This window comes from Escherichia sp. WS3227_2, assembly GCF_046486495.1.
GTDB classification, from domain to species: Bacteria; Pseudomonadota; Gammaproteobacteria; order Enterobacterales; family Enterobacteriaceae; genus Escherichia; species Escherichia coli.
The window spans coordinates 1-189,434 of sequence record NZ_JBJQLG010000011.1; the positions used below are offsets into that span (position 1 = coordinate 1).

Below are 189,434 nucleotides of genomic sequence, written 5' to 3' on the forward strand. Positions count from 1 at the left end.
AATCAAAAAAGAATAAAACTCAGTCTTGGGGGACTCAGTCCGGTAGAATACCGGACTGAGCATCAAAAAGCCGGTTAACTGAAACTGTCCAGGTTTTGGGGTTCAGTTCATGCCGCGTCTTATCAGGCCTACATTAACCGTTAGTTAATTTTTCAAACTCTTCACACCCGGTATCAAACCCTTCCATACAGCTCAGGTTCAACCAGTGCAGCGCCTTTTGTTTGTTCTTCTCGATAAAACCTTCTTCACCGTTTAAGAACATCATTCCCGCCCAGTACTCGGAATAACCGGTTCGTGAAATCGCAGAGCTGCGTTTGAAATACCAGGTTGCCTTGTCATCGTCGGCCTTAATGCCCACGCCGTTGGCGTAAATCAAACCAAGCAGCATTTGGGCATCGACGGCAGAGTCGTTCTCCAGATCTTCCGAAGCGTTTTCTAACAGCGAAATCGCCTTTGGATAATCCGGTTTACCCGCTTGCGTATTTACCAGAATATGCGCCAGCGTTACTTCACCTTCTTTACTGCCCGCTTGCGCTGCTTTCTCTGCAAGAACTTTTGCTTGTGGATAGTCCAGACTGACCGGATTGGTGATTTTAATCTGCGCCAACAGCGCGCAGGCATCAGCATCACCGCTGTCGGCGGCTTTCTGTGCCCAATATTCGGCTTTGCTCAAATCGCCGGAGCTAAACCAGCTGTCGGCAAGAAAATATTGTGCGCGTCGGTCCCCGGCTTCTGCTGCCTTTAAATACTGGCTGCCAGGCTCGGAGTCGTTCGCGTGGGCAAAGAATGTCAAAAACAACATCAATGCGATAATTTTTTTCATTTTGATAATACGATTGGGTAGGGAGTAACCAGTATAAAGAGTTCGAATGGATAAAAAAACAGCCTCCGGAAGGAGGCTGTAGAAAGGACTGTATTACGCCAGTGCCGCTTCGCGCAGGCGAGTTTTCAACTTGTTGTACTCGTCAATCACGTACTGCTCGGCGGCGCGCTGATCGGCGATCGGCTCGACGCGCACGGCGCAGTATTTGTATTCCGGCGTTTTCGTAATCGGGCTTAAGTTTTCGGTAACCAGCTCGTTACAGGCACCAATCCACCACTGGTAGGTCATGTAAATCGCCCCTTTGTTCGGACGATCGCTGACCTGCGCACGGGTGATAATTTTGCCTTTACGCGAGTGCACCCAAACCAATGCCTCATCTTCAATACCCAGACGTTTGGCGTCTTCGGTATTGATTTGTGCGTAGCCAGGTTCATCAGCCAGCGCCGCCAGTGCCGCACAGTTACCGGTCATCGAACGGCAAGAGTAGTGACCAACTTCACGCACCGTTGACAGTACCATCGGGTACTCGTCGGTGAGTTTGTCGATTGGCGCTACCCAGTCGCAGGTGAAGAACTGCGCCAGACCGTTCGGGGTATCAAACTTCTCTTTAAACAGATAAGAAGTCCCCTGATCGGCATCTGAAGTATCGCGGCAAGGCCACTGAATGAAGCCCAGTTCGCCCATTTTCTCGTAAGTCGCACCGTAGAAATCCGGGCACAGATGACGCAACTCATCCCAGATCTCCTGGGTGTTGTTGTAGTGCATCGGATAACCCATACGAGTGGCGATTTCACTGATAATCTGCCAGTCCGTTTTCAGATCCCACTTCGGTTCAACCGCTTTGAAGAAACGCTGGAAGCCACGGTCAGCCGCAGTAAACACGCCTTCATGCTCGCCCCACGACGTTGACGGTAAAATAACATCCGCCGCCGACGCGGTTTTGGTCATAAAGATGTCCTGAACGATAACCAGTTCCAGATCTTCAAAGGCTTTACGTACTGCCGACAGCTCCGCGTCAGTTTGCAGCGGATCTTCGCCCATAATGTACGCGGCACGCACTTCACCATGCGCTGCGCGGTGCGGCAGCTCGCTGATGCGATAACCGGTATGAGCAGGCAGGCTTTCCACGCCCCAGGCTTTGGCGAATTTCTCGCGGTTAGCCGGATCTTTCACGTACTGGTATCCCGGATACGTATCCGGCAGCGCGCCCATATCGCAGGCACCCTGTACGTTGTTCTGACCACGAACCGGGTTAACACCCGCATGTGGCTTACCGAGGTTACCGGTCAGCATCGCGAGGCTGGTCAGAGAACGCACGGTTTCCACGCCCTGGTAGAACTGGGTTACACCCATGCCCCACAGGATGGCGGCGCTTTTCGCCTGGGCATACATCCGTGCCGCCTGACGAATCTCATTGGCGCTGACGCCGGTGATATCTTCAACCGACTCCGGCGTGTAGCCTTCAACGATTTTACGATACTCTTCAAAGCCTTCTGTACGGGAAGCGACGAATGCTTTGTCGTACAGATTTTCTTCAATAATGACATGGCCCATCGCATTCAACAGCGCGATGTTCGAGCCGTTTTTCAGTGCAATGTGCATGTCCGCAATGCGCGCGGTTTCAATTTTGCGCGGATCGCAGACGATAATTTTCGCCCCGTTACGTTTAGCGTTAATTACGTGATTCGCCACGATTGGGTGGGAATCCGCCGGGTTGTACCCGAAAACGAACACTAAATCGGTATTATCAATTTCGTTAATAGCATTGCTCATTGCGCCATTACCGACCGATTGGTGCAGACCTGCAACCGATGGGCCGTGTCAGACACGAGCGCAGCAGTCAACGTTATTGGTACCAATAACGGCGCGCGCAAATTTTTGCATTACATAGTTGGTTTCGTTACCCGTACCACGCGAGGAGCCGGTCGTCTGGATGGCATCCGGACCGTACTTCTCTTTGATGGCGCTCAGGCGCTCGGCAACGTAATTCAGTGCCTCATCCCAGGAAACAGGTTCGAGTTTGCCGCCACGCTGGCGACGGATCATGGGGGTTTTCAGGCGCGGGGTCAGGATCTGGGTATCGTTAATGAAATCCCAGCCATAATAACCCTTCAGACACAGGGTACCCTGGTTGGTTTTCCCCTGCGCTGCCTCCGCCCGGACGATTTTGCCGTTATCGACGACCAGGTTGATTTTGCAACCTGATGCGCAATAGGGGCAAACCGTGACGACTTTTTTCATCGGTCTCGCTCCAGTTAATCAAATCACGCATACGCGCTCTCGACTACAGTATGCATCTTTTATGCCACATTTTATTTGGGGTCATTCCCTGATATTACGGGCACTATTTATTCAAAACTCTGACGAAAAACAGGCTGTCGTCAGTTTTGACGTGACGAAACGAAATACCGCGTGACAGCCATCACGCGGCAGACATTTTATTTTTTCTCGACGACGGGACTTGCCTGATACCCGCCGCCCAGCGATTTCATCAACTGAATGCTTTGGATCACCCGGCGGCTGTCCAGCATCAGTAATGACATCTCCTCGGCAAGCACTGGTAACCGGGCTTCGGTGGCCTGTAAGCGGCTGGTTAAGCCGCGTTGATAGGCGGCCTCGGCAGCGCGCTGGGTGAAGCGCGTTGCTTCCACGCGTTCAGCCTGCATCTCTCGCTCGTCGTTGAGCGTTTGCAGACGCGTGCCGTTGACGGCAACGTCGCGCACCGCATTCAGCACTGACTGGTTGTAACGTTCAATCATCATGTTGCTGGCGGCGCGAGTGCCTTCGAGATTGGCATTCAACCGTCCACCGTCAAACAGCGGCAATTTCAGACCTGGGATAAAGTTGAACTGGCGACTGGTTTTTTTGAATAAGGTATCCAGGTGGATAGAATCCAGGCCGAAAAACGCTTTGATATCAAAGCTCGGATAGAACAGCGCCCGCGCGGAATCCACCTGATCTAATGACGCCTGAACATACCAGCGCATGGCTTGCAGATCCGGGCGTCTGGCGAGCAACTCATAAGAGAGTGTCGCCGGAATGCCGGTCTGGACTTGCGGTAATGCCACCGGTTTGATCTCCGGCATATCGCTGGCTCCCGCGCCAATCAATGCACGCAGAGATTCTCGCGTTTCGGTGATTTGCCCTTTAACGGCAGCAATTTGTTTATCGACCGCCAGAATCTGTGCCCGCGCGCCGTGGAAAGGCACTTGCGCTTCCAGACCGTGCGCCACTTTACTCTGGTGCGCTTTCACCGCGTAATCAATCACATCGCGTGTTTGTTCTAACAGATCGAGCATCTGATAGCTGGCCTGCATACTGTAATAAAGCTGCGCTACGCCCGTGGTCAGCGATAGCTCTACTGCTGCGGTTTCTGCCAGCGCGGCATTATGCGCGCCAATGGCGGCGGCAACCGCTGAGCGATGCACACCCCACAAATCAAGATCCAGTCCGGCAAACAAACCGACTGTGGCTTCCGTATAGTACGGCCCGTCCATACCCAGTGCTGGCGCATCCATCGCATAAGGGCTTAAAAAGCCGTTCGCCGAGACACGTTGTCGGTTGAGCATCCCTAACGCGGCCACCTGCAACTGTGAACCGGCATCTAACAAATCGGCCTGCGACTGCGCTTTTTCTTCCCGCAGTTTCGCTTCGGCGAGGGTGTGTGAACCACTTAGCGTCCGTTGGATCAGCGCATCCAGCTGCGGGTCATTGAGTTGTTTCCACCACTGCGCCTGCGGCCAGCCGGAGCTGGCAAGATGAATATCATCGGCCAGTTTGATTTGTTCCGGTTTGAGCTGTTGATGAGGTGCAGAATCCTTACGTACCAGGGCACAGCCGGAAATCAGCGTCGTGCTGCCGAGAATGCTGCACAACAGCAGACGTGAAAGTTGACGATTGATCATTGCGTGGCTCCTTGTACCTGTTCCTTGGCGGGCGTTAATGCCGGGGCTGTCCAGTCTGGCAAGCGGGCGAAAAGCTGGCAGACGTGTTGTTCCTGTTTTAATAAGGTGGGCAGGATGGCCTGCGAGGCGGGTGTCTCTTCAAGCGTTATTTGAGGAGAACGGCTGAGTGCGGTTGCCAGACCGGCAGCGTATTTCTCCAGTGCGTCGGCAAACTGACCTGCTCTGTCCGGCTGTAGTGCGTTATCCAGCGCCTGCGCCGAGTTCCAGGTTGCATCCCAGTCGTGAAGAATATCGCGGCCCTGACGAATAACCGTTTGCGAACGTTCAATCAGTAAAGCGCGTTCTTCGCTGTCCAGTTGACGCTCCAGCGCCACGCGTTGGCACATCTCTTCACAGGCATTAAACGCCGCATGCAGACCTATACGAATTTGCAGATAAGTGCGCAGAGCCGTGACTTCCTGCTGACGTGGGATCCGCATTACTTTACTCAACATACCCAGCGCGCCAGCCAGTTTTTGCGGCAGTGTGCGCGCTTCACTTTCAGGCCAGACAAAGGTGTAAATCACCGCGGACACCACGGTACCAATGATGATACCCAGGGCGCGATCGCGAATTTCCACCAGGTCGTACACCGGGCCAAAAACGTTTTCGAGCGTGGCGAGCGCGAAGGTGACCACCATCTGTGTGCCGATATAAGAAGAGCGTTCAGAGCTGGTGGCAATCCATGCGCCCAACAGAAAAATCGGTGCCAGCACAAATAGCAATTCGACAATATTGTCCAGCCAGGGCATGACCAGTAACGTGAATAACAGCGCCAGAATTGCACCGCAGAAGGCACCGCCAAAACGCAGCGCCATTTTCTGATACGACGAACCAACATTCGGGTTAGCGACGATCACGCAGGTCAGCATACAGGTGTGAATGCCTTCCCAGTCCACGCCGCTGTAGAAGGTGTAACAGATCAAACAGGCGAGCAGCGTTTTTACCGCGTAGCGCATATAGTCTGGATTGGTAAAAGCGTCGGCGACCATTGATGGCGGTTTGGTGGCGGGCGTTGGCAGCGTATTCGGGTCCATCTGACCCAGTTGCAACAATGTCTGGCAGATATTCTCCAGGTTACATTCCCGTGCCGCCATCGCTTCACTTTCAGTGATCCGCCAGTCGCTTTGCCAGCACTGACCTTCGGCAATGGCATGCTGCAGTTTGTTGATTTCTGAGGCTAATTTTTGCCGAAATTCAATAATTGCCTGAGAATCAGCAAAAGAGGTGGGATCGTAGCGATTCAGCGTCGAGTAAATGTAGGTTACCGTTGCCACGCAGCTTTGCCACCATGCGCTCTGAGTTCGCCAGTTGGCATCGTCCGCGAGGCAAAAGACATTGAGTTTTTGCAGCGCCAGCGCCTCTCTTTCAATCCGCTTTTCGGGTAGCGGTGTGAGGCTGTCCGTCAGGTGGCTAATGGCATCATCAAGCCGATCATTAAGCGCCTGATGCATCTGCGTGATAGCGCGGCTGGGAAACCACAGCACGCCGATTAACGTCATCAATAACGTCGGGTAGAGGCCGACAACGATACACCACAGGGTTAAGCGCACGACCACTTCCGGATAGTCGAGCATGGCGGGGAAGGTTTGCCCGTAAATAGCGACAATGGCGACGGCGAAAAAGACCAGCCCCAACCGATGGGTGCGCATCAAAAACATACAGCCCATCAGGATCGGTCCGGCAATGATCAATCGGATCAACGGTTCGCCATATGACCATTTGTAGATCAAAAACAGGCTGGCGATCTCCAGCATCGTGGCGACCACAAACAAGATCGCGACAAATTTGGTGTAAAACGCGTTCGACTGAATACCGTAAAACAGCACTGCCAGTGATAACGCCACAAAAGGGATCTCAAAAGTCATCGAGATCAGAATCACCAGCAGGCAGCCTACCCAGAGTTGCATAGTCTGCGGCACGCGGCCTGGTCGCCGCTCGCTTAACTCTTCATGAAAGAACGCCAGCAGCCTGACCACCGGTAATGGCAGGGAGTTGAGCGCGCTCATTATTGCGGCTCAAGATTAGCGACTGCCGAAGCGCCGATGCGGAACATTTCCGGGTCAGGTTTTTCAACCATGATTTTGACCGGAAAACGCTGGGCAACGCGGACCCAGTTAATAGAACGAGACACTTTCGGCAGGCCGCCCAGCACCAGGCCGCCGTCATCCGGTAGCACGCCGTAGCCAATCGAATCCACTTTACCCTCGAAGGTTTTGCCGCTGTCGCTCATCAGGCGAATCGTTGCGGGTGTACCTGAGCGAATATTTTTCAGATCGGTTTCGCGGAAGTTGGCGATCACGTACCAGTGACGAGTGTCGATTAGGGTAAAAATAGGGCGCATGGCAGAAGCAAATTGCCCGACGGAGGTTTTGAGGGAAATGACCCGGCCATCAAACGGCGCGCGAACGGTCGCCATTTCCAGATGCAGTTTGGTCAGGGCAATATCCGCTTCGACCGCCGCACGTTGGGCGACCAGCGCATCGACGCCGCTGACGGCACTGGCGGCTGACTGCGCCTGCAACAATACGGCATTAAGATCGGCTTCTGCGGCGCGCTGCGCAGTTCTTGCACGGTCAACGTCTTCCGCTGAGACAAAACCTTCTTTCAGTAATGGCTCGGTGCGGCGTAATGTATCTGTGGCCTGTTTCGCGGCGGCACGGGCTTTTTCTACCGTGGCATTAACCGAGTCGGCACCAAACTGTTGCGCGTCAACGCTACGTTGGGTGAGCATAATTTGCTTATCCAGCGCCGCGAGGGAGGCTTCGGCTTTCGCCAGATTGGCTTCGTATGGGCGTGGGTCGATGCGGAATAGCAAATCACCCTGTTTCACCGCCTGGTTGTCGGTGACCGCCAGTTCTACAATGCGACCGCTGACTTCCGGCACCACATCAATGGTATCTGCTGACGCGTAGGCGTCATTAGTTGATGGCGCACTGTCTACGCGCCAGATAACGAAAACAAGGGCAACCAGCGCCAACGCAACCACTAACAGAGCAGGGAATTTACTGCGAGGAGCTTTTTTCGGCGTACTTTCCATGAGCGCGTCTCAAATAGATTAGAAAAATGCCAGCCAGAGCAGCATGGCGTAGAGAGCAAAAAGGGCGGTATAAATAATTCCGACAAATGCCAGATTGATATTTGCCCGCTGAATAATTCGCCTCGTGATGAGCGTCAAAATAAGGCTGGCAATGGCGCAGAAAAACCAGCTGGGATAATAAGCGCCGATCACCGGGATTGCCGGAGATAATGAGCATCCCGAAACCATGAAGACGGGAATTATCCAGGCTGTTTTTTTGAGTTGCATCGCCATGCGAGAGAGAACTGTTGGCATATTAAATACATCCTGTCTGCTGCGAACAATATCTGTAGTGAATATCAATATCCATTGAAGGCGTCAGTATGGCTATTTTCTCGATGAATAAAAATAGCTTTATTCAGCCACCGCATTCATAACTTATATATTTTATGTATTAATTTGCTGTATATATTTTTTAAATAAATGCTTTTGGGGGCTTAAGGGCCCCCAAAAGTGAGTGGCATTAATTTGGGGTTACGATATTCACCCACAAATCGAAATTATCCAGACAGGCAATAATTTCTTCCAGTTTCGCGCCATTGCCAATAATTTTGGCTTTCTTCGCTTTTACCAGATCCGCCATTTTGGCTTGTCCGGTCAGCACGGCGTGAAGATCTTCACGGCTGATGTAGAAAGAGGCGTTGGCTTCAGGTTGCAGCGTTTTACGGTAGTTAAGCACGCTATCGTTCAGCGTCAGGTTGAGGTTATCGCCGTTGCTCATATTGAAGTTCAGGCTGATATTTTTACCCGCGGCTTTCGCACTATCGAGGCGAACGGACATAAAGTCGAACAGCATTTCGACCGACATTCCGCGAATGGTGTCCGGGGAACCGGTGGTGCCGTGGCTGAATTTATGCACCCCTTCGCGCAGCTCTTTCGCGCCGGTCAGGTAGAAACCGCGCCAGGTGGCGGACTCGGCCTGATAGCCCAGCTGTTCAAAGTTATTCGCTTGCAGATTCTTCGCGACCTGGTCACCAGGGTTGGCGGCAATCACCTGTTTCAGCAGTTCTGCCGACCAGCGATAATCACCTTGCTTGTTCGCTTCTTTCGCCAGGTTGATGACGCGGGCAGAACCGCCCAGAGCTTGCACGTAACGTTTACCCATCTCCACCTGACCATATGGATGCAGGTTAGCCGGGTTACCGTCGTAATAGCCAAGATAGAAGTTATACACCGCGCGGGCGTTGTGGCTGACAGAACCGTAATAGCCGCGGCTGGCCCAGTTATTGGCAAGCGCAGGCGGCAGCTTAATCATGTCGCCGATTTCATTCATGGTGTAGCCCTGGTTCGCCAGGTGCAGGGTCTGGTCGTGAATGTACTTGATAGTATCGCGATATTTACCAATATAATCATTGATATGCTTATTGCCCCAGACCGGCCAGGTGTGCGGCATAAACAGTACTTCCGCGTCGTTACCCCACATATCCAGCGTTTCGTTCAGGTACTCGGTCCACTTGCTGGTATCGCGGGTTTTCGCGCCGCGCAGAGTGTAGAAGTTGTGCAGGGTATGCGTGGCGTTCTCGGCGGTACACAGGGCTTTCAGGGCCGGAATATAGAAGTGCATTTCGGCTGGCGCTTCGCTACCCGGAGTCATCAGGAAGTCAAACTCCAGGCCGTCGATAATCATCTTCTCGCCAGTTCTGACGATAGTTTTAGTCGGTGCAATAATGCTCGGGTCGCCGGTTGCCAGCGTCACGCCCAGGCCGTTGCCCACGTTGCCTTGCGCGTTGTGCGGCAGTAACAGACCGTAAGAGTAGAGCGCACGGCGGCTCATGATGTTACCCGCCAGCACGTTTTCGCTGATGGCTTCGTCCATAAAGCCTGCCGGAGCGATCACCTGCACTTTGCCGGATTTAACATCCGCTTCAGAGATAATGCCTTTCACACCGCCATAATGGTCGGCGTGGCTGTGGGTGTAAATCACAGCAACAATCGGTTTTTGCGGACGATGCTGGAAGTAAAGATCAAGTGCGGCTTTTGCGGCAGGCGGCGTCACCAGCGGGTCGATAACAATAATGCCTTTCTCGCCCTCAACGAACGTAATGTTAGAGATATCCTGGCCGCGCACCTGATACATTTTATCGGTGACTTTGAACAGGCCAGAAATACCGTTGATTTGCGACTGACGCCACAGGCTGGGGTTTACGGTTTCCGGCGCAGCGGCATTAATATCAAATTTGTAATCGTCTGCGCGGTAGTAAACTTTGCCGTTAGCATCACGCAGAATACCTTCATCCAGCAGCGGAGCGATAAATCCACGCTGGGCATCGTCAAAATCTTGACGATCGCTAAAAGGTAATGATTTGGCGTAATTCTGATTAATCTGTTGGGTATATTGAGTGGCGGCTTTCGCTTCATCTGTTGCGTAAGCGGTATTTACCATCATGCCGCTGGCGGCAGTTAACGCAATAACAATCCTGCTCAAACGGAATAACCGAGAGTTATTCATATAAATCTCCATTTATCATTTATGTCGTAAATATGTAATCCATGCAAAATACGTCATTTAAAGCTGGCGTTATCATAATTGGGAAATTGCGACTTTAATAAGTAGAAGTGTGAGCTGAACGCGCCACTTTATTAGGCATTTGTGCTGAAGAGGGAAAAGTACGCGAATTTATTATCTCTGTAAATAATATGAGGTGTTTTATATATTTATTATATATATTGTACTTCGGCAAATACTGAGCACAATTAATCAATGCAACCGGTGTTTTTTATTAAAAAACGTACCGGAGCAATGGGCGGTCATGTCGCTGGCACCGCAGGATTCTGCGTTGCTGTGCCAGCCTTTTATTCATGGTCAATGAGTGAGGGGATTGATAAAGAAACCAGGTCGTCAGAGCGTACTGATTATCCGCATTACGCCAGTGAAGTTGCACTGGCTTTTGGTTCACGAGTGGTTGGCCTCGAACTGGCAAAAATGATTGTGGATGCGTGGCTGGGCGCGCAGTACGAAGGCGGTCGTCATCAACAACGCGTGGAGGCGATTACGGCAATAGAGCAGCGGAGAAATTGAGATTCATCCACTACTTGCATGGATGAGTAATGACTAATGTGGATAGAGTTTCTTTTTGAGGTTGGCTAATGAAACGCTTTCCGCTATTTCTTTTATTCACCCTGCTCACGCTGTCCACCGTTCCGGCCCAGGCCGATATTATCGACGACACCATTGGCAATATTCAGCAGGCGATTAACGACGCTTATAACCCTGACCGTGGGCGAGACTATGAAGATTCGCGCGACGACGGCTGGCAGCGTGAAGTGAACGACGATCGGCGCAGACAATATGACGATCGCCGCCGCCAGTTTGAAGATCGCCGCAGGCAGCTGGACGATCGCCAGCGCCAGCTGGATCAGGAGCGTCGGCAGCTAGAAGATGAAGAGCGGAGAATGGAAGATGAGTATGGGCGTTGATGTTGGGTATGGAGCAGGCATCGCCCCTCACCCCGGCCCTCTCCCCAATGGGGCGAGGGAGAAAACCAGCGCAATATTCAATATCGAGCACAATCGGTCCCCTCGCCCCTCTGGGGAGAGGGTTAGGGTGAGGGGGCCAGCGCGCACATTCCCTCCCATCACGCCACCCCAATCTCCATCCCATCAAAACCCGCCTCAAACCCCGACGGCAGTACGTTCTCCATCAGCCACGCATCAAACTGGTGGCTGATATGTGTCAGAATCACGCGCGGCGAACAGATAACCTCATTTAGCGCCAGCACGGTGTTTAAATCACAGTGATTACGCGGTGCATCCTCGCGCGGTGGGTGGCTGCAATCAATCACCATTACCTGTGGCTGATTATTGCGTAAAAATTTCAGCGTTTTTTCCGGCAGGCCTGCGGTGTCAGACAGCCACGCCACCCGGCTATGTGCCGTTTCCAGTAGATAGCCGAAAGTGAGTTTCGAATGGTTGAGCGGCAGCGGCGTGACCTGTAATCCCTGCAAATCAAACATCACAAATGGCTCCACCGTGTGGCTGAAATCAAGCAGGCCCGGATGTTTAAACAGATCGTCGCAGCCCTGTTCATCCGGCGGGCCGTAGACCGGGATCGAATCGCCCACGCCCCAGCGCAGCGGAAACAGCCCCTGCACGTGATCCATATGGTAGTGCGTCAGCAAAAACTGCTGGAACGATCCGGGCGACCAGCGATCGGCGAGATCGTGCAGCCCGGCGTCGATCAGGGTGATCGCGTCGTTAAACTTCACGACGCCGCTGCATGGCTGGCGGCGATACTGCGGTGAGCGCCGCGCTCTGGCGCAGGCCGCGCACTCACAGCCCCATGCGGGAACGCCCTGTGCGCCGCCAGTGCCAGTAAGTGTGAGGGTCAGGCTCATGTTACAGCGCCTTGGTGAAGCGGAAATGGCTCTGCTCGTAGCCTTCGCGCAGATAGAAACGGTGCGCGTCGTGGCGCTTGACGTTGGTGGAAAGCTCAGTCATTTCTGCCCCGGCCTGGCGGGCTTCTTCTTCTGCCCATGCCAGTAATTTACTGCCGATGTTCAGACCGCGCGCCTGCGGCATCACCACCAGTTCCTGAATTTCGCCGATCCAGTTGACATGATGCAGATGAAACTGCAAATGCAGGCCGATCATGCCGACAACTTCGCCATCCAGCAGCGCCAAATGGTAGCGCATGTTCGGGTCGCGCAGATTGGCGTTAAACCCCACGCGAAACGCATGGTGGTCAAACTCCGCCTGTTTTAGCTCACAAATCAGCGCGTAAACTGCGTCGGTGTCGTACTGCGTAGCCGGGCGAAGCTCACAAGCAGGCATGGTTTTTCTCCTTCTGATGAATCAGCGTCAGCAGCGTGTCGACCGACTGGCGCAGGCTGCCGTCATTATTGAGCGTAAGACAATCCTGAGGAGTATAGCGGGCAGCGCGTGCTAGTCGGGCGTTAATTTCACTGGCATTTTCACGACCACGGTTTTCCAGGCGCTGGCGCAGGATCTCTGGCGAAACCTGTAAACAAACGGGCAGCAGCGCCGATTGATAGCGCGCCCGCGCCTGCGGCAGATGGGCGCGTGAGCCGTTGACCACCACGTCAAATCCAGCGTGCAGCCAGAGGTCAATCTCGACGCCGATGCCATAATACAGGCCGTTGGCGTGCCAGCTTAAGGCCAGCAGATTTTGCCCCGCGCGGGTAAAAAACTCCTGCTCGCTCAGGGCGATATGATTTTCGCTTCCGGCGCTGGCATCGCGCGTGATGTAGCGATGCGCCACCAGTAACTGAGTTTGTTCCCGCTGGCGGAGTTCCGTCAACAGACTGTCTTTTCCGGAGCCAGAGGCCCCCATTAACCAAATCAGTTTTCCCGTCATCAGAACACCCTTTTACCCTGACGCCAGACGTGGTCGATATGAATGTGGTTGCCCTTGCGATGCGCCAGCACCAGGTCGGCGCGTTTGCCCTCGCCAATCACCCCGCGATCCTGAAGATTAAGCGCCTGCGCCGGATTTTTAGTCACCAGCTTCACCGCCTGCGGCAGCGTAAAGCGGTTGCTCTCGTCATCGGCGACGCGAAATGCCGCATCGAGCAGGCTGGCGGGGTAGTAGTCGGAAGAGAGGATATCCAGCAGGCCAAGCTGCGCCAGTTCACTGGCCGCCACGTTGCCGGAGTGCGAACCGCCGCGCACGATATTCGGCGCGCCCATCAGCACGTTCATGCCATGCTTGCGCGAGGCTTCTGCCGCTTCGAACGTGGTGGGAAATTCGGCGATCACGCTACCAAGCTGGTGGGATTCGGCAACGTGGGCGTGCGTGGCGTCATCGTGGCTGGCGAGCGCAATGTGTCGCGCGCGGCACATTGCGGCGATGGTTTCGCGATTTGGCTGCGACCAGCGTGCGGCGAGCGCCAATTGCTCTTCTTCGTACTGCTGCATCTGCGCATCGGTGAGGGAATATTTGCCCTGATAATATTCGCGATACTTCTCGCGATTGGCGAACTGGCGCTGGCCTGGCGAGTGGTCCATCAGCGATACCAGCGTCACCGGTTCGCGCTGCACCAGTTTTTCAAACAGCGGCAACGTGGTGTGGTGCGGCAGTTCGCAGCGCAGGTGCAGGCGGTGCTCGGCGCGGTTGACGCCGCGTTTCTGCGTCTCTTCGATGGCGTTGATCATCTTCTCCAGATTCTCCAGCCGATCGCCGCCGTCGCGCACATCACCAATCGCCACGGCGTCCAGTACGGTGGTGATGCCGCTTGCCACCATCAGCGCGTCGTGGCTGCTCATCGCCGAATGGGCGGGCCAGTCGACTTTCGGGCGCGGGGTGAAGAATTTATCGAGGTTGTCGGTATGCAGCTCAATCAGGCCGGGTAGTAGCCAGCCACCTTCGCCGTCCATCGCTTCTGGCTGGCGGCTCTGGCTTTCGGCAAAGGCGCGAATTTCGCCATCCTGTACTTCCAGTGAACCGTGCACCACTTCATTTTCCAGCACCAGTTTGACGTTATTGATAATCATGAAGAGACTCCCATTGGGTGCAGGCGGTCGGCGACGTCATTGCGTACGGCTTCGTCATGGAAGATACCGACGATGGCCGCGCCGCGGGCTTTGGCTTCGCGGATCAGTTCCACTACGGCAGCGCTGTTTTTAGCGTCCAGCGAGGCGGTGGGTTCATCCAGCAGCAGAATCGGATAGTCGACGATAAAACCGCGCGCGATGTTGACGCGCTGCTGTTCGCCGCCGGAGAAGGTCGATGGTGCCAGGTGCCACAGGCGTTCCGGCACGTTCAGGCGCGTCAGTAATCGGGCGGCTTTAGCGGCGCAGGCTTCACGCGGTACGCCGATATCGAGCAGCGGCTGCATCACCACTTCCAGCGCCGAAATACGCGGGATGACGCGCAGAAACTGGCTCACCCAGCCGACGGTGGTTTTGCGGATTTCCACCACTTTGCGCGCTGGCGCGGTGACCAGGTCTACCCATTCGTCGCCGTGTTTAATCTGGATTTGCCCTTCGTCGGGCAGATAGTTGGCGTACAGCGAGCGCAGCAAGGTTGATTTGCCGCTGCCGGAATGGCCGTGGAGCACCACGCATTCGCCCGCGTTGACGGTGAGCGAGGCACGTTGTAAGACGGGCAGGCGCACGCCGTTTTGCTGGTGCAGGATGAAGGTTTTACTGACGTTTTGTACGTTAATCATTTTTCGCCTCGTGGTTCGGGTGTCGGATGCGTCTTATCCGACCTACGGGGAGCGCATTTGTAGGCCAGATAAGGCGTTTACGCCGCATCCGGCACCGGCTCAATTCTGCAAAACCGATGACACCAGCAACTGGGTGTACGGGTGGTGCGGGTCGTCGAGCACGCGGTCGGTTAACCCACTCTCCACCACTTGCCCCTGTTTCATCACCAGCAAACGGTCCGCCAGCAGGCGGGCGACGCCCAGATCGTGGGTGACAATCACCACCGCCAGATTCAGCTCCACCACCAGACCGCGCAGCAGATCGAGCAGGCGCGCCTGTACCGATACATCCAGCCCGCCGGTCGGTTCATCCATAAACACCAGCTTCGGATGCGTCACCAGGTTGCGGGCAATCTGCAAACGTTGCTGCATACCGCCGGAAAAGGTGGTCGGCAGGTCGTCGATCCGGTTGGCGGGAATCTCCACCTCTTCCAGCCACTTCTGCGCGGTGGCGCGGATGTCGCCGTAATGACGCGCCCCGGTCGCCATCAGCCGCTCGCCGATATTGCCGCCTGCCGACACCTGGCGGCGCAGGCCGTCGAGCGGATGCTGATGTACCACGCCCCATTCGGTGCGCAGTAAACGGCGGCGGTCGGCTTCGCTCATGCCATAGAGGGAGCGGTTTTCATAGCGAATCTCCCCCTGCTGCGGCGTCAGGCGCGCGGAGATTGATTTCAGCAGCGTGGTCTTCCCGGAGCCGGACTCCCCGACAATGCCCAGCACTTCCCCCGGCCATAAATCAAAAGAGACATCGCTAAAGCCTTTGCCCGGCGCGTAAAGGTGGGTCAGGTTATTGACCGAAAGTAACGGTTGATTCATTGGCTTTTCGCCTCGCTCTGTTGGCGGCAATAATCGGTATCGGAGCAGACAAACATGCGGTTTCCGGCGTCATCCAGTACCACTTCGTCGAGATAGCTGTGGGTCGATCCGCAGATGGCGCACGGCTCATCCCACTGTTGAACGGTGAACGGGTGATCGTCGAAATCGAGGCTTTCCACGCGGGTAAACGGCGGCACCGCATAGATGCGCTTCTCGCGTCCTGCGCCGAACAGCTGCAGGGCGGGCATCATGTCCATTTTTGGGTTATCGAATTTCGGGATCGGCGACGGGTCCATCACGTAGCGCCCGTTCACCTTCACCGGATAGGCATAGGTGGTGGCGATATGACCGAAGCGGGCGATATCTTCATACAGCTTCACCTGCATCACGCCGTACTCCTCCAGCGCGTGCATAGTGCGGGTTTCCGTTTCGCGCGGCTCGATAAAGCGCAGCGGTTCCGGGATTGGCACCTGGAAGATAATGATCTGATCTTCGGTCAGCGGCGTTTCGGGGATGCGGTGACGCGTCTGGATAAGCGTCGCATCGTCCGTACGTTCAGTGGTGTTTACCCCGGTCACGCGCTTAAAGAAGTTACGGATCGACACCGCGTTGGTGGTGTCGTCCGCGCCCTGGTCAATCACCTTCAGCACATCGCTTTCGCCAATCACGCTGGCGGTAAGCTGTATGCCGCCGGTTCCCCAGCCGTAGGGCATCGGCATCTCGCGCCCGCCAAACGGCACCTGATAACCGGGGATCGCCACCGCTTTTAAGATGGCGCGGCGGATCATGCGTTTGGTCTGCTCGTCGAGGTAGGCAAAGTTGTAGCCGCTCAGATTAGCCATGGTTCTGCTCCTGTTGCAGACGTTTGAGTAGCTCCAGTTCGGCCTGGAAATCGACGTAGTGCGGGAGTTTAAGGTGCGAGACAAAGCCTGCGGCTTCGACGTTGTCGGCATGCGCCAGCACGAACTCTTCATCCTGTGCCGGGCCTGTCGCGTGCTCGCCGTACTCCGGAGCCTGCAACGCACGGTCAACCAGCGCCATTGCCATCGCTTTGCGCTCGCTCATGCCGAACACCAGTCCGTAGCCGCGCGTGAAGTGCGGCGGCTCATCCGGCGGGTCGATAAAACCGTTGACCATTTCACATTCGGTCATCAGCAGTTCGCCGACGTTCACCGCAAATCCCAGCTCTTCCGGCACAATAGACACGTCGATATAGCCACTGCGGATCTCGCCCGCGAACGGGTGATTGCGCCCGTAACCACGCTGGGTGGAGTAGGCCAGCGCCAGCAAATAGCCTTCGTCGCCGCGCATTAATTGTTGCAGGCGGGAGGAGCGTGAGCAGGGGTAAACCGGCGGCGTGCGGGTGATGTCGTCCGGCTGTGCGCCGCTATCTTCTTCAAACTTCGCCAGCCCCTGACGCGCCAGCAGGCTGAAAACGTGCGGCGACGGCTGTTGTTCGCTGTCGGCTGTGGTCAGCGTCGGCGCTTCGCCGTTTGCCAGCAGGGTGAAATCGAGCAGGCGATGGGTGTAGTCGTAGGTTGGGCCAAGCAGCTGGCCGCCGGGAATATCTTTATAAACCGCTGAAATACGCCGTTCGAGACGCATCCCGGTGGTGTCGAGCGGCTCGCTTACCGCCAGCTTCGCCAGCGTGGTGCGGTAGGCGCGTAGCAGGAAAATCGCTTCGACGTTATCGCCGCTGGCCTGTTTCAGCGCCAGCGCCGCCAGTTCGCGGTCGGCAATGCCGCCTTCGGTCATCACGCGATCCACCGCAAGGTTAAGCTGCTGTTCAATCTGGGCGACGCTCAGTTCAGGCAAATCGGTATTGCCCCGGCGTCGGCTCTCTTGCAGGGCGTGGGCGGCGTCGATCGCCTTCTCGCCCCCTTTCACGGCAACGTACATCAGCACACCTCCACATGAGTGGTTCGCGGGATAGCCAGCAACCGCTCGCCGCAGGTCAGGATCAGGTCGATGCCGAGCGGGAACGGGTGCGGGCGCTCGGTGAGTTCGTGCAGAATGCACTCCGGCAGCTGCGGAGCGATCATTCGTTCTTCGGCAATACCCGCGCCAGTAAGGCGCAGCATGCGCCCGCCGCTCAGGCTGACGACCTGTAAAATCAGCGTCGCGCCCGCTTCCGGCGCAACAGCGGTGCCGCTGGAAAGAGCGTTGAGCTGTTCGCTGGAAATCGCCTCATCCGTTACCGCGAAGGTCGCCAGTTCCGGCTGGCTGACCAGCGGCGCGTTGGTATGAAAACGCAGGCTCTGGCTGACGATATCGTTACTTAATGGCGCAGAAAGCCACACCGGCGTGTCGTTATCGGCCAGCGTCAGCAGCACGCTGGTGGTGGCGATATTCAGCGGCTGCCAGCCGCGCTTGAGCTGATGCAGGGCGACAATCACGCCCGGCTCGCTCATGGCCTTTAACAGGCGACGAAAACTGTGCTGGGCATCCTGCACGGGAAGCATAAAAGCGGTTTCCAGGGTCATGCGTTATCTCCGCGAACCATCGTAAAGAAGTCGACCCGGCTGGCGTTTACTTCGGCCTGGCGTGCGGCAATGCGTGCCATACGGTCAGCGTTCAGCGGGGCAATAAGAGTTTCTGATAAGTTTTGAAAATGGCGGGTTTGCTGCATCAGCGCGTCGATCAGCGCGCAGCGTTCGGCGTGCTGTTTGTCGCGCCCCAGCACCCAGCTGTAGCCGAGCGTGCCGTCAGTCAGGCGTACGGCGGCGCGGGTGAGCGTGGCGTCGCCAGCAAAAAAGCGTTCGCCGGTGCCACCCATCCGCGCCTGAATCTGCACCAGGCCGGTTTCAGCGGCGCGGATTACTTCATAGTCGGCAGTGATGTTCAGCGCCTTCAGGCGGGCTGCCAGTTCAGCCGGTTGGCTGTGTGCCAGTACGGACATCCAGTGCTGGCGGGTCGCGGTATCTGCGTGCATTCAGTGCTCCATAGTGAATTCAATCATGTCGGCGCGCGTCAGGCTGACGGAGTACTCCGCCGGGCTGCTTTCACCGTCACGGTGGTTAAGGGTGCGCACGCACAGCAGCGGCGACATATTCGGGATTTCAAGACGCTGGCACTCTTTGGCCTGGGCGCGGCGGGCGCTGATCCGCGTCTGGCTGCGGCGCAGCGCAATCCCCGTTTGCTCGCGCAGAAAATCGTGCAGCGAGCCGCTGTCGAAGCGTTGCAGCGTCGGCCAGAGGGTGAGGTCCGCAAAGTAGTGGTCGATTAAACAGAGCGCGACGCCGTTGACCCGGCGCAGGGTGCGCAGGTGGATAACGTTCTCGCCCTCGGTTATCCCCAGCGCGTCAGCGACGTGACCGGAGGCCGGGCGCAGCACAGACAGCAGTTTTTCGCTGGTGGGATGGCTGCCCTGATCCAGCAGGTTCTGGCTAAAACGCGCCTGAGCGTTGAGCGGGTAATCGAACGGGCGCATCAGCACCAGCACGCCGACGCCCTGACGGCGCTGTACCCAGCCTTTTTCCACCAGTTGGTCGATGGCGCGGCGCAGGGTGTGGCGGTTCACCTCAAAGCGCGCCGCCAGTTGCTGCTCGGCGGGAAGATAGTCGCCGCAGCGGTAGTGTTGACGAAGCTCCTGCTCAAGTTTTGCGGCTATCTCCTGATAGCGTGTTGGGTAGCTGGTCGGATGTGTAGACAAGTGCATAGATATCAATGCCTCGCTTATCAGATAAAGTGCTTACGCAACCGTTGAGAGAGGAAATCCAGCAGGCTGACCGTGACGATAATCAGCACCATCAGGGCGCAGGTTTGCTGGAACTGGAAACCGCGAATCGCTTCCCACAGGGTGACGCCGATCCCGCCAGCGCCGACCATGCCAACAACGGTGGCCGAACGGACGTTGGATTCGAAGCGATAGAGGGAGTAGGAGATCAGCAGCGGCATCACCTGCGGCAGCACGCCGTAGAGGATCTCTTCGAGCTTGTTGGCACCGGTGGCGCGAATACCTTCCACCGGGCCGGGTTCAATTGCTTCTACCGCTTCGGAAAGCAGTTTGGAGAGCACGCCGGTGGTGTGGATAAACAGCGCCAGTACGCCAGCGAACGGACCGAGACCGACGGCGACCACGAACAGCATGGCGAAGACCATCTCGTTAATGGCGCGGCAGGCGTCCATCAGGCGGCGTACAGGTTGGTAGACCCACCACGGTACCAGGTTTTCAGCACTCATCAGGCCGAAGGGGATGGAGAGAACCACCGCCAGCGCGGTGCCCCAGACGGCGATTTGCAGCGTGACGGCCATTTCGGTGAGGTAATCCTGCCACTGGCTGAAATCGGGCGGGAAGAAGTCGGCGGCGAACGTCGCCATGTTGCCGCCGTCTTTAATCAGCGTGAGCGGGGCCATTTCCGCGCCCTGCCACGAGACGACCAGCACGGCGATAACAACGGCCCAGCTCAGAAGCGAGAACCAGCTGCGCTTGGGTGGGGCGATGGTGATGGTTTGCATATATTGCTCCGTTTAATGTTTTCTCCCTCTCCCTGTGGGAGAGGGGACCGATCGAGCACATTACTGCACCGCTTTACTCACCGAACTCATCGCGCTTAACGCGTTGTTCAGGCGGTCCAGGTCATCCAGTTGCGCCTGAATGGCGCTAGTTTTTGCCAGCTTGTCCTGCTCATTCAGCCCTTTATTGCCTTTCACGCCCTGCATCTCTTTAAACAGCGCGAGCTGGCGAATCGGCACCAGTTGCAGGTCGCTGGAGGCGCGGAACGGGGCCCAGCCCAGGCGTTCCAGCACCGCTTTCTCTTCCGGCGTTTTGCCGTAATTCATAAAGAAGTCGTAGATCTTGTCTTTGGTGGTTTCGGAAAGATTCTTGCGCCAGACGATCGGATCGCCTGGGATCAGCGGCGACTTCCAGATCACCTTCAGTTCTTTGAGCTTCTCTGGCGCGGAGGTTTTCAGCTTGTCGAGGTTTTCGGTGTTGTTGGTCGCCACATCCACCTGCTTGTTGGCGACGGCCAGCGCGTTGGTTTCATGCCCGGCGTTGACGGTGCGCTTGAAGTCGCTGGCGGAGATATTGTTTTTGGCGAAGACGTAGTAGCCGGGGACGAGGAAGCCAGAGGTAGAGTTAGGATCGCCATTGCCGAAGGTGAGATCTTTACGCTTCGCCAGCAGATCGTTCAGGTTGTTGATCGGACTGTCTTTGTTGACGATCAACACGCTCCAGTAACCCGGCGATCCATCTGCTGCGACCGTCTGGGCGAAGACCTGACCGTTGGCGCGATCCACCGCTTCCATCGCCGACAGATTGCCGTACCAGGCGATATCCACTTTATTGAAGCGCATCCCCTGGATAATGCCCGCGTAGTCCGGGGCAAAGAAGGCGTTGACCTTTACGCCCAGCTTCTTCTCCATATCCTGTAAGAACGGCGTCCATTGCGGTTTCAGGTTTTGCTGTGATTCCGTTGAAATAATGCCGAAATTCAGCGCCTTTTCCTGCTCTTCGGCGTGCGCCGGGCTTAACAGGGTGCTGAGGCTGAACATGCTGGTGAAGGCCAGCGAGGCAATTATCTTAGCGTTCATTCGTTTTCCTCAATGATGGGGATGTCAGGCAGCTTTCGCGTTCTCTTCGACGCGGTTGATGCTGCGATAGAGATGATCAAAGCGTTCGTTATCAAACTGTTGGCTGCTGCCGTCGTAGAAGACGTGCCCCTGGCGCAGGGCGACGATGCGTTCGCAGTAGCGCAGGGCGTAATCCACCTGATGCAGCGTGACGACCACGGTAATGCTGTCGTTCTGGTTGATGTCGCGCAGGGTGTCCATCACGATGCGCGCTGATTCCGGGTCCAGCGAGGCGATGGGTTCATCGGCCAGAATCACCTTCGCCTGCTGCATCAGCGCGCGGGCAATCGCCACACGCTGCTGTTGCCCGCCGGAGAGGGTGGAAACGCGCTGATGGGCAAAATGCACCATGCCAACGCGGGTCAGCGCCTGTAACGCGCGCTGTTTCTGCTCGCGGGTGAAGTAGCTAAAACAGGTGCGCCAGAATGGCGTGCTGCCGAGCGCGCCAATCAGCACGTTCTCCAGTACGCTCAGGCGATTCACCAGGTTGAATTGTTGGAAGATGTAGCCGGTGTTGGCGCGGCTTTTGCGGATATCGCGGGCCAGGCGGCCTTCGCGCTGGACTGTGCGGCCCAGCAGCTCGATATGGCTACCGGCAGATTTATCGCCGGTAATCAAACCGCTTAAGTGACGTAAAAGGGTGGATTTGCCGGAACCCGACGGCCCAAGCAGAGCCACCATTTCACCGTGATGAATGTTCAGATCAACCGCGTGCAGCGCCTGATGCTGATTGAAGGTTTTGGCGAGCTTCTCGACACGGATAATCGTTTGCATGATGCAGCCTCCCTAAAAAAGTGGCTCCATCGTGGCGGATTATTGTGACGATTTTGTTAACTAAAAGTGACTAACGGATGAAGAGTTAACGAGATTTCGATGACAGTGCGGGAGGGCGGCCCTCCCGGCGGGTTAGTGCGTTGGTTGTTGTTTGACGACATTAATCATCCACGGTACGCCAAATTTATCGGTGACTTTGCCAAAGCCATGCGCCCAGAAAGTTTCCTGCCAGGCCATTTCGATTTTTCCGTTAGCTGCAAGGTTATCAAACCAGCGTTTTCCTTCTTCGACCTGTTGCGAATCGAGCACCAGCGTAAAGCCGGAGTAGCTGGCTTTTCCTGACGGTATAGCATCGCTCATCATGATATCGCTTCCGGCAATGCGCACATTGGCGTGGGCGATGGCGGTATCGGGAAATTGCATTCCGGAAGGGCAGTTCTCGGCGCTGTCCTGCGCTGATTTTGGCATTTCGCCGAAGCTGATTTTATAGAGCAGTTCAGCGCCCAACGTACGTTGATAATAAGCAATTGCGTCGGCACAGTTACCGGCAAAAGAGAGGTAGGGACTTAACGGCATGATGGTGACCTCAGTTAAGAGAAGCCAGTTAAGTGTAGTTCGAAATTTATACAGATGAGAGGGAAGCCTGATAAGACGCGGTCAGCGTCGCATCAGGCTGTCGGCATCGTTGCCGGATGCGGCGCGAGCGCCTTATCCGGCTTACCGATCACAATACAATCAGTTCTTTTTCACAAACTCAGATTTCAGTTTCATCGGACCAAAACCGTCGATTTTGCAATCGATGTTATGGTCGCCTTCAACCAGGCGGATGTTTTTCACTTTGGTGCCAATTTTCAGCATCGAAGAGCTACCTTTCACTTTCAGATCTTTAATGATGGTAACGCTGTCGCCGTCAGCCAGCAGATTGCCGTTAGCATCTTTAACGATCAGCTCGTCGCTTTCCTGTGCAGGTTCTGCGTCGTTCCATTCGTAGGCACATTCCGGGCAGATGTACATGCCGTTATCTTCGTAGGTGTATTCGGAGTTGCATTTTGGGCAGTGTGGTAATGACATGTGGATTTCCTCAAAAGTCAGCAGGGCAAAAGCGCCAAAAAACGGCAGATTGCCGAAAAAGGCCGCAATTATACACAAAATCCCTGAGTTTGTCGGGGGTACTGCTGATTTTAGACGACGATCGTTTTCATTTGAAAGTAAACGCAAAAAGAAAATAATCTTTTTGCCTCCATTTATTATTTAAGATAAGGTTAATGCTCTACTTGTTCTTTTTTTAATTCAAATGATATTTTTATCTTTCTGACGTTTTAAACGTATCGGAAGACGTTATTTATTCTAATAAAAAATAATACTCTAAATATAAAATTATTTCTTGCAGTAATTATAAAAGCCGAAAACAGAACTCAAAAACAATCTGGCTAAATAAAAGTAATAAAATTTGCTTTAAGGAAGAATTTTCTATGTACACACAGACCCTGTATGAGTTAAGTCAGGAGGCTGAACGCCTGTTACAGCTTTCTCGCCAACAGTTGCAGTTACTGGAAAAAATGCCTCTCTCTGTCCCCGGAGACGATGCGCCACAACTGGCTTTACCCTGGAGTCAGCCTAATATCGCCGAACGTCACGCGATGCTGAATAATGAGTTGCGTAAAATTTCCCGACTGGAAATGGTGCTGGCGATTGTCGGTACCATGAAAGCAGGGAAATCAACTACCATTAATGCCATTGTTGGTACGGAGGTTTTGCCTAATCGTAATCGCCCAATGACTGCGCTGCCGACGCTTATTCGCCATACGCCCGGGCAAAAGGAACCGGTACTGCATTTTTCACATGTCGCGCCAATCGATTGTTTAATTCAAAAATTACAACAGCGCCTGTGTGATTGCGATATTAAGCATCTGACCGATGTGCTGGAAATAGATAAAGATATGCGTGCGCTTATGCAGCGGATCGAAAATGGCGTCGCTTTCGAAAAATATTATCTGGGTGCCCAGCCTATTTTTCATTGTCTGAAAAGTTTGAATGATTTGGTGCGACTGGCGAAGGCGCTGGACGTCGATTTTCCTTTTTCTGCTTACGCCGCCATTGAGTATATTCCCGTGATTGAAGTGGAGTTTGTCCATCTGGCGGGGCTGGAGAGTTATCCCGGTCAGTTGACGTTACTGGATACCCCTGGGCCAAATGAAGCCGGGCAACCGCATCTGCAAAAAATGCTTAACCAGCAGCTGGCACGCGCCTCGGCGGTACTGGCGGTGCTGGATTATACGCAACTGAAATCGATCTCCGATGAAGAGGTCCGTGAGGCGATTTTGGCGGTGGGGCAATCGGTGCCGCTGTATGTGCTGGTCAATAAGTTCGATCAACAGGATCGTAACAGTGACGACGCCGACCAGGTGCGGGCACTGATTTCCGGGACGCTGATGAAAGGCTGTATTACGCCACAGCAGATATTTCCGGTGTCGTCGATGTGGGGCTACCTGGCGAATCGGGCGCGCCATGAGTTAGCCAACAACGGTAAGTTACCACCGCCAGAGCAACAACGCTGGGTGGAAGATTTTGCCCATGCCGCGCTCGGCAGGCGCTGGCGTCATGCCGATCTGGCGGACCTCGAACATATTCGTCATGCTGCCGATCAGTTGTGGGAAGATTCGCTGTTCGCCCAGCCAATTCAGGCGTTGCTTCATGCCGCTTACGCTAACGCCTCGTTGTATGCTCTGCGATCTGCCGCGCATAAACTGTTGAATTACGCGCAGCAGGCGCGGGAATACCTGGATTTTCGTGCGCACGGGTTAAACGTCGCTTGTGAACAATTGCGGCAAAATATCCATCAGGTCGAAGAAAGTTTGCAGCTATTGCAACTCAATCAGGCGCAGGTGAGCGGCGAGATTAAACATGAAATCGAGCTGGCCCTGACCTCCGCCAACCACTTTCTGCGTCAACAGCAAGATGCGCTGAATGCGCAGTTAGCCGCCTGGTTTCAGGATGATTCGGAGCCGTTAAGCGAGATTCGTACCCGCTGTGAGACACTGTTACAGACGGCGCAGAACACCATCAGTCGCGACTTTACGCTGCGTTTTGCCGAGCTGGAATCCACTCTTTGCCGGGTGTTAACCGATGTTATTCGCCCCATTGAGCAACAAATCAAAATGGAATTGAGCGAGTCAGGGTTTCGTCCTGGGTTTCATTTTCCTGTTTTTCACGGCGCAGTTCCCCACTTCAACACTCGCCAGCTGTTCAGTGAAGTCATTTCGCGCCAGGAAGCAACGGACGAGCAGAGCACGCGTTTAGGCGTTGTGCGTGAGACTTTTTCGCGCTGGTTGAATCAGCCCGACTGGGGACGGGGAAATGAGAAATCCCCGACAGAGACGGTTGATTACAGTGTGTTGCAACGAGCATTAAGCGCAGAAGTCGATCTTTATTGCCAACAAATGGCTAAAGTTCTGGCAGAGCAGGTCGATGAATCTGTTACGGCAGGCATGAATACTTTTTTCGCTGAGTTCGCTTCATGTTTGACGGAATTACAGACGCGTTTACGCGAAAGCCTGGCTCTGCGTCAACAAAATGAATCGGTGGTCAGGCTGATGCAGCAGCAATTGCAGCAGGCTGTGATGACTCACAGCTGGATTTACACCGACGCTCAGCTGTTACGCGATGATATTCAAACACTTTTCACGGCAGAACGATATTGACCAAGACGTTACTGGACGGCCCCGGTCGCGTGCTGGAGTCGGTTCATCCGCGCTTTTTAGTGGATCTGGCGCAGGGCGATGATGCCCGCCATCCACAAGCCCATCAGCAGCAGTTTCGTGAACGACTGATGCAGGAACTTCTTGCGCGTGTGCAGCTTCAGGCATGGACGAACGGCGGGATGTTAAATGCGCCGCTTAGCCTGCGTCTGACATTGGTGGAAAAACTGGCTTCGATGCTGGATCCCGGTCATCTGGCGCTGACGCAGATCGCGCAACATCTGGCGCTGCTGCAAAAAATGGATCACCGCCAGCACTCTGCTTTCCCGGAGCTCCCCCAGCAAATTGCCGCCTTGTATGAGTGGTTTTCAGCCCGTTGTCGCTGGAAGGAAAAGGCGTTAACGCAACGAGGCCTACTGGTGCAGGCGGGTGAACAGAGCGAGCAAATTTTTACCCGCTGGCGTGCTGGGGCGTATAACGCCTGGTCGTTGCCTGGGCGCTGTTTTATCGTTCTGGAGGAGTTGCGCTGGGGGGCATTTGGCGATGCCTGCCGTCTGGGAAGCCCGCAAGCGGTGGCGTTGTTGCTGGGTGATTTGCGCGTGAAAGCGACACAACATCTGGCAGAGAGTATCAATGCGGCCCCGACCACGCGTCACTATTACCATCAGTGGTTTGCCTCTTCGACCGTTCCGACGGGCGGGGATCATGCTGATTTTTTAAGTTGGCTGGGAAAGTGGACCACGGCAGATAAACAACCCGTTTGCTGGTCAGTGACCCAACGCTGGCAAACTGTCGCGCTGGGGATGCCACGACTCTGTTCAGCGCAGCGTCTGGCGGGGGCAATGGTCGAGGAAATCTTCTCTGTAAATTTGGTGTAAATAATCAGTTACATCAATGAGTCCTAAACGAAATCCATGTGTGAAGTTGATCACAAATTTAAACGCTGGTAGGGTAAAAAGGTCATTAACTGCCCAATTCAGGCGTCAACTGGTTTGATTGTACATTCCTTAACCGGAGGGTGTAAGCAAACCCGCTACGCTTGTTACAGAGATTGCATCCTGCAATTCCCGCTCCCCTTTTGCGGCCGTCGCGCTGATTTTTCTGGCGTTTGCGGAAATGGGCCAACTCTGCGAGGAAAGCTATGCTGAAAAGGAAAAAAGTAAAACCGATTACCCTTCGTGATGTCACCATTATTGATGACGGTAAACTGCGTAAAGCCATTACCGCAGCATCACTGGGTAATGCAATGGAATGGTTCGATTTTGGTGTTTATGGTTTTGTTGCTTACGCATTAGGTAAAGTTTTTTTCCCGGGGGCTGACCCCAGCGTGCAGATGGTTGCTGCACTTGCCACTTTCTCCGTTCCCTTTCTGATTCGACCGCTTGGCGGACTCTTCTTTGGTATGTTGGGCGATAAATATGGTCGCCAGAAGATCCTCGCTATCACTATTGTGATTATGTCGATCAGTACGTTCTGTATTGGCTTAATACCGTCCTACGACACGATTGGTATTTGGGCACCGATTCTGCTGTTGATCTGTAAGATGGCACAAGGTTTCTCGGTTGGTGGTGAATATACCGGGGCGTCGATATTTGTTGCGGAATACTCCCCTGACCGTAAACGTGGCTTTATGGGCAGCTGGCTGGACTTCGGTTCTATTGCCGGGTTTGTGCTGGGTGCGGGCGTGGTGGTGTTAATTTCGACCATTGTCGGCGAAGCGAACTTCCTCGACTGGGGCTGGCGTATTCCGTTCTTTATTGCTCTGCCGTTAGGGATTATCGGGCTTTACCTGCGCCATGCGCTGGAAGAGACCCCGGCGTTCCAGCAGCATGTTGATAAACTGGAACAGGGCGACCGTGAAGGTTTGCAGGATGGCCCGAAAGTCTCGTTTAAAGAGATTGCCACTAAATACTGGCGCAGCCTGTTGACATGTATTGGTCTGGTAATTGCCACCAACGTGACTTACTACATGTTGCTGACCTATATGCCGAGTTATTTGTCGCATAACCTGCATTACTCCGAAGACCACGGGGTGCTGATTATTATCGCCATTATGATCGGTATGCTGTTTGTCCAGCCGGTGATGGGCTTGCTGAGTGACCGTTTTGGCCGTCGTCCGTTTGTGCTACTTGGTAGTGTTGCACTGTTTGTGTTGGCAATCCCGGCGTTTATTCTGATTAACAGTAACGTCATCGGCCTGATTTTTGCCGGGTTACTGATGCTGGCGGTGATCCTTAACTGCTTTACGGGCGTTATGGCTTCTACCTTGCCAGCGATGTTCCCGACGCATATCCGTTACAGCGCGCTGGCGGCGGCATTTAATATTTCGGTGCTGGTTGCCGGTCTGACGCCAACGCTGGCGGCCTGGCTGGTCGAAAGCTCGCAGAATCTGATGATGCCAGCCTATTACCTGATGGTAGTGGCGGTGGTTGGTTTAATCACCGGCGTAACCATGAAAGAGACGGCAAATCGTCCGTTGAAAGGTGCGACACCGGCGGCGTCAGATATACAGGAAGCGAAGGAAATTCTCGTCGAGCATTACGATAATATCGAGCAGAAAATCGATGATATTGACCACGAGATTGCCGATTTGCAGGCGAAACGTACTCGCCTGGTGCAGCAACATCCGCGAATTGATGAATAAGCTGAAACGGATGGCCTGATGTGACGCTGTCTTATCAGGCCAATTGAAGTCTTAAGGTTCACTTAATCTCTGACGCGCATACTCTCCTCCAGGTTAACGGAGGAGAGTGCAATGAAAAACCGTGTTTATGAAAGTTTAACTACCGTGTTCAGCGTGCTGGTGGTCAGCAGCTTTCTTTATATCTGGTTTGCCACGTACTGATCTTTCTTCAGCCGTACCCAGGCCCGCGTGCCGGAAGTCTCTTGCCGGTTTTGCAGGAAAAACTGCCCGTGATGCAACTGTGTAATGCGGCTGACAATACTTAACCCCAGACCAATCCCGCCATAACGGCTGTCCATACGTACAAACGCTTTACTCAACTCCCCGCATTTACTCTCATCAATACCCGGTCCTTCATCTTCAACGGCCATGACCGCTCCGCCATCTTCTTGCAGCTTAATCATAATGTTGCTGCCTTGCGGGCTGTAACGATGGGCGTTTTCTACCAGGTTTCGCAATAACATCCGCAGCAGGGTTGCATCACCCTGAACGGTGATGTCGGCGGCGCTCTCTGGCAATAGCAGGGTTTGCTGGCGCTGGTCGAGCATGGTACTGAGTTCGTCATACGAGGGGAGAATGACATCTTCCAGCAGTTTTACATGTTGATAATTACCGGAAGAAAATGACTGTCCGGCACGCGCCAGTTGCAGCAGCTGGGAGACGCTCTCCATCATCTGATCAAGTCGTGCCACTAACGGTGCTACATCAATGTGATGCGTTTTCGCCAGCAGTTCCAGATGCAAACGCACCCCCGCCAGTGGCGTTCGCAGTTCGTGCGCGACGTCAGCGGTAAACAACCTTTCGTTATCCAGCGTGCTGGTCAGGCGACTGACCAGATCGTTTAACGCCGAAACCACCGCTTCGATTTCGAGGGTGGCACTGTGAATGGCAATAGGCGTTAAATTGTCGGCGGTGCGCGCTTCCAGCTCTTTTTGCAGCTCCGCCAGCGGGCGGGTGATGCGGCGTACCGCCTGATAGCAGATAAATAGCGTCAGGCTGACCATAAAGACGCCGGGGACAATCAGGCTGGCGACCGCCTCGCGGATCTCACGCATGATGTGGCGATCGTTGTTGCGATTGTCGCGTAGCGCCTGCTCAAACAGCTGAATCTGCTCGGTACTTTCATGCCATAGCCAGAAGACGCTGATCAGCTCAAACACCAACAAAATGGCCCCAATGGTCAATATCAGCCGTTGGCGCAGCGATATTGGTCGGCGCAGAAAACGCATCAAATTCAATTAGTTTTCCTCATTTGCGACCAGCATATAGCCAAAGCCGCGCACGGTGCGGATACGGGCTTTGCCCACTTTGTCGCGCAGATTGTGGATATGCACTTCCAGGGTGTTGGTCGAGGGTTCATTGTCCCAGTTATAGATGTCGTTGTAGAGAATTTCCCGATGCACCGGGCTGCCTGCTTTAAGCATCAGGCGCGACAGCAGAGCATATTCTTTGGGCGTCAGAATCAGTTCTTCTCCGCTCATCCATACCTGGCGGCGACCCATATTCAGCGTCAGATTGCCAACAATCAGCTCACTTTCGCCCTGATTATTATGGCGTCGTAGCAGGGCGCGGATACGGGCGTGTAACTCTTCCAGCGCAAAAGGCTTCACCAGATAGTCATCGGCACCGACATCCAGCCCGGCGATTTTGTCGGTCAGCGTATCGCGAGCGGTGAGGATCAGTACCGGCAGGGTGTATTTTTTCTGCCGGATACGGGCGAGAAAATGCAGTCCATCTTCGTCGGGTAACCCTAAATCCAGTACCACCAAGCTGTAATGACCGGCCTCAAGGCTTTGTTCCGCCATCCGCGCGGTTGTCACGCCATCGCACGCGTAGCCTTCGGTTTGCGCCGCCAGAATCAATCCCTGCAATAACAGCGTATCGTCTTCAACAATCAGAATTTTCATTCACTCACTCTCCTGCAAGTTTGCAGAATATCATCCGCAGCCTGGTAATACTTCGTCTCAACGCCAGTTAATCCCAATAGCGTGGAGAATAAATTATCTTGTGAATAGTGTTGCGTTTGCGCCTGTTTTTGCAGGCAGTTCTGGTCAACCTGATACCGTTTTTGATAATCCTCCGACAGCCACAGCAGCATTGGTACCTGTTTTTGGCTATCCGGGGCGATGGCATAAGGCAGACCGTGCAGATAGATGCCATTTTCACCTAACGACTCACCGTGGTCAGAAAGATAAACCAGGCTGGTGGTGAATTTATCCTGATGTTCTTTCAGCAGATTAATCGCTTTATCAACAATATAGTCGACGTAAACCAGCGTGTTGTCGTAAGTGTTCACCAGTTGCTCTTTGGTACAGGTCTGGATCTCGTTAGTGTCGCAGGTTGGGGTAAATTTCCTGAACTGCGGCGGATAGCGGTTGTAATAGGTCGGACCGTGGCTGCCGATGGTGTGTAAGACAATCACGCCATCACCCTGCAGGTTATTGATGTACTCTTCCAGCCCGTGGAACAGCACTTCGTCATAGCATTCGCCGTTGATGCACTGACCAGGCAGATTCAGCGCGGTGACGTTCTGGTGAGGCACGCGGTCGCAGGCACCTTTACAGCCGCCATCGTTGTCATTCCACAGCACGTTGATGCCCGCTCGCTGAATGATATCCAGCACGCCTTCCTGGTGCTGTGCCAGCTCTTCTTTGTAGTGCTCACGCGGCATATCCGAGAACATGCACGGTACTGAAACTGCCGTTGCCGTGCCGCAAGATGCGGTATTAGGAAAATAGACCACGTTATCTTTTGCCAACCGCGGGTTAGTTTCACGCGGGTAGCCGTTGAGGGAGAAGTTCTCCGCCCGCGAGGTTTCGCCGACAATCAGGATGGTCAAATTTTTACGTGTCTCGTTCTGCATTAATGGGTTGCGGTGCGCGTCTTCTCCAATTCGCACCAGCGGCAGATTTGCCAGTCGCTGATGGGAGTACCATGACCAGCTGGCAACAATGCTATTAGAGGGGCTTAAGGACTTCACCAGCTCTTTGTTGTTGCGGAACAATGAGGCGTAGTCTTTATAAAACAGTGCGGCGACCAGCAAAATCAGCAGTACAGACACCAGAATATTGGCTCCACGGAAAAGAACACTGCGCAGGCGCGAGGTGGCTGGTTTGATTTTAATCCAGCAGGCAATCAGCGCAGCAAGCACGCCGCTGAATCCCAGCGTTAATAACATTTGCGGCGTCATCAACGCATAACTTTCTGCCGGAGTGGTATCAATAATATTGGCAATCATCGAGCGGTCGATGACGATGCCGTAAGTCATTATGAAATATTGTGCAGCCGCGCCGACCAGAATAAACAGGCAGGCCAGCGGTCGATTAAGCCATAAGAAAGAGCTTAGTGTCAGGACAATATTAATCACGCTGAAGGCGACGACTGGCATCGACAAGAAAACCAGTACGTTATGCAGCGAGTCCAGCGGCAGCGCCTGCAACACCTGTTTAAAAAAGGCAATATTCAGGCAGATAGAGATATAAAAAGCGGCCAACAATAGCCAGGCGAGTAAATTCAAAGAGGGTCTTTTTAGTAGGCGCTTCAACATCACGGTGTTTCCATCGAACAAAGTGCGCATATGCTCGCAAAGCAAAATTAAGCCAACCTTAAGTTCTTAAGGTTGGCTTTTATGTTTGCTGGATTAAGGGGAATTAATCTTTGCTTATTGGTGCATCTAAGGGATACGGGTTTTTATGCAGCCGGTTGTAATTCAGCGCATACATGGCGGTGATGACCATCAGGGTGACAAATGACCACATAACCTCTTTCGCCCCGGACCCCACCACGGCCCAGATGCAGTAGAGGAAGGCAATGGTAGTAACTGCCAGATATGCCGGGCGTGCTTTACCAAAGTGACCGTGGCCGAGCAGCAGTAACGCCGCACAGGTGTAAAGATATGGCACCAGTGTAAAGATGACCGACACGGAAGAAACCAGACCGAACTCTTTGGTCGCGTTTGGCGAAATGCTACTGAGCTGGAAGATGGTCATCAAAATACCGACGATAATCAGCCCTGCCACTGGCGTACCCGCTTTATTTACACGGGCAAAAATCGGTGGGAACAGTCCGTCATCGGCAGCGGCTTTCGCCGTTTGACCCGCCAGCAACGTCCAGCCGCCCAGTGAACCTAAGCAACCCGCAGCTGCGCAGAAGGAAACAATGGCCCCGGCGGTGTCACCCAACGCCATCCGTGCGGCATCACCGAATGGCGAGGCAGAAACGCGCAGTGCGGCATTAGGGATCATCCCCATAATCGCGGTGGTGGAGAGTACATAGCAAACGGCGGCAATCAATACCCCACCAATGGTGGCGATAGGGACGTTGCGTTTCGGGTTTTTCACCACACCTGCGGCAACGGAGGCACTTTCCACACCGATGAACGACCACAGCGTAACGTTAAGGGTACTTTGAATCGCGCCGAAGGTGCCCAGGCCGCTGACGTTCCATGCCGCCATATAGGTTTCACCACGGAACCAGAACCAGCCAAATACGGCAATCCCGACGATGGGGATCAGCGCCAGCACGGTGGCAACGGCCTGCACACGGGTGATCATTTTCGGACCGACAATATTCAGCAGGACGAAGATCCACAGCACCACGACGCAGGTGATGGTTAATACCAGTGGATCTTTCAGAATCGGGAAGAAGTAACTTAAATATCCTACGCCAATGACCACCATGGCGATATTGCCGATCCAGCAGGCCAGCCAGTAGAGGACGTTGGTTTGATAACCGAGAAACGGGCCAAAGCAACGGCGGGCGTAAGCGTAAGAACCACCAGGACTTGGGTCGAGGAACGACATTTTGGCGTATACCATCGAGAGCCCCAGCGCACCGATAATCGTCACCAACCATCCATAAATGGCAATCCCGCCAGTGGAGGCCAGGTTTGCAGGTAACAGAAAAACACCTGACCCCATAATATTCCCCGACACCATCAGGGTGACGGGGATTAAGCCCACTTTGTGAGCATCAGCATCCGAAGACATAATTAAACTCCTGCGAAGGCGAGCTTCGTGACAATAAATTACGTCATATCATACGCCTGCATTCGATAGTTGAATTATTATCGACCGGGTTATCGCTGATGCCGTTATTAATATAGCTCTTCGTTAAGGTTAAAAATCAGGCGACAGTGCGTTCTCTGTGCTGACTAACATAATGCAGCGGCGTCATACCGTAGAAGTCTTTAAAGACAGAAATAAAGTACGACGTACTGTTGTAGCCGCAGGACTGTGAAACCTGAGAGATATTTTTACCGTCCATCATTAATTCATTTACGGCATAACGCATGCGGCAGGTGGTGATTATTTGGCTATAACTGGTGTTTTCGCTTTTCAGCTTTTTCTTTAACAGACTCGGGCTAAGACATAAACAACTGGCTACCATACTAAGATTCCAGTCTTTGTGGATATCGCTTTCAATAATTTGATAAACGCTGTCACTTACACAATTACGTAACATATACATCATTAATGAAAGGAATTTTTTACTGTCGAGAAAACGGGATAGCACAGTGAATAATAATGCGCGTGTTCGTTCCTTTTCTGACTCAGTTTCAGCGGGCATCATGCTATGTTGCGCGGCAACGCGAAAGACGTCTGGCGTCAGGCATGGCAGTGTGAGGATGGGCGTAGCGCTACGTTGCCATACTGGTATTTGCGAGAGATCTTTATTCAGAAACCGGAGGTAATCTTTGATGATGTCGTGACTAATATGAGCAACCAAAGTGTTGTTAAGAGAGGAGACGTCGATAATATTATTTTCACAATTTAATAACGCCATATGGTTAGCTTTAAGGCTAATAGGTTCTTTCCCATTCACCCTTATCCAGACATCTTTTTCAGTCAATAAAACAATACAAGGTTGGTCGCTGCAAATCCTCATACATGTACTCCTGAGTGCGAATAAAAGACCAGTTCTCGCTAAAGCAAAGCGATACCGGGAAATGGTTATATAATTGTATGATGAATATAAACATGCATAAAAATAACGAGTTTTACTAATATTACAAATTTTTATAGTAATTTCTCATGTACATATTTTTTTACAGGGTAAATAACAGGCAAAAAAAAGCGCGGGGTGGGGCCGCGCAAAAAGTATGACATTTTTGTTTGCAGCAATTTTTATGAAAACGTTGCCATACTCAAAAGTCCTAAGGCCAGGCGGCGTAATGTTATTTAAACAATTACGCCTTCATCGGAATAGTGGTTACGCTTTCACACACATAACGTGGTAAATACCGTCAATAATTTCAGTCCCTTCAGTTTCGTGTTCAAATCCAGGGAAATGATGGTCCCAGGATTGCAGCGAGCGTAAATAACTTACTTGCGGACTGTTTTTATCGCCGAAGTTTTCACCAGACAGCAGCATCGGGATTCCTGGCGGATACGGGATAACTGAGTTTGCCGCGATGCGTCCTGGCAGGTTTTCAATGGATACCAGTTCGACATTGTTGTCGACAATCGCGTTGTACGCTTCACGCGGGGTGATTTCCGCCACCGGCAGGCCGGAATAGGCTTCGTTCAACCGTGCGCCAGGGTTGTTTTCTTTCAGCCAGGCAAACATGGTGTCACCCAGATCGTGAATCCCCATGTTCGCGTAAGTGTCAGGATATTGTTCAACAAGTTCCGGCATCACCTGCGCCAGCGGTGTGTTGGCGTCATAGTGGCGTTTGAAGGAGCAAAGGGTGTTAACCAGAGTCCCCCATTTCCCACGGGTTACGCCCATAGAGAACAGGAACATAATTTGGAAGTCAGTGGTGCGGGTAGGCACAATGCCGTGGCGACCAAGCCAGGCAGTGACCAGCGCCGCCGGAACACCGGTTTCTTCCAGTTCACCATCTTCACCCATTCCCGGAGCAAGGATGCTGACTTTAATCGGGTCGAGCATACTCCAGTTATCCGGAATATCTTTGAAGCCGTGCCAGCTTTCGCCAGGATGCATGACCCAGCAGTCCTGAACGGTGGTCAGCAGTTTGGTTGGTGCGTCAGCAAAGTCATAGGTTTTGCCGGTTTGTGGGTCGGTGACGACTTCTTTGTTCCACGGTTTGAAGAACCAGCTACCGTCAGCGGTGAACTCTTTATACAGCCGCGCCATCGCCTGACGGAAATCAACCGCTTCGTCGATCACTTCCTGGGTCAGTGACAGGCCGCTGTTGCCGTCCATCATCGACACCGCCACGTCGTTGGATGCGCAGATGGCATACAGCGGGGAGGTGGTGGCATGCATCATGTAGGCCTGGTTGAAGCGGGAGAAGTTAATCGCCCCACGACCTTCACGTACATGAATATAAGAGGCCTGTGACAGTGCATTCAGCAGTTTGTGGGTGGAGTGGGTGGCGAAAACGGTAGGACCGTTGTGATCGCCAGGTTCGCCGCGCATGGCATAGTGATCGGCATAGATCGGGTTGAAACGTGCATAGCCGTACCAGGCTTCGTCAAAGTGCAGACGATCGGAGGTTTTTTCCAGCAGATCCTGCGCTTCTTTAGCGTTATAACACACGCCGTCATAGGTGCAGTTGGTCACCACGCAGTAAGACGGTTTTTGCCCGGCTTTGTCTTTAGTCAGCGGGCTTTCACTGATTTTCTTCTGCAAGGTTTCAGGTTGCATTTCCTGCGGATAGATTGGCCCGATAATGCCGTAGCGGTTGCGGCTTGGCACCATGTAGACCGGTTTCGCGCCTGTCAGCATCAAGCCTTGTTCGATGGATTTATGGCAGTTACGGTCAACGACCACGACATCGTTATCGGTCATGCAAGCCTGCATGATGGTGCGGTTAGAGCCGGAAGTACCGACGACTACCGACCAGGAGCGATCGGCACCAAATACGCGTGCAGCATATTTTTCGCTTTCGCCAAATGCGCCAGTATGGTCAAGCAAAGAACCGAGGGAAGTGCGTTCGATGCCCATGTCGGTGCGGAACAGATTTTCACCATAGTAGTCATGGTAGAAACGTCCGGCGGGTGTTTTGGTAAAACCAACGCCGCCCTGGTGGCCTGGCGCTGCCCAGGAATATTCATGGATGTCGCTATATTTCATCAGCGCGCTGAACAGTGGCGGCAACAGTTGCTGGCGGTAGCGGGTCATCGCGGCAACGGCGCGTCCGGCGATAAAGTCGGCGGTATCTTCCAGAATCCAGGCGAATTCATCGACAAGCTCCAGCAGATCCCGGTCCATTGCGGCGAGGGCTTTTTCCCGATCGCCCAACAGGAAGACCGGCACGTTTTGTTGGCGCTCATGAAGCTTACCGATCAATTGTCTGACGTTTTGATGTTCGTCCGGATGTTCCATTTGATAGCTGAACATCAGGCAGTCAATGGCTTCGTTTGAAGAGAGAATGGCAAAACCATCATCAAAGGAGGTGGATTTAATCACGGTAACATTTTGCTGGCTTAAAGCATCTGCCAGACGCTCAACGGCGTTACCGACCCAGGTGTCTTGATGGAGAAACTCGCTTTCAACAATTAATACTTTCATCATTGCTTACCCGGTTATGAAGGAATCTTCGTTGCGGGCAAGTATCTTCCGGCCTTTTCGGGCTGTAAAGCGCGTGAAAAACAAACATTTTTGAAATATTTGTTTTTATAAACAATATGTTATGTGATTATTTTAAATTATTTTCACTGCTTATTATCGACGGCTAAACTATTTTTTTGGCTGATACTGATATCGTCTTTAGCCGGGAAACGTCTGGCGGCGCTGTTGGCTAAGTTTGCGGTATTGTTGCGGCGACATGCCGACATATTTGCCGAACGTGCTGTAAAAACGACTACTTGAACGAAAGCCTGCCGTCAGGGCAATATCGAGAATACTTTTATCGGTATCGCTCAGTAACGCGCGAACGTGGTTGATGCGCATCGCGGTAATGTACTGTTTCATCGTCAATTGCATGACCCGCTGGAATATCCCCATTGCATAGTTGGCGTTAAGTCTGACGTGCTCAGCCACATCGTTGATGGTCAGCGCCTGATCATAGTTTTCGGCAATAAAGCCCAGCATCTGGCTGACATAAAATTGCGCATGGCGCGAGACGCTGTTTTTGTGTGTGCGCGAGGTTTTATTGACCAGAATCGGTTCCCAGCCAGAGAGGCTAAATCGCTTGAGCATCAGGCCAATTTCATCAATGGCGAGCTGGCGAATTTGCTCGTTCGGACTGTTCAATTCCTGCTGCCAGCGGCGCACTTCAAACGGGCTAAGTTGCTGTGTCGCCAGTGATTTGATCACCATACCGTGAGTGACGTGGTTAATCAGGTCTTTATCCAGCGGCCAGGAGAGAAACAGATGCATCGGCAGATTAAAAATCGCCATGCTCTGACAGGTTCCGGTATCTGTTAGTTGGTGCGGTGTACAGGCCCAGAACAGCGTGATATGTCCCTGATTGATACTCACTTTTTCATTGTTGATCAGGTATTCCACATCGCCATCGAAAGGCACATTCACTTCGACCTGACCATGCCAGTGGCTGGTGGGCATGATATGCGGTGTGCGAAACTCAATCTCCATCCGCTGGTATTCCGAATACAGCGACAGTGGGCTGCGGGTCTGTTTTTCGTCGCTGCTGCACATAAACGTATCTGTATTCATGGATGGCTCTCTTTCCTGGAATATCAGAATTATGGCAGGAGTGAGGGAGGATGACTGCGAGTGGGAGCACGGTTTTCACCCTCTTCCCACAGCGGCGAGGGGAGCGTCCGAGCATCATGAGGCCGAAAACTCTGCTTTTCAGGTAATTTATTCCCATAAACTCAGATTTACTGCTGCTTCACGCAGGATCTGAGTTTATGGGAATGCTCAACCTGGAAGCCGGAGGTTTTCTGCAGATTCGCCTGCCATGATGAAGTTATTCAAGCAAGCCAGGAGATCTGCATGATGTCTGCACCCAAAATTACATTTATCGGCGCTGGTTCGACGATTTTCGTTAAAAATATTCTTGGTGATGTGTTCCATCGCGAGGCGCTGAAAACGGCGCATATTGCCCTGATGGACATTGATCCCACTCGCCTGGAAGAGTCGCATATTGTGGTGCGCAAGCTGATGGATTCAGCAGGGGCCAGCGGCAAAATCACCTGCCACACCCAACAGAAAGAAGCCTTACAGGATGCCGATTTTGTCGTGGTGGCATTTCAGATTGGCGGTTATGAACCTTGCACGGTGACTGATTTCGAGGTCTGTAAGCGCCACGGTCTGGAACAAACCATTGCCGATACGCTGGGGCCGGGCGGTATTATGCGCGCGCTACGTACCATTCCGCACCTGTGGCAAATTTGCGAGGACATGACGGAAGTCTGCCCCGATGCCACTATGCTCAACTACGTTAACCCAATGGCGATGAATACCTGGGCGATGTATGCCCGCTATCCGCATATCAAACAGGTCGGGCTGTGCCATTCGGTGCAGGGAACGGCGGAAGAGCTGGCGCGTGACCTCAATATCGACCCGGCTACGTTGCGTTACCGTTGCGCAGGTATCAACCATATGGCGTTTTACCTGGAGCTGGAGCGCAAAATCGCCGACGGCAGTTACGTGAATCTCTACCCGGAACTGCTGGCGGCTTATGACGCAGGGCAGGCACCGAAGCCGAATATTCACGGCAATACTCGCTGCCAGAATATTGTGCGCTACGAAATGTTCAAAAAGCTGGGCTACTTCGTCACAGAATCGTCAGAACATTTTGCTGAGTACACACCGTGGTTTATTAAGCCAGGTCGTGAGGATTTGATTGAGCGTTATAAAGTACCGCTGGATGAGTACCCGAAACGCTGCGTCGAGCAGCTGGCGAACTGGCATAAAGAGCTGGAGGAGTATAAGAACGCCTCCCGGATTGATATTAAACCGTCACGGGAATATGCCAGCACAATCATGAACGCTATCTGGACTGGCGAGCCGAGTGTGATTTACGGCAACGTCCGTAACGATGGATTGATTGATAACCTGCCACAAGGATGTTGTGTGGAAGTGGCCTGTCTGGTTGATGCTAATGGCATTCAGCCGACCAAAGTCGGTACGCTACCTTCGCATCTGGCCGCTCTGATGCAAACCAACATCAACGTACAGACGCTGCTGACTGAAGCCATTCTTACGGAAAATCGCGACCGTGTTTACCACGCCGCGATGATGGACCCGCATACTGCCGCCGTGCTGGGCATTGACGAAATATATGCTCTTGTTGACGACCTGATTGCCGCCCACGGCGACTGGCTACCAGGCTGGTTGCACCGTTAAAACGCGACTAAACGCTACTGCGCCGGGGGATTTATTCCGGCGCACACCTCTGACGATACCAATAACAGAAGGCGGGCGTTGGTAACAGCGACCCGATACCCTATGAGCATTTCAATGACTACAAAACTCAGTTATGGATTTGGAGCGTTCGGGAAGGATTTTGCGATCGGCATTGTGTATATGTACCTCATGTATTACTACACCGATGTCGTCGGGCTGTCTGTGGGTTTGGTCGGTACTTTGTTTCTGGTGGCGAGGATCTGGGATGCTATTAACGATCCGATTATGGGATGGATTGTAAATGCTACGCGATCGCGATGGGGTAAGTTCAAACCCTGGATCCTGATCGGTACGTTGGCAAACTCTGTAATCTTATTTCTCCTCTTTAGTGCGCATCTGTTTGAAGGTACTACTCAGATTGTCTTTGTTTGCGTGACCTACATCCTCTGGGGCATGACTTACACCATTATGGATATTCCCTTCTGGTCGCTGGTTCCAACCATAACGCTCGATAAACGTGAGCGCGAACAACTGGTTCCTTATCCGCGTTTTTTTGCCAGTCTGGCGGGCTTTGTTACGGCAGGTGTGACGCTACCATTTGTTAATTATGTCGGCGGTGGCGATCGGGGATTTGGCTTTCAGATGTTCACTCTGGTACTGATCGCCTTTTTTATTGTTTCAACCATCATCACTCTGCGCAATGTGCATGAAGTCTTTTCGTCAGACAATCAACCGTCTGCTGAAGGAAGCCATCTGACACTTGAAGCCATCGTTGCGCTTATTTATAAAAACGATCAGCTTTCATGCCTCTTGGGTATGGCTCTTGCTTATAATGTAGCCAGCAATATTATTACCGGCTTTGCTATCTATTATTTCTCATATGTTATCGGTGATGCGGATTTGTTCCCCTATTATCTGTCGTATGCGGGAGCTGCTAATCTGGTGACGTTAGTATTCTTCCCACGCTTAGTTAAATCATTATCCCGACGCATTTTATGGGCCGGAGCATCTATTCTTCCGGTGTTAAGCTGTGGTGTTCTCCTGTTAATGGCATTAATGAGCTATCACAACGTCGTCCTCATTGTGATTGCGGGTATCTTGCTGAATGTGGGAACGGCGCTTTTCTGGGTATTACAGGTCATCATGGTGGCAGATACCGTTGATTACGGTGAATATAAACTGCACGTACGCTGTGAAAGCATCGCTTACTCCGTGCAGACTATGGTGGTGAAGGGCGGTTCAGCCTTTGCGGCTTTTTTCATTGCGGTTGTGTTAGGGATGATTGGCTATGTACCGAATGTTGAACAGTCTACGCAAGCCCTATTAGGTATGCAGTTTATTATGATTGCTCTACCGACTCTGTTTTTCATGGTAACGCTGATTCTCTACTTCCGTTTCTATCGCCTCAATGGTGACACGCTGCGCAGGATCCAGATCCATCTGCTGGATAAATATCGCAAAGTACCGCCCGAGCCTGTTCATGCTGATATTCCGGTCGGTGCAGTGAGTGATGTGAAAGCCTGACGTGGACAATAGCTAACGAAAATGGCCTGATGCGATATGTTTATCAGGCCACGTCTTAATGTAATGCTTTGGATTTGCAAATTTTGTAGACCGGATAAGGAATTCACGCCGCATCCGGCATCAACAAAGCGCACGTTGTTATCCGGTTATCAAGCCAAAGCGCCGTAGCTGGCGGCAATGAAAGCGAGCGAGGAATATCACCGTCGTTAATGCGCCAAGCAGCGCGCAGAACATATCGGATTGCGTGTCCCACTGGTCGCCCTGGGTGCCGAGAAAATCATCCGCTCCCTGGCCCATTGCCAGCGCCGCCCACCACTCGATTAATTCATACATCGCGCTTATCGCCAGCGCCACGCAGCAGACCAGAAACGCCACCATTTTACGTCCGCGAACGTACATCCCGCGCACAAGGATCTCTCGTGCCACCAGTGCAGGCACCAGCCCCTGGAAAAAATGCCCCAGCTTGTCATACGGATTACGGCTCAACCCCAGCCATTCCTGCACCTCAAAACCAACGGGGACTTTCGCGTAGGTGTATTGCCCGCCGACCATCAGGATGATGGCGTGAAAGAAAATGAGCGTATAGAGCAGCGGCGTTAACGGATAACGTTTAGCGGTGGCAAGCAGTAGCGGCACGACAATAATCACCGGTGTCACTTCCATCAGCCAGGTGAGTTTGTCATGGGCCGAAATGCCGGTATAAATCAGGATTAATGTTAGCGCCAGTGCGCCGGTGTTAAGAATTAACGGCTTGAGTGTGCGGGTCATGGTGAGTTCGCAAGTCAGGGAAAATACTGACTATTCACCAGCAAGCGTGAAATTACAATCGCAAAAGAGGTGGCCCAGGGGGATCACCTGGCAGCATGCTGCCAGGCGCTGGGCCGAAGAGGTTACTTAGTGCAGTTCGCGCACTGTTTGTTGACGATTTGCTGGAAGAAGTCGTTGCCTTTGTCATCGACCAGGATAAACGCCGGGAAATCTTCTACTTCGATTTTCCAGATAGCTTCCATACCCAGCTCCGGATAAGCGACGCATTCCAGATGCTTGATGCTCTGCTGCGCCAGTACCGCCGCCGGACCGCCGATACTACCGAGGTAGAAGCCGCCGTGTTTATGACACGCGTCGGTAACCTGCTGACTGCGGTTACCTTTCGCCAGCATGATCATGCTGCCGCCGTGGGATTGCAGCAGATCCACGTAGGAGTCCATACGACCTGCGGTGGTTGGGCCAAGTGAACCTGATGGATAACCGGCAGGCGTTTTCGCCGGACCCGCGTAGTAGATCGGGTGATCTTTGATGTACTGCGGCAGTTCTTTACCGGCGTCAATCAGCTCTTTCAGCTTGGCGTGTGCAATATCTCGACCCACAATAATGGTGCCGGTGAGCGACAAACGAGTGGAAACCGGATATTGCGAAAGCTGGGCGAGGATCTCTTTCATCGGGCGGTTAAGGTCGACCTTCACCGCTTCGCCTTCACCGGCCTGACGCAGTTCTTGTGGAATGTACTGTCCTGGATTGTGTTCCAGTTTTTCGATCCAGATACCTTCGCGGTTGATTTTCGCTTTAATGTTACGGTCAGCGGAGCAGGAGACGCCCATGCCTACCGGGCAGGATGCGCCGTGACGTGGCAGACGGATAACGCGAATGTCGTGTGCGAAGTATTTACCGCCAAACTGCGCGCCAAGACCGAGTTTCTGGGCCTCTTCCAGCAGTTCCTGTTCCAGCTGGACATCGCGGAACGCCTGACCATGTTCATTCCCTTCCGTCGGCAGTTCATCATAATAGTGAGCGCTTGCTAACTTGACGGTTTTCAGGTTGGTTTCCGCAGACGTACCGCCAATCACAAACGCGATATGGTACGGCGGGCAGGCTGCCGTACCGAGGGTACGCATTTTCTCAACGAGGAAGTTTTTCAGTTTGCCGGGAGTCAGCAGGGCTTTGGTTTCCTGGTAGAGATACGTTTTGTTGGCAGAGCCGCCGCCTTTCGCAACGCAAAGGAATTTGTACTCATCGCCATCTACCGCGTACAGGTCGATTTGCGCAGGCAGGTTAGTGCCGGTGTTGACCTCTTTGTACATGTCCAGCGCCGCATTCTGTGAATAGCGCAGGTTATCTTCGATATAGGTGTTATAGACGCCTTTTGACAGCGCTTCTTCATCACCGCCGCCGGTCCACACGCGCTGGCCTTTTTTACCGACGATGATCGCGGTGCCGGTATCCTGGCAGGTCGGCAGCACGCCTTTGGCGGCGATTTCGGAGTTTCTTAAGAATTGCAGCGCCACGTACTTGTCGTTTTCGCTGGCTTCTGGATCGTGAAGAATAGCCGCAACCTGTTTCTGGTGTGCCGGGCGGAGCATGAAAGAAGCGTCGTGAAAGGCTTGCTGCGCCAGCAGGGTCAGGGCTTCTGGTTCCACTTTCAGGATGGTTTCACCGTCGAAGTCGGCAACGCTAACGTAATCGGAAGTGAGTAGATAGTATTCGGTATTGTCTTTCCCCATCGGGAAAGGTGCCTGGTAGATAAAGGGTTTGTTTGACATAGCTTCCAGCCTGTAACTCTGTATTTGTTATTCGAAAATGGCGTGCCGCGTAGTCACGGGCGGCACGCAAAGTGCATTTATAAGAACCCGTACATCGCGGCGAAGATCCAGCCGAAGACGCACGATACGCTCACTCCAATCAACCCCGGCAGAATAAAGCTGTGGTTGATGACGAAGCGACCGATGTGGGTGGTGCCGGAACGGTCAAACTGAATCGCTGCCAGATCGCTCGGATAAGTCGGCAGGATGTAATAACCGTAGCAAGCCGGTGCTGAAGCCACGATGTATGCCGGATCAACGCCGATCGCCAGCGCGACCGGAACAATCGCCGCCAGCGCCGCAGCCTGAGAGTTTACAAACTTGGAAACCAGCAGCAGAACAATGGCATAGGCCCACGGATACTCTTTCACCATTTCACCCAGTACGCCCTGAATTTCAGACATATGCGCACCGAACATGGTTTCTGCCATCCATGCGATACCGTACACCGCCACGATGGCGATCATACCGGAACGGAAGACTTCGTTTTTTGAGATAGACGCGGGATTGGTTTTGGTCAGGATAATAATCAGCGCCCCGGTCAGCAGCATAAACATCTGAATAACCAGTACCATCGACAGCGGTTTGCCACCGAAGGATGGACGCAGGTCCGAATCAGCACCAAGAAGGGCGACTACAGCGATTGCCCCGAGGAAGATCCACATTGCCAGCCAGTTGCTTTTCGGCAGTTTTTTATCCAGCAGCGTCGCGGTATCACCGTAAACATACTCACGGTTTTCCGGTACGGAGATGAATTTCTGGAACTCTTCGTCTTTATCCAGATCTTTACCGCGGAACCAGCTGAAGATACCGATCGCCAGGATACCGATTAACGTCGATGGAATGGTGATTGCCAGCAGGTCGAGGAACTCAAGATGGCGACCATCAAAGGTGACATTACCCAGCATCGCAACCAGAGATACGACCGCAACCGACACCGGACTGGCGATAATCCCCATCTGTGCACCGATAGAACTTGCCGCCATTGGACGTTCCGGACGGATGTTGTTCTTAATAGCAACGTCGTAGATGATCGGCAGAATGGTGTAAACCACATGACCCGTACCGCAAAGAATGGTCAGCGTACAGGTCACAAACGGCGCGACAATTGAGACATATTTCGGGTTACGGCGCAGCAGCTTCTCGGCAATTTGCAGCATGACATCAAGACCGCCCGAAGCTTGCAAGGTCGCCGATGCCGCCACCACCGCAATGATAACCAGCATGACATCAACCGGTGGTTTACCTGGCTGAAGGTGGAAGACGAAGACCAGAATGACCAGACCGATACCGCCTAATAAACCCAGCGCGATACCACCCTTTCTGGCACCATAAAACAGACATATCAGTATTATGATAAGTTGGATAGTAAATAACATGTGTGAACCCTCGCGATAATCCTATTTAAATTTTTGCTGAATAGATCACAGTCACGTTCTGTTTTGTATGAACTGTTTTCAGAGCCTGACTAAATATCCGTTTGGTCGTTACCGGCTTGAGCAAATACCTCACAGTGAATATTGGCTGATTAAAGCAGCGGCAAATTTATGCACTGTGATAAGCGGCTTTTTCAGAGAGAAAAACTCTCTGTCGATGGGTTTATAGTTTGTACTGCGCAGATGTTAATGTTTTGTTTGCTTCTATCTTATTGATATTTATTGGTCTATTTTTTGTTCTCAGGGCAGATGTCATTAGGTTTATAGATTAATCTGATCTACCCATTTGTGGGTAAAAATACACATAATGCGGGTGACATAATAGTTAATTAACTTTTGTTAGCGTTTTGAAATTAAAAACACCGTTCATCTGAAGAGATATTAATTTTTAACGATGATGGAGGGATAATTATATTTGATCTGGCACAAGTTTTACTGATGAACAATGTAACTTGTGCCAGGAATATTTTGCATTACAGTAATAATTATTACTTACAGATAACCAGCGATCCGTTATTGGCAATATTGTTTCAGCAGTGAGTAGTGTTCTGCCTGAATACGGTAACGGTAAACCGGACGCCCCGTAACGCCATAATGGATACTGGTGAACAAGATGTGGCAGTTGACCAGCCAGATGAGGTATTTACGGCAGGAAACACGCGAGATGTTAACCTCGTTGGCCAGCTCGTCGGTTGAAAACTCATAGTCCTGATGCGCGTCAATCCACTGGCACAGCGTGCGTAACGTCTGCGGCGTTAAGCCTTTTGGCAAGCGACGAGGATCCTGTTCGTTGGAGCTGCTGCCGTGGATTAGCTGATCAAGCTCGGCCTGGTCATAATACTGATGTTTTTCCAGCGCCATTTTCTTTTGCCGCCAGCCGGTGAGCGCCTCTTCAAAGCGGGAAGCCTGGAAGGGTTTGATCAGGTAATCCACGACACCGTAATGCAGCGAATCTTTAATGGTTGCCGCATCGGCTGCGGAGGAGATGACAATCACATCACTTTTGCAACGTGCGTTATGCAGGACAGGCAGTAAATCGAGCCCGTTCTCTTTTTGCATATAGATATCGAGCAATATCAGGTCGATAGGCGTATCGCTATTGAAGATAATCTCTTTGGCTTTCTCCAGCGTCGAGGCTGTTCCACAGCATTGAAAGCCTGGGATTTGTGCTACGTATCGGCGATTCAGCTCCGCGACCATTGCGTCGTCATCGATAATTAATACATTGATCATCTGTTCGACCTCTCCCCGTCCCAGGGTATCTGGACAAAAAATTGTGTGAAAATCCCGGGTTCCGATTCCACGGCGATGCTGCCGCCGAGATTTTCTACCTGTTGTTTGACAAGTGCTAAACCGACGCCTCGCTCGCTTCCTTTTGTCGAGACACCTTTGTCAAAAATGTGATCGATTTTGTCGGGTGCGATCCCCGGTCCATCATCGTTAACTTCACAGTGCAGCCAGCCGTGACGGTAGTGCAATGTTACGCTAATTTCGCCTCCGGGTTCCGGCCCTAATGCTTCCAACGCGTTTTCTATCAGATTTCCCAATGTGGTAATCAGCGTCGCGACCTGGTCCTCACTGCCGCTGTCTGGCAGTTGGCTTTCACTGTTTAAAATCAGCGTATGGCCTAAATCGGTCGCGCGGTTAATCTTGCTGATTAAAAAACCAGCGATAACCGGAGATTTGATCTTACCCAGCAGAGAGCCAATCTCTTCCTGATAGTTATTGGCTGTTTTGAGAATGTAATCTTCCAACTGCTTATAACTCTTCAGATGCAATAATCCGAGAATCACGTGCAATTTATTCATAAATTCGTGGGATCGTTCACGAAGTGCGTCAGCATAGTTGACCAGACCGTCGAGTCGCTGCATCAGTTTACGTACTTCAGTTTTGTCTCTGAAGGTTGAAATGGCACCGATGATAACGCCATTACTGCGCACCGGAACGGTGTTGATCAGTAATAGCCGGTCTTTAATCGTAATCTCTTCGTCGCGGCGCGGGGTACCGTCGCGTAACACTTCCGAGACATCTACCACCTGTGACCACGCGTGGCTTAGCGTCGACAGTTTCTCATCGTCCTGCGACTTACGGTAATTCAGCAATTCTTGTGCGGCATCGTTGATCAGCGTGACTTCGCCGCGATCGTCCACGGCAACGACGCCTTCTTTGATAGACTGCAACATGGCCTGGCGCTGCTCAAACAGCGTGGAGATTTCGTAGGGTTCCAGGCCAAAAAGAATTTTTTTCAGTACTTTAACCAGAATGCAGGTGCCAATCAGTCCGACCAGCATGCCAAATAATACCGACCAGATAATGCTCCAGCGACTGTCATTGATCTGTTGGGTCACGCGACTTAACTCAAGGCCGATCGCCACCACGCCAATTTGTTTATGATTTTCATCGTAGATGGGGGTAAATACGCGTAAAGCCTGCGCCAGAAAACCACGATTGATAGCGACATTTTCTTCGCCATTCAGCGCTTTAAGGATGTCATCGCCTTTAAATGGCTGACCAATACGCTGGGCTTCAGGATGCGAATAGCGAAGACTTTGCATATCGGTAACGACAATAAATAGCAGATCGTTGCGTTTGCGCACAGCTTCCGCGATGGCCTGGATGCCGCTCTCCTGCGGTTTTTTCTGCAAGCCCTGACGGATTTCCGGCGAGTCGGCGAGGGTACGCGCCACCGCCAGTGCCTTGTTGGCTAGCCCGTCTCGCGTCATATCACTGATTTGCGAGAAGTAAATCAGATGCACCACCAATAGCACCGAGAACAGTACCGCGCTGACCATTAAGATCACTGTGGTACTCAATTTCATCGGACGTTTGCGTAACATGCGGTAGGGCAATGAATGTCTCATCAGCTTCCTTGTGTGACAAATTTCTTAAGCATTATCTCTGATGAGGCGGGTAATTCAAAGGGAGTAAGAATGATTGGCTATATAGGGGAAGAGATTCTGGCAACGGAAACTGCCAGTGCTGTATGAAGATTCCGGGGCTATGCTTATAGCGATAATCATACTGATGAGAGAGGAAAGGTCATGGATCGGGCGCTACTGGACGGGGGTTATCGCTGTTATACCGGCGAAAAGATCGATGTCTATTTCAACACTGCGATATGTCAGCATTCTGGCAATTGCGTACGTGGCAACGGCAAGTTATTTAATCTCAAACGAAAGCCGTGGATCATGCCGGATGAAGTCGACGTTGCCACTGTGGTTAAAGTGATTGATACGTGCCCGAGCGGCGCGCTGAAATACCGTCATAAATAAGCGAGGGTAAAATGGAAATACGCGAAGGCCACAATAAATTTTACATTAATGACGAACAGGGCAAGCAAATCGCTGAAATTGTCTTTGTGCCGACCGGAGAGAATTTAGCGATTATCGAACATACCGATGTCGATGAAAGCCTGAAAGGGCAGGGGATTGGTAAACAGCTGGTTGCGAAAGTCGTGGAAAAAATGCGTCGGGAAAAACGAAAAATTATCCCACTATGCCCATTTGCGAAACACGAATTTGATAAAACGCGGGAGTATGATGATATTCGCAGTTGAAAAGAAGATTTGTATCTGTCGTAAGCAATACAAATCTGTAACGATGTTGTTAATATGTAGTATGAAAATAACCCCGCACATGCGGGGTTATTAATCTAAGAACTACAGACTATTGGCACTGTAAAGTTAATTCATTGAATTTTGCTGTTTTATTTTGCAATTTGTAATTTACTTTACACTTTTGAGAAGGCTCCTCCCCCCATTGTACGATAAGTGTATCCTCTTCAGGTAACCCTGACATATACACCTGTCCTTGATCAGCAACAATACTACTGTTAATGCTGTTTTCAGAATCTAATGTCACCACACTACCAAATGGTACGGGCTCACCATTCTTCTGTATCAAGGTAATGATTGCCTTATTACCGACATTGACTTTAAACGGGGCGGAAACTAAAGCTCCTCGAGCAGGGATTACAGTAACATCTGTATTTAGCAGCTCGACATTATCCTTCACACTATTTACATCAAGCGAAATTTGATTTCGGTTATAGGGATTTAAATATGGGACAACGGCATATCCACGCGAGTCCGTATAAATACCTGAACCGTTCAATACTCTTACGCTGGCGGCATCACGAGCCTGAACCAGAGCACTGGCACTGTCCAGGCTTAATGGCTGGGATAAGGTTAATCCATGTGGATGCAACGTAACACCACCGCTAATTCCGTATGTCCATTGGCGGGACTCTTTTTGCCAGGCATAACCGCCGTTCATTTGTGCATAAGGTCCACGATAGTTAAGGTTAATGTTACCTGACTCTCCTCTGTTTTGATTCTGCCAGCCTTGCGCCACGGCATAGTTAAACTCACCATCCTGTGAGGAGCCGTTTAATCCAACCTGCTGTTGCACCTGACCATTATTCGTAATGGTATTCGTGGTTAAGAACAGGTTATTTCCATTCAGCAATGAGTTGAGCGGTACAGACACAGATAAAAACAGCGATTTATCAGCCTCGTGGTAATACGGGCTTTTATTATACCCGAGCGATAGCATTGCCGAGATATAGCGGAATGGCAGCGAGTAACTCGCAGATAAGTTATATCCATCAGCGGTATCCCAGTACTGATCTTTACTTGCTGAGAGGTAGAGTTGTCCCCAATCCTGAAGATCTTGACTTATCGTTGTTGATATACGCGAACGTTGATGATAACTGTTTATATTTTTCTCATCAACGAATCCACTCTGAATTTGTTGTAACTCATCAAAATCGTAGTAACCGCGTGTGGCATAACGATAGCCGGTAATATTCAATGTCGTATTCGTCTCACCAAAACCACGCGAATACATAAAACGGTAAGACTGTCCTTGCTGTTTTCCGAAAGACTTATAATTCTGCGAAAATTGTGAGCGAGCATGAGTGACATCCAGGGAGAACGCTCCAAAAAAATCTGAGTATTTACCCAGGCCAAGCAGAACTGCTGCATAGTTGTCTGCTTTGATACCACCACCATAAAATGTATATTCATCAGGTAATCCGATTGCTGCTGAAGATTGAACAAATTGAGGCTCAGACACACTATTATTCAAAGTAGAACTTGAGCGATATTTCCCAAATGCCAGGTTATAGCGTAAGCGCCCCTGACGTTGCAGAATCGGTAAAACGGCCGTCGCCTGAGTAAAATGGCGAATAGTACCATCTGCCTCACGGATTTCCACCTCCAGGTCACCGGTGAATATTTGGTTAAAATCACGTAATTCAAACGGTCCAGGAGGGACGTTCTTTTGATAAATGACAACACCGTTTTGCTTGACGGATACCTGTGCTTGAGAATAAGCAATGCCACGGACAACAGGGCTATATTGGCTGAGTTCTGGGGCAATCATGCCATCATCAGATGAAAACTGTGCTCCTTCAAAAGGAAAACTGTCAAATATCGCACCATCCGTTGAGGTTTGCCCTACAGTAAATTGCCCTCCCTGCAGGAAAGAATAATCATGCTGTAGATAAACACTAACGGGTTGCCAGTGGCTCTCTTTATTATATGAGTTTGTTGACCAGTTACCGTTATGGCGAAGGCGCCATCCACCAAGGTTCAGAGAACTGTCCAGAGATAAAAACTGACTACGGCTACCGTAGCCATTATTATTTTGCTTAATTCCGTTAAATAGATAGTTAACCATTAGCGCTGGCACACCTTCATCCCAGAGATGGGGCGGAGTACTTAACCAATCCTGAGGTTTGAGGTAGCTTTGTGGTATATTCAATATTAGCTTTTGGTTGTTCGTGTCAAAATTTTCGGAGGCCCCCTCAATAAGCTGAAGAATATTTTGTTGGGTTGTAGTATTATTTGATGTGGAGAGCTTACCGGTATCAACGCCCCAGCGATCCAGCTGTTGAGGTGTCAGTCTGGCGTTCAGCTTATTGTCCTGCGCGAAAAAATCTATCTTAATCTGACGGTCAACTAATTCCCCATTCATAACTACATCAACATTATATTCCCCTGGAGCTGCACCGCTTGCGCTTGCAAAATAATTGAGATCGATATTTTTGGCATTATCACCATCAGATAATTGCAAAAAATCGGGGTTAAATGAGAACCTATGACTATTGTCAGGTGAGGGAGATACGGCAGCGCAACTGAATACCGGACATATGATGGTGATCCTTAACAATAATAAGGATTTTTCTAATGAACCTTTCAAACTGTCCCCCGATAAAGATGACTAAATGAATATTAAAGCTTAATGTTTTGAGTCGGAGTTTTCCCGCCATAATCATTGATCGTAGAATAGCTAATTGTTTTAGCGTTTTTTTCCGGAATGATTAATGTTGAAAATGGCGAAACCATAAAATCCTTGATAGATGTAATACTTTTTTCATTAATTTTCACATCATTCATGGTAATGTAATATGGTGTTGGGTTTTTAACATGAACTTGATTTTCTGATTTCGAAAATATCAAAGCTTTATAAGCATCATCGACTTTCTTAGGTACATTCAAATTATGTGGTCGATAGATAAGTTTAATACGATTGTTTATTGCAAACTGTAATCCCGAATCTCTTTTTTCTTGTGTGTCATTATTATAATTAGAGGGTATAGCTAAAACATTAATTCTAAATACAGACTCTCTATCTTCTGGTAGATGAACATTAATTTTATTTATGCGTAATTGAAAACTTTCTGTTGGGTCAATTCGATATAAAGGAGGTGTGATTATAAAGTTTTTAACTTTTTCGTCATTATTATAAGCTGAAACCCATGATCTTAAAAGCCATGTTTTTTCTTCAGAATTATTATTTATTTTCAAGGATGCGTTAGCTTCTTTTGAATCAAAGACTACGCGAGTTGCCGCCAGATTTATCCCATTTGATTGGCTAAATGAAAAGTTTGAAAATAATAATGAAATTAAAATTATTAGTTTTTTGTACTTCATAGTAGTCTCTCCAACGGCATGGCTATAAGTATAGCCATGCCGAATGTTATTTATGCATAAGTAGCAGTAAACACGTAGTTAACGTTATAAGTGCCATAACTAATAGCATTAGCATTAGTTCCAACCTTATAAGTACTTACGGTTACAGGAATAGAATAGCTCTCATTGTTCACAGCAATATTTTGAAAATTTGTATCATCTTTATTTACTTTTATATATCTTTCAGCCCCATCTTTTGCTAAGCCAACTACTAAACCATATTGTCCTTGCTCGCTGCCATTTACAACTGGGAATGTAATATAGCCATTGCCACTTACTGTGTTTGCAGTGGTTACTTTAATAGTAACGGACTGATCATTACATCCTGAAAAGGTAATATTTCCTGCATTTTGAGAACCAATAACGCTGTTCTGAGCTTTCGCTGAAAAATCTGCTTTTGAAAAAGTAGGCAGTGTGACAGAGGTTGGGAAAGATACAGTACATGCTGATTCAGCAGTTGCGCCGGTGACAGCTAAAGTACCGGTGCCAATTTGAGTACCTGGTGCAGGTGTCGCTGCAATAGCGGAAACAGAACCAGTCGCTATTAATGAAATGGCGATAGCTAATAAGCTTTTTTTCATTATCATTACCTCAATTTAAAATCAGATAAGAAATTTACAGATGAATGAATTATAAATAGCAAACAGCAAATTTATTCCTCATTTTGCATAAGGCACATAGGAGAAACACTTATGTTTGCTATAGACGCAGTTTAATTGATTTTTTGTTTTGAGCAATACTGGTCTAATTGAGTTGAATTTTAACTAACTTTTCTTGCGGCACCTAAAATAAAAAGAAAAGGTAAAAAAATGATTGTCAAAGTGTTTTCTTTAATAATTATTTTTTATTTGTCGCGTTTTGTTAGTGATAATGCTATCGATTTTTTATGTTTAATTATCACCTTACATTCATTGCCTGTCTTTTTAAAGTACAATTCTCTGCTAAGAATACGATGTTTTAAATTTATGGTAATATAAGATATAAAAATAACTCAGGTATAGCGAATGCAAATTAATTTGGTTAAATATTTTGTTTTAATCTGTTTCCGTGAGTCTGAAAATGAATAAGGTTTACTCATTAAAGAAAAATACTAAGGAACAAGTTGTTGCCGTAGCTGAGATCTTTAGTAGATCTAAGAAGGGATGTGAGGGGAAAGTAATACCTTGTATTTCTAACAATATCGTATGGTTAATAGGAACTATAGTTTCATTTCCAATATACGCCTCCGTTGTTGGGACCTCACTTCCCTACCAAACGTATCGTGATTTCGCAGAAAATAAAGGGGTTTTCCAGGCTGGCGCAGAAAATGTTCCTCTATACGATAAAAATGGCAATCCCGTCACGACGCTGAATAAAGCACCCATGATTGACTTCAGCTCTAATGACTCGACTGGGGTTGCAACATTGGTTTCGCCACAATATGTCGTCAGCGTTAAGCACAATGGTGGTTATCAATATGTGAAATTTGGCTATGCAGATGATTCCTCCTATGCCCTTGTTGACAGAAATAACCACTGGAGAGATTTCCACACTCCCCGTCTCAACAAAATTGTCACCGAGGTTACACCGCTGGATATAACCAATGCGGGTACAGCTAAGGGAACCTATCAAAATGCTGACCGTTTCCCTGTGTTCTATCGAGTAGGTACGGGAACTCAATATGTAAAAGATACTAACGGAAAAATTACCTATTTAATGGGGGCCTACTCGTATAAAACAGGTGGAATAGTAAATACGCCGGCTATATCTGACTGGAGTTTTGTCACGAATACCACTAACACTCCACTCTCAACCTACGGTACTCCCGGTGACAGCGGCTCTCCTCTTTTTGCCTGGGATGCAGACCAAAATAAATGGGTTTTGTTAGCAGTTCTCAATTCATATGCAGGAGTCAATGGCAATACTAACTGGTACACAATAATTCCTGCCGGTGATGTAAAAAATACGATGAAACAAGATGCCGATGCACCGGTAAATACAAAACAAGGTGAAGGGGATATTCATTGGTCATATGACGAAAAAACGGGGCTTGGTTCATTAACCCAGGGAAGCACATCATGGGCAATGCATGGTAATTTGGGAGCAACATGGCCTGCTTCGCTTAATAGTGGTAAAGATCTAACTTTTCAGGGCGGCGGTACTGTAGTGTTAGAAAATACCGTTAATCAGGGGGCTGGCACACTTACTTTTAATGATGATTATATTGTCAAGCCCGTTGATACTCAGACATGGAAAGGCGGCGGAATTATTGTTAATGGTGAGCATCTTGTCGACTGGCAGATTAATGGGGTTACTGGTGATAGTTTGCATAAACTGGGTACGGGCACGTTAAAAATTAACGGTACCGGTGTAAACCCAGGAAGCTTAAGTGTGGGAGACGGAACCGTTATATTGGCACAGCGTGCTGATGATAACGGACTGAGCCAGGCGTTCAGTTCTGTCAGTATTGTAAGTGGGCGTCCTACTCTGGTGCTAAACGACGACAAACAAATTAATCCGGATAATATCAAATGGGGCTATCATGGCGGCAAGCTCGACATTAATGGAAACAGTTTGACTTTTCATAAACTTAACGGGGCTGATGATGGAGCTATACTGACTAACAGTGGCTCCATGGCTAATGTTAATCTGGATTTCAACAGCCCAGATACAACAGCCACGATTGCTAATATTTGGCACGGTCATTTCACCGGTAATCTAAATATCAATAATGAGGTTACAGCAGGAACACAGAATGATTTCGTTATTGATGGTGGAGTGAATACTCAGGGGAGTATAACCCAGCAAAATGGTCGGCTATTTATGCAAGGACATCCGGTTGTTCACGCCGTCAGCAGCCAGGACGTAGCAAATAAGTTAAAGGCGCTGGGTGACAATTCAGTACTGACCCAGCCAGTGTCATTTACTCAGAACGATTGGGAAAATCGACAGTTCAGTATGGCGGAGCTTAACTTACAAAATGCTGAATTTAACCTTGCGAGAAACGCCAGCCTTAATACCAGAATTAATGCAGATCATTCTACCGTGACATTAGGTAGTGAGGATCTTTACATTGATCTCAATGACGGGAATGGCGTGGCAACCAAACCAACATTAGGTAAGTCTAAGGCAACCGCTGAAGATGATCAGAGTCGTTTCAATGGACATGTACAGTTGAAACAAGGATCGACACTAACTATTAATGAACATTTTGTCGGTGGTATTGATAGTACAGATAGTGCGACGACGATAACCTCTACAGATACCACACTTAATCAGCTCAGCCGTTTCACCCAATCTTCTTTGTCATTAGGTGAAGGGGCAAAATTGACCGCTACAGCCGGATTACTTTCTGACGGGACGGTAAGCAGTAATGCCGGGGCGAGCCTTTCCTTGCTATCAGACCAGCCTGGAACGATGTATTCCGCCCAAAGCTGGGAGCTTAGCGGGCAAGACATGAGCTTAAATGTTGGCGCGGGTGGGATCATCACTGGAGATATCAATGCCAATGATGCGGCCAGCATTATCTTTGGCACGACTGATATTAACCAATCCACAAATTACTATGGAAATATCAACGCGCCGTTGGCAAGTGTAACAATGAAGGACACTGCCTGGCAGGCAAACAAGCAGTCGGTGGTTAAGTCGCTCACTTTGAATGGTTCAACACTGAGCTTTAATCGTTTCGGGCAGGGGGGGCTGACGTCAGATACGCTGGAGGCCACTAACAGCTCATTCATTATCAATGCCGATGGTAAAGCAGCAGATACAGTGACGGTAAATCAGGCATTGACAGGGGGGAATAACACACTGGTTGTTATTCCTACGACAAATTCAGTAAAACAGGGCGGTGACCCTGTGTCATTGATTACTGCCCCGAAAAATACACAAAGCAATATATTTACACTTAACCCGGTTTCAATAAATGCAGGGTTCCATAGTTTCACACCGCAACTTGATGTGTTGGAGACCGACGTTAATAAGCAATGGCGTCTGGAGGGATTTTACATACAGCCTGATAAAGCCGCTTTGCGGACAGGCAAGAGTTTTATGGATCTCGGTTATAAAAACTTTATTACAGAAATTAATAATCTGAATGATCGTATGGGGGACTTACGCCATACCCATGGTGAAACTGGGGCATGGGCTAGACTTAACAGTGGTTCGGGCTCAGCTACTGATGGATTTACCGGAAGTTATACGCACTTGCAAATTGGGGCAGACAGGAAACATATAATTGAAGGCGGAGAGTTATTTACTGGAGTAACGGCGACATTTACAAGCAGTAATAACCGGGGAACTGGTTGGTCAGGAAGAACCAAATCAACGGGTATTGGTGTGTACGCTTCAGCTATGTTTGACTCTGGACTCTATGTAGATACTATCGGGAAATATGTGCGTCATGACAATCATTACTCATCAAGTGCGTTAGGAATGCCAGAACAAGATTATGGCTCGCACTCCTGGTATTTGGGCGCTGAGGCCGGTTGGCGTTTTTCCTTACCTGACGAAACATATATACAGCCGCAAACAGAGTTGATCTACGGTACTGTATCTGAGAATCAGTTTGCCTGGCAATTCAATGGGGGGGAGATCTATATGCAACGTAAGCAGATGCAACCATTGATTGGTCGCACAGGAATTGAATTTGGCAAAACATTCCGCGGCAAAGACTGGGAAATGACAGCACTGACTGGGATTAATTATCAGTACGATTTATTTAAGCCTACTGTGACAGCGTTCAAGGATCTGGCAGGTGATACATATATTAATAATGGTAAAGATAGCAGAGTGGTATTCAATGTCGGGGTAAATACTAAAATTAAAGAAAACACTAGGATAAGTCTGAATGTGGAGCGTTCTGAGTTCGGTTCATACAATATTGATAAGTTAATAAATGCTAATATTCGTTATACATTCTGAGCAGGAGAGTAGATAAAAAAGAAAACCTGGACATATTGTTCAGGTTTTCTTATTGATTTATTGTTATAGCTAGTCAAATATGCTTATCTATTGGATATTCTGGAGTGTAAAATTTTATCTTATGCTGCTATTTTTTAGAGTGGCTTTATTCTTTACTTTAGCTTATAGTTGGATTCAGTTCAGGTTTCTAATATTTTATATGTGCTATGACCGTTGCTCTAATAATGGTTACAAAAGATTTTTATTTAAAAAATGGTCTCTTATATTTTTCAAGTCAGGATGAAGAGTATAAATGTTTTGAGTTCAGTGGTCGTGCCTCTGTATATGAGGCCGTTCAGCAATATAATCATGTTTATATAATTTGCGATAATAGTAATTATTTTTTATACAGTCTTCTTTTTTCAGGGGGACCTGTTAAATGCATATGTGCTGATAATATAACTATCCACTATGGGAATCGGTTATCAATTGATTATACGCATCCACCAGAACAAATTCTTCGAACTCTTAATAATACTGAACGAGAGATTCTTTACCTCTATTTCATTAAGCGGAGAAAAATAAAAGAAATTTCAAAGATTACATGTTTAAGTGTAAGTAAGATTTATTATAGAATAAGAATGATAAAAATTAAATTTGGTGCTGAAACGACACGGAAGCTTCCAATTCTTTTTAGATGTTATCTATAACATCAACTGATTTTATTTTCATTTTTTTCATGACGTAACTATTATCAGAGTCAATTAATTTTATCATCATAGTGACTAACTATTTATAGTCTATGAAATTAGTTGATATGTCGATGCGAAACTTTTTACCGGGAAGTATTCATCTTTGCGTTATTTCCGAGTTTACAGAGTGGATATCCCATGAAACTATATTGTTACAAAGCATGGGGGTGACTGTATGAATAGTCAAAATGCTTTAAGTAATATGAGGCTTGCTGTTAGAGGAGAGATATCCTGTCACTCTACATTGGTTCTTAAAAAGATTAGATTCTACAATTGTGCTATTATTTATCTTCGCAATGCCCAACTACTGGTTAAAACAATAGATGGGGGGGTTATTAATATTCCTCCTGAATCAATATGTTATATTGAAAAAAATACAGTCATTGATGTTACACTTAACGTGTTAGGTAAAGGCATGCCTTATGATATTTTCCACATAGACAACAATATATTAAGCTGTATCTGCAAAGTCATGGAACCATTGTTACTGAATCCACATAAAGTTGGTTCTATGCGAAGTAGAATTTTTAATTGCACGGCGGATAAGACAGATACAGAAATATTTAAAATAATAACAGAGGCGAATGTCCCACATCATAGACTAATTTATAATATTACTTATTTGTTATCTAAAGTTGATGATATTGAATCTTTGGTTTGCTCATTATCTGTTTCAACAGACTCTACTTTCACAGAAAAATTAAAGTCAATAATAGAATCTGATCTGTCAAAATCATGGCGATTAGTTGATCTGGCAAATGTTTTACATATGTCTGAAGTCTCAATTCGGAAAAAACTTGAAAAAGAAAATAATAATTTTAATAATTTGATTCTGGATATTAGAATGCAACATGCAGCAAGATTGATAACGACGACTGAAAAACATATTAATAGTATATCTGATGAGGTTGGATATGTTAGCACATCATATTTTATCCGTAACTTTAAAAGTTATTTTGGTATAACGCCAAAACAGTTTTCATTGAAAGTGAAAAGGAAATCATAATATATATTACATATATAATATAGGCAGAAGCAGTTCTTACTGATTTTTAATCGTTTTCCGGTGAGGTGAATATGATATGCATTTTTAATAGGACTCGTCCAGGACGAGTTCCTTTTCTATATATTCAGAATAATGTTATTTTTTAACCAAAAATGATGCTGTTGCGCAGGGAATAGCCAGGAGATATTCCATAGTCCTGAACGTTCATTCCCCAGAACGAGAAGTTGAACATGCCTCCATAGCGAATAGTGTTCCGGACTCGAATCGTTGAACGATATCCTGCAATTTGGAGCATGAGGTGTTTCTATCCTATGCAACAGAATCATCATTAATCCAGATGTAGGCCTGAAAAACAGGCTTGGCAAAGTCGATACCAATAACCCTGATCGTGTTCATGTGATGTTACTCTCGGATTAATGCAGTCAGTAAAAGTATGGCACTGACTGCATTAAGAAGGGACGTCCATCATATCCCGACGCAAACGCTCCCACCGACATCGCCATTGAGTACTGCACCGTATCGGTGAACTTGTAACTATTTCGTATAATCATTCTATACACATTTATTGGCTTGATGAGTCAAATACTTCTTCATTTCGGAGAGAAGTGTGTCAGGTGATACGTTAACTCGCCATTATCTACATATTTAGAGAATTACTCAAATAATAACGAATTATTTACCCATGTGCTCAATTAATCTTCGAATATAAAAACATCTACATGTTAAAAGCATTATTGTTTTCCAAAAAAATAAAAGAATACGATACAATAATGTTAACGCGCGGAATAAATGAAGAATTCCGCCGTACAATGATATAAAATATAAAACAATAAATGCAAAAACACTTAAACGACATATGATTTTGTTTATCTATTGATTTTATTTTTGTAGCTTTATCCTTCATTATGCAATGTGGGTATGGAGTCATTATTATATTCCAAATACTCTTGGACGGCGCAATGCAATTTAATTATTGCAATGTAAATATGCTTATTACACTACTATGAAATCTGTATTGTAAATGTATTTTTTACAGGCGCGGGCTTAATTTTATTTTTCAACTGCAATTAATAAAGGAAACTGGAAGTTTATTTGTTAATAAAGACATAGTTCTATTGGTTTGTATTATGTTATAAACGTTATGGAGTCTTACCCGTGAACAGAATATATTCACTTAAGTATTGTCACCTTACTCAAGGGCTTATAGCTGTATCAGAATTAGCATCTCGAGTATCCTCTAAAACCGGTCGAAAACTTCTCGCTACATTTATAGTTTCCGCCTTGTCTTATGGTGCTGCTGAACATGCCTATGCAGCGCAGATGGATACCCGAAATTTCTGGATCCGTGATTATCTTGATTTGGCACAGAATAAAGGTGTATTTCAGCCTGGAGCATACGGGGTAAAAACGCCATTAAAAAATGGTGGTGAATTTAGTTTTCCTGAAGTAACGATCCCTGATTTTTCTCCAGTATCCGCTAAAGGTGCAACAACTGCTATTGGTGATGCCTACAGTGTTACCGCAAGCCATAATGGCACTATTCACCATGCCGTTAAAACTCAGACATGGGGACAGTCAGACTATCATTATGTTGATCGGGTGACCAAAGGTGACTTTGCGGTCCAGCGTCTGGATAAGTTTGTTGTTGAAACAGCTGGTGCAACAGAGCATGCTGATTTCAACTTATCAGCAGCAGAAGCACTAGAGCGTTATGGTATTGATTTCAATGGAAAGAAACAGATCATCGGTTTTCGGGTTGGAGCCGGAGCAACCGGTGTTACATCTTATGGGGTGGGACAGGCATACAATCCATTATTACGTAGTGCCTCCATGTTTCAGTTAAACTGGAACAATATGTTAGCCACGAATAATACAGGCGGATTTTATAATGAAGTGACAGGAGGAGACAGCGGTTCCGGATTTTATCTTTATGACAATCAGAGAAAAAAATGGGTCATTCTTGGAACAACATATGGTAAAGCATTCTCCAGTAAGGATACCTGGGCCTTTTTTGCTCGATATGATCAGAACACTGTCGACACCCTGAAAAATACTTTTACTCAGGAAGTGAATCTCAATGGTGAGAAAATGACAGTTAATAATAAAAATATTACTGTTAACGGTAATACAACCGCTATTGAACTGACCAAGAATAATAAAAATAAAGATTTAAAATTTCATGGTGGCGGGAACATTGAACTCACCGATAACCTGAATTCAGGATCTGGAGGATTGATTTTTGATGAGGGACAATATTATTCAATCACCGGGAAAGATAAAACATATAAAGGTGCGGGTATTGATATCGGAAAAGATACGGTTGTCGACTGGTCGGTAAAAGGGGAGGCAAACGATAACCTGCACAAAACAGGACCCGGTACACTGAACGTTAATGTGGCCCAGGGGAATAAACTGAAAATGGGTGACGGTACTGTTGTTCTTAATGCAGCAAAGGCCTTTAATGCTATCTATGTTGCCAGTGGTCGCGGAACGGTCAAACTAGGGCAGGCCGATGCGCTGGATAAAAATAGTGATTACAGAGGTATTTATTTTACCAGTCGTGGGGGGACTCTGGATTTAAACGGGTTCAGCCAGTCGTTTAAGAAGATTGCGGCAACTGATGTTGGTACCATTATCACCAATACTTCTGATAAAACAGCGACCCTTTCTCTACAAAACCTCTCCCGTTATGTCTATCACGGCAATATCACGGGAAATACGAATATCGAACACTCTGGGACACAGAAAAGTGCTGACAGTAGCCTGATTATTGATGGAAACATTGATACGCACAATGATATCTCCATACAGAATTCCCAGCTTCGGTTACAGGGTCATGCCACAACACATGCAATATTCCGCGAGGGGCCTCGGCACTGCTATGTCCCCGGAGTTCTTTGTGACAAAGATTATGTTGCTGATTTTGCCAAACTGGAAAGTGAGGCAAATAAGAAAAATAACAGTGCCTATAAAACAAATAACCAGGTGGCTTCTTTTGATCAACCTGACTGGGAAACCCGGCATTTCCGATTTAAGACTCTGAATCTGGAAAACTCAGAATTCACAACTGCACGTAACTCAGTTGCTGAGGGTGATATTGTCGCATCGAATTCAACGCTGAAACTGGGGGGCGACGTTCCGGTGTTCATTGATATGTATGATGGCATCAATATCACCGGTAATGGTTTTGGCTTCCGCCAGGACGTTCGTGAAGGACGCTCAGCAGATGATGGCAGTAGCAGCTATACGGGCAAAATTACACTGCAAAAAGGCTCCACGCTGGACATCAACAACCGGTTCATTGGCGGTATTGAAGCCCATGACAGTAAGGTAAACGTCACCTCACCGGATGCCCTGCTGCAGAACAGTGGTGTTTTCGTGAATTCCACCCTTTCTGTCCGTGACGGCGGTCATCTGACGGCACAAAAAGGGCTCTACAGTGACGGCCGGGTTCAGATTGGAAAGAACGGTACGCTTTCCCTGAGCGGCACGCCGGAAAATGGCGCTGATAAAACCTGGATGCCCGTACTGACATATATGACAGAAGGCTATGATTTAACCGGTGATAACGCCATGCTGAACATCAGCCAGCAGGCGCATGTTTCCGGGGATGTTCATGCAACCAGTTCATCCAGCATTCGTATTGGCTCCGAAAACCCTGGCTCAGTTTCCTCTTCTGTCTCCCCTGTTCTGGCTGCCGGGTTGTTCAGCGGATATAACGCGGCGTACTACGGTGCCATCACCGGCGGTAAGGGGAACGTCAGTATGAATAATGGCCTGTGGCAGCTGACCGGAGATTCCGACATCAACAGTCTGACGACCCGTAACAGCCGGGTACAGTCTGAAGAAAACGGAGCCTTCCGTACCCTGACGGTTAAGACACTTGATGCCTCGGGCAGTGATTTTGTCCTGCGCACTGACCTGAAGGGCGCTGATAAAATCAGTATTACGGAGAAAGCCAGCGGTTCAGACAACACCCTGAATGTCAGCTTTATGAAGAACCCGTCTCCGGGACAGTCCCTGAATATTCCATTGGTCAGTGCACCGGCCGGAACATCAGGGGATATCTTTAAGGCGGGCACCCGGGTGACAGGCTTCAGTCGTGTGACGCCGACGCTGCGTGTTGACACCACTGGCGGCAGTACGAAGTGGATTCTGGATGGTTTCAGGACGGAAGGCGATAAAGCGGCTGCAGCGAAGGCGAACAGTTTCATGAATGCCGGCTACAAAAACTTTATGACGGAAGTTAACAACCTGAACAAACGTATGGGTGAGCTGCGTGACACGAACGGTGATGCCGGTGCCTGGGCCCGTATCATGAACGGTGCCGGTTCAGCCGATGGCGGATACAGTGATAACTACACCCACGTTCAGGTCGGTTTTGACAAAAAACATGCGCTGGACGGTGTTGACCTGTTCACCGGTGTCACGATGACCTATACCGACAGCAGTGCAGACAGTGATGCGTTCAGCGGGAAGACAAAATCCGTGGGGGGAGGTCTGTATGCTTCAGCACTGTTTAACTCCGGTGCCTATATCGATTTGATTGGTAAATATATTCACCATGACAATGACTACACAGGCAACTTTGCCGGTCTGGGTACGAAGCACTACGGAACCCACTCCTGGTATGCTGGAGCGGAAACGGGTTACCGTTATCACCTGACGGAAGACACATTTATTGAGCCTCAGGCCGAACTGGTTTACGGCGCAGTGTCCGGGAAAACATTCAACTGGAAAGACGGTGAGATGGATCTAAGTATGAAGAACAAGGATTTCAGCCCGTTGATTGGCAGAACAGGGATTGAGCTGGGCAAAACCTTCAGGGGTAAGGACTGGAGTGTGACAGCCCGTGCCGGAACCAGCTGGCAGTTTGACCTGCTGAATAATGGCGAGACAGTTCTTCGTGATGCATCCGGAGAGAAACGGATCAAAGGGGAGAAAGACAGCAGGATGTTGTTCAATGTTGGCATGAACGCACAGATAAAGGACAACATGCGCTTTGGTCTGGAGTTTGAGAAATCCGCCTTTGGTAAATACAACGTGGATAACGCAATAAACGCGAATTTCCGGTATATGTTCTGACAAGGAGAGGCCCCTGAAGAGGGGCCTGTGTGATGTTACTCCCGGGTTAATGCAGCTAGTAAAGGTATGGCTCTGACTACCCTGGAAAGTTGTGCCCATCGCATCACTACAAATTCTGGCAATAGTGTACGTGGTAACGGCAAGTTATTTAACCTCAAACGTACGTGCCCGAGCGGCGCGCTGAAATACCGTCATAAATAAGCGAGGGTAAAATGGAAATACGCGAAGGCCACAATAAATTTTACATTAATGACGAACAGGGCAAGCAAATCGCTGAAATTGTCTTTGTGCCGACCGGAGAGAATTTAGCGATTATCGAACATACCGATGTCGATGAAAGCCTGAAAGGGCAAGGGATCGGTAAACAGCTGGTTGCGAAAGTCGTGGAAAAAATGCGTCGGGAAAAACGAAAAATTATCCCACTATGCCCATTTGCGAAACACGAATTTGATAAAACACGGGAGTATGATGATATTCGCAGTTGATGGGAGAGTACAGAGTCACGATATTTTTCATGCTCTCCGCGGTGTGATGCAGGAGAGTATCTGAAGGGTAGGGGGATGCACAAAGAATGGGCAGAGAGCGCGTTTTTTTGTCCCAAATCATCCCCTTTACTGAGCAAAAAAAAAAGAATATCTCCTATATGAGAATCATCGATCGGGGTTAATAAGTTTTGCGTCCCCAGAGCGTTTAAAATTGATAGGAGTCATATTATGGAAGGTAAAAACAAGTTCAATACTTATGTTGTTTCTTTTGATTATCCATCATCTTATTCCTCAGTGTTCTTAAGGTTAAGATCATTGATGCATGATATGAATTTCTCCTCTATCGTGGCTGATGAATATGGGATACCACGACAATTGAATGAAAATTCCTTCGCAATAACGACATCATTAGCCGCAAGTGAAATCGAAGATTTAATCAGGCTTAAATGCTTAGACTTACCGGATATTGACTTTGACCTCAACATTATGACCGTTGATGACTATTTCCGTCAGTTTTACAAGTAGCCAGGAAGGATAAGAAGAACATAAAAAATGGCACTATTCTCTAAAATATTAATTTTTTATGTGATTGGTGTGAACATATCCTTTGTCATTATCTGGTTTATCTCACATGAGAAAACACATATTCGTTTACTTAGTGCATTCCTGGTAGGAATAACCTGGCCAATGAGTTTACCAGTGGCATTACTTTTTTCTCTCTTTTAGGAGCTGTAGTTGAGTGGACCCGCTGGTTATCGTGAAACGAAGCGTCTCTCCTCAAAACTGGATTTGCGGAACGATGAACGAAGCAGTCGCCTGACTGCTCCGTTCATTAAAGTGAAAATTATTTCTGTGGGCGCATCGCCGGGAAGAGAATAACGTCGCGAATAGTATGGCTGTTAGTAAACAGCATAATCATTCGGTCGATACCAATACCCAGACCAGCGGTTGGCGGCAGACCATATTCCAGCGCAGTCACGTAATCTTCGTCATAGAACATGGCTTCGTCGTCACCTGCAGCTTTAGCGTTAACCTGTTCCTGGAAACGTTCAGCCTGATCTTCTGCGTCGTTTAATTCGCTAAAACCATTACCGATTTCACGACCACCGATGAAGAATTCAAAACGGTCGGTGATTTCCGGGTTAACATCATTACGGCGCGCCAGCGGGGACACTTCTGCCGGATATTCCGTAATAAAGGTTGGCTGAATCAGATGTGCTTCTGCCACTTCATCAAAGATCTCCGTCACAATACGTCCCAGCCCCCAGCTTTTCTCTACCGTAATTCCGATAGATTCAGCTAATGCTTTAGCGGCATCAAAATTATCCAGGTCGGCCATATCGGTTTCTGGACGATATTTTTTGATTGCTTCGCGCATGGTGAGTTTTTCAAACGGTTTGCCGAAATCAAACACATGCTCGCCATAAGTGACTTTAGTGGTACCCAGAACTTCTTGTGCCAGGGTGCGGAACAGGGACTCCGTCAGTTCAATCAAATCGTGGTAATCCGCATACGCCATGTAGAGTTCCATCATTGTGAACTCAGGATTATGGCGAACAGAAATACCTTCATTACGGAAGTTACGGTTGATTTCGAATACCCGTTCAAAACCGCCTACAACCAGACGTTTCAGATACAGCTCCGGCGCGATACGCAGATACATATCTAAATCCAGAGCGTTATGATGGGTAATAAACGGGCGAGCAGATGCCCCACCTGGAATTACCTGCATCATCGGGGTTTCTACTTCCATAAAGCCGCGCGCGACCATGAACTGACGGATAGCGGCCAGAATTTTTGAACGGACAACAAACGTTTGACGGGATTTATCGTTAGCGATGAGGTCCAGATAACGTTGACGATAACGGACTTCCTGATCCTGCAGACCATGGAATTTATCTGGTAAAGGACGTAGTGCTTTAGTCAGCAGGCGCAGCTCAGTACAGTGAATGGAAAGCTCACCGGTTTGCGTCTTAAACAGCGTACCGCGGGCACCGATAATGTCACCCAGATCCCATTTTTTAAACTGATCGTTATAAACAGCTTCTGGCAGGCTATCTCTTGCAACGTACAGTTGAATACGGCCACCGACATCCTGCAACGTTACAAAGGAGGCTTTCCCCATGATACGACGGGTCATCATTCGGCCAGCAACCGAGACTTCAATGTTTAAGGATTCCAGTTCCTGGTTATCCTTCGCATCAAACTCTTCGTGCAACTGGTCAGAGGTATGGTCGCGGCGAAAATCATTAGGAAACGCCACACCTTGCTGACGCAGTGCCGCCAGTTTTTCGCGGCGATTTCTCAGTTCATCGTTAAAATCAATAGCCTCATTGGCTCCCCGTGTTTCTCGTTCAGACATTTTGGTTCCTCTAAATCCAGCTTTCAATTTAGCGTAGATAAAGAGACAGATCGGTACACTGTATTATCTGCCTCGACTATTAATAACTCAGTTTATCTTATCGAAACTAACGCTTACCTCAAGTTGATATCACTAATAAATAACCATCAAAATGGTTTAAATGACTTATTAATCTCGATTTACTAGTGTGATAAACTGAAAGTTAATTTATTCATAACTAATTGTTTTTGCGACAGTTAATCGTTGCTCTCCTGTATCATATTCGTCGGCGTGCTAAACAGAAAACGGGCAGCAAAGGCCAATACGACGATGATCGCGACACAAGCCAACGTCCACTCTCCCATCTGAGAAAAGAATCGCTGGTAAGCGGCAATTGCCATACCGCTAATTTGCGACTCTGTCGTCTGCTGTGCCACGACGCCTGCCAGCCAGTTGGCGACTGCGCCTGTTGCCAGCATATAAATACCGGTTAATACGCCAGACATTTTCAGACGCGTGATTTGCGCAATCGCCACCGGGTCAATAAAGAGTTCGGCAAAGCCCATTAGCGCCAGCCCGGATATCATCACGCCCATTGACGCTTGACCGTCAGCCGCTGCATGTCGGGCATCAAATGCCAGCAACATAAAGCCACAAGCCATCAGCAATAAGCCAAAGGCAAACTTCAGCCAGACGCGCAATGTCGAGTTGCCGTGGCTTTCTGGCGACGCCAGCCAGGCCAGAACAACCCCAGCGAGCATCACCGCAATGGCATTCACCGACTGGAATAGTGCTGTAGGTACTTCAATATTGAATGCCTGACGATTCACAAAGCGATCGATAAACAGGCTGATGGTACTGCCGCCCTGTTGTGCCAGTACCCAGAACAACGTCCCGACAAACATCAACAATACAATTTGCCAAAGAGCACGGCGGTGTTCGGGGAATTTGATCATCATGCGGGCAATGATTTGTGCGGCAATGAGGCAAACGATCGCCAGCAAATATCCCGACCAGTCGTTCTCCAGCAGCAGAGTAAAAAATACTGGGGCTAAACAGAGCATCACCACTAACCAGCTCCATACTGGTAAGGCAAATTTGACGCTAGTGAGCGCTTTCTTATCCATACTACGCGTGGACTGGAAATGACGATGACCGCTTAAGAAAATCAACAAACCGATAAACATGCCGCCACCCGCAAGGGCAAAGCCAACATGCCATCCATACCACTGAGCAGCCAGGCCGCAGGCGATGGGGGCTGCGATAGAACCGATATTGCCCGCAGCATACAGCAGCGAAAAACCGCCATCACGTCGATGATCGTTCTCGTCGTAGAGCTCGCCAAGCAAACAGCTGATGTTTGATTTGAATAAACCGTAGCCACAAATAATGATTGCCAGCGCCAGATACAGGCTAAAAGTTGAATTTGTATCAATGCCCAGCACCACATGGCCAAGGGTCATTAACAGCGCGCCGGCAATCACTGCAGTGCGGTTGCCGAGCAGGCGGTCGGCAAGCCAGCCGCCGAGAATAGGGGTAACGTAAACCAGAGATGCATATGCGCTGAACAGGCTGATGGCATGGTTATCATCAAAACCAAGCTGATGGGTGAGATAGAGAATGAGTAAGGCACGCATGCCGTAAAAACTGAAGTACTCCCAGATTTGGATCGCCACGATATAGTATATCGCGCGCGGCTGTGAGGGTGTTTTCATGTGTTCTCCTTATGAGCAAAAAAGGGAAGTGGCAAGCCACTTCCCTTGTACGAGCTAATTATTTTTTGCTTTCTTCTTTCAATACCTTAACGGTATAGCGGCCATCAGCCTGACGGTATGCACCGTGAATATCGGTTTCAAAGCCCGGATAGTGAGCGCCGATTTCACACAGCATCTGCAGGAACTCCAGAACCGGACGGCTTTCTTCGGTGATCATTTCACCCGGCATTACCAGAGGAACTCCTGGCGGATACGGAAGGATCATATTGGCGTTAATACGACCTACCATTTCGTCGAGGTAAACTTCTTCGGTCATACCGTGCAGCTCTTTCTGGAACGCAGCATACGGAGTCATTACCATGGTCGGCAGAACTTCAAATGCGCGATACATCAGATCCGGCAGATTGTGGTGAACAATCAGTTTGTGGATATTCTGAGCCAGTTCCTGAATACGCATGTTTTCATAGAATTCAGGATCTTCACGATACAGAGACGGCAGCATGTTTTTCACACGCAGGTTCAGATCGAACGCACGTTTGAAGTCTGTCAGAGCACGCAGCAGGCTCAGTGCTTTGGTCTTATCGATACCGATGCTGAACAGGAACAGCAGGTTATACGGACCGGTTTTCTCAACAACGATGCCATGTTCGTCGAGGTATTTCGCCACGATGCTGGCCGGAATACCAAAGTCGCTCATGGTGCCGTCTTTTTCCATCCCCGGAGTCAGCAGGGTGACTTTGATCGGGTCAAGATACATGTGCTCGTTATCGATGTTTTTGAAGCCGTGCCAGGTGCTGTCAGAACGCAGCGGCCAGCATTCAGTCGTATCGATATGATCCGGCTGCCATACATCAAAGAACCAGCCATCAGATTCCGTTCTCAGACGTTTGATCTCTTTACGGAATTTGATCGCACGTTCAATGGAACCGTTGATCAGACGCTTACCTGCATTGCCTTTCATCATCGCCGCAGCGGTTTCAGTGGACGCCACGATACCGTAGTGCGGAGAAGTGGTGGTGTGCATCATGTAGGCTTCGTTAAAGGTTTCTTCGTTTACGTCACCTTTAACGTGGATCATGGAAGCCTGAGAGAACGCCGCCAGCAGTTTGTGAGTAGACTGGGTTTCGTAAATCACTTTCCCTTCTACACGGCCACCGCTCATACCGCATTTACCTTCGTAAATCGGTGAGAAGTTGGTGTAAGGCACCCACGCGGAGTCAAAGTGGATGGATTTCACATCCAGTGTTTTCTTGATGAAGTCGGTGTTGTACAGCAGACCATCATAGGTAGAGTTGGTAATTACGGCATGTACCGGCCAGGTCGCGTTTGGTGTTTCTTTCACGCGCTTAGCAATGGTAGCGTGCTGGAATTCACTCTGTGGGATACCACCAAGAATACCGTAAGCGTTACGGGTCGGGCGGAAATAGATTGGCGTAACATCGCTCATCATCATCAGGTGGGTCAGCGATTTGTGGCAGTTACGGTCAATCAGAATGGTGCTGCCTGCCGGAGCAGAGTACATACCAACAATTTTGTTCGCAGTGGAAGTACCGTTGGTCACCATGTAGCTGCGGTCTGCGTTAAAGACGCGAGCGATATACTGTTCTGCTTCTTTGTGTGGACCACTGTGATCCAGCAGAGAACCCAGTTCAGATACTGAAATGGAAATATCAGATTTCATGGTGTTCGGACCAAAGAAATCATAGAACAGGCTACCTACCGGGCTTTTCTGGAATGCAGTACCGCCCATGTGACCAGGAGTACAGAAAGTATATTTACCTTCACGAACATATTTAAACAGTGCTTTGGTCAGCGGAGGCAGAATAGTGTTGATATATTCGTCAGTGGTCTGCTTGATCTTGTTAGCAATATCTTCAGCAGCACCCAGCGCATATTCAAAGAAGCTAATCTGTAAACGCAGGTCATTCAGGCTTACATCGAGAGTGGAATACGTATTAGCGAACGCGTACAACGGCAGGTTCTCGTTCATTTTGCTAATTTCTTCGCACAGCTCGAGATTATATTTATCCCAGTCAAAAATAACGCCGCACAGACGCGCATTGTTTTCGATCAGTTTTAATAAGTCGTCACGGTCGTTCGGGTAAACAATCTGGAAGTTCAGACGTTCAAGCGCGCGATGAAGTTCACGGATGGGTTCTTCTTTAAAATAAACCCCCATGTGATTCAATATTGCAATAACGTTCATAGTCATATCTCCAGGTAAAAAAGGCCCCTCCCAACACATGGGACAAAATGAAAGGAGGAGCCTCGGAAAATACTTTTAATTAATGTGCGTTAGACGCTGTGTGGTTATCCATTGAGTGGCTCTGGCGCTCGTGCATTTTGCGAGCGTAGAACATCAGGATAATCAGGCTGACGATGAAGGTACCTGCCAGCTCGAAGGAGCTTGCGCCCATCAGCGCGATGAAGCAGAACACGCAACCCAGTACAGAGCAGATCAGGCTGACAAAGTTGCGGATGTTAACGCCTTCAAAACGAATCAGGTCAACGCAAGAGTAGAAGTACGGCAGCATAGTCAGCAGTACTGCGATACCGGTCAGTTCACCGAACAGGTCAGATGCTTTACCACCGGCAGAGTTCATCAGAGTGATGAGGATCATCAGGGCAGTCATTTTCACTGCAGCCAGCAGCAGACCTTTTTTTGGAATACCGTTGCTGTCGACTTCACCATAAACTTTCGGGAAGTTACCGTCGTTAGCGGCACGTACACCTGCCTGGCCTACCAACATCATCCAGGAGCCCAGAGAAGTCAGGCACGCAAAGGCGGTGAATGCAGAAACCAGCGGCGCAGCCCAGTTACCGAGGATAGTTGAAGCACTGATTGCAAACGGAGCACCGGAAGCCGCCATTACAGAAGACGGATACATACCGGAAAGCACCTGAGTCGCAGCGATATAAACAATACCTGCTAAACCAGTACCCAGCATGGTTGCCAGCGGAACGGTACGTTTCGGGTTTTTAACCATACCAGTACTTACAGCTGCGGATTCAACACCCACGAAGGCCCACAGGCAGAGCAGAATACTTTTAATGATCGCATGACCATCAGTGGTATCCGCAGTATTCCAGTTAGCTGCATAAGTTGCCGCATCAAACCAATGCCAGCCAACAATAGCAGTCATCACCACAGGAATAAGAACCAGCACCAGACCAATAGTGGTTAAACGGCTTACCCAGGTACCGCCGAGCATATTTACAAAGGTAAATACCCAGACGATAGCAATACAGGCGATACCCGCCGGAACAGGATCATTTAATACTGGGAAGAAGGTGGAAAGATAAGATACAGCGGTAATACCAATCGCCAGGTTACCAATCCAGTTAGCATGGTAATAAAGAACACCTGTCTGAAAACCAAATGCAGGAGAAATTTCTCCGGCATAAGCAATTGGGCCACCTTGTTGCGGGTTTTTTGTTGCCAGTCGGGCATATACATACGCCAGCGACATTGCACCAATAATAGAGATAATCCAACCCCAGATAGCAATACCACCGATACTTGCTAGGTTCGCAGGTAATAATGCAATACCGCTCCCCATCATATTACCGGCAACAACACCGGTACAGGCAAATAGCCCGATCTTCTTGGCAGAACTCATGCTCTTCTCCTAATTTCATTTTTGAATTTGGAGTCCGGGTCATGATGTATAACTATTTCCTGACCAGACCAAACTGGCGCTAAGAATACTCACGAAAAAAGGATTAATCCTAAAGATTAGGTGAAATAACACAAAAGTTTCTGTAAGTGAGAACTTGAGGTTTTTTATTAACACATCAGGATCGCAAGTTGATATCATGAAAAGATAAACATTCAATGTTTACAATGGATTGCGGGACATTTTCTGGTTAAATTTATGTAATAAAAATTATGCGGCAAATAAATTGCCGCAACATATTATACCAACAGGAACATACAAAAACTCAACAACAAATATTGCCGAGCATAAATCAACCCGGGAGTTACTTATTCTGAAGCGAGAAATTTGTCGAGATAAGGTACAACATAAGGAACAGAAGTCTGGAATATACCATTTTCAATCCAGTAAAGGGTGTTTGCCCCTGGGCGTAAATTAAAGGCGGTGAGATATGCATCAGCTGCTTCCCGGTTCATCCCCTTCATTTCATAAACCTTGCCAAGCAACACATAATTTAGCCAGGACATTTCAAGATCAATGCCAGTATTTATCGCCTGGTAAGACTCATCTGTTTTACCTTTTACCAGAGCACTGACCGCTTTTATTTGATATATAATGGACAGGTTATTCAATTCCGGCAGTGTAACAATGTTATCTATTTCTGTATTCAGTGCTGCTAATTGTTTTTCATCTAAAGGATGTTGAGAATGGCGCACGATATCAACTAATGCTTTTTCTGCTCTCGCGTAGGTAAATTCTGGGGATGATTGAACAATCTCACCTAATAATTCACTGGCACGGTTCAATGATTTATCATCGCCATGCAGTAAATAATCATGTGCCTGATAAAAATTAGTTAATAACGCACCACGATGAGGCAAAATTTGCTGGAGCATCTCCTGCATTCGTTGTGGCCACGGTTGGTTTAACGCTTTTGATAAACTCTCCAGTAAATCATTTTGAATCGCCAGCTGATTACCGTTAGTGATGACATAACGTTTATCCAGCATGGTTGAACCATCTGCATTGTCTACCAATTTTACCGACATAAAGCATTGTTGAGCACGGTATTGGCGCTGATTAACAAACGCAATAGATAATGTTTTACCGGAACTGCTCGGTTCATCAATGTTGTAGTTGATTTTGTCATGCACCATAAAGGTGGAGAAGGTGTTAAGTGATGTCGCCACCAAATCACCCACGCCTATCGCGTAAGAGAGCTGATACGGGGAACTCCAGCTGTTACAACTTTTATTTACCATATTAATGTCAATATCGCGTGGATTGAGCAAAATACGCGATTTGCTCATAGGAAGACGTGTATCAAGACTTGAAAACGCTACCAGTGCTACACAGATACCTAACGACAACAGGAAAAAAAACCATACCCAAAAGGTAGTGAATCGTTTGCTTTTAACAGGGGATTGTTCAGGTGGTGTTGCGGTGTTTTGAATGTTAAGACTGTGGGAGGGAGAAGCTGTGTCAGGAACCGCCTCTGGTATAGGGGGAGGCGAAGATAGCATTATTTCCTCTCCCTCTTCTTCGCTGTACCAGATAACCGGCACCATTAATTTATAGCCGCGCTTTGGTACAGTAGCGATATAGACAGGACTATCTTCATCATTATCTTTTAATGACTTACGTAGTTCTGAGATACTCTGCGTCACAACGTGATTGGTGACAATACTTCTCTTCCAGACATTATCGATAAGTTCATCCCTGCTAAGTACTTCGCCACTGTGTTGAGCAAAGAAAACCAGAAGATCGATTAATCTCGGCTCAAGGGTAAGTTGACGCCCATTGCGGCTAATTTGGTTTATGGACGGAGTAACAAGCCATTCGCCAACGCGAACTACAGGTTGTTGCATAATAGAAACTCATTCGAAAAGGGAATGATGCAATGATAATTGCCACAACCTATTTTTACCATCTATAGATGGGTTTATTTACATATTATTGGTGAATGCAAGACGTTATTTTTACCAGCCATAAACTTCTTGATCACATAGTATTACGAAAGGATTTTACTGAGAACCAGAAGTAATATTCCTTACCATCAAAATTCATCATCTTTGCCAAAGAAAAATGTTCAGAAAATAATCCATGGAAAATTGCCCGGAGCGCTTACTATTTTAATGGATTGTTAGTCTTTGCATGAGCAAGCGGACTGATACATTTCTCTTTGTTCTCATTCAGAAAATCTTATCAGTCGGCGTTCTGCCCGATGTTGTGCTTTATGGATGCGTTACGCTCCTGATGACGTCATTTGACGTTCAACAGCATCACGGGGCCGCACGACATTTCACGTCAGTCAGTGCTATAGCTCAGGAACACATTTCCCCGAATTGGGATATGCCCGCAAATTGCTGGTGATGTGGGGAGAATCTGGTTGAGTTCGGTAGAAATGATTTTTAGGCAGAACGCTTAAATTGTGGCGTCCTGAAACGAAAAACGGACCTCCGTGGAGGTCCGTTTATATGAATTTGGTGCCCGGACTCGGAATCGAACCAAGGACACGGGGATTTTCAATCCCCTGCTCTACCGACTGAGCTATCCGGGCAACGGGGCGCATTAAACCGTAATCTGCACATCTCGTCAACCTAATTTCAGTAAAAGCGATTCAACTGCTTAATATTGCGGCAAATCGCTTCTTTTCTGTGTTTCTGTCAGGTCAAAGCACCACCCTGGCGGCAGCGGGCGAAGCGCAGGATATCTTCCGCCAGCCGATGTGCGGTGTCGACATCCGCCTGGCTGCGATTCACCAGCATTCGGCTTAAACAGCCTTCCAGCACCAGTTCCATCTGCTTTGCTACCATCGCCGGATCGTCAACTTCCAGTGTGGTTAACAGTTCGTGGGTGAAATCGTAGGCCGCGCTTTTTTGCTGATCGGCCAGTTGATGAATAGGGTGGCCAGGATCGGGATAAAACGTACAGGCAGCGATAAATAGACAGCCCGGATAGCGGTTGTTTTTAACGCACTCCGATAACGCCTGATAACGTGCCAGCAACTTTTGTTCGGCGGTTTGCGTTTCGTCCAGCATCAGCTGACGACGCCAGACATCTATCTGTTGGCTAAGATAACGCAGCGCATCGTAGAGGATTGCCTCTTTGTCTGGCCAGAAGCGGCGTAGCTCGTCCAGTGGATAATCCACACGTTCAGCAACCATCTCCAGCGTGGTGTTGGCAATCCCTTGTAATTCTAATAATTTCAGGGCTTCTCCCAGTACATCTTCACGTTGCACGCTATTTTCCTCCGTCTTTCCCACTGCAAGTGTCGTTCACGGTTGGCGATCGCGCAAATGTGCGCTGAAGGTTTCAGCATCCATAAAGCCCGTGACGCGTGCTTGTGGATGCTCTTGGCCTTGTCCGTCAAAAAAGAGAATTGTCGGTAGGCCAAGGACATTAAGATGCTTTAACAGCGCCACATCTTGGGCGTCGTTGGCAGTGACGTTAGCCTGAAGTAAGACCGTGTCTGCTAACGCTTTTTGCACCTGCGGGTCGCTGAAGGTGTATTTCTCAAACTCTTTACAGGCGACGCACCAGTCGGCATAGAGATCTAACATCACTGGTTTGCCTTTGGCTTCAACGAGCGCCTGATTTAACTCATCTACCGTTTTGATTTGTGTAAAGTTGAGATGCGTCTGAGTTTGCGCGGTATGCGTCGCACCAAATGCCCAATCCTGAAGTGGGCGCACGCTAACCAATGCCGCTGCCAGCAGGATTATTTGCACCACGCGCATCCAGCCGCGTTTGGCCTGTAGGCTGGTGATAAAGGCCCAGCCAAAGAATGCGACACCAAGCGCCGACCACAAGCGTAATCCCCATATATCACCAATCACTCGCTCCAGCAGGAAGACCGGCAGTGCGAGGATCACAAAACCAAACGCGGTTTTGACTTGTTCCATCCACGGGCCGCTTTTCGGCAGCAGGCGGTTACCAAAGACGGTTATTAGCATCAGCGGCAGGCCCATGCCCAACGCATAGAGATAAAGCGTGCCGCCGCCCAGCCACATGTTCCCGCTTTGGGCGATATACAGCAGAATCGCGCTAAGCGGTGCGGTGGTGCATGGTGAACAGATCAGTCCGGCAATCGCCCCCATAACAAACACACCGCCAGGTGAGCCGCCCTGTTGGCGATTGCTCATCAGCGTGAGACGTGTTTGCAGCGAAGAGGGGAGTTGCAGAGTAAACAAGCCAAACATTGACATCGCCAGCAAGGTAAAGACGATAGCGAGGCCAATGAGCACGTATGGGTGCTGTAGCGCCGCCTGGAACTGTAACCCTGCGGCGGCAACCACCAGACCCAGTGCCGTGTAAGTCAGCGCCATCCCCTGCACATAAATAAAGGTCAGCAACAATGCTCTGGCAGTGGAGAGCCGCTGTTTACCGCCCAGCACGATACCAGAAATCAGTGGGTACATTGGCAGCACGCATGGCGTAAAGGCGATACCAATACCGATCAACAACGCCCAGAGCGCGGAAAAGGGCAATTGCGCGGTGGGCTGCTCTTGCTGCGGAACAGACACAGGCTGTGACGCTGCGTTGTTGGCGACCACTTCGCTTAACGGAACGGTTTTGGTTTCTGGCGGATAACAGAAACCGGCATCAGCACAGCCCTGGTAGGTGATAGTTAACGTCGCTCCCGCACTCGCCTGGTTGATGGTGACGGGAAGCGTCAGCCGATCGCGGTAAATCTCGCTTTTGCCGTAAAACTCATCTTCATGCCAGACGCCTTGCGGCAGCTGTACGTCGGCAATTTTCGCGTGTTCCGGCGTAATGCGGATCTGTTTACGGTAGAGGTAGTAACCGTCTTTGATCTGCCAGGTCAGATTAAGGTCATGTTGGTTTTGCTGAAAATCAAAAGCAAAGGCTTGATCTGCGGGGACAAATTGTGAACGTCCCGGCGCGTCGAATAATCCGGCAAAAACGGAAGTGCTGCAAAGTAGCAGGATCAGCGTAAAGATGCGTTGAGCCATGAGAGGTAATCTGTGTCTCCGTGTGTAACAGGTAAAACCAGAAGTTCCGGGGTTTGATATGGATGATGAGACTTCAGGCATTCCAGCAGTGCCTGCTGGTGAGATACGGTAGTTTTTAAAATCATCTGCACTTCGTATTCTTGCTCCAGCTTACCTTCCCAGTAATAGAGAGAGGTAGCGCCGGGGATCAAGGTCGCGCAGGCCGCCAGTTTTTCCGCCAGCACTTTGGCGGCTAAATCCTGGGCTGTCGCTTCATCCGGTGCCGTACATAGCACCACGACAGACGCGGTATTCGAACTTTTTTCATCAAGCATAAACACCTCGCAAGAACAGATGGAACCGCAAGAGAGAGGTCACTATACAACGGACGGGGGAAGGATGTTAGTCGGCGGGAAAGAAAGCGGGGCCTGAAGCCCCGCGATTGGTCATTACAGCATGAAGCTACCCAGCACGAAGCCGAAGCAAACGGCCAGGGCAACACCCAGAGTACCCGGGATGAAGAACGGATGGTTGAAGACGAATTTACCGATACGGGTAGTACCCGTGTCATCCATCTGTACCGCAGCAACCAGCGTCGGGTAGGTCGGCAGAATGAACAGACCAGACACCGCAGCGAAAGAAGCAACAGCGGTCAGAGGAGAAACGTTCAGTGCCAGAGCCATCGGCATCAGTGCTTTTGCGGTTGCAGCCTGAGAGTACAGCAGAGCAGAAGCAAAGAAGAAGATGACGGCCAGCAGCCACGGATGACCCTGAATCACTTCACCAGCGGTATCTTTGATCCAGTCGATGTTGTTGGAAACGAAAGTATCGCCCAGCCACGCAACACCCAGGATACAAATACAGGCGCTCATACCTGCTTTGAAGGTGCTGGAGTTGAGGATGTTGTCGGTATCGACTTTACAGATAACGGTGGTCAGAGTTGCAACGCTGAGCATGATGATCAGGATTGCGTTGGTGGTGTTCATCAGCGGTTTTTCAACCAGACCCATGCTTGGGCTGTTGATGATTGCATAGATAACCACGCCAACTACGCCCAGCAGGAATAGCCAGACGGACGTTTTTGCACCGGATTTGATTTCAATCTGCTTTTCACCGCGCAGTTCAACCAGGCCTTCTTCCAGACGCTTGCGATAAATCGGATCGTCAGAGAGTTTGGAGTTGAACAGCATAGTGACCAGGAAGGACATCACCAGAACCGCCAGCAGGGTGGACGGGATGACCACGGAGAGCAGATGGAGGTAGCTGATGCCATGACCTTCCATTACGGAAGACATGTAAACCACTGCTGCTGAGATTGGCGATGCGGTGATCGCAATCTGCGCGGATACCACTGCAGTAGACAGCGGACGGCAAGGTTTAACGCCTTGTTCCTTCGCAACTTCAGCGATAACTGGCAGTGTCGCCAGAGAGATGTTGCCAGTACCAGCAAAGATTGTCAGGAAATAGGTCACGATCGGCGCGAGGATCGTGATGTATTTCGGGTTACGGCGCAGCAGCTTTTCTGTCTGATGAACCAGATAGTCCAGACCGCCAGCAACCTGCATGGCAGAAATAGCGGCGATAACCGCCATGATAATGGAAATGACATCGAACGGGATGTTACCGGGTTTAACGCCAATAGCGGCAAGAACCAGCACCCCCAATCCGCCTGCAAAACCAATACCTATTCCCCCCAATCTGGCGCCCAAGAAGATCGCCAGCAAAACTATGATGAGTTCTACAACTAGCATATTAGCCTTCCTTGTTTTTTAACAAGTTGATATTAGATTGTTATTTTTAAGTTACTGCTCACAAGAAAAAAGGCACGTCATCTGACGTGCCTTCTCTATTTGTACTACCCTGTACGATTACTGTTCGCTTTCATCAGTATAGCGTTTTGCTTTGTAAGCCGGGTGCATCAGATTCTGTACGGAGAAAATATCGTCAAGTTCCGCTTCAGTCAACAGACCGCGTTCCAGAACGACTTCACGTACACTCTTACCGGTTTCGGCACAGATTTTACCCACGATGTCACCGTTGTGGTGACCGATGAACGGGTTCAGGTAAGTAACGATACCGATAGAGTTGTAAACGTAACCTTCGCACACTTCTTTGTTAGCAGTGATGCCGTTAATGCATTTTTCCAGCAGGTTGTAGCAAGCGTTGGTCAGAATGTGAACGGATTCGAACATAGCCTGGCCAATGACCGGCTCCATAACGTTCAACTGCAGCTGACCTGCTTCTGCTGCCATGGTAACAGTGGTGTCGTTACCGATGACTTTGAAGCATACCTGGTTAACCACTTCCGGAACAACCGGGTTTACTTTAGCTGGCATGATGGAAGAGCCCGCCTGCAGTTCCGGCAGGTTGATCTCGTTCAGGCCGGCACGTGGGCCAGAAGAGAGCAAGCGCAGGTCGTTACAGATTTTGGACATCTTCACAGCCAGGCGTTTCAGCGCGCCGTGAACCATAACATAAGCGCCGCAGTCAGAGGTCGCTTCGATCAGGTCTTCAGCCGGTACGCATGGGAAGCCAGTGACTTCAGCCAGTTTTTTCACTGCCAGCGGAGAGTACTCTTTCGGCGTGTTCAGACCAGTACCGATTGCTGTTGCGCCAAGGTTAACTTCCAGCAGCAGCTCAGCGGTACGTTGGATATTTTTCACTTCTTCTTTCAGCAGGATGCTGAAAGCGCGGAATTCCTGACCGAGGGTCATCGGTACTGCGTCCTGCAGCTGGGTACGACCCATTTTCAGGATGTCCTGGAATTCGACAGCTTTACGTTCAAAGCCTTCACGCAGTTGGTTAATCGCATCTACCAGCTTAATCAGGGAAGAGTAAACTGCGATACGGAAACCGGTCGGGTAGGCGTCGTTAGTGGACTGACATTTGTTAACATGGTCGTTCGGGTTCAGGTACTGATATTCACCTTTCTGGTGACCCATCAGTTCCAGACCGATATTGGCCAGCACTTCGTTGGTGTTCATGTTTACGGAAGTACCTGCGCCGCCCTGGTAGACGTCTACCGGGAACTGATCCATGCATTTTCCGTTGTTCAGGACTTCATCACATGCGGCAATGATGGCATTCGCTACACTTTTAGGAATGGTTTGCAGCTCTTTGTTTGCCATAGCTGCGGCTTTTTTAACCATTACCATACCGCGAACAAATTCAGGAATATCACTGATTTTGTTGTTGCTGATATAGAAGTTTTCAATCGCTCTCAGAGTGTGAACACCATAGTAGGCATCAGCTGGAACTTCCCTGGTACCCAACAGATCTTCTTCGATACGAATGTTGTTTGACATGTGAACCTTCTTTTTCAAGCTGCCAATGATTTGCTTTAAACACACAGAATATATGTGGTTTCGAATGTTTTTCGACCGACGATTATCCCCTGCATCGACCGAATACCCGAGATCATATGCTGCTTGAGGATTTCTACCGTAATCTGGATCACTTTAAGTGTCGGTTTTTACCCCTTAATTATTAATTTGTGAAATAGATCACCGCTTTGGGATTACTACCAAAAATAGTTGCGCAAACATCTTGAAATTTTGCTAATGACCACAATATAAGCTGAACGCGATTCGCAACCCATTCAGGTAGCCGGGGTTAACCGGCTGCTATTACAGGAGAAACCTTTGCGCTGGTTACCTTTTATTGCCATTTTCCTTTATGTCTATATTGAGATTTCAATCTTTATTCAGGTTGCCCATGTATTGGGGGTATTGCTGACCCTCGTGCTGGTTATATTCACGTCAGTTATCGGTATGTCACTGGTACGCAACCAGGGCTTTAAGAATTTCGTGCTGATGCAGCAAAAAATGGCGGCGGGTGAAAACCCAGCGGCGGAGATGATTAAAAGTGTTTCGCTGATCATTGCCGGTTTGCTGCTTTTATTACCTGGCTTTTTCACCGACTTCCTCGGTCTTCTGCTTTTATTGCCGCCGGTGCAAAAGCATCTGACAGTGAAGTTGATGCCGCATTTGCGCTTTTCTCGCATGCCAGGCGGCGGTTTTAGCGCCGGGACTGGTGGCGGTAATACTTTTGATGGTGAGTACCAGCGAAAGGATGATGACCGCGACCGCCTTGATCATAAAGACGATCGCCAGGATTAATGCCGAAACGCCGGATTATGTGGTTATGCCATTTTCCGGCGTTTTTCGTTTAGGCAGAAACAGCCATAACCCCGCCAGCATGATCAGCGCATAGAGACTTTTCCAGCCGACCATTGCCAGTAACAGAACGCATAACAGCCCGCCAACCACCGCCAGTAGTCGATAACGTCCTTGCAATAATTTACAGCCTGCCAGCATGCATAACAGATAAATCATAATAAAGATGCCATTGGCATAGATGATAAGTGCGTCCAGATTGATCTCTAAAGCATGAATCACCAACGTGCTCACCACGCAGCAGCCGAGCACCGCATTGAGGGCATTATTCGGGATATGACGAGAAGAGAGGCGTGCCAGGTAGTGGTCAGGATTATGTTGCGCCTGCGACCAGACCAGACGGGCGAAGCTCTGTATATAAATGTTGAGACTGGCAAAGCAGGCCAGATAGCCAATCACGCAGGCAATCCATAACGCTCCTACACCGAACAACTGCACTACAATTTTTGGAAGCGATGCTGCCGCCGCCATTTTTTCACCATAGGCGTCGAAGTGTAAGACGACTACCGTACAGCCCCAGTAGACTAATCCTGCCAGCAGCAGACCAATCATCAAAGCACGAGGAAAATCACGCTCTGGATTTTTAAATTCCGAGGCAAGATGGGCAAATGCCTCCAGACCGACAAAGCACCAGAACATCACTGATAACGCAGCAAATAACCCGGTAAGTTCGATATTACCAGGTGCAGGGAAGGGGATATTCGCAGGTTTGATATCGCCCGCCCACCAGATAGCGACAATCAGCGCGACGATAAGTCCGGCAATAACGGTTTGTAGATTAGCACTGGAACTAGCACCGCGAGTACCGATATACCACACCAGCGCCAGCGTACCGAGTTCTGCCAACAACAGTTGCCAGCTATGCCAGCCAAACATTGCCTGGCCGAACCCGGCGGCAATTTGTAGCGCGGCAGGCAAACCCACGGGAATGACCGATAAAAACAACCAGCCGGTGACTCGCTCAAGCCGCGAACCAAACGCCATACCGATGAAGTGCGCGACACCGCCTGCGCTGGGATAGTGGCGACCCAGAATCGCAAACACAATCGCAATCGGGAACACTAAGATAATCAAAACAGGCCACGCCCACAGGCTGTTATTGCCCGCTACCAGTGCAGCTAACGCAGGAACGGCAAACACGCCAGTGCCTAATAATGACGTCGATAGCAGGCCAATGCCCTGGGCCAGCCCCAGTTCTTGTTTGAGTCCACTCATGGGTTGATGTCCGATTGCGCCCAAATTATGGGCAACTGCGTAGATTTTCGATGGTAGCACAATCAGATTCGCTTATGACGGTGATGAAGAAATTGCGATGAAATGTGAGGTGAATCAGGGTTTTCACCCGATTTTGTGCTGATCAGAATTTTTTTTCTTTTTCCCCCTTGAATGGGCGAAGCCTCATCCCCATTTCTCTGGTCACCAGCCGGGAAACCACGTAAGCTCCGGCGTCACCCATAACAGATACGGACTTTCTCAAAGGAGAGTTATCAATGAATATTCGTCCATTGCATGATCGCGTGATCGTCAAGCGTAAAGAAGTTGAAACTAAATCTGCTGGCGGCATCGTTCTGACCGGCTCTGCAGCGGCTAAATCCACCCGCGGCGAAGTGCTGGCTGTCGGCAATGGCCGTATCCTTGAAAATGGCGAAGTGAAGCCGCTGGATGTGAAAGTTGGCGACATCGTTATTTTCAACGATGGCTACGGTGTGAAATCTGAGAAGATCGACAATGAAGAAGTGTTGATCATGTCCGAAAGCGACATTCTGGCAATTGTTGAAGCGTAATCCGCGCACGACACTGAACATACGAATTTAAGGAATAAAGATAATGGCAGCTAAAGACGTAAAATTCGGTAACGACGCTCGTGTGAAAATGCTGCGCGGCGTAAACGTACTGGCAGATGCAGTGAAAGTTACCCTCGGTCCGAAAGGCCGTAACGTAGTTCTGGATAAATCTTTCGGTGCACCGACCATCACCAAAGATGGTGTTTCCGTTGCTCGTGAAATCGAACTGGAAGACAAGTTCGAAAATATGGGTGCGCAGATGGTGAAAGAAGTTGCCTCTAAAGCGAACGACGCTGCAGGCGACGGTACCACCACTGCAACCGTACTGGCTCAGGCTATCATCACTGAAGGTCTGAAAGCTGTTGCTGCGGGCATGAACCCGATGGACCTGAAACGTGGTATCGACAAAGCTGTTACCGCTGCAGTTGAAGAACTGAAAGCGCTGTCCGTACCGTGCTCTGACTCTAAAGCGATTGCTCAGGTTGGTACCATCTCCGCTAACTCCGACGAAACCGTAGGTAAACTGATCGCTGAAGCGATGGACAAAGTCGGTAAAGAAGGCGTTATCACCGTTGAAGACGGTACCGGTCTGCAGGACGAACTGGACGTGGTTGAAGGTATGCAGTTCGACCGTGGCTACCTGTCTCCTTACTTCATCAACAAGCCGGAAACTGGCGCAGTAGAACTGGAAAGCCCATTCATCCTGCTGGCTGACAAGAAAATCTCCAACATCCGCGAAATGCTGCCGGTTCTGGAAGCTGTTGCCAAAGCAGGCAAACCGCTGCTGATCATCGCTGAAGATGTAGAAGGCGAAGCGCTGGCAACTCTGGTTGTTAACACCATGCGTGGCATCGTGAAAGTTGCTGCGGTTAAAGCTCCGGGCTTCGGCGATCGTCGTAAAGCTATGCTGCAGGATATCGCAACCCTGACTGGCGGTACCGTAATCTCTGAAGAGATCGGTATGGAGCTGGAAAAAGCAACCCTGGAAGACCTGGGTCAGGCTAAACGTGTTGTGATCAACAAAGACACCACCACCATCATCGATGGCGTGGGTGAAGAAGCTGCAATCCAGGGCCGTGTTGCTCAGATCCGTCAGCAGATTGAAGAAGCAACTTCTGACTACGACCGTGAAAAACTGCAGGAGCGTGTAGCGAAACTGGCAGGCGGCGTTGCAGTTATCAAAGTAGGTGCTGCTACCGAAGTTGAAATGAAAGAGAAAAAAGCACGCGTTGAAGACGCCCTGCACGCGACCCGTGCTGCGGTAGAAGAAGGCGTGGTTGCTGGTGGTGGTGTTGCGCTGATCCGCGTAGCGTCTAAACTGGCTGACCTGCGTGGTCAGAACGAAGACCAGAACGTGGGTATCAAAGTTGCACTGCGTGCAATGGAAGCTCCGCTGCGTCAGATCGTCCTGAACTGCGGCGAAGAACCGTCTGTTGTTGCTAACACTGTTAAAGGCGGCGACGGCAACTACGGTTACAACGCAGCAACCGAAGAATACGGCAACATGATCGACATGGGTATCCTGGATCCAACCAAAGTAACTCGTTCTGCTCTGCAGTACGCGGCTTCTGTGGCTGGCCTGATGATCACCACCGAGTGCATGGTTACCGACCTGCCGAAAAACGATGCAGCTGACTTAGGCGCTGCTGGCGGTATGGGCGGCATGGGTGGCATGGGCGGCATGATGTAATTGCCCTGCACCTCGCAGAAATAAACAAACCCCCGGGCAGAAATGTCTGGGGGTTTTTCTTTTAGTCATCTTTTTAGTATAAGATTCACACACAGACGCGAGTGGCGTCCAGCTCATTGATTATGGGGAATAACATGCACGTAAAATACTTAGCAGGGATTGTCGGTGCCGCGCTACTGATGGCGGGTTGTAGCTCCAGCAACGAATTGAGTGCTGCCGGTCAGAGTGTACGCATTGTGGACGAGCAGCCAGGCGCAGAGTGCCAGCTGATTGGTACTGCGACAGGTAAGCAAAGCAACTGGCTTTCCGGGCAACACGGTGAAGAGGGCGGTTCTATGCGCGGCGCAGCAAACGATCTGCGCAACCAGGCGGCTGCAATGGGCGGTAACGTGATTTATGGCATCAGCAGCCCGTCGCAGGGAATGTTGTCCAGTTTTGTCCCGACGGATAGCCAGATTATCGGCCAGGTATATAAGTGCCCGAACTGATGGGATCCAGAGGCTGGATACTTCCAGCCTCGTAGTAAAACAGATGGGATTATTTCGCCTGTGGTGCAGTTTTGCTGGTGGATTGAACACGTAAGTGATGTAGCGCGCGTAAGCATTGATCCTGGGTTAACGGTTGGGCGTTATTTGCCGCTACGGTGCGAACATAGACCTGACATGGTACACCCGCGAGTTTTTTCAGTCGTGGGCTGAAATCAAGCATTCGGCGAGTGATCGCCTCCACTTCTTTACCCGGCGTTGCTTCACGCGTTTTCACCACTGCGCCGCTAAATTGTTCTTTGCCACTTTCATCTTTAAAGCGGTAAAGCACCGCCAGATAATGGTTGAACAAATTATGTTTCCATTCCGGTTGGGAATAGGTGTCATATTCCAGATTGCCATTGTCCTGGCAGTCAACGTCGTATAACGGCAGGAAATCTAACAGTGAAGTAATACGTAATGCCAGTTCACGCATTTCCGCATTATTAATTGCATGAATGATTGCTCGCGCCAGCATTTCAATCTGTAATTCATTGATGACTAACTCACATTTGCTACCGTCATGTAGTGTTAATATGAAGGTAAGATTTTCGCCCTGATTATCGGTAAGTTCCAGCGTGTTAACCCGACGATTAATATCGGCATTTTTAAGCTCATCAACCAGAATTTCTGGGATGTTTTCTGCCATTTTCTTAATGACTTTATCGCGAGCTTGCTCATACTGAAGGCGTGCAGCAGCATCCAGTTTATGCTTTTGATGCAAACGGCTTTCCAGCGCAATCAGAAGGTCGCGCAGTTCCATGACAGACAGAAAGAACAACGATTCTTTATTGCGAGGCTCTTTAATTTTCAGCGCCAGTGCAATGAAATTATTACTCTTGCGAATAACACCGGTATTAACACCCTTGATGCTTATGGCCATGTAGGTTCTCCCTAACCATTTCTCAATTAAATAATTAATTTTAATTTATAAGCCAGATAAATGGGCTTGGTAGTAATAGTTGTTAAAATAACATAAATAGCCGTGCTCACTCTATATAAACAGAAAAGAAAGGTTAATTATTGGTGTTGGTTATATAAAAAGTAATAACAGCAATGTATATGAATAATTAAAGGTTATGCAACGTGCAAAGATTAAACTTCCCTGTTTAATCAGTTACTGCTGGCGTAGCTGGAGATCCAGCGGCGTTTTGCTGGGTTCGCCGCCAATTTCTCGCGCCAGTTTAGGCACCAGATATCCCGACACCAGTGTCAGCAACTCACGCATAATCTGCCGTGCTTCGTCATCACTCACCATAAAATGCGCCGCGCCCTGTACTTTATCGAGCACATGCAGGTAATACGGCATCACGCCCGCATCGAACAACGCATTACTCAGGTTTGCCAGCGTTTGCGCGTTATCGTTCACACCACGTAACAGAACGCTCTGGTTCAGCAAAGTAACGCCTACCCGGCGCAACTTAGCCATCGCCTGACGGAATGTTTCATCTATCTCATTGGCATGGTTGATGTGATTCACCAGCAAGATTTGCAGCGTAGAATGTGAAAAGCGTTCAACCAGCGCATCTGTGATGCGTGCCGGGATCACAATCGGCAGACGGCTGTGAATCCGCAGACGTTTGATATGCGGGATGGCTTCCAGTTGTGTGAGCAACCAGTCCAGCTCGTGATCTTTCGCCATCAGCGGATCGCCGCCGGAGAAAATCATCTCGTCCAGTTCCGGATGCGTAGCAACATACTCAAGTGCAGTTTGCCAGTTACGCTTGTTGCCCTGATTTTCGGCATAGGGGAAGTGGCGACGGAAGCAATAGCGGCAATTTACCGCGCAGCCGCCTTTGACCAGCAAAAGCGCCCGGTTGTGGTATTTATGCAACAAACCAGGCACTACGCTGTGCTGTTCTTCCAGTGGGTCGGTGGAGAATCCGGGCGCGACGACAAACTCATCTTGCGAGGTAAGTACCTGACGCAAAAGAGGATCGTCCGGATTGCCTTTCTCCATGCGATCGATAAATGAGCGGGGCACACGCAGGGCAAAAAGCTTTTTGGCGCTGCGTCCGGCCAACAGTTTTTCGTCCGCGTCTATATTCAAAAGACGCAGAAGTTCATCAGGATCGGTCACAACATCGGCAAGTTGCGTTAACCAATCTTCTCTGGATGGGGTATTTAGGGTTACAATATGCGCCATTTTGTGGCTTAGCTACCAATTAACAAATTTCAGAGGGCCTTATGGCAACGTACTATAGCAACGATTTTCGTGCTGGTCTTAAAATCATGTTAGACGGCGAACCTTACGCGGTTGAAGCGAGTGAATTCGTAAAACCGGGTAAAGGCCAGGCATTTGCTCGCGTTAAACTGCGTCGTCTGCTGACCGGTACTCGCGTAGAAAAAACCTTCAAATCTACTGATTCCGCTGAAGGCGCTGATGTTGTCGATATGAACCTGACTTACCTGTACAACGACGGTGAGTTCTGGCACTTCATGAACAACGAAACTTTCGAGCAGCTGTCTGCTGATGCAAAAGCAATTGGCGACAACGCTAAATGGCTGCTGGATCAGGCAGAGTGTATCGTAACTCTGTGGAATGGTCAGCCGATCTCCGTTACTCCGCCGAACTTCGTTGAACTGGAAATCGTGGATACCGATCCGGGCCTGAAAGGTGATACCGCAGGTACTGGCGGCAAACCGGCTACCCTGTCTACTGGCGCTGTGGTTAAAGTTCCGCTGTTTGTACAAATCGGCGAAGTCATCAAAGTGGATACCCGCTCTGGTGAATACGTCTCTCGCGTGAAGTAATGCGGTTGTGGTGCGGCCTGCAGGCTGCACCATCACTTATTCAGGTCAGAGATGATGAAACGCCTTATCGTTCTTGTTTTGCTTGCCAGTGCGCTGCTCACGGGCTGTAACACCGCTCGCGGTTTTGGTGAAGACATTAAACATCTCGGTAATTCCATCTCCCGCGCTGCCAGCTAATTTTTCTTCTCTTCCGAAAAATCATCAGATTTCCATCATTTTTGGCGATGTTGTCTATTATTAATTTGCTATAGGCAAACATAAATAACATTACCTAAAAGGAAGACGTTATGGTGAAGAAGACAATTGCAGCGATCTTTTCTGTTCTGGTGCTTTCAACAGTATTAACTGCCTGCAACACCACGCGTGGCGTAGGTGAAGACATTTCTGATGGCGGTAACGCGATTTCTGGCGCAGCAACGAAAGCGCAGCAATAAGCAATAACGGTACGGCAGCTGTGTCGTGCCGTTTGTTTTTTCTGCGATAGTTACAAAGGTAATAGTTGAAATTCCTCTGCCACCTGGCAAAATATCCGTTCAACCATCAGCTTTGCAGGACGACCTGCAAACGCCTCTTTTCACCGGGGACGGCCCCAATTCTCCGGAGCCTGATATGTCCTGGATTATCTTAGTTATTGCTGGTCTGCTGGAAGTGGTATGGGCCGTTGGCCTGAAATATACCCACGGCTTTAGTCGTTTGACGCCAAGTGTTATTACCGTGACGGCGATGATTGTCAGTATGGCGCTACTTGCCTGGGCGATGAAATCGCTACCGGTAGGGACGGCTTATGCCGTGTGGACGGGTATTGGCGCAGTCGGCGCGGCCATCACCGGCATTGTGCTGCTCGGCGAGTCCGCTAACCCGATGCGCCTGGCGAGTCTGGCGTTAATCGTATTGGGGATTATTGGTCTGAAACTCAGCACTCATTAACTACCGGGTTGCTGTACCCAAATAAACTTACTGACATCAAACCCTTCCCGGGTCGCGATTGCCAGCATCTCCTGTTTCACTTCGTCAGAAATGGTTGGCGTGCGGGAGAGTATCCACAGGTAGTCGCGGTCCGGGCCGCAAACCAGCGCATGGCGGTATTCCCGATCGAGTGCAATAACGTTATAACCGCCATAGAAAGGACCAAAGAATGACACTTTCAGCGCAGCGCGAGTTGGTGCGCCGGTAAAGTACGCTTTCCCTTCACTCTGTTGCCACATTTCTCTGTCAGGGTTATAGCCTTTATTAATGACATTCAGGCCGCCGTCATCCCGCAGGCTGTATGTTGCGGTGACTTTTTCCAGTCCACGTTCAAAGCGGTGATCAAAACGGGCAATCTCATACCAGGTACCGAGATAGCGTTTAGCATCGAAATTATTCACTACGGTCACGCCACGGGGCGGCGTAGGAGAACTGCAGGCAACGACCAGAAATGCAGCTGTCGCTGCGGCAACGAGAGGGAGCAGGCGCATAAATGTTTCCTTACTGGTTTTTTTCTAAGTGTAGATGACAGCAAGGAAAAGCGGAGAAAAGGTCCAAAAATTCGGACCCGATGAAATTTTACTGTAGAGCGTTGAGAATCTGCCAGGCGGCAGTGACTCTCGCTGGATTGGGATAGTTTTTGTTAGCCAGCATCACGATACCCAGCTCTTTTTCTGGAATAAACGCGACATAGCTACCAAATCCGCCGGTCGCCCCTGTTTTATGTACCCATGATGCGCGCACTGCAGGAGTTGGGGGCGTAATCGCTTTTACGGGGCGTGCTGCCAGTGCAATTTTATTGTCACTGCCGTTAATGATGCTGTCAGGATTTACCGGCCAGTCCAGCATTTCCCAGCCCAGGCCCTGATACATATCGCCGGTTTGCCAGTAGCGAGATTGTGCCAGTTGTATCCCTTGTTGAAGCGTTTTCTCAGTGATATCAAGGGGTTTTAAATTGCTTTGCACCCAGCGGGCCATATCTTCAATGGTCGACTTCACACCATAAGCTTCAGCATCTAACGCCCCTGGCGAAACATGCACTGCCTTACCTTCGCGATATCCCCAGGCGTAATTCTTTTCTTCTGCGGGCGGTACATTAATCCACGTATGGTTGAGTTTGAGTGGCTGGAAGACACGAGTTTGCATCGCCTGCTCAAAACTCAAACCAGACGGCTTCACAGCCAGTGCGCCGAACAAACCGATACTGGAGTTGGCATACAGACGTTGTGTTCCTGGAGCCCATGCAGGCTGCCAGTTTTGATAGAAGCGCAGCAAGTCGCTTGAGGATTTAACGTCATCCGGCACCTGCAATGGCAGGCCGCCAGCGGTGTAGGTCGCAAGATGTAATAGTGTGATCCCATTCCATTGTTTAGCGGTAAGTTCAGGCCAGTATTTTGTCGCGGGATCGCTTAACTTGATTTCCCCTCGTGCAATAGCGTCGCCACCAAGCACGCCCGTAAATGTTTTGCTGACCGAACCTAACTCAAACAACGTTTGCTGTGTGACGGGCTGCTTTTTGGCGATGTCCGCATAGCCCCAGGTAAAGTAATAAGGTTTACCCTGATAAATTACCGCCACCGCCATACCGGGGATCTTTTGTTGCTCTATAAGCGGGGTAATTGTGCGATGCACAATATCGTTGATTTGTTGAGGGGCGGCAAATGTGGAGCAAGAGGCGGTAATTAATAAGGCGCAGAGCGTCATTTTGAACATAGGGTCTGGTTTCCATACAAAAAGGCCCGCCATAGGCGGGCCGGATTTACATTGGCGATGCGTTAGATTGTAACGACACCAATCAGCGTGACAACTGTCAGGATAGCAGCCAGACCGTAGAAAACCCATTTGCCCGCAGGTACGTGGATTTTCAGATCGTGCATCGCGTGGTGCATACGGTGTAAACCACACCACAACGGCAGAACGATCATCAGGAACAGGAATACGCGACCAATGAAGCTCTGCGCGAACGCCAGAACGCGCTCGTAGCTCAGTGCGTCACCCGGAAACAGCCCCAGCGGCAGCAGAATACCCACCAGCAGGATCATCACCGGCGCAATAATTGCGCTCCACATACCACCGGCCCCGAAGAGGCCCCAGAATACCGGTTCGTCAGAACGCTTTGGATTTGGATTAATCATCTCAGGCTCCTTACCAGTACAGGGCAACAAACAGGATTACGATGGTGGCAACCACAGTTACCGCCCAGAGACTTTTGATAATTGGCTCTGGTCCCATTTTTTCGTCTTTTACAATGATATTGGCCGCTTTTGGTGCCAGTTCAAACCAGGTTTTGGTGTGCAGCAGAGCTGCCGCCAGAGTGATCAGGTTAATGATCACAATAACCGGGTTTTGTAAAAAGTCGACGAATCCCGCCCAGCTTTCCGGGCCATTTTTCAGGGCAAACAGCCCGAAAATCAGTTCAATGCTGAACCACACAGCCGGAACTGCCGTGCCTTCGCGCAGCATGTAAAAGCGATAAAACGGCAATTTTTTCCACCAGGTGGACGTCATTGGCCGTACATACGGTTTACGTTTAGTCGTCATGTTGCACTCCTTAGCGTGGTTTCAGGGTCGCGATAAGAAAATCTTTCGAACTTTCTACTTTGCCCTGCTGAATGGCCGCAGCCGGATCGACGTGTTTCGGGCAGACTTCGGAGCAGTAGCCCACGAAAGTACAGCTCCATACGCCGTTCTGGCTGTTCAACTGCGCCATACGCTCCTTCTTACCGTGGTCGCGGCTATCTTCGTTGTAACGATGCGCCAGCGTAATGGCAGCCGGACCGATGAACTCTGGGTTCAGGCCAAACTGCGGGCACGCGGCGTAGCACAGACCACAGTTGATGCAACCGGAGAACTGGTGATACTTCGCCATCTGCGCCGGGGTCTGGATGTTAGTACCTTGATCCGCGGTGCGGGAGTTGCCGATGATGTACGGTTTGATCGCTTCCAGACTTTCGATGAAGTGGGTCATATCGACCACCAGATCGCGTTCAATCGGGAAGTTAGCTAACGCTTCAACCTTCATACCGTCGGTGTAATCACGCAGGAAGGTTTTACATGCCAGTTTTGGCACGTTGTTAACCATCATGCCGCAGGAACCACAAATCGCCATACGGCAGGACCAGCGGTAGCTCAGGTCCGGTGCCAGGTTGTCTTTGATGTAGCCCAGCGCATCCAGTAATGAGGTAGTTGCGTCATAAGGCACTTCATAGAATGCGCTATGCGGTGCGGTATCGACTTCCGGGTTATAGCGCACCACCTCAATTTTCAGGTTTTTCATCTCAGCCATTCGCCTTCTCCTTCTTATTGGCTGCTTCCGCCTTATCGGCTGCATCCGCTTCGCCACCGTAAACGCGTTTAGCTGGCGGCAGCGTAGTAATCTTCACGTCGCTGTACTCCAGGCGAGTTGTGCCATCAGCATCGCGGAAGGCGAGGGTGTGTTTGAGGAAGTTGACGTCGTCACGCTCGGTGCAACCTTCGTCCAGACGCTGGTGCGCGCCGCGGGACTCTTTACGTGCCATTGCGGAGTGCGCCATACATTCAGCAACGTTCAGACCGTGACCCAGTTCAATGGTGTAGAGCAGGTCGGTGTTGAACACGCTGGAGGTGTCGGTGATGCGCACGCGCTTGAAGCGTTCCTGCAGCTCAGCCAGCTTGTCGATGGTTTTCTGCATCAGTTCCGGCGTACGGTAGATACCGCAACCTTCTTCCATAGCCAGGCCCATTTCGTCGCGGATCTTCGCCCAGTTTTCGCCGCCCTCCTGGTTAACCAGATCTTTCAGACGTTGTTCAACGCCAGCTGCCTGCGCTTCAATTGCCGCTTCGTTGCCATTACCGGCAGTTGCTGCACGCTCTGTCGCTTGTTCACCGGCCAGACGGCCGAAGACCACCAGTTCCGCCAGGGAGTTAGAACCCAGACGGTTTGCACCGTGCAGACCAACAGAGGAACATTCACCCACGGCGAACAGACCTTTAATGCGGGTTTCACAGTTCTGATCGGTTTCGATACCGCCCATGGTGTAGTGTGCGGTCGGACGTACCGGAATCGGTTCTTTAACCGGATCGACGCCAACGTACGCTTTCGCCAGTTCGCAGATGAACGGCAGACGTTCATGCAGTTTTTTCTCGCCGAGGTGACGCAGGTCGAGATAAACCACATCGCCACGCGGCGTGGAGATGGTGTTGCCTTTACGCCATTCGTGCCAGAAGGCCTGAGAAACTTTGTCGCGTGGACCCAGTTCCATATATTTGTTTTTCGGCTCGCCCAGCGGAGTTTCCGGGCCCATGCCGTAATCTTGCAGATAACGGTAGCCATTTTTGTTGACCAGAATACCGCCTTCACCGCGGCAGCCTTCGGTCATCAGGATACCGGAACCTGGCAGACCGGTTGGGTGATACTGAACGAATTCCATGTCACGCAGCGGAACGCCGTGGCTTAGCGCCATACCCATACCGTCACCGGTAACGATGCCGCCGTTGGTGTTGTAACGATAAACGCGACCCGCACCGCCGGTAGCCATAACGACCGCGTTAGCACGGATCTGCACCAGCGTGCCTTCCATCATGTTCATTGCTACCAGGCCGCGAACATGACCATCATCAACCAGAATATCCAGCACGAAATGTTCGTCAAAACGCTGGATCTGCGGGAATTGCAGAGAGGTCTGGAACAGCGTGTGCAGCATATGGAAGCCGGTCTTATCGGCGGCGAACCAGGTACGCTCGATTTTCATGCCGCCGAAGCGACGTACGTTGACGCTACCATCCGGGCGACGGCTCCATGGGCATCCCCACAGTTCCAGTTGGGTCATTTCGGTTGGGCAGTGGTGGACGAAATAATCCACGACATCCTGCTCACACAACCAGTCGCCACCCGCTACTGTATCGTGAAAGTGATATTCGAAGCTGTCATGATCCTGCGCGACAGCGGCGGAGCCCCCTTCTGCAGCAACGGTATGGCTACGCATCGGGTATACTTTTGAGATTAGTGCGATTTTTGCATTTGGATTTGCCTGCGCGGCAGCAATTGCAGCACGTAATCCCGCGCCACCGGCGCCTACAATGGCAAGATCGGCTTGAAAGGTTTGCACGACATTCCTCCAGATTGTTTTTATCCCACAGCCCCGTACTTCAGGGTAAGTGCCTGAAAGTTACGGTCTGCGAACGCTATTCCACTGCTCCTTTATAGGTACAACAGTATAGTCTGATGGATAAGTCTGAAATTTGACGAGATCGATTTTTTTAGTGCGCAAGAGGGCTAAATTATCACTGAAGATGATTAATTTAATTACTAAACCATCAGATCGTGCTTTTTTTAGTCACTGCCCACCGTTGTTTGATTCCTGCGTAAAATTTGTCTCGCCGTCGCGTTGCGAGTAGACTTCGTGCCCTTGTCAAAAACTGGAGATTTAACTATGAGCGAAACGGCATCCTGGCAGCCGAGCGCATCCATTCCTAACTTATTAAAACGCGCGGCGATTATGGCGGAGATCCGTCGTTTCTTTGCCGATCGTGGAGTGCTGGAGGTGGAGACGCCTTGTATGAGCCAGGCGACGGTAACCGATATTCATTTGGTCCCGTTTGAGACACGTTTCGTTGGCCCCGGGCATTCGCAGGGGATGAATCTCTGGTTAATGACCAGCCCGGAATACCATATGAAACGCCTGCTGGTTGCCGGTTGTGGGCCGGTATTCCAGCTGTGCCGCAGCTTCCGTAATGAAGAGATGGGGCGTTATCACAACCCTGAGTTCACTATGCTGGAGTGGTATCGACCGCACTATGATATGTACCGGTTGATGAACGAGGTGGACGATCTCTTACAACAGGTGCTTGACTGCCCGGCAGCAGAAAGCCTTTCTTATCAACAAGCTTTCTTGCGTTATCTAGAAATTGACCCGCTCTCTGCCGACAAAACGCAACTGCGGGAAGTGGCAGCGAAACTGGATTTGAGCAACGTTGCCGATACCGAAGAAGACCGCGACACGCTGCTACAACTGCTGTTTACCTTTGGCGTAGAGCCAAATATTGGCAAAGAAAAACCGACCTTTGTGTACCACTTTCCGGCCAGCCAGGCATCACTGGCGCAAATCAGTACCGAAGATCATCGGGTCGCTGAACGCTTTGAGGTTTATTATAAAGGTATTGAGCTGGCGAATGGTTTCCATGAATTGACGGATGCCCGTGAGCAGCAACAACGCTTTGAACAAGATAACCGTAAGCGCGCGGCGCGCGGTTTGCCGCAGCACCCCATTGATCAGAATCTGATTGAAGCCTTGAAAGTCGGTATGCCTGACTGTTCCGGCGTGGCATTAGGTGTTGATCGTCTGGTGATGTTGGCGCTGGGCGCGGAGACACTGGCTGAAGTCATCGCCTTTAGCGTTGACCGGGCATAATTCTGAAAAATTACTGAATTAACCGCGAAGAATGGCGTGATAAGCGCCATTCTGTAGCATATGTTTTCATTTTTCCGCTAAAGGCCACAATTTAAGACTGGATATTTGATATCATCCAGGTATCAATTCTGTATTGGTTTTTACGCTGCCCGCTCAATGTTGGGCAGTGCAGTTCAGTGGGCGCGTTTTATACACGCGCTGAAATGAAGGATGGTTTCATGCCTCACACGATAAAAAAGATGAGTCTGATAGGACTCATATTGATGATCTTTACTTCCGTATTTGGATTTGCCAATAGCCCATCGGCTTATTACTTAATGGGTTATAGTGCGATTCCCTTTTATATATTTTCTGCATTGTTATTCTTTATTCCATTCGCCTTAATGATGGCTGAAATGGGAGCTGCTTATCGCAAAGAAGAAGGCGGTATCTATTCCTGGATGAATAATAGTGTCGGACCACGTTTTGCCTTCATTGGTACATTTATGTGGTTTTCCTCTTATATCATCTGGATGGTGAGTACCTCCGCGAAAGTTTGGGTACCGTTCTCAACATTCCTCTATGGTAGCGACATGACCCAGCACTGGCGTATTGCCGGACTGGAGCCTACGCAGGTGGTTGGTCTGCTGGCAGTGGCATGGATGATTCTGGTCACCGTCGTTGCTTCAAAGGGGATTAATAAAATTGCCCGCATTACTGCGGTGGGCGGTATTGCAGTAATGTGTCTGAATTTAGTATTGCTGTTAGTAAGCATTACTATTTTGTTATTAAATGGTGGGCATTTCGCGCAGGATATTAATTTCCTTGCATCACCGAACCCAGGTTATCAGTCCGGTCTGGCAATGCTATCGTTTGTGGTATTTGCTATTTTTGCCTATGGCGGAATTGAAGCGGTTGGTGGTCTGGTCGATAAAACGGAAAATCCAGAAAAGAACTTTGCCAAAGGTATTGTTTTTGCCGCTATTGTTATTTCAATCGGTTATTCGCTGGCAATATTTTTATGGGGCGTCAGCACAAACTGGCAGCAGGTATTAAGTAATGGTTCCGTTAACCTCGGCAATATTACCTATGTGCTGATGAAGAGCCTCGGGGTGACGCTGGGTAACGCACTGCATTTGTCACCTGAAGCGTCATTGTCGCTGGGCGTGTGGTTTGCGCGTATTACCGGACTTTCGATGTTCCTCGCTTATACCGGTGCGTTCTTTACGCTTTGCTATTCACCGCTGAAAGCCATCATCCAGGGGACGCCGAAAGCGTTGTGGCCGGAACCGATGACGCGCCTGAATGCGATGGGGATGCCGTCTATCGCCATGTGGATGCAGTGCGGGTTGGTTACTGTCTTCATCCTGCTGGTTTCGTTTGGTGGCGGTACCGCATCGGCGTTCTTTAACAAGCTGACGCTGATGGCGAACGTGTCTATGACGCTTCCTTACTTGTTCCTCGCGCTGGCTTTCCCATTCTTTAAAGCACGTCAGGATCTCGACAGACCATTTGTGATTTTCAAAACGCGTATGTCGGCAATGATTGCGACGGTGGTTGTTGTACTGGTGGTGACATTTGCGAACGTCTTCACCATCATTCAACCTGTGGTTGAAGCCGGAGACTGGGACAGCACATTGTGGATGATTGGCGGCCCTGTCTTCTTCTCGCTGTTAGCGATGGCGATTTACCAGAACTATTGCAGTCGCATGGCGAATAAACCTGAGTTAGCTCTCGACTGATCCTATGAAATCCTGCAACTCATCGTCTCTCCGACGATGAGTTGTCAGGAAGTAATGCGTATGGATGATACTCTCCAGGGCCGGTGATAACTGAAGATGATGTTAAGCTGCTAAATGAGCCACGTTGACATCATTTGGCAGCTTCATGCATTACAAACTTCCCGCCTGACGACCTTTGCCCGCAGACGTCAGCGTTCTCCCCGTTTGTTTACCGTTGAGGCTTTCCAGACGCATCTGGAAGGGCGGGAATGGCATATCGATACCGTGGGCATGGAAGCCTGCCAGAATTAGCTGGTGGATCTCATGGCGTAGCGGCATACGGTGACCCATCTCAGCGGCGTAAATACGCAGCTCGAAAATCTGAATCCCCTGTTGCAGATCCACCAGGAAGACTTCCGGTGCCGGGTTGTCGATCACCAGCGAGCAGCGACGCGCTGCGGTGAGCAGGATTTCCGTCACTTCTTCACTGTTGGCATCGGCAGGGGCCGGAATCGTCAACACCACGCGCGTGACCGAGTCAGAGAGCGACCAGTTGATAAACTGCTCGGTAATAAACGCCTTGTTCGGCACGATTATCTCTTTACGGTCCCAGTCGCTGATGGTGGTGGCGCGGGTGTTAATTTTCGTCACGCTACCAGTAAGATCGCGGATCGTTACCGTATCGCCAATGCGAATCGGTTTTTCGAACAGGATGATCAGGCCAGAGATAAAGTTGGCGAAAATTTCCTGCAAACCAAAACCGAGACCAACACCGAGCGCGGCGACCAGCCACTGCAATTTCGACCACTCAATACCAATCATTGAGAAGCCGACCAGCCCGCCAATCAGCATCAGCAGATATTTGGTGATGGTGGTGATGGCGTAACCTGTACCCGGCGTTAAATCCAGGTGCTGCAAAATCGCCAGTTCCAGCAGCGCGGGCAGGTTGCGCACCAGCTGCGTGGTGATGATAAACACCAGAATGGCAATCAGCACCGCACCGAGGGTAATCGGCTCCAGACTTTCTACGCCCTGTACCGTGGAGGTGACATCCCACAGCGAAATATTTTCGAGGAAGCCGAAAGCGGAATGGATTTCTGACCACAGCACAATGACCGAAAGCAGGGCGATCAACATCAAAATTGAGCGCACCAGCCGCAAGGATTGCGCACTGATGGCATCGAGATCGACTTCGCTTTCATCGACTTCAATTGCCCCTTCCGGGCTACTGTGATGATGAGCTTCCTCTTCGCCACGCGCACGTTGCGCTAACATCTCTGCCCGGCGATGCTTCGCCCGGTCAAACGCCAGCCTGCGGCGCTGGATCAGCATCCAGCGGCGGATAACGTGATAAACCACTAGTAGCAGGAACCAGATGGCAACCGAGGTTTCAAGCCTCGCTAACAGCGCCTGTGCCGTTGCCAGATAACCCACCGCCGACGCCAGAATAGCAACCAACGGTGCGCCAATCATCATGTTCCACAGCATATGGTTGGTAATGTTGTCACCGCTGCCTTCTTTGTTGAGATACAGCGGGATCCCGGCCTTTTTCAGACTGAGAGTGACCACCGCCAGCGCACCGCAAATGAGGATAAAGCAAAGCCGTCCCAGCGAACCGGAGAATTCACGGTCGTCGAGGTTATCGAACATCATCAGCGCCATAATCAGCGGCACAATAAGCCCGATGCTCATCAGGTAGTAGCGCATCCCACGGGAAACCCGTTCGCGCGGCCAGCCAAAATGAGCGATAAACAAGCCGTTCGGGCGAGCAAAGGTGGCGCAAATCATCACTACCCACAGCAGCGGCACGGTGGCTGTTACGCCATCACCAATCGCGACCGCCAGCGGATAAGGCCACGCCTCGCGCAAGCCGTAACCCAGCGTCATCCACAGCACCGGCAACGGTGACGCGACGAGTATCGACCAGAAAAGGGTGCGCAACGTCAGCCAGAAGTGATCCTGAGTCACTTTGCCGACTTTCGCCGCCGAACGTTCAAGAAAACGGGTGAAATAGCGGCGCGAGTAAATACTGCAACCGACCAGAATCAACGCGCCAAACAGCGGCAAAATTGTCTCTTTGCTGGTCAGCATCATCACACTGGCTTTGCCCAACTGACTGAAGGTGTCCAGCGAAATGAGACGACGCAGATCCTGGGCGATCTCCAGCGGCCAGGCGATGGTCATCGGGCGCACGTCAGAGGTCCAGAACAGATAGCGGTGCGTCGCTTCGTTCACCTCTTTCAGCGCATCCTCCAGTTGCCCGTTGGAGACTTTCAGCTTGGTCAGTTCCAGTAGTAGCGTGTCGCCACCCTGCAACAATGAGTTCAGCAACTCACGCTGAGTGCGTAGCTGTGCTTCCAGAATACGGTTTTGCTCGGCGGTCAGCGGCTGACCGTCGGCCTGATGAATCTGCCGTAGCAGCGGCTGTTTATTAAGCAGATCCTCATAACGTAACCGTTGCACACGCAACTGCGCCATTTCGGTATCAAGCTGTTGTGGTTTTGGCATTTCCGGTAGCCGTGCCACCTGCGCCCGCAACGCTTCGCCGAGCAGGTTGGACGATCCCAGCCATTGCGACTGTTCACGCAGCGTATTCAACGCCTGCCGGACCTGTAACGTCTGGCTGGCAGCCTGACGCTGTTGCGAGGCAACGAGATCCATCCGCTGCGCCTGTTGATTCAGCGCCGCCGATAGTTCGCGGTTAATTTTGAATTGCGCGACGATATCTTTCGGCAAATCGGCGCTGTTTTCTGCCAGTAATTCGGTACTTTCCAGCGCCCGCTCCGCTTCAAGCTGACGTTGGCTGTTCAACTGATTACGTAAGGCCTGCAAATATGCATCCAGTTGCTGGCTCTCTTTTTCCGCCAGCTCAGAGCGTAAGCGCGCTAATTCCTGGCGGTTATTGGCAGACAGCTGCGCCAGCTCCAGTTCATCAACGAGCGCTTTCAGACGTGCGGAGTCAGACTGCAACGCGAAATTTTGCGCCTGATTAAGCGGGGTATTGCCGGTAAGCGTTCCCAGGCGGCGCTCGATCTCATTTAACTGACGGCGGGCGTCGGTTTGCTGTTGCGGCAGTTGATTCAGCGAATCGGCAATCTCGCGGGCGCGCTCCTGCTCTTGCTGGGCCTGACGGCTTTTATCCAGCAACTGGCTGCTGACCTGGAGAATTTCCTGATTCAGAGCGTCGGTAGACATCCCCGGTGACACGCTGCGCGGCTCGTCACGCATGTTGTTTAATTGTGCACGCAGAGTAGCGGAAAGTTTCGGGTAATTATCAATGACTTCTTGATATTGCTTGATGCGCTCAAGGGAACCTTTCCGTTCCTCAAGCGCATTTAAGGCAGACTGGAGCGCCTCTACGACTTCCGGCTGCGCGGGCTTCGCCGCTTTTGCCTGCTCCAGTTCTTGTGAGATTTGTTTGCTATCGGGGGCCGTCGCGGCGTACGCCCCCCAACTGAGGCACCAGGCCATCAGAAAAGTGATAATCAGGCGCACGTCAGCGTTTCCTTTGATGGATTAGACCTGGTCTTTTTTGTCGTCAACCAATGGGCTGGCGTCGTGTTCTGCTTCGATCTCTTCAGCAGGAAGCGGGGCGGGTTCAGCGTCTGGCGTAACAAAGGTTTCGGTAGATACTGCCAGCGGCTGGCCAATTTTCGTGACAGACAGGCTTTCCAGTTGCTCAACCAGATTCACTTTACCCGGTGCAAACAGGTTGATAACGGTGGAACCGAGTTTAAAGCGACCCATTTCCTGGCCTTTCAGCAGTGCCACAGAACCGTCGTTTTCCCCGGCAGGCCAGGTCCAGCGCTTGATGATGCCTTCGCGCGGCGGCGTAATGGTGCCCGCCCAGACCGTCTCAATGCTGCCTACAATCGTCGCACCGACCAGAATCTGCGCCATCGGGCCAAATTCGGTATCGAACAGGCAGATCACGCGTTCGTTACGGGCAAACAGATTCGGCACGTTCTGAGCGGTGAGATGGTTAACGGAGAAGAGATCGCCCGGCACGTAGATCATCTCACGCAGAATACCGTTGCACGGCATGTGTACGCGGTGGTAGTCACGTGGGGAGAGGTAAGTGGTCACAAACGTACCGTTACGGAAGAGATCCGCCATCAGATAGTTGCCTGCCAGCAGGGCTTCGAGGCTGTAGTTGTGGCCTTTGGCTTGCAGGATTTTATCTTCTTCGATTTTACCCAACTGGCTGATAACGCCATCGGCAGGCATAACCAGTACATTCGGATCGGTATCGATTGGGCGTACTTCGTCACGCAGCGGACGGACAAAGAATTCGTTAAAGGTGCGGTAGCTGGCGGTATCCGGCTTTTGCGCCTCTTTCATGTCGACCTTGTAGTATTTAACGAACAGATCGATAACCAGTTTTGTCAGCCATCCTGCCCGCTTGCTTGCGCCCCAACCCGCCAGGCGAGTAAGCCATAGTTTCGGCAGAATGTACTGTAGCGAAAGTTTAAATGAATTTAACAAGGTAGCCTCCAGGCCATTGTTTTGTCGTTCCTGATCCGGCCTACATGCCGGATCCTGAAAAAAAGGGGACGATTCTAACGACGGTTAGCTTAATTGTCAGTCATCCGTATCAGAAAAGTTTTTACGCGTTTTTACCTGCGCCATGCTTTCCAGAATACGGTGATAGTTTTCGAAACGGGTTTCCGCGATTTTCCCTTCCTCAACCGCTTCCCGGATAGCGCAGCCCGGATCGGTATCGTGTTTGCAATCGCGATATTTACACAGACCTAAGTAGTCATGGAATTCGACAAAGCCCTGAGTGATTTGTTCCGGCTCCAGGTGCCAGAGGCCGAACTCACGCACACCAGGGGAGTCAATCACATCACCGCCGTGCGGGAAGTGATACAGCCGAGCGGCGGTCGTGGTGTGCTGACCAAGCCCCGAGTTGTCAGAGACATCGTTGGTCAGGATCTCTTTTTGCAGCCCCAGCAGCGCGTTCAGCAGGCTGGATTTCCCGACGCCGGACTGCCCGGCAAAAATGCTGATGCGCCCGGTCAACGCCTCTTCCAGCGGTTTCAGCCCATCCTGAGTATGACTGGAAACCATCAATACGCGATAACCGATATTGCGGTAGATATCCATCTGCTCGTTGACGAACTCCATACCTTCGTCGTCCAGCAGGTCTATCTTGTTGAGCACAATAATCGGCTCAATCTGCAAGGTTTCGCAGGCCACCAGGTAACGGTCGATAATATTGAGCGACAGCTCCGGCAAAATGGCGGAGACAATGACAATCTGGTCGATGTTGGCGGCAATAGGTTTCACGCCGTCGTAGAAATCCGGACGCGTCAACACCGAGGTGCGCTCATGCACCGCTTCCACGATCCCTTTGACATTTACGCCTTCCGCCGCCGGTTTACCCGGACGCCAGACTACGCGGTCGCCGGTCACCAGCGAACGGATGGTACGGCGAATATTGCAGCGGTGAACGTCGCCATCGGCGGATTCCACATCAGCGTGCATACCAAAGCGGCTGATGACGATACCTTCATCAGGCTCGCCAAACAGATTGTCGTCGTAGTCGGGCTTCTCCTTAGACGTTTTAAGACGACGCTGGTGATTGGCGTTCACGCGGCGCTGCTGGCCTTTGGAGAGTTTATTTTTACTCAATCGTACAGACTCCTGGTCGCCCCTGATGGGCAAAACATCTATGATACACGCAATTGTGGATCAATATAGTCACTGTGAATGGGTGGAAAATAGCATGAGTGCCAATGAAAACAACCTGATTTGGATCGATCTTGAAATGACCGGTCTGGATCCCGAGCGCGATCGCATTATTGAGATTGCCACGCTGGTGACCGATGCCAACCTGAATATTCTGGCAGAAGGGCCGACCATTGCAGTACACCAGTCTGATGAACAGCTGGCGCTGATGGATGACTGGAACGTGCGCACCCATACCGCCAGCGGGCTGGTGGAGCGCGTGAAAGCGAGCACAATGGGCGATCGTGAAGCTGAACTGGCAACGCTCGAATTCTTAAAACAGTGGGTGCCTGCGGGAAAATCGCCGATTTGCGGTAACAGCATCGGTCAGGACCGTCGCTTCCTGTTTAAATACATGCCGGAGCTGGAAGCCTACTTCCACTACCGCTATCTCGATGTTAGCACCCTGAAAGAGCTGGCGCGCCGCTGGAAGCCGGAAATTCTTGATGGCTTTACCAAGCAGGGGACGCATCAGGCGATGGATGATATCCGTGAATCGGTGGCGGAGTTGGCTTACTACCGCGAGCATTTTATCAAGCTGTAAAATTTTTCCTGGTCACGTAAGCGCCGGAATCCACTTGCGGCGGCGTGATTTTGACGCTAAATTGAACGTCTTGCTGATAATTTCAGCATTTGAGATAAAAACTCAAAAAAAATTTTTTAGGGGGGTTGCAGAGGGAAAGATTTCTCGTATAATGCGCCTCCCGTAACGACGCAGAAATGCGAAAATTACGAAAGCAAAATTAAGTAGTACGCGGGAATAGCTCAGTTGGTAGAGCACGACCTTGCCAAGGTCGGGGTCGCGAGTTCGAGTCTCGTTTCCCGCTCCAAAATTTGAAAAGTGCTGCAAAGCACAGACCACCCAATCGCAGTATTTCGAATTGCGACAAGGCGGCAACTGAACGAATCCTTGGGAGCTTACAAAAGTAAGTGACTAAGGTGAGTGAAGGCAGCCAAGGCAGTAGCGGTTCGAAAGACGAAGATTAAGCGGGAATAGCTCAGTTGGTAGAGCACGACCTTGCCAAGGTCGGGGTCGCGAGTTCGAGTCTCGTTTCCCGCTCCAAAATTTGAAAGTGCTGTAAAGCACAGACCACCCAAGCGGGAATAGCTCAGTTGGTAGAGCACGACCTTGCCAAGGTCGGGGTCGCGAGTTCGAGTCTCGTTTCCCGCTCCAAATTCTTCTCTCAATAAAATATCCACAGCGACGCGATGCGTTATTGCTGGTTTTTGTTGTCTCTGACAAACTCTTGTAAACAGAGTTATCCACAGTCTCAGGCTGTAATCTTAATTTCAAAGAAACTTCGCACGGTGAATGGTATTTTTTTAACTTATTGATATATAAGTTGAAAATTAAGATTCTGTTTTGTCGAGTCGATCACTTGACGATTTTATTCGTCTTGAATTGCAATGTGTTTTTATTTTTATTCACAAGCTGTGGATGAATCAGGCGTCACGCGGTAACCCTTTTTCAATCACCCGAACCAGACGCTGTTTTTTCGGTAATTGCACTTCGACTATGCACGCATTTCGTCTCTCGATTTGCTGCGCAATCGCCCACGCTATGTGCTCATCAAGAAGTGGGTGCTCACCTTTACGACTTTCCAGCGCTGTCAAAATCGTTTCATCCCAGGGGGCATTGCCTAATGCTACGGCGATATTACGCAGCCAACGCAGGTGACCTATACGGCGAATCGCCGAACCTTCCGTGACTTTTAAAAACTTCTCTTCGCTCCAGGCGAATAACTCAATGAGTTCCGGAGCGTGTAGCGGCTTACGCGGGCTGAAATCGTCTTCTGTAGTGAGTTGCGAATAGCGATTCCACGGGCAGATAAGCTGGCAGTCATCGCAACCATAAATACGGTTTCCCATTAACGGTCGCAACTCTTCCGGGATCGCCCCTTCCAGTTCGATGGTGAGATAAGAGATACAGCGGCGAGCATCGACGGTATATGGTTCGACGATGGCTCCGGTCGGGCAAATCGTCATACAGGCCACGCATTTACCGCATCCTTCCTCGACCGGTTGATCCACGGGCAGAGGAATATCGACCAGCAATTCGCCTAAAAAGAAGAACGAACCAGCCTCGCGATTGAGGATAAGTGAGTGCTTACCTGTCCAGCCGAGTCCTGCTTTTTCAGCTAACGGACGCTCGAGAATAGGCGCAGAATCGACAAACGGTCTAAAATTCAGCGAAACACAATGTTGCTGAATCATCTCGCCCAGCTTTTTGAGTCGGTTGCGCAGAAGTTTGTGATAGTCACGGCCCAGCGCATAACGGCTCACATAGCCGAGCTTGGGGTTTTTCAGCGTGCTGGCAAATGCGGCGTTAGCAGGAAGGTAATTCATCCGCACGCTGATCACGCGCAGCGTACCGGGCAATAATTCGTGAGGACGAGCACGCAGCATACCGTGACGCGCCATCCAGTCCATTTCGCCGTGGTATTGTTTGTCCAGCCATGCTTGCAGTTTGGGCTCGGACGCGCTGAGATCGGTATCGGTAATACCTACCTGCTGAAAGCCCAGTTCCAGCCCCCACTGTTTAATTTTTTGCGCTAACTGATTGAGATCGAGGGGCTCTGACATGACGGACCATACAATGAAGAAAAACCCCGTAAGTATACCACACACCGTCTGGTACGCCGACGATATCCGCCGCGGAGAACGCGAGGCGGCAGATGCGCTGGGGCTCACTCTCTATGAGCTGATGCTTCGCGCTGGCGAAGCCGCATTCCAGGTGTGTCGTTCGGCTTATCCTGACGCCCGCCACTGGCTGGTGCTGTGCGGTCATGGTAATAACGGCGGCGATGGCTACGTGGTCGCGCGGCTGGCCAAAGCGGTCGGCATTGAGGTTACGCTGCTGACCCAGGAAAGTGACAAACCGTTGCCGGAAGAGGCCGCGCTGGCACGTGAAGCATGGTTAAACGCGGGAGGCGAGATCCATGCGTCGAATATTGTCTGGCCCGAGTCGGTAGATCTGATTGTTGATGCGCTGCTCGGTACCGGCTTGCAGCAAGCGCCCCGTGAATCCATTAGCCAGTTAATCGACCACACTAATTCCCATCCTGCGCCGATTGTGGCGGTTGATATCCCTTCCGGCCTGCTGGCTGAAACCGGCGCTACGCCAGGCGCGGTGATCAACGCCGATCACACCATCACTTTTATTGCGCTGAAACCAGGCTTGCTCACTGGAAAAGCGCGGGATGTTACCGGACAACTGCATTTTGACTCACTGGGGCTGGATAGCTGGCTGGCAGGTCAGGAGACGAAAATTCAGCGGTTTTCGGCAGAACAACTTTCTCACTGGCTGAAACCGCGTCGCCCGACTTCGCATAAAGGCGATCACGGGCGGCTGGTGATTATCGGTGGCGATCACGGCACGGCGGGGGCTATTCGTATGACGGGGGAAGCGGCGCTGCGTGCTGGTGCTGGTTTAGTCCGAGTGCTGACCCGCAGTGAGAACATTGCGCCGCTGCTGACTGCACGACCGGAATTGATGGTACATGAACTGACTATGGACTCTCTTACCGAAAGCCTGGAATGGGCCGATGTGGTGGTGATTGGTCCCGGACTGGGCCAGCAAGAGTGGGGGAAAAAAGCCCTGCAAAAAGTTGAGAATTTTCGCAAACCGATGTTGTGGGATGCCGATGCATTGAACCTGCTGGCAATCAATCCCGATAAGCGTCACAATCGCGTGATCACGCCGCATCCTGGCGAAGCCGCGCGGTTGTTGGGCTGTTCCGTAGCAGAGATTGAAAGTGACCGCTTACATTTCGCCCAACGTCTGGTACAACGTTATGGCGGCGTCGCGGTGCTGAAAGGTGCAGGAACCGTGGTCGCCGCCCATCCTGACGCTTTAGGCATTATTGATGTCGGAAATGCAGGCATGGCGAGCGGCGGTATGGGCGATGTGCTCTCTGGTATTATTGGCGCATTGCTTGGGCAAAAACTGTCGCCGTATGATGCAGCCTGTGCGGGCTGTGTCGCGCACGGTGCGGCAGCTGACGTACTGGCGGTGCGTTTTGGAACGCGCGGGATGCTGGCAACCGATCTCTTTTCCACGCTACAGCGTATTGTTAACCCGGAAGTGACTGATAAAAACCATGATGAATCGAGTAATTCCGCTCCCTGATGAGCAGGCAACATTAGACCTGGGCGAGCGGGTAGCGAAAGCCTGCGATGGCGCAACCGTAATCTATCTGTATGGCGATTTAGGCGCAGGTAAAACCACCTTTAGCCGGGGCTTTTTACAGGCTTTGGGCCATCAGGGTAATGTCAAAAGCCCCACTTATACGCTGGTCGAACCCTATACGCTCGACAACTTAATGGTTTATCACTTTGATTTGTACCGCCTTGCCGATCCCGAGGAGCTGGAGTTTATGGGGATCCGCGATTATTTTGCCAACGATGCCATCTGCCTGGTGGAGTGGCCACAACAAGGTACAGGTGTTCTTCCTGACCCGGATGTCGAAATACACATTGATTATCAGGCACAAGGCCGTGAGGCGCGCGTGAGTGCGGTTTCCTCTGCGGGTGAATTGTTGCTGGCGCGTTTAGCCGGTTAACCTTTGAAAGGTGGCGGGATGATGTATCGCATCAGAAATTGGTTGGTAGCGACGTTGCTGCTGCTGTGCGCGCCGGTGGGTGCCGCGACGCTCTCTGATATTCAGGTTTCTAACGGCAATCAACAGGCGCGGATAACGTTGAGTTTTATTGGCGATCCTGATTATGCGTTTAGCCATCAAAGCAAACGCACCGTGGCGCTCGATATCAAACAAACGGGCGTGATTCAGGGGCTGCCGTTGTTGTTTAGCGGCAATAATCTGGTGAAGGCGATTCGCTCTGGAACGCCTAAAGATGCACAAACGCTACGGCTGGTGGTCGATCTTACCGAAAACGGTAAAACCGAAGCGGTGAAGCGGCAGAATGGCAGCAATTACACTGTTGTCTTTACGATTAACGCCGATGTGCCGCCACCGCCTCCTCCGCCGCCTGTGGTTGCGAAACGCGTTGAAACGCCTGCGGTTGTCGCACCGCGCGTCAGCGAACCGGCGCGCAATCCGTTTAAAACGGAAAGTAACCGCACTACAGGTGTTATCAGCAGTAATACGGTAACGCGTCCGGCAGCGCGCGCGACGGCTAACACTGGCGATAAAATTATCATCGCTATTGATGCAGGACACGGCGGTCAGGACCCTGGCGCTATCGGCCCCGGTGGTACGCGGGAGAAAAATGTCACCATCGCCATTGCGCGTAAATTACGTACCTTGCTCAATGACGATCCGATGTTTAAAGGCGTTTTAACTCGTGATGGGGATTACTTTATTTCGGTGATGGGGCGCAGCGATGTGGCACGTAAGCAAAACGCCAATTTCCTCGTGTCGATTCACGCTGATGCCGCACCAAACCGCAGTGCGACTGGCGCTTCCGTATGGGTGCTCTCTAACCGTCGTGCAAACAGCGAGATGGCAAGCTGGCTGGAACAGCATGAGAAACAGTCGGAGCTATTGGGCGGAGCGGGCGATGTGCTGGCGAACAGTCAGTCTGACCCCTATTTAAGCCAGGCGGTGCTGGATTTACAGTTCGGTCATTCCCAGCGGGTAGGGTATGATGTAGCGACCAGTATGATCAGTCAGTTGCAACGCATTGGCGAAATTCATAAACGTCGACCAGAACACGCCAGCCTTGGCGTTCTGCGTTCGCCGGATATCCCATCAGTACTGGTCGAAACCGGTTTTATCAGCAACAACAGCGAAGAACGTTTGCTGGCGAGCGACGATTACCAACAACAGCTGGCAGAAGCCATTTATAAAGGCCTGCGCAATTATTTCCTTGCGCATCCGATGCAATCTGCGCCGCAGGGTGCAACGGCACAAACGGCCAGTACGGTGACGACGCCAGATCGCACGCTGCCAAACTAAGGACGATTGATGCCAATTCAGGTCTTACCGCCACAACTGGCGAACCAGATTGCCGCAGGTGAGGTGGTCGAGCGACCTGCGTCGGTAGTCAAAGAACTGGTGGAAAACAGCCTCGATGCAGGTGCGACGCGTATCGATATTGATATCGAACGCGGTGGGGCGAAACTTATCCGCATTCGTGATAACGGCTGCGGTATCAAAAAAGATGAGCTGGCGCTGGCGCTGGCTCGTCATGCCACCAGTAAAATCGCCTCTCTGGACGATCTCGAAGCCATTATCAGCCTGGGCTTTCGCGGTGAGGCTCTGGCGAGTATCAGTTCGGTTTCCCGCCTGACGCTCACTTCACGTACCGCAGAACAGCAGGAAGCCTGGCAGGCCTATGCCGAAGGGCGCGATATGGACGTGACGGTAAAACCGGCGGCGCATCCTGTGGGAACAACGCTGGAGGTGCTGGATCTGTTCTACAACACCCCGGCGCGGCGCAAATTCCTGCGCACCGAGAAAACCGAATTTAACCATATCGATGAAATTATTCGCCGCATTGCGCTGGCGCGTTTCGACGTCACGATCAACCTGTCGCATAACGGTAAAATTGTGCGTCAGTACCGCGCAGTGCCGGAAGGCGGGCAAAAAGAACGGCGCTTAGGCGCGATTTGCGGCACCGCTTTTCTCGAACAAGCGCTGGCGATTGAATGGCAACACGGCGATCTTACGCTGCGCGGCTGGGTGGCAGATCCGAATCACACCACGCCCGCACTGGCGGAAATTCAGTATTGCTATGTGAATGGTCGCATGATGCGCGATCGCCTGATCAATCACGCGATCCGCCAGGCCTGTGAAGACAAACTGGGGGCCGATCAGCAACCGGCATTTGTGCTGTATCTGGAGATCGACCCACATCAGGTGGACGTCAACGTGCACCCTGCCAAACACGAAGTGCGTTTCCATCAGTCGCGTCTGGTGCATGATTTTATCTATCAGGGCGTGCTGAGCGTGCTACAACAGCAACTGGAAACGCCGCTACCGCTGGACGATGAACCACAACCTGCACCGCGCGCCATCCCGGAAAACCGCGTGGCGGCGGGGCGCAATCATTTTGCTGAACCGGCAGTTCGTGAGCCAGTAGCTCCGCGTTACACTCCTGCGCCCGCCTCAGGCAGTCGTCCGGCTGCCCCCTGGCCGAATGCGCAGCCAGGTTACCAGAAACAGCAAGGTGAAGTGTATCGCCAGCTTTTGCAAACGCCCGCGCCGATGCAAAAACCAAAAGCGCCAGAACCGCAGGAACCTGCACTTGCGGCGAACAGTCAGAGTTTTGGTCGGGTACTGACTATCGTCCATTCCGACTGTGCGTTGCTGGAGCGCGACGGCAACATTTCACTTTTAGCCTTGCCAGTGGCAGAACGTTGGCTGCGTCAGGCGCAACTGACGCCGGGTGAAGCGCCAGTTTGCGCCCAGCCGTTGCTGATTCCGCTGCGGCTAAAAGTTTCTGGTGAAGAAAAATCGGCATTAGAAAAAGCGCAGTCTGCCCTGGCGGAATTGGGTATTGATTTCCAGTCAGATGCACAGCATGTGACCATCAGGGCCGTGCCTTTACCCTTACGCCAACAAAATTTACAAATCTTGATTCCTGAACTGATAGGCTACCTGGCGAAGCAGTCCGTATTCGAACCTGGCAATATTGCGCAGTGGATTGCACGAAATCTGATGAGCGAACATGCGCAGTGGTCAATGGCGCAGGCCATAACCCTGCTGGCGGACGTGGAACGGTTATGTCCGCAACTTGTGAAAACGCCGCCGGGTGGTCTGTTACAATCTGTTGATTTACATCCGGCGATAAAAGCCCTGAAAGATGAGTGATATCAGTAAGGCGAGCCTGCCTAAGGCGATTTTTTTGATGGGGCCGACGGCCTCCGGTAAAACGGCGTTAGCCATTGAGCTGCGTAAAATTTTACCAGTAGAGTTGATAAGCGTTGATTCTGCCCTTATTTACAAAGGGATGGATATCGGGACGGCGAAGCCGAACGCTGAAGAGTTACTCGCCGCGCCGCACCGATTGCTGGATATTCGCGATCCGTCGCAGGCTTACTCGGCTGCTGATTTTCGCCGCGATGCGCTGGCGGAAATGGCCGATATCACCGCAGCGGGGCGGATCCCACTGTTAGTGGGCGGTACGATGTTGTATTTCAAGGCATTGCTGGAAGGGTTGTCGCCGCTACCGTCGGCAGACCCGGAAGTGCGGGCCAGAATTGAGCAACAGGCGGCAGAGCAAGGTTGGGAGTCATTGCATCGTCAACTTCAGGAGATCGATCCGGTTGCGGCAGCAAGGATTCATCCAAATGATCCACAAAGGCTTTCCCGGGCACTGGAAGTTTTTTTCATTTCGGGTAAAACTTTAACGGAACTGACGCAAACGTCAGGAGACGCTCTACCGTATCAGGTGCATCAGTTCGCCATCGCCCCGGCGAGCCGTGAACTGCTCCATCAACGAATTGAGCAGCGTTTTCATCAGATGTTGGCTTCAGGTTTTGAAGCAGAAGTCCGGGCGCTTTTTGCCCGAGGAGATTTGCATACGGATTTGCCTTCCATTCGTTGCGTGGGTTATCGCCAGATGTGGTCTTACCTTGAAGGCGAAATCTCATACGATGAAATGGTTTATCGAGGTGTTTGCGCCACGAGACAGTTGGCGAAGCGGCAGATAACCTGGCTGCGTGGTTGGGAAGGGGTTCACTGGCTTGACAGTGAAAAACCAGAACAGGCGCGTGATGAAGTATTACAGGTTGTTGGTGCTATCGCAGGCTGAATGTGTACAATTGAGACGTATCGTGCGCAATTTTTTCAGAATCGAAAGGTTCAAAGTACAAATAAGCATATAAGGAAAAGAGAGAATGGCTAAGGGGCAATCTTTACAAGATCCGTTCCTGAACGCACTGCGTCGGGAACGTGTTCCAGTTTCTATTTATTTGGTGAATGGTATTAAGCTGCAAGGGCAAATCGAGTCTTTTGATCAGTTCGTGATCCTGTTGAAAAACACGGTCAGCCAGATGGTTTACAAGCACGCGATTTCTACTGTTGTCCCGTCTCGCCCGGTTTCTCATCACAGTAACAACGCCGGTGGCGGTACCAGCAGTAACTACCATCATGGTAGCAGCGCGCAGAATACTTCCGCGCAACAGGACAGCGAAGAAACCGAATAAGGTTTCGGGCTGTTTTTTTTACACGGGGAGCCAGCGATCCTGCGTTCCCCGCTGATCTATTTAGAGGGTTATACGCTTGTTTGACCGTTATGATGCTGGTGAGCAGGCGGTACTGGTACACATCTATTTTACGCAAGACAAAGATATGGAAGACCTCCAGGAGTTTGAATCTCTGGTCTCTTCCGCCGGTGTCGAAGCATTGCAGGTGATTACCGGTAGCCGTAAAGCGCCGCACCCAAAGTATTTTGTAGGTGAAGGTAAAGCAGTTGAAATTGCGGAAGCTGTCAAAGCGACGGGTGCTTCGGTCGTTCTTTTTGACCATGCCCTGAGCCCGGCGCAAGAGCGTAACCTGGAGCGTTTGTGCGAGTGTCGTGTCATCGACCGCACCGGCCTTATTTTAGATATTTTCGCCCAACGTGCGCGTACCCATGAGGGTAAGTTGCAGGTTGAGCTGGCGCAGCTGCGCCATCTGGCTACGCGCCTGGTGCGTGGCTGGACCCACCTTGAAAGACAGAAAGGCGGGATAGGTTTGCGTGGTCCGGGTGAAACCCAGCTCGAAACCGACCGTCGTTTGTTGCGTAATCGCATCGTGCAGATACAGTCGCGCCTGGAAAGAGTTGAAAAGCAGCGTGAGCAGGGGCGGCAATCGCGTATCAAAGCCGACGTTCCTACTGTTTCGCTGGTGGGATATACCAACGCCGGTAAATCTACCCTTTTCAATCGCATCACCGAAGCGCGGGTCTACGCGGCAGACCAGTTGTTTGCCACCCTCGACCCGACGTTGCGGCGTATTGACGTCGCAGATGTCGGTGAAACCGTGTTGGCAGATACCGTAGGGTTTATTCGCCACCTGCCGCACGATCTGGTGGCGGCATTTAAAGCCACGTTACAAGAGACGCGGCAAGCCACATTGCTGCTGCACGTCATTGATGCGGCGGATGTACGTGTACAAGAAAACATCGAAGCGGTGAATACGGTTCTTGAAGAGATCGACGCTCACGAGATCCCAACCCTGCTGGTGATGAACAAGATCGATATGCTGGAAGATTTCGAACCGCGTATTGATCGGGACGAAGAGAACAAACCGATCCGTGTCTGGCTTTCCGCACAGACCGGAGCGGGGATACCACAGCTTTTTCAGGCTTTGACGGAGCGGCTTTCCGGCGAGGTGGCGCAGCATACATTGCGTCTGCCACCGCAGGAAGGGCGTTTGAGAAGTCGTTTTTATCAGCTTCAGGCAATAGAAAAAGAGTGGATGGAGGAGGACGGCAGCGTAAGTCTGCAAGTTCGTATGCCGATCGTTGACTGGCGTCGCCTCTGTAAACAAGAACCGGCGTTGATCGATTACCTGATCTAACGGCGTAGCGTCTGAAGCGTGGAGTCATATCCTCTGGCGTCGAAAGACAACAGGGATCACCGCATAACAAATATGGAGCACAAACATGGCGTGGAATCAGCCCGGTAATAACGGACAAGACCGCGACCCGTGGGGAAGCAGCAAACCTGGCGGCAACTCTGAGGGAAATGGAAACAAAGGCGGTCGCGATCAAGGGCCACCTGATTTAGATGATATCTTCCGCAAGCTGAGCAAAAAGCTCGGTGGTCTGGGCGGCGGTAAAGGCACCGGATCTGGCGGTGGCAGTTCATCGCAAGGCCCGCGCCCGCAGCTTGGCGGTCGTGTCGTTACCATCGCAGCGGCAGCGATTGTCATTATCTGGGCGGCCAGTGGTTTCTATACCATTAAAGAAGCCGAACGTGGCGTGGTAACACGCTTTGGTAAATTCAGCCATCTGGTTGAGCCGGGTCTGAACTGGAAACCGACGTTTATCGACGAAGTCAAACCGGTGAACGTGGAAGCCGTGCGTGAACTGGCCGCTTCTGGTGTGATGCTGACGTCGGACGAGAACGTAGTGCGCGTTGAGATGAACGTGCAGTACCGCGTCACCAATCCGGAAAAATATCTGTATAGCGTGACCAGCCCGGATGACAGCCTGCGTCAGGCTACCGACAGCGCCCTGCGTGGGGTTATCGGTAAATACACCATGGACCGCATTCTGACGGAAGGTCGCACCGTGATTCGTAGCGATACTCAGCGCGAACTGGAAGAGACGATTCGTCCGTATGACATGGGTATCACGCTGCTGGACGTCAACTTCCAGGCAGCTCGTCCGCCGGAAGAAGTAAAAGCGGCGTTTGACGATGCGATTGCCGCGCGTGAAAACGAACAGCAATACATTCGTGAAGCAGAAGCGTATACCAACGAAGTTCAGCCGCGTGCGAACGGTCAGGCGCAACGTATCCTCGAAGAGGCGCGTGCATACAAGGCCCAGACCATCCTGGAAGCTCAGGGTGAAGTGGCGCGCTTTGCTAAACTTCTGCCGGAATATAAAGCCGCGCCGGAAATTACTCGCGAGCGTCTGTATATCGAGACGATGGAAAAAGTGTTGGGCAACACCCGCAAAGTGCTGGTTAACGATAAAGGTGGCAACCTGATGGTTCTGCCGTTAGACCAGATGCTGAAAGGTGGTAACGCCCCTGCGGCGAAGAGCGATAACGGTGCCAGCAATCTGCTGCGTCTGCCGCCAGCCTCTTCCTCCACAACCAGTGGAGCAAGCAACACGTCGTCCACCAGTCAGGGCGATATTATGGACCAACGCCGCGCCAACGCGCAGCGTAACGACTACCAGCGTCAGGGGGAATAACGATGCGTAAGTCAGTTATCGCGATTATCATCATCGTGCTGGTAGTGCTTTACATGTCTGTCTTTGTCGTCAAAGAAGGTGAGCGCGGTATTACGCTGCGTTTTGGTAAGGTACTGCGTGACGATGACAACAAACCTCTGGTTTATGAGCCGGGTCTGCATTTCAAGATACCGTTCATTGAAACGGTGAAAATGCTCGACGCACGTATTCAGACAATGGACAACCAGGCCGACCGCTTTGTGACCAAAGAGAAGAAAGACCTGATCGTCGACTCTTACATCAAATGGCGCATCAGCGATTTCAGCCGTTACTACCTGGCAACGGGCGGTGGCGACATTTCGCAAGCGGAAGTGCTGTTGAAACGTAAGTTCTCTGACCGTCTGCGTTCTGAAATTGGTCGCCTGGACGTGAAAGATATCGTCACCGATTCCCGTGGTCGTCTGACCCTCGAAGTACGTGACGCGCTGAACTCCGGTTCTGCGGGTACAGAAGATGAAGTTACTACCCCGGCAGCAGATAACGCCATTGCCGAAGCGGCAGAGCGCGTAACGGCTGAGACGAAGGGCAAAGTTCCGGTCATCAACCCGAACAGTATGGCGGCGCTGGGTATTGAAGTTGTCGATGTGCGTATCAAGCAGATCAACCTGCCGACCGAAGTGTCTGAAGCGATCTACAACCGTATGCGCGCCGAGCGTGAAGCGGTAGCGCGTCGTCACCGTTCACAAGGTCAGGAAGAAGCGGAAAAACTGCGCGCGACTGCCGACTATGAAGTGACCAGAACGCTGGCAGAAGCTGAGCGTCAGGGCCGCATCATGCGTGGTGAAGGCGATGCAGAAGCAGCCAAACTGTTTGCTGATGCATTCAGTAAAGATCCGGACTTCTACGCATTTATCCGTAGCCTGCGTGCTTATGAGAACAGCTTCTCTGGCAATCAGGACGTGATGGTCATGAGCCCGGATAGCGATTTCTTCCGCTACATGAAGACGCCGACTTCCGCAACGCGTTAATATAACGACTGCGGTACAGGTCAATAAAGCCACCGCATCCTCAGGGATGTCGGTGGTTTTCTTTTTCTATAAGGATAATCAATGAATTCGACAATCTGGCTGGCGCTTGCCCTGGTTTTGGTGCTGGAAGGTTTAGGGCCGATGCTTTACCCGAAGGCATGGAAGAAGATGATCTCTGCGATGACCAATTTGCCCGATAATATTTTACGTCGTTTTGGCGGTGGACTTGTGGTTGCGGGCGTTGTGGTCTACTACATGTTGAGGAAAACGATTGGCTGAACAAAAAACAGACTGATCGAGGTCATTTTTGAGTGCAAAAAGTGCTGTAACTCTGAAAAAGCGATGGTAGAATCCATTTTTAAGCAAACGGTGATTTTGAAAAATGGGTAACAACGTCGTCGTACTGGGCACCCAATGGGGTGACGAAGGTAAAGGTAAGATCGTCGATCTTCTGACTGAACGGGCTAAATATGTTGTACGCTACCAGGGCGGTCACAACGCAGGCCATACTCTCGTAATCAACGGTGAAAAAACCGTTCTCCATCTTATTCCATCAGGTATTCTCCGCGAGAATGTAACCAGCATCATCGGTAACGGTGTTGTGCTGTCTCCGGCCGCGCTGATGAAAGAGATGAAAGAACTGGAAGACCGTGGCATCCCCGTTCGTGAGCGTCTGCTGCTGTCTGAAGCATGTCCGCTGATCCTTGATTATCACGTTGCGCTGGATAACGCGCGTGAGAAAGCGCGTGGCGCGAAAGCGATCGGCACCACCGGTCGTGGTATCGGGCCTGCTTATGAAGATAAAGTGGCACGTCGCGGTCTGCGTGTTGGCGACCTTTTCGACAAAGAAACCTTCGCTGAAAAACTGAAAGAAGTGATGGAATATCACAACTTCCAGTTGGTTAACTACTACAAAGCTGAAGCGGTTGATTACCAGAAAGTTCTGGATGATACGATGGCTGTTGCCGACATCCTGACTTCTATGGTGGTTGACGTTTCTGACCTGCTCGACCAGGCGCGTCAGCGTGGCGATTTCGTCATGTTCGAAGGTGCTCAGGGTACGCTGCTGGATATCGACCACGGTACTTATCCGTACGTAACTTCTTCCAACACCACTGCTGGTGGCGTGGCGACCGGTTCCGGCCTGGGCCCGCGTTATGTTGATTACGTTCTGGGTATCCTCAAAGCTTACTCCACTCGTGTGGGTGCAGGTCCGTTCCCGACTGAACTGTTTGATGAAACTGGCGAGTTCCTCTGCAAGCAGGGTAACGAATTCGGCGCAACTACGGGTCGTCGTCGTCGTACCGGCTGGCTGGACACCGTTGCCGTTCGTCGTGCGGTACAGCTGAACTCCCTGTCTGGCTTCTGCCTGACCAAGCTGGACGTTCTGGATGGCCTGAAAGAGGTGAAACTCTGCGTGGCTTACCGTATGCCGGATGGTCGTGAAGTGACTACCACTCCGCTGGCAGCTGACGACTGGAAAGGTGTAGAGCCGATTTACGAAACCATGCCGGGCTGGTCTGAATCCACCTTCGGCGTGAAAGATCGTAGCGGCCTGCCGCAGGCGGCGCTGAACTACATCAAGCGTATTGAAGAGCTGACCGGTGTGCCGATCGATATCATCTCTACCGGTCCGGATCGTACTGAAACCATGATTCTGCGCGACCCGTTCGACGCGTAATTCTGGTACGCCTGGCAGATATTTTGCCTGCCGGGCTAACAGTGTGATACATTGCTGTGTCGGTTAAGCCATTACGCTTTCCGACACAGTGTTAAATCCTCGCTTTTTTCCTTCCCCGAACTGAAATAAATTAGCGACACAGCTTGTGGCTGGTTTATCATCAATATAAATGTATTTTTTCCCGATTTCCCTTTTGAGGTTGATGTGCAGTTAACGAGTTTCACTGATTACGGATTACGTGCGCTGATCTACATGGCGTCATTGCCAGAAGGGCGGATGACCAGTATTTCTGAAGTGACTGACGTCTACGGCGTCTCCCGTAATCATATGGTCAAAATAATCAATCAACTTAGTCGTGCCGGCTACGTGACTGCTGTTCGTGGAAAAAATGGCGGCATTCGTCTGGGTAAACCGGCGAGTGCGATACGTATTGGTGATGTGGTGCGCGAGCTGGAGCCCTTATCGCTGGTGAATTGCAGCAGTGAGTTTTGCCACATTACACCTGCCTGTCGGTTGAAACAGGCACTTTCTAAGGCCGTGCAAAGTTTTCTTACGGAACTGGATAACTACACGCTTGCCGATTTGGTTGAAGAGAATCAACCGCTTTATAAATTATTGCTGGTGGAGTGACGAAAATCTTCATCAGAGATGACAACGGAGGAACCGAGATGTCACAAGATCCTTTCCAGGAACGCGAAGCTGAAAAATACGCGAATCCCATCCCTAGTCGGGAATTTATCCTCGAACATTTAACCAAACGTGAAAAACCGGCCAGCCGTGATGAGCTGGCGGTAGAACTGCACATTGAAGGCGAAGAGCAGCTTGAAGGCCTGCGTCGCCGCCTGCGCGCGATGGAGCGCGATGGTCAACTGGTCTTCACTCGTCGTCAGTGCTATGCGCTGCCGGAACGCCTCGACCTGGTGAAAGGTACCGTTATTGGCCACCGTGATGGCTACGGCTTTCTGCGGGTTGAAGGGCGTAAAGATGATTTGTATCTCTCCAGCGAGCAGATGAAAACCTGCATTCATGGCGATCAGGTGCTGGCGCAGCCGCTGGGTGCTGACCGTAAAGGTCGTCGTGAAGCGCGTATTGTCCGCGTACTGGTGCCAAAAACCAGCCAGATTGTTGGTCGCTACTTTACCGAAGCGGGCGTCGGCTTTGTGGTTCCTGACGACAGTCGTTTGAGCTTCGATATCTTAATCCCGCCCGATCAGATCATGGGCGCGCGGATGGGCTTTGTGGTGGTGGTTGAACTGACCCAACGCCCGACTCGCCGTACCAAAGCGGTGGGTAAAATCGTCGAAGTACTTGGCGACAATATGGGCACCGGCATGGCGGTTGATATCGCTCTGCGTACCCATGAAATTCCGTATATCTGGCCGCAGGCCGTTGAGCAACAGGTTGCCGGGCTGAAAGAAGAAGTGCCGGAAGAAGCAAAAGCGGGCCGTGTCGATCTGCGCGATTTACCGCTGGTCACCATTGATGGCGAAGACGCCCGTGACTTTGACGATGCAGTTTACTGCGAGAAAAAACGCGGCGGCGGCTGGCGTTTATGGGTCGCGATTGCCGACGTCAGCTACTATGTGCGTCCGCCAACACCGCTGGACAGAGAAGCGCGTAACCGTGGTACGTCGGTGTACTTCCCTTCGCAGGTTATCCCGATGCTGCCGGAAGTGCTCTCTAACGGTCTGTGTTCGCTCAACCCGCAGGTAGACCGCCTGTGTATGGTGTGCGAGATGACGGTTTCGTCGAAAGGCCGCCTGACTGGCTACAAATTCTATGAAGCGGTAATGAGCTCTCACGCACGTCTGACCTACACCAAAGTCTGGCATATTCTGCAGGGCGATCAGGATCTGCGCGAGCAGTACGCCCCGCTGGTTAAGCATCTCGAAGAGTTGCATAACCTCTATAAAGTGCTGGATAAAGCCCGTGAAGAACGCGGTGGGATCTCATTTGAGAGCGAAGAAGCGAAGTTCATTTTCAACGCTGAACGCCGTATTGAACGTATCGAACAGACCCAGCGTAACGACGCACACAAATTAATTGAAGAGTGTATGATTCTGGCGAATATCTCGGCGGCGCGTTTCGTTGAGAAAGCCAAGGAACCAGCACTGTTCCGTATTCACGACAAGCCGAGCACCGAAGCAATTACCTCTTTCCGTTCAGTGCTGGCGGAGCTGGGGCTGGAATTGCCGGGCGGTAACAAGCCGGAACCGCGTGACTACGCGGAGCTGCTGGAGTCGGTTGCCGATCGTCCTGACGCAGAAATGCTGCAAACCATGCTGCTGCGCTCGATGAAACAGGCGATTTACGATCCGGAAAACCGTGGTCACTTCGGTCTGGCATTGCAGTCCTATGCGCACTTTACTTCGCCGATTCGTCGTTATCCTGACCTGACGCTGCACCGCGCCATTAAGTATCTGCTGGCGAAAGAGCAGGGGCATCAGGGCAACACTACTGAAACCGGCGGTTACCATTATTCGATGGAAGAGATGCTGCAACTGGGTCAGCACTGTTCGATGGCGGAACGTCGTGCCGACGAAGCAACACGCGATGTAGCTGACTGGCTGAAGTGTGACTTCATGCTCGACCAGGTAGGTAACGTCTTTAAAGGCGTAATTTCCAGCGTCACTGGCTTTGGCTTCTTCGTCCGTCTGGACGACTTGTTCATTGATGGTCTGGTCCATGTCTCTTCGCTGGACAATGACTACTATCGCTTTGACCAGGTAGGGCAACGCCTGATGGGTGAATCCAGTGGCCAGACTTATCGCCTGGGCGATCGCGTAGAAGTTCGCGTCGAAGCGGTTAATATGGACGAGCGCAAAATCGACTTTAGCCTGATCTCCAGCGAACGCGCACCGCGCAACGTCGGTAAAACGGCGCGCGAGAAAGCGAAAAAAGGCGATGCAGGTAAAAAAGGCGGCAAGCGTCGTCAGGTCGGTAAAAAGGTAAACTTTGAGCCAGACAGCGCCTTCCGCGGTGAGAAAAAAACGAAGCCGAAAGCGGCGAAGAAAGACGCGAGAAAAGCGAAAAAGCCATCGGCGAAAACGCAGAAAATAGCCGCAGCGACCAAAGCGAAGCGTGCGGCGAAGAAAAAAGTGGCAGAGTGATCATTACCCTCTTCAAACAGAAGAGGGTTAGATTGCTGACAAAATGCGCTTTGTTCATGCCGGATGCGGCGTGAACGCCTTATCCGGCCTACATAATCACGCAAATTCAATATATTGCAGGGAGCATGTAGGCCGGATAAACGTAGTGCATCAGGCAAAACGTAAACAACGAGTATATTAATGAGCGAAATGATTTACGGCATCCACGCAGTGCAGGCCCTGCTGGAGCGCGCCCCTGAACGTTTTCAGGAAGTCTTTATTTTAAAAGGCCGTGAAGATAAACGTCTGTTGCCGCTGATTCACGCCCTTGAGTCCCAGGGCGTGGTTATCCAGTTGGCGAACCGTCAGTATCTCGACGAGAAAAGCGAAGGTGCCGTGCATCAGGGCATTATTGCCCGCGTGAAGCCAGGACGTCAGTATCAGGAAAACGATCTGCCGGATCTGATCGCTTCGCTCGATCAACCGTTCCTGCTGATCCTCGACGGTGTAACCGATCCGCACAACCTCGGCGCGTGCCTGCGTAGCGCGGACGCCGCAGGAGTTCATGCGGTGATTGTGCCGAAAGATCGCTCCGCACAGCTCAACGCCACGGCGAAAAAAGTAGCCTGCGGCGCGGCAGAAAGCGTTCCGCTGATTCGGGTGACTAATCTGGCGCGCACCATGCGTATGTTGCAGGAAGAGAATATCTGGATCGTCGGTACGGCAGGCGAGGCGGATCATACACTCTATCAGAGCAAAATGACCGGACGCCTGGCGCTGGTGATGGGCGCGGAAGGTGAAGGTATGCGTCGCCTGACCCGTGAACATTGCGATGAGTTGATCAGCATCCCAATGGCAGGAAGTGTTTCTTCCCTGAACGTTTCGGTTGCGACCGGAATTTGCTTATTTGAAGCGGTGCGCCAGCGCAGCTAGTTCATCGCTATCCATTCAATGGATATTTTGTTAGCCCGATAATTTTTACGTATCGGGCTTCGAATGGAAAATACCCTTAATGGTGGGAATCAATACCGATATTGATATCCTGTAAGGTGTTGAGTTCCTGTTCAATACGCGAACGTGCATTCAGCAGGATACGCGTGACATCGGCAATTTTTTCTTTTGTCGCACGAAATACGGGTATTGAAATGCTGATGGCGGCAAGCGTTTTATTTCGCTGTTTTAAGGCAACAGCATAACATACCGTCTCCTCATTGATTTCCCTGTTATCAAATGCATAGCCATTTACTCTGGCATCCTCAAGTTGTTGGCGCAATTGTTCCAGGGTCGTAACGCTATACGATGTCATGGGAACAAAACCGTCAGGGTAGAGTTGCCGAATTTGTTGATCACTGTATTCACAGATAATGGCTTTTCCCAGCGCAGAATAGATAGCAGGCAGACGAGTCCCAATATGTGAAACCAGTTGTACGGTTTGTGCCGCCTGCACCTTATTGATATATAAAACATCTGCACCGTCCAGGATCCCCATCTGACAAACTTCATTGCACTCTTTGACAATGTTGTTCATCTCTTTGTAAACCATTTTTAACCAGTACGATCTGTCGAGGAAAGCACGGGACAGAATCGAGCAGGAGATCCCCAGATTATAAAGCTGGGTATTAGCGTCATAACTGATGTACCGCTGTTCAACCAGCGTTTTGAGGATGGGAAAAATCGTTCCTTTCAGGATGCCTGTTTTTTCCGAAAGGTGAGTTAATGAAACACCCTGATTCTCCGCTGCCAGTGCTTCCAGTATCTCTAACACCCGGATGGTAGGCTTATGTTCCATAATGACTATTTCCCTTACCATGAGTAATGCACCATTCTAGGGAGAATTATAATTCAAGTAAATTAACCCCCTCGCGTTCCTTGACTGCTGTTGACCCCATCAGTCCTTTTTTAGCGTGATACTGGTCATAAAACGGATAAAAAAAGAACTGTGATTGTTTTTTATGCAGACCCCCTGCATAATTACTCCAAATATATCAATATCTTATGTGTATTACTTCTGTGATTGGCTAAATTTGACTCATTTCTGAGGTTGGGTATACTCATTTTAGTTTGTATTTAAAAACGTTGTTTGTATATATGAACAATAAAACTATGATGAGGTAGGCATGAAAAGTCGTTACATAACCCCCGTTGTCACCATATTTGATGAACAAGGGCGAATCGATCCTGAGCAAAACACTCAGGTTTATGATTTTATTAAAAATCACGTGTCCGGGTTTGTTGTGATGGGCAGTACTGGTGAGTTTTTTTCGCTTAATATGGAAAACGCCCGCCAAATGATTAAAACCTGTAGTGAGTTTTCCCGAGGCGATATGAAGGCTTATGCCGGAGCCAGTCGCATGGACGTCAATGAATCAATATCACTGGCCAATTACGCCTGGGAGCAAGGATTGGATGGTGTGATGATCATCAGTCCTTATTATTTCCCTCTGGATGATGAAGCTATTTTTGATTTCTACAGTACGATTGCAAGCCAAACCCCGGCTCATATTTTTATTTATAACTTCCCGGAGAGAACCGGGTACAGCGTATCACCAGAGATTTGTTTACGACTGGCAGATAAGTATCCCAATATTATTGGTATGAAAGATACCGTCCCTGATGCTTTCCATACTGCGCAGGTTATCAATACCGTAAAGAAAAATATCCCTCATTTTGAAGTGTATGCAGGATATGACAATAATTTTGCCCACAACATACTATCTGGTGGAGATGGCTGTATTGGTGGTTTATCCAATATTGTCCCTGAATTTTTTGCCTCCTGGATGCAAGCATTCATGAATGACGATTTACTTGCAGTCGCGCAGCATCAGCAGATAGTCGATCAACTAATGGCCGTTTACAGCGTGAATTCTCCTTTTATTCCCACTTTCAAAAAAGCCCTTCAGTTAAAGGGGGTTATTCAATCAGAACGGTGTTCTTCACCATTTAATATACTTGATGATATTCAATCCCGGAGATTGCAGGAAATTTTATCTGTCACCGATTATTATAAATAATATAAAACCTATAAATAGAATATCTTACCAACAGAACTAAGGATTTATTTATGGCTAATATAACCCAATACGATAATCCGCTGTTGAATTCCGCAATTCAAAAATCGTGGAAACGTTTAGTACCCTTAATGTTCATAATGTATTTTGTTGCCTTTATTGATCGGGTAAATGTTGGCTTTGCCAAAGATGCAATGAAACTGGATATTGGATTATCAGAGTCGGCATTCGCTCTCGGTGCAGGAATATTTTTCGCTGCCTATGCACTTTTCGGCATTCCAGCTAACCTGATCCTCAATAAAATCGGCGCACAAAAGTGGTTAAGTATTACAACTGCAATTTGGGGCCTTCTCTCGGCAATGACGGGATTTGTCACCAGTGAAACGCAATTTATTATTTTGCGCTTTCTGTTAGGGCTGGGCGAGGCGGGGTTCTATCCCGGCATTTTACTGCTCGCATCCATTTATTTTCCTAACAAGGTTCGCGGATCGGTCGTGGGAATATTTGTGTTGGGGGTGCCGCTGGCGTTAACGCTCGGTTCGCCAATATCGGGAGCTTTACTTGAACTACATGGCTGGATGGGACGTCCAGGATGGTTCTGGATGTTTGTCATTGAGGGATTGCCGGCATTAGTGCTTGGTATCTTTGCCTGGTTCTACCTTGATGATAATCCGACGAAAGCGCGATTTCTTACCCAGGAAGAAAAAGACGCTTTGAATAAGCAACTGGAATCTGAACGACAGAAAACAGAAACCAGTTCAGTGATTTCAGCATTGAAAAATGCCAAAGTTTGGCATCTGGCATTAATCTACGGCACCATCCAGATATCAGTATATGGTTTAATGTTTTTCCTTCCGTCACAGGTTGCATCGCTGATGGGAGAAAGCCTTGGCTTTAAGCAGTCATTAGTCGCGGCAATACCATGGGCGTGCTCTGCTTTTGGCGTCTATTACATTCCGCGAATTGCTGACCGCAATCCTTCCCGGCGTGTGGCCATTTCGGTTATGTGTATGTTGGCTGCTGCTGTCGGCCTTGCCCTTTCCGCATTTGCGGGGCCTGTTGTGGCGATTGGTGCACTTTGTTTAAGTGCGGTTGGTTTCCTCTCAGTACAGCCAATATTCTGGACTTTCCCTCCACAACTTCTTACTGGTCCGGCACTGGCTGCGGGGATCGGTTTTTGCACCACGATGGGCGCTTTCTGCTCGTTCCTTGCTCCTCTTATCCGTGTTGAGGTTGATCGGGCAATGGATAGCAGCATCGCCGGATTGATGGCGTTGTCTGTAATTACTATCGGCTGCGCATTATTGATTGGATTGCTGCAAAAGAGCCAACAGGCAGCAAAAGCATACAGTTAATAAGATTGAACATCTGACTGGAAGAATATGATTATGCAAAAAATATTACGTATCGACAGTAACGATAATCTCATTGTCGCGTTGAAAGACCTGCACGCTGGAGAATCGTACTCGTGGGATGACGACAACATAACGTTAGTAACTGATGTTAAGGCTAAACATAAGTTTGCGACGCAAGATATTCCTCTGGATGGCATTGTTTCGATGTACGGTACGCCAGTTGGCAAGGCCACGCGTCCCATCGTTAAGGGAGAAGCGATTACCGTTGATAATATTCGCCACTATGCAGCTCCTGTCACACTGGAGGATGTTGAACCCTACCACTGGCAGGCACCGGATGTCTCTGAATGGAGCACCCGCACTTTTAAAGGTTATGTCCGTGACGATGGCAGAGTGGGTACTGCCAGTTACTGGTTAGTCTTTCCATTGGTATTTTGCGAGAACCGTAATGTCAGTAAGTTAACCAATGCTTTGAATGATGCTTTGGGTTATACCAATAACTCACTGAAAAAGTTTGCTCTTAATCTGACGTCCGGTAGCGATGAACTGATCGAAACCGCGAGAATGTTCCCGCATATTGAAGGTGTTCGCTGTATTACGGTCACCAGTGGTTGTGGTGGTGCAACTTCAGACTGTGAAACTATGTGCGATGTATTAGCTGCTTATGCTGACCATCCGAATGTAATCGGTATGACGGTATTCAGTTTAGGATGTGAAAAAGCGCAGCAGAAAATGTTTAAGGATGCGCTGGCGAGACGTAATCCTGAATTTGATAAACCTGCGCTCTACTTTCTCCAACAGGAGTGGGACAGCGAAGAGCGGATGATGCAGACCGCTTTACAGCAGACTTTCGAGGCAATGAAAGCGGTGAAGCCGACAGAAAGAGTAGAGGTCCCTCTTTCCTGTCTCAAAGTGGGGATGAAGTGTGGTGGTTCCGATGGTTTTTCTGGTATCTCCGGCAACCCTGCAATGGGGCTGGTTTCTGACTGGTTGACAACGCTTGGTGGCGCTTCCGGGTTAGCAGAATTTCCAGAATTATGTGGGGCAGAAGGTGATATGGTTAAGCGTTGTATTAATCTTGAGGATAAAAAAAAGTTCCTCAATCTAATGCAAGGCTACGAAAAGACAGCGAACTTTTTCGATACCACCATTGCGGATAACCCAAGTTTTGGCAACATTGCGGATGGGTTGATTACTGACGCAATAAAATCTACCGGAGCAGCGAAAAAAGGCGGGCGAGCGCCAATTGTGAGTGTATGCGATTACGCTGAACCGATGCCCGATAGTGGATTATCGTTGGTGTGTACTCCGGGCAATGACGTGGACGCGGTAACCGGATTGGTAGCAGCAGGATGTAATGTGGTTATCTTCTCGACGGGTCTTGGTACGCCCACCGGTAACCCGATTGTTCCGGTGTTAAAAATATCCACCAACAGCACGATTGCCAGACGATTGTCTGACATGATTGATTTCGACTGTGGCCCAGTGATTGACGGCACTCCGCTGGAAGATGTGAGTAGAGAATTATTTGAAAAAGTTATTGAAACTGCCAGTAAGGACTACGTCGTGAAGGCAGACAAACTTGAACAGTTTGACTTTATGTTGTGGAAGCGGTCGTTAGACTTGTAGTGACTAATCATTAGCGTCAGCGTATGTAGACTGGCGCATTTTTTATCGTATGCATAGCGTTAAATTTTTGGTTCTTCTAAATAGCCATCCAGATTTGGATGGTTTTTTTTTGTGTTTAGCTGGTAAGATAATTACGTACTGCAAATATTCATTTTATTAATATTTAAACTTAATTTATATGGAATAATATATGACATGGAATCCGTTGGTGCTGGCGACGGCGCTGCAAACTGTACCTGAACAAAATATTGATGTAACAAATGGCGAGAACGCATTAATTATTAAAATGAATGATTATGGCGATTTGCAAATCAATATTCTATTTACTTCCCGCCAAATGATTATCGAAACCTTTATTTGTCCGGTAAGTAGTATCAGCAATCCAGATGAATTTAATACCTTCTTATTAAGAAATCAGAAGATGATGCCGTTGTCATCGGTAGGGATCTCCAGCGTACAACAGGAAGAGTATTACATTGTTTTCGGGGCGTTATCGCTTAAATCTTCTCTTGAAGATATCCTGCTTGAGATAACCTCGCTGGTAGATAACGCATTGGATCTGGCTGAAATTACAGAAGAATATTCACACTAATTACAAGGACGGGTATTTATGGGAATTTTAAAAAGTTTATTTACGCTGGGGAAATCGTTTATCTCCCAAGCGGAAGAATCCATTGAAGAAACCCAGGGCGTGCGCATGCTGGAACAGCATATTCGTGACGCTAAAGCTGAACTCGATAAAGCCGGAAAATCTCGCGTTGATCTGCTGGCGCGGGTGAAATTAAGTCACGATAAGCTGAAAGATTTACGTGAGCGCAAAGCCAGTCTGGAAGCTCGTGCGCTGGAAGCGTTAAGCAAGAATGTTAATCCCTCGTTGATTAACGAAGTTGCTGAAGAAATCGCGCGTCTTGAGAATCTCATTACCGCTGAAGAGCAAGTGTTGTCGAATCTGGAAGTCTCTCGTGATGGCGTGGAAAAAGCAGTTACAGCGACAGTGCAGCGTATCGCTCAGTTTGAGCAGCAAATGGAAGTCGTTAAAGCTACTGAAGCCATGCAGCGTGCACAACAGGCTGTAACGACCTCTACCGTTGGCGCATCTTCCAGCGTTTCGACAGCGGCAGAATCCTTAAAACGCCTGCAAACGCGTCAGGCCGAACGTCAGGCTCGCCTGGATGCTGCCGCACAGTTGGAAAAAGTCGCAGACGGTCGCGATCTTGATGAAAAGCTGGCGGAAGCCGGAATTGGCGGTAGCAATAAAAGTAGCGCCCAGGATGTATTAGCAAGACTGCAACGCCAACAGGGCGAGTAATTTTTTGCCGGCCTCACTGCAAGGCTGGCAACTATTTTAAGGATAAAATATGTCTGGTTTTTTCCAGCGTCTGTTTGGCAAGGATAATAAGCCTGCTATCGCTCGCGGTCCGCTGGGTCTGCATCTCAATAGTGGTTTTACGCTCGACACGTTAGCGTTTCGTTTGCTGGAAGATGAATTGCTGATTGCGCTGCCGGGTGAGGAATTTACGGTAGCCGCCGTCAGCCGCATCGATCTGGGCGGCGGTAGCCAGATTTTCCGCTACTACACTTCGGGCGATGAATTTCTGCAAATCAATACCACCGGCGGTGAAGATATTGATGACATTGATGATATTAAGCTCTTTGTCTATGAAGAGAGCTACGGTATCAGTAAAGAGAGCCACTGGCGCGAGGCGATCAACGCCAAAGCGATGGGGGCTATGACCTTAAACTGGCAGGAAAAACGCTGGCAGCGATTTTTTAACAGTGAAGAGCCGGGAAATATCGAACCCGTCTACATGCTGGAAAAAGTAGAAAATCAAAACCATGCCAAATGGGAGGTCCATAATTTTACCATGGGCTACCAACGGCAAGTAACCGAAGATACTTACGAATATTTGCTGCTAAATGGTGAGGAATCTTTTAACGATCTCGGTGAGCCAGAGTGGTTATTTTCGCGCGCGTTGGGTGTCGATATCCCGCTGACATCACTTCATATTATTGGTTAATTACAAGGACGTTTACAATGCATATACTGGATTCACTTCTTGCCTTTAGTGCCTATTTTTTTATTGGCGCGGCTATGGTGATTGTTTTTCTGTTTATCTACTCCAAAATTACACCGCACAACGAATGGCAATTAATCAAAAACAATAATACCGCGGCGTCACTGGCATTCAGCGGTACATTGTTGGGTTACGTGATCCCGTTATCCAGTGCGGCAATCAATGCGGTGAGTATTCCAGACTATTTCGCCTGGGGCGGGATCGCACTGGTGATTCAGTTACTCGTTTTTGCTGGCGTCAGGCTTTATATGCCCGCATTAAGCGAAAAAATTATTAATCACAATACCGCAGCAGGAATGTTTATGGGAACCGCCGCACTGGCTGGTGGTATTTTTAACGCAGCTTGTATGACATGGTAATGGACGATCATGGCCAGAAAACGCAAATCAAGAAATAACAGTAAAATTGGTCACGGAGCGATCAGTCGCATTGGCAGACCGAATAATCCTTTTGAACCGCGTCGCAATCGCTACGCACAAAAATACTTAACGTTGGCGCTAATGGGCGGTGCCGCTTTTTTCGTATTGAAAGGTTGTGGCGATAGTGGCGATGTCGATAACGACGGCGACGGAACGTTTTACTCGACTGTGCAGGATTGTATTGATGACGGTAATAATTCAGATATCTGTGCTCATGGCTGGAACAACGCTAAAGCGGCGTTTTATGCCGATGTTCCGAAGAATATGACTCAGCAGAATTGTCAGTCTAAGTATGAAAATTGTTACTACGACAACGTTGAACAGAGTTGGATCCCGGTCGTTTCTGGATTTTTGTTAAGCCGGGTTATTCGTAAAGATCGCGATGAGCAGTTTGTTTATAACAGCGGCGGTTCCTCTTTTGCTTCGCGCCCCGTCTGGCGCAACACTTCTGGTGATTACTCCTGGCGCTCCGGTTCTGGCAAAAAAGAGTCTTACTCTTCGGGCGGCTTTACCACCAAAAAAGCGTCAACCGTTTCTCGCGGCGGCTATGGTCGTTCTTCCAGCGCCCGTGGGCATTGGGGAGGCTAATCATGCTAAGACACAACGTTCCTGTGCGGCGGGATCTGGACCAGATCGCCGCTGACAACGGTTTCGACTTTCATATCATCGACAATGAAATCTATTGGGACGAGAGTCGGGCTTACCGTTTTACTCTGCGCCAGATTGAAGAGCAGATCGAAAAACCGACTGCGGAACTGCATCAGATGTGCCTTGAGGTGGTGGATCGCGCGGTTAAAGACGAAGAGATCCTGACGCAACTGGCGATCCCGCCGTTGTACTGGGATGTGATCGCCGAAAGCTGGCGCGCACGCGATCCTTCGCTGTATGGCCGGATGGATTTTGCCTGGTGTGGCAATGCGCCGGTGAAGCTGCTGGAGTACAACGCCGATACGCCAACCTCGTTGTATGAATCGGCTTATTTCCAGTGGCTGTGGCTGGAAGATGCCCGGCGCAGCGGCATTATTCCGCGTGATGCCGATCAGTACAATGCTATTCAGGAACGCCTGATTTCGCGCTTTAGTGAGCTTTACAGTCGGGAACCGTTTTATTTTTGCTGCTGTCAGGACACCGATGAAGACAGGACTACCGTGCTGTATTTGCAGGACTGCGCCCAGCAGGCAGGGCAGGAGTCGCGGTTTATCTACATTGAAGATCTCGGTTTGGGCGTCGGCGGTGTGCTGACCGATCTTGATGATAATGTCATCCAGCGTGCATTTAAGCTGTATCCGCTGGAGTGGATGATGCGTGACGATAACGGTCCGCTGCTGCGCAAGCGCCGCGAGCAATGGGTGGAGCCGTTATGGAAAAGTATCTTGAGCAACAAAGGGTTAATGCCGCTGCTTTGGCGCTTCTTTCCTGGTCATCCTAACCTTCTTGCATCCTGGTTTGAGGGCGAAAAACCGCAGATTGCCGCTGGCGAAAGCTATGTGCGTAAACCGATCTACTCACGCGAAGGCGGAAACGTCACCATTTTCGACGGTCAGAATAACGTCGTTGACCACGCTGATGGTGATTACGCCGATGAACCGATGATCTACCAGGCGTTTCAACCTCTGCCGCGATTTGGCGATAGCTACACACTCATCGGTAGCTGGATTGTCGATGATGAAGCGTGCGGAATGGGGATCCGTGAAGATAACACGCTGATCACCAAAGACACCTCACGTTTCGTTCCGCATTACATTGCTGGATAAGAATGTTTTAGCAATCTCTTTCTGTCAGGAATCCATGGCAGTGACCATACTAAGGGTGACTGCCATTGATGGAGGGAGACACAGTGCACTGGCAAACTCACACCGTTTTTAATCAACCTATACCATTAAATAACAGCAACTTATATCTGTCTGATGGCGCGCTCTGCGAAGCGGTAACGCGTGAAGGTGCTGGCTGGGATAGCGATTTTCTAGCCAGTATTGGTCAGCAGTTAGGAACGGCTGAATCTCTTGAACTGGGACGGCTGGCGAATGTGAATCCGCCTGAATTATTGCGCTACGATGCGCAAGGACGCCATCTGGACGATGTGCGTTTTCACCCCGCCTGGCACTTGCTGATGCAGGCGCTATGTACCAACCGGGTGCACAATCTTGCCTGGGAAGAAGACGCTCGCTCCGGCGCATTTGTGGCGCGCGCGGCGCGTTTTATGTTGCACGCACAGGTTGAGGCAGGGTCGTTATGTCCGATAACCATGACCTTTGCCGCCACGCCATTGCTGTTACAGATGTTACCCGCGCCGTTTCAGGACTGGACCACGCCGCTGTTGAGCGATCGCTACGATTCTCACTTATTGCCAGGTGGGCAAAAACGCGGTTTGTTGATTGGCATGGGAATGACGGAAAAGCAGGGCGGTTCCGATGTCATGAGCAACACCACCCGCGCAGAGCGTCTGGACGATGGTTCTTATCGGCTGGTGGGGCATAAATGGTTTTTCTCGGTGCCGCAAAGCGATGCGCATCTGGTGCTGGCGCAGACTACGGGCGGGTTGTCCTGCTTTTTTGTGCCGCGCTTTTTGCCTGACGGGCAACGCAACGCGATTCGCCTCGAGCGGCTGAAAGATAAGCTGGGTAATCGCTCTAACGCCAGCTGCGAAGTGGAGTTTCAGGATGCCATTGGCTGGTTGTTGGGGCAGGAAGGGGAAGGAATTCGTCTGATCCTGAAAATGGGTGGGATGACGCGTTTTGATTGCGCCCTGGGTAGCCATGCCATGATGCGCCGTGCATTTTCGCTGGCGATTTATCATGCACATCAACGCCATGTTTTTGGTAATCCATTGATCCAACAGCCCCTTATGCGTCATGTCTTAAGTCGCATGGCACTTCAGCTTGAAGGGCAAACGGCGTTGCTGTTTCGTCTTGCGCGAGCGTGGGACCGGCGTACCGATGCCAAAGAAGCCCTGTGGGCGCGTTTATTTACGCCTGCGGCGAAATTTGTGATCTGCAAACGAGGTATGCCGTTTGTGGCCGAAGCGATGGAGGTGCTGGGCGGCATTGGTTATTGCGAGGAGAGCGAGCTGCCGCGGCTTTACCGGGAGATGCCGGTAAACAGTATTTGGGAAGGTTCCGGCAATATTATGTGCCTGGATGTGCTGCGCGTTCTCAATAAGCAGGCGGGCGTATACGACTTATTGTCGGAAGCATTTGTGGAAGTGAAAGGGCAGGATCGCTATTTTGATCGCGCAGTTCGTCGTTTACAGCAGCAGCTGCGTAAGCCTGCTGAAGAACTGGGGCGAGAGATTACTCATCAGCTATTCCTGCTGGGCTGCGGTGCGCAAATGTTGAAATATGCCTCTCCGCCAATGGCGCAGGCATGGTGTCAGGTGATGTTAGATACGCGCGGCGGCGTACGGTTGTCAGAGCAGATCCAGAATGATTTATTGCTGCGGGCGACGGGGGGAGTGTGTGTGTAAGCGTATACGACTGATGCAACGCTGGTTTCAATTAACTCAATGAAATATGTGAAAATTGTAGGCCGGACAAGGCGCTCGCGCCGCATCCGGCATTGTTCATTTGCTGTAGATGATACTCATGCATACAGTATCGCCTGTACGCGCCAGTTATCAGGCTGCTGGTCTTCGTACATGGTAATAATGCGGTACCATGACGCACCTTGTTCATCAGCCTTTAACGCCACGATACGTTCCACGTCCTGCGGATCCCCTGAAATATTGCTAACTGAGATCTGACCTATTTCATTCAGGCCCGTCACGCAGTCAGCACTGGCGAATTCTGCAGACTGTGCCGTGGCGCTCGCAGGATAAGTCACTAATTGCAGCGAGGGTGAGGCAAGTAATTGTTTCATCGTCAGCTCCATTTTTCGTTTCCCCACATGTTGCAGGGCATTCCATCGCGGTAATAAACGCCCGAGCTTCCAGCCGGTAATTTATTGTGCACAGGTAAACGCATAGGGACGCAAAGCAATGTAAAGCTGACTATGTAAGTTGTCTGATTTATTTACGGTACAAAATGGCTTGTGAATACCACTGTCCTGTCACGATGGTTTCGTCCACCATGACGACAACGTAATAATCAGCTTTTGCAGCGACAGCTTTCGCTCTGATTTCTGCTAATGCGTCATCCGGAGAACCCCGAACCATCGTGCTTACGCTACCTATTCGCTGTAACCCTTGCGTCTGGTCGCGGCGAATCTCTTGCGGATGGTCGGTTACTGGCGGTGCTGGCTGTGGCGTACCTTGCAGTGCGCTACAGGCACTTAACATCAACACCAATAATAAACTGGCAAACCGGTAAATAACGCTATTACGTTTCCTGCTAACCATAGTGTAGTGCCTTATTAATTTAACTTTGGGGGAATGTTCCCGAATTGTTACCTGGTACGCGATTTTCGAATGAAAACGTGACGAAAGCGTAACCCACATCTCAACATTATGAACTAATACCGCCAGCAGAAACTTGTGCTAAGGATTTCTTCATGTCATACCAGACAAAAAGGAGAGACAGATGATTGAAATAGAATCACGCGAGCTGGCAGATATTCCCATTCTTCATGCTTATCCTGTCGGGCAAAAAGATACCCCGTTACCGTGCGTGATTTTTTATCACGGCTTTACTTCGTCCAGTCTGGTGTATAGCTATTTTGCCGTTGCGCTGGCGCAGGCTGGTTTGCGAGTGATCATGCCGGATGCGCCCGATCACGGTAGCCGTTTTAGGGGCGACGCAGCGCGGCGGTTAAATCAATTTTGGCAAATTTTGCTACAAAGTATGCAGGAATTCACTACGTTACGTGCGGCAATAGCCGAAGAAAACTGGCTGCTTGCTGACCGTCTGGCAGTCGGTGGCGCGTCGATGGGCGCGATGACGGCACTGGGAATTACTGCTCGCCACCCCACGGTGAAATGTACCGCCAGCATGATGGGATCGGGCTATTTTACATCGCTCGCCCGTTCACTGTTTCCACCGCTGATACCTGAAACGGCAGCACAGCAGAATGAATCCAATAACATTGTCGCGCAGCTGGCAGAGTGGGAAGCGACAAACCACCTGGAACAACTTGCTGACAGACCTCTACTGCTGTGGCATGGCCTTGACGATGACGTCGTGCCTGCCGACGAATCACTACGTTTGCAGCAGGCCTTAAGCGAGACGGGACGGGATAAACTGCTAACCTGTTCATGGCAGCCAGGCGTGCGTCACCGCATTACGCCTGAGGCGTTAGATGCTGCCGTGACATTTTTCCGCCAGCATCTTTAAACACGCAGAATGCTGACCCCTTGCGCTTCCAGTTGTTGCAGGATTTCCGGGTTAGCATTTTTGCCGGTGATCAGCATATCGATTTGATCGGCACGGCTAAAAAGCATTCCCGCGCGTTCGCCGATCTTACTGCTATCAACCAGTACCACCAGTTTCCCTACCACGCTTAGCATCTTCTGCTCTGCCATTGCCGTCAGCATATCGGTTTTATACAACCCTTCTGCTGTCAGCCCTTTGCCGCTGGTAAACATCCAGTGCCCGGCATAGAGACTGTTTTCGCTGCCTTGCGGGCTTAAAGTGATGGACTGACTTTTGTTGTACTGTCCGCCCATAATGATCACGCTGTCATGCTCCTGATCGATCAGGTAATTTGCCAGCGGTAGATAATTAGTGATGATTTGCACTGGCTTGCCACACATTTCCCGCCCAAGCAGAAACGCGGTGGAGCCGCAGTTGATGACTACGCTTTCGCCCGGATTAACCAGCTGCGAGGCCGCTTTAGCAATACGTACTTTTTCATCGTGATTCTGCGCCTGATGCAGATTCATCGGCGTCCAGCGTGGGCGCTGCTGGGTAATAGCTTCTGCGCCATTGCGCACTTTTTTCAGTTTGCCGCTTTCGTCAAGTTTATTGATATCGCGTCGCGCAGTGGCAGGCGAAATTCCCAGACGCTCAACGACTTTCTCAACGGTCACAAAGCCCAATTGTGCGAGCATTTCCAGGAGGATTTGATGTCTTTGTGCTTCAGTCATGAGCTATTCCGATAAAATTTGATTTTTTTAGATGATATTTGAAATAGCCAGGAAATACTACGCCGGATAGCGCGAACTACTCCACGCTATCCGGTATAAACGACAGATTACAGGAATGACTTGAACGGCAGATCCGGTTCAATAGTGAAGCAATCATCGAAACCACGCGGATAGTGGTACTCGAAGTTGTCTTTATCCAACGGCCAGGTAAATTTGCCGCCCACCTGCCAGATAAACGGCTTGAAGCCATACTTCAGACGATCTTTTTTCATCTCCCACAGCACGCGGATTTCTTGCGGATCGGCCTGGAAGTTTGACCAGATGTCGTGGTGGAACGGGATAACCACTTTCGCATTCAGGGCTTCACCCATACGCAGCATATCGGCGCTGGTCATTTTGTCGGTAATACCGCGCGGGTTCTCACCATACGATCCTAACGCCACATCGATCTGATGTTCGTTACCGTGCTTCGCATAATAGTTAGAGTAGTGGGAATCGCCACTGTGATACAGGGAACCGCCAGGGGTTTTGAACAGGTAGTTTACTGCGCGATCGTCCATGCCATCTGGCAGTACGCCAGCCGCTTTTTGATCGGCAGGCAGGGTGATCAGTGCAGTACGGTCGAAAGCGTCAAGCGCATGAATTTCAATGTCTTTCACTTTTACAACATCGCCAGGTTTGACCACGATGCAACGCTCTTTCGGTACGCCCCAGCCAATCCACAAATCAACGCAGGTTTTCGGTCCAATGAACGGTACGTCATCAGCACAGTTCTGCATTACGGCAGCAGCGACGTTAACGTCGATATGATCGTTGTGATCGTGAGTCGCCAGTACCGCGTCGATCTGGCGAATCGCAAACGGATCAAGAACAAACGGGGTGGTGCGCAGGTTTGGCTGCAGTTTTTTCACGCCAGCCATGCGCTGCATCTGGTGACCCTGTTTCATTAACGGGTTACCGTGACTTTGTTTGCCAGTGCCGCACCAGAAATCAACGCAAACGTTGGTGCCACCTTCTGATTTCAGCCAGATCCCAGTGCAGCCTAGCCACCACATCGCAAATGTGCCAGGGGCGACCTGCTCTTGTTCAATTTCTTCATTCAGCCAGCTACCCCACTCCGGGAAAGTGCTCAGGATCCAGGATTCTCGGGTGATACTTTTCACTTTACTCATCGCCATTTACCTTCATGATAGTTCAATTCGAATCAACATGTGATTGGTTTTGATTAATCCTGACACTATTTTTTCAGGAAGGCAATGACCATTTTTTGACTTTTTGCCAGGGAAGTTGTTATTGATTTTGAGTGTGGAAAGATTTAATGGAATGTGTAATTCAATTAACTAAATGAATTTAAATGAATAATTATTTCGTTGTGTGAATCCCGCTCTATCCATGTGGAATTATTTTCGGGTCGCGTCACATTTAATCATAATTAATCTTGTTGTGATTACTTTTGAAAATTAGAGTGAGTGCACAACATTCCGGGTGTGTGGAATACCCGGTTACCTCTTCTTCAGGAGATCGTTATGGAGATCCTCTACAACATCTTTACCGTGTTTTTTAACCAGGTCATGACCAATGCCCCGTTGTTGCTGGGTATTGTGACCTGTCTGGGCTACATCCTACTGCGCAAAAGTGTCAGCGTTATTATTAAAGGCACGATTAAAACCATAATTGGTTTCATGTTGTTGCAGGCAGGGTCCGGCATCCTCACCAGCACCTTCAAACCGGTGGTGGCGAAAATGTCCGAAGTCTACGGCATTAACGGCGCAATTTCCGATACTTACGCGTCGATGATGGCAACCATCGACCGCATGGGCGATGCCTATAGCTGGGTAGGTTACGCGGTGTTGTTAGCGCTGGCGCTGAACATCTGTTACGTGCTGCTGCGTCGCATTACCGGTATTCGTACCATCATGCTGACTGGTCATATCATGTTCCAGCAGGCGGGGCTGATTGCCGTTACGTTGTTTATTTTCGGCTACTCCATGTGGACGACCATTATCTGCACGGCGATTCTGGTTTCGCTCTACTGGGGCATTACCTCCAACATGATGTACAAGCCGACTCAGGAAGTGACGGACGGCTGCGGTTTCTCCATCGGTCACCAGCAACAGTTTGCATCATGGATTGCCTATAAGGTTGCGCCGTTCCTCGGCAAAAAAGAGGAAAGCGTTGAAGACCTCAAACTGCCAGGCTGGCTGAATATTTTCCACGACAACATCGTCTCCACGGCGATTGTCATGACCATCTTCTTTGGTGCCATTCTGCTCTCCTTCGGTATCGACACCGTGCAGGCGATGGCAGGCAAAGTGCACTGGACGGTCTATATCCTGCAAACCGGTTTCTCCTTCGCGGTGGCGATCTTCATCATCACTCAGGGTGTGCGCATGTTTGTGGCGGAACTCTCTGAAGCGTTTAACGGTATCTCCCAGCGCCTGATCCCTGGTGCGGTTCTGGCGATTGACTGTGCGGCTATCTATAGCTTCGCGCCGAACGCCGTTGTCTGGGGCTTTATGTGGGGCACCATCGGTCAGCTGATTGCGGTTGGCATCCTGGTCGCCTGCGGTTCCTCGATCCTGATTATTCCCGGCTTTATCCCGATGTTCTTCTCCAACGCCACCATCGGCGTGTTCGCTAACCACTTCGGCGGCTGGCGTGCGGCACTGAAGATTTGTCTGGTGATGGGGATGATCGAAATCTTTGGTTGCGTCTGGGCGGTGAAACTCACTGGTATGAGTGCCTGGATGGGCATGGCGGACTGGTCGATTCTGGCACCGCCGATGATGCAGGGCTTCTTCTCCGTCGGTATCGCCTTTATGGCCGTCATCATTGTAATTGCACTGGCTTATATGTTCTTCGCTGGCCGCGCACTGCGCGCAGAAGAAGATGCAGAAAAACAACTGGCAGAACAGTCTGCTTAATAAGGAGTTTTGATTATGACCGTACGTATTCTGGCTGTGTGTGGCAACGGACAAGGCAGTTCCATGATCATGAAGATGAAAGTGGACCAGTTTTTAACCCAATCAAACATTGACCACACGGTAAACAGCTGCGCGGTTGGCGAATACAAAAGCGAGTTGAGCGGCGCGGATATCATCATCGCTTCTACGCACATTGCGGGCGAAATCACCGTGACCGGCAACAAATACGTGGTTGGTGTGCGCAACATGCTCTCTCCTGCCGACTTTGGCCCGAAACTGCTGGAAGTGATCAAAGAGCATTTCCCGCAGGATGTGAAGTAAGGACGCGCCATGAAATTACGTGATTCGCTGGCGGAGAATAAATCCATCCGCCTGCAGGCTGAAGCTGAGACATGGCAGGACGCAGTAAAAATCGGCGTTGACCTGCTGGTGGCGGCGGATGTTGTCGAGCCGCGTTACTACCAGGCGATTCTGGATGCGGTTGAACAGCACGGTCCGTACTTTGTGCTCGCACCAGGCCTGGCAATGCCGCACGGTCGCCCGGAAGAGGGCGTTAAGAAAACCGGTTTTGCGCTAGTGACGCTGAAAAAGCCGCTGGAGTTCAACCACGAAGATAACGATCCGGTGGATATCCTCATCACCATGGCGGCGGTCGATGCCAACACTCATCAGGAAGTGGGCATCATGCAGATCGTTAACCTGTTTGAAGATGAAGAGAATTTCGACCGTTTACGCGCCTGCCGTACCGAGCAGGAAGTACTGGATCTCATTGACCGCACCAACGCGGCAGCTTAAGAAGGAATTGAAAATGTCATTACCGATGTTGCAAGTCGCGCTGGACAACCAGACTATGGATAGCGCCTACGAAACCACTCGCCTGATTGCCGAAGAAGTCGACATTATCGAAGTGGGCACCATTCTGTGCGTGGGCGAAGGCGTGCGTGCGGTTCGCGATCTGAAAGCGCTTTACCCGCACAAAATCGTACTGGCAGACGCCAAAATTGCCGATGCGGGCAAAATCCTTTCTCGTATGTGCTTTGAAGCCAACGCTGACTGGGTGACCGTGATTTGCTGTGCAGATATCAACACCGCCAAGGGCGCGCTGGACGTGGCAAAAGAGTTTAACGGCGACGTGCAGATCGAACTGACCGGCTACTGGACCTGGGAACAGGCGCAACAGTGGCGCGACGCAGGCATTCAACAGGTGGTTTATCACCGCAGCCGTGACGCACAGGCCGCAGGCGTGGCGTGGGGCGAAGCAGATATCACCGCGATCAAACGTCTTTCCGATATGGGCTTCAAAGTGACCGTCACCGGTGGCCTGGCGCTGGAAGATCTGCCGCTGTTCAAAGGCATTCCGATTCACGTGTTTATCGCTGGCCGCAGCATCCGTGATGCCGCTTCTCCGGTGGAAGCCGCACGTCAGTTCAAACGTTCCATTGCCGAACTGTGGGGCTAAGGAGCGGATATGTTGTCCAAACAAATCCCGCTTGGCATCTATGAAAAAGCGCTCCCCGGCGGGGAGTGCTGGCTGGAACGCCTGCAACTGGCAAAAACGTTAGGCTTCGATTTTGTCGAGATGTCGGTAGATGAAACGGACGATCGCCTTTCGCGCCTCGACTGGAGCCGCGAGCAGCGTCTGGCGCTGGTGAATGCGATTGTTGAAACCGGCGTGCGTGTACCGTCTATGTGCCTTTCTGCTCATCGTCGTTTCCCGCTGGGCAGCGAAGATGACGCGGTACGGGCGCAGGGGCTGGAGATTATGCGTAAAGCTATCCAGTTCGCCCAGGACGTTGGCATTCGCGTAATCCAACTGGCGGGCTATGACGTTTACTATCAGGAAGCCAATAACGAAACGCGTCGTCGTTTCCGTGACGGCCTGAAAGAGAGCGTTGAGATGGCAAGCCGCGCGCAGGTGACGCTGGCAATGGAGATCATGGATTATCCATTGATGAACTCCATCAGCAAGGCGCTGGGCTATGCGCACTATCTCAACAACCCGTGGTTCCAGCTCTATCCGGATATCGGCAACCTGTCGGCGTGGGACAACGACGTGCAGATGGAATTGCAGGCCGGAATTGGGCATATCGTCGCGGTGCATGTGAAAGACACCAAACCAGGCGTCTTCAAAAACGTGCCGTTTGGCGAAGGTGTAGTGGATTTTGAACGTTGCTTCGAAACGCTCAAACAGAGTGGCTATTGCGGGCCGTACCTGATTGAGATGTGGAGCGAAACGGCGGAAGACCCGGCGGCAGAAGTGGCGAAAGCGCGTGATTGGGTGAAAGCGCGCATGGCCAAAGCTGGCATGGTGGAGGCGGCATAATGCAAAAGCTAAAACAGCAGGTGTTTGAAGCCAACATGGATCTGCCGCGCTACGGGCTGGTGACCTTTACCTGGGGCAACGTCAGCGCTATCGACCGCGAACGCGGGCTGGTGGTGATCAAGCCCAGCGGCGTTGCCTACGAAACCATGAAAGCGGCCGATATGGTGGTGGTTGATATGAGCGGCAAGGTGGTGGAAGGGGAGTATCGCCCATCTTCCGACACTGCGACGCATCTCGAACTCTACCGTCGTTACCCGTCGCTTGGCGGCATTGTCCATACCCACTCCACTCATGCCACCGCATGGGCGCAGGCGGGGCTGGCGATCCCGGCGTTAGGCACCACGCACGCTGACTACTTCTTTGGTGATATCCCGTGTACGCGTGGATTAAGCGAAGAAGAGGTGCAGGGTGAGTATGAACTGAACACTGGCAAAGTGATTATCGAAACGCTGGGCAACGCCGAGCCGCTGCATACGCCGGGAATTGTGGTGTATCAGCACGGACCGTTCGCCTGGGGGAAAGATGCCCACGATGCGGTGCATAACGCGGTGGTGATGGAAGAAGTGGCGAAAATGGCGTGGATTGCCCGCGGCATTAACCCACAACTGAATCACATCGACAGCTATCTTATGAATAAACACTTCATGCGTAAGCATGGTCCCAACGCTTATTACGGGCAGAAGTAAAACACGCGCTGCGGAAATTTCCTTCTTCGGGAGATAACTGGTCTAATTCCGCAGCCGTTTTTCAAAAAAAGCCCCCTGCGAAGGGGGCAAAGCAAACTATGGCAATGTTTCGTTGGTTATACCTGGTGCTAGCGATAAATATCCGCGCTGGCGTGCATATTGCCGTTACTTCCCGGTTCCCGCATCAGAATCACGTGGTAGTAAGTTGCGCCCTGCGCATCGGTCTCTTCATTTAATGCCTGACGTGCTTCACTTTCAGTGGCGAAGTTATGGTTGATATAAATCACGCCTAAGCTTTGCACATCATCCATATTTCTGGCCTGGTGGTTATTAATTTCAATGGCTGCCCATGTATTTGCACTTAGCAAAAGCACAGCCAGAAGGGCTAAAACACGACTGAACATAGATACCTCCTCAACGGCTGACTTTGTGTGCTCTCCTCTGTGATGATCTTCTGATTTAATTTTAATCAATGATAAAGAAGTTGATGGTGACCATTTCTGATGCAGTTGTTCAAAAAAACACCATGATGAAGTGTGATGAACTTCAAATCAGCGTGTTAGTACGATTTGGTGAAGGATGAGATTTATTTGTCGGCTGGCCTTGAGTTTAGCGGGGCATACAAGTACTATAACGCGTCATTTTTCAGCCGACCTTTAACACGTTCCTTGCCTCCCCGGGATTCGGCTGACCCAGACAGGAGGCTGAATAATCCGTAAGGAGCAATTCGATGCGTCATTACGAAATCGTTTTTATGGTCCATCCTGACCAGAGCGAACAGGTTCCGGGCATGATCGAGCGCTACACTGCTGCCATCACTGGTGCAGAAGGCAAGATCCACCGTCTGGAAGACTGGGGCCGCCGTCAGCTGGCTTACCCGATCAACAAACTGCACAAAGCACACTACGTTCTGATGAACGTTGAAGCTCCGCAGGAAGTGATCGATGAGCTGGAAACTACCTTCCGCTTCAACGATGCCGTTATCCGCAGCATGGTTATGCGTACCAAGCACGCTGTTACCGAAGCATCTCCGATGGTTAAAGCGAAAGACGAGCGCCGTGAGCGTCGCGATGATTTCGCAAACGAAACCGCTGATGATGCTGAAGCTGGGGATTCTGAAGAGTAATTTCTGATGACCAACCGTCTGGTGTTGTCCGGCACCGTGTGCAGGACTCCCCTTCGAAAGGTCAGTCCATCAGGAATTCCTCACTGCCAGTTCGTGCTTGAGCATCGTTCTGTGCAGGAGGAAGCCGGCTTTCACCGGCAGGCATGGTGTCAAATGCCCGTTATTGTTAGCGGACACGAAAACCAGGCCATTACTCACAGTATAACGGTCGGCAGTCGCATAACCGTTCAGGGGTTCATTTCATGCCACAAGGCAAAGAACGGACTGAGCAAAATGGTTTTGCATGCCGAGCAGATTGAATTGATAGATTCTGGAGACTAGCCATATGGCACGTTATTTCCGTCGTCGCAAGTTCTGCCGTTTCACCGCGGAAGGCGTTCAAGAGATCGACTATAAAGATATCGCTACGCTGAAAAACTACATCACCGAAAGCGGTAAGATTGTCCCAAGCCGTATCACCGGTACCCGTGCAAAATACCAGCGTCAGCTGGCTCGCGCTATCAAACGCGCTCGCTACCTGTCCCTGCTGCCGTACACTGATCGCCATCAGTAATCGGTCACGGTCCATTAATACGACTTTGAGAGGATAAGGTAATGCAAGTTATTCTGCTTGATAAAGTAGCAAACCTGGGTAGCCTGGGTGATCAGGTAAATGTTAAAGCGGGCTATGCTCGTAACTTCCTGGTACCGCAGGGTAAAGCTGTTCCAGCTACCAAGAAAAACATTGAATTTTTCGAAGCACGTCGCGCTGAACTGGAAGCTAAACTGGCTGAAGTTCTGGCAGCTGCTAATGCTCGCGCTGAGAAAATCAATGCACTGGAAACTGTTACCATCGCGTCTAAAGCTGGCGACGAAGGTAAACTGTTCGGTTCCATCGGTACTCGCGACATCGCTGACGCTGTAACTGCAGCTGGCGTTGAAGTGGCTAAGAGCGAAGTTCGTCTGCCGAACGGCGTTCTGCGTACCACTGGCGAACACGAAGTGAGCTTCCAGGTTCACAGCGAAGTATTCGCGAAAGTGATCGTAAACGTAGTAGCTGAATAATTCGTTATTCAACGAGACGTAAAAACGCCGACCACTGGTCGGCGTTTTGCTTTCTATTTTTCGTTAGGTATTAGTTTCGCAAGTAGATCCATTCACCATTCTCTTGTGTCCATAATTCAGGATGGTTTGCTGGCGTTAGATGCATACGATCGCACCTTATGTCTCGGTCCTGCGGCACTCGCTCGAAACCCAAACCCGAGTAGATTGCTGCTGAACTTGATAAGGAACGCAGACCAATTTTCAAATCATGGGGTAAATCAGAATACGCGTTTAGCAATGCAGCAATGATGAATCCGAGGGCATTAGAAACGCCTGTAACAGTGCGAAGTTGGTCGATATAAAGATCGATTGTTGGTAGTTCAGATGACCAGCAATTAGGCATTTGGGCAGGAAGGGTTACAACGTATCCTATCGATTGGCCGGTATAGTCTGGAGTACCATAACCTGGACCCAAAACAACCTCGTGTATTGTGTATTTACTGTTGGGTTCGAAGGATTCGACATCTTGCAATAAATATTTCAGTTCTGCGGTTAACCTCGCACCCGCGTAAGCTTTATTGTATTTCTGGGCGTGAATATTATCTAATGTAGCTTCATGGTTCCATCCAAAAGAATTATCACCATTCATTGTTATTCCATCGTAAGCATTACACGCCATCGCTAGTTTATTGAATGCTTGCCAGTCTGAGAGATCTAGTTTGTGGATCTCAACAGTATGTCTGCCATCGCAATTATGATCTCTTCCACGATTTGAAAGTAATGTAGCGCGTGCGTATTGATGAAATTTTAATTTTACTGGTTTGTCGGTGGACGAAAAACGGGGTGAATATGCAGGAAATGAATAAATAGTCGTTGGTAATGTCATTGTATTTTTGCCTGTTTAATTTTTTTATAAATATCGCAGCTGAATGTGCACAGAATAAATAATCGATATTAATAAAAATAAGTTTGTTTTCTGAAGTAGTGAAGATAGCGGATGGTGAAAGATATTAATATCAAAAATCGCTCATCACGGATATAACGATGCATCCAGGGAGGGAGATGACTGACAACGCTTTACACCATACATTCTTGTTGTGCGGTATGTAATTATTCTACGCTGTCGGTATCGGTGCGTTCGTTAATCAGCAGGTTAACCAGCCACAAAAATCCATTGAAAAAATCATCGATTTTACCTGGGGTTATTATATTGCTAATCCCAGGTTTTTAAAAATTGTGCATAGTGAAAACCAAAGTAAAGGTGTGCATTATGCAAAATCACAGCGTCTCTTAGAAATTAATCATGCGCACTTGCATTTAATGGAATTATTGGATGAAGGGAAGAAACACAATATTTTTAAGGCAGATAGCGACCCATTGCAGGTGAATATTAATATTGCTGCGCTTGGGGGATATTATTTGATCAACCAGCATACGCTTGGCCTGGTTTATCCAGTGCGCCGTAAAACCCCGTCCTTCAGGGCGGGGATATAAGGCGCGGTTTTCCACCTAACCAGGTGTTTGCTGTTGTTCAATGTATTGACGGATGGCGGATATTGGCGCACCTCCGCAGCTACTGGCAAAATAGCCAGGACTCCACAAAACGCCTTTGTAGTAATACCTGACTGCAATATCTGGTCGATCTCGTCGCAGTAACCTACTCGATACGCCTTTGAGGCTGTTTACCAGACTGGATATCGCCAGTTTGGGAGGATAGTTAATTAACAAATGGACGTGATCTGGTTCGCCATCCATTTCAACCAGTTCAGCTTCAAAATCAGCACATACCTTTGAAAAGTAAGTGCGTAGTTTTTCTTTCGCGTCATGGTCAAAAATCTGGCGTCGGTATTTGGTGACAAAGACCAGGTGAACATGCATCAGGAAAACACAATGCTTTCCACGCCGGATATCGGTTTCTTTTTTCACAGACCAAAGTATCATTTGACCTGTGAAACGATTACAGGCATTTAAATTCCAGTTAAGACCAGGTGGTCAACAGGAGTGTGAAATGAGGCGCTTCGCAGGCGCATGTCGTTTCGTTTTCAATCGTGCTCTGGCGCTTCAGAATGAGAATCATGAGGCCGGTAATAAATACATCCCTTACGGGAAAATGGCTTCCTGGTTGGTTGAGTGGAAAAATGCCACTGAAACGCAATGGCTTAAAGATTCTCCCTCACAGCCATTGCAACAGTCACTGAAAGACCTTGAGCGGGCTTACAAAAACTTCTTCCGGAAGCGGGCTGCTTTTCCCCGATTCAAAAAGCGGGGACAGAATGATGCATTCCGCTACCCGCAGGGCGTTAAGCTCGATCAGGAAAACAGCCGTATTTTTCTGCCGAAACTTGGCTGGATGCGCTACCGGAACAGCCGTCAGGTCACGGGTGTTGTAAAAAATGTCACTGTCAGCCAGTCCTGCGGTAAGTGGTACATCAGTATTCAGACAGAAAGTGAAGTATCAACTCCGGATCACCCTTCAGCATCAATGGTCGGGCTGGATGCTGGCGTGGCTAAACTCGCCACGCTGTCAGATGGCACAGTCTTTGAGCCTGTAAACAGTTTTCAGAAAAACCAGAAGACGCTGGCGAGACTTCAGCGACAGTTAAGCCGCAAGGTCAAATTCAGCAACAACTGGCAGAAGCAGAAACGCAAAATACAGCGACTGCATTCCTGTATCGCAAATATCCGCAGGGACTACCTTCACAAAGTCACAACGACCGTCAGCAAAAACCACGCAATGATAGTCATTGAGGATTTGAAGGTCAGCAACATGTCAAAGTCAGCAGCGGGTACGGTCAGCCAGCCGGGGCGCAATGTCCGGGCAAAATCAGGTTTAAACCGTTCGATACTGGATCAGGGCTGGTATGAAATGCGCCGCCAGCTTGAGTACAAGCAGCTCTGGCGTGGCGGTCAGGTGCTTGCTGTTCCGCCAGCGTACACAAGCCAGCGTTGCGCGTGCTGTGGTCATACAGCGAAAGAAAATCGCCTGTCACAAAGTAAATTCAGATGCCAGGCATGTGGATATACAGCGAACGCTGATGTAAATGGCGCTCGTAACATTTTAGCGGCGGGGCACGCCGTTCTTGCCTGTGGAGAGATGGTGCAGTCAGGCCGCTCGTTGAAGCAGGAACCCACCGAAATGATTCAGGCGACAGCCTGAACGTAGCAGGGATCCACGTCCTTCAGGGCGTGGAGGATGTCAACATATCAGTATGGTTTCCCCCCAGGCACTGGAAGCCAGACGTAAGGTCATCAAAGAGACGCTCCTTAGCTGGCTTTTGGTTGATTCTTCATCTACCGCGCACGAATAAAACTGCCATCCGGCTGGCGGGTAAACAGGACCTGTTGATTATTCCCCGTATCAATGGTTAAGCCCGTCACCACGCCGCTGGCGTTCTGGCGGATTTTCACCATCTGCCCGTTTTGCAAATTACTCAGCGGCTTACCCGCGCCTTCTACCTGCGCCATTGCATAGACATCGGTAGCGGGCAGTCCGTGGTCGCGGAACAGCTGCGCCATCGTTTTACCGGGTTCGACACGATAGGAGCGCCATTGATTATCAATTCCGCTATCTGGCTGGAATGGTTGCGTTTGGGTGGTTTGCGGCTGCTCTTCTGGCTGGCCTTCCTGTATAGGTTCTGGAGCGAGCGGAGCCACCTGATCAGGATCATTTTGTGGCGTGACTAATTGCGCCCGCAGCTGTTCTTCTGTCGGTGGTTGTGATTGCGACTGAATATCTAACTGTGCTTCACGCGTCACCACCGGCGCGTTGGGCGTATCATCAGATGGAAGCAGAAATCCGACCACCAATACAATGGCGGCAATAATGATCCCCCGACGATGCATCTGCGGCAGCGGGTCCATGAAGCGAAAATTGTCCGGCGCGTGCCAGACTTTCTCCAGGGTTGGTTTTAGTTCAAAGCGCCCGGGCATGGTTTCCTCCTGCTCCGCGTCTTGTTCCTCAATCATAGCCTATGAATATGCTAACGCTATGATGTCCGTGGTAAACCCGCCTTTATTATATTCATACGGGATATTGCTATTGTTTCTTTTTCCCCGGGATTTGTCATCATTCCCGCGACAAAGTTTTACCCAAAGAAGTGTGGCTGATATGCTGCCCGCTACTTTATACCCTAAGAAAGGAAATACGATGACCACCCCAACTTTTGACACCATCGAAGCGCAAGCAAGCTACGGCATTGGTTTGCAGGTAGGGCAACAACTGAGTGAATCTGGCCTGGAAGGGCTGCTGCCAGAAGCACTGGTTGCAGGCATTGCCGATGCGCTGGAAGGCAAACATCCGGCTGTTCCGGTTGATGTGGTGCACCGCGCGCTGCGTGAAATCCACGAACGCGCCGATGCCGTTCGTCGTCAGCGTTTCCAGGCGATGGCTGCTGAAGGTGTGAAATACCTGGAAGAAAACGCCAAAAAAGAAGGTGTAAATAGCACCGAATCTGGCCTGCAATTCCGCGTGATCAACCAGGGCGAAGGCGCAATTCCGGCACGTACCGACCGCGTTCGTGTTCATTACACCGGAAAACTGATCGACGGCACCGTGTTTGACAGCTCCGTCGCTCGCGGCGAGCCCGCTGAATTCCCGGTTAACGGCGTGATCCCTGGCTGGATTGAAGCACTGACTCTGATGCCGGTAGGTTCTAAATGGGAACTGACTATCCCGCAGGAACTGGCATATGGCGAGCGTGGCGCAGGCGCGTCCATCCCTCCGTTCAGCACCCTGGTGTTTGAAGTCGAACTGCTGGAAATCCTCTAAGCAGCGCATTCTGTTCCCCTCGAGCCAGAGGGGAGCAGACATTCAGCAATAAACCCTTCAGTTTGCCAAACGGCGCTATTTTGTGTTGCAAAGACCCCGTAAGCGTGTATTTTTGTGAGCTGTTTCGCGTTATCACCGTGATATGACACTCACTTTAAACATAAAATTAACATTAGATCTAAATCTTAGTATTCATCCCGCGTATTGTTACCTAATATCGATGAGTCCCGATACAGATTCGTCGTATCATAGATTGACTAAAGGCCGTAGAGCCTGAACAACACAGACAGGTACAGGAAGAAAAAAACATGGTAGATCAGGTAAAAGTCGTTGCCGATGATCAGGCTCCGGCTGAACAGTCGCTACGGCGCAATCTCACAAACCGACATATTCAGCTTATTGCCATTGGCGGTGCCATTGGTACGGGGTTGTTTATGGGGTCCGGCAAAACGATTAGCCTTGCCGGGCCGTCGATCATTTTCGTTTATATGATCATCGGTTTTATGCTCTTTTTCGTGATGCGGGCAATGGGGGAATTGCTGCTTTCGAATCTGGAATACAAATCTTTTAGTGACTTCGCTTCCGATTTACTCGGGCCGTGGGCAGGATATTTCACCGGCTGGACTTACTGGTTCTGCTGGGTTGTAACCGGTATGGCAGACGTGGTGGCGATCACGGCTTATGCTCAGTTCTGGTTCCCCGAGCTCTCCGACTGGGTCGCCTCGCTGGCGGTGATAGTGCTGCTGCTGACGCTCAACCTCGCCACCGTGAAAATGTTCGGTGAGATGGAGTTCTGGTTTGCGATGATCAAAATCGTCGCCATTGTGTCGCTGATTGTCGTCGGCCTGGTCATGGTGGCGATGCACTTTCAGTCACCGACCGGTGTGGAAGCGTCATTCGCGCATTTGTGGAATGATGGCGGCTGGTTCCCGAAAGGTTTAAGTGGCTTCTTTGCCGGATTCCAGATAGCGGTTTTCGCTTTCGTAGGGATTGAGCTGGTAGGTACAACAGCTGCGGAAACCAAAGATCCAGAGAAATCACTGCCACGCGCGATTAACTCCATTCCGATCCGTATCATTATGTTCTACGTCTTCGCGCTGATTGTGATTATGTCCGTGACGCCGTGGAGTTCGGTAGTCCCGGAGAAAAGCCCGTTCGTTGAACTGTTCGTGTTGGTAGGTTTGCCTGCGGCTGCCAGCGTGATCAACTTTGTGGTGCTGACCTCTGCGGCGTCTTCCGCTAACAGCGGTGTCTTCTCTACCAGCCGTATGCTGTTTGGTCTGGCGCAGGAAGGTGTGGCACCGAAAGCGTTCGCTAAACTCTCTAAGCGCGCAGTACCCGCGAAAGGGCTGACCTTCTCTTGTATCTGTCTGCTCGGCGGCGTGGTGATGTTGTATGTGAATCCCAGCGTGATTGGCGCGTTCACGATGATTACAACCGTTTCCGCGATTCTGTTTATGTTCGTCTGGACGATTATCCTTTGCTCGTACCTGGTGTATCGCAAACAGCGTCCGCACCTGCATGAGAAATCAATCTACAAGATGCCGCTCGGCAAGCTGATGTGCTGGGTATGTATGGCATTCTTTGTGTTCGTGGTCGTGCTGCTGACACTGGAAGATGATACCCGCCAGGCGCTGCTGGTTACCCCGCTGTGGTTTATCGCTCTGGGGCTGGGCTGGTTGTTTATTGGTAAGAAGCGGGCTGCTGAACTGCGGAAATAACCGCATTATCATGCTGGATGGCGCAATGCCATCCAGCTTTTAGATCACTCACCCGCCAGTGCGCGCGGGAACAGCACATTATTTTCCAGGCTGATGTGCTCCATCAGGTCATCAATCAGTTCATTAATGCCGTTATACATCGCTTTCCAGGTGGTGCAGGCTTCCGGCGGCGGTGTGACGTTATTGGTAGTGTGTTTGATTACTTCCAGCAGTTCACCCGCTTCATCGTGCTCGCTTTCCATTACGCTGATTGGCCCCATAGCCTGGCTGCCCATGCCTTGTTTGATCATCGGGAAGAGGATCTGCTCTTCTTTCATCATGTGGCTGGAAAGCTCTTCATGCAGCATAGTCAGGTATTTTGTCAGCCCTTTTGGCACGCTCGGTTTGTCGGCGTGAACGCGCTCGACTTTAGTCGCTTGCAGGATCAGCTCCGGCAGTTGCTCGCGGTGACGATCGTGGTAGCGCACGATGATATGGTCGATGATTTCTGCCAGCGGGGCGCTACGCCAGTCTTTCTCAATCGGTTGTTCAGCAAGCTTTGCCAGCTCAGCTTCAATGACCTCAACATCCAGTTCTTTACGTGCCGCCGCACGCGCCAGCGTTTGCTTACCGCCGCAGCAGTAATCCATATCATATTTACGAAACAGAGCTGAAGCGCGAGGAATAGAGAGCGCCAGTTCACCTAAAGGTTGGTCGCGATAAGCCATAGCTGATACCTCATTCTTAATAAGATAAGATGCATTTTAAATGCACCTTTAAGGCAAAAGCTATAACCCTTACGTAGCAGAGGCTTATTTAACTCACTGCCAGCGTGTCAACTTTCTGAGACAGATTCAGTTAAAGGTTTTTCTGGTTTTGCTCTGACCGCAATGACCACGCCAACCACTAACATCGCGATACCGCTCAGCGTCATTAGTGGCGGCATTTGCTGGCGTAACAAAAAGGTGTACAGCAAACCTGCCAGCGTTTCGAAGACAATCAGTGGCCCGAGAATCACCGTTGGTAATCGCTGGCTGGCGACGTTCCAGCAAAGTGCGCCGACCCATGAGCAAAGCACAGCTATCGCAATCATCAGGCTAACAAATACAAGCGGACGGGGGCCAAAAGGTAGGGAGAAGTCCGGCGTTTGCGTATTCAGCCAGTAACAAGCGACGAGATAGCCGATAAGCGAAACCGGCAGCGTGACCAGCGCCTGCGCCGTCGCCCACATCATCGGATGTTTGTCGGGATTTTCCCGCAGCCAGCGGGCGTTGCGCAGGGCATACCATGCCCAGCAGACCACGGAAACTAACGCCAGCACGATGCCAGAGGTATAACGTGCCCAGTCAAAATCGGGGAGTCCGTGGTTTAACTCAGCAATATTCACACTCGCCAGGCCGATGCCAATACAAATCAGTGCCGGGGCGAGTTTTCCCCACGCGAGTTTGCCGTCGCGCTGGCTATAAAGCAGATTGGCAAAGACAGGAATGACCACCGGCAGGGTGCCGATAATCATCGTGGAAACAGGCGCGCCAGTACGTTGAATGGCACTGGCAAGGCAGAAGTAATAAATGAGGTTGCCCATCATAGTGAGCATCAAGGCGGTAAGCCAGTCCCGACGCGCCAACTGACGCAGACGCACGCGTCCCAGCCAGGCAATGGGTAGCGCAATTAACCCTAACGCCAGATAACGCCCCATCGACTGCAACATCGCCGGGTATTCCGGCACGATCAACGGCCCGACAAAAATAAGCCCCCACATCAACCCTGCTAACAGGGCGTACAGCACGCCGCTAATCATTACTGGCATCCATTGGTCTGTCAGAAGAAACGTTCAGGAAGCAGACATGATTGCTCCCGGCATCCCGTCATTATCAGAGAGGATGCGGGAGGATGCCACTTTAATTAACTAGTTATTAACATTAAAAAGATGGCTTACGCTTTCGGCTAACGTTGTCGTTGGGCGGCCAATCAATTTGCTAAGCGTTTTGCTGTTATCAAACAGACCACCTTTCGATGCGCCAACGTCAGAATCCGCCAGCATATCCGCCAGTCCGTCGGGCAGTCCGACGCTTTTCAGTGCCGCGGCGAAATCGGCTTCGCTCAGATTTTGATAGGTAACGGATTTTCCGCTCTGTTTGGTCAGCTCTGCCGCTAACTGTGTCAACGTCCAGGCACTATCGCCCGCCAGTTCGTAAACCTTGCCTTCGTGACCGGCTTCGCTAATCACGCGTGCCGCAGCTGCCGCATAATCTGCCCGCGTTGCTGAGGCGATTTTGCCATCGCCCGCCGCACCGATAAATACGCCGTGTTCCAGTGCTGCCGGGGCGCTGGCGAGGTAGTTTTCGGTGTACCAGCCGTTGCGCAGCAGGGTGTAAACGATGCCAGAATCAGCCAGCATTTTCTCCGTCTCGATGTGCTCATCGGCGAGGCCGAGCGGGGAGGTATCTGCATGTAGCAGGCTGGTATAAGCGATAAATTTCACGCCAGCCGCCTTTGCGGCATTAATAACATTACGATGCTGCGGGGCACGTTGACCCACTTCGCTGGAAGAGATCAGCAGTAGTTTTTCCACTCCCTGAAGTGCAGATGTCAGTGCGGCTTCATCGCCGTAGTCAGCCTGACGCACGGTAATGCCTTGTGCTGTCAGTGCCTGGGCTTTTGCCGGATTACGAACGATAGCCACTATTTGGCTGGCAGGAACCGTTTTCATCAAGGATTCAATAACATAGTGACCAAGTTGGCCAGTGGCACCAGTAATTGCGATCATAGGAAGTCTCCATCGTTTTGTCTTGTGTTTAAATACGCTAACACCTAAACTTACTTTTAGTAAGTACGTACAAAAAGGTAAGTATGAGATGAGTCAGGTTAGCCTGTCGCAACAACTGAAAGAGGGAAATCTCTTCGCTGAACAGTGTCCGTCGCGCGAGGTTTTGAAACACGTCACCAGCCGTTGGGGGGTGTTGATTCTGGTGGCGCTACGCGAAGGTACTCATCGCTTTAGCGACCTGCGGCGCAAAATCGGCGGGGTGAGTGAAAAGATGCTTGCGCAGTCGTTACAGGCGCTAGAGCAGGATGGTTTTCTTAACCGTATCGCGTATCCGGTGGTGCCGCCGCATGTGGAATATAGCCTCACGCCGCTGGGCGAGCAGGTGAGCGAAAAGGTTGCTGCACTGGCGGACTGGATTGAGTTGAATTTGCCCGAGGTGTTGGCGGTGCGGGATGAACGTGCGGCGTAACTGCAGGATGCGCGGCCTACGGTGTATGACTTGTAGGACGGATAAGATGCGCCAGCATCGCATCCGACAAAAGTGTCGGATGCGGTTGATGATTTGCAGGCCGAAAAAGAAGTGTATTACTTACTCAAATCCACCTGATAAATCGCAAACCCGATATCATCGGTCGCGACTTTATTCATCGGGTATTGCCCTTTCTCTTTAATAAACGCTGCGGCTTTATCTGACGGAGAGGTTTCGAAACGGATATCCAGTTTCTTATCGCCAGCAATCGGTGCTAAACGCCAGTTGTTATCTGCCGCCGGGAGAATTTCCCCCGCACGTTTCGACTCATCAGCAATCCACGCTGCCAGCACCGAGCGGTTCTCATCCGGTGAAGCAAAAGCGATATGGCTGTCGCCCGTACCGGCAAATTTGCCGCCGTAAGCGCGATAGTTATTGGTGGCAACGAGGAACATGGCGTTCGGATCAATCGGCTTGCCGTTAAAGGTCAGGTTCTTAATCCTTTCCGCATTGACATTAATCATCTGGCACTCGCCGTCATAACGGGCGGGCTGGGTAACATCAATCTGATAATTCACACCATCAATCACATCAAAGTTATAGGTGCGGAAACCATCCCAGTTGATAAGTGACTGTGGTTTCGTGCTGTTAGGATCAATCTGGTTAAACTGTCCGGCGGAGCACTCCAGCCACTCTTTCACCTCTTTACCGCTGGCTTTCACCACAATCAGCGTATTCGGATAGAGATAAAGATCGGCGGCATTACGGAAAGTCAGCTGACCTTTTTCCACCTCCACATAGCTTGCCGGGTCATTTTTGCGACCACCAACTTTAAACGGTGCGGCAGCTGAAAGCACCGGCAGTTTTGCCAGATCCGGATCGCCCTGAATGTAATGCTCGACATACGCTTTTTGCGCGTTGTTCACCACCTGCACGGTCGGATCGTCCTGCACTAGCGCCAGATAGCTATACATATTGTCGGCGGATTTACCGATTGGCTTGCTGACGAACTGGCGTGTGGCATCGTGATCGGCTTTGAGTGTTTCTACCAGCTTGCTGTCTTCCGCCGCGAGGGATTTTTTATTCGCGATGTCGTAAATCGGTCTTGCTTCCGCTTTCGCCTGCGTCACCTGCCATTTACCGCTGTCATTACTGAGTTGTAAGTCGACCACACCAAGATGATCGCCCCACATGCCTGGCATTACCGCCGGAACACCATTCAGCGTGCCTTTCGCGATATCAGCCCCTTCGATATCAGCAAAATCTTTACCTGGGAAAACGGCGTGAGCATGGCCAAACATAATGGCGTTAACGCCCGGAATTTCACTGAGGTAATAAACTGAGTTTTCCGCCATCATTTTATACGGATCGGCAGACAGCCCGGAATGCGCCAGAACGACAACGACATCGGCACCTTTCTCGCGCATTTCAGGCACGTATTTGCGCACGGTTTCGGTAATATCATTCACCGTCACTTTCCCGGATAAATTAGCTTTATCCCAGCCCATGATTTGCGGCGGCACGACGCCAATATAGCCAATCTTCAGCGTCTGTTTTTTTCCGTCTTTATCGACCACTTCGGTGTCTTTAATTAAATACGGTGTAAACATTGGCTGTTTGGTTCTGGCGTCAATGACGTTGGCATTTACATAAGGGAATTTCGCTCCCGCCAGCGCATTTTTCAGGTAATCCAGACCGTAGTTAAACTCGTGGTTGCCAAGCGTGCCGACGGTATAGTCCAGCGTGTTTAATGCCTTATAGACCGGGTGAATATCACCTGCTTTTAAACCTTTCGCCGACATGTAATCTGCAAGCGGACTCCCCTGAATCAAATCGCCGTTATCCACCAGTACGCTGTTTTTCACTTCATTGCGGGCATCGTTAATCAGGCTTGCGGTACGTACCAGTCCGAATTTTTCCGTGGCGGTGTCTTTGTAATAATCGAAATCCATCATGTTGCTATGCAGATCAGTGGTTTCCATGATACGCAGATCGACCGTCGCTGCATTCACACTGGCGGCAATCAGCGTGGCCAGGAGCGTTGCGCTAAACTTAATCATCAGGGACATCCTTTTATCATCGGGAATACGAAAGAAAAGGGAGAATAAACGTCTTACTTATAGAACAGTGAAGAATGCCACAATTTTACGCTTTGAAAATGATGACACTATCACAGTTGGCGCATTCATTAACGATAGGGTATAAGTAAAACAATAAGTTAACACCGCTCACAGAGACGAGGTGGAGAAATGTTAGATCAAGTATGCCAGCTTGCACGGAATGCAGGCGATGCCATTATGCAGGTCTACGACGGGACGAAACCGATGGACGTCGTCAGCAAAGCGGACAATTCTCCGGTAACGGCAGCGGATATTGCCGCACACACCGTTATCATGGACGGTTTACGTACGCTGACACCGGATATTCCGGTCCTTTCTGAAGAAGATCCTCCCGGTTGGGAAGTCCGTCAGCACTGGCAGCGTTACTGGCTGGTAGATCCGCTGGATGGTACTAAAGAGTTTATTAAACGTAATGGCGAATTTACCGTTAACATTGCGCTCATCGACCACGGCAAACCGATTTTAGGTGTGGTGTATGCGCCGGTAATGAACGTAATGTACAGCGCGGCAGAAGGCAAAGCGTGGAAAGAAGAGTGCGGCGTGCGCAAGCAGATTCAGGTCCGTGATGCGCGCCCGCCGCTGGTGGTTATCAGCCGTTCCCATGCAGATGCGGAGCTGAAAGAGTATCTGCAACAGCTTGGCGAACATCAGACCACGTCCATCGGCTCTTCGCTGAAATTCTGCCTGGTGGCGGAAGGACAGGCGCAGCTGTACCCGCGCTTCGGACCAACGAATATTTGGGACACCGCCGCTGGACATGCTGTGGCCGCAGCTGCCGGAGCGCACGTTCACGACTGGCAGGGTAAACCGCTGGATTACACTCCGCGCGAGTTGTTCCTGAATCCGGGGTTCAGAGTGTCTATTTACTAAATTCAGATGGCAGAAACAGTGTATTTCCTGATTCTGCCATCCTGATTTCTCCCAACCTAAAAAGTTATAAATAAAAAGAGATTGTATTTAAAGTGCAAAAGTTCAATTGCTAATAAGTTATATTTTAATAATGAGCGTTTTTTGATAGTTTACTTCTATAATGAGATATTTAATGGCGACATAAAATAACCAAATAAAATAAGGTAGCCATATGTTACCCAGGATCAGACACAATAATTTTATTGGTGCGGTGGAGTTATTCGTAAAATCATCGCATACAAAAACACATTCAAACAATTTTTTTAACAATATCCAGCATGCATTTAATAAAAAAGATTGGATTTCAAATTATGATAGCCTGTTAACTTTGAGGGAGTTCTTTCGTTGCGCAACTCAGATTGATAAAAATAGTTATCAGGTACTTTCATCAAAAAATGAAACTGTTAACGCCATGGATAAGTTTCTTATCAGTTTCAGCCTTAAAGATAACGGTGCCGAATATATAATGACATTGCGAGGCAGTGGATTTGAATACGAAGAAATTCCCATAACAATAAATGAGTATAACTCATTCATGGATTTCAAAAACCGCGAGTTTCCGTTAGAACAAAACAGAAGATTGTATGCCTGGGATATTCTGCAGAAAAAACAGTCTGACATACCGGAAAGGATTAAAGGTTATATTCGCCAGGCGTTTGGTGACGTGTCTTTAGGTTATGCTGTATTGGATGATATAGTAAGTAAATTAAAACGGGGTAAATTTGACCCCCAAATTCCAGGAGGTGGAATTAAAGAATGCGATGGATGGTATATTTACGAAAAAATAATTGATGATAATTTTGCCATAGTCATAGAATCTTTGGGCTTTGCGCTTAAAATCTATGGAGGGGATGAACGTTTTCGTAATGGTTCCTCTGTTGTTTTGGAGGATGAAGATTACTCTCTTATTTATAATTTTCTGGTTAATGCAGGTTGCCAACAAGTCGAATTAGCCGAACAAGTGGATGCGATAGTAAGTGCGAATCTGGCCGCAGATAGTGATATTACCGAAGAAAAGATTTGCGAGAAATATAAATCGACCATTGAGGCGTTTAAAAAAAAGCAACTAGCGTTACCAGTATGAGTTCGGCGTAAGAACTCAGAGGCTTAATTCCCCTATCCCATAGATAACGATAGGGGAAAATTATTTTTGCAGAATTTATGTTATTGCCATTATTTGAGCAACTTTTGCAGCAGGCCCATCACTTGCTGTACCTCTTCCGGTGTGAGCGCCCCGTCTTTGGCCCATTGCACGCGACCGTCTTTATCCAGCACCACTACAGCGGAACTTTCTTCATCCAGCTGCCAGGCACCGCGCGCGACGCCATTGCTATCGACAATAAACTGCGACCAGGGATAAAGCTTTTTATTACTCTCCAGACTGCTGCGCACAAACATCCCTGAACCCGGAATCGCGTCGTCGGTGTTAACAATGGTGGTGGTCTGGTAACGATCGTGCGGTAACTTTGCTGATTTAATCGCTTCAATCAGCGTCGCGTTTTTCTCTTTTGCAGAGGTGCGACCAGCAATATGTTGCAGTACTCGCACTTTTCCCACTAACTGCGCGCTGTTCCAGGTTTTGTAGCTAAACTGATCTTTATCAAGCACCAACTCGCCCCGATCGGTAATGCCAATCGGCGGCACTCGCTGACCGGTTTCGAACTGATGTGCGGAAGCCATCATCGGCAACAGCAGGCAGGTGAGTGCCAGAATCTTGCGTAGGGTCATGGTGTTTCCTTCTTATGATATGCAGGTGATCCGACCACTTGGGTCTGAGTTTTAATCATATGTGCTATTTATCGAATTTCCCGCAAGTGTGATGCCAGTTTGCGGTCAAGCGCACAAATCATATGAAAAATGAATGCTTATACTGAAGACCGCGCTTCGGTAAAAAGATAATTCTGAATAATTGTAACCTTTAGGTAAAAAAAGTTATACGCGGTGGAAACATTGCCCGGATAGTCTATAGTCACTAAGCATTAAAATTTGCGCCTCATAATAGTTGGGCCGATTGTGGCACCGCACAGGCGTAATACTCAGCAGGAGATAACAATGAAAATTTTCCAACGGTACAACCCACTTCAGGTGGCGAAGTACGTAAAGATCCTGTTCCGTGGACGGTTATACATCAAGGACGTTGGCGCTTTTGAATTTGATAAGGGTAAGATTCTTATCCCAAAAGTGAAGGATAAGCTGCATTTGTCAGTGATGTCCGAAGTTAACCGTCAGGTTATGCGTCTGCAAACAGAGATGGCTTAACCAAAGTGCTATGCAGTAATAAGACGGCTCCTGATTCAGGAGCCGTTGATGTTTCTGGGGGTTACGCGACGCTTTCTTCTTTATCTTTAGCATCAGGCAATTTTGGCGAAAGGGCGGTGGCCTTGCTGTCGATCCGGGTCACCAGCAGCTGGTCGATGCGGTAGTTATCGATATCCACCACTTCAAATTTGTAGCCGGCGAATTTCACCGAATCGGTGCGTTTCGGGATCTTACGCAGCATAAACATCATAAAGCCGCCGATGGTTTCGTAGTTGCCCGACTGCGGGAACTCGTCAATATCCAGCACGCGCATGACGTCGTCAATCGGAGTGCCGCCGTCAATCAGCCATGAGTTCTCATCACGGGCGACAATCTGCTCTTCCAGCCCCTGACCGACCAGATCGCCCATCAGCGTGGTCATCACGTCGTTGAGGGTGATGATCCCCACCACCAGCGCGTACTCGTTCATGATCACCGCGAAGTCTTCACCTGCGGTTTTAAAACTTTCCAACGCCTCTGAAAGGGTTAACGTATCCGGCACAATCAGCGTGTTGCGAATTTGTACGCCGCTGTTCAGTGCCAGGCTTTGGTTAGCCAGCACGCGGTTCAGCAGGTCTTTAGAATCGACATAGCCGATGATGTGGTCAATATCTTCATTACAGACGAGGAACTTAGAGTGCGGATGTTCCGCCACCTTATTCTTCAGACTTTGCTCATCTTCGTGGAGATCAAACCAAATCACGTTTTCACGCGGTGTCATTGACGACGGAACGGTACGGGATTCCAGCTCAAAGACGTTTTCAATCAGCTCGTGTTCCTGTTTACGTAACACGCCCGCCAGCGCACCGGCTTCCACTACCGCGTAGATGTCATCAGAAGTGATGTCATCTTTACGTACCATTGGCAGTTTGAAAATACGGAAGATCATGTTCGCCAGTCCGTTGAAGAACCACACCAGCGGGGTGCAAACGTACAGGCAGAAGCGCATCGGGTTGATGATACGCAAAGCCACCGCTTCTGGCGCAATCATACCGATGCGTTTCGGGGTTAAATCCGCAAACAGGATAAACATGCCAGTCACTAACGAGAAAGAGAGAATAAAGCTCAGTTGCTCAGAGAGTTCTGCCGACATATAGCGGGAGAACAGGCTGTGAAAAGCTGGAGAAAATGCCGCATCACCGACGATACCGCCGAGAATCGCCACTGCGTTCAGACCGATTTGGACCACGGTAAAGAACATGCCGGGATTTTCCTGCATATTCAGAACGCGTTGGGCATTTATATTGCCTTCATCAGCCAGCAGTTTAAGTTTGATTTTGCGTGAGGCCGCAAGCGAGATCTCGGACATCGAGAAGAACGCACTTACAGCGATCAAACAGAGTATGACTAAAATACTGTTTAACATATCTTATCCGACCTTTCAGGCCAGATCCTCGGAAGGGGAAGTTGATTAATTTGTGTGAAATACACATTGAAAGCCGATTCGAAGAAAGTGAACCGGCATTTTCAGTGGCTAGTATAGCGTAAGGTACTGTAAAGCCGCCAGAGGGTTAAAATTCAGACTGCTGATAAATGAAAAACTGGCTGATGCGCTATGCCGATCAGGCCTACGCAGTCCCCACAATATATTGATTTTGGACGATTTTGTAGGCCTGGCAAGGCGTTTACGCCGCATCCGGCATAGACAAATAGCACTTTATCAACAATCTACATTTGTACCCGTAACGCTATGCTTCCGGCGGCAGACAGACGCCAATTCCGCCAATTCCACAGTAACCATACGGGTTTTTATGCAGATATTGCTGGTGGTCATCTTCGGCATAATAAAACGGTGTGGCGTTAGCAATTTCCGTGGTGATGCGACGATCGTCATCGGCGGCAAGCATCGCCGCCTGAAAACGTTCCAGACTGGCGCGAGCAGCAGCATCCTGTTCTGGGGTCAGCGGATAAATCGCTGAACGATACTGCGTGCCGTGGTCATTGCCCTGACGCATTCCCTGGGCGGGATCGTGATTCTCCCAAAATACCTGTAGCAACTGCTCATAGCTGATGACGGAAGGATCGTAAACAATGCGTACCGCTTCGGCATGACCCGTATCACCGGAGCACACTTCCCGATAAGTCGGATTTGGCGTATAGCCGCCGGTATAGCCTGCGGCGGTGCTGTAAACGCCGGGTAACTGCCAGAACAGACGCTCCACACCCCAGAAACAACCCATCGCAAAAATGGCAATCTCCATTCCGTCAGGTACATTGGTCATTGAGTGACCGTTGACCGCATGCAGTGTGGCTACGGGCATCGGGGTGTTACGTCCAGGCAGGGCATCGGCGGGGGAAACCAGATGCTTTTTATCAAATAAACTCATGGTGTCGCTCTCCCGAAAATCGGTCATTGGGGTTAAGGTTGTAACAAGAGGCGTATTTGCACACAATAACCGTTGTGAATAGGTCTAAAGTAAAACATAAGAAATATTTGGGGTTTAGTCTGCTTTTTAATCCATATTACTGGATTTTTGTTAAGCCGTTTAACGGCGTTCCAGGGGCAGGAAAAAAGGATATTCAGGAGAAAATGTGCGCTATATCCGACAGTTATGCTGTGTAAGCTTACTCTGCTTAAGCGGATCTGCCGTCGCCGCGAACGTCCGTCTACAGGTCGAGGGGTTATCGGGACAGCTGGAAAAGAACGTTCGTGCGCAGCTTTCTACGATTGAAAGTGATGAAGTGACGCCAGACCGTCGCTTTCGCGCACGCGTCGATGATGCCATCCGCGAAGGTCTGAAAGCGCTGGGTTATTACCAGCCGACCATTGAATTTGATCTCCGTCCACCGCCAAAGAAAGGGCGGCAGGTATTGATCGCCAAAGTCACGCCAGGCGTGCCGGTGTTAATTGGCGGCACCGATGTGGTATTGCGCGGCGGCGCGCGGACCGATAAAGACTATTTGAAATTGCTCGATACTCGCCCGGCTATTGGTACGGTACTGAACCAGGGCGATTATGAAAATTTCAAAAAGTCCTTAACCAGCATTGCGTTGCGTAAAGGTTATTTCGATAGCGAATTTACCAAAGCGCAGTTGGGCATTGCGCTCGGCCTGCATAAAGCCTTCTGGGATATTGATTATAACAGTGGCGAACGTTACCGCTTTGGGCATGTGACCTTTGAAGGATCACAAATCCGCGATGAATACCTGCAAAATCTGGTGCCGTTTAAAGAAGGCGATGAGTACGAATCGAAAGATCTGGCAGAACTGAACCGTCGACTTTCTGCTACCGGCTGGTTTAACTCGGTGGTGGTGGCTCCACAATTTGATAAAGCGCGCGAAACGAAAGTATTACCATTGACGGGCGTGGTTTCGCCGCGCACAGAAAACACCATCGAAACCGGGGTCGGTTACTCTACGGACGTGGGACCGCGCGTGAAAGCGACGTGGAAAAAGCCGTGGATGAACTCTTATGGTCACAGTCTGACCACCAGTACCAGTATTTCTGCGCCGGAACAGACCCTCGACTTCAGCTATAAAATGCCGCTGCTGAAGAATCCACTGGAACAATATTATTTGGTGCAGGGCGGTTTTAAGCGCACGGACCTGAACGATACCGAATCTGACTCCACTACGCTGGTGGCTTCTCGCTACTGGGATCTCTCCAGCGGCTGGCAGCGTGCCATTAACCTGCGCTGGAGTCTCGACCACTTTACCCAGGGTGAAATTACCAACACCACGATGCTGTTTTATCCTGGGGTGATGATTAGCCGCACGCGTTCTCGTGGTGGCCTGATGCCAACCTGGGGCGACTCGCAACGCTACTCTATCGACTACTCCAACACGGCCTGGGGCTCAGATGTCGATTTCTCCGTTTTCCAGGCGCAGAACGTCTGGATCCGCACACTGTACGATCGCCATCGTTTTGTTACACGTGGCACGCTGGGCTGGATTGAAACCGGTGATTTCGACAAAGTACCGCCGGATCTGCGTTTCTTCGCCGGGGGCGATCGCAGTATTCGCGGCTACAAATACAAATCAATCGCTCCGAAATACGCCAACGGTGACCTGAAAGGGGCCTCGAAGTTGATAACCGGATCGCTGGAGTACCAGTACAACGTGACCGGAAAATGGTGGGGCGCGGTGTTTGTCGATAGCGGCGAAGCGGTAAGCGATATTCGCCGCAGCGACTTTAAAACCGGTACCGGGGTCGGCGTGCGCTGGGAATCGCCGGTCGGGCCAATCAAACTCGATTTTGCCGTACCGGTCGCGGATAAAGACGAACACGGGTTACAGTTTTACATCGGTCTGGGGCCAGAATTATGAGTTTATGGAAAAAAATCAGCCTCGGCGTGGTTATCGTTATCTTACTGTTGCTGGGATCGGTGGCGTTTCTGGTGGGCACCACCAGCGGCCTGCATCTGGTATTTAAAGCGGCGGATCGCTGGGTGCCAGGACTGGATATTGGCAAGGTCACCGGCGGTTGGCGCGATCTCACCTTGTCTGACGTTCGTTATGAGCAGCCAGGCGTGGCGGTAAAAGCGGGCAATCTGCATCTGGCGGTCGGGCTTGAGTGCCTGTGGAACAGCAGTGTTTGTATTAATGACCTGGCGCTGAAAGACATTCAGGTCAACATCGACAGTAAAAAAATGCCTCCTTCTGAACAGGTTGAAGAAGAGGAAGATAGCGGTCCGCTGGATCTCTCCACGCCGTATCCCATCACCCTGACACGGGTGGCGCTGGATAACGTCAACATCAAGATTGATGACACCACGGTATCGGTGATGGACTTCACCTCCGGCCTGAACTGGCAGGAGAAAACCCTGACCCTGAAACCGACGTCGCTGAAAGGCCTGTTGATTGCTTTGCCGAAAGTGGCAGAAGTGGCGCAGGAAGAAGTTGTCGAACCGAAAATTGAAAATCCGCAGCCGGATGAAAAGCCGCTCGGCGAAACGCTGAAAGATCTCTTTTCTCGCCCGGTATTGCCGGAAATGACCGACGTGCATCTGCCGCTCAACCTGAACATTGAAGAGTTTAAGGGCGAGCAACTGCGCGTGACGGGCGACACAGACATCACCGTGCGCACCATGCTGCTGAAAGTGAGCAGTATCGACGGCAATACCAAACTGGACGCGCTGGATATCGACTCCAGTCAAGGGATTGTCAACGCCAGCGGCACGGCGCAGCTGTCAGACAACTGGCCGGTGGATATCACCCTCAACAGCACACTGAACGTGGAGCCGTTGAAAGGTGAAAAGGTGAAGCTGAAAGTGGGCGGCGCGCTGCGCGAACAGCTGGAGATAGGCGTTAACCTTTCTGGTCCGGTGGATATGGATTTACGCGCCCAGACGCGACTGGCGGAAGCCGGATTGCCGCTCAACGTGGAAGTGAATAGCAAACAGCTTTACTGGCCATTCACTGGAGATAAGCAGTATCAGGCGGATGATCTGAAACTGAAACTTACCGGCAAAATGACCGATTACACGCTCTCTATGCGTACGGCAGTGAAGGGACAGGAGATCCCGCCAGCCACCATTACCCTTGATGCCAAAGGCAATGAACAGCAGGTCAATCTCGACAAACTCACCATCTCGGCGCTGGAAGGGAAAACTGAACTCAAGGCGTTGCTCGACTGGCAGCAGGCTATTAGTTGGCGCGGTGAGCTAACGCTTAATGGCATTAACACCGCCAAAGAGTTCCCGGAGTGGCCGTCGAAACTCAATGGCTTGATTAAAACCCGCGGTAGCCTGTACGGCGGCACCTGGCAGATGGAGGTGCCAGAACTGAAGCTGACCGGTAACGTAAAACAGAACAAAGTGAACGTTGACGGCACGCTGAAAGGCAACAGTTATATGCAGTGGATGATCCCAGGGCTTCATCTGGAACTGGGGCCAAACAGTGCCGAAGTGAAAGGCGAGCTGGGGGTAAAAGATCTCAATCTTGATGCCACCATCAACGCGCCGGGGCTGGATAACGCGCTGCCGGGGCTTGGCGGTACAGCGAAAGGGCTGGTGAAAGTACGCGGCACGGTGGAAGCGCCACAACTACTGGCGGACATCACCGCGCGCGGCCTGCGCTGGCAGGAACTTTCCGTGGCGCAGGTTCGCGTGGAAGGCGATATCAAATCCACCGATCAGATTGCGGGTAAACTTGACGTACGCGTTGAGCAAATCTCGCAGCCGGATGTAAATATCAACCTCGTCACTCTGAATGCCAAAGGTAGCGAAAAACAGCACGAGCTACAGTTGCGGATTCAGGGCGAACCGGTTTCCGGACAGCTTAATCTGGCAGGAAGTTTTGATCGCAAAGAAGAACGCTGGAAGGGAACACTTAGCAATACCCGCTTCCAGACGCCGGTCGGCCCGTGGTCGCTGACCCGCGATATTGCGCTGGATTATCGCAACAAGGAGCAAAAAATCAGCATCGGGCCACACTGCTGGCTTAACCCGAATGCGGAACTGTGCGTGCCGCAAACCATTGATGCCGGGGCTGAAGGGCGTGCGGTGGTGAATCTCAACCGCTTCGACCTGGCGATGCTGAAACCGTTTATGCCAGAAACCACTCAGGCCAGCGGTATCTTCACGGGTAAAGCGGATGTCGCCTGGGACACCACGAAAGAGGGGCTGCCGCAGGGCAGTATCACCCTTTCGGGGCGTAACGTGCAGGTAACGCAAACCGTCAACGATGCGGCGCTGCCCGTGGCGTTTCAGACGCTGAATCTGACGGCGGAGTTGCGTAACAACCGTGCCGAATTGGGCTGGACCATCCGCCTGACCAATAACGGCCAGTTTGATGGACAGGTGCAGGTGACCGATCCGCAAGGCCGCCGTAATCTTGGTGGCAACGTCAATATCCGTAACTTCAACCTTGCGATGATAAACCCCATCTTTACCCGTGGGGAAAAAGCTGCGGGGATGGTGAGTGCCAACTTACGTCTGGGTGGTGATGTGCAAAGCCCGCAGTTGTTTGGGCAGCTACAGGTTACGGGTGTGGATATCGACGGCAACTTTATGCCGTTTGATATGCAGCCGAGCCAGCTTGCGGTCAACTTTAACGGTATGCGCTCGACGCTTGCCGGTACAGTACGGACCCAGCAGGGTGAGATCTACCTGAACGGCGACGCCGACTGGAGCCAGATTGAAAACTGGCGGGCGCGGGTAACAGCGAAGGGCAGTAAAGTGCGTATCACCGTGCCGCCGATGGTACGAATGGATGTATCACCAGATGTTGTATTCGAGGCTACACCAAACCTGTTTACCCTTGATGGTCGCGTGGATGTCCCGTGGGCGCGCATCGTGGTGCACGATCTGCCGGAAAGTGCGGTGGGCGTCTCCAGCGATGTGGTGATGCTTAACGATAACCTGCAACCGGAAGAGGCAAAAACGGCGTCGATTCCCATTAACAGCAACCTGATTGTCCACGTCGGCAACAATGTGCGCATTGACGCCTTTGGCCTGAAAGCGCGGCTGACGGGCGATCTTAACGTCGTACAGGATAAACAAGGGCTGGGCCTGAACGGGCAGATCAACATCCCTGAAGGGCGTTTCCATGCCTATGGTCAGGATCTGATTGTGCGTAAGGGTGAGTTACTGTTCTCTGGTCCGCCGGATCAACCGTATCTTAATATCGAAGCTATTCGTAACCCGGATGCTACAGAAGACGACGTAATCGCCGGAGTTCGCGTCACTGGTCTGGCGGACGAACCGAAAGCGGAGATCTTCTCTGACCCGGCCATGTCGCAACAAGCTGCATTGTCTTATTTGCTACGTGGACAAGGGCTGGAGAGCGATCAGAGCGACAGTGCGGCGATGACCTCAATGCTGATTGGTCTGGGGGTTGCACAAAGTGGTCAGATTGTGGGTAAAATCGGCGAGACGTTTGGCGTAAGCAATTTAGCGCTCGACACCCAGGGAGTAGGCGACTCCTCCCAGGTGGTGGTCAGCGGCTATGTATTGCCAGGTCTGCAAGTGAAATACGGCGTGGGTATATTTGACTCTATAGCAACACTCACGTTACGTTATCGCCTGATGCCTAAGCTATATCTGGAAGCCGTGTCTGGTGTAGACCAGGCACTGGATTTGCTCTATCAGTTCGAGTTTTAGCAATGCGAATATTTGTCTACGGCAGTTTACGCCACAAACAAGGCAACAGTCACTGGATGACCAATGCCCAGTTACTGGGCGATTTCAGTATCGATAACTACCAGTTGTATAGCCTGGGCCACTATCCAGGCGCAGTTCCGGGGAACGGAACAGTACACGGTGAAGTTTATCGTATTGACAACGCCACGCTGGCCGAACTTGATGCCTTGCGCACCAGGGGCGGTGAATACGCGCGCCAGTTGATTCAGACGCCGTACGGGAGTGCATGGATGTACGTTTATCAACGACCCGTCGATGGATTAAAGCTAATTGAAAGCGGCGACTGGTTAGACAGGGATAAGTAACCATACGCATACGCCACCTTCGGGTGGCGTTGTTTTTTGCGAAACGACTCGCATTCTGTTTTGTAATTCCCTCACCTTTTGCTTTTCTCTCCGAGCCGCTTTCCATATCTGTTAACGCATAAAAAACTCTGCTGGCGTTCACAAATGCGCAGGGGTAAAACGTTTCCTGTAGCACCGTGAGTTATACTTTGTATAACTTAAGGAGGTGCAGATGCGTATTACCATAAAAAGATGGGGGAACAGTTCAGGTATGGTCATTCCTAATGTTGTGATGAAAGAACTTAACTTACGGCCGGGGCAGAGCGTGGAGGCGCAAGTGAGCAACAATCAACTGATTCTGACACCCATCTCCAGGCGCTACTCGCTTGATGAACTGCTGGCACAGTGTGACATGAACGCCACGGAACTTAGCGAGCAGGATGTCTGGGGTAAATCCACCCCTGCGGGTGACGAAATATGGTAAAGAAAAGTGAATTTGAACGGGGAGACATTGTGCTGGTTGGCTTTGATCCAGCAAGCGGCCATGAACAGCAAGGTGCTGGTCGACCTGCGCTTGTGCTCTCCGTTCAAGCCTTTAATCAACTGGGAATGACGCTGGTGGCCCCCATTACGCAGGGCGGAAATTTTGCCCGTTATGCCGGATTTAGCGTTCCTTTACATTGCGAAGAAGGCGATGTGCACGGCGTGGTGCTGGTGAATCAGGTGCGGATGATGGATCTACGCGCCCGGCTGGCAAAGCGTATTGGTCTGGCTGCGGGTGAGGTGGTGGAAGAGGCGTTATTACGTTTGCAGGCGGTGGTGGAATAAGGTGTGTTTATTTATCGCGGGCATAAAAAACCCCTACTAACCGAAGCCCGGCGTTCAGGGTTATTACGCTAGAAGAACTTATTTATTCTTTGCGCGCTCGAAGGAGGCAACGATTTCAGCTTTAGCGGCTTCTGCGTTTTCCCAGCCTTCAACTTTCACCCACTTGCCTTTTTCGAGGTCTTTGTAGTGCTCGAAGAAGTGAGCGATCTGTGCTTTCAGCAGTTCAGGCAGATCGTTAACGTCTTTAATGTGATCGTATTCTTTGCTCAGCTTGCTGTGCGGAACCGCAACCAGTTTCGCATCTTCACCGGCTTCGTCGGTCATTTTCAGAACGCCAACAGGACGGCAACGGATCACAGAACCCGGCTGCAGCGGGTACGGAGTCGGGACCAGTACGTCAACCGGGTCACCGTCCAGAGACAGGGTGTGGTTGATGTAACCGTAGTTGCACGGATAGAACATCGCGGTGGACATGAAGCGGTCAACGAACAGTGCGCCGCTCTCTTTGTCGATTTCGTATTTGATCGGATCTGCGTTAGCCGGGATCTCAATAACAACGTAGATGTCTTCCGGCAGATCTTTACCCGCAGGGACGTTGAGTAAGCTCATGTCTGTTTCCTTTAAAAATATGTGGCAAACAAGTGCCGAGTATTATAGCCAACTCGCGCCGAATGTCTTCGCTTGTTTTCTTCTTCATTTTCCTTTTTAGCCAGTTTTAAGATGGTTTAAAGAGCAGGAAAATCCATAACCGTAGCCGCATTTTTCATAGTGAGATGAAAGCGATTACAAACTTGTGATTAACGTTTTATTTACTTTTTTGAAGTGTGATGTAACGCAATCCGTTACATAACGAATTGTCTATAGTTTTTTCGCGAACATCTTTTCACCAATAATAATTACCCCGACGAGGACAACCCTATGTGGAAACGCTTACTTGTAGTCTCTGCAGTCTCGGCAGCCATGTCGTCTATGGCGTTGGCCGCTCCATTAACCGTTGGATTTTCGCAGGTCGGATCGGAATCCGGCTGGCGCGCCGCAGAAACCAATGTGGCGAAAAGTGAAGCCGAAAAGCGCGGAATTACGTTGAAAATTGCCGATGGTCAGCAAAAGCAGGAAAACCAGATTAAAGCGGTACGTTCCTTCGTCGCGCAAGGGGTGGATGCGATCTTTATCGCTCCAGTGGTAGCGACCGGTTGGGAGCCGGTATTAAAAGAGGCGAAAGATGCCGAAATCCCGGTCTTCTTGCTTGACCGTTCCATCGATGTGAAAGACAAATCTCTCTATATGACCACTGTCACCGCCGACAACATCCTCGAAGGCAAGTTGATTGGTGACTGGCTGGTAAAAGAAGTGAATGGCAAACCATGCAACGTGGTGGAGCTGCAGGGCACCGTTGGGGCCAGCGTCGCCATTGACCGTAAGAAAGGCTTTGCCGAAGCCATTAAGAATGCGCCAAATATCAAAATTATCCGCTCGCAGTCAGGTGACTTCACCCGCAGCAAAGGCAAAGAAGTGATGGAGAGCTTTATCAAAGCGGAAAACAACGGCAAAAACATCTGCATGGTTTACGCCCATAACGATGACATGGTGATTGGTGCAATTCAGGCAATTAAAGAAGCGGGCCTGAAACCGGGCAAAGATATCCTGACAGGCTCTATCGACGGTGTGCCGGACATCTACAAAGCGATGATTGATGGCGAAGCGAACGCCAGTGTTGAATTGACGCCGAACATGGCAGGCCCCGCTTTTGATGCGCTGGAGAAATATAAAAAAGACGGCACCATGCCTGAAAAGCTGACCCTGACCAAGTCCACCCTTTACCTGCCTAATACCGCAAAAGAAGAGTTAGAGAAGAAGAAAAACATGGGGTATTGAGGGGCATCAATGCCTAATGCCGACTTGTGGGCCGCCGGATAAGGCATTCACGCCGCATCCGGCGGTTGTGCGAGATGCCTGATGCGACGCTGTTGTGTCTTATCTGGCGCACGCTTTACAACGGGGGAAACTATGAATATTAACCAACACCAGGAAATCCTCCGCACCGAAGGATTAAGTAAATTTTTCCCCGGCGTCAAAGCGTTAGATAACGTTAATTTCAGCCTGCGCTGTGGCGAAATCATGGCGCTGCTCGGTGAAAACGGAGCGGGAAAATCAACGCTAATCAAAGCATTAACCGGTGTCTACCACGCCGATCGTGGCACCATCTGGCTGGAAGGCCAGACTATCTCACCGAAAAATACCGCCCATGCACAACAACTCGGCATCGGCACCGTCTATCAGGAAGTCAACCTGCTACCCAATATGTCGGTCGCTGATAATCTCTTTATAGGTCGCGAACCCAAACGTTTCGGCCTTCTACGACGTAAAGAGATGGAAAAGCGCGCCACCGAACTGATGGCATCTTACGGTTTCTCCCTCGACGTGCGCGAACCGCTCAACCGCTTTTCAGTCGCGATGCAGCAAATCGTCGCCATTTGCCGGGCCATCGATCTCTCCGCCAAAGTGCTGATCCTCGATGAACCCACCGCCAGCCTCGACACTCAGGAAGTAGAGTTACTGTTTGGCCTGATGCGTCAGTTGCGCGATCGCGGCGTCAGCCTGATCTTCGTTACTCACTTTCTCGATCAGGTCTATCAGGTCAGCGATCGGATCACCGTCTTACGCAACGGCAGTTTCGTAGGCTGTCGGGAAACCCGCGAGCTACCGCAGATCGAACTGGTAAAAATGATGCTGGGGCGCGAGCTGGACACCCACGCGCTACAGCGTGCCGGACGAACATTGCTGAGCGACAAACCCGTTGCCGCATTCAAAAATTACGGCAAAAAAGGAACGATCGCACCGTTTGATCTCGAAGTACGCCCCGGCGAGATCGTTGGCCTGGCAGGCTTGCTGGGATCCGGACGTACCGAAACTGCCGAAGTGATCTTCGGTATCAAACCTGCTGATAGCGGCACGGCGTTGATCAAAGGCAAAGCGCAAACGCTACGCTCGCCACATCAGGCTTCGGTTCTTGGCATTGGCTTCTGCCCGGAAGACAGGAAAACCGATGGCATTATCGCCGCCGCCTCGGTGCGGGAAAATATCATCCTCGCTCTCCAGGCCCAGCGCGGCTGGCTGCGACCAATTTCCCGCAAAGAGCAGCAAGAGATTGCCGAACGCTTTATCCGCCAGCTTGGCATTCGCACACCTTCCACCGAACAACCGATTGAATTTCTCTCCGGCGGCAATCAGCAAAAAGTGTTGCTTTCACGTTGGCTACTGACCCGACCGCAATTTCTGATCCTCGACGAGCCAACGCGCGGAATTGATGTTGGTGCCCACGCCGAGATCATCCGCCTGATTGAAACGCTGTGCGCCGATGGACTGGCGCTGCTGGTGATCTCCTCCGAGCTGGAAGAGCTGGTGGGCTATGCCGACCGGGTGATTATCATGCGCGATCGCAAACAGGTAGCGGAGATCCCGCTGGCAGAGCTTTCCGTTCCGGCGATCATGAACGCCATTGCGGCGTAAGGAGAACAGTGTGATGCCTCAATCTCTCCCGGACACTACGCCGCCGAAAAGGCGCTTTCGCTGGCCAACAGGAATGCCGCAGCTGGTAGCACTATTGCTGGTGCTGCTGGTCGATAGCCTGGTGGCCCCGCATTTCTGGCAGGTGGTGCTTCAGGATGGGCGTTTGTTCGGTAGCCCTATCGACATTCTTAACCGTGCGGCCCCCGTTGCGCTACTGGCGATTGGCATGACGCTGGTTATCGCCACTGGTGGGATTGATCTCTCCGTAGGGGCGGTGATGGCTATCGCCGGAGCCACAACGGCTGCGATGACGGTCGCGGGATTCAGCCTGCCGATTGTTTTGTTAAGCGCCCTGGGCACTGGCATCCTGGCGGGATTGTGGAACGGCATACTGGTAGCGATCCTCAAAATTCAGCCGTTTGTTGCCACCCTGATCCTGATGGTCGCCGGGCGCGGCGTGGCGCAACTGATCACCTCCGGACAGATCGTCACGTTTAACTCGCCGGATCTCTCATGGTTTGGCAGCGGATCGCTGGTGTTCCTGCCAACACCAGTCATTATTGCGGTACTGACGCTTCTCCTGTTCTGGCTGTTGACCCGCAAAACGGCACTGGGGATGTTTATCGAAGCCGTTGGTATCAACATTCGGGCGGCAAAAAATGCCGGAGTCAACACACGAATCATCGTCATGCTTACCTACGTGTTGAGCGGGCTGTGTGCGGCGATTGCGGGCATTATCGTGGCGGCGGATATTCGCGGTGCCGATGCCAACAACGCCGGATTATGGCTGGAGCTGGACGCCATTCTTGCGGTGGTGATTGGCGGCGGATCGCTGATGGGCGGGCGTTTTAACCTGCTGCTCTCAGTGGTAGGGGCGCTGATTATTCAGGGGATGAACACCGGAATTTTGCTTTCGGGCTTTCCGCCAGAGATGAACCAGGTGGTGAAAGCGGTAGTGGTGCTTTGCGTGCTGATTGTTCAGTCGCAACGCTTTATCAGTCTGATTAAAGGAGTGCGTAGCCGTGATAAAACGTAACCTACCGCTTATGATCACCATCGGCGTCTTTGTGCTGGGTTATCTCTACTGTCTGACGCAGTTTCCCGGTTTTGCTTCCACAAGAGTGATCTGCAATATCCTGACCGATAACGCTTTTCTGGGGATCATCGCCGTTGGCATGACCTTTGTGATCCTCTCCGGTGGGATCGATCTCTCCGTCGGTTCGGTGATCGCCTTTACCGGCGTGTTTCTGGCAAAAGTGATTGGCGATTTCGGCCTCTCGCCGCTGCTGGCGTTTCCACTGGTGCTGGTGATGGGCTGTGCCTTTGGCGCATTTATGGGGCTTTTGATCGACGCCCTGAAGATCCCGGCGTTTATCATTACTCTGGCAGGAATGTTCTTTTTGCGTGGCGTCAGCTATCTCGTTTCGGAAGAGTCGATCCCGATAAATCATCCTGTTTATGACACGCTCTCAAGCCTTGCATGGAAAATCCCTGGCGGCGGTCGCTTAAGTGCGATGGGGCTGCTGATGTTGGCGGTGGTGGTTATCGGCATATTCCTCGCGCATCGTACCCGTTTTGGTAATCAGGTATACGCCATTGGCGGCAACGCAACGTCGGCGAACCTGATGGGGATTTCCACTCGCAGCACCACTATTCGCATTTATATGCTTTCCACCGGACTGGCAACGCTGGCGGGGATTGTCTTCTCGATTTATACCCAGGCCGGATATGCGCTGGCGGGCGTAGGTGTGGAACTGGACGCCATCGCGTCGGTGGTGATTGGCGGTACGTTGTTAAGTGGTGGGGTAGGAACGGTGCTGGGAACGCTATTTGGTGTGGCGATTCAGGGACTGATTCAGACATATATCAACTTTGACGGTACGCTGAGTTCCTGGTGGACGAAAATCGCCATCGGCATTTTGTTGTTTATTTTTATAGCATTACAGCGTGGATTAACAGTGCTGTGGGAGAATCGTCAGAGTTCGCCAGTGACAAGAGTCAACATTGCGCAGCGATAAAAACGCCTCTCCGTGTGGAGAGGCGCAGGGGATTACGCGTCCGGGAACTCACGGATAAAGCGTTCGACATCTTCAACCATATGGTCGTTGCCGACAAAGAACGAACGGCGCTGGTGCAGGGTTTCCGGGATGATATCCAGAATACGCTCTTTGCCATCGCTCGCTTTACCGCCCGCTTGTTCCGCCAGGAATGCCATCGGGTTGCACTCATACAGTAAACGCAGTTTACCGTCCGGGTGGCTGGCGGTGCTTGGGTAGAGATAAATCCCACCTTTCAGCAGGTTACGGTGGAAATCCGCAACCAGTGAGCCGATATAACGCGAGGTATACGGGCGATTGGTGGACTTATCTTCTTCCTGGCAGAATTTAATGTATTTCTTCACCCCGTTCGGAAACTTAATGTAGTTTCCTTCGTTGATGGAGTAGGTTTTGCCTTTCTCCGGGAAGCGCATCCGTTCCTGGCACAGGCAGAAAACGCCGAGTGAAGGATCGTAAGTAAAGGCGTGAACACCGCATCCGGTGGTGTAAACCAGCATGGTAGAGGAGCCGTATACCACGTAACCTGCCGCAACCTGTTTGTTACCAGGCTGGAGGAAATCTTCTTCCGTTACCGGCGTGCCAACAGGCGTAACGCGGCGGTAGATGGAGAAAATGGTACCGACAGAGACGTTAACATCGATGTTGGACGAGCCATCCAGGGGGTCCATCAGCACCACGTATTTTGCGTGTTCACAGCCTTCAAAGACGACAATCTCATCTTCTTCTTCAGAGGCAATGCCTGCAACGATATCGCGTGCTTTCAGTGCGGCTTTCAGTTTTTCATTAGCGAACAAGTCGAGTTTCTGCTGAACCTCGCCCTGCACGTTCTCAGCACCGCTGGCACCCAGGATATCAACCAGTCCTGCTTTGTTGATATCGCGATGGATAATCTTGGCGCCCAGTTTTATTGCCGACAGCAAAGCAGTGAGCTCACCGGTAGCATGAGAAAACTCGTGCTGCTTTTCGACAATAAATTCACCTAACGTTTTCATAAAACTTTCCCTGCAATGTTTATGGAGTAAAGCGACCGCAACAATCTTAACAAATAATCTCAATGTTGCGCTCAGGTGAATCGCGCCAGCAAATTGCGGATTATCCTGAAATGCGTTTCTCACTTGCCCGACATATGCGTAAAATGAGCGGCAGATTAAAAAAGGATAGTGACGTATGCGCATTCATATTTTAGGAATTTGTGGCACGTTTATGGGCGGTCTGGCGATGCTGGCGCGCCAGTTAGGCCATGAAGTAACGGGTTCGGACGCCAATGTGTATCCGCCGATGAGCACCTTACTTGAGAAGCAAGGCATTGAACTGATTCAGGGTTACGATGCCAGCCAGCTCGACCCGCAGCCGGATCTGGTGATTATTGGCAACGCCATGACCCGTGGAAATCCGTGTGTGGAAGCGGTACTGGAAAAAAACATCCCTTATATGTCAGGTCCGCAGTGGCTGCACGATTTTGTGCTGCGTGACCGTTGGGTGCTGGCCGTCGCCGGTACACACGGTAAAACGACTACAGCGGGAATGGCGACCTGGATTCTGGAACAGTGCGGTTACAAACCAGGATTTGTGATCGGCGGTGTGCCGGGGAACTTTGAGGTCTCGGCGCGTCTGGGCGAAAGCGACTTCTTTGTTATCGAAGCGGATGAGTACGACTGCGCCTTCTTCGACAAACGCTCTAAATTTGTCCATTACTGCCCGCGTACGCTGATCCTCAACAACCTTGAGTTCGATCACGCCGATATCTTTGACGACCTGAAAGCGATCCAGAAACAGTTCCACCATCTGGTGCGTATCGTTCCGGGGCAGGGCCGTATTATCTGGCCGGAAAACGACATCAACCTGAAACAGACCATGGCGATGGGCTGTTGGAGCGAGCAGGAGCTGGTGGGCGAGCAAGGTCACTGGCAGGCGAAAAAGCTGACCACTGACGCTTCTGAATGGGAAGTCTTGCTGGATGGCGAAAAAGTGGGTGAAGTGAAATGGTCGCTGGTAGGCGAACATAATATGCACAATGGCCTGATGGCGATTGCGGCGGCTCGCCATGTTGGTGTAGCGCCGGCAGATGCCGCTAACGCGCTGGGTTCGTTTATTAATGCTCGTCGCCGTCTGGAGTTGCGTGGTGAAGCGAATGGCGTCACGGTATATGACGATTTTGCCCATCACCCGACGGCGATTCTGGCAACGCTGGCGGCGCTGCGTGGCAAAGTTGGTGGTACGGCGCGCATTATTGCTGTGCTGGAACCGCGCTCGAATACCATGAAAATGGGGATCTGCAAAGACGATCTGGCACCTTCATTAGGTCGTGCCGATGAAGTCTTCCTGCTGCAACCGGCGCATATTCCGTGGCAGGTGGCAGAAGTGGCAGAAGCCTGCGTTCAGCCTGCACACTGGAGCGGCGATGTGGATACGCTGGCAGATATGGTGGTGAAAACCGCTCAGCCTGGCGACCATATTCTGGTGATGAGCAATGGCGGTTTTGGTGGGATCCATCAGAAACTGCTGGATGGACTGGCGAAGAAAGCGGAAGCCGCGCAGTAATTCTGAAGCCTTGCATGTGTGTGTATGCCGGATAAAGCGTTTACGCCGCATCCGGCATTTGAGCATAGTGCCTGATGCGACGCTTGATGCGTCTTATCAGGCCTACAGGTGCACCGTATCCGGCAAACCATACTCACATCAACAACGAAAATTACCCTTCGTTCTCCGCTAACTCGCGCAGATACTGGAAAATCTGGCGTGCGGATTTCGGCGGCTTATTCCCTTCTTTCTCTTTCTTCGCGTTGCGGATCAGAGTTCGCAGTTGCTGACGATCGGCATCGGGCCACAGATTTAATACTTCAGCGATGGCGTCATCACCCTGGTCGATCAGACGATCGCGCAGGTTTTCCAGTTTATGGAACAGTACCACCTGCTGGTTGTGACGGTTTTTCAGCTTATCCAGCGCCTGACGGATCGGTTCAACATCGCGCTGGCGCAGCATCTTACCGATGAGCTGCAACTGGCGGCGGCGACCTTCCATCTTAATACGCTGGGCGAGCTCAATAGCCGCGCGCAGATCCGCATCTAACGGGATCTTATCCAGCGCGTTTTTCCCCAGATCAACAATTTCCGCGCCAAGGCGTTTTAGCTCTTCGGCATCGCGTTTAATTTCACTTTTACTGACCCAGATAATTTCATCGCCTTCGTCTTCGATGTCATCACCGGGAACGTCGTCGAGCCAGTCTTCGGGCTGCTTAGTCATCTCAGGCTCCTTAAAAAAAGAGGCTAATGTTACCAGTTAAGATGCGCACTGAAAAACGGTTCTCTGTTAGACTTCAGAGAAACTCTCTACATTATGGCACTTGCAATGAAAGTAATCTCTCAAGTTGAAGCGCAGCGCAAGATTCTGGAAGAAGCAGTTTCCACTGCGCTGGAGTTGGCCTCAGGCAAATCGGACGGTGCGGAAGTTGCCGTCAGCAAGACCACCGGCATTAGCGTAAGCACGCGTTATGGTGAAGTGGAGAATGTTGAATTCAATAGCGATGGCGCGTTGGGGATCACTGTTTATCACCAGAACCGCAAAGGTAGCGCATCGTCTACCGATTTAAGCCCGCAGGCCATTGCCCGCACCGTACAGGCGGCACTGGATATTGCCCGTTATACCTCGCCAGATCCCTGTGCCGGCGTGGCAGACAAAGAGCTGCTGGCCTTTGACGCACCGGATCTCGACTTGTTCCACCCTGCGGAAGTTTCCCCGGATGAAGCCATTGAACTGGCGGCCCGCGCAGAACAGGCGGCATTGCAGGCGGACAAACGCATCACCAATACCGAAGGCGGCAGCTTTAACAGCCACTACGGTGTCAAAGTTTTCGGCAACAGCCACGGCATGTTGCAGGGTTACTGCTCTACGCGTCATTCGCTCTCCAGCTGTGTAATTGCTGAAGAAAATGGCGATATGGAGCGTGATTACGCCTACACCATTGGTCGTGCGATGAGCGATCTGCAAACGCCAGAGTGGGTTGGGGCCGACTGTGCTCGCCGTACTTTATCGCGCCTGTCACCGCGTAAACTCTCCACCATGAAAGCGCCGGTCATTTTTGCCAATGAAGTGGCAACCGGGCTTTTTGGGCATCTGGTGGGGGCGATAGCGGGTGGATCGGTTTACCGTAAATCTACCTTCCTGCTGGATTCGCTGGGTAAACAAATTCTGCCGGACTGGCTGACCATTGAAGAGCATCCGCATCTGCTGAAAGGGCTGGCCTCTACGCCATTCGACAGCGAAGGTGTGCGCACCGAGCGTCGCGATATTATTAAAGATGGCATTCTGACTCAGTGGCTGCTGACCAGCTACTCGGCGCGGAAACTGGGGCTGAAAAGCACTGGACACGCAGGCGGTATTCACAACTGGCGGATTGCCGGACAAGGGCTAAGCTTCGAACAAATGCTCAAAGAGATGGGTACCGGGCTGGTGGTGACGGAGCTGATGGGCCAGGGCGTGAGTGCCATTACCGGTGATTATTCCCGTGGTGCAGCGGGCTTCTGGGTAGAGAATGGCGAAATTCAGTATCCTGTTAGTGAAATCACCATCGCAGGTAATTTGAAAGATATGTGGCGCAATATTGTCACCGTCGGTAACGATATTGAAACACGCAGTAATATACAGTGTGGTTCTGTGCTGTTGCCGGAGATGAAAATCGCCGGGCAGTAAAAAAACTGGCGCGACCTGCCGCGCTATAAACTAAAAAATTACACAAAATCATTCGCACTGCATCGAGACGGAAAGTGAATGAGGGCCGGGGAGCGTACTCGCAGTACGTGACTCGGGCGAATGAGCGTAGCCGTCGATGAGGCAGTGTGAAGGATGAAGTGTAAATAAAAAAGGAAGTGAGCAATGCGTAAAAGCCTGTTAGCTATTCTTGCAGTCTCCTCGTTGGTATTCAGTTCGGCGTCGTTTGCCGCTGATCTTGAAGACAATATGGAAACCCTCAACGACAATTTAAAAGTGGTCGAAAAAGCCGATAACGCGGCGCAAGTCAAAGACGCGTTAACGAAGATGCGCGCCGCAGCGCTGGATGCGCAAAAAGCGACGCCGCCGAAGCTCGAAGGCAAATCACCGGACAGCCCGGAAATGAAAGACTTCCGCCACGGTTTCGATATTCTGGTCGGTCAGATTGACGACGCGCTGAAGCTGGCAAATGAAGGTAAAGTAAAAGAAGCGCAGGCTGCCGCAGAGCAACTGAAAACGACCCGCAACGCCTATCACCAGAAGTATCGTTAATTCCTTATTGGGCGGTGAAACGTTACCGCCCAACGCTTTCTTCTCCCTTCGTAAAATCACCGCAATATCTATCTTCACCACGGCATATTCCTGCGTGTCGTCCTCATTTTTGCGAGGCGTTTTCCAGAAATGAATGTAATGCATATGTAATGCTATAATGCATTACACTTTTCATAATTACCGGAGGCATAATGGCCACACTTAACGTCCGCCTGGATGACAAACTGAAAAATGAGGCTTATGCGGTGCTGGAAAAATTAAATATCACGCCTACTGAAGCAGTGCGACTGCTGTTTCAGTACGTTGCGGAAAATGGACGAATGCCGGTAAAAACGCTCACTGTCAGTGATAGTGAAGAAGCCTTGTTACGCACTGTCAGGGAACGACTGGCCAACCCACAAGAGGCCATTAAGGTCCGACTGGATGAACTATGAGCTGGCGTTTGATCCGCGGGCGCTGAAAGAGTGGCAAAAACTGGGCGTGACAGTCCGGGAACAATTTAAAAAAAAGCTTGAGGATGTGCTGAAAAGGCCGCGCAATCCATCGGCTAAACTGCGGGATTTACCGGACTGCTACAAAATTAAGCTGCGCACACAGGGATATCGCCTGGTTTATCAGGTTAACGATAAAGAGTTGCTCGTGTTGGTGATAGCTATTGGTAAGAGAGAGAACTCAGCCGTTTATGAAGACGCGACTAAACGGCTGGATGAGTGACTAACGCAAATGATGCACCACCTGATTGCTGCTGCCGCGCCAGATCAGGGAAGGGTCTTTTAAATCCTGCACAAATTTGCCGTCGACCAGTACGTTAATCAAATCAACAACCTGCATTTGCGCAGCGTTGAGTTCGTCGAGTTTATAGCCTGTCCACACCCAAATGTCTTTACCCGGACATTCGGCGCGGATTCGTTGTACCAGTTTCAGAATATCCGGCACGTTTTGCGGATGCAGCGGATCGCCGCCGGAGAGGGAAATACCCTGGCGTTTGATGCGAGTGTCATTCAGATCGTTAATGATCTGGTCTTCCATTGCTTTGGTAAATGGCTGACCGGAATTTACCCGCCAGGTGCTTTTGTTATAGCAACCGGGGCATTCATGAACACACCCGGAGACAAACAGGGTGCAGCGAGTGCCGGGGCCGTTGACGATGTCGACAGGATAGTACTGATGATAATTCATTATTTCGCCTGGCTTATCAGTCCGCGTGTAGGCTGCATCCGGTAATCAACGCCTGATGCGACGCTGTCGCGTCTTATCAGGCCTGGAGCCGTTGCCAAATGTAGGCCGGATAAGGCGTTTACGCCGCATCCGGCATTTGCTTAGCGCAGAGTGAAGATTAACCTATCTGCCCATTTCCCAAATGTTTAACGCGGCGCTTAACTTCTTCCTGCTTACCAGCGTTAAACGGACGTGCATCCGGGCTACCTAAATATCCGCACACGCGGCGAGTCACCGATACACGGGAGGTGTCATGGTTACCACATTTCGGACAAGTGAAGCCTTTACTAGTGCACTCGAACTCACCGGTAAAGCCACACTCGTAGCACTCATCGATCGGCGTATTGGTGCCGTAATACGGTACATGCTGATAGCTGTAATCCCAGACATCTTCCAGCGCCTTCAGGTTGTGCTGAATGTTTGGATACTCGCCGTAGCAAATGAAACCACCGTTCGCCAGCGGCGGGTAAGGCGCTTCAAAGTCGATCTTGTCGTATGGGTTCACCTTCTTCTCCACATCGAGGTGGAAACTGTTGGTGTAGTAACCTTTATCGGTCACGCCCGGCACCACGCCAAACTCAGCGGTATCGAGACGGCAGAAGCGGTCGCACAGGTTTTCACTTGGCGTGCTGTAGAGACTGAAACCGTAACCCGTTTCTTCTTTCCACTGATCCACTGCCTGACGCAGACGTTCAACAATTGCGATACCTTTCGCGCGAAGCTGCTCGTTGTCGTAAACATGCTCGCCGCCGAACAGCGCGTTAATGGTTTCGTGGATGCCGATGTAACCCAGCGAAATAGACGCACGACCGTTTTTGAAGATTTCAGAAACATCATCGTCAGCATTGAGACGCACGCCACAAGCACCTTCCATATAGAGGATCGGGGCCACGCGCGCTTTCACGCCTTCGAGACGAGCGATACGGGTCATCAGCGCTTTACGTGCCAGCACCAGACGTTCATCCAGCAGCTTCCAGAAGGTGGCTTCATCGCCTTTTGCTTCCAGAGCAATACGCGGCAGGTTCAGGCTGATCACGCCGAGGTTGTTACGACCATCGTGGATCTGCTCGCCGTTTTCATTTTCCCACACGCCGAGGAAGCTGCGGCAGCCCATCGGGGTTTTAAACGAACCGGTGACTTTCACTACCTGATCGTAGTTCAGGATATCCGGATACATGCGCTTGCTTGCGCACTCCAGCGCCAGCTGTTTGATGTCGTAGTTCGGATCGCCTTTTTTATGGTTCAGACCATCGCGAATTGCAAACACCAGTTTCGGGAACACCGCAGTTTTACGGTTTTTACCGAGGCCTGCGATACGATTACGCAGGATAGATTCCTGAATCAGGCGCGATTCCCAGCTGGTGCCCAGACCAAAACCAAAGGTTACAAACGGTGTTTGACCGTTGGCGGTGTGCAGGGTGTTTACTTCGTACTCCAGCGACTGGAAGGCATCGTAGCACTCTTTGATGGTACGAGAGTTAGCGTAGCCTTCGGCGTCCGGGATGTTCCACTCTTCTGCGGTCTTGCGATGTTTGTTGTAGCTGGCGGTGACAAACGGTGCCAGCACTTCATCGATACGGTTAATGGTGGTGCCGCCATAAATATGGCTGGCGACCTGGGCAATAATCTGCGCAGTTACCGCGGTTGCCGTAGAGATCGACTTCGGCGGTTCAATCTCGGCGTTCCCCATTTTAAAGCCCTGGGTCAGCATGCCTTTCAGGTCGATCAACATGCAGTTGAACATCGGGAAGAACGGTGAGTAATCGAGATCGTGATAGTGAATATCACCACGTTCATGTGCCTGCACCACGTCACGCGGCAGCAGGTGCTGGCGTGCATAGTGTTTAGCCACGATCCCGGCCAGCAGATCGCGCTGGGTTGGAATCACCTTGCTGTCTTTGTTGGCGTTTTCGTTGAGCAACGAGGAGTTGGTCTGCTCGACCAGACCACGGATCTCCTGGTTCAGGCGGCCGCGTTTTTCACGTTCAATGTCGCGATCGTGACGGTACTCGATGTAAGCACGAGCCAGTTGTTTGTATGGACCCGACATCAGCTGGTTTTCAACTGCGGTCTGGATCTCATTGATATCCACCTGGTTGCGGCCCTGCATCTGCTCGCTGACAACCGCAGCAACAGTGGCGCAATAATCGGCATCATCGACTTCCGCTGCTTTAGCTGCACGCAGAATCGCTTCTTTGATGCGCTCTGATTTAAACGGCACTTTGCAGCCGTCTCGTTTCATCACATGCGGTGTCATGATCGCTCCATATTTTTAAGAACAGGTTATCCACAGAAATTGGGAAAGGCGTTTTCCGGTTTTTTCGTTTCGTTTTCCGGTGCTTTCCGCAATCGCCATCCGCTTATCCACAACGCCGCACCTTTTTCGTGGGGAGCTGTAGTAGCAATTATAGTCGATTAATACAACATATTGGGTTGGGACGCATTTTAAAGTCTATATATAGTGCTTTGCATCAAGGATGTTTGAACTTTTTTTGATGTAGCTCAAAGTAAAAAGCAGAGCGTACGGATGACGGGCGCTACAGCGATATGTAAATTTTTTAATGAATTTGCTGGTTGAAAAATCAACAAAAACAACATGCTGACAGACAAAACCCCGGAATGACCGGCATTACCGGGGTTTAGCGAAGATTTACTTTTGTAACCACCAGACAGCCTCAAAAGGCCGTAAAGTCATGGCGCAGGGTTGTGGTGAGGCTTCTTCGTAGTTATGCATCACAAGCTGCCAGTTGCCGCGCATTTGCCCTAGTTGCCAGGGTTGGATCTCACGGCTAAGGTTGGCAATGACCAACAAGGTTTGCCCCTTCCATTCACGGCGATAGCACCACAATACAGGGCTGTTTGGCAGCAGATCCTGGTAATCGCCCCATGTCAGAACGGCTTCTTGCTTACGCAGTGCGATTAACTTTTGGTAGGTGTAAAACACCGAGGACTCATCGGTCAGCGCGGCTTCTACGTTGATTTGTTGATAGTTATCGCCTAGGCCAATCCACGGTTCGCCAGCCGTAAACCCGGCATTATCGCCGTTGGTCCATTGCATGGGTGTGCGACTGTTGTCACGGGATTTACTGGCGAGGATTGCCAATAACTCGTCGGCATCACGACCATCGTTGCGCAGCTCGGCAAACATATTGAGGCTCTCCACGTCGCGATAGTCAGTAATGCGCGTGAAATGCGGGTTGGTCATGCCAATCTCTTCGCCCTGGTAGATATACGGCGTTCCCTGCATGCCATGCAGCACCATCGCCAGCATTTTTGCCGCAGGCACGCGGTATTCACCTTCATCACCAAAGCGAGAAACAATGCGCGGCTGATCGTGGTTACACCAGAACAAGGCATTCCATGCCACGTTGTGCATTCCTTGTTGCCAGTGGCGGAACAATGTTTTCAACGCTACAAAGTCAGGTTTAGCCAGCGTCCATTTTTCACCACCGGGATAATCGACTTTCAGGTGATGAAAATTAAAGGTCATCGACAATTCACTGCCTGTCAGTGCCGCGTATCGCTGGCAATGCTCAAGGCTGGTGGAGGACATTTCACCTACGGTCATTAACCCGCGTGGCGTAAACACATCGCGGTTCATCTCGTGCAAAAACTCGTGTGCTCGTGGCCCGTCGGTGTAGAAGCGACGCCCGTCGCCATCCAGGTCATCAGGGAAACGCGGGTCTTTGGAGATCAGATTCACCACATCCAGGCGCAACCCGTCGACCCCACGATCGGCCCAGAACTCACAGACTTTTTTCAGCTCTGCGCGTACCGCTGGATTCTCCCAGTTGAGATCCGCCTGTTCTGGTGCAAAGAGATGCAAATAGTACTGTTCGCTTTCCGCATGCCAGCGCCACGCACTACCGCCAAATTTTGAACGCCAGTTGTTCGGTGGCGTTTCTGGTTCTCCATCGCGCCAGATATAAAACTGGCGGTAAGGGCTTGCTTTGTTCAGCGCCTCGCGAAACCAGGCATGTTGGGTAGAGGTATGGTTAAACACCATATCGAGAATGATACGAATCCCGCGCGATTTTGCCTGTGTCACCAGTTCGTCAAAATCGTCCAGCGTGCCGTAGGTGGGATCAATCGCTGTATAGTTCGCTACGTCGTAACCGTTATCGACCTGGGGAGAGACATAAAAGGGGGTTAGCCAGATGGCATCAACGCCCAGTTTATGCAGATAGTCCAGGCGCTGGATAACGCCACGTAAATCGCCGGTGCCGCTACCCGTGGTGTCCTGAAAACTCTTTGGATAAATCTGGTAGATAACGCCGTTTTGCCACCAGTGGGGAAGATTAGTCATTACGTTATTCCTGCAAATGCGAGGGGGCGCAATTGCGCCCCGAAGAAAATTAAACAATGTCCAGCGTGCCCAGGCGGTATTTCCGCTGATAGATAAACGAGGTGAGTACAATCGGGATGATGATGGCGATAGCCATTGCCAGCGCAAACACCTGCCAGTAGCTCGGTTGAATCGAGAGAATTCCCGGCAGGCCGCCTACGCCAATGCCATTCGCCATAACGCCGTTCAGGCCGCATAGCAATCCTGCCAGACCAGAACCAATCATCGCGCACAGCATCGGGAAGCGATATTTCAGGTTGATGCCGTACATAGCAGGCTCAGTGACTCCAAGCCAGGCGGAGATAGCGGCAGGCACGGAGATCTCGCGTTCATTGTGCTTGCGGCTGGAAATGATAATGCCTATCACGGCGGAACCCTGAGCGATATTCGACAGCGCAATCAGCGGCCACACTGGCGTACCACCCATGCTTTGAATCATCTGCAAATCAATAGCAAGCGTGGTCTGATGTACGCCGGTGATCACCAGCGGGGCGTACAGGAAGCCAAACAATGCCGCGCCAATCGGAGCAAAGCTGCCGGTCATCAGGTGACGTACCGCAAAGGCAACGCCATCGCCAATCATGCGACCAAACGGACCAATCAGCGCATGGGCGAGGAACACCGCGAGGATCAGCGAACAAACGGGCACCACCACCAGATAGAGGTAATCCGGCACGATGCGCTTAAGACGAGTTTCAATAACGCCCAGCGCCAGCCCGGCTAACAGTGCCGGGATCACCTGCGCCTGATAGCCCACTTTGGCGATGCTGAACATGCCAAAGTCCCACACTTCCGGCAGCTGCTGCCCGAGCAGATAAGCGTTCATCAGCTGTGGAGAAACCAGCGTTACGCCAAGCACGATACCAAGGATCGGCGTGCCGCCCATTTTTTTCACCGCTGACCAGCAAATCCCGACCGGCAGGTAGAAGAAGATCGCTTCACCGATCAACCACAGAAAATCGTAGATCGTTTGCAGGGAAGGGTACATTTGCGCCAGCGTTTGACCGTTGCTCATGGGCAAATCGCCGATCACATTGCGAAAACCGAGGATCAAACCGCCGCTAATCAACGCGGGCAGCAACGGGAAGAAAATCTCCGCGAAATGAGAGATCAACTGCTCATGCCATTTCATATTCTGCCGGGCGGCTTTTTTTACCTGCTCTTTATCAACCTGCGCCTGTCCGGTTGACGCTATCAGTGCTTGATAGTAATCACCCACGTTGGTGCCAATCACCACCTGAAATTGCCCGGCATTGGTGAAACAGCCTTTCACCATGGGGAGTTGCTCAATTTCTTTCGGTCTGGCATTGGCCGGTTGGTTGAGGACAAAGCGCAGACGAGTAATACAGTGGCTCACCGTCGCAATATTGCCGCGCCCGCCGACCAGTTCAATCAACCGATCGATATCCGTTTGGTTTATTTTGCTCATCATAAAGCCCCATGGCAGATGACATTTTTGGTTGGCTGCAGAATATATTGCGCTGAAAAATTTAAAAACGGGAACGTTCCCGAAACGCAGCGAAGATCACAATTTATCGTTCAGGAAACGATCAGGACAGGGTGGCGGGAATGATGATTTGTTGCGGTTCGCTGCGCCCGGTTACCTGCGCGATCAACTGGCAGGCCGCCTGGCGTCCAGCTTCGGCGTAACCGGGATCTACGGTGACGATCTCCGGATGGAGGAATTTCATTAACGGCGTATTACCGACGCTCGCCAGTTGCAAGGTGTCGATGCGTTGCTCTTGCAGGTATTTACTTGCGCCAAGTGCCAGCGTGTCGGTTGCGCACAGTAACGCGGTAGTTTCAGGCGTAATCACTTTTGCTACGTTCTCATAGCCTTGCTTCATAGCAAGCCCTGGCAGAGCGGCAACGGGATGCAATTTATGCGCTTTGCAGAACGCCAGGTAGGCTTCGTGACGTCGCTTACCGGTCGTCACGTCACTGTGCGGCACGCCGAGATAACTGATATTACGATGTCCCTGGTCATACAGCCGTTGCATCAGGATCTTGATTGCCCCTTCGTCGTCATAACAGACCGAAGCAAAGCCTTTTGCGTCACGCGCCAGCAGAACCAGCGATGACTGCCAGTGGGCTAACATTTCTTCTGTTATGCCGGTAAAACCGAACAGCACTACGCCGTCGATATTACGCCGTTTCAGCACCCCCAAATGTTCGGCAACTAATTGCGGGGAAAACTGACTTTCCATCATGATTGGGTCGTAACCTTGTTCATAGAACGCTGGCAGCATGGTTTGAACGGCGAGATTTTCTGACAACGAATCCAGACGGGTAACAATGATGGCGACCACTTTATCGCTTTGACCACGCATAGCGCGCGCAGAGCGGGAAGGGGAAAATCCATGCTGATTCATCACTGCTTCAACACGCTCGCGCGTGCGCTGGCTCACGCCGCTTTCGTTATTCAGCACCCGGGAAACCGTAGATTTCCCCACGCCGCTTAAGCGCGCGATGTCTTTGATGGTCAGCCGATTTTGCATCCTGTTGTCCCGTAACGTGTTGTTTAATTATTTGAGCCTAACTTTACCCGTGCATTCAGCAATGGGTAAAGTCTGGTTTATCGTTGGTTTAGTTGCCAGCAGGTATTATATCGCCATAGATGCTACGAATATTATTGGATTCTCCTTATTATTTGCGGCGCTTTTTTCACTTACCGGAGGTTATATGGAACCTGATCCCACGCCTCTCCCTCGACGGAGATTAAAACTTTTCCGGTAAGCCCGTCTTTTCACGGCGTTACCGGATGCGTAAGGCCGTGACGTTTTAACGTCCCTGCTCAGCTTTATTACCTTCAGGTAAGGCTTCGCCACGCCTGAAGACATTTCTGTACTGTTTCAGACAGTGCGGAGGGACTCCTTATGTTTAAAGAAATTTTTACCCGGTTCATTCGCCATTTACCTTCCCGTCTGGTTCATCGCGATCCATTGCCTGGCGCGCAGCAGACAGTGAATACGGCGGTCCCGCCGTCCTTAAGTGCGCATTGCCTGAAAATGGCGGTGATGCCCGAAGAAGAATTGTGGAAAACGTTCGACACCCATCCGGAAGGATTAAATCAGGCGGAAGTGGAATCTGCCCGCGAACAACATGGTGAAAATAAATTACCCGCACAACAACCGTCGCCGTGGTGGGTACATTTATGGGTCTGCTATCGCAACCCCTTTAATATTTTACTCACCATTCTCGGCGCTATTTCTTACGCCACGGAAGATTTATTTGCCGCGGGCGTTATCGCGCTAATGGTCGCTATTTCTACGTTGCTGAACTTTATTCAGGAAGCACGTTCCACTAAAGCGGCAGATGCCCTGAAAGCGATGGTCAGCAATACTGCGACGGTGCTGCGCGTAATTAACGACAAAGGCGAAAATGGCTGGCTGGAGATCCCGATCGACCAGCTGGTGCCCGGCGATATTATAAAACTGGCGGCAGGGGATATGATCCCGGCAGATTTACGTATCTTGCAGGCGCGGGATCTGTTCGTCGCTCAGGCGTCGTTAACCGGTGAGTCTCTGCCCGTGGAAAAAGCCGCTACCACTCGCCAGCCGGAGCACAGCAATCCGCTGGAGTGCGACACGCTGTGTTTTATGGGCACCACCGTGGTGAGCGGCACGGCACAAGCAATGGTGATTGCTACAGGTGCCAACACCTGGTTTGGTCAACTGGCGGGGCGTGTTAGTGAGCAGGAAAGCGAGCCGAATGCCTTTCAGCAAGGGATCAGCCGCGTCAGTATGCTGCTGATTCGCTTTATGCTGGTGATGGCTCCGGTGGTGTTGCTTATCAACGGTTACACCAAAGGTGACTGGTGGGAAGCGGCACTGTTTGCGCTTTCGGTCGCGGTAGGCTTAACGCCAGAAATGTTGCCGATGATTGTTACCTCGACGCTGGCGCGCGGCGCAGTAAAGCTGTCGAAACAGAAAGTGATCGTCAAACATCTGGATGCCATTCAGAACTTTGGCGCAATGGATATTCTGTGCACTGATAAAACCGGCACCCTGACACAGGATAAAATTGTGCTGGAGAATCATACCGATATCTCCGGTAAAACCAGCGAACGCGTGCTGCATAGCGCGTGGTTGAACAGTCATTACCAGACCGGACTTAAAAACCTGCTTGATACCGCGGTGCTCGAAGGTACGGATGAAGAGTCAGCGCGTTCGCTGGCCAGCCGTTGGCAAAAAATTGATGAGATTCCGTTTGATTTCGAGCGTCGCCGGATGTCGGTGGTAGTGGCAGAAAATACCGAACACCATCAGCTGGTTTGCAAAGGCGCATTGCAGGAAATCCTCAATGTGTGTTCGCAAGTGCGTCACAATGGCGAGATTGTACCGCTCGATGACACCATGCTACGTAAGATTAAGCGGGTTACTGATACGCTGAATCGTCAGGGGCTGCGCGTGGTTGCGGTTGCGACGAAATACCTGCCAGCGCGTGAAGGAGATTACCAGCGAGCGGATGAATCCGACCTGATCCTCGAAGGATATATTGCTTTCCTTGATCCGCCAAAAGAGACAACTGCTCCGGCACTGAAGGCATTAAAATCGAGTGGAATTACCGTAAAAATCCTTACTGGCGACAGTGAGTTAGTTGCAGCGAAAGTGTGCCATGAAGTGGGGCTGGACGCGGGAGAGGTGGTCATTGGTAGTGATATTGAAACGCTATCTGACGACGAACTGGCAAATCTCGCACAGCGCACCACGCTGTTTGCTCGCCTGACGCCGATGCATAAAGAACGCATTGTGACCTTACTGAAGCGCGAAGGGCATGTGGTTGGCTTTATGGGCGATGGTATTAATGATGCGCCCGCCTTACGTGCTGCGGATATCGGCATTTCTGTGGACGGCGCGGTAGATATTGCCCGTGAAGCGGCTGATATCATCCTGCTGGAAAAAAGCCTGATGGTGCTGGAAGAGGGGGTTATTGAGGGACGTCGCACTTTCGCCAACATGCTGAAATACATCAAAATGACGGCGAGCTCTAACTTCGGTAATGTGTTCAGCGTGCTGGTGGCGAGTGCTTTCTTGCCCTTCCTGCCGATGTTGCCGTTACACTTGCTTATTCAGAACCTGCTGTACGATGTGTCACAGGTGGCGATCCCGTTTGATAACGTCGACGACGAGCAAATTCAAAAGCCGCAGCGTTGGAATCCGGCGGATCTGGGGCGCTTTATGATCTTCTTCGGACCGATCAGCTCGATCTTCGATATTCTGACGTTTTGCCTGATGTGGTGGGTATTCCATGCCAACACGCCGGAAACGCAAACGCTGTTCCAGTCGGGCTGGTTTGTGGTGGGCTTACTGTCGCAAACGCTGATTGTGCATATGATCCGCACCCGTCGTGTACCGTTTATTCAGAGCTGTGCATCGTGGCCGTTAATGATCATGACCGTGATCGTGATGATTGTCGGGATCGCATTGCCGTTTTCACCGCTGGCCAGTTATCTGCAGCTGCAGGCGCTGCCGTTAAGCTATTTCCCGTGGCTGGTTGCGATTCTGGCAGGGTATATGACGTTAACCCAGTTGGTGAAAGGGTTCTATAGCCGTCGTTACGGCTGGCAGTAAAGAATAAACTGGGCATGGTGGCCCGGATTCAGATTGCAGACAAAGTGAGCTTTGTTCATGCCGGATGCGGCGTAATGAACTGCACCCCAAATGTTGGACATAATCTGACATCTGAAGGTGCAGTTTATGAAACATTCATTTGAAGTAAAACTTGCCGCTGTAAATCATTACCTGGCTGGTCATGCA

The 189,434-nt window shown here is 50.5% G+C and carries 172 protein-coding genes, 4 tRNA genes and 5 pseudogenes; 93 read left to right on the forward strand and 88 right to left on the reverse strand.

The annotated features are described in order from the left end of the window. Positions 1-78, forward strand: a 78-nt coding sequence (locus ACJHXB_RS16130) for an IS3 family transposase (RefSeq protein ID WP_323498327.1), incomplete at its 5' end; no start/stop codon positions are given. A 55-nt stretch (positions 79-133) separates the two neighbouring features. On the opposite strand, the gene yjcO is transcribed toward ACJHXB_RS16130, so the two are convergent. The 7 genes from yjcO to yjcS form a co-directional block, all read right to left on the reverse strand. Beyond that, positions 134-823: a Sel1 family TPR-like repeat protein YjcO gene (yjcO, locus tag ACJHXB_RS16135; protein ID WP_000719886.1), complete on the reverse strand. Its 690-nt coding sequence runs from the start codon at positions 821-823 to the stop codon at positions 134-136. Between the two features lie 93 nt (positions 824-916). After that, a complete protein-coding gene (fdhF, locus tag ACJHXB_RS16140; protein WP_077632889.1) occupies positions 917-3,064 on the reverse strand; it encodes a formate dehydrogenase subunit alpha in 2,148 nt (715 codons plus the stop codon). Between the two features lie 197 nt (positions 3,065-3,261). Continuing rightward, positions 3,262-4,728, reverse strand: a complete 1,467-nt coding sequence (mdtP, locus tag ACJHXB_RS16145; protein ID WP_000610566.1) for a multidrug efflux transporter outer membrane subunit MdtP — start codon at positions 4,726-4,728, stop codon at positions 3,262-3,264. After that, positions 4,725-6,776, reverse strand: coding sequence for a multidrug efflux transporter permease subunit MdtO (mdtO, locus tag ACJHXB_RS16150; RefSeq protein ID WP_001275160.1), 2,052 nt, complete (start codon positions 6,774-6,776; stop codon positions 4,725-4,727). The genes mdtP and mdtO overlap by 4 nt, the downstream gene beginning before the upstream one ends. Further along, positions 6,776-7,807 carry a multidrug efflux transporter periplasmic adaptor subunit MdtN gene (gene mdtN, locus ACJHXB_RS16155; protein ID WP_000446379.1) on the reverse strand — a complete coding sequence of 344 codons (1,032 nt, stop codon included), beginning with the start codon at positions 7,805-7,807 and terminating at the stop codon, positions 6,776-6,778. Before mdtN ends, mdtO begins: the two co-directional genes overlap by 1 nt. 18 nt (positions 7,808-7,825) lie before the next feature. Further along, on the reverse strand, positions 7,826-8,101 hold the full coding sequence (locus ACJHXB_RS16160) for a YtcA family lipoprotein (protein WP_001309139.1): 276 nt from the start codon (positions 8,099-8,101) through the stop codon (positions 7,826-7,828). Between the two features lie 208 nt (positions 8,102-8,309). Beyond that, positions 8,310-10,295 carry an alkyl sulfatase YjcS gene (gene yjcS, locus ACJHXB_RS16165; protein ID WP_001366716.1) on the reverse strand — a complete coding sequence of 662 codons (1,986 nt, stop codon included), beginning with the start codon at positions 10,293-10,295 and terminating at the stop codon, positions 8,310-8,312. 252 nt (positions 10,296-10,547) lie between these two features. Here yjcS and ACJHXB_RS16170 point away from each other — a divergent pair, with 252 nt between their 5' ends. Both ACJHXB_RS16170 and yjdP read left to right on the forward strand, forming a co-directional pair. After that, on the forward strand, positions 10,548-10,865 hold the full coding sequence (locus ACJHXB_RS16170) for an RpiB/LacA/LacB family sugar-phosphate isomerase (protein ID WP_001183282.1): 318 nt from the start codon (positions 10,548-10,550) through the stop codon (positions 10,863-10,865). 68 nt (positions 10,866-10,933) lie between these two features. Further along, entirely contained in the window at positions 10,934-11,263 is a 330-nt protein-coding gene (gene yjdP, locus ACJHXB_RS16175; RefSeq protein WP_000819739.1) for a DDRRRQL repeat protein YjdP, read from the forward strand. 158 nt (positions 11,264-11,421) lie between these two features. Here yjdP and phnP read toward each other — a convergent pair whose 3' ends face one another. The 16 genes from phnP to ACJHXB_RS16255 form a co-directional block, all read right to left on the reverse strand. Continuing rightward, entirely contained in the window at positions 11,422-12,180 is a 759-nt protein-coding gene (gene phnP, locus ACJHXB_RS16180) for a phosphonate metabolism protein PhnP (RefSeq protein ID WP_097447078.1), read from the reverse strand. Position 12,181: 1 nt separating this feature from the next. Beyond that, positions 12,182-12,616: an aminoalkylphosphonate N-acetyltransferase gene (phnO, locus tag ACJHXB_RS16185; RefSeq protein WP_001110486.1), complete on the reverse strand. Its 435-nt coding sequence runs from the start codon at positions 12,614-12,616 to the stop codon at positions 12,182-12,184. Further along, the gene (phnN, locus tag ACJHXB_RS16190; protein ID WP_001560273.1) at positions 12,603-13,160 is read right to left on the reverse strand and encodes a ribose 1,5-bisphosphokinase; all 558 of its coding nucleotides are present in this window, start codon (positions 13,158-13,160) and stop codon (positions 12,603-12,605) included. The genes phnO and phnN overlap by 14 nt, the downstream gene beginning before the upstream one ends. Further along, positions 13,160-14,296, reverse strand: coding sequence for an alpha-D-ribose 1-methylphosphonate 5-triphosphate diphosphatase (gene phnM / locus ACJHXB_RS16195; RefSeq protein WP_000586310.1), 1,137 nt, complete (start codon positions 14,294-14,296; stop codon positions 13,160-13,162). Before phnM ends, phnN begins: the two co-directional genes overlap by 1 nt. Continuing rightward, positions 14,293-14,973, reverse strand: a complete 681-nt coding sequence (gene phnL, locus ACJHXB_RS16200) for a phosphonate C-P lyase system protein PhnL (RefSeq protein WP_097447077.1) — start codon at positions 14,971-14,973, stop codon at positions 14,293-14,295. The genes phnM and phnL overlap by 4 nt, the downstream gene beginning before the upstream one ends. A 99-nt stretch (positions 14,974-15,072) precedes the next feature. After that, positions 15,073-15,831, reverse strand: a complete 759-nt coding sequence (gene phnK, locus ACJHXB_RS16205) for a phosphonate C-P lyase system protein PhnK (protein WP_001075536.1) — start codon at positions 15,829-15,831, stop codon at positions 15,073-15,075. Beyond that, a complete protein-coding gene (gene phnJ, locus ACJHXB_RS16210) occupies positions 15,828-16,673 on the reverse strand; it encodes an alpha-D-ribose 1-methylphosphonate 5-phosphate C-P-lyase PhnJ (RefSeq protein WP_000002284.1) in 846 nt (281 codons plus the stop codon). The genes phnK and phnJ overlap by 4 nt, the downstream gene beginning before the upstream one ends. After that, positions 16,666-17,730, reverse strand: coding sequence for an alpha-D-ribose 1-methylphosphonate 5-triphosphate synthase subunit PhnI (gene phnI, locus ACJHXB_RS16215; protein ID WP_001305710.1), 1,065 nt, complete (start codon positions 17,728-17,730; stop codon positions 16,666-16,668). The genes phnJ and phnI overlap by 8 nt, the downstream gene beginning before the upstream one ends. After that, positions 17,730-18,314, reverse strand: coding sequence for a phosphonate C-P lyase system protein PhnH (phnH, locus tag ACJHXB_RS16220; RefSeq protein ID WP_000171624.1), 585 nt, complete (start codon positions 18,312-18,314; stop codon positions 17,730-17,732). Before phnH ends, phnI begins: the two co-directional genes overlap by 1 nt. After that, positions 18,311-18,763, reverse strand: coding sequence for a phosphonate C-P lyase system protein PhnG (gene phnG, locus ACJHXB_RS16225; RefSeq protein WP_000542771.1), 453 nt, complete (start codon positions 18,761-18,763; stop codon positions 18,311-18,313). The genes phnH and phnG overlap by 4 nt, the downstream gene beginning before the upstream one ends. Continuing rightward, positions 18,764-19,489, reverse strand: coding sequence for a phosphonate metabolism transcriptional regulator PhnF (gene phnF / locus ACJHXB_RS16230; RefSeq protein ID WP_001295387.1), 726 nt, complete (start codon positions 19,487-19,489; stop codon positions 18,764-18,766). 20 nt (positions 19,490-19,509) lie between these two features. Continuing rightward, positions 19,510-20,289: a phosphonate ABC transporter, permease protein PhnE gene (phnE, locus tag ACJHXB_RS16235; protein ID WP_001296658.1), complete on the reverse strand. Its 780-nt coding sequence runs from the start codon at positions 20,287-20,289 to the stop codon at positions 19,510-19,512. A 60-nt stretch (positions 20,290-20,349) separates the two neighbouring features. Next, positions 20,350-21,366, reverse strand: coding sequence for a phosphonate ABC transporter substrate-binding protein (phnD, locus tag ACJHXB_RS16240; RefSeq protein ID WP_000991995.1), 1,017 nt, complete (start codon positions 21,364-21,366; stop codon positions 20,350-20,352). A 24-nt stretch (positions 21,367-21,390) separates the two neighbouring features. Next, the gene (phnC, locus tag ACJHXB_RS16245) at positions 21,391-22,179 is read right to left on the reverse strand and encodes a phosphonate ABC transporter ATP-binding protein (RefSeq protein WP_097447076.1); all 789 of its coding nucleotides are present in this window, start codon (positions 22,177-22,179) and stop codon (positions 21,391-21,393) included. A 132-nt stretch (positions 22,180-22,311) separates the two neighbouring features. Further along, a complete protein-coding gene (yjdN, locus tag ACJHXB_RS16250) occupies positions 22,312-22,755 on the reverse strand; it encodes a VOC family metalloprotein YjdN (protein ID WP_001131317.1) in 444 nt (147 codons plus the stop codon). Between the two features lie 159 nt (positions 22,756-22,914). After that, positions 22,915-23,250 (reverse strand): zinc ribbon domain-containing protein YjdM, encoded by a 336-nt coding sequence (locus tag ACJHXB_RS16255; protein WP_001300891.1) that lies wholly within the window; start codon positions 23,248-23,250, stop codon positions 22,915-22,917. Positions 23,251-23,651: 401 nt separating this feature from the next. Here ACJHXB_RS16255 and crfC point away from each other — a divergent pair, with 401 nt between their 5' ends. From crfC to pmrR, 4 genes are all read left to right on the forward strand, one after another. Then, positions 23,652-25,880 (forward strand): clamp-binding protein CrfC, encoded by a 2,229-nt coding sequence (gene crfC, locus ACJHXB_RS16260; protein WP_097447031.1) that lies wholly within the window; start codon positions 23,652-23,654, stop codon positions 25,878-25,880. Next, on the forward strand, positions 25,877-26,755 hold the full coding sequence (locus ACJHXB_RS16265) for a YjcZ-like family protein (RefSeq protein WP_097447032.1): 879 nt from the start codon (positions 25,877-25,879) through the stop codon (positions 26,753-26,755). Before crfC ends, ACJHXB_RS16265 begins: the two co-directional genes overlap by 4 nt. 263 nt (positions 26,756-27,018) lie before the next feature. Beyond that, positions 27,019-28,521 carry a glycine betaine/L-proline transporter ProP gene (proP, locus tag ACJHXB_RS16270; protein WP_001298520.1) on the forward strand — a complete coding sequence of 501 codons (1,503 nt, stop codon included), beginning with the start codon at positions 27,019-27,021 and terminating at the stop codon, positions 28,519-28,521. Between the two features lie 111 nt (positions 28,522-28,632). After that, entirely contained in the window at positions 28,633-28,722 is a 90-nt protein-coding gene (gene pmrR / locus ACJHXB_RS16275) for an LpxT activity modulator PmrR (protein WP_000797657.1), read from the forward strand. Here the strand turns inward: pmrR and pmrB are convergent. From pmrB to melR, 7 genes are all read right to left on the reverse strand, one after another. Then, positions 28,698-29,798: a two-component system sensor histidine kinase PmrB gene (pmrB, locus tag ACJHXB_RS16280; protein WP_001052138.1), complete on the reverse strand. Its 1,101-nt coding sequence runs from the start codon at positions 29,796-29,798 to the stop codon at positions 28,698-28,700. The genes pmrR and pmrB overlap by 25 nt on opposite strands. Beyond that, a complete protein-coding gene (gene basR, locus ACJHXB_RS16285) occupies positions 29,799-30,467 on the reverse strand; it encodes a two-component system response regulator BasR (protein ID WP_000697919.1) in 669 nt (222 codons plus the stop codon). Further along, a complete protein-coding gene (gene eptA / locus ACJHXB_RS16290) occupies positions 30,464-32,107 on the reverse strand; it encodes a phosphoethanolamine transferase EptA (protein WP_001309144.1) in 1,644 nt (547 codons plus the stop codon). The genes basR and eptA overlap by 4 nt, the downstream gene beginning before the upstream one ends. 103 nt (positions 32,108-32,210) lie before the next feature. Continuing rightward, positions 32,211-33,548 (reverse strand): arginine/agmatine antiporter, encoded by a 1,338-nt coding sequence (gene adiC, locus ACJHXB_RS16295; protein ID WP_000093154.1) that lies wholly within the window; start codon positions 33,546-33,548, stop codon positions 32,211-32,213. Between the two features lie 136 nt (positions 33,549-33,684). After that, positions 33,685-34,446: a DNA-binding transcriptional activator AdiY gene (gene adiY / locus ACJHXB_RS16300; protein ID WP_001217059.1), complete on the reverse strand. Its 762-nt coding sequence runs from the start codon at positions 34,444-34,446 to the stop codon at positions 33,685-33,687. A gap of 324 nt (positions 34,447-34,770) precedes the next feature. Next, positions 34,771-37,038, reverse strand: a complete 2,268-nt coding sequence (gene adiA / locus ACJHXB_RS16305) for an arginine decarboxylase (protein ID WP_001308282.1) — start codon at positions 37,036-37,038, stop codon at positions 34,771-34,773. 198 nt (positions 37,039-37,236) lie between these two features. Then, positions 37,237-38,145 carry a transcriptional regulator MelR gene (gene melR / locus ACJHXB_RS16310; RefSeq protein ID WP_410233514.1) on the reverse strand — a complete coding sequence of 303 codons (909 nt, stop codon included), beginning with the start codon at positions 38,143-38,145 and terminating at the stop codon, positions 37,237-37,239. Between the two features lie 282 nt (positions 38,146-38,427). Between melR and melA the strand changes: the two genes are divergently transcribed. Both melA and melB read left to right on the forward strand, forming a co-directional pair. Next, positions 38,428-39,783 (forward strand): alpha-galactosidase, encoded by a 1,356-nt coding sequence (gene melA / locus ACJHXB_RS16315; RefSeq protein WP_024216240.1) that lies wholly within the window; start codon positions 38,428-38,430, stop codon positions 39,781-39,783. Positions 39,784-39,885: 102 nt separating this feature from the next. Further along, complete coding sequence (gene melB, locus ACJHXB_RS16320; RefSeq protein WP_033560716.1) at positions 39,886-41,307, forward strand: melibiose:sodium transporter MelB; 1,422 nt, start codon at positions 39,886-39,888, stop codon at positions 41,305-41,307. Positions 41,308-41,445: 138 nt separating this feature from the next. Here the strand turns inward: melB and ACJHXB_RS16325 are convergent, their stop codons facing one another. The 5 genes from ACJHXB_RS16325 to ACJHXB_RS16345 all read right to left on the reverse strand — a co-directional run bounded on the left by ACJHXB_RS16325 (position 41,446) and on the right by ACJHXB_RS16345 (position 48,180). Next, positions 41,446-42,075, reverse strand: a complete 630-nt coding sequence (locus ACJHXB_RS16325) for a DUF2238 domain-containing protein (protein WP_000198740.1) — start codon at positions 42,073-42,075, stop codon at positions 41,446-41,448. A 122-nt stretch (positions 42,076-42,197) separates the two neighbouring features. Beyond that, positions 42,198-43,844, reverse strand: a complete 1,647-nt coding sequence (gene fumB / locus ACJHXB_RS16330; protein WP_000066681.1) for a class I fumarate hydratase — start codon at positions 43,842-43,844, stop codon at positions 42,198-42,200. Positions 43,845-43,921: 77 nt separating this feature from the next. Beyond that, positions 43,922-45,262 (reverse strand): anaerobic C4-dicarboxylate transporter DcuB, encoded by a 1,341-nt coding sequence (gene dcuB, locus ACJHXB_RS16335; RefSeq protein ID WP_000899522.1) that lies wholly within the window; start codon positions 45,260-45,262, stop codon positions 43,922-43,924. A gap of 570 nt (positions 45,263-45,832) precedes the next feature. After that, positions 45,833-46,552, reverse strand: coding sequence for a two-component system response regulator DcuR (gene dcuR, locus ACJHXB_RS16340; RefSeq protein ID WP_000611288.1), 720 nt, complete (start codon positions 46,550-46,552; stop codon positions 45,833-45,835). Then, positions 46,549-48,180, reverse strand: a complete 1,632-nt coding sequence (locus ACJHXB_RS16345; RefSeq protein ID WP_001216471.1) for a sensor histidine kinase — start codon at positions 48,178-48,180, stop codon at positions 46,549-46,551. The genes dcuR and ACJHXB_RS16345 overlap by 4 nt, the downstream gene beginning before the upstream one ends. Positions 48,181-48,360: 180 nt before the next feature. Here ACJHXB_RS16345 and yjdI point away from each other — a divergent pair, with 180 nt between their 5' ends. Together yjdI and ACJHXB_RS16355 are read left to right on the forward strand one after the other, a co-directional pair. Then, a complete protein-coding gene (gene yjdI / locus ACJHXB_RS16350) occupies positions 48,361-48,591 on the forward strand; it encodes a 4Fe-4S mono-cluster protein YjdI (RefSeq protein ID WP_000373291.1) in 231 nt (76 codons plus the stop codon). Between the two features lie 11 nt (positions 48,592-48,602). Further along, the gene (locus ACJHXB_RS16355) at positions 48,603-48,875 is read left to right on the forward strand and encodes a GNAT family N-acetyltransferase (RefSeq protein WP_000405647.1); all 273 of its coding nucleotides are present in this window, start codon (positions 48,603-48,605) and stop codon (positions 48,873-48,875) included. 109 nt (positions 48,876-48,984) lie between these two features. Here the strand turns inward: ACJHXB_RS16355 and ACJHXB_RS16360 are convergent, their stop codons facing one another. From ACJHXB_RS16360 to ACJHXB_RS16370, 3 genes are read right to left on the reverse strand one after another with little or no spacing between them, the layout of a single operon-like run. Beyond that, entirely contained in the window at positions 48,985-51,522 is a 2,538-nt protein-coding gene (locus ACJHXB_RS16360) for a fimbria/pilus outer membrane usher protein (protein ID WP_001376257.1), read from the reverse strand. Positions 51,523-51,554: 32 nt separating this feature from the next. Further along, positions 51,555-52,256: a molecular chaperone gene (locus ACJHXB_RS16365; protein ID WP_000875622.1), complete on the reverse strand. Its 702-nt coding sequence runs from the start codon at positions 52,254-52,256 to the stop codon at positions 51,555-51,557. A 50-nt stretch (positions 52,257-52,306) separates the two neighbouring features. After that, positions 52,307-52,876, reverse strand: coding sequence for an oxidoreductase (locus ACJHXB_RS16370; RefSeq protein WP_000749169.1), 570 nt, complete (start codon positions 52,874-52,876; stop codon positions 52,307-52,309). A 478-nt stretch (positions 52,877-53,354) separates the two neighbouring features. On the opposite strand from ACJHXB_RS16370, the gene ACJHXB_RS16375 reads away from it, so the two are divergent. Together ACJHXB_RS16375 and ACJHXB_RS16380 are read left to right on the forward strand one after the other, a co-directional pair. Then, positions 53,355-57,197, forward strand: a complete 3,843-nt coding sequence (locus ACJHXB_RS16375) for a S6 family peptidase (protein WP_024046191.1) — start codon at positions 53,355-53,357, stop codon at positions 57,195-57,197. Positions 57,198-58,103: 906 nt separating this feature from the next. Beyond that, positions 58,104-58,934, forward strand: a complete 831-nt coding sequence (locus ACJHXB_RS16380; RefSeq protein ID WP_001088102.1) for an AraC family transcriptional regulator — start codon at positions 58,104-58,106, stop codon at positions 58,932-58,934. Positions 58,935-59,076: 142 nt separating this feature from the next. Here ACJHXB_RS16380 and ACJHXB_RS16385 read toward each other — a convergent pair whose 3' ends face one another. Beyond that, entirely contained in the window at positions 59,077-59,229 is a 153-nt protein-coding gene (locus tag ACJHXB_RS16385; RefSeq protein ID WP_024046189.1) for a hypothetical protein, read from the reverse strand. Positions 59,230-60,089: 860 nt separating this feature from the next. Between ACJHXB_RS16385 and ACJHXB_RS16390 the strand changes: the two genes are divergently transcribed. The 5 genes and pseudogenes from ACJHXB_RS16390 (at position 60,090) to ghoT (ending at position 65,230) form a co-directional block, all read left to right on the forward strand. Beyond that, positions 60,090-64,019: an autotransporter outer membrane beta-barrel domain-containing protein gene (locus tag ACJHXB_RS16390; RefSeq protein ID WP_308325512.1), complete on the forward strand. Its 3,930-nt coding sequence runs from the start codon at positions 60,090-60,092 to the stop codon at positions 64,017-64,019. Positions 64,020-64,121: 102 nt separating this feature from the next. Continuing rightward, positions 64,122-64,220 (forward strand): annotated as a pseudogene (locus tag ACJHXB_RS16395) (hypothetical protein); the annotation flags it as partial. A gap of 11 nt (positions 64,221-64,231) precedes the next feature. After that, positions 64,232-64,504, forward strand: a complete 273-nt coding sequence (locus ACJHXB_RS16400) for a GNAT family N-acetyltransferase (protein ID WP_000405647.1) — start codon at positions 64,232-64,234, stop codon at positions 64,502-64,504. Between the two features lie 228 nt (positions 64,505-64,732). Further along, positions 64,733-65,029, forward strand: coding sequence for a type V toxin-antitoxin system endoribonuclease antitoxin GhoS (gene ghoS, locus ACJHXB_RS16405; RefSeq protein ID WP_001560287.1), 297 nt, complete (start codon positions 64,733-64,735; stop codon positions 65,027-65,029). A 27-nt stretch (positions 65,030-65,056) separates the two neighbouring features. Further along, a complete protein-coding gene (gene ghoT / locus ACJHXB_RS16410) occupies positions 65,057-65,230 on the forward strand; it encodes a type V toxin-antitoxin system toxin GhoT (protein ID WP_001173343.1) in 174 nt (57 codons plus the stop codon). Positions 65,231-65,348: 118 nt separating this feature from the next. Here the strand turns inward: ghoT and lysS are convergent, their stop codons facing one another. From lysS to aspA, 12 genes and pseudogenes are all read right to left on the reverse strand, one after another. After that, positions 65,349-66,866, reverse strand: coding sequence for a lysine--tRNA ligase (lysS, locus tag ACJHXB_RS16415; RefSeq protein ID WP_025210125.1), 1,518 nt, complete (start codon positions 66,864-66,866; stop codon positions 65,349-65,351). A gap of 236 nt (positions 66,867-67,102) precedes the next feature. Beyond that, complete coding sequence (dtpC, locus tag ACJHXB_RS16420) at positions 67,103-68,560, reverse strand: dipeptide/tripeptide permease DtpC (protein WP_001550473.1); 1,458 nt, start codon at positions 68,558-68,560, stop codon at positions 67,103-67,105. A 58-nt stretch (positions 68,561-68,618) separates the two neighbouring features. After that, a complete protein-coding gene (gene cadA, locus ACJHXB_RS16425; RefSeq protein ID WP_001295383.1) occupies positions 68,619-70,766 on the reverse strand; it encodes a lysine decarboxylase CadA in 2,148 nt (715 codons plus the stop codon). 79 nt (positions 70,767-70,845) lie between these two features. Continuing rightward, positions 70,846-72,180 (reverse strand): cadaverine/lysine antiporter, encoded by a 1,335-nt coding sequence (gene cadB / locus ACJHXB_RS16430; protein WP_000092909.1) that lies wholly within the window; start codon positions 72,178-72,180, stop codon positions 70,846-70,848. A gap of 365 nt (positions 72,181-72,545) precedes the next feature. Further along, a complete protein-coding gene (gene cadC, locus ACJHXB_RS16435; protein WP_001187195.1) occupies positions 72,546-74,084 on the reverse strand; it encodes a lysine decarboxylation/transport transcriptional activator CadC in 1,539 nt (512 codons plus the stop codon). Positions 74,085-74,343: 259 nt separating this feature from the next. Next, positions 74,344-74,503, reverse strand: a pseudogene (locus tag ACJHXB_RS16440) (integrase); the annotation flags it as partial. Positions 74,504-74,700: 197 nt separating this feature from the next. Further along, positions 74,701-74,776: transfer RNA gene (locus tag ACJHXB_RS16445), tRNA-Phe, on the reverse strand. 106 nt (positions 74,777-74,882) lie between these two features. Continuing rightward, positions 74,883-75,458: a transcriptional regulator gene (locus tag ACJHXB_RS16450; RefSeq protein ID WP_001188520.1), complete on the reverse strand. Its 576-nt coding sequence runs from the start codon at positions 75,456-75,458 to the stop codon at positions 74,883-74,885. Between the two features lie 36 nt (positions 75,459-75,494). Beyond that, positions 75,495-77,192 carry a protein-disulfide reductase DsbD gene (gene dsbD / locus ACJHXB_RS16455; RefSeq protein WP_000068919.1) on the reverse strand — a complete coding sequence of 566 codons (1,698 nt, stop codon included), beginning with the start codon at positions 77,190-77,192 and terminating at the stop codon, positions 75,495-75,497. Next, a complete protein-coding gene (gene cutA / locus ACJHXB_RS16460; RefSeq protein WP_000883400.1) occupies positions 77,168-77,506 on the reverse strand; it encodes a divalent cation tolerance protein CutA in 339 nt (112 codons plus the stop codon). Before cutA ends, dsbD begins: the two co-directional genes overlap by 25 nt. A gap of 114 nt (positions 77,507-77,620) precedes the next feature. Then, entirely contained in the window at positions 77,621-78,922 is a 1,302-nt protein-coding gene (dcuA, locus tag ACJHXB_RS16465) for an anaerobic C4-dicarboxylate transporter DcuA (RefSeq protein WP_000961959.1), read from the reverse strand. 117 nt (positions 78,923-79,039) lie between these two features. Next, the gene (gene aspA, locus ACJHXB_RS16470) at positions 79,040-80,476 is read right to left on the reverse strand and encodes an aspartate ammonia-lyase (RefSeq protein WP_000069437.1); all 1,437 of its coding nucleotides are present in this window, start codon (positions 80,474-80,476) and stop codon (positions 79,040-79,042) included. 336 nt (positions 80,477-80,812) lie between these two features. Here aspA and ACJHXB_RS16475 point away from each other — a divergent pair, with 336 nt between their 5' ends. Beyond that, positions 80,813-81,289: an FxsA family protein gene (locus tag ACJHXB_RS16475; RefSeq protein WP_001267445.1), complete on the forward strand. Its 477-nt coding sequence runs from the start codon at positions 80,813-80,815 to the stop codon at positions 81,287-81,289. 15 nt (positions 81,290-81,304) lie between these two features. Here ACJHXB_RS16475 and yjeH read toward each other — a convergent pair whose 3' ends face one another. Further along, on the reverse strand, positions 81,305-82,561 hold the full coding sequence (gene yjeH / locus ACJHXB_RS16480) for an L-methionine/branched-chain amino acid transporter (RefSeq protein WP_410233515.1): 1,257 nt from the start codon (positions 82,559-82,561) through the stop codon (positions 81,305-81,307). Between the two features lie 275 nt (positions 82,562-82,836). Between yjeH and ACJHXB_RS16485 the strand changes: the two genes are divergently transcribed. From ACJHXB_RS16485 to ACJHXB_RS16495, 3 genes are all read left to right on the forward strand, one after another. After that, a complete protein-coding gene (locus ACJHXB_RS16485) occupies positions 82,837-83,130 on the forward strand; it encodes a co-chaperone GroES (protein WP_001026276.1) in 294 nt (97 codons plus the stop codon). A 43-nt stretch (positions 83,131-83,173) separates the two neighbouring features. Further along, positions 83,174-84,820 carry a chaperonin GroEL gene (gene groL, locus ACJHXB_RS16490; RefSeq protein WP_000729117.1) on the forward strand — a complete coding sequence of 549 codons (1,647 nt, stop codon included), beginning with the start codon at positions 83,174-83,176 and terminating at the stop codon, positions 84,818-84,820. A gap of 134 nt (positions 84,821-84,954) precedes the next feature. Further along, positions 84,955-85,308 (forward strand): DUF4156 domain-containing protein, encoded by a 354-nt coding sequence (locus ACJHXB_RS16495; protein ID WP_000558209.1) that lies wholly within the window; start codon positions 84,955-84,957, stop codon positions 85,306-85,308. A gap of 49 nt (positions 85,309-85,357) precedes the next feature. On the opposite strand, the gene ACJHXB_RS16500 is transcribed toward ACJHXB_RS16495, so the two are convergent. Together ACJHXB_RS16500 and epmB are read right to left on the reverse strand one after the other, a co-directional pair. After that, on the reverse strand, positions 85,358-86,227 hold the full coding sequence (locus ACJHXB_RS16500; protein WP_001008022.1) for a YjeJ family protein: 870 nt from the start codon (positions 86,225-86,227) through the stop codon (positions 85,358-85,360). A gap of 234 nt (positions 86,228-86,461) precedes the next feature. Next, positions 86,462-87,490, reverse strand: coding sequence for an EF-P beta-lysylation protein EpmB (epmB, locus tag ACJHXB_RS16505; RefSeq protein WP_000940524.1), 1,029 nt, complete (start codon positions 87,488-87,490; stop codon positions 86,462-86,464). Positions 87,491-87,531: 41 nt separating this feature from the next. On the opposite strand from epmB, the gene efp reads away from it, so the two are divergent. The 4 genes from efp to sugE all read left to right on the forward strand — a co-directional run bounded on the left by efp (position 87,532) and on the right by sugE (position 89,025). Further along, positions 87,532-88,098 (forward strand): elongation factor P, encoded by a 567-nt coding sequence (efp, locus tag ACJHXB_RS16510; RefSeq protein WP_000257278.1) that lies wholly within the window; start codon positions 87,532-87,534, stop codon positions 88,096-88,098. 51 nt (positions 88,099-88,149) lie between these two features. Continuing rightward, complete coding sequence (gene ecnA / locus ACJHXB_RS16515) at positions 88,150-88,275, forward strand: lipoprotein antitoxin entericidin A (RefSeq protein ID WP_000977754.1); 126 nt, start codon at positions 88,150-88,152, stop codon at positions 88,273-88,275. Positions 88,276-88,385: 110 nt separating this feature from the next. Continuing rightward, positions 88,386-88,532: a lipoprotein toxin entericidin B gene (gene ecnB, locus ACJHXB_RS16520; RefSeq protein WP_000239596.1), complete on the forward strand. Its 147-nt coding sequence runs from the start codon at positions 88,386-88,388 to the stop codon at positions 88,530-88,532. Between the two features lie 175 nt (positions 88,533-88,707). Next, positions 88,708-89,025: a quaternary ammonium compound efflux SMR transporter SugE gene (sugE, locus tag ACJHXB_RS16525; protein ID WP_000118482.1), complete on the forward strand. Its 318-nt coding sequence runs from the start codon at positions 88,708-88,710 to the stop codon at positions 89,023-89,025. Here the strand turns inward: sugE and blc are convergent. The 6 genes from blc to frdA form a co-directional block, all read right to left on the reverse strand. Then, positions 89,022-89,555, reverse strand: a complete 534-nt coding sequence (blc, locus tag ACJHXB_RS16530; RefSeq protein ID WP_001238367.1) for a lipocalin Blc — start codon at positions 89,553-89,555, stop codon at positions 89,022-89,024. The two genes, sugE and blc, sit on opposite strands and share 4 nt — an antisense overlap. A gap of 88 nt (positions 89,556-89,643) precedes the next feature. Continuing rightward, the gene (locus ACJHXB_RS16535) at positions 89,644-90,777 is read right to left on the reverse strand and encodes a BlaEC family class C beta-lactamase (RefSeq protein ID WP_001468906.1); all 1,134 of its coding nucleotides are present in this window, start codon (positions 90,775-90,777) and stop codon (positions 89,644-89,646) included. A 62-nt stretch (positions 90,778-90,839) separates the two neighbouring features. Continuing rightward, positions 90,840-91,199: a fumarate reductase subunit FrdD gene (gene frdD / locus ACJHXB_RS16540; protein WP_000609663.1), complete on the reverse strand. Its 360-nt coding sequence runs from the start codon at positions 91,197-91,199 to the stop codon at positions 90,840-90,842. Between the two features lie 10 nt (positions 91,200-91,209). Further along, complete coding sequence (gene frdC / locus ACJHXB_RS16545; protein WP_000208763.1) at positions 91,210-91,605, reverse strand: fumarate reductase subunit FrdC; 396 nt, start codon at positions 91,603-91,605, stop codon at positions 91,210-91,212. Between the two features lie 10 nt (positions 91,606-91,615). Further along, positions 91,616-92,350, reverse strand: a complete 735-nt coding sequence (gene frdB / locus ACJHXB_RS16550) for a fumarate reductase iron-sulfur protein (protein WP_000829498.1) — start codon at positions 92,348-92,350, stop codon at positions 91,616-91,618. Continuing rightward, a complete protein-coding gene (gene frdA, locus ACJHXB_RS16555; RefSeq protein WP_001192981.1) occupies positions 92,343-94,151 on the reverse strand; it encodes a fumarate reductase (quinol) flavoprotein subunit in 1,809 nt (602 codons plus the stop codon). Before frdA ends, frdB begins: the two co-directional genes overlap by 8 nt. 324 nt (positions 94,152-94,475) lie before the next feature. On the opposite strand from frdA, the gene epmA reads away from it, so the two are divergent. Both epmA and yjeM read left to right on the forward strand, forming a co-directional pair. Continuing rightward, positions 94,476-95,453, forward strand: a complete 978-nt coding sequence (gene epmA / locus ACJHXB_RS16560; RefSeq protein ID WP_000004771.1) for an elongation factor P--(R)-beta-lysine ligase — start codon at positions 94,476-94,478, stop codon at positions 95,451-95,453. A 218-nt stretch (positions 95,454-95,671) separates the two neighbouring features. After that, entirely contained in the window at positions 95,672-97,174 is a 1,503-nt protein-coding gene (yjeM, locus tag ACJHXB_RS16565; protein ID WP_001300174.1) for a glutamate/gamma-aminobutyrate family transporter YjeM, read from the forward strand. Positions 97,175-97,324: 150 nt separating this feature from the next. On the opposite strand, the gene mscM is transcribed toward yjeM, so the two are convergent. The 3 genes from mscM to rsgA form a co-directional block, all read right to left on the reverse strand. Then, positions 97,325-100,648 carry a miniconductance mechanosensitive channel MscM gene (gene mscM, locus ACJHXB_RS16570; RefSeq protein ID WP_001236802.1) on the reverse strand — a complete coding sequence of 1,108 codons (3,324 nt, stop codon included), beginning with the start codon at positions 100,646-100,648 and terminating at the stop codon, positions 97,325-97,327. Positions 100,649-100,669: 21 nt separating this feature from the next. Then, the gene (gene asd / locus ACJHXB_RS16575; protein WP_000934920.1) at positions 100,670-101,638 is read right to left on the reverse strand and encodes an archaetidylserine decarboxylase; all 969 of its coding nucleotides are present in this window, start codon (positions 101,636-101,638) and stop codon (positions 100,670-100,672) included. Between the two features lie 96 nt (positions 101,639-101,734). Then, on the reverse strand, positions 101,735-102,787 hold the full coding sequence (rsgA, locus tag ACJHXB_RS16580) for a small ribosomal subunit biogenesis GTPase RsgA (protein WP_000041976.1): 1,053 nt from the start codon (positions 102,785-102,787) through the stop codon (positions 101,735-101,737). Positions 102,788-102,881: 94 nt separating this feature from the next. On the opposite strand from rsgA, the gene orn reads away from it, so the two are divergent. The 5 genes from orn to ACJHXB_RS16605 all read left to right on the forward strand — a co-directional run bounded on the left by orn (position 102,882) and on the right by ACJHXB_RS16605 (position 104,344). After that, a complete protein-coding gene (gene orn, locus ACJHXB_RS16585) occupies positions 102,882-103,427 on the forward strand; it encodes an oligoribonuclease (protein ID WP_001295188.1) in 546 nt (181 codons plus the stop codon). Positions 103,428-103,637: 210 nt separating this feature from the next. Further along, positions 103,638-103,713 (forward strand) — tRNA-Gly (locus ACJHXB_RS16590). Between the two features lie 157 nt (positions 103,714-103,870). Next, positions 103,871-103,946, forward strand: a tRNA-Gly gene (locus tag ACJHXB_RS16595). 35 nt (positions 103,947-103,981) lie between these two features. Further along, positions 103,982-104,057: transfer RNA gene (locus ACJHXB_RS16600), tRNA-Gly, on the forward strand. A gap of 233 nt (positions 104,058-104,290) precedes the next feature. Further along, complete coding sequence (locus ACJHXB_RS16605; RefSeq protein WP_101679539.1) at positions 104,291-104,344, forward strand: hypothetical protein; 54 nt, start codon at positions 104,291-104,293, stop codon at positions 104,342-104,344. Here the strand turns inward: ACJHXB_RS16605 and queG are convergent. Continuing rightward, a complete protein-coding gene (gene queG, locus ACJHXB_RS16610) occupies positions 104,327-105,466 on the reverse strand; it encodes a tRNA epoxyqueuosine(34) reductase QueG (RefSeq protein ID WP_001468905.1) in 1,140 nt (379 codons plus the stop codon). The genes ACJHXB_RS16605 and queG overlap by 18 nt on opposite strands. On the opposite strand from queG, the gene nnr reads away from it, so the two are divergent. From nnr to rlmB, 14 genes are all read left to right on the forward strand, one after another. Then, entirely contained in the window at positions 105,465-107,012 is a 1,548-nt protein-coding gene (gene nnr / locus ACJHXB_RS16615) for a bifunctional ADP-dependent NAD(P)H-hydrate dehydratase/NAD(P)H-hydrate epimerase (RefSeq protein WP_001468904.1), read from the forward strand. The genes queG and nnr overlap by 2 nt on opposite strands. Next, complete coding sequence (gene tsaE, locus ACJHXB_RS16620; RefSeq protein ID WP_000981977.1) at positions 106,984-107,445, forward strand: tRNA (adenosine(37)-N6)-threonylcarbamoyltransferase complex ATPase subunit type 1 TsaE; 462 nt, start codon at positions 106,984-106,986, stop codon at positions 107,443-107,445. The genes nnr and tsaE overlap by 29 nt, the downstream gene beginning before the upstream one ends. Before the next feature lie 18 nt (positions 107,446-107,463). Then, positions 107,464-108,801, forward strand: coding sequence for an N-acetylmuramoyl-L-alanine amidase AmiB (gene amiB / locus ACJHXB_RS16625; RefSeq protein WP_000990271.1), 1,338 nt, complete (start codon positions 107,464-107,466; stop codon positions 108,799-108,801). Between the two features lie 9 nt (positions 108,802-108,810). Beyond that, positions 108,811-110,658 carry a DNA mismatch repair endonuclease MutL gene (mutL, locus tag ACJHXB_RS16630; RefSeq protein ID WP_001122471.1) on the forward strand — a complete coding sequence of 616 codons (1,848 nt, stop codon included), beginning with the start codon at positions 108,811-108,813 and terminating at the stop codon, positions 110,656-110,658. Continuing rightward, positions 110,651-111,601: a tRNA (adenosine(37)-N6)-dimethylallyltransferase MiaA gene (gene miaA / locus ACJHXB_RS16635; protein WP_001280339.1), complete on the forward strand. Its 951-nt coding sequence runs from the start codon at positions 110,651-110,653 to the stop codon at positions 111,599-111,601. Before mutL ends, miaA begins: the two co-directional genes overlap by 8 nt. 85 nt (positions 111,602-111,686) lie before the next feature. Then, entirely contained in the window at positions 111,687-111,995 is a 309-nt protein-coding gene (gene hfq, locus ACJHXB_RS16640) for an RNA chaperone Hfq (protein WP_001051883.1), read from the forward strand. A 76-nt stretch (positions 111,996-112,071) separates the two neighbouring features. Beyond that, on the forward strand, positions 112,072-113,352 hold the full coding sequence (hflX, locus tag ACJHXB_RS16645) for a ribosome rescue GTPase HflX (protein ID WP_000460360.1): 1,281 nt from the start codon (positions 112,072-112,074) through the stop codon (positions 113,350-113,352). An 85-nt stretch (positions 113,353-113,437) separates the two neighbouring features. After that, positions 113,438-114,697, forward strand: a complete 1,260-nt coding sequence (hflK, locus tag ACJHXB_RS16650) for an FtsH protease activity modulator HflK (RefSeq protein ID WP_000312488.1) — start codon at positions 113,438-113,440, stop codon at positions 114,695-114,697. 2 nt (positions 114,698-114,699) lie between these two features. Further along, positions 114,700-115,704, forward strand: coding sequence for a protease modulator HflC (gene hflC, locus ACJHXB_RS16655; protein WP_001232412.1), 1,005 nt, complete (start codon positions 114,700-114,702; stop codon positions 115,702-115,704). A gap of 81 nt (positions 115,705-115,785) precedes the next feature. After that, positions 115,786-115,983: a DUF2065 domain-containing protein gene (locus ACJHXB_RS16660; RefSeq protein ID WP_001089295.1), complete on the forward strand. Its 198-nt coding sequence runs from the start codon at positions 115,786-115,788 to the stop codon at positions 115,981-115,983. A 103-nt stretch (positions 115,984-116,086) separates the two neighbouring features. Continuing rightward, a complete protein-coding gene (purA, locus tag ACJHXB_RS16665) occupies positions 116,087-117,385 on the forward strand; it encodes an adenylosuccinate synthase (protein WP_000527955.1) in 1,299 nt (432 codons plus the stop codon). A 204-nt stretch (positions 117,386-117,589) separates the two neighbouring features. Continuing rightward, on the forward strand, positions 117,590-118,015 hold the full coding sequence (nsrR, locus tag ACJHXB_RS16670; RefSeq protein WP_001177639.1) for a nitric oxide-sensing transcriptional repressor NsrR: 426 nt from the start codon (positions 117,590-117,592) through the stop codon (positions 118,013-118,015). A 38-nt stretch (positions 118,016-118,053) separates the two neighbouring features. Then, positions 118,054-120,495 (forward strand): ribonuclease R, encoded by a 2,442-nt coding sequence (rnr, locus tag ACJHXB_RS16675; protein ID WP_000076316.1) that lies wholly within the window; start codon positions 118,054-118,056, stop codon positions 120,493-120,495. 180 nt (positions 120,496-120,675) lie between these two features. Next, positions 120,676-121,407, forward strand: coding sequence for a 23S rRNA (guanosine(2251)-2'-O)-methyltransferase RlmB (gene rlmB / locus ACJHXB_RS16680; protein WP_001293287.1), 732 nt, complete (start codon positions 120,676-120,678; stop codon positions 121,405-121,407). Positions 121,408-121,483: 76 nt separating this feature from the next. Here the strand turns inward: rlmB and ACJHXB_RS16685 are convergent, their stop codons facing one another. Beyond that, the gene (locus tag ACJHXB_RS16685; RefSeq protein ID WP_000400401.1) at positions 121,484-122,263 is read right to left on the reverse strand and encodes an IclR family transcriptional regulator; all 780 of its coding nucleotides are present in this window, start codon (positions 122,261-122,263) and stop codon (positions 121,484-121,486) included. A 328-nt stretch (positions 122,264-122,591) separates the two neighbouring features. Here ACJHXB_RS16685 and ACJHXB_RS16690 point away from each other — a divergent pair, with 328 nt between their 5' ends. The 10 genes from ACJHXB_RS16690 to ACJHXB_RS16735 all read left to right on the forward strand — a co-directional run bounded on the left by ACJHXB_RS16690 (position 122,592) and on the right by ACJHXB_RS16735 (position 132,423). After that, positions 122,592-123,485 carry a dihydrodipicolinate synthase family protein gene (locus ACJHXB_RS16690; protein ID WP_000842399.1) on the forward strand — a complete coding sequence of 298 codons (894 nt, stop codon included), beginning with the start codon at positions 122,592-122,594 and terminating at the stop codon, positions 123,483-123,485. Positions 123,486-123,535: 50 nt separating this feature from the next. Further along, positions 123,536-124,837 carry an MFS transporter gene (locus ACJHXB_RS16695; RefSeq protein WP_001284217.1) on the forward strand — a complete coding sequence of 434 codons (1,302 nt, stop codon included), beginning with the start codon at positions 123,536-123,538 and terminating at the stop codon, positions 124,835-124,837. 33 nt (positions 124,838-124,870) lie between these two features. Next, entirely contained in the window at positions 124,871-126,466 is a 1,596-nt protein-coding gene (locus ACJHXB_RS16700) for a UxaA family hydrolase (protein WP_001424054.1), read from the forward strand. 190 nt (positions 126,467-126,656) lie between these two features. Beyond that, a complete protein-coding gene (locus ACJHXB_RS16705; RefSeq protein WP_000220146.1) occupies positions 126,657-127,058 on the forward strand; it encodes a YjfI family protein in 402 nt (133 codons plus the stop codon). Positions 127,059-127,076: 18 nt separating this feature from the next. Next, positions 127,077-127,775 carry a PspA/IM30 family protein gene (locus tag ACJHXB_RS16710; RefSeq protein WP_000511961.1) on the forward strand — a complete coding sequence of 233 codons (699 nt, stop codon included), beginning with the start codon at positions 127,077-127,079 and terminating at the stop codon, positions 127,773-127,775. Between the two features lie 49 nt (positions 127,776-127,824). Next, positions 127,825-128,484: a YjfK family protein gene (locus ACJHXB_RS16715; RefSeq protein ID WP_000012565.1), complete on the forward strand. Its 660-nt coding sequence runs from the start codon at positions 127,825-127,827 to the stop codon at positions 128,482-128,484. 17 nt (positions 128,485-128,501) lie between these two features. Continuing rightward, positions 128,502-128,900, forward strand: a complete 399-nt coding sequence (locus tag ACJHXB_RS16720; protein ID WP_000547746.1) for a DUF350 domain-containing protein — start codon at positions 128,502-128,504, stop codon at positions 128,898-128,900. A 9-nt stretch (positions 128,901-128,909) separates the two neighbouring features. Beyond that, positions 128,910-129,548 carry a DUF1190 domain-containing protein gene (locus tag ACJHXB_RS16725; RefSeq protein ID WP_000101676.1) on the forward strand — a complete coding sequence of 213 codons (639 nt, stop codon included), beginning with the start codon at positions 128,910-128,912 and terminating at the stop codon, positions 129,546-129,548. A gap of 2 nt (positions 129,549-129,550) precedes the next feature. Then, positions 129,551-130,714 carry a glutathionylspermidine synthase family protein gene (locus ACJHXB_RS16730; RefSeq protein WP_000943966.1) on the forward strand — a complete coding sequence of 388 codons (1,164 nt, stop codon included), beginning with the start codon at positions 129,551-129,553 and terminating at the stop codon, positions 130,712-130,714. Positions 130,715-130,797: 83 nt separating this feature from the next. After that, positions 130,798-132,423: an isovaleryl-CoA dehydrogenase gene (locus ACJHXB_RS16735; RefSeq protein WP_001468898.1), complete on the forward strand. Its 1,626-nt coding sequence runs from the start codon at positions 130,798-130,800 to the stop codon at positions 132,421-132,423. A 116-nt stretch (positions 132,424-132,539) separates the two neighbouring features. Here ACJHXB_RS16735 and yjfN read toward each other — a convergent pair whose 3' ends face one another. Together yjfN and bsmA are read right to left on the reverse strand one after the other, a co-directional pair. After that, positions 132,540-132,815 carry a DUF1471 family protease activator YjfN gene (gene yjfN, locus ACJHXB_RS16740; protein ID WP_000811566.1) on the reverse strand — a complete coding sequence of 92 codons (276 nt, stop codon included), beginning with the start codon at positions 132,813-132,815 and terminating at the stop codon, positions 132,540-132,542. A 148-nt stretch (positions 132,816-132,963) separates the two neighbouring features. Next, a complete protein-coding gene (bsmA, locus tag ACJHXB_RS16745) occupies positions 132,964-133,293 on the reverse strand; it encodes a biofilm peroxide resistance protein BsmA (protein ID WP_000254636.1) in 330 nt (109 codons plus the stop codon). Between the two features lie 181 nt (positions 133,294-133,474). Here bsmA and yjfP point away from each other — a divergent pair, with 181 nt between their 5' ends. Then, the gene (yjfP, locus tag ACJHXB_RS16750) at positions 133,475-134,224 is read left to right on the forward strand and encodes an esterase (protein ID WP_000569673.1); all 750 of its coding nucleotides are present in this window, start codon (positions 133,475-133,477) and stop codon (positions 134,222-134,224) included. Here the strand turns inward: yjfP and ulaR are convergent. Both ulaR and ulaG read right to left on the reverse strand, forming a co-directional pair. Then, a complete protein-coding gene (gene ulaR / locus ACJHXB_RS16755) occupies positions 134,221-134,976 on the reverse strand; it encodes an HTH-type transcriptional regulator UlaR (RefSeq protein WP_000133631.1) in 756 nt (251 codons plus the stop codon). The two genes, yjfP and ulaR, sit on opposite strands and share 4 nt — an antisense overlap. Before the next feature lie 107 nt (positions 134,977-135,083). Next, a complete protein-coding gene (ulaG, locus tag ACJHXB_RS16760) occupies positions 135,084-136,148 on the reverse strand; it encodes an L-ascorbate 6-phosphate lactonase (RefSeq protein ID WP_001295191.1) in 1,065 nt (354 codons plus the stop codon). Positions 136,149-136,502: 354 nt separating this feature from the next. Between ulaG and ulaA the strand changes: the two genes are divergently transcribed. From ulaA to ulaF, 6 genes are read left to right on the forward strand one after another with little or no spacing between them, the layout of a single operon-like run. Continuing rightward, a complete protein-coding gene (ulaA, locus tag ACJHXB_RS16765) occupies positions 136,503-137,900 on the forward strand; it encodes a PTS ascorbate transporter subunit IIC (RefSeq protein ID WP_001366527.1) in 1,398 nt (465 codons plus the stop codon). A gap of 15 nt (positions 137,901-137,915) precedes the next feature. Beyond that, positions 137,916-138,221, forward strand: a complete 306-nt coding sequence (ulaB, locus tag ACJHXB_RS16770; protein WP_000218362.1) for a PTS ascorbate transporter subunit IIB — start codon at positions 137,916-137,918, stop codon at positions 138,219-138,221. Positions 138,222-138,230: 9 nt separating this feature from the next. Beyond that, on the forward strand, positions 138,231-138,695 hold the full coding sequence (ulaC, locus tag ACJHXB_RS16775; RefSeq protein ID WP_000776505.1) for a PTS ascorbate transporter subunit IIA: 465 nt from the start codon (positions 138,231-138,233) through the stop codon (positions 138,693-138,695). A gap of 13 nt (positions 138,696-138,708) precedes the next feature. Further along, on the forward strand, positions 138,709-139,359 hold the full coding sequence (gene ulaD / locus ACJHXB_RS16780; RefSeq protein WP_000056760.1) for a 3-keto-L-gulonate-6-phosphate decarboxylase UlaD: 651 nt from the start codon (positions 138,709-138,711) through the stop codon (positions 139,357-139,359). A 9-nt stretch (positions 139,360-139,368) separates the two neighbouring features. Further along, a complete protein-coding gene (gene ulaE / locus ACJHXB_RS16785; protein ID WP_000949555.1) occupies positions 139,369-140,223 on the forward strand; it encodes an L-ribulose-5-phosphate 3-epimerase UlaE in 855 nt (284 codons plus the stop codon). Continuing rightward, a complete protein-coding gene (gene ulaF / locus ACJHXB_RS16790) occupies positions 140,223-140,909 on the forward strand; it encodes an L-ribulose-5-phosphate 4-epimerase UlaF (RefSeq protein ID WP_001170791.1) in 687 nt (228 codons plus the stop codon). The genes ulaE and ulaF overlap by 1 nt, the downstream gene beginning before the upstream one ends. Before the next feature lie 128 nt (positions 140,910-141,037). On the opposite strand, the gene yjfY is transcribed toward ulaF, so the two are convergent. After that, a complete protein-coding gene (gene yjfY / locus ACJHXB_RS16795; protein ID WP_000492914.1) occupies positions 141,038-141,313 on the reverse strand; it encodes a DUF1471 family protein YjfY in 276 nt (91 codons plus the stop codon). A gap of 326 nt (positions 141,314-141,639) precedes the next feature. Here yjfY and rpsF point away from each other — a divergent pair, with 326 nt between their 5' ends. From rpsF to rplI, 4 genes are read left to right on the forward strand one after another with little or no spacing between them, the layout of a single operon-like run. Next, positions 141,640-142,035: a 30S ribosomal protein S6 gene (rpsF, locus tag ACJHXB_RS16800; RefSeq protein ID WP_001216676.1), complete on the forward strand. Its 396-nt coding sequence runs from the start codon at positions 141,640-141,642 to the stop codon at positions 142,033-142,035. Between the two features lie 6 nt (positions 142,036-142,041). After that, positions 142,042-142,356, forward strand: coding sequence for a primosomal replication protein N (gene priB, locus ACJHXB_RS16805; RefSeq protein ID WP_001296681.1), 315 nt, complete (start codon positions 142,042-142,044; stop codon positions 142,354-142,356). Positions 142,357-142,360: 4 nt separating this feature from the next. Next, positions 142,361-142,588: a 30S ribosomal protein S18 gene (gene rpsR / locus ACJHXB_RS16810; RefSeq protein WP_000135199.1), complete on the forward strand. Its 228-nt coding sequence runs from the start codon at positions 142,361-142,363 to the stop codon at positions 142,586-142,588. A gap of 41 nt (positions 142,589-142,629) precedes the next feature. Beyond that, positions 142,630-143,079, forward strand: coding sequence for a 50S ribosomal protein L9 (rplI, locus tag ACJHXB_RS16815; protein ID WP_001196062.1), 450 nt, complete (start codon positions 142,630-142,632; stop codon positions 143,077-143,079). A gap of 70 nt (positions 143,080-143,149) precedes the next feature. Here rplI and ACJHXB_RS16820 read toward each other — a convergent pair whose 3' ends face one another. Further along, the gene (locus ACJHXB_RS16820; protein WP_001468891.1) at positions 143,150-143,944 is read right to left on the reverse strand and encodes a DUF2686 family protein; all 795 of its coding nucleotides are present in this window, start codon (positions 143,942-143,944) and stop codon (positions 143,150-143,152) included. Positions 143,945-144,219: 275 nt separating this feature from the next. Here ACJHXB_RS16820 and ACJHXB_RS16825 point away from each other — a divergent pair. Next, positions 144,220-144,531, forward strand: a pseudogene (locus tag ACJHXB_RS16825) (TetR/AcrR family transcriptional regulator); the annotation flags it as partial. 36 nt (positions 144,532-144,567) lie between these two features. Here ACJHXB_RS16825 and tnpA read toward each other — a convergent pair. Beyond that, positions 144,568-144,999: an IS200/IS605 family transposase gene (gene tnpA / locus ACJHXB_RS16830; protein ID WP_000604902.1), complete on the reverse strand. Its 432-nt coding sequence runs from the start codon at positions 144,997-144,999 to the stop codon at positions 144,568-144,570. A 7-nt stretch (positions 145,000-145,006) separates the two neighbouring features. Between tnpA and ACJHXB_RS16835 the strand changes: the two genes are divergently transcribed. Further along, entirely contained in the window at positions 145,007-146,215 is a 1,209-nt protein-coding gene (locus tag ACJHXB_RS16835; protein ID WP_001468889.1) for an RNA-guided endonuclease InsQ/TnpB family protein, read from the forward strand. Positions 146,216-146,258: 43 nt separating this feature from the next. After that, positions 146,259-146,366 (forward strand): annotated as a pseudogene (locus ACJHXB_RS16840) (TetR/AcrR family transcriptional regulator); the annotation flags it as partial. Here ACJHXB_RS16840 and ytfB read toward each other — a convergent pair. Beyond that, positions 146,350-146,988, reverse strand: coding sequence for a cell division protein YtfB (gene ytfB, locus ACJHXB_RS16845; RefSeq protein WP_001119489.1), 639 nt, complete (start codon positions 146,986-146,988; stop codon positions 146,350-146,352). The pseudogene ACJHXB_RS16840 and the gene ytfB overlap by 17 nt on opposite strands. A 217-nt stretch (positions 146,989-147,205) precedes the next feature. Between ytfB and fklB the strand changes: the two genes are divergently transcribed. Continuing rightward, positions 147,206-147,826: an FKBP-type peptidyl-prolyl cis-trans isomerase gene (fklB, locus tag ACJHXB_RS16850; protein ID WP_000211225.1), complete on the forward strand. Its 621-nt coding sequence runs from the start codon at positions 147,206-147,208 to the stop codon at positions 147,824-147,826. A gap of 308 nt (positions 147,827-148,134) precedes the next feature. Continuing rightward, a complete protein-coding gene (gene cycA / locus ACJHXB_RS16855) occupies positions 148,135-149,547 on the forward strand; it encodes a D-serine/D-alanine/glycine transporter (RefSeq protein ID WP_000228356.1) in 1,413 nt (470 codons plus the stop codon). A gap of 44 nt (positions 149,548-149,591) precedes the next feature. On the opposite strand, the gene ytfE is transcribed toward cycA, so the two are convergent. The 3 genes from ytfE to qorB all read right to left on the reverse strand — a co-directional run bounded on the left by ytfE (position 149,592) and on the right by qorB (position 152,296). After that, entirely contained in the window at positions 149,592-150,254 is a 663-nt protein-coding gene (ytfE, locus tag ACJHXB_RS16860) for an iron-sulfur cluster repair protein YtfE (RefSeq protein ID WP_000331457.1), read from the reverse strand. A gap of 107 nt (positions 150,255-150,361) precedes the next feature. Continuing rightward, positions 150,362-151,327, reverse strand: a complete 966-nt coding sequence (locus tag ACJHXB_RS16865) for a DMT family transporter (protein WP_001468888.1) — start codon at positions 151,325-151,327, stop codon at positions 150,362-150,364. Between the two features lie 108 nt (positions 151,328-151,435). Further along, entirely contained in the window at positions 151,436-152,296 is an 861-nt protein-coding gene (qorB, locus tag ACJHXB_RS16870; RefSeq protein ID WP_000560586.1) for an NAD(P)H:quinone oxidoreductase, read from the reverse strand. Between the two features lie 88 nt (positions 152,297-152,384). Between qorB and ACJHXB_RS16875 the strand changes: the two genes are divergently transcribed. After that, positions 152,385-152,765 carry a winged helix-turn-helix transcriptional regulator gene (locus ACJHXB_RS16875; RefSeq protein ID WP_000084622.1) on the forward strand — a complete coding sequence of 127 codons (381 nt, stop codon included), beginning with the start codon at positions 152,385-152,387 and terminating at the stop codon, positions 152,763-152,765. A gap of 116 nt (positions 152,766-152,881) precedes the next feature. On the opposite strand, the gene cpdB is transcribed toward ACJHXB_RS16875, so the two are convergent. Continuing rightward, a complete protein-coding gene (cpdB, locus tag ACJHXB_RS16880; RefSeq protein WP_000589426.1) occupies positions 152,882-154,825 on the reverse strand; it encodes a 2',3'-cyclic-nucleotide 2'-phosphodiesterase in 1,944 nt (647 codons plus the stop codon). Positions 154,826-155,014: 189 nt separating this feature from the next. On the opposite strand from cpdB, the gene cysQ reads away from it, so the two are divergent. Both cysQ and ACJHXB_RS16890 read left to right on the forward strand, forming a co-directional pair. Then, complete coding sequence (cysQ, locus tag ACJHXB_RS16885) at positions 155,015-155,755, forward strand: 3'(2'),5'-bisphosphate nucleotidase CysQ (RefSeq protein ID WP_000886908.1); 741 nt, start codon at positions 155,015-155,017, stop codon at positions 155,753-155,755. Between the two features lie 211 nt (positions 155,756-155,966). Beyond that, entirely contained in the window at positions 155,967-156,878 is a 912-nt protein-coding gene (locus ACJHXB_RS16890) for a hypothetical protein (protein ID WP_000937649.1), read from the forward strand. An 89-nt stretch (positions 156,879-156,967) separates the two neighbouring features. Here ACJHXB_RS16890 and ACJHXB_RS16895 read toward each other — a convergent pair whose 3' ends face one another. Further along, positions 156,968-157,522, reverse strand: a complete 555-nt coding sequence (locus ACJHXB_RS16895) for a YtfJ family protein (protein ID WP_000175285.1) — start codon at positions 157,520-157,522, stop codon at positions 156,968-156,970. A gap of 324 nt (positions 157,523-157,846) precedes the next feature. Here ACJHXB_RS16895 and ACJHXB_RS16900 point away from each other — a divergent pair, with 324 nt between their 5' ends. Continuing rightward, positions 157,847-158,053 carry a DUF1107 domain-containing protein gene (locus tag ACJHXB_RS16900; protein ID WP_000689228.1) on the forward strand — a complete coding sequence of 69 codons (207 nt, stop codon included), beginning with the start codon at positions 157,847-157,849 and terminating at the stop codon, positions 158,051-158,053. A gap of 61 nt (positions 158,054-158,114) precedes the next feature. On the opposite strand, the gene ACJHXB_RS16905 is transcribed toward ACJHXB_RS16900, so the two are convergent. Continuing rightward, positions 158,115-159,458: a hemolysin family protein gene (locus ACJHXB_RS16905; RefSeq protein ID WP_000935042.1), complete on the reverse strand. Its 1,344-nt coding sequence runs from the start codon at positions 159,456-159,458 to the stop codon at positions 158,115-158,117. Between the two features lie 322 nt (positions 159,459-159,780). Continuing rightward, a complete protein-coding gene (msrA, locus tag ACJHXB_RS16910) occupies positions 159,781-160,419 on the reverse strand; it encodes a peptide-methionine (S)-S-oxide reductase MsrA (RefSeq protein WP_001305659.1) in 639 nt (212 codons plus the stop codon). Between the two features lie 205 nt (positions 160,420-160,624). Between msrA and tamA the strand changes: the two genes are divergently transcribed. The 5 genes from tamA to chpB all read left to right on the forward strand — a co-directional run bounded on the left by tamA (position 160,625) and on the right by chpB (position 167,285). Beyond that, a complete protein-coding gene (gene tamA / locus ACJHXB_RS16915; RefSeq protein ID WP_001269327.1) occupies positions 160,625-162,358 on the forward strand; it encodes an autotransporter assembly complex protein TamA in 1,734 nt (577 codons plus the stop codon). Further along, entirely contained in the window at positions 162,355-166,134 is a 3,780-nt protein-coding gene (gene tamB, locus ACJHXB_RS16920; RefSeq protein WP_000060909.1) for an autotransporter assembly complex protein TamB, read from the forward strand. Before tamA ends, tamB begins: the two co-directional genes overlap by 4 nt. A 2-nt stretch (positions 166,135-166,136) precedes the next feature. Further along, positions 166,137-166,478 (forward strand): gamma-glutamylcyclotransferase, encoded by a 342-nt coding sequence (locus ACJHXB_RS16925; protein ID WP_001219160.1) that lies wholly within the window; start codon positions 166,137-166,139, stop codon positions 166,476-166,478. A 211-nt stretch (positions 166,479-166,689) separates the two neighbouring features. Then, entirely contained in the window at positions 166,690-166,941 is a 252-nt protein-coding gene (chpS, locus tag ACJHXB_RS16930) for a type II toxin-antitoxin system antitoxin ChpS (protein ID WP_001223213.1), read from the forward strand. Next, entirely contained in the window at positions 166,935-167,285 is a 351-nt protein-coding gene (chpB, locus tag ACJHXB_RS16935) for an endoribonuclease toxin ChpB (protein WP_000239581.1), read from the forward strand. Before chpS ends, chpB begins: the two co-directional genes overlap by 7 nt. A gap of 78 nt (positions 167,286-167,363) precedes the next feature. Here chpB and ppa read toward each other — a convergent pair whose 3' ends face one another. Continuing rightward, positions 167,364-167,894 (reverse strand): inorganic diphosphatase, encoded by a 531-nt coding sequence (gene ppa, locus ACJHXB_RS16940; protein ID WP_000055075.1) that lies wholly within the window; start codon positions 167,892-167,894, stop codon positions 167,364-167,366. A 309-nt stretch (positions 167,895-168,203) separates the two neighbouring features. Between ppa and ytfQ the strand changes: the two genes are divergently transcribed. From ytfQ to yjfF, 4 genes are all read left to right on the forward strand, one after another. Then, positions 168,204-169,160, forward strand: a complete 957-nt coding sequence (gene ytfQ, locus ACJHXB_RS16945) for a galactofuranose ABC transporter substrate-binding protein YtfQ (protein WP_000265935.1) — start codon at positions 168,204-168,206, stop codon at positions 169,158-169,160. Between the two features lie 132 nt (positions 169,161-169,292). After that, positions 169,293-170,795, forward strand: a complete 1,503-nt coding sequence (gene ytfR, locus ACJHXB_RS16950) for a galactofuranose ABC transporter, ATP-binding protein YtfR (RefSeq protein WP_001024741.1) — start codon at positions 169,293-169,295, stop codon at positions 170,793-170,795. 13 nt (positions 170,796-170,808) lie between these two features. Then, entirely contained in the window at positions 170,809-171,831 is a 1,023-nt protein-coding gene (ytfT, locus tag ACJHXB_RS16955) for a galactofuranose ABC transporter, ATP-binding protein YtfT (protein ID WP_001468884.1), read from the forward strand. After that, positions 171,818-172,813, forward strand: coding sequence for a galactofuranose ABC transporter, permease protein YjfF (gene yjfF, locus ACJHXB_RS16960; protein ID WP_000596021.1), 996 nt, complete (start codon positions 171,818-171,820; stop codon positions 172,811-172,813). The genes ytfT and yjfF overlap by 14 nt, the downstream gene beginning before the upstream one ends. A 32-nt stretch (positions 172,814-172,845) precedes the next feature. Here the strand turns inward: yjfF and fbp are convergent, their stop codons facing one another. Further along, on the reverse strand, positions 172,846-173,844 hold the full coding sequence (gene fbp, locus ACJHXB_RS16965) for a class 1 fructose-bisphosphatase (RefSeq protein WP_000853753.1): 999 nt from the start codon (positions 173,842-173,844) through the stop codon (positions 172,846-172,848). 175 nt (positions 173,845-174,019) lie between these two features. Between fbp and mpl the strand changes: the two genes are divergently transcribed. Then, positions 174,020-175,393 carry a UDP-N-acetylmuramate:L-alanyl-gamma-D-glutamyl-meso-diaminopimelate ligase gene (gene mpl, locus ACJHXB_RS16970; RefSeq protein WP_001219792.1) on the forward strand — a complete coding sequence of 458 codons (1,374 nt, stop codon included), beginning with the start codon at positions 174,020-174,022 and terminating at the stop codon, positions 175,391-175,393. A 151-nt stretch (positions 175,394-175,544) separates the two neighbouring features. On the opposite strand, the gene yjgA is transcribed toward mpl, so the two are convergent. Next, positions 175,545-176,096, reverse strand: coding sequence for a ribosome biogenesis factor YjgA (gene yjgA, locus ACJHXB_RS16975; protein WP_000166295.1), 552 nt, complete (start codon positions 176,094-176,096; stop codon positions 175,545-175,547). Positions 176,097-176,189: 93 nt separating this feature from the next. On the opposite strand from yjgA, the gene pmbA reads away from it, so the two are divergent. From pmbA to ACJHXB_RS16995, 4 genes are all read left to right on the forward strand, one after another. Beyond that, on the forward strand, positions 176,190-177,542 hold the full coding sequence (gene pmbA, locus ACJHXB_RS16980; protein ID WP_001162171.1) for a metalloprotease PmbA: 1,353 nt from the start codon (positions 176,190-176,192) through the stop codon (positions 177,540-177,542). Positions 177,543-177,725: 183 nt separating this feature from the next. Next, positions 177,726-178,112: a cytochrome b562 gene (gene cybC, locus ACJHXB_RS16985; protein WP_001232246.1), complete on the forward strand. Its 387-nt coding sequence runs from the start codon at positions 177,726-177,728 to the stop codon at positions 178,110-178,112. 191 nt (positions 178,113-178,303) lie between these two features. Beyond that, positions 178,304-178,546, forward strand: coding sequence for a type II toxin-antitoxin system RelB/DinJ family antitoxin (locus ACJHXB_RS16990; protein ID WP_000212715.1), 243 nt, complete (start codon positions 178,304-178,306; stop codon positions 178,544-178,546). Further along, complete coding sequence (locus tag ACJHXB_RS16995; RefSeq protein ID WP_001105433.1) at positions 178,536-178,826, forward strand: type II toxin-antitoxin system RelE family toxin; 291 nt, start codon at positions 178,536-178,538, stop codon at positions 178,824-178,826. The genes ACJHXB_RS16990 and ACJHXB_RS16995 overlap by 11 nt, the downstream gene beginning before the upstream one ends. Here ACJHXB_RS16995 and nrdG read toward each other — a convergent pair whose 3' ends face one another. The 5 genes and pseudogenes from nrdG to treR all read right to left on the reverse strand — a co-directional run. After that, complete coding sequence (gene nrdG, locus ACJHXB_RS17000) at positions 178,827-179,291, reverse strand: anaerobic ribonucleoside-triphosphate reductase-activating protein (RefSeq protein ID WP_001106233.1); 465 nt, start codon at positions 179,289-179,291, stop codon at positions 178,827-178,829. Between the two features lie 157 nt (positions 179,292-179,448). After that, positions 179,449-181,587, reverse strand: a complete 2,139-nt coding sequence (gene nrdD / locus ACJHXB_RS17005) for an anaerobic ribonucleoside-triphosphate reductase (protein ID WP_000187799.1) — start codon at positions 181,585-181,587, stop codon at positions 179,449-179,451. Positions 181,588-181,980: 393 nt separating this feature from the next. Then, complete coding sequence (gene treC / locus ACJHXB_RS17010) at positions 181,981-183,636, reverse strand: alpha,alpha-phosphotrehalase (protein ID WP_001392998.1); 1,656 nt, start codon at positions 183,634-183,636, stop codon at positions 181,981-181,983. Between the two features lie 49 nt (positions 183,637-183,685). Further along, entirely contained in the window at positions 183,686-185,107 is a 1,422-nt protein-coding gene (gene treB / locus ACJHXB_RS17015) for a PTS trehalose transporter subunit IIBC (protein WP_001299664.1), read from the reverse strand. A gap of 118 nt (positions 185,108-185,225) precedes the next feature. Then, a pseudogene (treR, locus tag ACJHXB_RS17020) lies at positions 185,226-186,176 on the reverse strand (trehalose operon repressor TreR); the annotation flags it as partial. 181 nt (positions 186,177-186,357) lie between these two features. On the opposite strand from treR, the gene mgtL reads away from it, so the two are divergent. Continuing rightward, positions 186,358-186,411 (forward strand): mgtA regulatory leader peptide MgtL, encoded by a 54-nt coding sequence (gene mgtL, locus ACJHXB_RS17025; protein ID WP_001387276.1) that lies wholly within the window; start codon positions 186,358-186,360, stop codon positions 186,409-186,411. Between the two features lie 140 nt (positions 186,412-186,551). Then, on the forward strand, positions 186,552-189,248 hold the full coding sequence (gene mgtA, locus ACJHXB_RS17030) for a magnesium-translocating P-type ATPase (protein WP_000471851.1): 2,697 nt from the start codon (positions 186,552-186,554) through the stop codon (positions 189,246-189,248). The last annotated feature ends 186 nt before the right edge of the window (positions 189,249-189,434 follow it).

Coding starts and splice junctions, on each gene's coding strand:
- yjcO (WP_000719886.1), bottom strand. CDS start 823: ATGAAAAAAATTATCGCATTGATGTTGTTTTTGACATTCTTTGCCCAC.
- mdtP (WP_000610566.1), bottom strand. CDS start 4,728: ATGATCAATCGTCAACTTTCACGTCTGCTGTTGTGCAGCATTCTCGGC.
- mdtO (WP_001275160.1), bottom strand. CDS start 6,776: ATGAGCGCGCTCAACTCCCTGCCATTACCGGTGGTCAGGCTGCTGGCG.
- mdtN (WP_000446379.1), bottom strand. CDS start 7,807: ATGGAAAGTACGCCGAAAAAAGCTCCTCGCAGTAAATTCCCTGCTCTG.
- ACJHXB_RS16160 (WP_001309139.1), bottom strand. CDS start 8,101: ATGCCAACAGTTCTCTCTCGCATGGCGATGCAACTCAAAAAAACAGCC.
- yjcS (WP_001366716.1), bottom strand. CDS start 10,295: ATGAATAACTCTCGGTTATTCCGTTTGAGCAGGATTGTTATTGCGTTA.
- ACJHXB_RS16170 (WP_001183282.1), top strand. CDS start 10,548: ATGCAACCGGTGTTTTTTATTAAAAAACGTACCGGAGCAATGGGCGGT.
- yjdP (WP_000819739.1), top strand. CDS start 10,934: ATGAAACGCTTTCCGCTATTTCTTTTATTCACCCTGCTCACGCTGTCC.
- phnP (WP_097447078.1), bottom strand. CDS start 12,180: ATGAGCCTGACCCTCACACTTACTGGCACTGGCGGCGCACAGGGCGTT.
- phnO (WP_001110486.1), bottom strand. CDS start 12,616: ATGCCTGCTTGTGAGCTTCGCCCGGCTACGCAGTACGACACCGACGCA.
- phnN (WP_001560273.1), bottom strand. CDS start 13,160: ATGACGGGAAAACTGATTTGGTTAATGGGGGCCTCTGGCTCCGGAAAA.
- phnM (WP_000586310.1), bottom strand. CDS start 14,296: ATGATTATCAATAACGTCAAACTGGTGCTGGAAAATGAAGTGGTGCAC.
- phnL (WP_097447077.1), bottom strand. CDS start 14,973: ATGATTAACGTACAAAACGTCAGTAAAACCTTCATCCTGCACCAGCAA.
- phnK (WP_001075536.1), bottom strand. CDS start 15,831: ATGAATCAACCGTTACTTTCGGTCAATAACCTGACCCACCTTTACGCG.
- phnJ (WP_000002284.1), bottom strand. CDS start 16,673: ATGGCTAATCTGAGCGGCTACAACTTTGCCTACCTCGACGAGCAGACC.
- phnI (WP_001305710.1), bottom strand. CDS start 17,730: ATGTACGTTGCCGTGAAAGGGGGCGAGAAGGCGATCGACGCCGCCCAC.
- phnH (WP_000171624.1), bottom strand. CDS start 18,314: ATGACCCTGGAAACCGCTTTTATGCTTCCCGTGCAGGATGCCCAGCAC.
- phnG (WP_000542771.1), bottom strand. CDS start 18,763: ATGCACGCAGATACCGCGACCCGCCAGCACTGGATGTCCGTACTGGCA.
- phnF (WP_001295387.1), bottom strand. CDS start 19,489: ATGCACTTGTCTACACATCCGACCAGCTACCCAACACGCTATCAGGAG.
- phnE (WP_001296658.1), bottom strand. CDS start 20,289: ATGCAAACCATCACCATCGCCCCACCCAAGCGCAGCTGGTTCTCGCTT.
- phnD (WP_000991995.1), bottom strand. CDS start 21,366: ATGAACGCTAAGATAATTGCCTCGCTGGCCTTCACCAGCATGTTCAGC.
- phnC (WP_097447076.1), bottom strand. CDS start 22,179: ATGCAAACGATTATCCGTGTCGAGAAGCTCGCCAAAACCTTCAATCAG.
- yjdN (WP_001131317.1), bottom strand. CDS start 22,755: ATGCCGTTAAGTCCCTACCTCTCTTTTGCCGGTAACTGTGCCGACGCA.
- ACJHXB_RS16255 (WP_001300891.1), bottom strand. CDS start 23,250: ATGTCATTACCACACTGCCCAAAATGCAACTCCGAATACACCTACGAA.
- crfC (WP_097447031.1), top strand. CDS start 23,652: ATGTACACACAGACCCTGTATGAGTTAAGTCAGGAGGCTGAACGCCTG.
- proP (WP_001298520.1), top strand. CDS start 27,019: ATGCTGAAAAGGAAAAAAGTAAAACCGATTACCCTTCGTGATGTCACC.
- pmrR (WP_000797657.1), top strand. CDS start 28,633: ATGAAAAACCGTGTTTATGAAAGTTTAACTACCGTGTTCAGCGTGCTG.
- basR (WP_000697919.1), bottom strand. CDS start 30,467: ATGAAAATTCTGATTGTTGAAGACGATACGCTGTTATTGCAGGGATTG.
- eptA (WP_001309144.1), bottom strand. CDS start 32,107: ATGTTGAAGCGCCTACTAAAAAGACCCTCTTTGAATTTACTCGCCTGG.
- adiC (WP_000093154.1), bottom strand. CDS start 33,548: ATGTCTTCGGATGCTGATGCTCACAAAGTGGGCTTAATCCCCGTCACC.
- adiY (WP_001217059.1), bottom strand. CDS start 34,446: ATGAGGATTTGCAGCGACCAACCTTGTATTGTTTTATTGACTGAAAAA.
- adiA (WP_001308282.1), bottom strand. CDS start 37,038: ATGAAAGTATTAATTGTTGAAAGCGAGTTTCTCCATCAAGACACCTGG.
- melR (WP_410233514.1), bottom strand. CDS start 38,145: ATGAATACAGATACGTTTATGTGCAGCAGCGACGAAAAACAGACCCGC.
- melA (WP_024216240.1), top strand. CDS start 38,428: ATGATGTCTGCACCCAAAATTACATTTATCGGCGCTGGTTCGACGATT.
- melB (WP_033560716.1), top strand. CDS start 39,886: ATGAGCATTTCAATGACTACAAAACTCAGTTATGGATTTGGAGCGTTC.
- ACJHXB_RS16325 (WP_000198740.1), bottom strand. CDS start 42,075: ATGACCCGCACACTCAAGCCGTTAATTCTTAACACCGGCGCACTGGCG.
- fumB (WP_000066681.1), bottom strand. CDS start 43,844: ATGTCAAACAAACCCTTTATCTACCAGGCACCTTTCCCGATGGGGAAA.
- dcuB (WP_000899522.1), bottom strand. CDS start 45,262: ATGTTATTTACTATCCAACTTATCATAATACTGATATGTCTGTTTTAT.
- dcuR (WP_000611288.1), bottom strand. CDS start 46,552: ATGATCAATGTATTAATTATCGATGACGACGCAATGGTCGCGGAGCTG.
- ACJHXB_RS16345 (WP_001216471.1), bottom strand. CDS start 48,180: ATGAGACATTCATTGCCCTACCGCATGTTACGCAAACGTCCGATGAAA.
- yjdI (WP_000373291.1), top strand. CDS start 48,361: ATGGATCGGGCGCTACTGGACGGGGGTTATCGCTGTTATACCGGCGAA.
- ACJHXB_RS16355 (WP_000405647.1), top strand. CDS start 48,603: ATGGAAATACGCGAAGGCCACAATAAATTTTACATTAATGACGAACAG.
- ACJHXB_RS16365 (WP_000875622.1), bottom strand. CDS start 52,256: ATGAAGTACAAAAAACTAATAATTTTAATTTCATTATTATTTTCAAAC.
- ACJHXB_RS16370 (WP_000749169.1), bottom strand. CDS start 52,876: ATGAAAAAAAGCTTATTAGCTATCGCCATTTCATTAATAGCGACTGGT.
- ACJHXB_RS16375 (WP_024046191.1), top strand. CDS start 53,355: ATGAATAAGGTTTACTCATTAAAGAAAAATACTAAGGAACAAGTTGTT.
- ACJHXB_RS16380 (WP_001088102.1), top strand. CDS start 58,104: ATGAATAGTCAAAATGCTTTAAGTAATATGAGGCTTGCTGTTAGAGGA.
- ACJHXB_RS16385 (WP_024046189.1), bottom strand. CDS start 59,229: ATGCTCCAAATTGCAGGATATCGTTCAACGATTCGAGTCCGGAACACT.
- ACJHXB_RS16400 (WP_000405647.1), top strand. CDS start 64,232: ATGGAAATACGCGAAGGCCACAATAAATTTTACATTAATGACGAACAG.
- ghoS (WP_001560287.1), top strand. CDS start 64,733: ATGGAAGGTAAAAACAAGTTCAATACTTATGTTGTTTCTTTTGATTAT.
- ghoT (WP_001173343.1), top strand. CDS start 65,057: ATGGCACTATTCTCTAAAATATTAATTTTTTATGTGATTGGTGTGAAC.
- lysS (WP_025210125.1), bottom strand. CDS start 66,866: ATGTCTGAACGAGAAACACGGGGAGCCAATGAGGCTATTGATTTTAAC.
- dtpC (WP_001550473.1), bottom strand. CDS start 68,560: ATGAAAACACCCTCACAGCCGCGCGCGATATACTATATCGTGGCGATC.
- cadA (WP_001295383.1), bottom strand. CDS start 70,766: ATGAACGTTATTGCAATATTGAATCACATGGGGGTTTATTTTAAAGAA.
- cadB (WP_000092909.1), bottom strand. CDS start 72,180: ATGAGTTCTGCCAAGAAGATCGGGCTATTTGCCTGTACCGGTGTTGTT.
- cadC (WP_001187195.1), bottom strand. CDS start 74,084: ATGCAACAACCTGTAGTTCGCGTTGGCGAATGGCTTGTTACTCCGTCC.
- dsbD (WP_000068919.1), bottom strand. CDS start 77,192: ATGGCTCAACGCATCTTTACGCTGATCCTGCTACTTTGCAGCACTTCC.
- cutA (WP_000883400.1), bottom strand. CDS start 77,506: ATGCTTGATGAAAAAAGTTCGAATACCGCGTCTGTCGTGGTGCTATGT.
- dcuA (WP_000961959.1), bottom strand. CDS start 78,922: ATGCTAGTTGTAGAACTCATCATAGTTTTGCTGGCGATCTTCTTGGGC.
- aspA (WP_000069437.1), bottom strand. CDS start 80,476: ATGTCAAACAACATTCGTATCGAAGAAGATCTGTTGGGTACCAGGGAA.
- yjeH (WP_410233515.1), bottom strand. CDS start 82,561: ATGAGTGGACTCAAACAAGAACTGGGGCTGGCCCAGGGCATTGGCCTG.
- ACJHXB_RS16485 (WP_001026276.1), top strand. CDS start 82,837: ATGAATATTCGTCCATTGCATGATCGCGTGATCGTCAAGCGTAAAGAA.
- groL (WP_000729117.1), top strand. CDS start 83,174: ATGGCAGCTAAAGACGTAAAATTCGGTAACGACGCTCGTGTGAAAATG.
- ACJHXB_RS16495 (WP_000558209.1), top strand. CDS start 84,955: ATGCACGTAAAATACTTAGCAGGGATTGTCGGTGCCGCGCTACTGATG.
- ACJHXB_RS16500 (WP_001008022.1), bottom strand. CDS start 86,227: ATGGCCATAAGCATCAAGGGTGTTAATACCGGTGTTATTCGCAAGAGT.
- epmB (WP_000940524.1), bottom strand. CDS start 87,490: ATGGCGCATATTGTAACCCTAAATACCCCATCCAGAGAAGATTGGTTA.
- efp (WP_000257278.1), top strand. CDS start 87,532: ATGGCAACGTACTATAGCAACGATTTTCGTGCTGGTCTTAAAATCATG.
- ecnA (WP_000977754.1), top strand. CDS start 88,150: ATGATGAAACGCCTTATCGTTCTTGTTTTGCTTGCCAGTGCGCTGCTC.
- ecnB (WP_000239596.1), top strand. CDS start 88,386: ATGGTGAAGAAGACAATTGCAGCGATCTTTTCTGTTCTGGTGCTTTCA.
- sugE (WP_000118482.1), top strand. CDS start 88,708: ATGTCCTGGATTATCTTAGTTATTGCTGGTCTGCTGGAAGTGGTATGG.
- blc (WP_001238367.1), bottom strand. CDS start 89,555: ATGCGCCTGCTCCCTCTCGTTGCCGCAGCGACAGCTGCATTTCTGGTC.
- ACJHXB_RS16535 (WP_001468906.1), bottom strand. CDS start 90,777: ATGTTCAAAATGACGCTCTGCGCCTTATTAATTACCGCCTCTTGCTCC.
- frdD (WP_000609663.1), bottom strand. CDS start 91,199: ATGATTAATCCAAATCCAAAGCGTTCTGACGAACCGGTATTCTGGGGC.
- frdC (WP_000208763.1), bottom strand. CDS start 91,605: ATGACGACTAAACGTAAACCGTATGTACGGCCAATGACGTCCACCTGG.
- frdB (WP_000829498.1), bottom strand. CDS start 92,350: ATGGCTGAGATGAAAAACCTGAAAATTGAGGTGGTGCGCTATAACCCG.
- epmA (WP_000004771.1), top strand. CDS start 94,476: ATGAGCGAAACGGCATCCTGGCAGCCGAGCGCATCCATTCCTAACTTA.
- yjeM (WP_001300174.1), top strand. CDS start 95,672: ATGCCTCACACGATAAAAAAGATGAGTCTGATAGGACTCATATTGATG.
- orn (WP_001295188.1), top strand. CDS start 102,882: ATGAGTGCCAATGAAAACAACCTGATTTGGATCGATCTTGAAATGACC.
- nnr (WP_001468904.1), top strand. CDS start 105,465: ATGACGGACCATACAATGAAGAAAAACCCCGTAAGTATACCACACACC.
- queG (WP_001468905.1), bottom strand. CDS start 105,466: ATGTCAGAGCCCCTCGATCTCAATCAGTTAGCGCAAAAAATTAAACAG.
- tsaE (WP_000981977.1), top strand. CDS start 106,984: ATGATGAATCGAGTAATTCCGCTCCCTGATGAGCAGGCAACATTAGAC.
- amiB (WP_000990271.1), top strand. CDS start 107,464: ATGATGTATCGCATCAGAAATTGGTTGGTAGCGACGTTGCTGCTGCTG.
- mutL (WP_001122471.1), top strand. CDS start 108,811: ATGCCAATTCAGGTCTTACCGCCACAACTGGCGAACCAGATTGCCGCA.
- miaA (WP_001280339.1), top strand. CDS start 110,651: ATGAGTGATATCAGTAAGGCGAGCCTGCCTAAGGCGATTTTTTTGATG.
- hfq (WP_001051883.1), top strand. CDS start 111,687: ATGGCTAAGGGGCAATCTTTACAAGATCCGTTCCTGAACGCACTGCGT.
- hflK (WP_000312488.1), top strand. CDS start 113,438: ATGGCGTGGAATCAGCCCGGTAATAACGGACAAGACCGCGACCCGTGG.
- hflC (WP_001232412.1), top strand. CDS start 114,700: ATGCGTAAGTCAGTTATCGCGATTATCATCATCGTGCTGGTAGTGCTT.
- ACJHXB_RS16660 (WP_001089295.1), top strand. CDS start 115,786: ATGAATTCGACAATCTGGCTGGCGCTTGCCCTGGTTTTGGTGCTGGAA.
- purA (WP_000527955.1), top strand. CDS start 116,087: ATGGGTAACAACGTCGTCGTACTGGGCACCCAATGGGGTGACGAAGGT.
- rnr (WP_000076316.1), top strand. CDS start 118,054: ATGTCACAAGATCCTTTCCAGGAACGCGAAGCTGAAAAATACGCGAAT.
- rlmB (WP_001293287.1), top strand. CDS start 120,676: ATGAGCGAAATGATTTACGGCATCCACGCAGTGCAGGCCCTGCTGGAG.
- ACJHXB_RS16685 (WP_000400401.1), bottom strand. CDS start 122,263: ATGGAACATAAGCCTACCATCCGGGTGTTAGAGATACTGGAAGCACTG.
- ACJHXB_RS16690 (WP_000842399.1), top strand. CDS start 122,592: ATGAAAAGTCGTTACATAACCCCCGTTGTCACCATATTTGATGAACAA.
- ACJHXB_RS16695 (WP_001284217.1), top strand. CDS start 123,536: ATGGCTAATATAACCCAATACGATAATCCGCTGTTGAATTCCGCAATT.
- ACJHXB_RS16700 (WP_001424054.1), top strand. CDS start 124,871: ATGCAAAAAATATTACGTATCGACAGTAACGATAATCTCATTGTCGCG.
- ACJHXB_RS16705 (WP_000220146.1), top strand. CDS start 126,657: ATGACATGGAATCCGTTGGTGCTGGCGACGGCGCTGCAAACTGTACCT.
- ACJHXB_RS16710 (WP_000511961.1), top strand. CDS start 127,077: ATGGGAATTTTAAAAAGTTTATTTACGCTGGGGAAATCGTTTATCTCC.
- ACJHXB_RS16715 (WP_000012565.1), top strand. CDS start 127,825: ATGTCTGGTTTTTTCCAGCGTCTGTTTGGCAAGGATAATAAGCCTGCT.
- ACJHXB_RS16720 (WP_000547746.1), top strand. CDS start 128,502: ATGCATATACTGGATTCACTTCTTGCCTTTAGTGCCTATTTTTTTATT.
- ACJHXB_RS16725 (WP_000101676.1), top strand. CDS start 128,910: ATGGCCAGAAAACGCAAATCAAGAAATAACAGTAAAATTGGTCACGGA.
- ACJHXB_RS16730 (WP_000943966.1), top strand. CDS start 129,551: ATGCTAAGACACAACGTTCCTGTGCGGCGGGATCTGGACCAGATCGCC.
- yjfN (WP_000811566.1), bottom strand. CDS start 132,815: ATGAAACAATTACTTGCCTCACCCTCGCTGCAATTAGTGACTTATCCT.
- bsmA (WP_000254636.1), bottom strand. CDS start 133,293: ATGGTTAGCAGGAAACGTAATAGCGTTATTTACCGGTTTGCCAGTTTA.
- yjfP (WP_000569673.1), top strand. CDS start 133,475: ATGATTGAAATAGAATCACGCGAGCTGGCAGATATTCCCATTCTTCAT.
- ulaR (WP_000133631.1), bottom strand. CDS start 134,976: ATGACTGAAGCACAAAGACATCAAATCCTCCTGGAAATGCTCGCACAA.
- ulaG (WP_001295191.1), bottom strand. CDS start 136,148: ATGAGTAAAGTGAAAAGTATCACCCGAGAATCCTGGATCCTGAGCACT.
- ulaA (WP_001366527.1), top strand. CDS start 136,503: ATGGAGATCCTCTACAACATCTTTACCGTGTTTTTTAACCAGGTCATG.
- ulaB (WP_000218362.1), top strand. CDS start 137,916: ATGACCGTACGTATTCTGGCTGTGTGTGGCAACGGACAAGGCAGTTCC.
- ulaC (WP_000776505.1), top strand. CDS start 138,231: ATGAAATTACGTGATTCGCTGGCGGAGAATAAATCCATCCGCCTGCAG.
- ulaD (WP_000056760.1), top strand. CDS start 138,709: ATGTCATTACCGATGTTGCAAGTCGCGCTGGACAACCAGACTATGGAT.
- ulaE (WP_000949555.1), top strand. CDS start 139,369: ATGTTGTCCAAACAAATCCCGCTTGGCATCTATGAAAAAGCGCTCCCC.
- ulaF (WP_001170791.1), top strand. CDS start 140,223: ATGCAAAAGCTAAAACAGCAGGTGTTTGAAGCCAACATGGATCTGCCG.
- yjfY (WP_000492914.1), bottom strand. CDS start 141,313: ATGTTCAGTCGTGTTTTAGCCCTTCTGGCTGTGCTTTTGCTAAGTGCA.
- rpsF (WP_001216676.1), top strand. CDS start 141,640: ATGCGTCATTACGAAATCGTTTTTATGGTCCATCCTGACCAGAGCGAA.
- priB (WP_001296681.1), top strand. CDS start 142,042: ATGACCAACCGTCTGGTGTTGTCCGGCACCGTGTGCAGGACTCCCCTT.
- rpsR (WP_000135199.1), top strand. CDS start 142,361: ATGGCACGTTATTTCCGTCGTCGCAAGTTCTGCCGTTTCACCGCGGAA.
- rplI (WP_001196062.1), top strand. CDS start 142,630: ATGCAAGTTATTCTGCTTGATAAAGTAGCAAACCTGGGTAGCCTGGGT.
- ACJHXB_RS16820 (WP_001468891.1), bottom strand. CDS start 143,944: ATGACATTACCAACGACTATTTATTCATTTCCTGCATATTCACCCCGT.
- tnpA (WP_000604902.1), bottom strand. CDS start 144,999: ATGATACTTTGGTCTGTGAAAAAAGAAACCGATATCCGGCGTGGAAAG.
- ytfB (WP_001119489.1), bottom strand. CDS start 146,988: ATGCCCGGGCGCTTTGAACTAAAACCAACCCTGGAGAAAGTCTGGCAC.
- fklB (WP_000211225.1), top strand. CDS start 147,206: ATGACCACCCCAACTTTTGACACCATCGAAGCGCAAGCAAGCTACGGC.
- cycA (WP_000228356.1), top strand. CDS start 148,135: ATGGTAGATCAGGTAAAAGTCGTTGCCGATGATCAGGCTCCGGCTGAA.
- ytfE (WP_000331457.1), bottom strand. CDS start 150,254: ATGGCTTATCGCGACCAACCTTTAGGTGAACTGGCGCTCTCTATTCCT.
- ACJHXB_RS16865 (WP_001468888.1), bottom strand. CDS start 151,327: ATGATTAGCGGCGTGCTGTACGCCCTGTTAGCAGGGTTGATGTGGGGG.
- qorB (WP_000560586.1), bottom strand. CDS start 152,296: ATGATCGCAATTACTGGTGCCACTGGCCAACTTGGTCACTATGTTATT.
- ACJHXB_RS16875 (WP_000084622.1), top strand. CDS start 152,385: ATGAGTCAGGTTAGCCTGTCGCAACAACTGAAAGAGGGAAATCTCTTC.
- cpdB (WP_000589426.1), bottom strand. CDS start 154,825: ATGATTAAGTTTAGCGCAACGCTCCTGGCCACGCTGATTGCCGCCAGT.
- cysQ (WP_000886908.1), top strand. CDS start 155,015: ATGTTAGATCAAGTATGCCAGCTTGCACGGAATGCAGGCGATGCCATT.
- ACJHXB_RS16890 (WP_000937649.1), top strand. CDS start 155,967: ATGTTACCCAGGATCAGACACAATAATTTTATTGGTGCGGTGGAGTTA.
- ACJHXB_RS16895 (WP_000175285.1), bottom strand. CDS start 157,522: ATGACCCTACGCAAGATTCTGGCACTCACCTGCCTGCTGTTGCCGATG.
- ACJHXB_RS16900 (WP_000689228.1), top strand. CDS start 157,847: ATGAAAATTTTCCAACGGTACAACCCACTTCAGGTGGCGAAGTACGTA.
- ACJHXB_RS16905 (WP_000935042.1), bottom strand. CDS start 159,458: ATGTTAAACAGTATTTTAGTCATACTCTGTTTGATCGCTGTAAGTGCG.
- msrA (WP_001305659.1), bottom strand. CDS start 160,419: ATGAGTTTATTTGATAAAAAGCATCTGGTTTCCCCCGCCGATGCCCTG.
- tamB (WP_000060909.1), top strand. CDS start 162,355: ATGAGTTTATGGAAAAAAATCAGCCTCGGCGTGGTTATCGTTATCTTA.
- ACJHXB_RS16925 (WP_001219160.1), top strand. CDS start 166,137: ATGCGAATATTTGTCTACGGCAGTTTACGCCACAAACAAGGCAACAGT.
- chpS (WP_001223213.1), top strand. CDS start 166,690: ATGCGTATTACCATAAAAAGATGGGGGAACAGTTCAGGTATGGTCATT.
- chpB (WP_000239581.1), top strand. CDS start 166,935: ATGGTAAAGAAAAGTGAATTTGAACGGGGAGACATTGTGCTGGTTGGC.
- ppa (WP_000055075.1), bottom strand. CDS start 167,894: ATGAGCTTACTCAACGTCCCTGCGGGTAAAGATCTGCCGGAAGACATC.
- ytfQ (WP_000265935.1), top strand. CDS start 168,204: ATGTGGAAACGCTTACTTGTAGTCTCTGCAGTCTCGGCAGCCATGTCG.
- ytfR (WP_001024741.1), top strand. CDS start 169,293: ATGAATATTAACCAACACCAGGAAATCCTCCGCACCGAAGGATTAAGT.
- ytfT (WP_001468884.1), top strand. CDS start 170,809: ATGCCTCAATCTCTCCCGGACACTACGCCGCCGAAAAGGCGCTTTCGC.
- fbp (WP_000853753.1), bottom strand. CDS start 173,844: ATGAAAACGTTAGGTGAATTTATTGTCGAAAAGCAGCACGAGTTTTCT.
- mpl (WP_001219792.1), top strand. CDS start 174,020: ATGCGCATTCATATTTTAGGAATTTGTGGCACGTTTATGGGCGGTCTG.
- yjgA (WP_000166295.1), bottom strand. CDS start 176,096: ATGACTAAGCAGCCCGAAGACTGGCTCGACGACGTTCCCGGTGATGAC.
- pmbA (WP_001162171.1), top strand. CDS start 176,190: ATGGCACTTGCAATGAAAGTAATCTCTCAAGTTGAAGCGCAGCGCAAG.
- cybC (WP_001232246.1), top strand. CDS start 177,726: ATGCGTAAAAGCCTGTTAGCTATTCTTGCAGTCTCCTCGTTGGTATTC.
- ACJHXB_RS16990 (WP_000212715.1), top strand. CDS start 178,304: ATGGCCACACTTAACGTCCGCCTGGATGACAAACTGAAAAATGAGGCT.
- ACJHXB_RS16995 (WP_001105433.1), top strand. CDS start 178,536: ATGAACTATGAGCTGGCGTTTGATCCGCGGGCGCTGAAAGAGTGGCAA.
- nrdG (WP_001106233.1), bottom strand. CDS start 179,291: ATGAATTATCATCAGTACTATCCTGTCGACATCGTCAACGGCCCCGGC.
- nrdD (WP_000187799.1), bottom strand. CDS start 181,587: ATGACACCGCATGTGATGAAACGAGACGGCTGCAAAGTGCCGTTTAAA.
- treC (WP_001392998.1), bottom strand. CDS start 183,636: ATGACTAATCTTCCCCACTGGTGGCAAAACGGCGTTATCTACCAGATT.
- treB (WP_001299664.1), bottom strand. CDS start 185,107: ATGATGAGCAAAATAAACCAAACGGATATCGATCGGTTGATTGAACTG.
- mgtA (WP_000471851.1), top strand. CDS start 186,552: ATGTTTAAAGAAATTTTTACCCGGTTCATTCGCCATTTACCTTCCCGT.